This window comes from Streptomyces sp. NPDC098789 (assembly GCF_044759975.1).
Classification (GTDB): domain Bacteria; phylum Actinomycetota; class Actinomycetes; order Streptomycetales; family Streptomycetaceae; genus Streptomyces.
Genome location: NZ_JBIWAJ010000005.1, coordinates 63,811 through 289,928, shown reverse-complemented (window position 1 = coordinate 289,928; position 226,118 = coordinate 63,811). Strand labels below are relative to the sequence as shown.

Sequence of the window (226,118 nt, the reverse complement as noted above, 5' to 3'; positions counted from 1 at the left end):
CCGGACCCGGTGGCCGGTTCACACCCCTCCCCCAGGGGGTTGACCGGCGGCGGACCCGCTGACAGTCTCCGAGCCATGTCCGCGACCGATCGAAACGTCTCGCGGCTCCACACCCCCGGCGCGTGTACCGCTCCGGGCGGATGTCCGGGCCGCTGTCCGGCCCCTTCCCGGGCCTGACCGCCCCACCCGCGCCACCCGCGCCCCGCCACCCGCGCCCCGCGCCCAGCGCTCTGGTCGTGCCCCCTCCCCGAGCCACACCCGGGGAGCCGGGCCCCCGGCCCCGCCACCCGGAGCCACCGGCCCCGGTCGATCCCCTCCGGGCGGCGCGCGGCCCGTAGCCGCCGCCCGTACCGCCGCGCACCCCACCGCACCACGCCCCACCGCGTCCCACCACGCCCCGCGACGTCGCGGAGTCCGCCCGCCCACCCATATTTCTTCCGCTGCGGAAAGAATCTCCAGGAGGCTCTCATGACCACCGCCACCCACCCGGCCCCCGCCCCCGCCACCGCACCCGCCGTCACCGTCAAGAAGGTCGGCGGCCGGATCGGAGCCGAGCTCGGCTCCGTCCGCCTCGGCGGCGACCTCGGCCCCGAGACCGTCGCTCAGATCCGCGCCGCGCTCCTCACCCACAAGGTCGTCTTCTTCCGCGGCCAGGACCACCTCGACGAGGCCGGCCACGAGGCCTTCGCCCAGCTCCTCGGCACCCCCGTCGCGCACCCCACCGTCCCCTCCGCGGACGGGCGTTACGCCCTCGGCATCGACTCCCACCACGGCGCCCGCGCCAACCAGTGGCACACCGACGTCACCTTCGTGCCGGCCTACCCCGCCTTCTCCATCCTGCGGGCCGTCACCATCCCGCCCTACGGCGGCGACACCCTGTGGGCCAACACCGCCACCGCCTACGCCAACCTCCCCGCACCGCTGCGGGCGCTCGCCGACGGCCTGCGCGCCGTGCACTCCAACGAGTACGACTACGCCGCCCTGCGCCCCGACGCCCTCCCCGAGGCCCTCGCCCAGTACCGCGAGGTGTTCACCTCCACCACCTTCCTCACCGAGCACCCGGTGGTCCGCGTCCACCCCGAGACCGACGAACGCACCCTGCTCCTCGGCAACTTCGTCCAGCGCATCGAGGGCCTCACCGGCCGCGACTCCCGCGCCCTCCTCGACCTGTTCCAGGCGCACGTCGAGCGCCCCGAGAACACCGTCCGCTGGCAGTGGAGCGCCGGCGACGTCGCCATCTGGGACAACCGCGCCACCCAGCACTACGGGGTCGACGACTCCGACGACCACGAGCGCACCCTGCGCCGGGTCACCGTCGACGGCGACGTCCCGGTCGGCCCCGACGGCCGCTCCTCCCGCCTGATCAGCCCGGAGAGCGTCCCCGACCCGTCCTTCGGAATCCCCTCCGGCGCCTCCGTGACCGAGGCCGCCGCCGCCCCGGCCGCCGTCTGACCCCGCCCCGCACGCACGCCGCCCAAGGAGCCCCCGTGGCCAGCATCCTCGCCCTCACCGGCAGTCCCTCCCTGCACTCGCGCACCGCCGTCGTCGCCGACCACGTCCTGCGCCGCCTGTCCCACTCCGGATTCGCGACCTCGCACCTGGCCGTCCGTGAACTCCCCGCCGCCGACCTGCTCGCCGCCCGCAGCGGCCAGCCCGAACTGCGCCGGGCGCTGGCCGCCGTCGCCGAGGCGGACGGCCTGGTCATCGCGACCCCGGTCTACAAGGCCTCGTACACCGGCCTGCTCAAGGCCTTCCTCGACCTGCTCCCGCAGGACGGCCTGGCCGGGAAGACCGTGCTGCCGCTCGCCACGGGCGGCAGCCTCGCCCACGTCCTGACCCTCGACTACGCCCTGCGCCCGGTGCTCACCGCGCTCGGCGCCCGGCACGTCACCACCGGCCGCTTCGTCCTGGACTCCTCCGTCGAGCGCGGTGACGGGCCCGACCGGCTGCGCCCCGAGGCCGAACTCGACCTCTTCCAGGCCGTCGACGAGTTCGCCGAGGCCCTGCGCCTGCGCACCGTCCCGCACCCCCGCCCCACCGTGACCGTCGCCCCGTAACCACTCGCCCCACCGCCCCGCCCCACCGCCCCGAGAAGGACCAGCCATGCCCGCGACACCCACCCGGACCACCACCTCCCGGCGCCAGTTCCTCGCCCTGCTCGGCATCTCGGCGGCCGCGGTGAGCTGCGGCACGGCCACGGCCTCCGGCGGCGGGGGCGGGGGCGCGCAGCTCAAGAAGCTGAAGTACCAGGGCGCGGTCGGGTCGGTCACGCTGCCCGAACTCGCCGCGGACCTCGGCTACCTCGGCGACGTCACCCTCGACTGGGTCGGCAACACGATCAGCGGCCCCCAGGACATCCAGTCGGCGGCCACCGGCCAGACCCACTTCGGTGGAGCCTTCAACGGCGCCGTCGTCAAACTCGCGGCGGGCAAGGCCCCGATCAAGGCCGTCGTCTCCTACTACGGATCCGACCAGTACTCCTACGGCGGCTACTACGTGCTGGAGGACAGCCCGATCCGCTCCGCCCGCGACCTGATCGGCAAGAAGGTCGGCATGAACACCCTGGGCGCCCACTACCAGGCGCTCCTGGACATCTACCTCAGCCGCAACGGCCTCTCCAAGACCGACGCGGCCAAGGTCGAGGCCCTGGTCGTGCCCCCCGTCAACACCGAACAGTCGCTGCGCCAGAAGCAGATCGACGTCGCCGTGCTCAGCGGCGTGCTGCGCGACAAGGCGCTGGCGACGGGCGGCATCCGGCCCCTGTTCACCGACTTCCAACTGCTCGGCGCCTTCAGCGCCGGCACCTACGTGATGACCCAGCGCTTCATCAAGGAGAACCCGGACACCGTCCGCACCTTCGTCACCGGCGTCGCCAAGGCCATCGAGTGGTCCCGGACCACCCCGCGCGAGGAGGTCATCGCCCGGATGACGGCCATCGTCAAGAAGCGCGGCCGCAACGAGGACACCTCCACCCTCCAGTACTGGCACTCGTACGGCGTGGCCGAGACCGGCGGCCGGATCGGGGACAAGGAGTTCCAGCTCTGGCTCGACTGGTTGGGCGAGCGCGGAGACATCAAGAAGGGCCAGCTCAAGGCCGCCGACCTGTACACCAACGAGTTCAACGACTACCGGAAGGGGGCCTGAGCGACATGGCGAAGATCGTCTTCGAATCGGTCACCAAGACCTTCCCGTCCGCGTCCCGCGGCGACTTCACCGCACTGGACGGCATCGACCTCTCCATCGGAGCGGGGGAGTTCCTGGTCGTCGTGGGCCCCAGCGGCTGCGGCAAGTCCACCCTCCTCGACCTGCTCGGCGGCCTGACCCGACCGAGCGGCGGCCGGATCCTGCTCGACGGCGAGCCCGTCACCGGCCCCGGCCTGGACCGCGGCATCGTCTTCCAGCAGTACGCACTGCTGCCGTGGCGCACCGCGCTGGGCAACATCGAATTCGGCCTGGAGGCCACCGGCGTCCCGCGCCGCCAACGCACGGCGAAGGCGCGGGAGTTCCTCGACCTGGTCGGTCTCACCGGCTTCGGCGACCGGCACCCGCACGAGCTGTCCGGCGGCATGCGCCAGCGCGTCGCGATCGCCCGCTCGCTGGCCTACGACCCCGACGTACTGCTGATGGACGAGCCCTTCGCGGCGCTCGACGCCCAGACCCGCGAGTCCCTCCAGGACGAACTCCGGCGGATCTGGCAGGCCACCGGCAAGACGGTCGTCTTCATCACGCACAGCATCGAGGAGGCGGTGTACCTCGGCCAGCGCGTCGCGGTGATCACCTCCCGCCCCGGCCGGGTCAAGGAGATCGTCCCGGTCTCCTTCGGGGGCCGCGCGAACGGCCTCCTGGGCGAGGACCTGCGCTCCAGCCCCGAGTTCGCCCGCTACCGCCACGAGATCTGGACCCTGCTCCACGACGAGGTGGCCCGTGCCCAGCAACTGGAGAAGGAGCAGGCCGCCGCATGAGCACCGAGACCCACACCCCGGTCGAGCTGACCGAAGCCCTCCCGGCCACCCTGACCGAGGACCTCCCCGAGACGGACTCCGCCCCCTCGGCCGTCGCGCCCTCCGGTGCCGCTCCCGCGCCCGTCGCTCCCGCGCCCGTCGCTCCCGCGCCCGCCGCTCCCGCGCCCGCCCTCGCCGGTCCGCTCCCGGCGGCGAAGCGTCCCCGCGCCGCCCGACCGGCCGCGCTCGGCGGCCGGGCCGGGCGCTGGATCCGCGGCGCCGCCCTCCGCTCGGCCGCCCTCGTCGCGCTGCTCCTCGTCTGGGAGACCGCACCCCGCCTCGGCCTGGTGGACCGGACCTTCCTGCCCCCCTTCAGCGAGGTCGCCGTCGCCTGGTGGGAGCTGCTCGCCGACGGACAGCTCGGCGAACACACCTGGGCCAGCCTGGTCCGCTCCTTCGGCGGCTTCGGCATCGCCGTCGCGGTCGCCGTCCCGCTCGGGCTGCTGATCGGCTGGTACCGACCGGTCGCCGAGCTGCTCGGGCCGCTGCTGGAGGTGTTCCGCAACACCGCCGCCCTCGCGCTGCTCCCCGTCTTCGTGCTGCTGCTCGGCATCGGCGAGACCTCGAAGATCTCGATGGTCGTCTACGCCTGCGTCTGGCCGGTCCTGCTGAACACCATCAGCGCCGTCCGCGGCGCCGACCCCACGCTCGTCAAGCTCGCCCGCTCGATGGACCTGTCCACCCTGCGGCTGTTCCAGAAGGTGATCCTGCCGTCCTCCGTGCCGACCATCTTCACCGGCATCCGGCTGGCCGGAGCGGTCTCCATCCTGGTCCTCGTCGCCGCCGAGATGATCGGCGCGAAGGCGGGCCTCGGCTACCTGATCAACGCCTCGCAGTTCAACTTCGCCATCCCGCAGATGTACGCCGGGATCATCACCATCTCCGCGATCGGCGTGGGCTTCAACCAGATCCTCGTCTCGATCGAACGCCGGCTGAGCCTGTGGCGCGTCCCGGCCGCGGGCTGACCGCCCGCCCACTCCGCCCGCCCCGCCTTCCCCGCCTTCCCTTGAGGACCCCGTCATGAGCACCGACTCCCGCCGCACCCTCCACCTCAACGCCTTCCTGATGAACGCCGGCCACCACGACGCCGCCTGGCGCCACCCCGACAGCAGCCCCGAGCGGATCACGGACCTGCGCTACTTCCAGGAGCTGGCCAGGACCGCCGAGCGCGGGCTGCTCGACTCCATCTTCTTCGCCGACGGCCTCGCCCTGTGGGGCAAGGCCCGCTACAACGCCCTCGGCGGCTTCGAGCCGTTGACCCTGCTCTCCGCGATCGCGGCCGTCACCGAGCACATCGGCCTGATCGCGACCGTGTCGACGACCTTCAACGAGCCGTTCCACACGGCCCGCAAGTTCGCCTCCCTCGACCACATCAGCAACGGCCGCGCCGGCTGGAACATCGTCACCTCCGGCACCGTCGACGAGGCCCGCAACTTCAACCAGGACGAGCACCTGGAGCACGGCCTGCGCTACGACCGGGCCCGTGAGTTCCTCGACGTGGCCACCAAGCTCTGGGACAGCTGGGACGACGACGCGATCGTCCTGGACAAGGAGCGGGGGATCTACGCCGACACCGACAAGCTCCACCCGGCCGACCACCGCGGCACCTACTTCGGCGTCGCGGGCGCCCTCAACGTGCCCCGCTCGCCCCAGGGCCACCCGCTCCTGGTCCAGGCCGGGTCCTCCGAGGACGGCAAGGAGTTCGCCGCGCAGTACGCCGAGGCCGTCTTCACCGCGCAGCAGACCCTCGCCGACGGCCAGACCTTCTACAAGGACCTCAAGTCCCGCCTCGCCCGCTACGGCCGGACCGAGGGCGACCTGCTCGTCCTGCCCGGCATCGCACCGGTCATCGGGTCCACCGAGGCCGAGGCCAAGGCCCTCGAACAGCAGCTCACCGACCTCCAGGTGCCGGAGTACGGCCTGGCCCAGCTCTCCGGCATGCTGGGCACCGACCTCACCGGGCACCCGCTGGACGGCCCGCTGCCCGAACTGCCCGAAGAGCGCGACATCAACGGCAACAAGAGCCGCTTCACGCTCGTCGCCGAACTCGCCCGCCGCGACGGCCTCACCCTGCGCGAGCTGATCGCACGGCTCGGAGCGGGTCGCGGCCACCGGGTCTTCGCGGGAACCCCGGAGCAGATCGCCGACCAGCTGGAGCAGTGGTTCACCCAGGGCGCGGCCGACGGCTTCAACATCATGGCGCCCGTACTGCCCACCGGGCTCACCGACTTCGTCGACCAGGTGGTGCCGATCCTGCAGAAGCGCGGCCTCTTCCGCACCGAGTACACCGGACGCACCCTCCGCGAGAACTACGGCCTGGGGCGCCCGGTCAGCCGGTACGCGGCGGCGGGGGCGCACTGACCCGGGGCCGGACGGCCGCGGGAGGGGGGTGGGTGCCGGGTCCGGCGCCCACCCCCCTCCCGCGCGCGCGTACGGGCGGCCGGGTGGCGGAGCCGGATCAGACGGTCAGCACGATCTTGCCGCGGGTGCGGCCCGTCGCGCTGATCTCCCAGGCCTTCGCCGCCCGCGCCAGCGGCAGGGCGTGCTCCACGTGCACGGTGAGCTTGCCGTCGTCCGCCAGCCGGGCCAGCGCGGTCAGGTCGGCGGTGTCGGGGCGCACCCAGAGCTGGTGCGCGCTCTTGGCCGCGGCGCCGGGGTCGGCGATGGAGACCACCCGGCCCCGCTCCTTGACCAGACCCTGGAGGACCTCGACGGCCCCGTCCCCGAAGAAGTCGAGCCCCGCGTCGACGCCTTCGGGCGCCAGCGCGCGGATCCGGTCGGCCAGCCCCTCGCCGTACAGCACCGGTTCGGCGCCCAGCGAGCGCAGGTAGTCGTGGTTGTGCGCCCCGGCGGTGCCGATCACCCGGGCCCCGAGGGCGAGGGCGATCTGCACGCCCAGCGATCCGGTGCCGCCCGCCGCCGCGTGGATGACCACGGTCTCGCCCGCGGCGACCCGCACCCGGGCCAGCGACTGGTAGGCGGTGAGCCCGGCCAGGGGGACGCCCGCGGCCTGTTCGAAGGTCAGGGCGCGGGGCTTGCGGGCCAGGGTGCGCACGGGGGCCGAGACCAGTTCGGCGTAGGTGCCGAGCTGCACCCATTCCTTGCGGAGGTAGCCGTACACCTCGTCGCCCACGGCGTACTCGGAGGTGTCGGCGCCGAGGGCCTCCACGACCCCGGCGACGTCCCAGCCCGGTATGACCGGGAAGCGGGTCTCCGTGGTCGCGTCGAGGTATCCGGCGGCGATCTTCCAGTCGACCGGGTTGACCCCGGCGGCCTTCACCCGGACGAGCACCTCGCCGGGGCCGACCTTGGGTTCGGGCGCGTCGACGAGTTCGAGGCTGCCGGGGGCGCCGTCGGTGCCGTAAGCGGAGAAAGTGATTGCCTTCATGATCGCTCCAACTGCCCCTGATCCAGGGCTATTCCGGAGCGACCGGGGCGATATCAGGCCAATCAGGCGGGCAGGCTGTTGCGGTGCGAGAGCCGCCGCGCCGCGGCCAGCAGGGCCTGGATCTGGACCCCCGACTGCTCGACGTCGTCCAACGGGGAGGGGAAGGACAGTCGGACGTCGCGGTGCCCGACGCGCTCTTCGAGCCGCAGGGTGATCCCGTAGCGGTCCATGGCGAGCGGCAGCGCGCGCAGCACCTTGTTCGCGGGCTGCGGCTGGACCAGCCGCAGCAGCAGGGTGACCAGCTCGTTGTGCTCGTCGAGCAGGTGGGTGAGCATCCCCGACTCGTAGGCGGCGAGCGGGTCGGGGCACGCCTCGTCGAGCTCCTGGAGGCCGATGTACGAGCGGCCCTCGTCCGTCTCCAGGACGGCCCGGCCGAATTCCACGCAGGTGCTGGTGTCGGAGCCGTCGGAACCGTCGGCGTACGGGGTCAGCAGGTGGCCGAGGATCGTGACCCGGGCGCGGACCCGGTCGCGCACCGGGGTCGACGCGATGTCGGTGAACTCCAGCCGGATCGCCGGCCGGCCGTCGTGCAGCGGGGAGCGTCCGTCGAGCGGGTTCCCGGCGGCCGGTGCGGCCGGGTGCAGGTGCAGGCGGCCGAGCACGTCGGCGCCGTCCAGGTGGCAGACCTCGGTGCGCACCCCGTCGGCGATCACGGTCATGGAGTGGGCGGCGGCCAGGATGGACCTGACCCGTTCCGCGTCGCTCGGCCGGGCGGGCGACGCCGCTCCGGACCCGGCGGGGGCGGGGGTGTCGGATGCGGCCGGGTGGGCAGGGTCGCCGGACATGCGCATGCGGATCTCTCCATCGTCCCGGGGCGGGCTGGTTAGGTATGCCTAACCTAACCTATCTCGGTGTCGCTGAGTACCCGGCGCGCCAACCGGTCCAGGGTCCGCATGATCCGCTCCCGGCTGAGGCCGAGGGTGTGCCGCTGGTGCTGGTAGACCTCGGGCGCCAGCGGGCTGAGCAGGATGTCCACACCGCTCTCCGGATCCTCCATGCCCGCGTCCGCGAGCAGGGTCCGCACGTGGGCCCGCCAATGGCTGTACGCGGCGCCCGTGAAGCGGGCCGGGCCGTGTTCGGCGCCCAGCGCCAGCGGAAGGTGACGCTCCAGCAGGTCGAGGGCGGCGGAGTAGAAGGCGGACAGCCGCTCCGCGGCGGGGGCGCCGGGGCCGAGGGGCGGCGGGCCGTAGGCGAGCCTGCCCTGGAGGACGCGCTCGTGTTCGTCCAGCAGCGCGACCGCGATCGAGCGCGGATCGGGGAAGCGGCGGTAGAGGGTGGCCCGGCCGACCCCGGCTGTCTTGGCGATCCGGTCCATCGTTACCGTGCGGGGGTCGTGTTCGGCGAAGAGCTGCTCCGCCGCGGCGAGTATCTGCGCGTGGTTGCGTAACGCGTCCGCGCGCTTGACGAACCGGGCTGCGGGGGCCGTGCGACCCGCCGGTTCACGGACCGCGGGGATCTCGTCGCGAGGGGTCATGGCGGCGACCTTACGTGCTTCGTGTCGCTGTTGGGCTGAACGGGTGAAACGCGAGAGGATGGGGAGATGCACAAGAAGCGTCTGGCCGAGGCGGCCTGGTGAGCAGGTACGACGTCACCGATGAACAGTGGGAGGGCCTCGCGCAGGTGGTGCCCCTGCGCAGCCGCAACGAGTGGCCGTCCAGAGTGGACCACCGCACCATCCCGACGACCCCCGGCGCCGCCGTTTCGGCGCAGCGCCGGTTCGTCGTGATCAGAGTGCAGGTCTTCGCGGACGCGCGCGAGGTGGCCGAGTACCTCATCGCGCAGATCCCCGTGCTGCTCGACCTCACGGGTGCCGACGGCGAAGTGGCCAAGCGCATCCTGGACTTCAGCAGCGGCGTGGTCTTCGGGCTGGGCAGCGGTATGCACCGGGTCGACCGCAACGTCTTCCTGCTCGCACCGGTGGGCACCGAAGTGGAGGGGATCGCGGCCGCGGCCGTCCCCCGATCGTAGGAAGGTCGCGGCGGCGGAACGGTTCAGCGCGGCCTGGGGTGCCCGGCCGGCCCGTAGCGTCCGGGCATGGACGCCATGTTGGACACCACGTTGGACGCCGCGTCGGGCGGTACGTCGGACAGCACCCGCAGTGCCCCCGCCGCCGCTCCGCCCCCGCCCACCCCTTTAGCCCCGCCCGCCCCCTCGGCCCCGGCGCCCCCGCGGGCTCCGGCGCCGCCGGCCGCCCACGTACCCGCTCCGCGGCCGTACGCCGACCGGCGCGCGCGGGCCGCAGCGGCGCAGCCGGGTGCGGGGCGGGCCGCCGCGGGAGCGCCGTACGCCCGGCCCGCCGTCACCGAACTGCGCCTGTCCGCCTTCGCCGCGCACCGCGCGGCGGTCTACCCGCTCGGCCCGGTCACCCTCTTCGCCGGCCCCAGCGGCAGCGGCAAGTCCCAGGCCCTGGCCGGGTACGAGGCCCTCGCACGGCTCGGCTCCGGCGCCGACCTGGCCGAGGTGTTCCCGGATCCGGTGGCCCTGGTGCCGCAGCGGGCCCGCCCCGACGCGCAGCGGCGCCGCGGGTTCCGGATCGGCTGCACCGTCGACGGGCCCGTGGGCCCGGTCCGCCTCGACCTCGCCGTCCAGGCCGAACCCGACCTGCGCATCGTCGGCGAACGACTCGCCGCGGGCGAGCAGATCCTGCTGAACACCGCGCTGCGCGACCCCGGGCGCCGCTCGGTGCAGGCCGCCTGGCTGACCGGGGGTTCCACCGGCGTCACCCGGGCCCCCTTCCCCGACGACCGGCTCGGCACCGCGCTGCTGCCGCTGCGGGTGGCCGGGAGCACGGAGGGCCAGCGACAGGTGCTCGCCGCCGCCGAACAGGTGGTGATCGCGCTGCGGTCGGTGTTCCCCTGCGACCCGCGACCCGCCGCGATGCGCGCCCCCGTGCCGCCCGGCCCGGGCCTGCTGCGCGGGGACTGCGGCAACCTGGCCGACGTACTGCGCCGGACCCGGCAGGAGTGCGGCACCCGGTACGCCCTGCTGACCGAGGCCGCCCGCACCGGCTGCGCGGGCCCGGTGGAGGGGTTGGGGGAGCGGGCCACGGCCGACGGGCGGGTGCTGGCCGAGCTGCTCCGCGGCGACCTCCCGGCGACGGAGCTGGGCCGGCTCGGCGCGGGGGAGCTGCGCTTCCTGGGGCTGGCCCTCGTCCTGCTCACCGGGCCCGGGGTGCTGGCCGTCGACCAGAGCGCCGAACTCCTGCCCGCGCAGCAGGCGCTGACCGTCCTCGCCGACGGCTTCGACCACGGCCTCGACCGGACCCAGCGCGCCGAGCTGCTGCGCCTGGCCCTGCTCTCGTGCGGTCGCGGGCACGTCCGGCTGGTGGCGACGGTGGGCGAGGAGGGCGCCGACTTCGCCCGGGAGGTGGCGGGGGTGTCAGTGGTAGACCTGAACCCATGAACGAGAACCCCTCCCCCGAGCCCGCACCCGAGCCGGCAGCCGAGCCGGCGCCGGCGCCGGACGAGCGGCTGGCGCTGCTCCAGCGGCGGCTGGCCGCCTTCGCGGCGGCGCGCGACTGGCAGCCCTTCCACACGCCGAAGAACCTGGCGGTGGCACTGAGCGTGGAGGCGTCCGAACTGGTCGAGATCTTCCAGTGGCTGACGCCCGAGCAGTCGGAGCGGGTCATGGAGCGGCCGGAGACCGCGCACCGTGTGGCCGATGAGGTCGCTGACGTGCTGGCCTACCTGCTGCAGTTCTGTGAGGTACTGGGGGTGGACGTGCTCGATGCGCTCGCCGCGAAGATCGACAGGAATGAACTTCGTTTTCCTGTGAAGGGCACTTCGGAAGCAAATTGTCACTCTTCGGAGTGATGGCGCTGTCCACAACCATGTTTGTGTCCACAGATTTCCGAATACCCCTGGCTTTACTGGCTCGTTGCCCTCACTCTGGGTAGTGATAGGGGAACAGTGGGGTGTCGTGCGGACGGGGGACGGCATATGGACGCGGTACGGCTGATCGCGGCCGGCCGACATGCTCTGGCACAGAGTGGGGCGGCGATGGACATCGTGGGCGAGGCCTGGCAGGCCCAGGCCCTCGCACAGGGAATAGGGGGATGGCTGGCCATCACGGGGCCGCCGGAGCTGAGAGCGGAGGCCCGGGGCCTGGGGGAGGCGGGGACCAGAGGCTGCGGGGTGATCGACCGGGCCGCGGTGCGCGGCGAGGGTCGGGTGCCCGACTATCCCCCGAGAGCGGCCCAGTTGACCGAGGTGGCGGATGTCCGCCAGTGCCTGCTCGGTCTCCAGGCGTTATTGGGCGAAGTGGGCATAGCGCTCGTCGGGGTGGCCTGTGCCACGGACGACGAGGGTCTGTACTGGCAGTGCATAGAGTCGATCGACGCGGCGGACGAGTCGAGCGACCGGGTACGAGCGATCCTGCGCCGGATGACGGTGCGCGAGCGGGGCTCCGCCTCGGGCGTGGTCTGAGGGCCCCGTCCGGCCGTTGCCGCCGGGCGAGGTCCCGCCGTACCGGGGCGGCGGGACCCGCGGGATCAGGGGGACCCGCTCAGCGGGCTCCGAAAGGCCGCTCGCTCTCGGCGGCGCGGTCCGGAGCCGCGATGGTCCCCGCGGAGCGACCCGCGGAGGACTGGAGATCGGCGTCGAGATCGCAGAGGTCGGCGTTCAGCGCCGCCATCAGCTCTTCCATCTGCTGCAGGAGCCCCTTGGGCGCTGCGCCGCCCTGGGCGGGAACCCCGGAATCCTGGTGGCCCTGGTGTGCCTGGCGCTCTGCTGCCTGTCCGGTCTGTCCGGGGTGCTCTGGCACGGACTCGTGGGACATGGCGGCCTCCTCGGCCCTGGCCCTTCCGGAAGCGGAAGGGGGCGGTGGACGCGCTGGCGAAGGCCGCCGGCGCGCGGGCCGGGCGGTCCGGCTCCGTCCGAGCAAACGATCCCCCTCGGCGCTGGTCACTGGCGGGGCCGCTGCGAGGCCCTTCCGGTCGACCCGGATTCACCCGGCCGGGGTGCGGGAGCGCCGTGGCGACGACGCCCCCGCCGGCGCGAGGCTCGGGGTGGGCGGGCAGACTGCGTCCGTGCTGATCAGGAGAGTGACCCCGGCCGACCGGGCCGCCGTCCGGGCGGTGACCGCCGCTGCCGCGTACAAGCCGCGGGACGAGGTTCCCGTCGAGGTGTCCCTGGCGGACGCGCTGCGGGACGGCAGCTGGGCGCTGCCGGCCCTGTCGCTGCTGGCCGAGAGCGCGGAGGGCGAGGTCATCGGTCATGCCCTCTGCTCCTGGGGCCGTATCGGCGCCGCCCGGACGGCCAACCTCAGCCTGCTCGGCGTGCACCCCGCCCACCGGCGGCGCGGGGCCGGCTCGGCCCTGATCCACGCGCTGCTCGGCGCCGCGGAGGCCCTCGACCTCCCGCTGATCGTCGTGCTCGGCGACCCCGAGCTCTACGGCCGGCACGGCTTCCGCCCCAGCACGGACGTCGGCATCGTCGGCCAGGAGCCGGGCTGGGGCGATGTCTTCCAGGTTCGCACCCTGACGGCATACGATCGGTCGATACAGGGCGAATTCATCTATCCCGAACCTTTCGGCGATGTCTGACGGCTGAGGCAGCCCACGCAGGAGGAGGCCCCGCGATGGCCCGCGCGCGTACCCCACTGGCCGACGCACTGCGCGAGCGGACGCTGACCCTGGACGGCGGGCTCGGCACGCAGCTCGCAGACCAGGGCTGCGACCTGTCCGGCGGGCTGTGGTCGGCGCGCGTGCTGGCCGAGCAGCCGGAACAGGTGGCCGCCGCGCACACGGCGTACGCGCGGGCGGGGGCCCAGGTGCTGATCACCGCCGGCTACCAGGTGGGCTACGCGGCCTTCGCCCGCCACGGCTACGACCGCCGCCGGACCACCGCCCTGCTGGGCGACTGCGTCGCGCTGGCCGACCGGGCGGCGCGGTCCGTGGAACACGAGGTGTGGGTGGCGGCGTCGGTCGGCCCGTACGGGGCCACGCTGGCGGACCGTTCCGAGTACCGCGGCCGCTACGGGCTGAGCGTGCGCGAGCTGGCCGCCTTCCACCGCCCGCGGATCGAGGCCCTGTTGGCGGCCGGGGCCGACGTCCTGGCGCTGGAGACCGTCCCCGACACCGACGAGGCGCAGGCACTGCTGTCGCTGCTGGCCGGCACGGGGGCGCGGGCCTGGCTGTCCTACACGGTGGCGGGGGAGCGCACCCGGGCCGGCCAGCCGCTCGCCGAGGCCTTCGCCCTGGCGGCGGCCGCGCCCGAGGTGATCGCGGTCGGGGTCAACTGCTGCGCGGCGTCCGACGTCCTGCCCGCCCTGGAGGCGGCGGCCCACCTCACCTCGAAGCCGCTGCTCGCCTACCCGAACGACACCTCGGGCACGGCCGACTGGCCGGTCGCGCACTGGCGGCGCGCGGGCGCCCGCCTGATCGGCGGCTGCTGCGGGGTCGGCCCGCAGCGCATCGCCGCCCTGGCGGCCGCGACCTGAGCGTCCGGGGCCGTGGTGAGGTCCGCGCTCGAGCGCCCCGCACATGCTGTCCGCCCGTCCGCCTGTCAGCTCGTCGTCGAGCCCGCTCGTCGCTCATGGCGCGAACGTGCGAGGTGATGGGCCTTGCGGAGCAGTTCGCACACCGCCCCATCGGTCCGCCGGCCCGGATTCACCACCGCGAGCCAGCCGACGGAGCCGTAGACGGGGTGTGCGAGCACGGCGTCGGTGACGCCGAGGTCGTCGTCGGGGGCCGGTTCGCGCGGCGCGTGGCCGGTCGAGTCGACGAAGGAGTCCTTCCCCGCGGCGATGTTGACACGGAACGTATCGGGGCGGTCCAGACGCGACCTCTCGTCGCCCGGGTAGTTCTTCGTCACGATCGTCGCGAACGGCTGAGTGGCTTTCGGCATGGCGCCATCAGGCGCGTAGTAGAGGAAGGTGTCCCCCCAGCTGATCTCCGGCGAGCCGTCGTCGGGTCCCGGCCTGACGGCCAGGACTCCATCGAGGTCTTCCACGAAGCTGATGATCTCGTCGATGGTCATGTGCTCAAGCGTTTCATTAAGGTGCTTGTGGAGACTTCGAGCCGGAAGTCAGAGGAGCGGTGGGTGCCAACTCTCAAGTCATCGGTCCTGCGCACGGTCGATATCGCGCGACGTGCCGGGTGCTCCGTCCAGCAGGTCCGCAATCTCGAACGCGACGGTGTCCTGCCGCCGGCGACGCGCACGGCCGCGGGCTACCGGATCTATGGGGAGACCCACCTGCGGTCCGCGCTGGCCTACCGGGCCCTCGCACGCGGCACGGGTCCGGTCGAGGCCAAGCGGATCGTCCGTGCCGCGCACGCGCACCCGCCCTCGGAGGTACTCGCACTCCTCGACGCGGCGCACGCCCGACTCCACCGGGAGCGCAAGGACCTCGGACTCGCCCAGGAGGCCGCTGCGGCGATCTCCGCCGAGCTGATCGACGACGTGCGCCCATCGGATGCGATGAGCGTCTCCGAACTCGCCGCCGCGCTCGGAGTGCGCCCGTCGACCTTGCGGCACTGGGACGCCGAAGGGTTGGCCGTTCCTGACCGGGTCCCCCCACGCGGAACGCGACGGTACTCACCGGCCCAGACCCGGGACGCCCGCATCGTGCACCAGCTACGCGGCGCCGGCTATCGCATCGACCCGCTCCCGTGCCCTTCTCGACGCCACCGTCGCGCTCAGCGCCGTTCTCGGCGGCCATCGGACGTGAGGCCCCGTCGACGGGGAACCCCACCGGCAGCCCCTCGCGGCCGGCGCGGTCCGTGTGAACCCGCGTGCTCCCGATTAGGTCGTATGGGGGAACTTTGCCGTGGAACTCCCTGGAAACACCGGGCGGGATCGTTCTTCCAGGGCAGCGGAATTATCCGCGACCCTGGAAGGACGGAACGTCAGATATGAAGATGACCGCGCGCGGAAGCCTTGCGGCGCTCATGACCTGTATGGCCGCGGCGGGTGCGGCGAGCCCGGCCCTCGCGGACTCGGTGCCGGTGGGTGTCCCGCTCGACGCCGTGGAGACCTCGCTCGGTGTGGACACCCCGCGGGTGGCCACCGGGGTGCCCGTGCCGATCGTGGGCGCTCCCGACGTGCCCCGGCACCACACCGGGGACCTGCTCCCCACCCCGCTCCTGCCGAGCATCCCGGTCGGCGCCGAGCTGGGTCACACGGGGATCAGTTCGCCGGTGCCGAACCTGCTCGGTCGACCGGAGACCGACGGTGAGGGTTCGCTGGACGCACCCGCCACGAACCTGCTCGCCCGCACCGGCGGCGTGGTCGTCGGAGCTCCCCTCACGATGCCCGACGGGCGCAACTTCGGGGTGCCGAACCTGGTCGCCCCCAAGCTGGGAGTGATCGCCCCGGAACTGCGGGGTGCCCCTTCGGCGCTGCTCGGCCTGCGCTGAGCCAACGGCACGTCAAAAAGCCGTCCGGTCTGCGAACGTGTACGCCATGGGATTCCATGTCGACTCCGAGACCGGGCGGCTGCGCCGCGTCATCCTCCACCGCCCGGATCTGGAGCTGAAGCGGCTGACGCCGACCAACAAGGACGCGTTGCTCTTCGACGACGTGCTGTGGGTGCGCCGGGCCCGGCAGGAGCACGACGGTTTCGCGGACGTGCTCCGCGACCGGGGCGTGGAGGTGCACCTCTTCGGTGACCTGTTGAGCGAATCCCTGGACATCCCGGAGGCGCGCCGCCTCGTACTGGACCGGGTCTTCGACGAGAAGGAGTACGGCCCCCTCGCCACCGACCACCTGCGGACGGTCTTCGAGGCGCTGCCCTCCGTCGAACTGGGCGAGGCGCTGGTCGGCGGGATGACCAAGCGGGAGTTCCTGGAGCGGCACAGCGAGCCCGTCTCGGTCCGCTTCCACGCCTTGGAGCTGGACGACTTCCTGCTCGGGCCGCTGCCGAACCACCTCTTCACCCGGGACACTTCGGCCTGGATCTACGACGGCGTGTCCATCAACGCGATGCGCTGGCCCGCCCGACAGCGCGAGACCGTGCACTTCGAGGCGATCTACAAGCACCACCCCCTCTTCACCGCCTCCGGCGCCTTCCACTACTGGACCCAGGGCCAGGCCGACTACCCCTCGACCATCGAGGGCGGCGACGTCCTGGTCATCGGCAACGGCGCGGTGTTGATCGGGATGAGCGAGCGGACCACCCCGCAGGCGGTGGAGATGCTGGCGCGCGGCCTGTTCGCCGCGGGTTCGGCGACCTCCATCGTGGCCCTGGACATGCCCAAGCGGCGGGCGTTCATGCACCTCGACACGGTGATGACGATGGTCGACGGGGACACCTTCACCCAGTACGCGGGGCTCGGCATGCTCCGCTCCTACACGATCGAGCCGGGGGGCGACGGTCAGGAACTCAAGGTCACCGATCACCCCCCGGAGCACATGCACCGGGCCATAGCGGCGGCGCTGGGACTCGATTCCATCCGGGTGCTCACCGCCACGCAGGACGTGCACTCGGCGGAGCGGGAGCAGTGGGACGACGGCTGCAACGTGCTGGCCGTGGAGCCGGGCGTGGTGGTCGCCTACGAGCGGAACGTCACGACCAACACCCACCTGCGCAAGGAGGGCATCGAGGTGATCGAGATCCCGGGCAGCGAACTGGGCCGGGGGCGCGGCGGGCCGCGCTGCATGAGCTGCCCCGTCGAGCGCGACGCGGTCTGAAGGCGGGGACGGGGGCAGGGCCGAGGGCGGGGTCGGCTGCCGTCGGTCGCGGGGCGGGATGCCTGCGGGGGTCTGTATATCAATACAGAGGATCGTATAGACTTCCAGTATCCCCTGTCACCGCGACTCTGGAGCGTTCCCCATGGCCACCGATCTCGCCGGCCGCAGTTTCCTCAAGGAGCTCGACTTCACCGCCGCCGAGTTCCGCGGCCTGGTCGCGCTGGCCGCCGAACTCAAGGCCGCCAAGCGGGCGGGCGTCGAGGAGCGCCGGCTCCGGGGTCGCAACATCGCGCTGATCTTCGAGAAGACCTCCACCCGCACCCGCTGCGCGTTCGAGGTGGCGGCCGCCGACCAGGGCGCCCACACGACGTACCTCGACCCCTCCGGTTCGCAGATGGGCCACAAGGAGTCGGTCAAGGACACGGCGCGGGTGCTGGGCCGGATGTTCGACGGCATCCAGTACCGGGGAGACAGTCAGGCCGCGGTCGAGGAGCTGGCCGCGCACGCCGGGGTCCCGGTCTTCAACGGGCTCACCGACGACTGGCACCCCACGCAGATGCTCGCCGACGTCCTCACCATGACGGAGCACTGCCCGGGCCGGCCGCTGGAGCGGATCGCCTTCGCCTACCTGGGCGACGCCCGCTTCAACATGGGCAACTCCTACCTGGTGACCGGCGCCCTGCTCGGCATGGACGTGCGGATCGTGGCGCCGCGCGCGTACTGGCCGGCCGAGTCGGTCGTGGCGGCCGCCCGCGAACTCGCGGCCACGAGCGGCGCCCGGATCACCCTCACCGAGGAGATCGCCGAGGGCGTGGCCCAGGCCGACTTCGTCATCACCGACATCTGGGTCTCCATGGGGGAGCCCAAGGAGGTCTGGGACGAGCGGATCGCGGCCCTGTCGCCGTACGCCGTCACCATGGACGTGCTGCGCGCCACGGGGAACCCGGACGTCAAGTTCATGCACTGCCTGCCCGCCTTCCACGACCTGGGCACCAAGGTGGCCCGGGAGATCCACGAGCGGCACGGCCTGGAGTCGCTGGAGGTGACGGACGAGGTCTTCGAATCCGCGCACGCCGTCGTCTTCGACGAGGCGGAGAACCGCCTGCACACGATCAAGGCGGTCCTGGTCGCGACGCTCGCGAAGCCGTAGCGGTAGCCGAAGTCGTAGCCGTAGCCGAAGTCGTGGCCGCCCAGGGTCGGCGCGGGGTCAGTGCAGGGTCGTGGCGGGCGGTCGCGCGGGCAGGGTGAACCAGACGGCCTTGCCGTGCGCGGTGGCCCGGTGGCCGCAGGCGGAGCTGAGGGCCCGGATCAGCAGCAGGCCGCGGCCGTGCTCCTGCCAGGGATCCGGCTGCTGCGGGCGCGGCTCCGCGGGGGGTCGGGGGTCGCCGTCGTGCACTTCGACCTGGCAACCGTTCGCCAGTAGTTCCACGACGAGCTCGATGGGGGCGTCGGGGCTGGTGTGTTCGACGGCGTTGGCGACCAGCTCCGCGGTGAGCAGCTCGGCGGTGTCGCTGTCCGCGGACGCCTCGATCTCGGCGAGCGCGGTGCGGACCAGGGCGCGGGCGATCGGTACGGCCGCGGTCGTGTGCGGGAGGGTGATCCGCCACGCGGAGGCGTCGGGCATGCGCGTCCGTCCGTTCCGTCGAGGAGGTGGGCGAGGGGGCTGACGAAGAGATCCTGCTTTCAACGATACGAAGTGGAACTCCCGCGGCGTAGGGCACCCCGGCGCGAGCGCGGGGGACCAGCGTTCCTTCTCCAGGGGACCTTCGGACGCGCGGCGTGCTGACACGGCATCTCCCTCCTGTGTTGCGTTTCCCTGACGACAGTCACGATCCGGTGATACGGTCACGGTGTGAGCCCCTTCACCGGTTCCGCAGCCGCCACCGAACGGTGGCGCCACATCCGGTTGACCCGCCAGGACGGCGTGGCCACCGTGACCCTCGACCGTCCCGACAAGCTGAACGCGCTCACCTTCGGCGCCTACGCCGACCTGCGCGACCTGCTGTCCGAACTCTCCCGCGAGAGATCGGTGCGCGCCCTCGTGCTCGGCGGCGAAGGCCGCGGCTTCTGCTCCGGCGGCGACGTCGACGAGATCATCGGCGCCACGCTCGCGATGGACACCGCGCAGCTCCTCGACTTCAACCGGATGACGGGACAGGTCGTCCGGGCCATCCGTGAATGCCCCTTCCCCGTCATCGCCGCGCTACACGGGGTGGCCGCCGGAGCCGGCGCGGTGCTCGCCCTCGCCGCCGACTTCCGGATCGCCGACCCCACCGCACGTTTCGCCTTCCTCTTCACCCGGGTCGGCCTCTCCGGCGGCGACATGGGCGCCGCCTACCTGCTGCCCCGGGTCGTCGGCCTCGGCCACGCCACCCGACTGCTGATGCTCGGCGAACCAGTGCGGGCCGCCGAGGCCGAACGCATCGGCCTGCTCAGCGAACTCACCGAAGAGGGCAAGGCCGACCAGCGCGCCGCCGAACTCGCCGAGCGCCTCGCCAGCGGCCCCGCCCTCGCCCACGCCCAGACCAAGGCCCTGCTCACCGCCGAACTCGACATGCCGCTGGCGGCCTCCGTGGAGCTGGACGCGGCCACCCAGGCCCTGTTGATGAACGGCGAGGACTACGCCGAATTCCATGCCGCCTTCACCGAGAAGCGGCCACCCCAGTGGAGGGGGAGGTAGCGCCATGAAGGTCGCTGTCGTGGGCGGGGGACCGGGGGGACTGTACGCCGCCGCTCTGCTGGCCCGGCAGGGACACCGGGTCGAGGTGTGGGAGGCCAACGCCGCCGACGACACCTTCGGCTTCGGCGTGGTGCTCTCCGACGAGACCCTCGGCGGCATCGAACGCGCCGACACCGAGGTCTACGCCGCCCTGTCGGCCGAGTTCGTCCGCTGGGACGACATCGACGTCGTCCACCGCGGCCGGATCCTCACCTCCGGCGGCCACGGCTTCGCCGCCCTCGGCCGCCGCCGGCTCCTGGAGATCCTGCACGCCCGCTGCGCCGAGCTGGGCGTCCGGCTCCGCTTCCACACCCGACTGCCCGCGGCCCAGGCGCTGGGGGCGACGTACGACCTGGTCATCGCCGCCGACGGGGTGCACAGCGCCACCCGTGAGGCCGGGGCCGACATCTTCCGCCCCCGGCTGGACACCGGCCGCAGCCGGTACATCTGGCTCGCCGCCGACTTCGCCCTCGACGCCTTCCGCTTCGAGATCGCCGAGACCGAACACGGCGTCATGCAGCTGCACGGCTACCCCTACTGCGCCGACGCCTCGACCGTCATCGTCGAGATGCGGGAGGAGGTCTGGCGGGCCGCCGGGCTCGACTTCTGCGACGAGGCCGAATCGGCCTCCCGCTGCGCCAAGACCTTCAGCGAGGCGCTGCGCGGGCGCGCGCTGCGCGGCAACCGCTCGGCCTGGACGGCCTTCCGTACGGTCGTCAACGACCGCTGGTCCCAGGGCAACGTGACCCTCCTCGGGGACGCCGCGCACACCGCCCACTTCTCCATCGGCTCGGGCACCAAGCTCGCCGTCGAGGACGCCCTCGCCCTCGCCGAGGCCGTCCGGGAACGCCCCGACCCCGCCGACGTGCCGGCCGCCCTCGCCGCCTACGAGGCCGCGCGCCGCCCGGCCGTCGCCAGCACCCAGCGCGCGGCGGCGGCCAGCATGCGCTGGTTCGAGGAACTCGCCGGATACGTCGACCAGCCGCCCCGGCAGTTCGCCTTCAACCTGCTCACCCGCAGCCGCCGGGTCACCCACGGCAACCTGCGGCTGCGCGACGAGCGCTTCACCCGCGCCGTCGAGCAGGACTTCGGCTGCCCCGACCCGGCGACCCCGCCCATGTTCACCCCGTACCGGCTGCGCGGCCTGACCCTGAGGAACCGCGTGGTGGTCTCCCCGATGGACATCTACAGCGCCACGGACGGCGTCCCGGGCGACCTCCACCTCGTCCACCTCGGCGCGCGGGCCCTCGGCGGCGCGGGCCTGGTGATGACCGAGATGGTGTGCGTCAGCGCCGAGGGCAGGATCACCCCCGGCTGCACGGGCCTGTACACCGACGAACAGGCCGCGTCCTGGACCCGGATCGCCGACTTCGTGCACACCTCGGCGCCCGGCACCGCGCTCGGCGTCCAGCTCGGGCACGCGGGCCGCAAGGGATCCACCCGCCGCATGTGGGAGGGCATGGACGAGCCGCTCGACGCCGGGGCGGGCACCGTGAACTGGCCGCTCGTCGCCGCCTCCCCGATCCCGTACCGGCCCGGCCGCTCCCAGGTCCCGCACGAACTGGGTACCGCCGAACTGGCGGGGATCCGCGGCCTGTTCACGGACGCGGCGACCCGCGCGGCCGGCTGCGGCTTCGACCTGCTCGAACTGCACTGCGCCCACGGCTACCTGCTCTCCGGCTTCCTCTCGCCGCTGACCAACCACCGCACCGACGCCTACGGCGGCTCGCCCGCCGCCCGGATGCGCTTCCCGCTGGAGGTCTTCGACGCGGTCCGCGAGGTCTGGCCCGCCGACCGCCCCATGACCGTCCGCATCTCGGCGACCGACTGGGCGCCCGGCGGCACCTCCACCGAGGAGGCGGTGGCCATCGCGGCGGCCTTCGCCGCCCACGGCGCGGACGCGATCGACGTCTCCACCGGCCAGGTCGTCGCCGAGGAGGAGCCCGAGTACGGCCGCTCCTACCAGACCCCCTACGCCGACCGGATCCGCAACGCACTGGGCGTCCCGGTCATCGCCGTGGGCGCCGTCTCCTCCTGGGACGACGTCAACTCCCTGCTGCTCGCGGGCCGCGCGGACCTCTGCGCCCTGGGCCGCCCGCACCTCTACGACCCGCACTGGACCCTGCACGCCGCCGCCGAACAGGACTACGCGGGCCCGGCCGCCCCCTGGCCCGCCCCCTACCGCGCGGGCAACCGCCCACCCCCTACGGGCCGGGGGTAGGGGGTCCCGGTTCCGCTCCGGACGGGCGGCGGCAGCTGTGCGCGGCCGGCTACCAATTCGTGCCGGTCTGGGTGCGGGAGCCGAGAGCGATGGCGCCAGTCCCGCGGTAGAGGTAGAGGTTTCCCGTGGTGGTGGCGGGGGCTTCGACAGCGCTCAGGTCGCCCTTGCCGTCGTTGTCGAAGTCGGCGCCCACGAGTTCGCGCATCGTGTTCCAGTTGCTCCCGAGCAAGGTGCGGCCGCCCAGGGTGGCGGAGCCGCTCAGGGTGCCGGTGGCGGGGTAGGCCCACAGCGCGCCGTCGTGGTCGACCGCGACGAGGTCCGGCCTTCCGTCCGAGTTCAGGTCGCCGGGTGAGGCCAGCTCGGCCATGGCGTGCCAGCCGGTGCCGATGCGGACGCGGTCGCCGAGGCCGCCGGCGCCGGTTCCGGGGTACGCCCACAGGGCGCCGTCGGCGTCGACGGCCAGGAGATCGGGCTTGGAGTCCTGGTTGACGTCGATGACGGTGAGGTCGCGCATACCGGCCCAGTTCGTGCCGATGCGTATGCGGTTGCCGAGCGTGTTCATGTCCGCTGCCGCGCCCGCGCCGGGGTAGAGCTGCAGGGTGCCGGTGGCCTTCTCCAGGGCGATCAGGTCCGCTTTGCCGTCGCTGGTGAAGTCGCCCGCGGCAAGAGCGGTCATGCCGCCCCAGCCCGAGCCGATCTGGACGCGGTTGCCGAGGCCCCCGCCCGAGGTGCCGGGGTAGAGCCAGAGCTTGCCCGTCGAGGCTTCGACGCCGAGGGTGTCGGGCAGCCTGTCGCCGGTGAAGTCCGCGGCCGTGCGGTGGACCATGCCGGCGGCGGCGGGCACGGCCGGCCAAGTGGTCCTCGCGACGGTACGGGCGCCGGGGCGCTCGTTGACCATCCACAGCTCGCCGCTGCCGGGCAGGTAGGCGAGGTTCTCGTTGTAGATCCCGGTGCGGGTCACCAGCCACACGGGCTCGCCCACCTCCCCGCGGTACAGGCAGCTGGGCAGGTGCTCGGTGCCGCCCTCGACGAACTCGGGGCAGGGTGCGGAGAGGGCGAAGCCGCCGTTGTGCATGGCGACGCCCTGCGTCCCGCCGATCGGTGAGCTGAAGGCGTCGGAGGCCTGGACGCGGCCGGCGCCGTCCGCCTTGAGCACGCCGGTGGTGGCGTCGATGGGGTAGCGGACCACCGGGGCGGCGGCGAGGTCGAAGGCCGAGCTGCCGGTGCGGTAGGGATCCATCTCGGCTGTGACGAGTGCCGGTTGGGGGCCACTCAGGTCGAGGGAGGCGGAGGTGATGCAGGGGCGCTCGGTGACGCCGGCGTAGGTGCCGCATCCGGTGCCGGAGCCGGTGTAGGAGTAGCTGCCGGTGCGGGGCAGGACGTAGGTGTCGGGGGCGGTGCCCCAGATGCCCCTGGTGTCGAAGACGTCGAATCCGCTGCCGGTGCTGGCCACGTAGAGGCGGTTTCCGGCCCAGACGACGGCGTTGGCGTGCCCCGTGAGGGGGGTGTAGCCGGTGCCGTCGGTGGTGAGGCCGACCAGCTGGACGTGCCGGTAGCGCACGGCGGCCGGGTCGGTCACGTCGGCGAAGGTGAGGCGTTCGGTCGCGTCGGCCCCGTACCAGCTGGTGACGAGGAGTTTGCGGCCGCCGACGGTCGTGGCGCCGACGCCTTGCGGGATCCAGCTGCTGGAGCTGTCGTCGCCCGGGGACCAGCAGAACCCTGTTGCTCCGCCGATGTTGGTGGCGTGGCACAGGGGCCGGGCCGCCGTGGTGGGCGCCTGGTCGATGAGCGCGTTCGGGGTGGTGCGCGTCAGTGCCGGGTGGGCGGCCTCGTAGGCGGCCGCCCGGGTGGCTTCGGCGTCACCGTTCCACCGCATGCCGATCCCGCTGGCGCTGATGCGAGTGATGGTGTTGGTGGTTGCCAGGGAGTTGTCGGGGTACGTGGGCTGCGCGGCGGCGGGGGAGGCCGCGGCGAGACTCGTGATCAGGGCGGTCAGCGTCCCGAGGGCCGCGACGGCACGACGGACGCGGGGGCGGGTCCTGGTGGGGCGGGCGGTCATGCCGGCGGGGCCTTTCCGGTCGTGGTGCGGCCCACCGCGCGTCGGGAGCGACGCGCGGTGGGCCGGGGGGAGCGGGCGGGGGGCGGGGACTACCAGTTGGTGCCGATCTGGACGCGGGCGCCGAGGGTGTTCATGCCGTTGGCGGCGCCGGTGCCCGGGTAGGCGTAGAAGGTGCCGGTGGCGCCGGGGGCGGCCTGGACGGCGGCGATGTCGCCCTTGCCGTCGTTGTTGAGGTCGGCGCCGACCAGGTCGGTCATGGCCTTCCAACCGGATCCGATCTGGGTGCGGTTGCCGAGGGTGTTGTTGCCGTTCAGGGCGCCGGTGCCCGGGTAGAGGAACAGGTTCCCCGACTCGTCCTTGGCGACCAGGTCGTCGACGCTGTCGGAGTTCAGGTCACCGGGCACCACCAGCGAGCTCATGCTGTTCCAGTTGGTGCCGATCTGGACGCGGGCCCCGAGGGTGTTGGCGCCGTTGAGGGAGCCGGTGCCCGGGTAGACGTAGAGGTTCCCGGTCGCGGTCTCGACGGCCACGAGGTCGGGCTTGCCGTCCTTGTTGACGTCCATGCGGGTCAGGTCGTGCATCGAGGACCAGTTGGAGCCGATCTGGACGCGGGGGCCGAGCGTGTTCATGCCGTTGGCGGATCCGCTGCCCGGGTAGAGGTAGAGGTCGCCGGCGGCCGTGTCGGTGGCCAGGACGTCCGCCTTGCCGTCGCCGTCGTAGTCGCCGACGGTCAGGTTGGTCATGCTGTTCCAGCCGGACCCGATCTTGACCCGGGCGCCGAGGGTGTTGGCGCCGCCCAGGGCGCCGCTGCCCGGGTAGAGGTAGAGGTCGCCGGAGGAGACCTCGGTGGCCATGATGTCCTGCTTGCCGCTGCCGTCGAGGTCGCCGGCGGCGAGGTGTGTCATGCCCGCCGCGGCCGGGGTGGCGCTGTCGTCGCTGTTGAGGACCGGCGAGATGTAGCCGCTGATGCGCTGGCTCCACGGGGCGGAGCCCACCGACCAGGAGGTGGTCGACTCGGTCTGCACGATGCCCTCGGTGTAGCCCCTGGAGTGGCCCTCGTTGCCGCCGACCACCGTCATCTTGTTGCCGTCGAAGGCGGTCACCAGGGCGACGTGCTGGGCGTGCCCGCCGGAGTAGTCGAAGACGACGGCGTCGCCCGGCTTGGGGGTGGAGTGCAGGGTGCCGTTGGCCTGACCGTAGGCGTAGAAGCTGGCCGCGCCGTCGGTGAGCGAGCCCAGGCGAGCCACGTCGTAGTGGGACCAGATCCAGCCGACGAAGTCGGCGCACCAGGCGTGGGACTGGCCGCCGTGGCCGTTGCAGCTGGTGCCCTGGTTGCGGTTCTGGCTCCAGTAGCCCCCGGGGGTGTCACAGGGACCGTTGCCGACCTGTGCGAGGGCGAGGGAGGCCATCGAGGACGTGGCATCGGCCTGGGCCGGGGCGATGCTCAGGGAGGAGAGGGCGGCGGCGGCGACGACGGTGGCGAGGGCGGACTTCTTGAACGAGAGGGCGAGCTTGGACATGACGGGTCTCCTGGTGGGTGCGGGAAGGCGGGTGGTGTCGGGCGGGGTGGTGTGCGCTCGGGCGCGCGGTGGTGCGAAGGTGCGAAGTCGTGTGGCGACGTCGTGTTGTGACGTCAAGTGGCGAAGTTCAGGGGTGCGGCCCGGGCCGGGGCCGTGGGGCTACCAGCCGGAGCCGATGCGGGCGCGGTCGCCGAAGGCGCCGCTGCCGTTGCCGGGGTAGAAGTAGAGGTCGCCGGTCGAACCGGTGGGGGCCTGGACCGAGTCGAGGTCGCCCCTTCCGTCGGCGTTGAAGTCGGCGCCGACGAGCTGGCGCATCGAGTTCCAGTTGGAGCCGATCTGGGTCCGGGCGCCGAGCGTGTTCATGGCGTCGAGGGAGCCGGTCGCGGGGTACTTCCACAGCGCACCGGCCGGGTCGACCGCGACGAGGTCGGGCTTGCCGTCCGCGTTCAGATCGCCGGGGCTGGTCAGTTCGGTCATGCCGCCCCAACCGGCACCTATCTGGGTCCGGGCGCCCAAGGTGTTCATGCCGTTCAGGGAGCCGGCCCCCTGGTAGGACCACAGTGCGCCGTTGCCGTCGATGGCCAGCAGGTCGGGCTTGCCGTCCTTGTCGACGTCCATGGCCGTGAGATCCCGCATCGCGCCCCAGCCGGCGCCGATCTGGGTCCGGGCGCCCAGGGTGTTCATGCCGTTGGCGGCGCCGTTGCCGGGGTAGCCGTAGAAGGATCCGGTGGCGTTCTCGACAGCCAGCAGGTCGGCCTTGCCGTCACCGGTGAAGTCGGCCGCGACCAGCTTGCTCATGCCGCCCCAGCCGGCACCGATCTGGACCCGGGCGCCGAGGGCGCCGGAGCCGGTCCCGGGATACAGCCACAGCTTGCCGGTGGCGGATTCGACGCCGACGAGATCGGCCTTGCCGTCACCGGTGAAGTCGGCCGCGGTGAGGTGGACCATGCCGACGGGGGCGGGGGGAACATCCGGATACGGGTCGGCGTGGTCGGACGCGAGGTCGGCCCCGGCGCCACAGCTGCCCCATGCCCCCGCGCCCTGTCCGGCGAGGATCTTCTCGGCTATCAGGATCTGCTGCTGTTTGGTGGCCTGGTGGGGGTAGGAGGCGTACTCACGGCCGCCGAAGGCGTTCCAGGTCGACAACAGGATCTGCACCCCGCCGAAGTAGCCGTTGCCGGTGTTGGCCTGCCAGTTGTTGGTGGACTCGCACCGGGCGACCTTGTCCCAGGTGGACACGGAGGCGGCGCCCGCGGGGGCCGCCGCGGCGAGGGACAGGGCCAGCGCGGTCATGGTCACGGCCGCGGTGGCGGCCGTCTTCGTGGTGGGGCGGAAGGCGGCGCGGGAGTTTTCGGGCATGGGAGACCTCGCAGGGGTGCACGGGACGGGAGGGGGCGGCGGCCGGGCCGCTCGTACGCGGGAGATGCGCGGGTACGGGGCTCTCGGGCCGGTGGGGTGGTTTCTCGACCCGGCCTACGCGGTGCGTGGGACGGCGAGGGCGTGGCGGGGTACACCGTGAACCGCGCCTGGTGGGCGCGTGGGCGGCGGGGACGGCCGGTCCGTGTCGGTGGAGTGTTGCCCGGCTGCTCGGCGGAGGGCGGCCGGCGGGGTCCGGAACCGGTCAGCCGGTGAGGTGGGCCGTGGCCGGGAGCGGTTGCGGCGGCAGGAACCGGAGGTTGAGCAGGGGAGACGTCCGCTGGCCGTGGGAGATCAGGGTGTGGGCGCGGTGCTCGGCGGTGGGCGCGCCCAGGACGGCGGGGCTCATGAGGTAGAGGAGGAAGTCGATCCGGCCGGGCTCGCAGCGGGCGCTGACGTGTTGGAGTCCGGCCTCGGGCAGGGCGTGGGCCCACAGGGCGTCCACGGCCTCGGCCGCCGTGTGTTGCGTCGCGCACTCGTCGGGGCGGCGCAGCACCAGGCTGGCGTAGACGATCTCCATCTCGGGATCACCCCCAGCCGAGGCTGTCGGCGGCGGGCGCTCCCCAGCCGAGGCTGTCGGCGGAGGGTGCACCCCAGCCGAGGCTGTCCGACGCCTGGGTCACGGTGGCGGTGCGGGGGGTGGCGCAAGCGCTGCCGGCGACGAGCACGATCGCGGTCAGGGAGAGGGATGCCACCGCGGCGGCCTGAGCGATTCGGGTGCTGATCATGAGGAGAGTCCCTGCCTGTGGGTGTGACTGACGGATGGTCCTGCACCGGTGGGACGTCCCGCGGTTGACGCCCTGTCCGGTGGCCGTTCGGGCTGTTTCCCTGGCGGCGATCACTAGCTTCGCCTTCCGTCGGCACCACCGGAAGGCCTTCCGGGTGTCCCCAACCCGACTGTCCGGATGTGGACAAGGTGACCTGTGCATGCCAAGGCTTCATTCCATCGCGTCGTCTCATTGCGCGGATCCGTCACGGCGACCGTTCCGGCGGCGCCCGCTCCGAGCGGGAACGGGTGCCCGTATGGCGAGATGCTCCCGCTCTCCCCTGTGAAAGATCTTGAAATGGCGCATTCACCCCTGTTGGATGGCCGGCAAGAGCCGTGTGGAAGCACGGTCGGTGATCTGGGGGGATCTCATGCTGGACGTACTCGGGCTGACCAATGCCGCCGCGACGGTCTACCAGGTGATGCTGGACCACCCGCGCTACAGCCTGGACGAGATCGCCGAACACTGCGCCATGACTCCCGTCCAGGTCCACGAACACCTGGACGAACTGAGCCGACTGACGCTCGTACGGGCCTCCGCCGAACGCCCTGGCCAGCTGCGTGCCGTCAGTCCGGAGATCGGCCTCGCCGACATCCTGGCCGACCAGGAGGCCGAACTCGCCGCCCGACAGGCCCGGCTGGCCGCTTCCCGTGCGGCCGTGACCCGCATGGTCGCCGAGCGTGCCGAACACCGTGCGCACCACGGGGAACACTTGGAGGGCATGGACGCGATCCACGCCCGCCTGGAGCAGATGGGCCGCGCGGCCACCACGGAGGTGCTGAGCAGCCAGCCGGGCAGCCAGCGCCCCGAGGACCTGGACGCGAGCCGCCCCGCGGACGCGCAGGCACTGGGCCGCGGCATCACCATGCGCACGCTGTACCAGGACGCCAGCCGCAACCAGCCCCACATCACGGCCTACGCCCACTGGCTCCTCGGCCAGGGCAGCGAGGTACGGACGGCCCCGACGGTCCCCCAGCGCATCGTCGTGGTCGACCGCGCCCAGGCACTCGTCCCCGTAGACCCGGTCGACACGCGCAAGGGCGCCCTCCACGTCACCGAACCAGGCATCCTCACCGCACTGCTCGATCTCTTCGAGCAGGCCTGGAACACGGCGGTGCCCCTCGGCGCCACCCGGCCGGAGGACCCGCAGACCAGCCTGACCCCCACCGAACGCGAGATCCTGCGGCTGCTCGGGAGCGGACTGACCGACGACGCCGCGGGGCAACGGCTCCAGATCTCCTCGCGAACCGTCGGACGCCACATGTCCTCGATCATGGAACGGCTGCGCGCCACCAGCCGTTTCGAAGCGGGAATCAAGGCGGCCCAGAAGGGCTGGCTCTGACGGCTCCGCCCGGCCCTCGCCGTCCACGGCGCGCGGTGTCGGACCCCGTCAGGTGCGGGCCAGCACCATCGAGCGGTCGCCGGCCGGGCGGTAACCGAGCCTTGGGTAGAGGCGGTTGCTGGTGGGGTTGGCGAGGTCGGTGAAGAGGATCACCTCGGCGGCGCCCGCCGCTCGGGCGCCCAGGGAGGCCGCGTGCGTCGCCCCCGCGCCGTAGCCGTGCCCGCGGGCTTCCGGCGGGGTGTACACCGGGCCGACCCGCGAGGCCCCGGCCTGCGGGCGGGAGAAGCTGGCCAGCGAGACGGGCGTGCCGGCCGCGTCCTGCCACAGCAACACGCCGCCGTACGCCATCCGGTCGCGCGCCCAAGAGGCGCCGGCCCGCATCGTGTCCGCCTCCACGGCGAAGGCGCCCATCCAGTCCAGCACGAGCGGCAGGTCCTCCTCGGTCGCGAGCCGGGCCTCTCCCTCGGGCGCGGGGGAGGGGGCGACCAGGGTGCCCAGCCGGAACAGCCGGTTCTGCTCGATGTCGACCGGACGCCCCCAGGCGGCCACCAGCGCCTCCGCGTCCGAGCGGCGTGCGTTGAACCCGGCCACGTCCGCCAGCAGGGGCTCGGTGTGCAGGGCCAGCGCCAGCGCGGCGAGCGCCCCGGCGGGCAGCGCACCCACGAGCAGCTGATGGGGCGGGGTGCAGACCGCGCCCGCCGCGACCACCCCGTCGGGGCCGGTCCACCAGCCGAAGTAGGGGGTGCCGCTGCCGAAGGCGTGCGGGCCGCGCCGGCGCAGCGCGTCGGCGGTGGTCAGCAGCAGGGTGTTGGGCACGGGATGGGCGGCCACCGCCGGGCCCGCCGCATCCAGGTACGCCGTCAGGTCTTCAGTGAAGGTCCAGGTCATGGGCCATTGTGCGGGCGAGCGCGGGGCGCGGGCACCCCCTTTTCCCGCTCAGGGGGCGTCCGGCCCGGGCCGGGCGAAGGCGGCCCCGCGCTCCCACAGGAGGGCGTGCAGCGCCGCGAAGACCGCCGCCGCGCGCTCGCCCGGCCAGTCGGAGGGCAACAGCTCGCGGGGCAGGCCGGGGTCGGCGTACGGCAGCCGCCGCCAGGAGTCCAGCGCCAGCAGGTAGTCGTGGTAGGCCTGCTCGGGGGTCGGCCCCGGCCCCGACTGCCAGCCGCGGAGCACCGGTTCGTGCCGGCCGAGGAACTCCTCGTGCTGCTTGGCCAGGGCCGCCAGGTCCCACCAGCGGTTCACCGCCTCCGCGGTGGCGGCGAAGCCGAGGTGCGCGCCGCGGAACAGGTCCACGTACGGGGTCAGTTGGAGCCGTTCCAAGGTGTGCCGGGTCTCGTCGTACAGCGCCGCCGGGGCGATCCACACGCCCGGCGCGGCCGCGCCGAAACCGAGCCGGGCGAGGCGCGAGCGCAGCAGGTGGCGCTTGTGCCGCTCCTCCTCGGGCACGGAGAAGACCGCCAGCAGCCACTCGCCGCCGCCGTCGCGACCGGCGTCGGCGTAGATCCGCCGGTCGCCGTCCGCCAACAGCTGCCGGGCCTCCTCCGAGAGGTCGTACGCCGCCGCGCCGTCCGCCCCGCGCGCCGGGAGGATGAACCCGCGCCGTTTGAGCCGGGACACCGAGGAGCGGACCGCCGGGGCGTCCACCCCGGCCGCGCCCAGGAGGCGGATCAGGGCGGACACCGGGACGGGTCCGTCGAAGGCGCGCCCGTAGGCGCCGTAGAAGGTGACGATCAAGGATCGTGGGGTGTGCTGCTCGGCCACGGGATCACTCTAGATCGCGCAGCCGGTAGCGCTGCAGCTTCCCCGTGGGAGTCCGCGGGAGCGCGCTCAGGAAGACGAAGGCGCGCGGGCACTTGTGGGGGGCCAGCTCCGCCCGCATGAACGCGCGCAGCTCCTCCTCGGACGGTTCGGCGCCGGGCCGGGCGACCGCGTAGGCGACCACGATCTGTCCGCGTCGCTCGTCCGGGCGGCCGACCACCGCCGCCTCGACCACGTCCGGGTGGCGCAGCAGGGCCTCCTCGACCTCGGGGCCCGCGATGTTGTAACCGGACGAGATGATCATGTCGTCGGCGCGGGCGACGTAGCGGAAGTACCCGTCGCGGTCGCGGACGTAGGTGTCACCGGTGACGTTCCAGCCGTCCCGCACGTACTCGCCCTGCCGGGGATCGGCCAGGTACCGGCAGCCGACCGGACCGCGCACCGCCAGCAGCCCCGGCTCCTCGTCGGCCACCTCCCGGCCCGCGCCGTCCACCACCCGCGCCTGCCAGCCCGGCACCACCCGGCCGGTGGTACCGGGCCGGATGTCCGCGTCGGCCGCCGAGATGAAGATGTGCAGCAGTTCGGTGGCGCCGATGCCGTTGATGATGCGCAGCCCGGTCCGCTCGTACCACTCCTGCCAGGTGGCGGCCGGTAGGTTCTCGCCGGCCGAGACGCAGCGCCGCAGCGCCGAGAGGTCGTACGCCGCCAGCTCGTCCAGCATCGCCCGGTAGGCGGTGGGGGCCGTGAACAGCACCGTCACCCGATGCTCGGCGAGCGCCGGCAGCAGCACCCGCGGCCCCGCCTGCTCCAGCAGCAGCGCGGAGGCGCCGGCGCGCAGCGGGAAGACCACCAGCCCGCCCAGGCCGAAGGTGAAGCCCAGCGGCGGGCTGCCGGTGAAGACGTCGTCCGGCCGCGGTCGCAGGACCTGCCGGGAGAAGGTGTCGGCCACCGCCAGCACGTCCCGGTGGAAGTGCATGCAGCCCTTGGGCCGACCGGTGGTGCCCGAGGTGAAGGCGATCAGCGCCACGTCGTCGGCCGAGGTGTCCACGGCGCGGTAGGGCGTGGCGGGGCTCCGCTCGGCCAGCCGCAGCAGGTCGTCGGGGTCCTCGCCGCCGTACGGGGTGATCCGCAGCCCGGGCACCTCGGCCCGGGCCAGGTCCGCCACCACGTCCGCGTGGCACAGGGCGTGCCGGACCCGGGCCATCTCGCACACCGTGGCCAGTTCCTGGGACCGCTGTTGGGCCAGGACGGTGACGGCCACCGCCCCCGCCTTCATGACCGCCAGCCAGCACGCGGCGAGCCAGGGCCCGGTGGGTCCGCGCAGCAGCACCCGGTTGCCGGGGACCACGCCGAGATCGACAGTGAGCACGTGGGCCAGCCGGTCCACCCGCTCGCGCAGCTCGCCGTACGACCAGACCTCGCCGGACCCGGTGCGGAAGGCCGGTCGGTCGGCGCCGAACCGGGCCACCGTGGCGTCGAGCAGCTCGGCCCCGCAGTTCAGCCGGTCCGGATAGGCCAGTTCCGGCAGCTGGAAGAGCAGCTCCGGCCACTCGTGGTCGGGTGGCAGGTGGTCACGGGCAAAGGTGTCGGCATGGGCGGAAGGCATGAGCTTCAAGGCGGGTTCGCCCCCTTGCGACGGTCCCGGATGGGGTGGTGCCGGCCGTGCGGACGCGTCACGAGCGTATCGTGATGGTGACGACAGTCAACTGCACGCGATAAGACTGGTACGGCAGGATCCCAGTGGCCCACGCGGAGAACTGAGGCATCGGATGGCCGGATTCGCGCTCGACCCGGAACAAGAACAATGGTGCGAGCGACTGCGCGCGCTGGCCGCGGAGCGGCTCGGCCCGCTCGCCGGAAAAGGTGAACCGGGGCGCGTCAACCGGCCGCTGCTGGCGGCGCTCGGCGAACACGGCCTGCTGGAGCGCGTCTTCAGCGCGGGCGCGCTGGACCTGTGCCTGCTGCGGGAGTCCCTCGCCTACGGCTGCACCGAGGCCGAGACCGCCCTGGCCCTCCAGGGCCTGGGGGCGCACCCCGTGCTGAGCGCCGGGAGCGCGGCGCAGCGCGAGCGCTGGCTGCCCGGCGTACGGGCGGGTCGCACCGTGGCCGCCTTCGCGCTCAGCGAGCCGGGCGCCGGCTCGGACGCGGCGGCGCTGGCGCTGGCCGCGGAACCGGACGCGGCCGGTGGCGGGGGCGGCGGCGGGGGCGTCAGCGCCGGCGGCTGGCGGCTCACCGGGGAGAAGCGTTGGATCTCCAACGCCCCCGAAGCGGATTTCTACACCGTCTTCGCCCGGACGGGTGAGGGGCCGGGCGCCAAGGGCGTCAGCGCCTTCCTGGTCCCCGCCGACCGGCCCGGCCTGACCGGCGAGAGCCTCGACATGCTCTCCCCGCACGCGATCGGCGCCCTGCGCTTCGACGGGGTGCCGGTGGGGCCCGAGGACCTGCTGGGCGAGCCGGGCCGGGGCTTCCGGGTCGCCATGGACACCCTCAACCGCTTCCGGCCCAGCGTGGGCGCCTTCGCCGTCGGCATGGCCCGGGCGGCCCTGGACGCGACCCTGGCGCACACCGCGCACCGCACCGCCTTCGGCGGCGTGCTCGGCGACCTCCAGGCGGTGGCCCACCGGGTCGCCGAGATGGCCACCCGCACGGAGGCCGCCCGGCTGCTCGTCTACGCGGCGGCCGGGGCGTACGACGCGGACAGCGGCTCGCCGGACGTGCCGCGGCGGGCGGCGATGGCGAAACTGCTGGCCACGGAGACGGCGCAGTACGTCGTCGACCACGCGGTCCAGCTGCACGGCGCGGTCGCGCTCCAGCGCGGCCACCTGCTGGAACACCTGTACCGGGAGGTGCGGGCGCCGCGGATCTACGAGGGGGCGAGCGAGGTGCAGCGCACGATCATCGCGCGATCGCTGTACGGCCAGCAGGCGAAGCGTGGGCACCAGGAGGAGCGCGGGCAGCAAGAGCAGCAAGAGCAGCAAGCACAGCAGGCACAGCAGGCGCAGCGCGGGCCGGCGGGGGTGGCCCGGTGATCGAACGGATCAACCCGCCCGGGCTCTCCCCGGCGACCGGCTTCTCGCACGCGGTGGCGGCCACCGGGTCCCGGCTGGTCCTGCTGGCGGGCCAGACGGCGCTCGACGCGGCGGGCAAGGTGGTGGGGGACACCCTGCCGCAGCAGTTCGAGCGGGCCCTGGGGAACCTGCTGGCCGCCCTCGCGGCCGCGGGCGGCACCCCCGCGGAGCTGGCGCGGGTGACCGTGTACGCGGTGGACGTGGCGGAGTACCGGGCCTGCGCCCCGGAGCTGGGCCGCATCTGGCACCGGCTGGCGGGTCGCGACTACCCGGCGATGGCCGTCATCGGCACCACCCGGCTGTGGGACGAGCAGGCGATGGTCGAACTCGACGGCATCGCACTCCTCGCCTAGGGTTGATATGCCCCTTTTCTTACAGCTTCTCTCCGATACTCGGAGGTGCATGGATATGCGCCGTGCGATCGCCCCGGCCATCGTCGCCGGGGCCGCCGGAATCGTCCTGGGCCTGGCCCCCCTCGGCAGTGCCGTCGCCGCGGGCCTCCCGCAGGCCGCCCCACAGACCCAACCGCAGACCTGGTGGTGCTCCGACAACTGGCGCGGCCAGGACTGGCGCACCTGCTGCGACTCCTCGCGCGGGGACGACCGTCCCAGCTGGTGCTGGGACAACAACGGCGACAGCAACTGGAACCACGACGGCAGTTGGGACAACAGCAACTGGAACCACGACAACAACTGGGACAACAGCAGCTGGAACAACGACCACTGGAACCACGACGACGGGAACTGGAACCACGACGGCAACGGCAACTGGGACAACAGCGGCCGGAACGACAACAACAGCTGGAGCCACGACAGCGGTTGGCGCGGCAACCGGTAGGGCGACGTAGTCCCCGCCGGGGTCCCGTCGGGGTCCCGTCGGGGTCCCGTCGGGGTCCCGCCGGGGTCAGCCCTCCAGCAGCGTCCCCATCCACTCCTCGATGCCCGCGACCGTGCGGGGGAGCGCGCCCGACATCAGGCGCGCTCCTTCCGCGGTGATGACCAGGTCGTCCTCGATCCGCACGCCGATGCCCCGCAGCTCGGCCGGGAGCGTCTCGTCGTCCGGCTGGAGGTAGAGGCCGGGCTCCACGGTGAGCACCTGCCCCTCCTCCAGCACCCCGTCCAGGTAGGCGTCCCGGCGTGCCTGGGCGCAGTCGTGGACGTCCAGCCCCAGCATGTGGCCGCTGCTGCACAGGGTGTACCGGCGGTGCAGGTCCCCCTCCGCGTCCTTCAGTACGCCCCAGTCGGCGAGCCCCTCGGCGATGACCCGCATCCCGGCCCGGTGGAAGTCGCGGAAGCTGGCCCCGGGGCGCAGCGCCGCGATGCCCGCGTCCTGCGCGGCCAGCACCAGTTCGTACACCTGCCGCTGCACGGGTGAGAAGCGTCCGGACAGGGGGAGGGTGCGGGTGACGTCGGCGGTGTAGAGGGTGTCGGTCTCCACGCCCGCGTCCAGGAGCAGGAGTTCGTCCCGGTTCAGCCGGCCGTCGTTGTGGATCCAGTGCAGCACGCAGGCGTGCGCCCCGGAGGCCGCGATCGTGTCGTAGCCGGTGCCGTTGCCCTCGGCGCGGGCGCGCAGCCCGAAGACCCCCTCGATCCAGCGCTCGCCGCGCGGATGGGTCAGCGCGCGCGGCAGCGCCCTTACGACGTCCTCGAAACCGGCGGCCGTGTGGTCGACGGCGAGCTGCAACTGGCCCACCTCCCAGGCGTCCTTGACCAGGCGCAGCTCGGAGAGTGCGGCGGCGAGCGCCGGATCGCGCGAGGCGTCGCGGGCGTCGGGGGTGCCCAGGGCGTCCAGGTGCGCGCAGCGGATGCCGGTGAGCCGCTCGGCCTCGGCGAGGTCGGGGCGCCGGCCGACCCAGAACTCGCCGTAGCGGCGGTCCCGGTAGAACTCCTCGGTGCCGTCGGTGCGCGCCGAGCGCGGGCGCAGGTACAGGACGGCCTCGTGTCCCCGCGGCCCGGCCGGCTCCATCACCAGTACGTGGCCCACCTGGTCCTCGCCGGTGAGGCCGGTGAGCCAGGCGTAGGCGCTGTGCGGGCGGAAGCGGTGGTCGCAGTCGTTGGAGCGGACCGTGAGTTCGCCCGCCGGGACGAGCAGCCGTTCGCCCGGGAAGCGGGCCGACAGGCGGGCGCGCCGGGCCGGGGTGACGTCGTGCGCGGCGACCCGGGCGTCGGTCGGCAGGGGTGAGGCGGACCAGTTTCCGGACATGAAGGCGGACAACTCGGCCGATACGGGCAGATCGTGGCTGCCCGTATTGAGGCGGGAGATGCGGTCGGTCACGAAAGCTCCCTGGGAAGGCGTGAACTGGTGGGCGCACAGGGGTTGTCAGTGCAATTTCACATTACTATGTTACAGGTCACACGGCGGGCAGTTAATCCCCGTCAAACGCCGTGTGAATCAGGGCAGTTGCACCTCCCCCACCTCCCTCACCGCAACCAGGAGTTCCCGGTGTCCCAGCACAGAGCTGTGCGTACGTCCCTCCTCGCCGCCGCCGTCACGGTGACCCTGCTCGCCTCCGCGGGCCAGGTCGTGGCCCAGGCGGCCGGTACCGGCTCCGCCCCGGTCCCCACGACGTTCGCCTCGGGCACGCCCGCCGCCGCCCCGGCCCAGGCCCCGGCCGGTCAGAACCCCTTCGACGAGGTCGACCGCCTCGCCAGCGCCCCGGCGCTCACCAACGCACCGGCCCCCGCGCCGGGCACCGGCCAGGAGCCGGGCAGGATCGCGGGTCCCGCCCCGGCCCCCGCCCCGAGCGCGACCCGACTCGCGGACCGCGGCGCCGAGAAGGCGGGCAAGGTGACGGCCCGGGGCGCCGCCGCGAGCGGCCTGGTGGCCGCGGGCGTCCCCTGCACCCTCGACGGCATCACGGGCCTGAGCCCCGAGCAGTTCGCCGACTTCCTCGGCGACTCCGCGGTCACGGCCGACGGTTGCCTGCGCGGACTCATCTGGACCTGGGACGCCCGGCTCGCCCCGGTGATGTCCGACGCCCACGTCCAGGCCGTGTCCCGGCGGATATCGAGCCTGGCCGCCGCGCACGACGGCCGTAACTCCTCCCACCTGGAGGAGATGTTCACGTACCTGCACGCGGTCGTCTACCACGACTACTCGCACACCGAGATCGACGTCACCGACGCCCCGACGGTCGACGCCATGCGCCGCGCGATCGCCGACTTCGGCGGCGCCGCCCGCACCTTCGACGTCAGCGCCTCCAACGCCCGCACCCTGCGCGAGGCCCTCTACGCCGGCAGCGCCCCGGGCCTGCGCCAGCACCAGTTGGGCCTGATCAAGAAGGTCCTGGTCACCCTGGACCCGGCGCACCCGCAGACCAACCTGGACGCCTCCTGGGCGGGCGCGGTGCTCGCCGGCCTGTCCGTGAACTACCTGGGCGTCTACCCGGGCAACCAGGACGCGGCCTTCCACGCGGCGGCCCTGGCCGATCCCGCCTACCGCGCCGCCTTCAAGGCCTACGCCGGCTACGGTCACCTGAAGGGCACCGTCAACGCCTGGGCGGCGCGCGACGCGATCAGCGAGTACGGGCGGTTCGGCCAGGTCGAGGGCCTGCAGGCGCAGATATCCGCCGACCTCGGCGCCCTGCTCGAACCCGTCAAGGCGACCTTCGGCAACGGCAGCGAGCAGTGGGCCAAGGTGGTGTCCTGGCTCAACACCTACAACGCCTGCAAGCCGTACGGGGTGTGCAAGGAGGACATCGAGAAGCAGCTCTTCCCCTACACCTACTCCTACGACAACGGCGGCATCAAGGTCCGCACCGCCCTCGACCGGGCCACCGTCGACCAGCTCTACTACGCGAGCAAGCAGGTCAAGACCCAGTTCCACCGGGTGCTCGGGACCGACCAGCCGCTCGCCGGCGACCCCAACACCACCCTGAACATCGTGCTGTACGCCTCCCGTGCCGACTACGAGAACTACCACCCGATCCTCACCGGCATGGGCACCAACAACGGCGGCGTCTACATAGAGAACGGCGCCACCTTCTACACCTACCAGCGCCGCGTGCCGCAGGACTCCTCCCTCACGTTGGAGGAGCTGTTCCGCCACGAGTACACCCACTACCTCAACGGCCGCTACGCGGTGCCCGGCTTCTTCGGCCAGGGTCCCTGGTACGAGAACGACCGCACGACGGCCATGGACGAGGGCACCGCGGAGTTCTTCGACGGCGCCACCCGCGACAACGGCATCGCCGTGCGCAAGTCCCTGGTCAAGGGGGTCATGAACGACACCGCCGGCGGCGGGCCGCGGATGAGCGTCCAGCAGCTGCTCAGCGCGACCTACGACGGCGACGGCTTCCGCTTCTACAACTACGCGGGCACGTTCTTCGAGTTCCTGTGGAACGAGAAGCCCTCGGCGCTGCGCGAGATGTACACCCACCTGCGCGCGAACGACGTGGCGGGCTACGACGCCTGGCGCACCCGGATGGGTTCGGACAGCTACCTCCAGCGGGACTACGACAAGTTCCTGGACGCGCAGATCGCCAAGGTGAACGACCTGTACGTGCCGAACACGGTCTTCACCGCCAACGACCGACTGCGCGACTCCGCGCTCGCGTCGGTGAAGTCGTCCTTCGCGACCGCCACCTACAACACCCCCGACTGCGTGGAGAACGGCGACCCCGGCAAGCGCCGCTTCACCTGTACGGGCCGGATCACCGCGAACCTGAAGAACTGGCGCAGCGACGACCAGAACTTCAAGGACATGTCCGAGACGGTCGACTACTTCCTCCTCGACCGGGCGGGCGCGGTCTCCAACAACCTCGCCGACATGAACTGCTCCTTCGGCGCCCTGGAGATCTGGTCGAACAAGGTCGCGGGCACGTCGAGCTACAGCTGCGAGGGCCCGCTCCGCAGCTGATCGGGCGCGGGGCCGGTCCCGTTCGACGGGGGGCGGGACCGGCCCGGCCACACCCTGGATGACCGATAAAGAATGTGACATATTACTGCCGTGCCCAACAGACCACCCACGGACGCACGCACGAACGCACTCACGGACGCACCGCTGGACGTCGTCATCATCGGCGCGGGCGTCGTCGGAGCCGCGTGTGCCTACTACGCCTCCCGCGCCGGACTCTCCGTAGCCGTCGTCGACCGCGGCCCCGTCGCGGGCGGCACCACCGGCGCCGGGGAGGGCAACCTGCTCGTCTCCGACAAGGGGCCGGGCCCCGAACTGGACCTCGCGCTGCTCTCCACCACCCTGTGGCGCGAACTGGCCGCCGCCCTCCCGGCGCAGACCGAGTACGAGGCCAAGGGCGGCCTGGTCGTCGCCCCCGACGAAGCCACCCTGAAGGCCCTACGGGTCTTCGCCGACGGACAGCGCGCCGTCGGCGTACGGGTCACCGAGGTGGCGGGCGACGCGCTCCACGACCTGGAGCCGCACCTCGCCCCCGGCCTCGCGGGCGGCTTCCACTACCCCCAGGACGCCCAGGTCCAGCCCGCGCAGGCGGCCGCCCGACTGCTGGCCGCCTCCGGCGCCCGCCTCTTCACCGGCGAGGAGGTCACCGCGGTGCTGCGCGGGGCCGGCGGCGCGGTGCGCGGCGTGCGCACCGCGCGCCGCGAACTGCTCGCCCCCGCCGTCGTCAACGCGGCCGGCACCTGGGGCGGCCGGATCGCCGAACTCGCGGGCACCACCCTGCCCGTCATGCCCCGCCGCGGCTTCGTCCTGGTCACCGAGCCTCTCCCGCGCGTGGTGCGGCACAAGGTGTACGCCGCCGACTACATCGCCGACGTCGCCAGCGGCTCCGCCGCCCTCCAGTCCTCCGCCGTGGTCGAGGGCACCCCCGCGGGCCCCGTCCTGATCGGCGCCACCCGGGAACGCGTCGGCTTCGACCGCGCCCTGTCCACCGAAGCCCTGCGCCGCCTCGCCGCCCAGGCCGCCGCCCTCTTCCCGGTCCTCGCCGACGTCCGGGTGCTGCGCGCCTACCACGGCTTCCGCCCCTACCTCCCCGACCACCTGCCGGCCATCGGCCCCGACCCGCGGGTCCCGGGGCTGCTGCACGCCTGCGGCCACGAGGGCGCCGGCATCGGCCTCGCGCCCGGCACCGGCGTCCTGATCGCCGCCGCCCTCACCGGCGCCGGGGCCCCGCTGGACCCCGTGCCCTTCCGCCCCGACCGCTTCACGGAGGAAGCCTGATGGCCAGCCTGCGCCGCACCCGCCGCTCCCGGGAACCGCGCGACCTCGTCGGCGGCGCGGCCCCGGCCGTCCACACCGTCGAGTTCGACGGCCGTACGCTGCCCGCGCAGAGCGGCCAGTCCATCGCCGCCGTGCTGTGGGCCGCCGGGATCCTCGCCTGGCGCACCACCCGGGAGGGCGGCGCCCCGCGCGGCGCGTTCTGCGGGATCGGCAGCTGCTACGACTGCCTCGTCACCGTCAACGGCCGCCCCAACCAGCGCGCCTGCCTGGTCCCGGCCCGGCCCGGGGACACCGTCGCCACCCAGGAGGGAACCGGCCGTGCCGACCTCGCCGTCTGACCTCGCCGTCATCGGGGCGGGCCCCGCCGGGCTCGCCGCCGCGGTCACCGCCGCCGACCTGGGCCTGCGCGTCACCCTCCTCGACGCGGGGGAGCAGCCCGGGGGCCAGTACTACCGCCACCCCGCACCCGGGCTCGGCGCCGCCCGGCCCGAGGCCCTGCACCACGACTGGGCCGCCTTCGAGACCCGCGAACGGCGCCTGCGCACCCACGAGTCGACGGGCCGGATCACCTTCCTGCCCGCCCACCACGTCTGGACGGTGGTCCCTGACGCCCGGGCCGATGTCGGCACGGAGGCCGACGGTTGGCTGCTGCACGCCGTCGCGGGAACCCGTGGCGAGGACGAGCGCGCCGTGACCCTGCGGGCCCGCGCGGTCCTGATCGCCACCGGCGCCCACGAGCGGCAACTGCCCTTCCCCGGCTGGACCCTGCCGGGCGTGATCGGGGCCGGGGGAGCCCAGGCCATGCTCAAGGGCGGCCTCGTCCTGCCCGGCCGCCGGATCGTGGTCGCGGGCAGCGGCCCGCTGCTGCTCGCGGTCGCCGGCTCCCTGGCCGCCGCCGGGGCCCGGGTGCCCGCCGTCGTCGAAGCCGCCTCCTACACGGCCTACGTCGGCCGCGTGCCCACCCTGCTGCGCAACCCCGGCAAGCTCGTCGAAGGCGCCGTCCACGGCGGCGCGTTGCTGCGCCACGGGGTACGGCTGCGCACCCGCCGCGCCGTCGTCGAGGCCCAGGGCGTGGACCGGGTGGAGGCCGTGGTCGTGGCCCGGCTCGACCGCGACTGGCAGCCCGTACCCGGCACCGGGCGCCGGATCCCCTGCGACGCGCTGGCGGTGGGCCACGGCCTGGTGCCCCAGCTGGAACTCGCCACCGGGCTCGGCTGCGCCACCGTGCGCGCGGCGGACGGGACGGTGGCGCTCGACCTCGACGCGGGTCAGCGGACCTCCGTCCCCGGCATCTGGTCGGCGGGCGAGACCGGGGGCATCGGAGGGGCGGGACTGGCCCTGGTGGAGGGGGAGTTGGCGGCCCTGTCGATCGCGGGGCGGTCGGCTCCGGCCGCCCTCGTGCGCCGGCGGGCCCGGCTGCGGGCCTTCGCCGACGCGATGGGCGCGGCCCACCGGCCGGGCTCCGGCTGGACCGGGTGGCTGCCGGACGACGCCGTCGTCTGCCGCTGCGAGGAGGTCCCGGCCGGGCGGATCCGGGAGGCCGTGGCCGACCTCGGCGCGCGGGACGCCCGCAGCGTCAAACTGCTCACCCGTGCGGGCATGGGCTGGTGCCAGGGGCGGATGTGCGGCGCCGCCGTCACGGCGCTCGCCGGCGACGAAGCGGCCGCGGACCGGCGGCCGTTGTCCTGCCCGGTACCGCTGCGCCAGCTCGCCGAGTTGCCGTCGGACCACTGATCGGGTGGTCACACCCCTTGTGGCCGCCCTTCGCCCACTAGTAAAATGTCACACATCACATAAGGGAGTTCTGCCATGACCCACGCGCACACCCCCGCGCCCAGCACCGCCACGCCCCGCACCCGCCCCTGGCACGGCATCATGGTCGCCACCGCGCTGCCGATGCGCGAGGACCACTCCGTCGACTACGACGCCTACGCCGACCACGTGGCCTGGCTGATCGCCAACGGCTGCGACGGCGTCGTGCCCAACGGTTCGCTCGGCGAGTACCAGACCCTCACCGACGAGGAGCGCGCCCGGGTCGTCCGCACCGCCGTCGAGGCCGCCGGCGACGGGGCCCGCGTCATGCCCGGCGTCGCCGCCTACGGCAGCGCCGAGTCCCGCCGCTGGGCCGAACAGGCCGCCGAAGCGGGCGCGGGCTCCGTCCTGCTGCTCCCGCCGAACGCCTACCGCGCCGACCACGACGCCGTGCGCGCCCACTACGCCGAGGTGTCCCGGGCCGGGGTGCCCGTCGTCGCCTACAACAACCCCATCGACACCAAGGTCGACCTGACCCCGGCGCTGCTCGCCCGGCTGCACGCCGACGCCAGCATCGTCGCCGTCAAGGAGTTCACCGGGGACGTCCGCCGCGCCTACGAGATCGCCGAACTCGCCCCGGGCCTGGACCTGCTGATCGGCTCCGACGACGTACTGCTCGAACTCGCCCTCGCCGGCGCCGTCGGCTGGATCGCCGGCTACCCCAACGCCCTGCCCCGCTCCTGTGCCACCCTCTACCGGGCCGCCGTCGCCGGCGACCTGGAGACCGCACTGCCGCTGTACCGGTCCCTCCACCCGCTGCTGCGCTGGGACTCCAAGACCGAGTTCGTCCAGGCCATCAAGCTCTCCATGGACCTGGCCGGCCGCCCCGGCGGCTCGGTGCGCCCGCCCCGCTTCCCGCTCACGGGCGAGATCGAGGCAGCCGTCCGCGCCGCCACCGAAAAGGCCCTCGCCGAGGGCCTCAACTAGGCCTGCACGGCCCGCCCGCCGCCCCGCCCCGCCCGCCCATCCGCCCGGCCGCCGGCCGAGACCCCTGGGGGACCCCATGCGCACCCGCCACGTCTACCACGCCGTGGACTCACACACCGAGGGCATGCCCACCCGGGTGATCACCGGCGGAGTCGGGGTGATCCCCGGCGCCACCATGGCCGACAAGCGGCTCCACTTCATCGCGCACATGGACCACATCCGCACCCTGCTGATGAACGAACCGCGCGGACACGCGGCGATGAGCGGGGCCATCCTCCAGCCGCCCACCCGCCCCGACGCCGACTTCGGGGTCCTCTACATCGAGGTGTCGGGGCTGCTCCCGATGTGCGGCCACGGCACGATCGGGGTCGCCACCGTCCTCGTCGAGACCGGCATGGTGCCCGTCGTCGAGCCCGTCACCACGGTCCGCCTCGACACTCCGGCGGGCCTGGTCAGCGTCGACGTCCAGGTCCGGGACGGGGTGGCCGAGCACGTCACCCTCACCAACGTCCCCTCCTTCTGCGTCGGCCTCGACCTCAAGACCGAGGTCCCCGGCCACGGCACCGTCACCTACGACCTCGCCTACGGCGGCAACTTCTACGCCTTCGTCGAACTCGACGCCCTCGGCCTGCCCTTCGACCGGGACCGGGGCAACGACCTGCTCGCCGCCGGACTCGCGATCATGGAAGCGATCAACGCGGGCGAGGACCGGCCGGTCCACCCCGAGAACCCCTCCATCGGCGGCGTCAAGCACGTCTACCTGGCCGCCCCCGGCTCCGACGCCGAGCGCTCCCGGCACGCGATGGCCATCCACCCCGGCTGGTTCGACCGCTCGCCCTGCGGTACGGGGACCTCCGCGCGGATGGCCCAACTGCACGCCCGGGGTCTCCTCCCGCTCGGCCGCGACTTCGTCAACGAGTCCTTCATCGGCACCGAGTTCACCGGCCGCCTGATCAGCGACACCACCGTCGGCGACCTCCCCGCCGTGGTCCCCACCGTCACCGGCCGGGCCTGGATCACCGGCACCGCCCAGTACTTCCTCGACCCGTCCGACCCCTTCCCCGGAGGGTTCCAGCTGTGACCGCCGAGCACGCCCCGCACGTCCCGCCCGTGCCGCACGACCCGAGCGCCGCGCACGCGTCCGTGCGGACCACCGACTACCACACCGCCGGAGAACCCTTCCGGATCGTCACCGGCGGCCTCCCGCCGGTGCCCGGGGACACGGTGGCCGAGCGCTGCGCCACCGCCATCGGCCCCGGCGGCAGCGGTACGGCGCCGCGCCGGGGCGCGTTGGACGACGTACGCCGCCTGCTCGTCCAGGAGCCGCGCGGGCACGCCGGGATGTACGGGGGGTTCGTGGTCCCGCCCGACGACGACGGGGCCCACTTCGGGGTGCTCTTCTGGCACAAGGACGGCTACTCCACGGCCTGCGGACACGGCACGATGGCGCTCGGCGCCTGGGCCGTGGACAGCGGGCTGGTCCCCGCCCCGTACGAGGGCGACGCCCGGGTGCGCATCGACGTGCCGTCCGGCCGGGTCACCGCCACCGTCCACCGCACCGCCGGCCGCACCACCGGGGTCACCTTCCGCAACGTCCCGGCCCGGGTCACCGCCCGCAAGGTGCCCGTGGCCACCTCGTACGGCGTGGTCGAGGTCGACCTCGCGCACGCCGGAGCCTGCTACGCCTCGGTCGCCGCACGCGACCTCGGGTTGGAGACCGACCGGGAGGCGCTGCCCGCGCTGGTGCGGGCCGGGCAGGAGATCCGGGCGGCGCTGGCCGGCCACCCGGGCACCTGGCACCCGGACGGGCCGCTGCTGTCCGGGGTGTACGGGGTGATCCTCCACGAGGAGCTGCCCGACACCCCCTTCGGGCCCCACCAGCGCAACGTGACCGTCTTCGGTGACGGCCAGATCGACCGCTCGCCGTGCGGATCGGGCACCTCCGCCCGGCTCGCGCTCCTCGCCGAGGACGGCCGGCTGGGCGCGCACGAGGACCTGCTGCACGAGTCCGTCACCGGCACGGTCTTCACCGGGCGGGTGCTGCGGCCCGCCGACTCGGCCCGGCCGGCCGCCGACGGGCTGGTCACCGAGGTCACCGGCACCGCCCACCGCACCGGCGAGCACGTCTTCCTGCGGGACCCGCACGACGTCCTCGGCACCGGATTCGCCCTGTGAACGCCGCCCCCGCGCACGGCGCCCTGCCGCAGTTCTCCGCCGAGCGGATGGCGGCCCTGCTCACCCCCACCGCCGCGGCCGACGCCCTGGCGTACGCGCTGCGCCACGGCCCCGACCCCGAGGGCTGTCCGCAGCGGACCGCGCTCGCGGTGCCCGGCGGCGAACTGCTGCTGATGCCCGCCGCGTCCGGCGCGTACGCCGGGGTGAAGGTCGCCGGGGTGGCCCCCGGCAATCCGGCCCGCGGGCTGCCCCGGATCACCGGGTCGTACCTGCTGCTGGACGGCCCCACCCTGCGCCCGCTGGCCCTGTTCGACGGGGCGGCCCTCACCGCCCTGCGCACCCCGGCGGTCTCCGCCCTGGCCCTGCGCCACCTCGCCCCGGTCGGGCGGCCGCTGCGGCTCGTCCTGTTCGGGTCGGGACCCCAGGCGTACGGGCACCTCGACGCGACGCTGGCGGTGCGGGAACTGGCCGAGGTGGTGGTGGTCGCCCGTGACCCGGCGGGCGTCGAGAAGCTGGCCGCGCACGCCCGCACCCTCGGTGTGCCCGCCCGCGGCGGCGGTCCCGGCGACGTGGCCGGCGCGGACCTGGTCCTGTGCTGCACCACCGCCCGCGAACCCCTCTTCGACGGGCGGCTCGTGGCGGCCGGCGCCACCGTGGTCGCGGTGGGCTCGCACGAACCGGACGCCCGCGAGGTGGACACGGCGCTGGTGCGCCGGGCCGCGGTCTACGTCGAGTCCCGCGCGGCCGCGCTGCGCGAGGCGGGGGACCTGCTGATCCCGGAGGCCGAGGGCGCCATCGGGCCCGGTCATATCAACGGCACCCTGGCCGACCTGGTCGCGGGGCGGACGGCGGGCGGGCGGCCGCAGGGTTGTCCACAGCTCTTCAAGAGCGTGGGCATGGCCTGGGAGGATCTTGCCGTGGCGGTGGCCCTGTACACGGCCGCCGGGGGCAACAGCGAAACGTGACATTGTACGCTGTGCCTCTGCGATCCTCGGAGGAAAAGCTATGGGTGACCTGAAACAGAACAGTCTCATCAAGGCCCAGGAGCGGCTCCGCGACCAGGTCGGGCACGCTCTGCGGGCTGCCCTGATAGCGGGTGAACTCCGCCCCGGCAACGTCTATTCGGCGCCCGGGCTGGCCGGCGAACTGGGGGTTTCGGCCACTCCGGTGCGCGAGGCGATGCTGGACCTGGCCCGCGAGGGCCTGGTGGAGCCCGTGCGCAACAAGGGGTTCCGGATCACCGAGGTCAGCGAGCGGGACCTGGACCAGTACACCGAACTGCGCACGATGATCGAGGTGCCGACCATCGGCCGGGTCACCGAGATCGCCACCGTCGCGCAGCTGGAGGCCCTGCGGCCGATCGCCGAGGAGATCGTCACCAGCGCCCGCGAGCACAACCTCATCGGCTACCTGGAGGCGGACCGCCGCTTCCACCTCTCGCTGCTCGCCCTCGCGGGCAACGACCGGCTCGTCGAGACGGTCGGCGACCTGCGCAAGCGCTCCCGGCTGTACGGGCTCACCGGACTCGACGAGGCGGGCAAGCTCGTCTCCTCGGCCGAGGAGCACGTCGAGCTGCTCGACCTGATGATCGCGGGCGACGCGGCGGCGGCCCAGGCCTGCATGACCCGCCACCTCGGGCACGTCCGCTCGCTGTGGGCCCAGGGCCGCGACGAGCCCGTGGGCCGCAGCACGGTCCGCCTGGGCGGCACGGCGGCCGCCCGCGCCTGATCCGGCGGCCACCCGGTCCTGATCCCGGGCCCGATCCGGCGCCCGCCGCCGTGCCTGGCGCCGTGTCCGCCGCCGCGCCCGCCCCACCGGGGCCCCGACCTCCTGACGGTCGGGGCCCCGGTGGCGTGTGCGGCCCCAACTCGCTTGCCGCGCAGCACATTTGGACACGGCTGGATAACGGCGGTGCAGACCCCTTGTCAGTGCAATTTCACATTACTATGTTACCGGTCACATCGTAGAGCGCGGCCCTTCCCAGGAGTGACCCATGACCAAGCGCCACCAACTCGCCCTCGCCACCGCCCTGGTGGCGGCCCTCGCACTCGGCGCCTCGGGCTGTTCCGGCACCAAGAAGGGCTCCGCGGGCGGGGGCGCGGGCGGGGTCAACCCGGCCGCCGCCAACGACGGCCTGACCATCGGCGGCACCCCGGCCAAGGGCGGCACCCTCACCGTCCTGTCCAACCAGGACTTCGCCCACCTCGACCCGGCCCGCAACTGGGTGATGCCGACCATGGACTTCGGCACCCGGCTCCTCTACCGCACCCTGGTCACCTTCAAGGCCGAACCGGGCAAGGCCGGCAGCGAGCTCGTCCCCGACCTCGCCACCGACCTCGGCACCCCCTCCAACGGCGGCCGCACCTGGACCTTCACCCTCAAGGAGGGCCTGAAGTACGAGGACGGCACCGCGATCAAGGCCGCCGACATCAAGTACAACGTCGAGCGCTCCTTCGCCCCTGACCTCACCGGCGGCCCCGACTACGCCGCCCAGTACCTGGCCGGCACCGAGGGCTACAAGGGCCCCCTCCAGGGCAAGCACCTGGACTCGGTCAAGACCCCGGACGACCGCACGATCGTCTTCGAACTGAAGCGGCCCGTCGCCGAGTTCTCCGCGACCACGACCCTGCCGACCTTCGCCCCGGTCCCGCAGGCCCAGGAGAAGGGGCCCCTGTACGACGCCCGCCCGTTCTCCTCCGGCCCGTACAAGATCGAGTCCTACGACCGGGACAAGAAGCTCGTCCTGGTCCGCAACGAGCACTGGGACCCGAAGACGGACAGCGTCCGCAAGGCGTACCCCGACAAGTTCGTCGTGGTCATGGGCCTCAAGGGCGGCCAGGTCGACGACCGCATCATCGCCGGGGAGGGCGCCGACGCCTCCACCGTCGAATGGGCCAACATGCGGCCCGAGAGCGCCCCCAAGGTGCTGCCCAAGCCGGAGATCAAGAAGCGGCTGCTCGCCGAGTCCCAGGGCTGCACCACCATGCTCAACCTCAACAACTCCCGTGCCCCCTTCAACGACCCCAAGGTCCGCGAGGCCATGCAGTACGCGGTCGACAAGGAGGCCGTCGTCACCGCGGGCGGCGGCCCGGCCCTCACCGAGGTCGCCACCTCCTACCTGCCGCCCGCGCTCGCCGGAGGCAAGCAGGCCGACCCCCTCAAGATCGCACCGGCCGGTGACCCCGCCAAGGCCAAGGAGCTCCTCAAGGCCGCCGGCAAGGAGGGTCTGAAGGTGACGTTCTCCGTCTCCACCGGTGACAAGGGTCGGGCGGAGGCCATCCAGCAGGGCCTGGCCCGCGCGGGCGTCGAGGTGGTCATCGACACCGTCGACCCGGGCGCCTACTACGACGTCATCGGCGACCTGTCGACCACGCCCGACATGACCCTGAGCGGCTGGTGCCCCGACTACCCCTCCGGCTCCACCTGGATCCCCTTCGTCTTCGACGGACGCACCATCAAGCCCAAGGGCAACCAGGGCAACAACAGCCAGTTCCGTGACGACGCGACGATGAAGCGGATCGACGAGATCAACGCCATGGCCGACGCGAAGGAGGCCAACCAGGCCTGGCGTGACCTCGACGCGGCCGTCATGGCCAAGTCCCCGTCCGTCCCGCTCTTCCTGGAGCGCAAGCCGCTGCTGGTCGGACCCAACATCGCGGGCGCCTTCGGCCACCCCGTCTGGGTCGGCCAGATCGACTACGCGACCGTCGGTCTCAAGGACCCGGCGAAGAGCCAGGGCTGACCATGACCGACACCGCACCCGCCACCGCCCCCGGGGCGGTGGCGGCCGAGGTCCCCCCGGGCAGCAGCCCCTGGCAGCTCGCCCGGCGGGAACTGCGCCGCCGCCCCGCCGTCCGCGTCAGCCTCGCGATCGTCGTCCTCTTCGTCGTGATGGCCGCCGCCGCCCCCTGGCTGGGCGCCCTCGGCGGCTGGTCCCCGGACACCTTCGACAAGAGCGCCATCGACCCCTACCTCGGCGGCCTCCCGCTCGGCCCGCTCGGCGGCATCGGCCCCGACCACTGGCTCGGCGTAGAACCGGTCACCGGCCGCGACCTGTTCGCGCGCGTGGTCCACGGCGCCCAGGTGTCCCTCCTGATCGCCTTCACCGCCACCGCGATCGTCGTCCTCGCCGGGACCGCCGCGGGCATCGCCGCCGGGTACTTCGGCGGTCGCACCGACGCCGTCCTGTCCCGGCTGATGGACCTGACCATGTCCTTCCCGTCCCTGATCTTCATGATCGCGGTCCTGTCGGTGGCCAAGGACGTCGACCGGATCGTCCTGATGACCGCCGTCATCGGCCTCTTCGGCTGGCCCGGGATCGCCCGCGTGGTGCGCGGGCAGACCCTCTCCCTCAAGCACCGCGAGTACGTCGACGCGGCCCGGGTCGGCGGCGCCGGCGCCTGGCGGATCCTGACCCGGGACATCCTGCCCGGCGTCGCCGGCCCCGTCATCGCCTACACCACCCTGCTCGTCCCCGGCATGATCAGCACCGAGGCGGCCCTGAGCTACCTGGGCGTCGGCGTGCGCCCACCCACCCCGTCCTGGGGCCAGATGATCGCCGAGAGCGTCGCCTTCTACGAGACCGACCCCATGTACTTCGTCATCCCCAGCGCCTTCCTCTTCCTCGCCGTCCTCGCCTTCACCCTGCTCGGCGACGCACTGCGCGACATCCTCGACCCGCGGGGCGGCCGCACGTGATCCTCTACCTCCTGCGCCGCCTGCTCGCCCTCACCGGGGTGCTGCTCGCCATCGCCGCCGTCACCTTCGTCATCTTCTACGTCCTGCCCTCCGACCCGGCGGCCGCCGCCTGCGGCAAGACCTGCAGCGTGGAACGGATCGCCGCGGTCCGCGAGTACCTCGGCCTCGACCAGCCGCTGTGGCGCCAGTTCCTCGACTTCCTCACCGGCATCTTCACCGGGCGCAGCCAGGGCACCGGCCAGTACGCCGTGCACTGCGACTTCCCGTGCCTGGGCTACTCCTACGAGAACTCCGTGCCCGTGTGGGACCTGCTCATGGACCGGCTCCCGGTCTCGGCCTCCCTCGCCGTCGGGGCCGCGGCCCTGTGGCTGGTGCTGGGCCTGGGCGCCGGGGTCACCGCCGCCCTGCGCAAGGACACCGCCACCGACAAGGCCCTGATGGTCGGCGCCGTCGCCGCCGCCTCGCTGCCCGTCTACTTCACCTCCGTGATGCTGATCTACGGGGTGATCCGCGTCGCCGACCTCCTGCCCTACCCCAGCTACCGACCCTTCACCGACGACCCGGTCGGCTGGGCCACGAACCTGCTGCTGCCCTGGACCGCGCTCGCGCTGCTCTACGCCGCCATGTACGCCCGCCAGAGCCGCGGCTCGATGATCGAGGCGATGGCCGAGCCGTACATCCGTACCGCCCGGGCCAAGGGCATGCCCGAACGCACCGTCGTGGTCAAACACGGCCTGCGCTCGGCGATGACCCCCATCCTGACCATCTTCGGCATGGACCTCGGCGGCCTGCTCGCCGGAGCCGTCATCACCGAGTCCATCTTCGGACTCCCCGGCATCGGGCGGCTCTTCTACGGCGCCCTCGTCAGCTCCGACCAACCGGTGGTCCTCGGGGTCACCCTGCTCGCCGCCTTCTTCATCGTCGTCGCCAACCTCGTCGTCGACCTCCTGTACGCCGTCATCGACCCGAGGGTGAGGTACTGATGGCCGCTCTCCTGGAAGTGCGCGACCTGCACGTCACGTTCACCACCCCGCGCGGCACCGTCCGCGCCGTGGACTCGCTCGGCTTCACCGTCGAGGCCGGCCGCACCCTCGGCATCGTCGGGGAATCCGGATCCGGCAAGTCCGTCACCTCGCTCGCCGTCATGGGGCTGCACCGCGGCGCCGAGATCGGCGGCTCCATCGCCCTGGACGGTCGCGAACTCACCACGCTCGGCGAGAAGGAGCTCTCCCGGCTGCGCGGCCGCAAGATGGCCATGATCTTCCAGGACCCGCTCTCCAGCCTGCACCCCTACTACACGGTCGGCGAGCAGATCGCCGAGCACTTCCGGGTGCACTTCAAGGCGGGCCGGGCCGCCGCGCGCAAACGCGCCGTGGACATGCTCGGCGAGGTCGGCATCCCCGAACCCGCCCGCCGCGCGGGGGAGTACCCGCACCAGTTCTCCGGCGGCATGCGCCAGCGCGCGATGATCGCCATGGCGCTGGCCTGCGAACCCGACCTGCTCATCGCGGACGAGCCCACCACCGCCCTCGACGTCACCGTCCAGGCCCAGATCCTCGAACTGATCGCCCGGCTCCAACAGGACCGCGGCCTCGGCGTCGTGATGATCACCCACGACCTCGGCGTGGTCGCCCGGGTCGCCCACGAGGTCCTGGTCATGTACGGCGGCCGGGCCGCCGAACAGGCCCCGGTCGACCAGCTGTTCGCCGCCCCCGCGCACCCCTACACCCGGGGCCTGCTGGAGTCGCTGCCCCGGCTCGACGACGCCGACGACCAGCCGCTGCGGACCATCCCCGGCTCCCCGCCCTCCCTGCGCGAGCCCGCCCCCGGGTGCGCCTTCGCCCCGCGCTGCGCCCGCGCCGCGGCGGGCACGGAGGCGGAGCGCCGGCAGTGCGCGACGGTCCGCCCCGCCCTCGACCCGTATGCGGGAGCCGAGCGCCTAGTGGCCTGCCACTTCGCGGGCCCCGGTACCGCACCCGCGGCCGCGGGTCCCGTCCAGGAGGCCTCCCGGTGACCGAGACAACGCCCACGACCACCACGTCCACCGCGCCCTCCACGAGCGCCCCGGCCGGTGCGGGCGGCGCGCCGCCCCTGCTGTCCGTGCGCGACCTGACCATGACCTTCCCCGGGAAGCGCTCGGTCACCGGCCGCAAGGGCGCCCCCGTCCGGGCCGTGGACGGAGTGTCCTTCGAGCTGGCGGCCGGCGAAACCCTCGGCCTGGTGGGGGAGTCGGGCTGCGGGAAGTCCACCACCGGGCGGATGCTGGTCCGCCTGCTGGAGCCCACCTCGGGGAGCATCGCCTTCGAGGGCCGGGAGATCGGCCGCCTCTCCCAGGGCGCCATGCGACCGCTGCGCCGCCACCTCCAGATGGTGTTCCAGGATCCGCACTCCTCGCTCAACCCCCGCCAGACGGTGGCCCGGATCATCTCCGACCCGCTGTTGGTGCAGGGCTGGAGCGCGGCCGACGCCCGCCGCCGGGCCGCCGAGCTGATGGAGCTGACCGGGCTGATCCCCGAGCACATCGACCGCTACCCGCACGAGTTCTCCGGCGGCCAGGCCCAACGCATCGGCATCGCGCGCTCCCTGGCCACCAGCCCCCGGCTGATCATCGCCGACGAGCCGGTCTCCGCCCTCGACGTCTCGGTGCAGGCGCAGATCGTCAACCTGATGGAACGGCTGCGCCGCGAACTCGGGCTGGCCTACGTGTTCATCGCCCACGACCTGTCGGTGGTCAAGCGGGTCAGCGACCGGGTGGCCGTGATGTACCTCGGCCGGATCGTCGAGATCGGGGACAAGCACGCGCTGTACGCCGACCCCCAGCACCCGTACACGCGGGCGCTGCTGTCCGCCGTACCGCTGCCCGACCCGGCGGCCGAGCGGCGGCGGGAGCGGATCGTGCTGCTCGGCGACCCGCCGAGCCCGGCGGCGCCGCCGCCCGGGTGCTCCTTCCACCCGCGCTGTCCCAAGGCGGCGGACATCTGCCGCACGGAGCGGCCGGTGCTCCGCGCCGTCGCGGGACGCGATGTGGCCTGTCACTTCCCGGGGAACTGACGCGGCCCCGCCGTGAGAGGGGGGAAGGGCCCCGCCACCGGTCGACGGTGGCGGGGCCCTTCCCCGTGGGGCTCCGCGGGCGGCTCAGGCCAGGCCCAACGCCTCCCGGAAGAAGTCCAGCTCCAGCGCCATCACCTTCTCCCGCACGCCCCCCGTGGCCATGTGCGTCACCCCGGGCAGGGCCAGCAGCCGGTGCGGGCGCCCGGCGTCGGTCAGCGCCCGCGAGAGCCGCAGCGTGTGCGAGGGGTGCACGTTGTCGTCGGCCAGCCCGTGGACCAGCAGCAGGGGCCGGGTCAGCGCCGGGGCGTCACCGATCAGGCAGTCCCGCTCGTAGACCTCCGGCTCCTCCTGGGGCAGGCCCAGGTAGCGCTCGGTGTACGCCGTGTCGTAGTGCCGGAAGTCGGTCGGCGCCGCGCCCGCGGCCGCCGCGTGGAAGACGTCGGGGCGCCGCAGCACGCCCATCGCGGCCAGGTAGCCGCCGTAGGACCAGCCGCGCACGCCGACCCGGCCCAGGTCCAGGTCCGGGTGCCGCTCGCCCAGCGCGCGCAGCGCCGCCACCTGGTCCTCCATCGTCACCCGCGAGAACCCCCGGTACATGGCGTGGGTGAAGGCGGGCGAGACGTAGGGGGTGCCCCGGTTGTCGACGGTGACCACGGCGAAGCCCTGGTCGGCCCACCACTGCCGGGCCTGCCAGCGCCGCGGCTCCGCGCACACGTCCTGGTAGCCGGGGCCGCCGTAGGTGTCCAGCAGGACCGGCAGCCGCCGGCCCGGGACATGACCCCGCGGCAGCACCAGCGCCGTGGGGATCCCCAGCTCGGTGACCCGCTCGAAGCGCGGCTCGACCCGGTAGGGCAGCGGCTCGGCGAGGTCGGCGACGGCGAGCTCGCGCCCGTCCGCCGTGCGCAGGGTCCGCCGGAACCCGTCGGCGTCGGCCGAGGTCACCAGTAGCGCCCCGGCGGACGCGAGGGCGGTGTGCACCCCGGGCCCGTCGGCGAGCGCGGTCAGCGAGCCGGTGCCGGTGTCGAGCAGCAGCACCTGCTGCTCGGCGGGGTCCCGCAGGCCGGCCTCGATGAGCAGGCGCCCCTCGTGCTCGCCGAGCACCGCCCGCACCTGTACCTCGTCCCCGGTGAGGGGTACGCCGTCCAGTGCCAGGGCGCGCGCGACCCCGCCCGGGGTGTCGACGGCGGTCAGCATCCGCCCGTCGGACAGCCGCGCCGGGGTGCCGGGCACCAGGGGGTCCACCCACTGCGGGTGCGTGGTGCGGGACAGCTCCACGGTCCGCCCGGTGACCGGGTCGGCGCTGAGCAGCACCGCCGTGCGCTGGAGCCGGTCCTGGACGGTCAGCAGGATCTCCCCGCCGGCGCCGCCGCCGGTTTCCCAGGACGCGTCGCTGACGTAGGGGAAGGCGGCCGCGTCCCAGTCGAGCCGGGCCCCCGGTCGGCCGTCGGCGCCGAGCACCCGCAGCTGCACCTCGGCGTTGGGGCCGCCGGCCTCCGGGTAGGCGAAGTCCTCGGCGGGGCGCTCGGGGCGCTCCGGGTCGGCGAACCAGCGGCGCTGGAGGGCGTCTTCCACGACCCGGGCGACCAGCAGGGCGTCCCCGTCGGGGGACCACCAGTGCCCGCGGGCCCGGCCGAGCTCCTCGGCGGCGGCGAACTCGGCGACGCCCCACCGGGCTCCGTCGTCGGGGCTGACCCGCCCGCCCGGGGTGACGTACAGGGCGTCCTCGCTCACGTAGGCCGTGCGCGAGCCGTCGGCGTTCGGGCGCGGGTCGAAGGCGGCCCCGGCGGTCGGGAGCTCCTCGGGCGCCGCGTCCTTGTCGGCGGTGACCGCGTACAGCCGCCCGTAGAGGGTGAAGACCGCCCGGCGGCCGTCGCCGGCGAGGGCGTAGGAGCCGATCCCGGCGGCGACCAGCCGGATCCGTTCGCGCAACCACCTTTCGGCGCGGGGGAGTTCACCGGGGCCGTCCGGCAGGAGTGCGCGCGCGTCGGCGAGCCGGGTCTCGACGCCGGTGGCGGTGTCGAGCACCCGGAGGTCGTCGTACGGGTCGGTGGGCCCGCCGGACCGGAGGAACCAGAGCAGCCGGCCGCCGTCGCCGAAGGAGAACGCGCGGGGAGCGCCGTAGCTGAACCGGGCGGTGTCCGCGGAGAGGCGGAGGAAGTCGTCCAGGGGATTCATGTTCGAAGTGTGACATGTGAAATAGCACATGCTCTAGTCCGTTCGAGTGGTGACCCCCGGAGCGCGGGCTTAGCGTCGAACAGTGGACCCGAACACATCGCCGAGCACCAGCGGGACCGAAGGCAAGGTCCGAGGGGGCGGCAACGGCGGGCTCGCACTGCTCGTCATCGCCTCCTGCCAACTCATGGTCGTTCTCGACATCACCATCGTGAACATCGCGCTGCCGCACATCCAGACCGCCCTCAAGTTCTCCACGGAGAGCCTCTCCTGGGTCGTCAGCGCCTACACCCTCACCTTCGGCGGACTGCTGCTGCTGGGCGGCCGCGCCGGTGACATCCTCGGCCGCCGGCGCGTCTTCGTCTTCGGCGTGCTGCTCTTCGGCCTGGCCTCGCTGCTCGGTGGGTTCTCCCAGAACGCGGGCCAGTTGCTGGCGGCCCGCGCCCTCCAAGGCGTCGGCGGCGCGATCGCGTCCCCCACCGCGCTCGCCCTCATCACCACCAACTTCCGCGAGGGCCCCGCACGCAACCGCGCCTTCGGCGTGTTCGCCGCCGTCTCCGCGGGCGGCGGCGCCATCGGCCTGCTGGCCGGCGGCGCGCTCGTCGAATGGCTCAACTGGCGCTGGGTGCTCTTCGTGAACGTCCCCATCGCCCTGCTGATCGCGCTGGTGGCCCCGAAGGTGATCCGCGAATCCGAACGCCACCCGGGACACTTCGACTTCCTCGGCGCCCTGACCTCCACCCTGGGCATGGTCGCCCTGGTCTACGGCTTCATCCGGGCCTCGCAGGAGGGCTGGAGCGACCCCTACACCCTGGCGTCCTTCGCCGCGGCCGTCGTCCTGCTCACCAGCTTCATCATGGTCGAGCGGCGCTCGCCCCAGCCGATCACCCCGCTGCACATGTTCGCCGACCGCAACCGCGCCGGCACCTACGGCATCATGCTCTTCCTCGCCTGCGCCATCTTCGGGATGTTCTTCTTCCTGACCCTCTTCGTCCAGAACGTGCTCGGCTTCAGCCCGATCCGCGCGGGCCTCGCCTTCCTCCCGGTCAGCGCCGTGATCGCGGTCGGCGCGGGCGTGACCTCACAGCTCCTGCCGAAGTTCGGACCCAAACCCTTCATGGTGGCGGGCGCCCTGTTCGCCGCCGCCGGCCTGGGCTGGCTCACCTTCACCGACGTGCACTCCACCTATCTGGGCAGCATCCTCGGCCCGATGCTCCTCTTCAGCCTCGGCATGGGCATGCAGTTCGTCTCCCTGACGCTGATGGCCCTCTCCAACGTCCCCGACCGCGAGTCGGGCGCCGCGTCCGGACTCCTCAACGCCATGCAGCAGGTGGGCGGTTCGCTGGGCCTGTCCATCCTGGTGACCCTCTACGGGACGGCCAGCCGCAACGAGGCCGCCAAGCAGGTGCCGGCCTTCCTCGCCAACTCCACCCCGGAGCAGAAGCTCGCCTTCCGGCGCACCGGCCAACTGCCCGGCCCGTACGGCGCCCAGGTGCTGACCTCCGGAGTGACGGCGGCGTTCGTCGTCGCGGCCCTCTTCACCCTGGTCGCGGCCATCATCGCGCTGGTGGCCATCCAGGTCCGGCCCTCCGACCTCGAACGCCTGAAGGGCACGCACACCCCGGCGGCCGTCTGAACCGCACCGGCCGGGCCGGGAGCGCCGGACGGGGACGCGGGCCGGGAACGCCACGATGGGGCGGGGCGGATGAATCCGCCCCGCCCCATCGTCCCCCGTGGGTCGCTCCACCATCGCAGGGGTCGCGTCCGGGGTATTGGACAAAAACGCTATGCCGCGAAGCGGCCGTCCGCCCTCACCGCCCGCACGGCCCCGTTCACCGCTCCGGCGCGCTCACCAGGGCGCTGGTCACCTGCCCCGGCATGCGGTCCACCGGGCGGGCGCCGTTGCCCCGGTGGACCAGGAACTCCCCGGGCGCGAAGCCGGTCATCCGGCGGAAGTCCCGGTGCAGGTGCGCCTGGTCGTAGAAGCCGCACGCCGACGCCGTCACGGAGGCCGCGGAGCCACCGGCCAGCATCCGCAGGGCCCGCTGGAGGCGCAGGACCCGCGCGGCCGTCTTGGGGGACAGCCCGATCTGCTCCTTGAACCGCTGCTCCAGATGGCGCGGACTCCAGCCGGTGCCGTGCGCGAGATCGGCCACCGGCACCCCGCCGCCGCTCGCCGTCAGCCGCCCCCAGGCCCAGACCGTCTGCGGGGCGGCCGTCGGACCCGCGGCCAACCGCTCCAGCAACAGGGCGTCGAGCAGGGCGAACCGCCGCGGCCAGTCCGGCGTCTGGGCCAGGTGCGCTTCCAGTACCTGCGCCCGCGGACCCAGCAGCTCGCCCAGCGGGACCATCCGGTCGCGCAGCTCGTACATCGGGACGCCGAAGAGGGTGAACGCCGCCCACGGGGCGAGGTGCACCTCGACGCCGTGCATGCGGCCGTCGTGCTCGCCGACCGCGGCATCGGTGCGCAGGCCGTTGACCAGGGAGGTGTAGGCGGTCGTCGGCGCGGTCCCGGCCCGGGACACCCGGACCGGGGCCGCGAAGTTGACCACCATCGTCACCAGGCCGTTCGGCACCTCCACGCGGCGCTGCGGCCGGTCCATGGACACGCGGTAGCCGCGGTACCCCAGCACCCCCCGGCCGAGCCGGGCGTCCGGCACCCCGCTCGTCAGCCGCCACGTCCCGAACTCGGTGATGCCCCACGCCTGTTCCACCGCGAGCGCCCCCACGTCCTTCGCCGGCCCTGCGTCCGCTGCGTAGGTTACGGCGCCGGGCGCAGCGGGCGGATCCGGCAACGGGCCGGCCCGGTCGCCCGCAGGGTGATCCCGGCGGCGACCGGCACCTCGGTGTCCACGGCCTCGAAGGAGTAGGCCCGCAGGGTCATCGCCAGCGCGATCACCGACTCCAGCATCGAGAAGTGCTGCCCGATGCACGCGCGCGGGCCGCCGCCGAAGGGGAACCAGGCGTAGCGCGCACGGGCCGCCTCCGCCTCCGGGGTGAAGCGGTCCGGATCGAAGCGCTCCGGGTCCGGCCAGTGCTCCGGGTGCCGGTGCGTCACCCACGGCGCCAGGATCACCGTGGCCCCCGCCGGGATGACGTGCCCGTCGATCTCGGCCTCGGCGACGGCCTGGCGCCCGATGACCGGAGCCGCCGGGAAGAGCCGCATGGCCTCCTTGAGCACCTGCGTGAGGTACGGCAGCCGCTCCAGGTCCGCGGCCTGTGGCGTACGGTCGCCCAGCACCCGGGAGACCTCCTCGCGCGCCCGGGCCTGCGCCTCGGGGTCCTTGGCCAGCAGGTGCAGGGCGAAGGTCAGCGAGGTGGCCGTGGTCTCGTGCCCGGCGAGCAGGAAGATCAGCACCTGTTCGCGCAGCTCGTCGGCGTCGAAGGAGGCGTCGTCCGCGCTCTGGGCCGCCGCCAGCAGGGTCAGCAGGTCCTCGCCCTTGCGGTCCCCGCCGCCCGCACCCGCGCCGGGGTCCGCGCCCGCGTCCGCACCGCGCCGCTCGGCGATGATCCGGTCGCACACCCCGTACAGCTCGTCCAGCGCGGCGGCCGCCCGCCGGTTGGCCGGGGTCGGCCAGGAACGCGGCACGTTGGCGGGGGAGTACCCGCGCCGGAGCACGTACTCCGTGATGACCGGAAAACACCGGTCCACGACGTCGACCGTGGCCTCCACATCGGTCCCGAAGAGGATCCGGGCCACCGCGCGCAGGGCCAGGTGCGTCATCTCGACGGAGACGTCGACCACCGAGTCGACGGCCTCCTGCCAGCTCTCCAGGGTCTGCGCGGTCTCGGCGGCCACCGCGGCCGCGTACCCGTCCACCCGGCGCTTGGTGAACAGCGGCTGGACCAACCGTCGTTGGCGCAGGTAGTCCTCGTCCTGGCTGGTCAGCAGACCGTTGCCGAAGGAGTCGCGGATCTCCTGGTAGAAGGGGTTGTCCTTGCGGAAGTTGGCTGCCTCCGAGGCCAGCACCCGCTGCGCGCCCTCGGGCGAGAAGACGCACGTCAGCTCGGCCCGCAGCCCGGGCGGCCCGGCGCTGATCCGCACCACGTCACCGTGCCGGTGCTGGGCCCGCAGATAGGTGCCGAGCGAATCCGATGTGAGGTCGAGCAGGGAGCCGAGCAGCGGCAACCCCGCCAACTGCGGGGCCGCCACCCGCTCCGCCCCGTTCGACACCGCTGAGTCCACTGACATGGCCGCCCCCTCGACAACACGTACCGACGGGCCGATTCTGCCCGGCCCCCGCCGCGCGCGCCGGGGGTCCGGTGCGCGTGCGACCGGATCAGGCCAGCTCGGAGCCCGCTACTCGTCGCAGACGGTGCCGTCGCCGCCGTCCCCTTTCCGGAACTGCCGGACACGCCCTGCCTACAATGAGCGAATGATCTTCATTGTGGTGAAATTCGCAGTCAAGCCCGAGTACGTCGACCAGTGGCCCGACGAGGTCGCGGCCTTCACCCGCGCCACCCGCGCCGAGCCGGGCAACCTCTGGTTCGAGTGGTCCCGCAGCCTGGAGGAGCCGGACACCTACGTCCTGGTCGAGGCGTTCCAGGACGACGCCGCCGAGGCCCACGTCACCTCGGAGCACTTCCGGGCCGCACTGGAGACCATGCGCCCCCTGGTGACCCGTACGCCCTCGATCGTCAGCACGACGATCGAGGGAGCCACCGGCTGGAGCCGCATGGGCGAGCTCCAGGTCGACTGAGGACCACGCGCCGCGCGGGGCCGGCCCGGGACCTGCGCCGCTCGGGTTCAGTAGCCCCAGCGCTGGCCCACGCTGCTGTCGGTACGGCAGTAGATCGCGCGACCGGCCGCGTCCCGGCCGGCGCCGCCGACGTCGGCCTTGCGGCAGATCTGGCCGGCCTTGTAGCAGTTGCCGGCATTCGACCTGGGATAGCACTCGGTGGTCGCCTTGGTGGGCTCGGGGTCCGGAGCGGGTGCCTGCGTGCGGGTGCGCATGGGCGTGGGTGCCGGAGGGGCCGGGGCCGGTGCCTTGGTGCTGGGCGGGGCCGAGCTGGGTGCGACGCTGGGAGTGGGGGCGACGCTGGGGCTGGAGCTGGGGGTGATGGCGGCGCTCGGGCTCGACGTCGGGGTGGGGCTACTGCTCGCACCGGCCGTGGCGCTGCTGCTCGGGGCGCCGGTGCTCAAGGTGCCCGCGGGGGTCGCCGGATCGCAGGCGGTGAGCGCCAGGACGGCGGCGATCACGGTGAGGGTGCCTATGCAGCGCTTCTTCGCGGCGGTCATCCGGCCGGCGAGCGGTGTGCTCAAGGGGAACTCCAGGGTGGTGTGCTGGCAGGTGCGGCAGACCGGAGGCTCACGCAAATAGTTGAAGCCTCATACTCTGCGTGCACATGCTAGGACGAGCGACCGCCCCCGCGTGCCGATCTCCACGATTCGCTCCGACCCCGGACGCCCCGTCAGCATCCATCGCGCGCCCTACCGCGCACCCCCGCCACCGGCGCCTCGTTGGACGGTGCATGACGCGCGCGGGCAGGAACGGGTACGGGAACCGGAACGGGTACAGGACCGGACGGTTCCGCGCGGCGGTGGCGGCCGCCGCCACGGTCGCGGCCGTGGTCGCAGGGCTCGCGGCGGCCCCGGCGGGGGCCGTGGCGGGGACCGCCGCGGTGGCGGGACCGGTGCTCGACCGGGACTTCGCCGACCCCGACGTCGTGAAGGTCGGCCGCACCTATCACGCCTACGCGACGAACGCCGAGGGCAAGTACCTCCAGCACGCCACCTCGCCCGACCTCGTGCACTGGACGATGGTCGCCGCCGACCCCCTGCCCGCACCGGGGCGCTGGGCGGAGCCCGAGCGCTCGCTCGTCTGGGCGCCCGAGGTCTTCGACAACGGCCACGGCTTCACCCTCCACTACACCGCCCGGGACCGGGCGAGCGGTCGCCAGTGCATCGGGGCCGCGCTCTCCGCCTCCCCGGACGGCCCGTTCGTACCGGCGGGGGACGGCCCGCTGGTCTGCCCGGCCGAACTGGGCGGAGCCATCGACGCGTCGAGCCACACGGAGCACGGCCGGCGCTACCTGCTGTGGAAGAACGACGGCAACTGCTGCGGGACGGACACCTGGATCCACCTCCAGCCCGTGTCCGCGGACGGCACCCGCACCACGGGCGACGCCGTCCGGCTGATCCGGCAGGACCGCGCGTGGGAGGGCGCGCTCGTCGAGGCGCCCACTCTCGTCAAGCGGGGCGGCGGGTACGTGCTCTTCTACTCGGCGGACTCCTACGACGGCCCCCACTACAAGACCGGTTACGCGGTGGCGAGCCGACTGGCCGGCCCGTACACGAAGGCGGACGCCCCGCTCATGACCACCGAGTCCTTCGGCGGCGCGGTACGCGGCCCCGGCGGCCAGGACGTGGTGAGCGGCCCCGACGGGCGGGACCGGATCCTCTTCCACGGCTGGAGCCCGGACGGCACGCGACGGCGCGTCCTGTACGCCGCCCGCCTCGACTTCCCGGACGGCCGCCCCGTGGTCCGGGACGACGGGGCGGCCGGGCGGCGCGGATGACCGCTCGGCCCCGGAGCTCAGCCCCAGCGCTGAGCGGCCGAGCGGTCGCAGGATCCGGTCAGCAGCCCGGCGGGCCCGTCCCCCAGGCACCGTCCGGTGCTGCGGCTCCTGACCTCGACCGAGGCGTCGGACCAGTGGGTGACCGACCACTTCTGCGACGCTGACCCGCTACAGGACAGCGCGCGGGCACCACCGCCCGCGCCGGCGTCGCCGCCGTCCAGGCACGCGCCGGTGGCGTGGTTCTTCAGTTCGCTGGCGCCGTCGGGGCCGGTGCGGACGGTCCACCGCTGGTAACTCATGCCGTTGGGCGCGAACGAGCGCAACCCCTTGTCGAGGCTGTGGTCCAGGCAACTGCCGGTCGCGCGGTTGACGAAGATCCGGATCTGGTCGTCCGGCCCCTGTGCGGTGCCCGCGTCCTTCCCGTCGGGCTCCTTCCCGCCGGCGGCCTTCCGGTCGGCGCCCGGCGCCGGCGCCGCCCCCGTCGACCCGGCCGTCGCGTGCCGCCCGGCCGCGGGCTCCTTCGGTACGGCGACCCAGGTGAGGACCGCGCCGAGCAGCAGGCCCGCGAGCGCCCCCGCCCCCGCCCACCACCAGCGGTTCGCCGACCGGGCGGCGAACGCGTCCCGCAGCCGGCGCCGGCGGGAGCCGCCCCCCGGCGCGGCGCTCGTGGGCGGAGCCTTGACCTGGCACCGGTCGGCCGCCTCCCACAACTGCCGGTAGAGCGCGGGATCCGCGTGGAGCGCCCGGCACAGATCGCGCACCGTGGCCCAGGGCGGAACCGTCGTGCCGCGCAGGTACCGGGACAGGGACGAATCGCTGATCATCACCTCGGACTCCAGATCGCGCAGCGTCCTTCCCGACCGCTGCTGGAGTTCCTTGAGGGCGCTGCCCAACTGCTGCCCCGGGGTGGGCTGTGCTCCGCCGACGCCCGTCATGCTCGCCCCTCCTGGCCCGCCTCGGATGCTGCTTCCGGCGGGCCGCGCTCGTCCCGGGATGGTCCTGTCCCAGCAGGTCAGAACCTTAGGGATCCCGACATCCGCGAAGCAACCGGGACATCCTTGCGAGGCCGCGACGCACCCCCGCAGACTCCTCGGCATCCGGTTCCGCAGCCCTCGGCCACGTGACGGTGCCTTCGCCGCACCCCTGACGTGCCGCCCGGTGGGGACGTGCGATTCCCGTGCGTCCCCCTCTTCCCGGAACGCGGACCGGCGTGATTCCCCACGAGAAGTCGGAGACCCGAGATGTCCAAGAACACCACCCGTCGCTGGAGCACCGCTGCGTTGACCGCGGCCGTGTGCGTCGGTTCCTTCGTACTGGCGTCGCCCTCGGCCCCCGCGGCGCAGCTCCCGGACCGGACGGCCGTCATCGCCGCCCCCGCTCCCGCGGACGCCGCCGCACCGGGCCTCGGGGCGGCGCCCCGGATCAGCCGGGCGCAGGTCCTGGCCCGGGCCAAGACCTGGCTGACCGCCAACAACGGCCGCCCCGTGCCGTACAGCCAGACCAAGCACTGGAAGGACGGATACCGGCAGGACTGCTCCGGCTACGTCTCGATGGCCCTCGGCCTGTCCAAGCCCGGCCCCAACACGGTGTCCCTCAAGAACGACGGCCACACCCGCCGGATCGCCATGAAGGACCTCGCCCCCGGCGACCTGGTCATCAAGGCCAACAGCAGCAGCGCGGACAACCGGCACGTCGTCATCTTCGACGGCTGGGCCAACGGCGCCCACACCGTCTACAAGTCCTACGAGCAGGCGGGCGGCGGCGCCGGCACGCGCTGGAAGCAGCACTCCTACGGCGTCAACGGCCGCGACGGCTACCACGCCTACCGCCCCGTCAACATCACTGGATGACCCTCGCCCCTCACGACCAAGGAGCACCATGACCACCACCAGCAGCACCCGCATCGCCGCCAGGGCGAGCGCCCTGCCCACCCTCGCCCTGGCCCTCGGGCTGGCCCTCGCGTCGACGGCCACCGCGGCGCCCGCGGGCGCCCTCGATTCGGTCCAGAGCTTCCGCAACGAGGCGACCTCGGCCTGCCTGGACGACAGCTTCGAGGCGGGCCTGCGCACCTACACCTGCCTGGGCAACGACCACCAGAAGTGGAACGTGCACCAGTGGAAGGACGGCACCCGTGAACTGAGGAACGTCAAGACGGGCTTCTGCCTGGCGGACAGCCCGCGGGGCAACGCGACGCACCTGCCCTGCGACAAGCACAAGGACGAGAGCTGGATCGTCCACCGCTACGCCGACGGCGCGGTCGAGTTCCGCAACCAGGACACCGGCCTGTGCCTGGACGACAGCTTCGAGGCGGGCCTGCGCACCTTCCCGTGCGGCAGCCACGCGCAGAAGAGCGCCTACCAGACCTGGCGCTGAGCCCGGCCCGGCCCGGCTCCCGCGGGAGCCGGGCCGGTTCCTTCAGGCCCCTCGCAAGAGGTCGAGCAGGGCGCGGGAGACGCTCAGTCCCAAGCGCCGGTCGTACCCGTCGTAACCCGGCATCGGGTTGGCCTCCAGAACCGTGTAGCCGCCCCCGTCGTCCACCATGAAGTCGAATCCGATGAAGGCCAGACCACTGGCCGCCTGGTACGCGCGGCAGTGCTCGACGACGTCGTCCGGTGCCCGCGCCGGCGTGAACGTCTTGGCGCCCGGCCAGTACTGGTAGTTCACGCCCTCGCAGTCGATCCGCTCGGAGAAGTGCTCCCGGCCGACCAGGTGCGTACGGACGTCCGCGCCCCTGACCCGCTCCTGGAACAGCACGGGGCTGCGGGGCAGCAGGCCCAGCTCGGCGAGCTGTTCGGGGCCACAGGCCGAGGCGACCGTCTTCTCGCCGCTGGCGCCCTTGAAGACGGCATCGGGAACGGCCCGCAGGAAGGCGCGCGCTTCGTCCGCGTCATTGGTGAGCAGCGACGTCGGCACGGTGAAACCGCACCGGCTGAGCAGGGCGAGGTGGTACGCCTTCGACCAGTTGCTCAGATCGGTGCCGGGGCGGTTGACGACCGAGGCGTCGACCGTCGCGAGGATCTCGGTGAGCGCCCGCAGCCGCGCCGCGGCGGCCGGCCGCTCCCCGCTCCCGAAGCGGTCGATGACGTCGACCGGGCGCACGTAGATCCCGGTGATGTCGGCGTCGGGCAGGTCCACCGTCAGCGTTCCGGTGCCGAGCCGTCCGCAGCGCCCCTCGACGTCCCACCAGTAGCTGCCCGCGCGCAGGAAGAGCACGAGGTCGAAGAAGAGGTGGGGCACCCCGTGGTGCCGCGCGCTGCGGACCGTGTGCACGATGGTGCGGTCATGGGGCGACCCGATGATGAGGACGGTCATCGCCCACCCTCCTCCAGCTCGGCACGGAGCTGTTCGTGCACCAGGTCCGCCACGCCCCGGTACCAGGAGTACGGGGGAGCGGACACGATGCGGCTCACGGACATCCGGTGCTCGTCGTCGGCGACCAGGGCGACGGCGAAGAAGCGGACGCCGCGTTCCCGCAGGGCGCCCGCGATCTCGCGCACGACCTTCCGGTAGGACTCCGCCTGGACATCGATCCCGGGTTCGTTGAGGACGGTGAACGACTCGCGTCCCACGCACAGCTCGATGACGTACGCACCAGACGGCGCGAAGAGCGCCCGCAGATGCGCGGCATCACTCTCCACGGCCACATCCACATCCACATCCACACCCACACCCATATCCATGTCCCGGGAGCCGAGACCGGCGGGCTCCTTCACGACCCGTCGCTCGTGGGTCAGCAACTCCTCGACGTGGAGCTCGGGCGACGCGCACAGGGCCCACCGATCGAGCAGCCGCCGGGCATCGCTCGTCCAGCACTCGGGCAGCAGGAGCGACGGGTCGAGACACCGACGCAGTTCCCGGTCGTCGTGCCACGCCCGTGGGCCCGGCCGGTTGACGACCTTGGGGAGCAGGGCGCACAGGGCCCACAGGGCGGCGCGGTACTCGTCGGCCGCGAAGCGGGCGTCGGCGCCGGTCGCCGCGTCCTCACCCGTCGGTGCGAGCGCCCACGGATCCCGTACGAACACCCCCACCTCGTCGCCGTGCAGAGTGCCGTGCCCGGGGACCGTGAGCCGGGCCCGCGTTCGACCGGCGGCATCGACGTGCAGTGCGAAGGCGAGCCGCCCGAGGTCGGAGCAGACCGCGTGCCGTACCGCATGACGCGTCAGATAGCCGTCGAAGGCCGCCACGGCCGGATCGTCCGCCCCGGCCCCCAGCAGGAGGATCACGTCGTCGGCGCGCTAGATGATCGGACGGATGAAATCCGCCACGGGCGCCAGCTCCCCGTAATTGACCTGGGACTGGACGTCGCAGGCTTCCTTGCCCGTATCGGACGTCTCCTTGCCGGTCCCTTCGGACTGTTCCTTGCCGGTGCAGTCCGTCGACTTGTCGATCAGGAAGCGTCGTTCCACGCCGTCCTGCTTGTCCTCGACCCGCTCGCCGCGTGCCACGGCGGCGCGGATGGCCTCCTCGATGCCCACGGGCTCGACCTCGTGCGTCGTGGACAGGTCCGGACGCAGCTCGGGATGGATGAAGATCATCGGCGTGGACATCAATCCGCCCCTTTCTCCGACGCGATCAGGTCCCCGATCCGCACCCCGTCGATGATGAGGCCCCTGAGGTCGCAGTTCTCGATGACGACGTCGCGCATCGAGCACCCGACGAGACGGCTGCCGTCCATGACGATGCCGGCGAACGTCGCGCGTTGCGCCCTGCCGTACAGGAACTGGGAGTCGTCCATGATCGATTGCGTGAACAGCGAACCGAGGAAGGCACTCTCGTGCCAGGTGCTCTGCCGGACGTCGGCGTTGCTCACATACATGTTCGGCGTCAGCCGTGGTGCTCCGCCGTAGCCCTCTTCTTCGGGCGCCATATCGCCCTCCTCCCACGGACATTCCTACCCACATCGTCTCCCTCGGCGTGGTCCGGCGCCAGCCGGAACGGGAAGGGCGAGCAACGAGGCCCCCTCGCTCCGCGGGGAGCGAGGGGGCCTCGTCGGAGTCGTTGACCCTTCCACCATTTCCCGCTAGCGCTGTGACCGGAAAGGTTCACCGTGTCGCGGCGCCCTCCGCACCATCACCCCATCGGCGCGACTCCGAAACCGCTCGATGAACGCGTGACGAACGGCAGGCGTGCGGGTGGCGCACTACGCTCGGTGCGGTGGACAGCCTGCTCCAGGGTGCGTACGCACCTCGTCGAGGAGGCTCGTCGCAAAAGCAGCCGTGCAGTCGTTCGGACTTCGACAAAAGCCCTGCTCATCGGGGGCATCCGGCCACGCAGTCCGTCGTCGCGGAGCAACGACGAACGCCTTACCTGCGGTTAACAGATCCCCTGCGAAGCGGAGTTGCGTACTGCCCCCCCTGCAATGGGCCACGTCAGCGCTATGCTCGGCAGACTTTGAGACCCCACGCAGAAAGTTGGGCGGTCGGTATGGCTGAAACCGTGAAGTGCGGCAAGTGTTTCGCCACGAAGGTCCCTCGCACTCCGTGCCAGGGCTGCGGCGACGAGGGCTGAAAGCCCCGAGAGCGACGGCGGCCCGATGGACGCTTACGAGGACATGCTCGACCTGGCCCGCCAGACGGTGGCCACGCTCACAGAAAAGGGCGTCAGGCCCCGCCCGTTCGAAGCCGACGACGGCACCACGGTCAAAGGGTGGTGCGTCAAGCAATTGGCGGACCACGCGAAGGACGAATATCGCGGGCTCGACAACTGGGAAGAGTTCCGCTGCACCATCGAGTTGGTTCTCGCGGCCGACGGGCGCTTCTTCTCGTACACCGAGACCTGGAACAACCATTCCGGCACGGGCGGCCGAGCCGTCCACGAACACTCACGAGCGCTGCGCCACGAGTCGGCCGCCTACCTCATCGCCGTCGGTCCGGGTAAACCGTTCGCCGCGGTCTCCACGCTGCTGGAGAGACTTCCATGGACCGCCAGTTCTTACGCACCGCCCCAGGTTCGCCCCGCGCCCGTCGCGCCCGCCACGCCAGCCGCCTCCACGTCCGGGCGGCAAGCCGCCCGGACAGCGACGGCGCGGCCCGCGCGGCCGAGGAGTGCCGTCGGCGCCGTCCTCGGCTTCGGGGGCGGGCTGCTCCTCGGCTGCGCGGCGGGTTGTGCCGTCGCGATCGTCCTGGGGATCGCGCTGAGCATCGGCGGGATGGACGGCGACACGGTCGGCGTGACGACGTTCGTCATCGCGATGTTCTGCGTGGCGGCGGGCGCGGTGGCCGGCGCCGTCAGCGGGTGGCGCACCCCTGCCAAGTCGGCGCGTTGACCGTCCTCGCGGCGAGCGCCGGATAGTGCCCGGACCGTAGCGCACCCAGAAGCTCTGCCATCGAATCGCAGTTGGGGGATCAAGAAATGTTCAACCTCACCATCGACGCGAAGGCTCGCGGCACGCGCATAGAATCCCTTCACAGGCTGGTCGACTCAGCCGGACTCGTCATCACGGTGCACGGCTCCGGCGACCCGAACGGGACGACGAGGGCGATCTTCGAGGCGGCCCCGCGCCTTTCGGGGGATCACGAAATCCGAGCCGACGGCATGATCTTGAGCACCCTGGCGCAGTTCCGAATGTTCTGGGGTGTTGTCGGATATCCCGGCGGCAGTTTGGCGATCCTCACGCCCATATCCCTGTATGAGGCGCAGGACAGGCGCGACTGGATCAGCCATTTCAGGCGTGACGTACTCGATCCCGTCAATGCTCTCGCCGGCCGGGGCTACCGCGTGGGCGGGGGCGGTAACGGAACGGTGAGCGACTCCGAGTTCGCACAGGCATTTTCAGGCGCGTACGTGTGACAGGTCGTCCGGGCAGGTCCGCGCGGCAGGAGGAATCGGTGGATGCCACGAGGCGCTTGAGGGGCGGGCATGTCACAGACATGGAAGATCGCGGTCATCGCATTGGCGGTGGCCGGAATTGTTTCGACGCCGTTGATCTGGCTTCTCGACAGTCCCGGCTCCGGCCAGCTCGTCGGAGCGTCGGTCCAAGGCGCGGTCGGCATCGCAGCGTTCGTATGGGCGCTGTTCCAGAACACCGGCGGCCGGGTCGATGACGTAGCTGTCCGAACCGGTGAATCCGAGGCCGAGGACGGGGGAACCGCGATCGCCGGCGTCAAGCGCACCAAGGGCAGGGGGAACGGGTCGGCGACGGCCCGGAACACCGGGAAGGCGAAGGCCACCGGGAACGGAAGCCGAGCGGTCAGCGGTGTCGACTACGAGTGACCCGGGCCCGGCCGACGGGATGCGGAGAGAGGACGGCGAGTGGTGAGGAGGCGCAGACGGGCAAGGAGGCCCGGTGCGCAGCCCGACGTCTCCGCGACCGACACCGACGTCTCCCCGACCGACACCGACGTCTCCGCGACCGACACCGACGTCTCCCCGACCGACACCGACGTCTTCGTGACCGACACCGGCGACCCGACGGCCGGCGCCGGCGGGAAGGCGGTGACCGGATACTCGGGACCGGCACGGAGCTCCGCGGGAGCAGCCGCCGGCCCCGTACACGTGTCCGGGACCGGTGACGCGATCGCCGCCACCGGCGGCCTGGCCATCAGCGGCTACGTCCACGAGCTGAACGTCAGCACGCTCACGATGGTGGTGAAGCAAGGTCCTCGGGAACCGGCCGCGTGGCCGCACCAGGTCGGCCTGGTCCCGCCGCGGGCGCTGTCCTTCCAGCCCCGGACCGAGCTGGAGCGTCTGAAGGAGGTGGTCGAGGACGGGGGCACGGCCGTGCTCACCGGCATGGGCGGCGTGGGCAAGACCCAACTCGCCGCCGACTACGCGCACACCACCTGGCTGGGCGGCCGTCTGGACGTGCTGGTGTGGATCTCGGCGAGTAGCCGTTCGGCAGTGGTGACGGGATACGCACAGGCCGGCGTCGAACTGTGCCGGGCCGACGCCTCGGACCCCGAGCAGGCCGCGAGAACGTTCTTGGCCTGGCTCCCTCCCAAGGGCGGCGCCGACCCGTGCCGATGGCTCATCGTCCTGGACGACGTGGCCGACCCCGCCGATCTGCGCGGCCTGTGGCCGCCGGCAAGCCCGTACGGCCAGAGCCTCGCCACCACCCGGCGCCGAGAGGCGGCCCTGGTGGGGCACGGCCGCCGTCCGATCGACGTCGGCCTGTTCACGGAGGCGGACGCGGTCGCCCACCTCGCCACATCCCTGGCAGCACACGACCGCCACGAGCCCACCGCCCAACTCGCCGCGCTGGCCTCTGATCTCGGGCACCTGCCCCTCGCCCTCTCCCAGGCCACCGCGTATCTGGTCGACGCGGATCTCGACTGTGGTACCTACCGCCACCTGCTCGCCGACCGAGCGCGGACGCTGACCCAGTTGATGCCCGGCACGGGCGCGCTGCCCGACGACCAGGAGGTCGCACTGTCCGCGTCATGGTCCCTGTCCATCGAACGCGCCGACCGGCTCGACCCCGTCGGGCTCGCACGTCCCATGCTCCAGCTCGCGGCCATGCTCGATCCCAACGGTGTCCCGGGCGGAGTCCTCGTCGGTCCGCATGCTCTCGCCCATCTCACGGAGCATCGTCCCCGCACCGCCGGGAGTGCCGGGCCATCACATCAGGTCGGGCCGGAGGAAGCGGTCCTCGCACTCCGGGTCCTGCACAGGCTCAGCCTGATCAAGCACACTCCGGCCACCGAGAACCAGGCGGTACGCGTCCACCAGCTCATCCAGCGGGCCACCCGCGAGGGCCTCCCTCCTGATCAGCACGACGATCTGGCCCGTACCGCGGGCGACGCCCTGGTCGACGCCTGGCCTGAGGTGGAACGTGACAGCGCCCGCGCCCAGATCCTGCGGGCCAACACCGACGCCCTCCTTGCCTACGCCCCCGGCCCGCTCTGGGCGCCCGAGGGGCACCCGGTGCTCTTCCGGGCCGGAAAGAGCCTGGGAGAGGCCGGACACCTCGACGCCGCCCGTGCCTACTGGCACGAACTCCACGCCACCGCCCACCGCTCTCTGGGTCCCGATCATCCGGACACCCTCACGACCCGGCACTACCTCGCCTTCTGGCAGGGTGAGGCGGGGGACGCCGCCGGGGCCGCCACCGCCTTCGCCGAACTGCTGGAGAACCGGCAACGGGTCCTCGGCTCCGACCACCCCGACGCCCTCAACACCCGGTCGAACCTCGCCTACCAGCGCGGTGAGGCGGGGGACGCCGCCGGGGCCGCCACCGCCTTCGCCGAGCTCCTTGAGGACCGGCAACGTGTCCTCGGCCCTGACCACCCGGACACCCTCGTCACGCGGGGCGACGTCGCCGGCTGGCGGGGGATGGCCGGGGACGTCGGTTGGGCCGTCGCCGCCTACGCGGAGCTGCTGGAAGACCGGCTGCGCGTCCTGGGCCCCGACCATCCCCACACCCTGAACACCCGCGGAAACCTGGCCTACTGGCGGGGCGAGGCGGGGGACGCCGCCGGGGCCCTGAGTGCGTACGCCGAACTGCTGGAGGATCGGCTGCGCGTCCTGGGGCCCGACCATCCCCACACCCTCACCAGTCGGCACAATGTCGCCCGGTGGCGCGGGGAAACAGGTGACCCCGTAAGAGCCACCGCCGAATTCTCCGAATTACTGAAGGACCGGCTACGGATTCTGGGCCCCGACCACCCCCGCACCCTCAGGACCAGGTCGAACCTCGCGCGGTGGCAGGGCGAGGCCGGAGACGCGGAGGGCGCTGCGCGTGCCTTCGCAGACCTTCTGACCGACGTGCTGCGCGTCCTGGGCCCGGAGCATCCGGACTCGCTCAGGACTCGCTCCTCGCTCGCCCGGTGGCAGAACTGACCGCGAGCCGCCCGATCGCTCCCTCGGAAGGAACAGTGCGTCGTCGTAACCCGTGAAAATGACAGGCGTGTTCCGTCGGAAACTGGCGGATCCTCACCAAGCTCCGCACCGGCCCTGCCCGCGCCATCCTGACCTGCATATATGCAGGTCAGGATGGGTGTAGCGGCGTCAATCCTGACGGCTTTCAGATGTCGCGGAAGATCTCGATCTGGGCGCCGACCGAGTTGAGGCGCTCGGCGAGTTCCTCGTAGCCGCGGTTGATGACGTAGACGTTGCGCAGCACCGAGGTGCCCTCCGCCGCCATCATCGCGAGCAGGACGACCACCGCGGGGCGCAGGGCGGGCGGGCACATCATCTCGGCCGCGCGCCAGCGGGTGGGGCCCTCGACCAGGACGCGGTGCGGGTCCAGGAGCTGGAGGCGGCCGCCGAGGCGGTTGAGGTCGGTCAGGTAGATGGCCCGGTTGTCGTACACCCAGTCGTGGATCAGGGTCTGGCCCTGGGCCACGGCGGCGATGGCCGCGAAGAAGGGGACGTTGTCGATGTTCAGCCCGGGGAAGGGCATCGGGTGGATCTTGTCGATCGGCGCCTCCAGCTTGGAGGGGCGGACCGTCAGGTCGATCAGCCGGGTGCGGCCGTTGTCCGCCGTGTACTCCGCCGAGCGGTCGTGGTCGAGGCCCATCTCCTCCAGGACCGCGAGCTCGATCTCCATGAACTCGATCGGGACCCGGCGGATCGTCAGCTCCGACTCCGTGACGACGGCGGCGGCGAGCAGGCTCATCGCCTCGACCGGGTCCTCGGAGGGGGAGTAGTCGACGTCGACGTCGATGTTCGGCACGCCGTGCACGGTCAGGGTGGTGGTGCCGATGCCCTCGACCTTGACGCCCAGCGCCTCCAGGAAGAAGCACAGGTCCTGGACCATGTAGTTGGACGAGGCGTTGCGGATGACGGTGACGCCGTCGTGCCGGGCGGCGGCGAGCAGCGCGTTCTCGGTGACCGTGTCCCCGCGCTCGGTCAGCACGATCGGGCGGCCGGGGGAGACGCCGGCCTCGACCTCGGCGTGGTAGATGCCTTCGGTCGCGGTGATGTCCAGGCCGAAGCGGCGCAGGGCGATCATGTGCGGCTCGATGGTGCGGGTGCCGAGGTCGCAGCCGCCGGCGTAGGGCAGCTTGAAGTGGTCCATCCGGTGCAGCAGGGGTCCCAGGAACATGATGATGCTCCGGGTCCGGCGGGCCGCGTCCGCGTCCATCGCGTCCATGTCGAGCTTGGCCGGCGGGATCAGTTCGAGGTCGACGCCGTCGTTGATCCAGCGGGTGCGCACGCCGATGGAGTTCAGTACCTCCAGAAGGCGGTACACCTCCTCGATGCGGGCGACGCGGCGCAGGACCGTGCGGCCCTTGTTGAGCAGCGAGCCGCAGAGCAGTGCGACGCAGGCGTTCTTGCTGGTCTTGACGTCGATGGCACCGGAGAGGCGACGGCCGCCGACGACCCGCAGGTGCATCGGTCCGGCGTAACCCAGCGACACGATCTCGCTGTCGAGCGCCTCACCGATTCGGGCGATCATCTCAAGGCTGATGTTTTGGTTGCCGCGCTCGATGCGGTTCACCGCGCTCTGGCTGGTGCCGAGCGCATCGGCGAGCTGACTCTGTGTCCAGCCACGGTGCTGCCGGGCGTCACGGATGAGCTTGCCGATGCGTACGAGGTAGTCGTCTGCCATGGGGGCACGGTATCTCACATATGAGATGTGGTTCGCGCTGGGCGTGGCAGACGGGTGTCACCGACCGTCAGGTGCGCCGATGCGCGCGGCATCCGGGCCGCCTGACGGGGCGTCCGGAGCCCGGGGTTCCCATATCGGAACAAAGGGGGCGGGGGTTGGTCGGGGTGGGTCAGGGTGGCGGCGCCGCGACGGGGTGCGGTGTCTCCTCGGCTCGCGGGCTCGGCCCGGTCGGAGCGTGCGTCCAGTGGTGACCGCTCGTCCTTGCGGGGACACCGCACCCCGACGCGACGCCACCACCCTGACGCGGGAGCCCGGGACCGCCGCGCGGGGTGTGGCTGGGCCGGGGGCGTGCAGGAGTGTCCCCGCAAGGACGAGCGGTCACCACCGGGCGCACTGTCCGACCGGGCCGCTGCCGCGAGCCGAGGAGACGCTCGTGCGCGCCACCGGCCCAGCCGCACCCCGCCCGCCCTCCGACCCCGCCGGCCGGAGCCCACCCCGCCCCCCACCCCGACCCCGGCCCGTCCCGGAACGTGACGTACTTCCCTCGGGTCGCGCGGGCGTGCTTCGCCCCGGCGGCCGGACATGTACTAGAGTTATCTCGACATCGAGATAACTGCCGAAGGCGCGCCGCAGCCCCCGCAACGGTAAGGGTTACCTAACTTAGCCTCACCTTAGCGGATTGGCCACAGTGCCACGCGGCAGGATGCGGTAGAACGCGCGAATTCATGCATGAAGGAGACTGTCGTGTCGGCGAACAGCTTCGACGCCCGCAGCACGCTGCAGGTGGGCGACGAGTCGTACGAAATCTTCAAGCTGGACAAGGTCGAGGGCTCCGCCCGCCTGCCTTACAGCCTGAAGGTGCTGCTGGAGAACCTGCTCCGCACCGAGGACGGCGCGAACATCACCGCCGCCCACATCCGGGCGCTCGGCAACTGGGACTCGCAGGCCCAGCCGAGTGAGGAGATCCAGTTCACGCCGGCCCGCGTGATCATGCAGGACTTCACCGGTGTGCCGTGCGTCGTGGACCTCGCCACCATGCGCGAGGCCGTGAAGGCCCTCGGCGGCGACGCCTCCAAGATCAACCCGCTCTCCCCGGCCGAGATGGTCATCGACCACTCGGTCATCGCCGACAAGTTCGGCACGAAGGACGCCTTCGCGCAGAACGTCGAGCTGGAGTACGGCCGCAACAAGGAGCGCTACCAGTTCCTGCGCTGGGGCCAGACCGCCTTCGACGACTTCAAGGTCGTCCCCCCGGGCACCGGCATCGTCCACCAGGTCAACATCGAGCACCTGGCCCGCACGGTCATGGTCCGAAACGGCCAGGCGTACCCCGACACCCTCGTCGGCACCGACTCGCACACCACCATGGTCAACGGCCTCGGTGTGCTGGGCTGGGGCGTCGGCGGCATCGAGGCCGAGGCCGCGATGCTCGGCCAGCCGGTCTCCATGCTGATCCCGCGCGTCGTCGGCTTCAAGCTGACCGGCGAGCTGCCGGCCGGCACCACCGCCACCGACCTGGTGCTCACGATCACCGAGATGCTGCGCAAGCACGGCGTCGTCGGCAAGTTCGTCGAGTTCTACGGCCAGGGCGTCGCCGCCACCTCGCTCGCGAACCGCGCCACCATCGGCAACATGTCGCCGGAGTTCGGTTCCACCGCCGCGATCTTCCCGATCGACGACGAGACCCTGAAGTACCTGCGCCTGACCGGCCGCGACGCCCAGCAGGTCGCGCTCGTCGAGGCGTACGCCAAGGAGCAGGGCCTGTGGCTGGACCCGGCCGCCGAGCCGGACTTCTCCGAGAAGCTGGAGCTCGACCTCTCCACGGTCGTCCCCTCCATCGCCGGCCCGAAGCGCCCGCAGGACCGCATCGTCCTCGCCAACGCCTCGCAGCAGTTCGCGCAGGACGTGCGCAACTACGTCAGCGACGACGAAGAGGCGGGCAAGGAGTCCTTCCCGGCCTCCGACTCCCCGGCCGCGACCAACGGCGTACCGACCAAGCCCACGCTGGTCACCCTCGCCGACGGCACCTCCTTCGAGATCGACCACGGCGCCGTGACCGTCGCCGCGATCACCTCGTGCACCAACACCTCGAACCCCTACGTCATGGTCGCCGCGGCGCTCGTGGCCAAGAAGGCGTCCGAGAAGGGCCTGACCCGCAAGCCGTGGGTCAAGACCACCCTGGCCCCGGGCTCGAAGGTCGTCACCGACTACTTCGACAAGGCCGGCCTGACCCCGTACCTGGACAAGCTGGGCTTCAACCTGGTCGGCTACGGCTGCACCACCTGCATCGGCAACTCCGGTCCGCTGGACGAGGAGATCTCGAAGGCGATCAACGAGGCCGACCTCGCGGTCACCTCGGTGCTCTCGGGCAACCGCAACTTCGAGGGTCGCATCAACCCCGACGTCAAGATGAACTACCTGGCCTCGCCGCCGCTGGTCGTCGCGTACGCCATCGCGGGCTCCATGAAGGTGGACATCACCAAGGACGCCCTCGGCACGGACCTCGACGGCAAGCCGGTCTTCCTCGCGGACATCTGGCCGTCGGAGGCCGAGGTCAACGACGTCGTCGCGAGCTCCATCGGCGAGGACATGTTCAGCAAGTCCTACCAGGACGTCTTCGCGGGCGACGCGCAGTGGCAGGCGCTGGAGATCCCGACGGGCAACACCTTCGAGTGGGACCCGCAGTCCACCTACGTCCGCAAGCCCCCCTACTTCGACGGCATGACGATGGAGACCACCCCGGTCTCCGACATCGTCGGCGGCCGCGTGCTGGCGAAGCTGGGCGACTCGGTCACCACCGACCACATCTCCCCGGCCGGTGCGATCAAGGCCGACACCCCGGCCGGCAAGTACCTCACCGAGCACGGCGTCGAGCGCCGCGACTTCAACTCGTACGGTTCCCGCCGCGGCAACCACGAGGTCATGATCCGCGGTACGTTCGCCAACATCCGCCTGCGCAACCAGATCGCGGAGGGCACCGAGGGCGGCTTCACCCGCGACTTCACGGTCGAGGGCGCCCCCGTCGCGTTCATCTACGACGCGTCGCAGAACTACCAGGCCGCCGGCATCCCGCTGGTCATCCTGGCGGGCAAGGAGTACGGCTCGGGCTCGTCCCGCGACTGGGCCGCCAAGGGCACCGCGCTGCTCGGCGTCAAGGCCGTCATCGCCGAGTCCTACGAGCGCATCCACCGCTCCAACCTGATCGGCATGGGCGTCCTGCCGCTCCAGTACCCGGAGGGCGTCACGGCGGCCTCCCTCGGCCTCACCGGCCAGGAGACCTTCTCCTTCACCGGCGTCGAGGAACTGAACAACGGCACCACCCCGCGCACCGTCAAGGTCACCACCGACACCGGTGTCGAGTTCGACGCGGTCGTCCGCATCGACACCCCGGGCGAGGCCGACTACTACCGCAACGGCGGCATCATGCAGTACGTGCTGCGGAACCTCATCCGCAACTAAGCACATCGGCACCAAAGGGCCGTATCCCCGTTAAGGGGGTACGGCCCTTTTCGTCGTTCCGGACCACCTCCGGGCGGGCGGGCCAGGTGACGGTGAGGTCTCAACTCGGAAAAGCCGAAGGTCTATGCTGTGCATGATCTTGCTCACACGAGCGGAAGTGGACTATACCTGTGCCCGTCCGGACTACCGCGGCTCACGCGGCGCCGGACCGGGGGACGGGCGGGGACCTGCGGTGTTGTCCGCATGCACGGCAGCTGCCGTGACTTCCGGCCTCCTTCACACTTCTGACGAAGGCGAGGACATGAGCATGGGTTCCATCTCCGCCCAGGGCGAGCACAACAACGGTGAGGGCCTCGGCCGCCGCGACCTGATCCGGCGGTCGGCGGCACTGGGTCTGATCGCCGTGCCGACGATGAGCTTCCTGTCCGCCTGTGCCTCCGGCGGCAGCGACAAGCCCTCGGACAGCACGTCCAAGGCGCCCACGTCGAAGGACAACCCCTTCGGTGTGGCCAAGGGCAGCAAGATGGACATCGTCGTCTTCAAGGGCGGCTTCGGCGACGACTACGCGAAGGCATGGGAAGCGGCCTTCGACAAGAAGTGGGGCACCACCAGCACCCACCTCGGCACCCAGGAGATCACCGCCAAGCTCCAGCCGCGCTTCAACGCGGGCAACCCGCCGGACGTCGTCGACGACTCGGGCGCCCAGCAGATCAAGATCGACGTCCTGGCCAAGGGCGGCCAGCTCGCCGAGCTGACCCAGGTGCTCGACGCGCCCTCGCTCGACGACCCGACCAAGAAGGTCCGGGACATGCTGCTCCCCGGCACCGTCGAACAGGGCACCCAGGAGGGCAAGTTCGTCGCCCTGTACTACGTCTACACGGTCTTCGGCCTCTGGTACTCGGGCAAGCTCTTCAAGGAGAAGGGCTGGGCCGAGCCCAAGACGTGGGACCAGTTCCTCGACGTCTGCGCCAAGGCCAAGGCGGCCGGCATCGGCGGCCTCGCCCACCAGGGCAAGTTCCCGTACTACATCAACGTCGTCATCATGGACCTCATCGCCAAGAAGGGCGGCATCGAGGCCGTCAAGGCGATCGACAACCTGGCGCCGAACGCCTTCGCGGACAACCCGGCCGCCCTCGCCGCCGTCGAGGCCGTCTACGAGGTCGTCGAGAAGGACCTGCTGATGCCGGGCACCAACGGTCTGACCCACACGGAGTCGCAGACCGCCTGGAACCAGTACAAGGCCGCCTTCATCCCCTCCGGCTCGTGGCTGGAGAACGAGCAGCTCAAGCAGACCCCGGAGGACTTCGACATGAAGTTCCTGCCGGTGCCGGTCCTGGCCGACAGCAAGATGCCCTTCGAGGCCATCCGCGCCGGTGCGGGCGAGCCCTTCATCGTCCCGGAGAAGGCCGGGAACAAGGCCGGCGGCCTGGAGTTCCTGCGCTCGATGCTCTCGCGCGAGTGGTCGACCCTCTTCGCCCAGCAGGCCAACTCCCTGACCGTGGTCAAGGACGGCGTCGACCCCAACGTCAAGCTGCGTCCGGGCACCCAGTCCGCGGTGACCTCCCTCAAGGCGGCCGGCACCAACACCTTCGCCTACCTGTACCCGGACTGGTACAGCCAGATGGACAACGACATCCAGGCCGCGTCCAATGAGCTGATGGCCAAGCGAATTCAGCCGAAGGAATGGATCAAGCGGGCCCAGGCTGCGGTAGACAAGGCGGCCAAGGACCCCAACGCCAAGAACAACCACCGCAGCTGACGCCATCGCCCCCGGCCGGTCCCCCCGGCCGGGGGCACCACCCAGCGGTAGCTGGGGGAACCATCAGGGACGGACACCATGAGTCACGTAGCCCGGGGCAAGGGGCAGGTCGGCTTCATCGCCGGCTTCCTGCTCCTGCCGCTCGCGCTGTATCTGACCTTTGTCATCTGGCCGTACATTCAGACGTTCGGATATTCCTTCACCAACTGGTCGGGCCAGTCACCGACGTTCGACTTCGTCGGACTGGACAACTACTCGACCCTGATGAAGGACGAGGTCTTCCGGGGCGCGCTGTGGCACAACCTGCTGCTCCTGGTGTTCGTCCCGGTCATCACCATCCTGCTGTCCCTCTTCTTCGCCTTCATGGTGAACGTGGGCGGGCGCAGCGGCGCCGGTGGTGTCCGGGGCGTCCGGGGCTCGGCCTTCTACAAGATCGTCTACTTCTTCCCGCAGGTCCTCTCCCTCGCGATCCTCGCCGTGCTCTTCGGCGCGGTCTACCGCAGTGACGAGGGCGGCCTGCTCAACGGCCTGCTGACCAAGATCGGCCTGGTCGACCCGCAGCACCCCATCGAGTGGCTCAACGAGCCCAACCTGGTGCTCTGGTGCATGCTCGGCGTGGTCGTCTGGCACGGGGTCGGCTTCTACCTGGTGCTCTTCTCGGCCGCGATGCAGTCCGTGCCCAAGGACATCTACGAGGCCGCGCTGCTCGACGGCGCGGGGCGCGCCCAGACCTTCATCAAGGTCACGCTGCCCCTGCTGTGGGACTCCGTACAGACCTCGGCGGTGTACCTCGGCATCGCCGCGATGGACATGTTCGTCCTCGTGTCGACGATGACATCGGGCCAATTCGGCGGCGGCCCCGACCACCACAGCGAGGTCATGGCCACGGTCCTGATGCGCAACTTCCTGTACTTCGGCAAGAGCGGCTACGCCTGCGCCATGGGAGTCGTCATGCTGGTCCTCACCATGATCCTGTCCCTCATCACGCTGCGCGCCACCCGCCGCGAGCGCATCGAGTTCTGAGCGGGAGACCCCCATGACCACAGTGATCAAGGCACCCGAAGAGCCGGCCGAGGAGCCCGCCGCCGAGCCGGCCGCCCCCCGGCCGCCGGTCAGGAGCAACACCCCCCGCGGCTCCGAGGGCGCGGTGCTCAACGTCTTCTCGCACGGCTTCCTCGCCGTGTGGGCCGTACTGATCGTGCTGCCCCTGATCTGGCTGGCGCTCGGTTCCTTCAAGACCGACAGCCAGATCGGCGGCTCGGCCCTGAGCTGGCCCACCAACTGGCACTTCGACGCCTTCTCCCGCGCCTGGGACAAGGGCATCGGCGACTACTTCGGCAACACCGTCATCGTGATGGTGTTCTCGGTCCCGCTGACGATGCTGCTGGGCTCGATGGCGGCGTACGTGTTGGCCCGCTACCCCTTCAGGGGCAACCGGCTCGTCTACTACTTCTTCGTCAGCGGGGCGATGTTCCCCGTGTTCCTGGCGCTCGTACCGCTGTTCTTCATGGTCAAGCGGCTCGACATGCTCAACAGCTACCAGGGCCTGATCCTGGTGTACGTCGCCTACTCGATGCCCTTCACCGTCTTCTTCATGCACTCGTTCTTCCGCACGCTGCCCACCGCGGTGTACGAGGCGGCGGTGATCGACGGGGCCTCCGACACCCGGATCTTCTTCCAGGTGATGCTGCCGATGGCCAAGCCCGGGCTGATCTCCGTCGGGATATTCAATGTCCTGGGCCAGTGGAACCAGTACATCCTGCCGGCCGTGCTGATGCAGCCGCAGTCCGGATCGGACCCCGAGCGCTACATGCTCACCCAGGGCCTGATCCAGCTGCAGTACCAGATGGGCTACGAGACGGACCTGCCGGTGCTGTTCGCCGGCGTGACCATCGCGATGATCCCGATGCTGGTGGTGTACCTGTCCTTCCAGCGCCAGATCCAGGCCGGTCTGACCTCGGCCACCTTGAAGTGACGGCGCGGCGGCCGGGGGACCCCGGCCGCCGCCTCACCCGTCGGACGCCGATGCCGACGGGTCGGGCACCACCGACCAGCTGACCGCCGAGACCGACGGATCGAGCGAGAGGTTGCTGACCGCTTCCTCCAGCGCCCGGCCCCCGGCCCCCTCGGCGGTCAGCAGCGCCGACACCGTCACCAGCCCGTCGGTCGGGCCGTCCTGGCTGCGGATCGACCGCAGCTGGTAGCCGGGCCGGCCGAGCGCGTCGACCAGCCGGTGCCGGATGTGGGCCTCCTCCGCCTCCAGGCACACCGCCTCGAAGTGGAAGTCGGTGGCCACCTCGGCCCCGCCCCGCGGTTCGCGGTCCAGCCGCCGGCCCAGCGGGCGCAGCAGGAGGTTGGCCCCCACCACGCCCACCGTGCCGAAGGCGGCGAGGACGAACATCCCGGTGCCGGCGAGGCAGCCCACGGCCGCCGAACACCACAGCGTGGCCGCGGTGTTCAGACCTCGAACGCTCAGCCCGTCGCGCATGATCACGCCGGCGCCGAGGAAGCCGATCCCGGACACGATCTGCGCCGCGACCCGCGAGCCGTCGTACTGGACCTCGGACACCTCGCTCATGAAGCCGTACTGCGAGAGCAGGACGAAGAGCGCGGCCCCGCCCGCGACCAGCGCGTTCGTCCGCAGGCCGGCCATCCGGGCCCGCCACTGCCGTTCCAGGCCGATCGCCGCCCCGAAGCCGAGCGCGGCGGCCAGGTGCCCGGCCATCTGCCATTCGGTGAGCTGCATCGGCCCGCCCCTTCCTCTGTGCGGCCGGTCAGAGCCAGGTGTTGAACTTCTTGATGTACACGGTCTTCAACAGCTGCGTGAGGGTGCAGTACGCGAGCAGTACGCCGATCAGCCACGGGAAGTAGCTCATGGGCAGCGCGACGAGACCCAGCGACCCGGCCAGCGGCGAGAAGGGCAGGAAGAGCCCGGTCAGCACCGCGAGGACGGTCATCACCATGACCGGCCAGGACGCCCGCGACTGGATGAAGGGGATCTTGCGGGTGCGGATCATGTGGACGATCAGGGTCTGCGAGAGCAGCCCCTCGACGAACCAGCCGGACTGGAAGAGCGCCTGGTGCGCCTCGCTGTCGGCCGCGAACACGTTCCACATGATCACGAACATCGCGATGTCGAAGATCGAGCTGATCGGGCCGATGCAGAGCATGAACCGGCCGATGCCCTTGGCGTCCCAGTTGCGGGGCTTGCGCAGGTACTCCTCGTCCATCCGGTCCCACGGGGTGGCCAGCTGCGCGATGTCGTAGACCAGGTTCTGCGTCAGCAGCATGATCGCGAGCATCGGCTGGAAGGGGATGAACGCGCTCGCCACCAGCACCGAGAAGACGTTGCCGAAGTTCGAGCTGGCCGTCATCTTGATGTACTTGATCGTGTTGCCGAAGGTGGTCCGACCCTGGATCACGCCCCGCTCCAGGACCGTCAGGTCCTTCTCCAGCAGGATGATGTCCGCCGACTCCTTCGCGATGTCGACGGCCGTGTCCACCGAGATGCCGACGTCCGCGTCGCGCAGGGCCGCGGCGTCGTTGATGCCGTCCCCGAGGAAGCCGACCGTGTGCCCCTCGGCCTGCAGGGCCCGCACGATACGGGCCTTCTGGACCGGGTTGACCTTGGCGAAGACCGTCGTACGGGCGGCCAGCTCGCGCAGCGCCGCCTCGTCCAGGGCGTCCAGCTCGACGCCCGTGACCACGTGGCCCACGTCGATGCCGACGTCGGCGCAGACCCGCGCCGCGACCAGCTCGTTGTCACCGGTGACCACCTTGACCGTGATGCCCTTGTCGGCCAGGCCCTGCAGGGCCCGGGCCGCGTCGGCCTTCGGCGGGTCGAGGAAGGCGAGGAAGCCGACCAGGGTCAGCTGGTCCTCGTCGGCGACGGTGTAGATGTCGCGGGGAGCGGCGATCGTCCGGGTGGCGACGGCCAGGACGCGCAGGCCCTCGCGGTTGTTGTCCTCGGCGATGCGGGCGACGTGCCAGCGCAGCTGCTCGGTCAGTTCGACCCGCTGCCCGCGGTCCGTCATGTGGGTGCACAGGTCGAGTACCTCCTCCACCGCACCCTTGGTGATCATGACGTGCTCGGACCGGCCGACCGATCCGACCAGGGTGTTGCGGTTGAGGACCACGGACATCCGGCGTCGGGCGAAGTCGAAGGGGATCTCGTCGACCATCGAGAACCGAGCGTCGACGACAACCCCCTCGGCCTCGTTGACGCGGTCGATGACCGCCTGGTCCATGAGGTTGCGCAGGCCCGTCTGGAAGTGCGCGTTGAGGTATCCGTACTCCAGGACCTCGTTGTCCGGGGTGCCGTGCACGTCGAGGTAGCGGTCCAGGACGATGCGGTCCTCGGTGAGGGTGCCGGTCTTGTCCGTGCAGAGCACGTCCATCGCGCCCAGGTTCTGGATCGCGTTGAGCCGCTTGACGACCACCTTGTGCTGGGACATGGCGACCGCGCCGCGCGCCAGGTTGGCCGAGACCACCATCGGCAGCATCTCGGGGGTGAGGCCGACCGCCACGGCGATACCGAAGAGGAAGGCTTCGTTCCAGTCGCCCTTGGTGAAGCCGTTGATCATGAAGACGACGGGGACCATCACCAGCATGAAGCGGATCAGCAGGAAGCTGACCTTGCGCACGCCGGTGTCGAAGTTGGTCTGCGGGCGCTCCCCGACCAGGGACCCGGCCATCGAGCCGAAGTAGGTGTCGGCGCCGGTGGCGACGACGACCGCGGTGGCGGTGCCCGAGGTGACGGAGGTACCCATCAGGCAGAGGTTGTCCGCCTCGACCGGGTCGGTGGTCTCGAACTGCCCGAGGTCCTCGGCGCGGGTGTCGGCCTTGGCGACGGGCAACGACTCGCCGGACAGGGCGGCCTGGCCGACCATCAGGTCCTTGGAGGTGATCAGGCGCAGGTCGGCGGGGATCAGGTCACCGGCGGCCAGCTTGACGACGTCGCCGGGGACCACCTGGTCCATCGGCACTTCGAAGGTGGTCGGCCCGGAGCCGCTGCCCGCCCGGCGCTGCACCGCGCAGGTGGTGGTGACGAGCTTCTTGAGCGCGTCGGCGGCCCGGCCCGAGCGGAACTCCTGCCAGAAGCGCAGCAGTCCGCTGACCCCGATCATCACCGAGAGGATGACGACGCCCGGGTCCGCGGGGTCCTGCCAGTACATGACGGCGGCCAGGAAGACGAGGACCGCGATGAAGGGGTTGGCGAACGCCTTGGCGAGCTGCACCCACCAGTGCGGGGCGCGCTCGTGGGCGACGACGTTCGCGCCGTCGCGCTCCAGGCGCAGTGCCGCCTCGGCGTGGGTGAGGCCGTTGCAGGTGGCGGACAGGTCCTGCAGGACCTGCGGTCCGGGTCGGGCGCTGAGCCCGGAGAGCCGCTCGCCGACGACCCGGGTACGGGCCTCCAGCTCGGCGGACTTGCGTTCGCGGCGGGCCCGGCCCGGCGGCGCGAGCTTCGTGGGGGTGCGAGGGGTGAGCATGGTCATGACGAATACCTCCCTCCACGGCGCCCGGGCAGCACGGAGCCGCGCGGTCACGTGGAGTGATCATGGGTCGGCGCGGGGCGGCACGGGGCCGGGAAGAGCGCCGACGGGCATGGGGGTCCCCCCCGGACGGAGTCTGGGGGCGCGTACGCCGGGCACGGGGCCGGGGCGTACGGAGGGCATGAGGAAGTGCACGGACATCCGCGGACGTGCCGCGGCCGTGCGCACTCAAGGAAGAAGAGTCAGCCGATCAGTAGCTGATCAGTAGCTGATTAACCAACGAGAGCGCGGCAAGGACTTCGATCGGGACTCATCCCGAACACCTCCTCGCATAGCGCTGACATCGACAGGGCGCCCGGTCCGGCCGGAAAGGCCGCAGAGGATCGGCGCCTCAGCGACCGTAACACGGGCCGCGGGGATGTTTCTCTCGTACTTATGACCGGTAGTGGCCGATTCGTGCTGCGTCGGCCTCTTGACGTCTGGAGGCGCAAAGGCTCGACTTAGGGTTCATAAGTTGGAGAGACGCCGGGGTCTCGTGACCGCGACCTCGGCCGGGGGGCGACGCAGGCCGTCGCTAATGGCAGGAGTGGATGAGTCGTGAGGACTCCGGGATCGCAGTCATCGCTGCACCGCGCGAACCTCGAACGGGTCGTGCGGGCGGTCCGGCTCGCCGGTTCGCTGACCCAGGCGGAGATCGCCCGGACCACCGGACTGTCGGCGGCCACGGTCTCCAACATCGTCCGTGAGCTCAAGGAGGGCGGGACCGTCGAGGTCACGCCGACCTCGGCCGGCGGCCGGCGCGCCCGCAGCGTCTCGCTCAGCGGGGACGCGGGCATCGTGATCGGCGTCGACTTCGGGCACACGCACCTGCGCGTGGCGGTCGGCAACCTCGCCCACCAGGTGCTGGCCGAGGAGGCCGAGCCGCTGGACGTCGACGCCTCCTGGGTGGACGGCTTCGACCGGGCGGAAGCCCTGGTCAGCCGCCTGATTGAGAGCATCGAGGTGAGCCGGGACAAGGTCATCGGCGTCGGCCTCGGCGTCCCCGGCCCGATCGACGGGGAGTCCGGGAACCTGGGGTCCACCTCGATCCTGCCGGGCTGGGCCGGGATCAACCCGCGCCAGGAACTGTCGCAGCGGCTCGGCGTGCCGGTGTACGTCGACAACGACGCGAACCTCGGCGCCCTGGGCGAGCTGGTGTGGGGCAGCGGCCGCGGGGTCAAGGACCTGGCGTACATCAAGGTCGCCAGCGGCGTCGGCGCCGGTCTGGTGATCAACGGGCAGATCTACCGGGGCCCGGGGGGCACCGCGGGCGAGATCGGGCACATCACGCTGGACGAGTCGGGTCCGGTCTGTCGCTGCGGGAACCGGGGTTGCCTGGAGACCTTCGCGGCGGCCCGCTACGTCCTGCCGCTCCTCCAGAGCAGCCACGGGCCCGAACTCACCATGGAGCGCGTGGTCGAGTTGGCGCGGGGCGGCGATCCGGGCTGCCGCCGCGTGATCACCGACGTGGGCCGGCACGTGGGCAGCGCCGTGGCCAGCCTCTGCAATCTCTTGAACCCGAGCCGGGTGGTGCTGGGCGGTTCGCTGGCGGACGCGGGCGAGCTCGTCCTGGCCCCCATCCGCGAGTCCGTGGGCCGGTACGCGATCCCGAGCGCGGCCCGTCAGTTGTCGGTCCTCACGGGGTCGTTGGGCGGGCGGGCCGAGGTGCTGGGCGCGCTGGCGCTGGTACTGAGCGAGATGGGCGATTCGACCCTGCTTGGTGGGTTTCAAGAGCCGATGCTGCTGCATTCAGTTAGATAACGGATGGCACCGTTGTCATCTCGTTAAGGATTCACTCCTTGACGGCAATCTTGCGGCCGGGGTTGACTCACATCCACCTCGGCCGCAACGTTGCGGCCTCGTCAGGGAGGTTCAAGAAATGAACACGCGTATGCGCAGAACCGCCGTAGCCGTTGCCGCGGGCGCCATGGCCGTCTCGCTCGCCGCTTGCGGTAGCGCGAAGGAGTCCGGCGACAAGACGGACACCAATGTCGTCAAGGGCAACGCGATCAAGGTCGGTCTGCTCCTGCCGGAGAACCAGACCGCGCGCTACGAGAAGTTCGACAAGCCGCTCATCGAGAAGCAGGTCGCCGATCTCACCGGCGGCAAGGGCGAGGTGGTCTACGCCAACGCGAAGCAGGACGCGACCACGCAGAACTCGCAGGTCGACACGATGATCACCAACAAGGTGAACGTCCTGATCATCGACGCGGTGGACTCCAAGGCCATCGCCGGCGCGGTCAAGCGGGCCAAGGACGCGGGCATCCCCGTCGTCGCCTACGACCGCCTCGCCGAGGGCCCGATCGACGCCTACACCTCCTTCGACAACGAAGAGGTCGGCAAGGTCCAGGGCAAGGCGCTCCTCGAAGCGCTGGGCGACAAGGCCAAGGACGGCCAGATCGTCATGATGAACGGCTCCGTCACCGACCCGAACGCCGCGCTGTTCAAGAAGGGCGCCCACTCCGTCCTCGACGGCAAGGTGAACATCGGCAAGGAGTACGACACCGTCGAGTGGAAGCCGGAGAACGCCAACACCAACATGGCGGCCGCGCTCACCGCACTCGGCAAGGACAAGGTCACCGGCGTCTACTCGGCCAACGACGGCATGGCCGGCGGCATCATCACCGCCCTCAAGGCGGCCGGCCTGACGGCCCTGCCCCCGGTCACCGGTCAGGACGCCGAACTCGCCGGCGTGCAGCGGATCGTGGCGGGCGAGCAGTTCATGAGCGTCTACAAGCCGTACGCCCCCGAGGCCGAGGCCGCCGCGAAGATGGCCGTCGCCCTCGCGAAGAAGGAGCGGATCGAGGTCGTCGCCACGTCCAAGGTCGACAGCCCCACCACCAAGGGCGTCCCGTCCGTGCTGATCCCGGTCGTCTCGCTGACCAAGGCGAACATCAAGGACACCGTCATCCGGGACAACGTCTACACGGCCGACGAGATCTGCACCGACAAGTACAAGGACGCCTGCGCCACCCTCGGCCTGAAGTAAGGCCGCGCCGCGGCCGGCGGGCCGATCGCCCGCCCCCGCCCGGCCCCCACGCCTGTCCGGCGCCCCGCCTCCATCCCGCCACCGGCGGGGCGCCGGATGGAAGCCCCGCGCGAAAGTCCCGCCCGGAGGCCCCGCGCGGAATCCCCGTACGGAATCCCCGTACGGAATCCCCGTACGGAAACCCCGTACGGAAACCCTGCGCGGAAACGTTTTTTCTCTACCCTTGTTCATACCCCCTGTGGTCCTGCTCTTTTGCACGACATCCCCGCCGGTCAGGCGGCGAAGGAGATGGTTCATGTGTCCGCTGCGCCCGTGCTGGCGTTGCGAGGGGTCTCGAAGAGGTTCGGCGCCGTCCAGGCCCTGACCGACGTAGAACTCGAGATCCACTCAGGTGAGGTGGTCGCCCTCGTGGGCGACAACGGAGCCGGTAAGTCCACGCTGGTCAAGACGATCGCCGGCGTACACCCCATCGATGACGGCGTCATCGAGTGGCAGGGGCGCCCGGTGTCGATCACCAAGCCCCACGACGCCCAGAACCTGGGCATCGCGACGGTCTACCAGGACCTCGCGCTGTGCGACAACATCGATGTCGTCGGCAACCTCTTCCTCGGGCGCGAGCTCAAGCGGCGCGGGGTCCTCGACGAGGTGGAGATGGAGCGGCGCGCCCGCGAGCTGCTCACCACCCTGTCCATCCGGATCCCCAGCGTCCGTATCCCCATCGCCTCGCTCTCCGGCGGCCAGCGCCAGACCGTGGCGATCGCCCGCTCCATGCTGGGCGAGCCCCAGCTCGTCATCCTCGACGAGCCCACCGCCGCCCTCGGCGTCGAGCAGACCGCACAGGTGCTCGACCTCGTGGAGCGGCTGCGCGAGCGCGGCCACGCGGTCATCCTCATCAGCCACAACATGGCCGACGTGAAGGCCGTGGCCGACAAGGTGGCCGTGCTGCGCCTCGGCCGCAACAACGGCGTCTTCTCCGTGAAGGACACGTCGCAGGAAGAGATCATCTCCGCCATCACCGGGGCCACGGACAACGCCGTGACCCGCCGGGCGGCCCGCACCGGGGAGGCCCGCAAGTGAGCACCCAGAATTCCTCCGCCGGTCCGCTCGGCAAGGGTCCCGCCCACGCCAAGCCGTCGGGAACCGTCCCGCCCGCCGCGGACGCCATCCCGGCCGTGGACCCCCGCCTCCTCGTGCGCGAGCAGGGGCTGGCCGGGTACCTGAACGAGTTCGGTCGCAAGCTCAAGGCCGGTGACCTGGGCTCCGTCCCCGTCGTCCTCGGTCTGATCATCATCTGGAGCATCTTCCAGAGCCTGAACTCGAACTTCCTCGGCCCCGAGAACCTCACCAACATCGCGATCACGATGACGGCCACCGGCATGATGGCGGTCGGCATCATCTTCGTCCTGCTGCTCGGCGAGATCGACCTCTCGGTCGGCTCGGTCAGTGGCGTCTCGGGCGCGATCGTCGCCGTCCTCGCCGTCACCCACGGCGTCAACGAATGGCTGGCCGTCCTCGCGGCGATCGCCGGCGGCGCGCTGATCGGCTCCCTCCACGGCTTCTTCTTCGCCAAGATCGGCGCCCCGGCCTTCGCCGTCACCCTTTCGGGCCTGCTCTTCTGGTCCGGCGCGATGCTGCAGATCCTCGGCAGCAACGGCACGGTCAACATCGACTCCGAGGGCGTGGTCGGGAAGCTGACCACGTACTTCTTCTCGGACGTGGCCGTCGGCTACGGGCTCGCCGCCCTCGCCACCGCGGCGTACTTCCTCGCCTCCTTCTCCGACGCGCGGCGCCGCTCGGCCGCGGGCGTCCCCTCCCGGCCGCTGGGCGAGATCCTGCTGCGCACCGGTCTCCTCGCGGTGTTCACCTTCGGTCCCGCCGTGGTGTTCAACCAGTACAAGGGCATGCCGCTCGCGGTGCTGCTCTTCCTGCTGGCCCTGGTCGGCACGGACTTCCTGCTGCGGCGCACCACCTTCGGCCGCCAGGTCTTCGCCCTCGGCGGCAGCGTCGAGGCCTCCCGGCGCGCGGGCATCAACGTGAACCGGGTCCGCATCACCGTCTTCGCCATCGCGGGGACGTTCGCGGCGATCGGCGGCCTGTTCTGGGCCTCCAAGATCGCGGCGGCGAACCAGAGCGCCGGCGCGGGCGACCTGCTGATGAACGTCATCGCGGCGGCCGTCATCGGTGGCACCAGCCTCTTCGGCGGCCGGGGACGGACCTGGAACGCCCTCCTGGGTGTCATGGTCATCACATCGATCCAGTACGGTCTGGCCCTGGAGGGGATCGCCACCCCGATCCAGTACATGATCACCGGTGCGGTGCTGCTGGCCACCGTGGTGATCGACTCCGTCACCCGCAAGACGCAGAAGACGGCGGGCCGCGCCTAGTTGCACCCGATCCGGACCGGGATCCGCCCCTGGTCGGAGCCCGTCCGGCCCGCTCGCGACCCCGGCGCGCCCGGGCCTCACCCGTCCGGTCGTACGCCGTCCACAGTGCCCGACGCCACCCCGTGTGGCGCCGGGCACCTGTGCGTACGTCCACTCGTACGTGGCGTGTGAGGCCCGACAGATGTGTACAGATATGACAAAGGCGTGACGGTACGGAGACAGCCCGGCGACCGGCGCCGCGAGCGGAACATTAGACTCGACAGACCAGCAAGCAACTGCAAGGAGGCACGGGTGCTGCTGACCCGCATCAAGGGACCGCGCGATCTGGACCGGCTCAGCCAGGAGGAGCTCGACCAGCTCGCCGCGGAGATCAGGTCCTTCCTCGTCGACGCCGTCTCCAAGACCGGCGGGCACCTCGGCCCCAACCTCGGTGTGGTCGAGCTGACCATCGCCCTGCACCGGGTCTTCGACTCGCCGAAGGACAAGGTCCTCTTCGACACCGGCCACCAGGCCTACGTCCACAAGCTGCTCACCGGCCGCCAGGACTTCGGGAACCTGCGCTCCAAGGGCGGCCTCTCCGGCTACCCCTCGCGCGCCGAGTCCGACCACGACGTGATCGAGAACTCGCACGCCTCCACGGTCCTGGGCTGGGCCGACGGCCTCGCGAAGGCCAATGAGGTGCTCGGCCGCGAGGACCACCACGTCGCGGCCGTCATCGGCGACGGCGCCCTCACCGGCGGCATGGCCTGGGAGGCGCTGAACAACATCGCCGCCGCCAAGGACCGCCCGCTGGTGATCGTCGTCAACGACAACGAGCGCTCCTACGGGCCCACCATCGGCGGGCTCGCGAACCACCTGGCCACCCTGCGCACCACGGACGGCTACGAGCGCTTCCTGGCCCGCGGCAAGGACCTCCTGGAGCGCACCCCGGTCGTCGGGAAGCCGCTCTACGAGACCCTGCACGGCGCCAAGAAGGGCCTCAAGGACTTCATCGCCCCGCAGGGCATGTTCGAGGACCTGGGCCTGAAGTACATCGGGCCCATCAACGGCCACGACATCGAGGCCCTGGAGTCCGCCCTGCAGCGCGCCAAGCGCTTCAGCGGCCCGGTCATCGTGCACTGCCTGACCCAGAAGGGCCGCGGCTACACGCACGCCGAGCAGGACGAGGCCGACCGCTTCCACGGCATCGGCCCGATCCACCCGGACACCGGCCTGCCGGTGAGCACCGACGCCGCCAGCTGGACCTCCGTCTTCGCCGACGAGATGGTCAAGCTGGGCAAGGAGCGCAAGGACATCGTCGCGATCACCGCGGCCATGCTCCAGCCCGTGGGCCTCAAGCGCTTCGCGGACGCCTACCCGGACCGGATCTTCGACGTCGGCATCGCCGAGCAGCACGGCGCCACCTCGGCGGCGGGCCTGGCGACCGGCGGCGTCCACCCGGTCTTCGCGGTCTACGCGACCTTCCTCAACCGTGCCTTCGACCAGGTCCTGATGGACGTCGCCCTGCACAAGTGCGGGGTCACCTTCGTCCTGGACCGGGCCGGGGTCACCGGTTCGGACGGGGCCTCCCACAACGGCATGTGGGACATGTCGATCATGCAGGTGGTGCCGGGTCTGCGGCTCGCCGCCCCGCGTGACGCCGAGCAGCTGCGCGCGCAGCTGCGCGAGGCCGTCGAGGTCAAGGACGCCCCGACCGTCGTGCGCTACTCCAAGGGCGTCGTCGGCCCGGCCGTCCCGGCCGTCGGCCGGATCGGCGGCATGGACGTACTGCGCGCCCCGGCCCCCGAGGTCACCCGGCCGGACGTACTGATCGTCTCGGTCGGCGCGCTCGCCCCGATGTGCCTGGAGATCGCGGACCTGCTGGACAAGCAGGGCATCACCTCGACCGTCGTGGACCCGCGCTGGGTCAAGCCGGTGGACGAGGCCCTGGCCCCGCTCGCCGACGGCCACCGGGTGGTCGTCACCGTCGAGGACAACGGGCGCACCGGCGGCGTCGGCGCGGCCGTCTCGCAGGCCCTGCGGGACGCGGGGGTCGACGTACCGCTGCGCGACTTCGGCATCCCGCAGCGCTTCCTGGACCACGCCTCCCGCAAGGAGGTCATGGCCGAGATCGGGCTGACCGCTCCGGACATCGCCCGGCAGGTCACCGGCCTGGTCGCCAAGCTGGACGGCCGCTACGAGAACGAGCCGGCCGCCACGGTCGACTAGTCGGGGCGCGGCGGTCGCCGCCCCTGATCATCTGCGGTTGCACGTCACGGGCCGGGAGGTTCACCCTTGAAGGGTGGGCCTCCCGGCCCGTCCCGTTCCGGTGGTACCCGTGCAGTGGCGACGCGGTCGCTCCTGGAGGTGCGTCGGTGAGTACGAATCTGAACAGCCCCTTCCGTACCAAGTCGGTCGAGCAGTCGATCCGCGACACGGAGGAGCCGGAACACGCACTGAGGAAGTCCCTCTCGGCCTGGGACCTGACCGTCTTCGGCGTCGGCGTCATCATCGGCACCGGCATCTTCGTCCTCACGGGCAAGGTGGCCAAGGAGACCGCCGGCCCCGCCACCGCCCTCGCGTTCGTCGCGGCGGGCGTGGTGTGCGCGCTGGCGGCCCTCTGCTACGCCGAGTTCGCCTCGACCGTGCCGGTGGCGGGATCCGCGTACACCTTCTCCTACGCCTCGATCGGCGAGCTGCCCGCCTGGATCATCGGCTGGGACCTGGTGCTGGAGTTCGCGCTCGGCACCGCCGTCGTCGCGGTCGGCTGGTCGGGCTACGTCCGCTCGCTGATGGACAACGCGGGCATCCACCTGCCGGCCTCGCTCCAGGGGCCAGACGTGGCGGGCGGCACCTTCGACCTGCTCGCCTTCGTCCTGGTGCTGGTCCTGACCGCGATCCTCGTCGTCGGGGTGAAGCTCTCGGCGCGGATCACCGGCGTCGTGGTCGCGATCAAGGTCACCGTGGTGCTCATCGTGATCATCGCGGGCCTGTTCTTCATCACGAAGTCCAACTACCACCCGTTCATCCCGCCCGCAGAGCCCCAGAAGGGCGGCTCCGGGCTGGACGCCCCGCTGGTCCAGCTGATCTTCGGCTACGAGCCCACCAACTTCGGCGTCATGGGCATCTTCACCGCGGCCTCGGTCGTCTTCTTCGCCTTCATCGGCTTCGACGTGGTGGCCACCGCCGCCGAGGAGACCAAGCTGCCGCAGAAGGACATGCCGCGCGGCATCATCGGTTCGCTGATCATCTGCACCGTGCTCTACGTGGCGGTGTCGATCGTGGTGACCGGCATGCAGAACTACAAGGACCTCTCCACCAGCGCCCCGCTCGCCGACGCCTTCAAATCCGCCGGCCATCCGGTCTTCGGCGGCATCATCAGCTTCGGCGCGGCCGTGGGCCTGACCACCGTGTGCATGATCCTGTTGCTGGGGCAGACCCGGGTGTTCTTCGCGATGAGCCGCGACGGACTGCTGCCGCGCTTCTTCTCCCGGACCCACCCGAAGTACCGCACGCCGTACCGGCCGACGATCCTGCTCGGCGTGATCATCGCGGTAGTCGCCGGATTCACCAGCATCAACGAACTGGCCACGCTGGTGAACATCGGCACGCTCTTCGCCTTCGTGGTCGTGGCGCTCGGCGTGATGGTCCTGCGCCGCACCCGCCCCGACCTGCACCGGGCCTTCCGCACCCCGTGGGTGCCGCTGGTGCCCGTGGTGTCCATCGCGGCGTCCGTCTGGCTGATGCTCAACCTGCCGGCCGAGACCTGGCTGCGCTTCGGGATCTGGATGGTGATCGGCTTCTTCGTCTACTTCCTGTACGGCAAGCAGCACAGCCGGCTGGGCCGGGGCGAGGGCATGACGGCCGACGCGGTGCACGAGGACCGCTGACCGGCGAGGAGGCAGGCGTCCCCGCCCGCCGGCGGCTCAGCCGCCGGTGGCCGGGGACTTCTTCGCGTCGGCCGGGATCTTGCGGTCGTTGCGCAGGGCCTCCCACAGGGTGGAGGCCTGCGGCTCGGCGACGATCACGCGGTTGCGGTCGATCCTGTCGTAGTCGACCGGCAGCATGATGGTCTCCATGGTGCTCGGGTCGACGCCCTTCATGCTCTGCGCGAAGTCCGCGAGGGCCGTGAGCGAACCGAGGCCGGAGTCGGTGGTGAGCGACTTGGTCCCGGCGTCCGCGAGCTTGTAGAGCCGGGCCGGGTTGCCGAGGGCGTCCTGGTTCTTGATCTCGGACAGCAGTGCCATCATGAACTGCTGCTGGAGACCTATCCGTCCGAGGTCGCTGCCGTCGCCGTAGCCGTAGCGGGTACGGACGAACTTCAGCGAGTCGGTGCCGTTGAGGCGGTGCGTGCCGGCGTCGAGCTTGAGCCCGCCCTTGGCCCCGGACATGGGCTTGTCCAGCGTCACGGTGACCCCGCCGAGGGCGTCCACCAGGCCCTTGAAGCCGGCGAAGTCCACCTCCACGAAGTGGTCCACGCGGATCCCGGACATCTCCTCCACGGTCTTGACCACGCAGGCCGGACCGGCCACGGAGTAGACGGAGTTGAACATGACCCGCTTCGCGGGGGCCAGCGTCCTGCCCTCGCCGTCCTTGCACTCGGGCCGGGTGATCAGGGTGTCGCGGGGGATGCTCACCGCGGTGGCCTTCGCCCGGCCCTCGGGTATGTGCACGAGCATCGCGGTGTCCGAGCGGGCCCCGCTGACGTCGCCGTGGTCGAGCTCGCCGTTGGCCCCGGCGCGCGAGTCGGAGCCGAGCACGAGGACGTTCTGGGCGCCGGGGACCACCTTCGCGGGCCGGTCGTCACCGATGGCCTTGTCCAGGTCGACGCTGTCGATGTTGCCGTTGAGGTGGCTGTAGGCCCACCATCCGGCGCCCGCGCCGAGCAGGATCACCGCCGCGAGCAGCACCAGCACGATCCGCAGGACCCGGCGGCCGCGCGAGCGGGCCGGGCGGGCGCCCGTGGTGTCGGGGCCGGTGGAGTCGCCGGAGCCGCCCGCGCCGCCGGAGCCGCCCGCGCCGCCGGAGCCGCCCGCGCCGCCGGAGCCGCCCGCGCCGCCCGCGCCGTCGGAGCCGCTCGCAGCCTCCGGCGACGCTTCCGACGTGCTGTCTGCTGACGCGGCGTTGGTCTTCATCTGCCCCGGTCCTCCGCTCGATTGTTCGATCGCGCACTATAGACCACCGGGGTCCCGCGCCCACCCCGCCCGTCGGCCGGCCGTTCCCGCGCGTGTTCGAGCGGCGGGAAGTGTGTGCAAGGATCACGGGCGCGAAGGAACGGCGGGAGCGACGGGTGGGGGCGGGCGCCACGTGAAGAGCGGACGATCGTCACCGCGCGGACGGCGCGGCCCCGCGGCCGGCGGCCCGGCGCCGCAGGACCCTTCCCACACGCTCCACTTGGTGGCCCACCCGGCCGACGCCCTCGCCGTCACCGGCACCGCGCTCGTGCGCGCCCTGGGCCAGCCCGGCCACGCCGTGACGGTCGCCTGTCTGATACCCGGGCCCCCGCAGGCCCGCGACCACCTCCTCCAGGTGATCGGCCGCGGCGGCCCCTGGGAGCCGGCCACCGAACCGCTCGGGTCCGCCGGCCTGTTGCGCCTCTTCCGGTTGGGCACCCGGCCCGGCACCACGGTCTGCTTCGTCGAGCCGCCGGAGCCGTCCGCCCCGCCCGCCCCGCTGGTCGACCTGGCCGCCGCGCTGCTGCGCCGCTTCGCGCCGGGCGTGGTGTGCACGCTGGACCCGGATCCCGAACACCTCGGGTGGAGCGAGGAGCAGGGCGCGTCCTACGCCGACCATCCCGACCACGCGGCGGTGGCCCGCGCGACTCTGGAAGCGGTGCGTGCGGTGCGCGCGGCCCGTCCCGGCGCCCGGGCCGTCGCCGTCGAGTGCTTCCGGGCCGCGGCCTCCTGCGGCCGGGCCGCCCCCACCGCCATCGTCCGCTACCCCGGGCCGCGGATCGCCCTCGGCCTCGGTCCGGACGGGCGGCTGACCGCCCACGCCGCGCTCGGCGGCGCGGTGGTGCGCTGGACCGAGCGGACCGTCGGCGGCCCCGAGTGGGCGCGCGAGGTCCTCGACACCCCGCCGCTGCTGCCGGTGCTCGGCGTGGCCCGCAGCGCGCAGGGCTGGGCCCACCTCTTCTCGCTGCGGCCCGTCCCCGACGGCCCGGACGGCCCCGGGGTCGAGGTGATGCACGCCGTGCAGTACCAGACGGGGCGTCCGGTGGGCAGCTGGCGCTCGCTCGGCAATCCGAACGGCGCGGCCACCGGCAAGGGCCGCGCGGCCGGGGTGCCCTGCGCGGTGGTCGACGCCGAGGGCTGCGTCCACGTGTACCTCCGCAACTTCGGGCGCGGCGTGAGCGCCCGCTCGCAGCGCGCGGACGGCTCCTGGACGCCCTGGCGGGACCTGCAGGGCTCCGAGGTCCAGGACGGGCTGGCCGCCGCGCTCGACGCGGCGGGGCGGCCCGTGCTGTTCGCCCCGTCCCGGGACGGGGTGCTGCGGTGGCGCCACGACGCCGCGGCCGGCGACCTGCGCCGGGCCGGCCCGCCGCTGCCGCTGCTCGCGCCGCCGGGCACCGCCCTGAGCGCGCTGGCCACCGGGCCGGGCCGGATCACCCTGTACGGCTGCGACGGGCGGGACGGGGCGACGTACGCCCTGCGCGACGGCGCCGCGCCGACCTCGCTCGGCGGCGCCGGAGCGGCCGGGGCCGCCGCGGCGGACGGCGCCTGCGCGCTGCGCGCGGACATCGACTCCTACGACTGCACCGTGCTGCTGCGCCGGACCCCCGAGGGCGCCGTCGGCATCGGCGCCCACCCGACCGAGCAGGAAGGGGCGGGCCTGTGGTGGGAGCCGTTGGGCGCGCCCGGCCCGCGCGAACCGGCGGCCGCGGTCGACGGCTTCGGCCGCCTCACGGTCCTCTCCCTGGGCGCGGACGGTCGGTTGTCGGTGACGCGCCAGGACCCGACCGTTCCGGGGCTGGCCTTCGGCGGGTGGACGGTGGTCTAGGGAGTGGTCCAGCTGCCCCTTACCTCGTACGGGGGGTGCCGGGCAAATCGACAAATTGATTTACAATTCCCGTATCTTGCGACGATCGGACCGGGAACTCGGCAGCGTGGGAGACCGGTTGTGAAAGGCGCGGAGAGGTTCAACATGCCTGGTGTTGCGATACAGGCCGGGGCGGGGAAGGAGAGTCCGGTCGGCGCGAGCGGCCGCCCCACCCTGCGGGTCGGCGACGCGGGCGACGAGGCGTACGTCGACCCCCGCGCGACCCCGCTGGCCGCCCGCGAGGCCAACCGCGCCGCCGTCGCCGCCCTCCTGGACTCCCTCGGGGTGGCGTACTTCGCCGTCCGCGGCAAGTCCGACCACGGCACGGTCATCGCGGTCGAGGAGTCCGACCGGGCCCGGGTGCTCGAAGGGCTGCGCCGCCGCCTCGCCAGCGCCGCCGGGCACGTCAGCGCACTGGTCGCCGAGCCGCTGCGCACCCCCCGGCCGGTCCCCGGTCACGACGCCCGGGTGTGGCACCGCGCCCGCACGGCCGCCGCCGTCCAGGTCAGCTGGTACCGGACCGACCCCGGCGGCCACCTGCTCCTGGGGCACGAGTACGGCTGCGCGGTCGAGTTCTGGACCCGCGAGGGCGACCGGCTGCTCGCGCCCCGCGCCAACCGCGTCACCTGGTCCGTCGCCGCGGACGGCCCCGCCCTGCTGGGCGCCGGACGGCTCTTCAGCCGCTTCGTGCCCGTCCACACCACCCTCGACGAGGCGCCCGCGCTGGCCACCCGGCCCGAGTTCCTCGTCCCGCTGGTCGAGGACATCGACTTCCCCGTGGACGCCGTCTACACCTGGGTCGACGGCACCGACCCCGTCTGGGCCGCCCGCAAGGCCGCCGCCCGGGGCGAGGCCTACCACGCCGAATCGGCCAGCGACGCCCGCTTCCTCAGCCGCGACGAGCTGCGCTACTCGCTGCGCTCGCTGCACCTGTTCGCGCCCTGGATCCGCACCGTCCACGTGGTCACCGACGACCAGGTGCCCGCCTGGATGCGGCGAGACCTGCCGGGCCTGCGCATCGTCAGCCACCGCGAGATCTTCCGGAACCCGGCCGACCTGCCCACCTTCAACTCGCACGCCATCGAGAGCCGGCTGCACCACGTCCCCGGACTCTCCGAGCACTTCCTCTACTTCAACGACGACATGTTCCTCGGCCGCCCGCTGACCCCGCACGCCTTCTTCACCCCCGTCGGCACGGCCCGCTACTTCCCCTCCCCGAACCGCATCCCGCAGGGCCCGGTGACCGACGCCGACACCCCCGTCGACGCCGCCTGCAAGAACAACCGGGCGCTGCTGCTGGAGCGGTTCGGCCGGGTCATCACCCAGCCGATGGAGCACATCCCCTACGCCCTGCGCCGCAGCGCGATGGCGGAGGCCGAGGCGGACTTCCCGCGCGAGTGGGCCCGTACCTCGGCCAGCCGGTTCCGCGCGATGACCGACCTGTCGCCGACCTCGTCCCTGGCGCTGTACTACGCGGCGCTCACCGGCCGGGCCCAGCCCGGCTCGATGGCCTTCACCTACCTCCAACTGGCCGTGCCGGACCTCGCGCGGCGCCTGGAGCGCCTGCTCAAGGAGCGCGACCAGGACTCCTTCTGCCTCAACGACGCCTTCTCCACCCCGGAGGACATGGCGGTGCAGCAGGAACTCCTGAGCGGATTCCTGGACGCCTACTTCCCGGTCCCCGGACCCTCCGAACTCTGAGAAGGAGCGTGCGAGATGCAAGATTCCGGATCGAACAGTTCCGCCTCCGAGGTCTACCAGAAGCTGGTGCCCCGGCCCGTGCGCGCCGTGGCCATGAGCACCGTGCCCGTACCGGTGCGCCGCACGCTCAAGAAGCGGCTGGACCGCGCCCTGGTCCAGCGCGAGTCCCGGCTGCACCAGCGCGCCCTGCGCCGGCTGCGCACCACGGACTTCAGCAACCTGCCCGAAGGCCGGACCAAGGCGGCGGACGGCCGGGTCGGCCACGTCCACGCGGGCCTCACCGCCGACCTCGCCCGGCGCACCGACCTCGCGCTGGTCACCACCGTGCTGGACGCGGCGAGGATCCCCTGGTTCACCGTGCCCGCGCTCGACGACCGCCGGATGTCCCTGGCCGTCCCCCGCGCGCACAAGCGCGCCGTGCGCCGCGTGCTGCGCGCGCTGCTGGAACGGCAGACCGGTTACGTGGTCTCCGTCCTGCCGGGCAAGGACGACACCGCCAAGGTCCCCGGCAGCCACGTCAAGGCCTGGAAGCACTACGGCGCCTCCCGGGTGATCCGCGTCGTCTGGCTGCGCACCGACCCCACCGGCTCGCTCTGGGTCGGTGAGAACCAGGGCGTGGAGATCGAGTTCTGGACCGCGGACACCGGCCGGGCCGCCCCCCGGCTGGTCGGCCCGCGCCCCAACCGGGTGCAGCGGGTCGTCCCGGCCGACGATCCGCGGGCCGTCGAGATCACCCACGACCGACTCACCGGTTACGCCGACACCGACGCGGGGGCCGCGCCGACCCGCACCCGGGCCGGCTTCGACGTGCCGCGCCTGGAAGAGGTCACCTTCCCCGTGGACGCGGCCGTGCTCTGGTGCCACGACGAGCCGTGGGCGGAGGCGCTCCTGCGGGCCACCCTGCGGTCCCTGCACCAGTACGCCCCCTGGATCGACCGGGTGCACGTCCTCGCGCTCGCGCCCGTCCCGCCGTGGGTGCACGCCGACGACCGGCTGCGGATCGTGCCCGCCGGCCCGGACACGGAGCAGGAGCTGCACGCGGTGCCCGGCCTCGCCGACCGGTTCCTGTACTTCCGGCCCGGCGCGCTGCTCGGCCGCCCCGTGCGGCCCTTCGACTACTTCACCGCGCTCGGCGGCACCCGGCCCCGGCGCGGGCCCTGGACGGCCCGCGAGGCGGCCGCGCCCTGGACCGGCTGGGCGTACTCCTTCACCCAGCGCGCGGTGACCCACGGCTACGCGCCGGGCCCCCAGCCGTACGCGCGCGAGATCCTCGCGGCGGTGGCCGACGGCTTCGCCGGCCACCGGCCGGTCACCGGGGGCCAGTACGCCCCGGAACTGGAGGGGACCCACCCGCTGGACGGGGTCGTCCACCACGCCGCGCACTTCTCCGGGCACGCCGAACCCTCCGGCGAGGCCACGATCGCGGTGCACGCGGCCGTGCCCGGCGTCACCCGCTGGCTCGACCGGCTCCTCGTGCGCCGCGACGCCCAGCAGATGCAGCTGAGCGGGCTGGGCTCGCCCGACGCGCTCGACCACGGCGGGACCCGGTCCGTACTGGACTTCCTGCGCCGGTACTACCCCGTGCCCAGCCCCTACGAGCGGGCCGTGGCGCAGCCCGCTCCCGCTCCGGAGGACGCCGGCGCGAGCGCCCCCGGCGCTCCCGCCGGCTTCGGCTCCGCCTCCGCCCTCCTGGCCGGCTTCTCCACCGAGGCGTTCGAGGCCGACGCCGGGACCGGCTTCGGCGCCGTGGGCTTCGACTTCGACGTGGACGCCGGCGCCGGAACCGGCTCCGCACCCCCGGTGCGGACCGTGCGCGGGGAGGCGGGCACCCCTTCATGACCGCGGCCAATCCCGAAGCGTCCCCGGCGGTCGCCCTCTACCGGGCCGTGCTGCCCACCCGGCTGCGCCGCGGCCTGGCCCGGCGCGTCCCCGTCGGGCTGCGCAGCGTGGTCAAGCGGCTGCTGCGCGGGGCCCGCTTCGGCTTCGGCCCGGCCCGCGCGCTGCGCGCCCGGCGGGCCCGCGGGCGCTGGCCGCACCTGGTCCGGGAGGGCGAGGGGCTGGCCGTACTGGTCGGCACCAGCGCCCGGATCGCACTGGTGCGGTCGACGGCCTCGCCGCTCGGGCTGCGCGAGGCCAACCTCGAACTGGTCGTCACCGCCCTGGAGCGGGCGGGCGTCGACTACTTCGCCGTGCGCGGGGCCAGTGACCTGCGGGCCTGCTTCGCCGTGCGCGAGGAGGACCGGCCGCGGGTGGCCGCCGCCCTGCGCGCGTGCGTGCGCCGGGCACCGGTGTACGTCGCCCCCGCCGGCGCGGAGGACGCCGCCGCGCCGGGCCCGCATTCCCCCCAGGCCCCCCAGACCCTGGGCGGGGCCGCGCTCGGCGGCTCGCGCCGCGGGCGCCGCACCACCGGATCCGCCCCCGTCCTCCGCGTCGGCATGGTCTGGCGGGACCCGGGCGGCTCGCTCTCCCTCGGCCTCGAATACGGCTGCGACCTGGAGTTCTGGCAGCAGGAGGAGGGGCGGCTGATCGCGCCCCGGCCGAACCGGGTGACCAGCAGCGTGCCGGTCGACGCGCCCCGGATCACCGTGCCCGTCAACCGGCTCACCGCCTTCTGCGCCCACCACGCCCGGCGCACCCGGCAGGTCCGCACCGTCGAGCCCTACACCGCCGCGCTGCCCGAGGACGTGCGCTTCCCCGTCGACGTCGTCTACACCTGGGTCGACGGCGACGACCCCGACTGGCAGGCGCGCCGGCGCGAACAGGGCGGCGAGGGCTACCACGCGGAGTCCGCCAACCCCGCGCGCTACCTCAACCGCGACGAACTGCGCTACTCACTGCGCTCGGTGGCCCAGCACGCGCCCTGGGCCCGGCGGATCTTCCTCGTCACCGACCGGCAGCGACCGCACTGGCTGGACGCCGACCACCCCCGGATCACCGTGGTCGACCACCGGGAGATATTCGACGACCCCGCGGCCCTGCCCACCTTCAACTCGCACGCCATCGAGAGCCGGCTGCACCACATCGACGGCCTCGCCGAGCACTTCCTGTACTTCAACGACGACATGTTCCTCGGCCGCCCCGTCACCCCCCAGGACTTCTTCCTGTCGAACGGGATGACCCGGGTGTTCCTGTCGCCCGCCCAGATACCGCGGCCCGGCGTCGCCCCCGGGGACCGCCCGGTGGACGCGGCCGGCAAGAACAACCGGCGGCTCATCGAGGAACTCTTCGGCACCACCCTCGTGCAGAAGATCCGGCACGCCCCCTACCCGCTGCGCCGCAGCGTCCTGTCCGAGATGGAGGAGCGGTTCGCCGGACCCCACCGGGCCACCGCCTTCAGCCGTTTCCGCAGCGCGAGCGACATCTCCATCCCCTCCTCCCTCTACCACTACTACGCCTACCTGACCGGCCGCGCGGTGCCCTCGGACATCGCCTACGCCTACCTGCCCCTGGACCGGCCCGGGGTCGAGCGCCGGCTGAACATCCTGCTGGCCCGCCGCGACCGCCAGGCCTTCTGCGTCAACGACACCGTCTCCGACGGCCGCGACCAGGAGCGCCAGGAGCGGATGCTCCAGGGCTTCCTGCGGTCCTACTTCCCCGTACCCGGTCCCTTCGAGCGGAAGGAGTTCCACGACCGATGAAGATCTCCTTCCTGATCAACAACATCTACGGCATCGGCGGCACCAACCGGACGGTGATCAACCTCGCCGAGGCCCTGTCCGCGGACCACGAGGTCGAGATCGTCTCGGTGTTCCGGCGCACCGGCGCGCCCCCCAAGTTCGCCATCTCCCCCCAGGTCACCGTCCGCGCCCTGGTGGACCTGCGGCCCGGCCGCACCGGCGCGGACCGGGGCCACCCGGACCTGGCCGGACCCACCCTGGTGGTGCCCCGCCAGGAGGAGTTCCACGAGCAGTACAGCGCCCTGTCCGACCGGCGCATCATCGACGAGCTGAGCGGGACCGGCGCCGACGTCGTGGTCGGCACCCGGCCCAGCCTGAACCTCTTCGTCGCCCGGTACGCCCGGGAGGGCGCGCTGCGGGTGGCCCAGGAGCACATGACGCACCTGGCCGTCCCCGGGGCCGTACGGGCGGAGATGGCCCGGGAGTACCCGCGCCTCGACCTCGTCACCACGGTCACCGAGGCCGACGCCCGCTCCTTCCGCGCGCACACCCCGGTCCCCGGGGTGCCCGTGCACGCCGTCCCCAACAGCGTCCCGCGGCCCGTGGTCGCGCCCTCCGACGGCACCAGCAAGGTGATCGTCAGCGCGGGCCGCATGCACCACGTCAAGCGCTACGACCTGCTGGTCCGCGCCTTCGCCCGGCTCGCCCCCGCGTTCCCGGACTGGCGGCTGCGGATCTACGGCGACGGGGACGAGGCCGGCGCGCTGCGGACCCTGGTCAACGACCTGGACCTGGCCGGCCGGATCCTGCTGATGGGCGGCTTCTCGCCGATCGAGTCGGAGTGGGTCAAGGGATCCGTGGCGGCGGTGACCTCCAGCGCCGAGTCCTTCGGGATGACCCTGGTCGAAGCCATGCGCTGCGGCCTGCCCGTCGTCGCCACCGACTGCCCGGTCGGCCCCCGCGAGATCCTGCGCGACGGCGAGGACGGCCTCCTCGTCGCCAACGGCGACGTCGCCGCCATCGCCGAGGGCCTCGGCCGACTGATGGCCGACGCACCGCTGCGCGGCGCGATGGCCGCCGCCGCGCTGCGCAACGCGGAGCGCTACGACCCCGCCGTGATCGCCGCCCGCTACACCGCACTGTTCGAGGAGGCCGCCGGTCGCCGCGCGGCCGCCCGCTCCGGCTACCGCAGGCCGACGGCCGCCCGGCTGGGGCGCCCGCCGGGCGACAGCGCCCCGCCCGAGTCCCCGAAGAACGCCGTGTGCCACGTCGAGGCACCGGACGCGGGATGGCTGAGCCTGACCTGCGACGGCCCCGCGGGGAGCAAGGGCCGCGGCGCCTTCCTGCTGCGGCACCGCCCCTCCAGCGGCTCCCGGCTGCCCGACCTGCTCCTGGACACCGAGCGCCGGACGCTGCCCACGGGGGCCGTGCGGCACACCGCCGTCGTCCCGCCCGCCGCCCTCGACCACCTCGGCGACGGCCGGTGGCGGGTCATGCTCTCCACCGGCAAGGGCGACCCCGTCCACCTCAAGGCGGGGATCCGCGACACCCGAGGGCTCATCGACGCCCGCGCCCGCCTCCTCGAAGCCCCCGGCGCGGGCCCCGTCCTGTGGAACCTGCCCTACGCGCAGCCGAACGGCGCCCTGATGCTGCGCACCGTGCGCCGGGAGGCGCACGCGGAAGCCGGCGGGGTCCTCGTCGGCGAGGACGGGATCACCGTCACCGGGGTGCTCTGCGGAGCGCGGACCCTGGAGCACGGCGCCCGCTTCGTGCTCGCGCGGCGCGGTCCGCACCGCAGCGAGCTGTCGCTTCCGGTGGAGGTGCTCGGCGAGCGCTCCTTCCGGATGGAACTGCCCCTGGTCCAGCTGGTGGAGGACCGCCTCGCCCGCTGGGAGGACTGGGACTGGTGGCTCCAGCCCGACCCCGCGCACCGGCGCCGGGTGCGCGTCTGCCACCTCTTCGAGGACTTCCCCGACGTCCGGGGCGCCTACCCGTACCCCGCCGTTCCCCTCTCCGCCGACGACGTGTCCCGCTTCGTCGTCGTGCACCCGTCCCGGCCGGTCCGAGTCCGGCCCTACTGCTCCGTCTCCGGAGCCATGGCTATGAACGTGGTGGACCGATGAACCGAAACCGTTCGATCCTGCACGTCGTCGCCCACCAAGACGACGACCTGTACTTCATGAACCCGGACCTGGTCCGCTCGCTCCAGGACGGCGACCCGGTCGCCACGGTCGTCCTGACCGCCGGCGAGGGCGACGGCATCAACGCCGACACCAACGACCCCGAGCGGGCCGCGCTGCCCACCGACTACGCGGGCTACAGCACGGCCCGCGGCTGCGGTCTGCGCTCCGCGTACGCGCGGATGGCCACCGGCGAGCGCGACAGCCCCTGGGCGCGCGAGGTCACCGAACTGGTGCCCGGCTTCGCGGTGGAGCGCTTCACCCTCCTCGCCCAGCCGTCCGTGCGGATGTACTTCTGCCAGCTGCACATGGGCGTGCCCACGCCCGCCGGCCCCCGCACCCGGATGTTCGAGCTGTGGAACGGCGTCCACCCCACCCAGGCCACCGTGCCGGTGCACGGCTCCGCCCTGACCGAAGTGCAGCAGGTCTCCCGCGAGATGGTCATCGCCGGCCTCACCGCGCTGCTCGCCGAGATCCGGCCCACCACCGTCCGCACCCTGGACCCCGACCCCGAACACGACGGCGGCAAGAGCGAGTTCGTCACCTCCGACCACGTCGACCACGCCACCACCGCCGAGTTCGCCATCGCGGCCCTCGCCCGCTACCGGGAGGGCGCGGAGCGCGCCCCGGTCGTCGAGTACTACCGGGCCTACGCCAACCGCTTCTGGGGCCCGAACCTGGACCGGATGGAGCTGGCCGAGAAGGCCGACTACCTGGCCACCTACATCGGCCTGGACGCCACCCACTGCCCGCAGGGCACCTGCCAGGCCTGCGGTGACCGCCAGCTCGGCCCCAACCCGTACCGCAGCACCCACATGCGCAGCACCGCCTACCGCTACTCGCCCGCCACCGACTGGCTCCGGCTCGGTCCCGGCGGCCGCCTGAACGCCTTCACCGTGCTCGCGGGCCGCCTGGTGTTCTTCACCGAGACCGGTCCGGGCACCGGCCGCTGGCAGGGCCCCTTCCCGCTCGGCGACGGCTGGCTCGCCCCCACGATCGCGCTGGCCGGGGCCCCCGGGGGACCGGTGCACGTGGTGGCGCAGCGCCGCCGCACGGCCGAGGGCGGCGCGGTCGGCATCGACCTGGTGTACACGACGCAGCACGCCGACGGCAGCGGCTTCAGCGGCTGGCAGTCGCTGGAGTCCCCGGAATGGGTCCACGCGGACGGCCGCCGCCAGCGCGAACTCGGGGTCCCGATGGCCGCGGTGGACGGCGCGGGCCTGCTGTACGTCTTCGCCCGCAACTTCGACCAGGGCGTCTCCCTGCGGCGCCAGAACGCCCAGGGCGGCTGGGAGCCCTGGGTGGGTGTTGGCGGCAGCTTCCTCCAGGACGCGGGCACCGCGATCACCACCGAGTTCGGCACCGTCGAGCTGTACGTACCGGGCAAGAGCTCCGTGGTCCGCTGGTTCCAGAAGGAGCCGGGCGCGCCCTTCACCCGCGACGACTCCCTGGTGACCGGGCCCGTGGCCACCGGCGGGATCACCGCCGTGAACTCCGGCGGCGGCCGCACCTGCCTCTACTTCCGCGAGGCCGGCACCCAGCAGGTCATGGCGTACCGCCAGCACGACACCGGCCGCTGGCCCGGCTCGGGCGCGGGCGTCGGCGGCGCCGGCGGTACGGGCGCGGTCGCCGCGCTGTGGGCCCCGCAGCGCGGTGCCCGCGAGGCCCACCTGGCCCACCGCAGCGGCCGCGGGCGGCTCGCGGTCTCGCTGCCCGACCGGGAGAAGGACGTCTCCGGGGCCCGCTGGCGGGAGGGCGGCGAGATGTTCGTCCAGGCCCCCTCGCTCGCCTACGACGCGGCGGGCGCCGTGGTCGTCGCGGTCATCGGCACCGACGGGCGGCTCCACGTCCGCCGCCAGCTGGCCCCGGAGACGGGCAGCCCGCTGGGGCCCGCCGTGACGGCGTGAGGAGGCGGCGCCTGGCGGCGCTGGGGCTCGTCCTGGTGCTCGCCGCGGCCCTGGGCTGGGCCCGCGGCGGCGCCGACGCCCCGCTGTGGGACGGCTCCGGGGAAGCGGACCCGGCCGCCGGGGACGCGGTGGTGGTCCTGCAGTGGAACATCTGCGGGGCCGCCCACCAGTGCAGCAACGGGGGCGGCACGGGCAAGGGCACCTCGGTCGCCCGGCTGGTGGACGAGGTGGCGCTGCGCCATCCCGACCTGCTCGGCGTCAACGAGATCTGCCGCGGCCAGTTCGAGGCGCTGCAGGCCGTCTTCAAGGAGCGCGGCCTGGCCCTGCGGGGTGCCTACCAGCAGATGCACGGCAACGTGCCGGCCTGCGGCGACGACAGTTCCTACGGTCTGGCGGTGTTCTCCCGCGAGCCGCCGACCGGCCCGCCGAGCTACCGGCCCTTCACCGACACGGACGGCGAGACCTACCGGGCCGCGGGCCGATCGGAGCCGGTGCTGCGCGGGCTGCTCTGCCTGCCCACCCGGGCCCGCGGCCGGGAGGTGACGTTCTGCGGGACCCACGCGGGGACCGCCGACAGCCAGCTGAAGGAACTCCACCGCTGGTTCGGCGACCCGGCCCTCTTCGCGCCCACCACCCCGGTGATCCTGGCGGGCGACCTGAACCAGCAGCCCAACGAGGGCTCCTTGGCCGGGCTGTACGGGCACACGCGCGGCGAGAAGGACCAGCACGACCCCGACGGGCGCTTCCTGGAGGCGGACGAGCGCAACCGGCGTTGGTTCAAGATGGGCGGGACCGGGGGAGTGCGCTGCCAGGACCCGGCACCGGCGCGGTGCCGCAACGGCGCGCCGACCGCCGAGGACGGCCGCAAGATCGACTACGTCTTCGCCACCGAGGCCCATTTCACCGCGCCCCGGGCGGTGACGATCAAGGCCCCGGAGTCGGACCACGTCCTGTACGAGGGCGTCTTCCAGTTCCGCCGGTAGCTCCCCCCCACAAGGCAGCGCCCACGTGAACGGCGGGCGGTACGGGATCGCTCCCGTACCGCCCGCCGTCCGTCGTGCGGTGGTGTTCGGCGTTACGCCGGGACGCTCGCCAGGCCCGGAGCGAGGAACTTCTTGCCGTTCACCCGCTCGGAGACGCCCTCACGGTCCAGGTACGGCGTGACGCCGCCCAGGTGGAAGGGCCAGCCCGCGCCGGTGATCAGGCAGAGGTCGATGTCCTGGGCCTCGGCCACGACACCCTCCTCCAGCATCAGGCCGATCTCCTGCGCCACCGCGTCCAGGACGCGGTCGCGGACCTGCTCCTCGGTCAGGACGGAGTCGCCCTGGACGAGCAGCGCGGCGACCTCGGGGTCGAGCTCCGGCTTGAAGCCGTTCTCCGCCTTGTAGACGTAGAAGCCGCGCTTGCCGGCCTCGACGACCCGCTTGAGGTTCGGCGAGACGGTGAACCGGTCCGGGAAGGCGCGGTTCAGGGTCTCCGACACGTGCAGACCGATGGCCGGACCGACCAGCTCCAGCAGCACCAGCGGGGACATCGGCAGGCCGAGCGGCTCGATGGCCTTCTCCGCCGTGACCACCGGGGTGCCCTCGTCGATGACGTTCTGGATCTCGCCCATGAAGCGGGTGAGGATGCGGTTCACGACGAACGCCGGGGCGTCCTTGGTGAGGACCGCGGTCTTCTTCAGCTTGCGCGCGACGCCGAAGGCCGTGGCCAGCGAGGCGTCGTCGGTCCGCTCGCCGCGGACGATCTCCAGCAGCGGGAGGATCGCGACCGGGTTGAAGAAGTGGAAGCCGACCACGCGCTCCGGGTGCTGGAGCCCCGCGGCCATCTCCGACACCGACAGCGAGGAGGTGTTGGTGGCGAGGATCGCGTGCGCCGGAGCGACCGCCTCGACCTCCGCGAACACCTTCTGCTTGACGGACATCTCCTCGAACACGGCCTCGATGATGAAGTCCGCGTCCGCGAAGCCCTCGGCCTTGTCCAGGACACCGCTCACCAGGCCGGTCAGGCGGTTGGCCTTGTCCTGGTTGATGCGGCCCTTGCCGAGCAGCTTCTGGATCTCGGCCCGGACGTAGCCCACGCCCTTGTCCACGCGCTCCTGGTCGATGTCGGTGAGCACCACCGGCACCTCCAGGCGGCGCAGGAAGAGCAGCGCCAGCTGCGAGGCCATCAGGCCCGCGCCGACGACGCCGACCTTGGTGACCGGGCGGGCCAGGTTCTTGTCCGGCGCACCGGCCGGGCGCTTGGCGCGCTTCTGGACCAGGTTGAAGGCGTAGATGCCGGAGCGCAGCTCGCCGCCCATGATGAGGTCGGCCAGCGCGGCGTCCTCGGCGTCGAAGCCCTTCTGGAGGTCCCCGTCCTTGGCGGCCTCGATGATCTCCAGCGCGCGGTAGGCGGCCGGGGCCGCGCCGTGCACCTTGGAGTCCGCGATGGCGCGGCCGCGGGCGACCGCCGCGTCCCAGGCCTCGCCGCGGTCGACCTCGGCCCGTACGACCTCGGTCGTGCCGTTCAGGACGTTCGCCGTCCAGATCAGCGACTGCTCCAGGAAGTCCGCGCCCTCGAAGAGGGCGTCGGCGATGCCCAGCTCGAAGACCTGCTCGCCCTTGAGCTGACGGTTCTGGTTCATCGAGTTCTCGATGATCACCGAGACCGCGCGGTCCGCGCCGATCAGGTTCGGCAGCAGGGCGCAGCCGCCCCAGCCGGGGACCAGACCGAGGAAGACCTCGGGCAGCGAGAAGGCCGGGATGGCCTTCGAGACGGTGCGGTAGGCGCAGTGCAGACCGACCTCGACACCGCCGCCCATCGCCGCGCCGTTGTAGTAGGCGAAGGTGGGGACGGCCAGCGCGGCGAGGCGCTTGAAGACGTCGTGGCCGCCCTTGCCGATGGCGAGCGCCTCGTCGTGCTTCTTGAGCAGCTCGACGCCCTTGAGGTCGGCGCCGACCGCGAAGATGAACGGCTTGCCGGTCAGGCCGGCGCCCACGATGGAGCCCGCGAGGGCCTCCTGCTCCAGCTGGTCGATCGCCGCGTTCAGGTTGGCGAGGGACTGCGGGCCGAAGGTGGTCGGCTTGGTGTGGTCCAGGCCGTTGTCCAGCGTGAGCAGCGCGAAGCGTCCGGCGCCGAACGGCAGGTCGAGGTGGCGGACGTGCGCCTGCGTGACGACCTCGTCCGGGAACAGCTCGGCCGCGCCCTTCAGGAGCTCAGTGGTGGTGGTGCTCACTTGCTGCCTCCGTCGAAGTGCGGGTTCTCCCAGATGGTGGTCGCGCCCATGCCGAAGCCGACACACATGGTGGTCAGGCCGTAGCGGACGTGCGGCTGCTCCTCGAACTGGCGGGCCAGCTGGGTGAGCAGACGGACGCCGGAGGAGGCGAGCGGGTGACCGTAGGCGATCGCGCCGCCGTACTGGTTGACGCGCGCGTCGTCGTCCGCGATGCCGTAGTGCTCCAGGAAGGCCAGCACCTGTACGGCGAAGGCCTCGTTGATCTCGAAGAGACCGATGTCGGAGATCGACAGGCCGCCCTGGGCGAGGGCCTTCTCGGTGGCCGGGATCGGGCCGTAGCCCATGACCTCCGGCTCCACGCCGGCGAAGGCGTAGGAGACCAGGCGCATCTTGACCGGGAGGTTGTTCTCGCGGGCGAAGTCCTCGGAGGCGAGGATCGAGGCGGTGGCGCCGTCGTTGAGACCGGCGGCGTTGCCCGCGGTGACGCGTCCGTGGGTACGGAACGGCGTCTTGAGGTTCGCCAGGTTCTCCAGGGTGGTGCCCGGGCGCATCGGCTCGTCGGTGGTGACCAGGCCCCAGCCCGTCTCACCGACCTCCGGGTTGGTGTTGCGCACCGAGACCGGCACCAGGTCCTGCTGGATCTTGCCGTCGGCGTACGCCTTGGCGGCCTTCTCCTGCGAGCGCACGGCGTACTCGTCGGCGCGGAGCTTGGTGATGGTGGGGTAGCGGTCGTGCAGGTTCTCCGCGGTCATGCCCATGAAGAGGGCGGACTCGTCGACCAGCTTCTCGCTGACGAAGCGCGGGTTCGGGTCCACGCCCTCGCCCATCGGGTGGCGGCCCATGTGCTCGACGCCACCGGCGATGACCACGTCGTAGGCGCCGAAGGCGATGGAACCGGCGGCGGTCGTCACGGCCGTGAGCGCACCGGCGCACATGCGGTCGATGGAGTAGCCGGGCACCGACTGCGGGAGGCCCGCGAGGATGCCGGCCGTGCGGCCCAGCGTCAGGCCCTGGTCGCCGATCTGGGTGGTCGCGGCGATGGCGACCTCGTCGATCTTCGCGGGGTCCAGGTCCGGGTTGCGGCGCAGCAGCTCCCGGATCGCCTTGACGACGAGGTCGTCGGCCCGGGTCTCGTGGTAGATGCCCTTCGGGCCCGCCTTGCCGAACGGGGTGCGGACGCCGTCGACGAAGACGACGTCCCTGACGGTACGAGGCACGATGGCTCTCCTCCAGGGTGCGGGGTGGCACTGCTGCGCGGGGGCGCGGTCAGATGTCCTGAGCGCCCGCTCACCCGCCCCATGCTACTTGCGGGTAACCCTTGTGGACACCCCCACCGGAAGGAGCGGCGAAGGTCACACTCCGGTGGTCCTCCCGCCGGGACCCGGGCGCGTCAACCGGTCCGGCGCCCGAGGGCCCGGACCCCGGCCCCGCCGCGGGCCGCGGCGCCGGCCGGGCCCTTCGGGCGCGGGGCGCCGCACATGGCGGCGGCCGGCCCGGTCGAGGCGCGCAGCACCTCCCGGACGAAGCCGCGGCGGCGCACCCCGAGGCCGCGCAGGGCCGGGCCGTGATCGACGGCGACGATCACGGCCGCGGTCGCGAGCAGCGCCCGCCAGGCCCCGACCGAGGCCCGGCGGACCGGCCGGGGGAGGCCCGCCAGCCCCTCCCGCAGGCGTCGGCAATGGAACGGCACGTGGCGTTCCTCGTCCGCCAGGATCCGCCCCGCGACCTCCGACACCAGCGGGTCCGGGCTGCCGTCGCGCACGGCCCGGTAGTACCGCAGCGCCACCACCTCGGCCACCATGAGCACCAGCAGCTCCACCCGCAGCCCCAGCAGCCTGCGCAGGCGGACGAAGGCCGCGTCGCTCCAGTGTCCGCGCAGCGTCCGCGCGCCACCCGCCGCCAGCAGCAGCGCCAGCATCCGCGCGTGGTTCTGCTCCTCGGCCACGAAGAGCCGCACCGCCCGCGCGTACCCCGCGTCCCCCGCCCGATCCGCCTTGCCGATCAGCGCGGAGCCGTCCCCGTCCTCACCGACCTGGAACCGTTGCAGGCTCCGCACCAGTGCCGGATCCAGCGCGGCGCCCGCGCTCCACGCCGGATCCCCCACCCGGGCGCGCCGCTCCCGCTCGGCCTCGAAGTCCCGTACCCATGTCCCGTACCCCGGATTGGTCATGCCCGGAAGCTAGCCTTTTTTGAGCATGTTCAAAAGCGTGCGGACGGGGCTGTTGCCGAACCGGGACAGACGAAGAACCCCCGGTCCGTCGGACCGGGGGTTCTGTGTGCGCGGGGGCTGGGGACGGGGTCAGTCGCTGGCCGGAGCGGCCGGAGCGGCCGGGGTGGCCGAGAGGGCCGTCACCAGCGCCGGGGTGACCTGCTCGATCTGCCAGGCGCGGGCTCCGTAGGAGGTCAGGGCCTCGGCCACGGAAGCCTCGGAGAGCTCGAAGGGGGGCTCCCAGCACAACCGCCGGACGCTGTCCGGGGCGATCAGGTTCTCCTGGGGCAGGTTCAGCCCCTCGGCCAGTGCGGAGACGGCCGTGCGGGCCGCCGCCAGCCGGGCCGCGGCGGCCGGGTCCTTGTCCGCCCAGGAGCGCGGCGGCGGGGGACCGGCCGGGGTGGCCCCGGGCTGCGGCAGCTCGTTCTCGGGCAGGGCCTTGGCGCGGTCCACGGCCGCCATCCACTGCTCCAGCTGGCGCCGGCCGATCCGCTGCCCGTAACCGGGCAGGGTGGACAGTGCCTGCACGTTGAGCGGCAGGGCGAGGGCGGCCTCGACGATCGCCGCATCGCCCAAAACCTTGCCCGGGGATACGTCACGTCGCTGGGCGATCCGGTCGCGGGCCTCCCACAATTCGCGGACGACGGCCATCTGCCGGCGGCGCCGCACCTTGTGCATTCCGGAGGTCCGCCGCCAGGGGTCCTTGCGCGGCGGGGCGGGCGGGGCGGCGGCGATGGCGTCGAACTCCTGGTGGGCCCAGTCGAGCTTGCCCTGCCGGTCCAGCTCCTGCTCCAGCGCGTCGCGCAGGTCCACCAGCAGCTCCACGTCCAGGGCGGCGTAGCGCAGCCACGGCTCCGGCAGCGGGCGGGTGGACCAGTCGACGGCGGAGTGGCCCTTCTCCAGTGCGTAGCCGAGCACGCTCTCGACCATCGCGCCGAGCCCGACCCGGGGGAAACCGGCGAGGCGCCCGGCCAGCTCGGTGTCGAACAGGGAGGTGGGCACCATGCCTATTTCGCGCAGGCACGGCAGGTCCTGGGTGGCGGCGTGCAGGATCCACTCGGTGCCGGACAGCGCCTCGCCGAGCGAGGAGAGGTCGGGGCACCCCACGGGGTCGATCAGCGCGGACCCGGCCCCCTCGCGGCGGAGCTGCACCAGGTAGGCGCGCTGGCCGTAGCGGTACCCGGAGGCGCGCTCGGCGTCGACGGCCACGGGTCCCGTGCCCGCGGCGAAGGCCGCGACCACACGGGCGAGGGCCTCTTCGTCGGCGACCACGGGAGGGATGCCCTCGCGCGGTTCGAGCAGGGGGATGGGCAGCCCATCGGACGAAACCTCGTCGTCCGGGGGGCCGCCCCCGGTGGTGGTGCGCAGGTCTGCTGCGGTCTCTTGGGCGTCGGTCACCGGGCAAGGATATCGGTGGATGCGCCGCGCCCGTCGCCGGAACGTTCCGGCGACGGGCGCTTGGGGGTGCCTGACGGATCTGCGTGGGGAAGGACCGGACACCGCGGACATCCGTCAGGCACCCCCAAGCGCTGTGACCGGAAAGGTTCACCGGGTCACGGCGCCCGGCACGGCACCTCGCGGCGTTGTCGGACCACGACGGTACGTCCAGTACGAGCCGTGGCCCTCCGTCTTGCGATGCACCGCACCGGACACCGCGACCCGGCAAACCTTTCCGGCCACAGCACTAGGTGGGAAGGCGGACGTTCCCCCGGGCGCCCCGGTGTGCCGTCCGGTGGTGACCGGGGGCGTGGGCCGGGGACCCTGGGGACGGGGTCAGTGGATGATCCCGGTCCGCAGTGCGACGGCGACCATCCCGGCCCGGTCGCCGGTGCCCAGCTTGCGGGCGATCCGGGCGAGGTGGGACTTGACGGTCAGCGCGGACAGGCCCATCGAGACGCCGATGGCCTTGTTGGACTGTCCCTCCGCGACGAGGCGCAGGACCTCGACCTCGCGGCCGGACAGCTCGCGGTAGCCGCCCGGGTGGCTCGGGGCACCCGGGGGGCGGCGGTGCATCCGGGCGGCGGCCGCACCGATGGGCGCGGAGCCGGGCCGGCTGGGGAGCCCGATGTTGGTACGGGTTCCGGTGACGACGTAGCCCTTGACCCCGCCCGCGAGGGCGTTGCGTACCGCGCCGATGTCGTCGGCGGCGGACAGGGCCAGGCCGTTGGGCCAGCCCGCGGCACGGGTCTCGGAGAGCAGGGTGAGACCGGAACCGTCGGGCAGGTGCACGTCGGCCACGCAGATGTCGCGCGGGCTTGCGACACGGGGGCGGGCCTCCGCGATGGACGAAGCCTCGATGACGTCACGAACCCCGAGAGCCCACAGGTGGCGGGTCACGGTGGAGCGGACGCGCGGGTCGGCCACGACAACCATGGCCGTCGGCTTGTTCGGGCGGTAGGCGACCAGGCTTGCGGGCTGCTCGAGAAGAACGGACACCAGGCCTCCTGAGGGAGTGGCGAGTGGATGGCGGCCGGGGAAGGAGCCGCTACCCACCGTGCGGATGGTCACTCACTCCTTCGGCACGTCACCCGCCCGGCTTTAGGGAATGATCACGATTTAGTGAGTAACAATTCGGGCAATTCGGACGCGCGATCGATCAAGGGTCGATCAGAAGACCGCAACGGACGCCCCGTTCTGACAGCCGGTCACCGGCGCGGGCGGGGGTCCCGGGGCCGCCGGGGCCGTGGCGGCCGACGGCCGGGGTGGTCGTGGCCGACCCGCGCGACCACCCGGAGGGGCCGCGCGACAGGGCCGTCCGGCCCCTTCGCTACGGGTGGTGCGGACCGCGCCGCTGTGGCAGGGAGACCACGGCCGTGTCCACGGGCCCGACCGGCGGCAGCCCCGCGGTCTGGCACAGCAGGTCGCACCAGGCGGCCAGGTGGCCCGCCGTGTCGGGCACCCCACCCACTCCCTCGCGGGGCGTCCACGAGGCTCTGATCTCGATCTGCGTCGCGGGCCGGCGCTCCGCGAGCCCGCCGAAGTAGTGCGACCCGGCCATCGTCACCGTGCCGCTCGCCTCCCCGTACGTCAGCCCGCGCGCGTCCAGCGCCCCGGTCAGCCAGGACCAGCACACCTCGGGGAGGAGCGGGTCGGCGGCCATCTCCGGCTCCAGCTCCGCCCGTACGAGCGTCACCAGCCGGAAGGTCCCGTGCCAGGCGTCGTGCCCGGACGGGTCGTGGAGCAGGATGAGCCGCCCGTCGGCGAGGTCGTCCTCGCCGTCGACGACCGCGGCTTCCAGCGCGTAGGCGTACGGAGCCAGACGCTGGGGCGGTTTCGTCGGGTCGATCTCGATCCCGGGGCGCAGCCGCGCCTTCTTCAAGCCGTCGACCGCCCGCCGGAACGGGAGCGGGACGGAGCTCTCCTTCGCGCTGTCCACACCGTCAGCGCCATCTGAAAATCGTCCCTGAGCCGCAGCCATGCGGGGAAGACTAGGCGCAGCGGGCGCCCGTACGGCGCAGGGACACCCGCGCTGGGCCGGGCACTTCTTCATACGTGCGAAGATTTGGGTCGTGAGCGCCAACGAGAGCCCGAAGGGCACGCCGAGTCAGACGTACGATTCCGCCTTCCTGAAGGCCTGCCGCCGCGAACCGGTGCCGCACACGCCCGTGTGGTTCATGCGCCAGGCGGGGCGCTCGCTCCCCGAGTACCGCAAGGTCCGCGAGGGCACGCAGATGCTGGAATCCTGCATGCGGCCCGACCTGGTCACCGAGATCACGATGCAGCCGGTGCGCCGCCACGGCGTGGACGCGGCCATCTTCTTCTCCGACATCGTGGTCCCGCTGAAGGCCATCGGCATCGACCTGGACATCAAGCCGGGCGTCGGCCCGGTCGTCGCCCAGCCGATCCGCCGCCGCGAGGACCTCGCACAGCTGCGCGACCTCACCCCCGAGGACGTCTGGTACGTCACCGAGGCCATCGGCCTCCTCACGAGTGAACTCGGCGGCACGCCGTTGATCGGCTTCGCCGGTGCGCCGTTCACCCTCGCGAGCTACCTCGTCGAGGGCGGCCCGTCCAAGAACCACGAGCACACCAAGGCCCTGATGTACGGGGACCCGGAGCTGTGGGCGGACCTGCTCGACCGGCTGGCCGAGATCACCTCCGCCTTCCTGAAGGTCCAGATCGAGGCGGGCGCCTCCGCGGTCCAGCTCTTCGACTCCTGGGTCGGCGCGCTCGCCCCGGCGGACTACCGCCGCTCGGTGATGCCCGCCTCCACCAAGGTCCTGGAGTCCGTCGCCTCCTACGGGGTCCCGCGGATCCACTTCGGCGTGGGCACGGGCGAGCTCCTCGGCCTCATGGGCGAGGCCGGCGCGGACGTCGTGGGCGTCGACTACCGGGTCGCGCTGGACGACGCCGTGCGCCGGGTCGGCCCCGGCAAGGCGCTCCAGGGCAACCTGGACCCGGCGGTCCTCTTCTCCACGACCGAGGCCGTGGAGGCCAAGACCCGCGAGGTCCTGGACGCGGCCGCCGGCCTGGAGGGCCACATCTTCAACCTGGGCCACGGCGTCCTCCCCACGACCGACCCGACGGCCCTGACCCGCCTGGTGGACTACGTCCACACCCAGACGCAGCGCTAGGCCCTCTCTGAGCGAACGCCGGCGGGGCTGGAGAATCCAGCCCCGCCGGCGTTCGAGGCGCGGGGTCCGGGGCGGAGCCCCGGGGTGTGGCGGGGGTCAGACCCCCGCCGACCGCACCGCCGCCACCGCCTTGCGCGCGGCGACCAACACCGGATCCCACACGGGAGAGAACGGCGGCGCGTACCCCAGGTCCAGCGAGACGACCTGGTCGACCGTCATCCCGGCCGTCAGCGCCACCGCCGCGATGTCCACCCGCTTCGCGGATCCCGCCCCGCCCACGATCTGGACGCCCAGCAGCCGCCCCGAGCGCTGCTCGGCCAGCATCTTGACCGTCATCTCCGCCGCCCCCGGGTAGTACCCGGCCGTGTTCGTGGAGCGGATCGTCGAGGTCACGAAGCGCAGGCCCACCTCCCGCGCGTCCCGCTCCCGCAGGCCCGTGCGGGCGATCTCCAGGTCGCACACCTTGCTCACCGCGGTGCCCACCACCCCGGGGAAGGTCGCGTAGCCGCCGCCCACCCCCGAGCCGATCACCTGGCCGTGCTTGTTGGCGTGCGTGCCCAGCGGGATGTGCCGGGTGCGGCCCGACACCAGGTCCAGCACCTCCACGCAGTCCCCGCCGGCCCAGACGTTCTCATGCCCCCGCACCCGCATGGCGAGGTCCGTCAGCAGCCCGCCCGACTCCCCGAGCGGCAGCCCGGCCGCCCGGGCCAGGGCGGTGCGCGGCTCCACGCCGATGCCGAGCACCACCACGTCCGCCGGGTACTCCTCGCCCGCCGCCGTGGCCACCGCCCGGGCCCGGCCCTCCTCGTCGGTGAGGATCTTCGTGACCTCGGCCCCCGCCACCGTACGGATCCCCATCGCGTTCATCGCGGCGTGCACCAGGCCGCCCATGTCCGGGTCCAAGGTGGCCATCGGCTGCGCGCCCCGGTGCAGGACGGTCACCTCGAAGCCCCGCAGGACCAGCGCCTCCGCCATCTCCACGCCGATGTAGCCCGCGCCGACCACCACCGCGCGCCGGACGTCCCCGCGTTCCAGGGTGTCCATCAGGCGCTGCCCGTCGTCCAGGGACTGGACGCCGTGCACCCCCTGCGCGTCGATCCCGGGCAGGGCGGGGCGGACCGGGCGGGCGCCGGTCGCCAGTACCAGCCGGTCGTAGCCCGTCCAGGATTCGGACCCCGATTCCAGATCCCGGGCGCGCACCCGCTGGCCGGCCAGGTCCAGCTCCACTACCTCGGTCCCGGTGCGCAGGTCGATCCCGCGCGCCCGGTGCTCCTCGGGGGTCCGGGCGATCAGCTCGTCCGGTCCGGCGACGGCCCCGCCGATCCAGTACGGGATCCCGCACGCGGAGTACGAGGTGAAGTGCGACCGTTCGAAGGCGACGATCTCCAGCTCCGCCGGGCCCTTGAGCCGCCGCGCCTGCGAGGCGGCGGACATCCCCGCCGCGTCGCCGCCGACCACCACCAGTCGTTCCGTCGCCGCCATCGCCCCTACCGTCCCTCCGTCGTCCTGCGCGTCGGTAACACGCTACGTCCGAACGGACGTTCAGTCCGTCACGCCCTCCCGCGATTCCGGCTGCGCCGCGGCGGACCCCGGCGCGCGCCGCCTGCGCAGCACCCGCCATCCGAGGTGGAGCAGCGCGGCCGCCCCGGCGAAGGGCAGCACCGCCCCGAAGGCCAGCACGATCCACCGCAGCGCTGTCGTGAAGACCGACCAGCCGCCGCCGAGCGCGTCCGTGAAGCCCGCCTCGTCGTCCTCGCCGGCCCCCTCGACCTGCCGCGGCTGCGTGACCTCCAGGGTGATCGTGCCGAGCGAGGTCTGGTCCTTGAGCGCCGTCTGCTGCGCCAGCAGCGACTCCAGGTCGGACTGGCGACGGCTCAGCTCGCCCTCCAGCAGCACCACGTCACCGATCGCCGTGGCCTTCTCCATCAGCTCCCTGACCCGCACCACGCTCGCCTGCTGGGACTTCACCCGGCTGTCGACGTCCGCGACCTTCTGTGTCACGTCGAGCGCCTCGACCTTGCGGCCGAGCAGCTTCCCGCTGCCCTCCAGCGCGGTGAGGACCGCGTCGAACCGGTCCGCCGGCACCCGCAGGGTCAGCGACGAGGTCAGCGCCCCGTCGGCGTCGCGCCGGGTGCTCTCGCCGCCCACGAACCCGCCCGCGCCCTCGGCGGCGGACCGGGCCGCGGCCAGGGCCCCCTGGGCCTGCGCGGTCTCGATCGAGAGGGTCGCCGTACGGATGACCTGCGGGCGCCCGGCCGCGGGCTGCTGCGGCCCCTTGCCCTGGTCGGCCGCGGCGGAAGGGGCGGCCGGGGGAGCGGCGGCCGCGCCGCCGGCGCCCTCGGCGTCCTGCCGGGCCGCCCCGGGGGCCGCCGCCGCGCTCTTGTCCCCGGCCGCGGAGTCCGCGGCGCAGCCGGTGAGCGCGAGCGCCCCGGCCAGGGCCAGGGTCGCGAGCAGGTGCGTGGTTCTCTTCGTCGGACGGTCGGTGCGCATCGTGGGTCCCCCCGAGGGTTCGGCCGGTGTCCGCGCTTCGACGCGCGCCGCCCCGCGCGGGTTTCACCGGCCGGCCGCGGACCGGTCCCGATGCGGTCACGGTCCGGCCACGGTGATCGGTCTGAGACGATGTGTCCATGCAGGAAGCGGACATGAGTACGGGCGGACGCACCGACGCCGACCCCGATGGGCGGCGCGGCTCCGGCCGGCCCAGCCACGCGGTGGTCATCGGCGGCGGCATCGCCGGACTCGCGGCGGCCCACCAGCTGCTCGCCACCGGCGCGCGGGTGACCGTACTGGAAGCCGGTGCGCGGCTCGGCGGCAAGCTGCACGCCGGGGAACTCGCCGGGCTCCCCGTCGACCTCGGCGCCGAATCCGTGCTCGCCCGCCGCCCCGAAGCCGTGGAGCTGGCGCGGGCCGTCGGCCTCGGCGACGCCCTTCAGGCACCCGCCACCGCCACCGCCGCCCTGTGGACCCGCGGCGCCCTGCGGCCGATGCCGCGCGGCCACGTCATGGGCGTCCCGGGCGACCCGGCCCTGCTGGCCGCCTCGGGCGTGCTCTCCGCCGAGGGCCTCGCCCGGATCTCCGCCGACGCGGACCTCGCCCCCACCGAGCTGGGCGAGGACGTGGCCGTCGGCGCGTACGTCGCCGCCCGGCTCGGCCGCGAGGTCGTGGACCGGCTCGTGGAACCGCTGCTCGGCGGGGTCTACGCCGGGGACGCCTACCGGATCTCGATGCGGGCCGCGGTGCCCCAGCTCTTCGAGGCCGCCCGCACCCACCGCTCGCTCGCCGAGGGCGTACGGGAGATCCAGCGCCGGGCCGCCGAGCGGCCGCAGGACACCGGCCCCGTCTTCGCGGGCATCGAGGGCGGCATCGGCCGCCTCCCGCTCGCCGTCGCCGCGGCCTGCCGCGCCGCCGGGGCGCGGATCCTGACCGGGGCGCCCGTGCGCGAACTGCTGCGCACGCCCGCGGGCTGGCGCGTGGTGACCGGCGGCTCCGGCTCCGCCCCGGCCGAGGTCATCGAGGCCGACGCCGTGGTCCTGGCCACCCCCGCGGGCCCCGCGGCCGCCCTGCTGGAGCGCCTCGCGCCCGCGGCCGCCGGCGAGCTGCGCGCGGTCGACTACGCCTCGATGGCGTTGATCACCCTGGCCTTCCGGCGCTCCGACCTGCCGGCCGGGCTGACCGGCAGCGGCTTCCTGGTGCCGCCGGTGGACGGCCGCACCATCAAGGCGTCGACCTTCTCCAGCAACAAGTGGGCCTGGTCGGGCGCCGATCCCGACCTGTTCCTGCTGCGCACCTCCGTCGGCCGCCACGGCGACGAGGCCGTCCTGGAACGGGAGGACGCCGAGCTGGTCGATGTATCGCTCGCGGACCTCGGCGAGGCCGTGGGGCTGGCCGCCCGCCCGGTGGCCTCGGCCGTCACCCGCTGGACCGGCGGACTGCCGCAGTACCCGGTCGGGCACCTGGACCGGGTGGCCCGGATCCGGACGGCCGTCGCGGACCTGCCCGGACTCGCGGTGTGCGGCGCGCTGTACGAGGGCGTGGGCATCCCGGCGTGCGTCGCCAGCGCGCACCGGGCCGCCGACGCGGTGGCCGGGGCACTGGCGGCGGGGCGCTCCGGCGCGGTCGCGGCGGGCTCCGCGGGCGCGTTCGGCACCCCAGGCACAGAGCACTGATCAGGACACGGGACAATAGGCACATGACTGCACCAGAGAAGATTCCCAACGCGGGGAAGAAGGCCAAGGACCTCAACGAGGTCATTCGCTACACCCTGTGGTCCGTCTTCAAGCTGAAGGACGTCCTCCCGGAGGACCGCGCCGGTTACGCCGACGAGGTCCAGGGGCTGTTCGACCAGCTCGCCGCGAAGGACATCACCGTCCGCGGCAGTTACGACGTCTCCGGCCTGCGCGCCGACGCGGACATCATGATCTGGTGGCACGCCGAGACCTCGGACGAGCTGCAGGGCGCCTACAACCTGTTCCGCCGCACCAAGCTGGGCCGCGCGCTGGAGCCGGTGTGGTCGAACATGGCCCTGCACCGCCCGGCCGAGTTCAACAAGTCGCACATCCCGGCCTTCCTGGCCGACGAGAACCCGCGCGACTACGTCAGCGTGTACCCCTTCGTACGCAGCTACGACTGGTACCTGCTGCCCGACGAGGACCGTCGCCGCATGCTCAAGGACCACGGCATGATGGCCCGCGGCTACCCGGACGTGCGTGCCAACACCGTCGCCTCCTTCTCGCTGGGCGACTACGAGTGGATGCTGGCCTTCGAGGCCGACGAGCTGTACCGCATCGTCGACCTCATGCGTCACCTGCGCGCCTCCGAGGCCCGCATGCACGTCCGCGAAGAGGTGCCCTTCTACACCGGGCGCCGCAAGTCCGTCGCCGATCTGGTGGCCGGGCTCGCCTGATACCTCCCCTGGGGGGAAGGACCGGAGGACCGCGTGTTCAGACCGACGCGGCTTCCGGGGATCGGGAGGCCCTGCCCCCGAATCGACGCAGCCGGAGATCCCGCCCGGAAGTTCAGACGACTGGCGGCAGCGGCACCCTTCGGGTGCCCGCTGCCCGGTCGTCCAGCGACACCGGTGCGGGCTCCGGATGCGGCGCACACGCGACGCGCCACCCCGCGGTGGCACCCGTGAGCAAGTACCGCTCCACGTGCCGGTCCACGCAGCCGTTGCGTCCGCCGACCACTCCGTGGGTACCGGCCCCCGTCTCCGTGACCAGCGCGGCCCGCGGCCCGAGCCGCCGCTGGAGTTCCAGCGCCCCCGGGTAGGGGGTCGCCCCGTCCCGCTCGGCGGCCACCACCAGCGTCCGGGGCAGCGCCGCGCGCACCCCCTCGCCCCCGTCGTTGCCCTCGCCCACGTTCATGCTCCCGCCCCCGCCCACGTCCACCGGGCGCTGCCGCCGCGCGGCCGCCGGCCAGGAGGCGCAGGGCAGGTTCAGGAAGGCGTTGGACCAGGTCTCGAAGGGGGCGGTCCGGGCCAGTTCGGTGTTGTCGCGGTCCCAGGTGGCCCAGTCCGCGGGCCAGGGCGCGTCGTTGCACAGTACCGCCGTGTAGACCGCCCGCGCGTTCTCGTCCGCGGCGGCCGCCGCCGGGTCCGGCCCGGCCTGCTGGACCAGCGGCCCGGGGTCGCCGCGCAGGTAGGCGCCGAGCGCCGCCGCCCGCCGTGGCCAGACCTCGTCGTAGTACGCCGCCCGCAGGTACGCCGCCTGCAACTCGCCGGTGCCGACGACCCCGCCCGCGGGCTCGCGGGCCACCGCGGCCCGCACCCGCTCGTAGCTCGCGCCGACCGCGGCGGCCGTACGGCCCAGCCCGTAGACCTCGTGGTGGCGGGCCGCCCAGGCGCGGAAGTCGGCCCAGCGCCGCTCGAAGGCGGGTGACTGGTCGAGGTTGTTGCGGTACCAGATCCGCGCCGGATCCGGATCGACCGCCGAGTCGAAGACCAGGCGGCGCACGTGGCCCGGGTAGAGCGTCGCGTAGACCGCCCCGAGGTAGGTCCCGTACGAGGCCCCCAGGAAGTTGAGCCGCGCCTCGCCCAGCGCGGCGCGCAGCACGTACAGGTCCCGGACGTTGTCGAGGGTGGTGTAGTGCGCCAGCGCCGCGCCCGCCCGTCGCGCGCAGCCCCGTGCGTACTCCTCGGCGGCCGCGAGCCGCTGCCGCTTGTAGGCCGGCGAGGGCCGCTCCGGGACCTGGGTGGGACCCTCGGGCCGCGCCGCCGGGTCCCGGCAGGAGAGGGGGGCCGAGCGGCCGACCCCGCGCGGGGCGTAGCCGACCAGGTCGTAGGCGGCGCCGACGCGCTGCCACTCGGGCAGGTCGGCGACGAGCGGGAAGTACATGCCGGAGGCGCCGGGGCCGCCGGGGTTGTAGACGAGGGAGCCCTGGCGGGTGCCCCGGTCTCCGGTGGCGGTGACCCGGCTGACGGTCAGCGAGATCTGCGGCCCGTCGGGGCGGGCGTAGTCGAGCGGTACGCGGAGCAGGGCGCAGCGCACGGGGGCGGCGAGCCCCTCGCTCGCGGGGCAGGCGCGGAAGTCGAGCCGGTGCGCGGCGGCCCGGCGGGCGACGACCTCGGCCCCCAGGCGCCCGGCGCGCTCGACAGCGGTCTCGGCGTGCGCGGTGGCGGGGCCGGCGGCCGGCTCGGCGCGGGGAACGGGGCGGGGGCCCGGGCCCTCGGCGGCCCGGGCGGCGGCCGTCGGTGCGCACAGGGCGAGGGAGAGGAGCGCCGCGGCGGCTCCGTAGCGGGTCGGTGTCGTCCGCATGGCGGCCCCTGTCGTCTCATCGGATGAACCGATGGGACGACGGGCCGGTGCGCTTGTACAGGATCACCGCCGGGTGTCGCGCTCAGTACTCCCTTTGCCGCGGGAGCGTCCCCCGGTTGCCGCGGGACAGCGCGGCGCGCAGGCCGGGATCCCCGACGGCGCGCACCCCGCGCACGGCCATGGCGGCGAGCGGTTCGCCGCGCCCGCGCTCGCGGTCCAGGGCGGTCAGCAGCTTCTGTCCGGCGGGGGAGGCCCACGAGGAGTAGGGATGGGACTCGACGCGGGCGATGCCGAGGCAGCCCAGCGTGAGGACCAGCGGCAGCGCGAACCAGCACATGATGAAGGTGGGGGAGGCGCCGCCGGAGGGCACCACGAGGGAGGCCGCGGCCATCACGAGGACCAGCGCGCTGGCCCCGCGCACCGCTTCGACCCCGGAAGCGATCCCGGCCCGGGCCTCCTCGGGCAGGGCGAGCCCGGCCGCGCCGAGCCGGTCGGCGAGCGCTCGTACGGCTTCGTGGGCGGCCACCGCGGTGCGGACGGACTCCACCGGCGACTGCCCGTCGGGACCGAAGGCGTCCAGCACCGAACGCTCCAGCGGATCGCGGCCGACCGGATCCAGTACGGTCGCCCACCCGGTGCGGGTCAGCAGCAGGCGCCGCTGGCGCTCCATGGAGAGCAGCGTCAGTTCGGCGACCCGCCGGGGACCGCCGGCCAGGTAGGCGACCTCGTACAGGTTCAGTTCGTCGTGGTGGTGCGCGGTGGCACCGGGGGCGGGCGGCGCGTCGTCGGTCGCGGCGCTCAGCAGGCGGGCGCACGACAACAGCGCTCCGGCCCAGGCCGTCAGGAGGAACAGGACCCAGAACATGGCCTGATTTCTACAAGGTGTTGAAGCTCCTGGTCGGGAGTGGTGCCGAGGTGTGAACACCTCGTGATGCGCTCGTGATGCAGGGTCAGGAACTGCTGGAGCAGCTGGAACCGGACGAACTGCTGCAACTCGAACCGCTCGAACTGCTACAGCTCGAACTCGAACTGCCGCAGCTGGAACCGCTCGAACCGCCGCAGCTCGAACCGCCGGAGGAGCTCCCGCAGCCGCTCCCCGAGGAGCCGCAACCCGATCCCGTCGATCCCGTCGGTCCCGAACCGCCGCAGCTCGACCCGGAGGTCCCGCCGCAGCCGCTCGCTCCGCCGCCGTCGCTCCCGGCGCACCATACGACGGGCAGGACGTCGGGGGAAGACCCGTACCCCCCGGGCTGGTCGGCGCCGCCGTGACGGCCGCGGGAAGCCGTGGACGAGGAGGTGGCGCGGGCGCCACCGAGGCGGGCGGCGGGCAGCAACTGCGCCCGCAGGTAAGGGTCCCGGACGCCCGCCAGCCCGAACAGCGCGGCCTGGACCGGTGCGCCGCGCTCGCGCGCGTGCTGGGCGCGCATCTCGTTCAGGGCCCGCTGCCCGGCCGTGGTGATCCGGCCCCGCGCCCGCGAGGCGCCCACACCGCCCGCCACCGCGCCGCCCAGCAGGGCGGGGAACACCTCGACGATGAAGGGCACGTGGAAGGTGTGGTACCCGGGACCCGCGAACTGCACGATGGTGGCGGCGATCGCCAGCGGGAAGCCCAGCAGGCAGACGATGACCTGGACGATCCCCCAGCGCCGCCAGATCCGGCCGGTGCCGGGCAGGGCGATCAGCCCGCGGTCGGCCAGGTCGTCGCCGATCTCCTGGACGGCGGGATCCCGCATCGCCGCCAACCGCAGCACGTGCAGCGCCCCCGAGGGCGCCGTGGAGTGCGCCAGGAGCACCGCCCGCTCGGCCGGGTCGTGGGCCCGTACCCCGGGCAGGGCGTGGACGATGCCGGGACCGCCGACGACGAGTCGGCCGTCGCAGAGCAGCGCGACGAGCGCGGCGTCGACCACCCGGCCCGGGCCGCCGGAGAGGAAGGCGGCCTCGGAGAGGTCGTGCAGCCGGGGCACGGGACCGGCCGGGCGGGTGCGGAAGCGGCGGATCCCCAGGTGCAGCGCGAGCGAGGAGACGAGGACGGCCACCCAGACGCAGCCGGCGAGCGCGTTCATCTCGCACCCCGTCCAGCCGCGGTGGCGGCGGCGTCCGTGGAGCGGTCGGCGGGCGCCGCACCGGCGGGCGCGCCGGACGCGGGGTGCACGTGGTGGGCGGGGTGCGCGGTACCGGTCGCGCCCGGCCGCGGCGGCCTGCGCCGCCAGGGCAACAGGGCCCGCGCCCAGCGCGCCAGCGGCCCGACGGGGCGGACCCCGGCCCGGTCCTGCCACCACTCGGTGAGCCGTTGCCGCGCCGCCGGGTCCTCGGGCAGGTCCTGGATGAGGAGGTGCTCGGCGAAGTCGAGCGCGTCGCGCCGGTAGCCACCGGTCATGGGACGGGTCCGGGCGTACCGCAGGAAGGACTCGCGGTAGGCGGCCGCCCCCAGCACCTCGACCAGTTCGGGCGCCAGCTTGCGCACCACCCCGGCGCGCTTGGCGGCGAGCGCGCGCGACTGCACCCGCAGTCGCTGCCCGTCGAAGCCCTCGGGTACGGGTGTCCCGGCGACCAGCGCCGACAACAGGGCGGCCTGGCCCAGTCCGACCCGGGTGCGCGCGGCCGGGAGACCGCCGGCAACGGTGGTGGCGGCGGTGGCGGCGGCGGCGGGGCGGGCGCTGGTACGGGTACGGGTGGAGGCATCCCGGTCGCCGCGCCCGACCACCGCGCGGATCGTGCTCAGCTCGCCCGCCAGCTCGGCCTCCGGCGGGAAGTCGTCGTCGCGCTCCAGCAGCACCCCCGGCGGGTCCACCCGCTCGCGCAGCTGCGCCAGGAGGTCGAGGACGACCGGTGCGACGGGGTGCGCGTGGGTGTCGTGCCAGACCCCGTCGCGTTCGACCCCGCCCGCGACGTGGACGTAGGCCAGCGCCTCCAGCGGGATCGCGTCGAGCGCGGCCAGCGGGTCCTCGCCCCGGTTCACCCGGTTCGTGTGCAGGTTGGCCACGTCGATCAGGAGCCGCACCCCGGTCCGCTCGACCAGCTCGGCGAGGAACTGGCCCTCGGTCAGCTCCTCGCCCGGCCAGGAGATCAGCGCGGCGATGTTCTCCAGGGCCAGCGGGACCGGCAGCGCGTCCTGGGCGATCCGCACGTTCTCGCACAGCACGTCCAGGGCGTCACGGGTCCGGGGCACGGGCAGCAGGTGCCCGGCCTCCAGCACCGGCGAGGAGGTCCGTACGAAGGCGATGTGCTCGCTCACCAGCGGCGCGCCCAGGGCCACCGCCCGCTCGGCCAGTGCGGCGAGCCGGGCCGGGTCGGGGCGGTCGGCGCCGCCGAGCCCCAGGCCGACGCCGTGCGGAACGACCGCGGTGCCGCGCTCGCGCAGCCGCAGCAGCGACGCGGGCAGATGGCCCGGGCAGATGTTCTCGGCCACCACCTCGACCCAGTCCAGGTCCGGCAGCCGTTCCACCGCTTCCGCGATCTCGGGCCGCCAGCCGATGCCCACCCCCAGGTGTGCCGTGCGCTCCATGTACCCCTCGCCCCCTTCCAAGCGGTCCGTCGCCGGTGTCATGACCCCGGCGAAGAGCCGCCAACCGCAGGAAGGGACGTTCAGAGCAACATTTGAGGTTCCGCACAACGGTCCGCGGATGCGCGGACCGGCAGCACCGCTCTCGCGGGCGACCGCTACCGCAGCCGTGCGCGCAGGGCCGGGTGGTCGGAGACCACCGTGCAGGAGCCAGGCGCGATCTCGGTGAAACCGGCGTCCCGCACCACCGGCAGCCCGCTCCCGGCCAGCTCGGCCCAGCGGTCGGGGCCGGCCGTCCGCACGGCGAGCTGGAAGTCGTCCGCACGCCAGGCCACCCGCTCGGGACCGGTCAGCTCCCACCAGGCGAGCTGCGCCGCGTGCCCGACCTGGGCCATCTCCTTGCCCGCCGACATGTCCAGCTCGGGGTTGAGCCACAGCACGGGCACCCCGGGCTCCGCCGCCGCCGGGGGCTCCGGGTCGTCCAGGTCCGTGCCGGACACCTGGAGCTTGGCGAGCTCCTTGGGCCAGCCGTCCAGCGGGACCGGCGGGAACACCCGGACCTCGGACTCCCCGCCCCGCACCGTGATGCCCGGCAGGGTCTGGGCCTTGCGCCACTCCGCCCCGCGCGCCCGGCGCACCACCTTGCGGATCCGCGCGTCCTGCCAGTCGTGCACGGCCCGGGCCCACTCGCCCTCGCCGAGCGCCCGCTCGTCCGAGAGCAGCACCAGCACCGCGCGGGCCGCCGTCTCCAGCGCGTCCGTCCGGGCCGGCGGCGCGGTCTTCTCCAGCCGGACCACCAGCGGCAGCACGAACTGCGGCGCCTCGTCGCGGGCGAGGCGCTCCGCACGGAAGGGGTCCTCGGCCCCCGCCGCGTCGAGGGCGGCGGCGGAGGTGGTGACAGGCATGGTGACGGGCGTGGTGTCGGGGGCGGTGTCGTGGGCGCTCATCCGGCCAAGGATGCCACCCCGACCGTCGGCCGCCGACGTCAGTCCGACTTCAGGAGGATGCCGGGGAGCGCCTCCGGGGGCGAGGATCCCCCTCATGAGGAGGGAAATCGCCGCGGCAGTACTCGTGTCCCTTGTGTGCCGCGTCGCGCGGCTTCAGGCCGCCCGCAGCATGGGGCGGCCGCGCTCGTAGAGCTCGCGGGCGTGGCCGTTGCCGCGGTGCGGGGCGAGGGCCGACAGCATGATCCGTACGCGGTCGTCGCAGCGGCCGGATTGGACGTGCGGGTAGTCGTCGAGGACCCGGTGCCAGTCCGCGCAGGCCTCTTCCAGGCGGCCCACCTGGAGCTTCCGCTCCGCGATCATCGCGTTGTAGCGGACCCGGGTCCGCCGGTAGACGGGTTCGCGGAGCTGGTCCGCGAGCTCCATGGACTCGATCGACCCGGAGACGTCGCCGAGTTCGTAGCGGACCTGGCCGATGTGGTAGTTCAGCGCCGATGGGTCGTAGGAGCCGAACGCTTTCGCCCTGGACTCGGCCTTCTCCATCGCGGTCTCGGCTTCCTTCATCCGCAGCAGGGCGGCCGGCCGGTCGCCGGTCCGGGCGGCGGCGTGGGCCTGTTGCCCGGTGAGGAAAGCCAGCATCCGGGGCCCGGCTTGCGGTGAGGCCGATGCCGCTCCATCCGCGAGACGCACCGCGAGCGGCCCGTGCCCGAGGTCGACGGCCTGCACGCTCATCCCCCGCAGAGTGGTGCAGTAGGTGAGGTGGTCGCCGGCCGCGCCGGCCAGCTCCAGGGCCTTGCGGTAGTACTGCTGGGCGAGGCCGTCCTCCCGCTCGTCCATCGCCATGTAGCCGGTGAGGTAGCAGTGGTCGGCGGCCGCCGACCGCATCGCGTTCTGCACGTCGTCGGGGGCGGTCGCCCTCAGCGCGGGCACGATCGTGTTCACCAGGAACGCGGCGGCCAGGGGCCGGGCCATGCGGCCACCGAACCGGTCGTCGAGATCGCTTATGTGCTCGATCATCGAGATGATCGCGTGCACTTCGGGATGCCCGATGCGGGTGTGCGGGTCGGCCCGAACCTTGTCGAGGCGGTCCCGTACGTCCGGCCATCCGGGGATCGCGGCGGCGGCCGAGAACAGCGCGACGCCGAGGATGCTCCTGCGCGATGGGTCCATGTCCGCACTCCCGAGATCGACAAGTCCAGCCACGGTATCCGGGGACTGGCCCGAGAAGTCGGGAGATCCGGCGAACCCGGCGGCGTGCCCGGTGACGGGCCTGCCCAGCCTCCGTGAGAGGGCTTCGAGGATCAGCGGTCGTACCTGTCTGCGGGGGATCGTTCCCCCCAACCACTTGGGTACCGCGGATTCGTCGTAGCCGAAGATGATGCCCGCCTCAGCGCCAACGCGGTCGATGGCGCGTATGAACTGGCCCCGTGACCAGCCCGTTTCATCGAACAGGGCGGCCAGTGCGGTGTTCGGTGTACGTGCCGTCATCGTCGTCCCCTGAACTTTCACGGCTTTCACGGTCCGGTCCGGTCACCACGGTACTCACTTTCTGTGCACCGGAGTTGACTGAGCATCACGTCGCCACTCCAGGCGGTGCTCCCGCCCCGCCCCTGGCCGCCTCGCAGGCAGCACCTGTACGAGAGGAGCCCCATGCTCAGCATCCCGCGGCTTTCGGCCGTCCCGGGGTCCGTGATCATGCAGCCGACCACGCAGTGCCTTCCCCTGGACTGCACGTATTGTTACCTGCCGTTCCGCAAGCTCAAGCACCTGATGGCCGTGGCGGTAGCCGCAGCGGTCGCAGGGCCGGTCAACAGGTGGGCGGCCGCGAATCCGGGGTTCGAGGTCGTGTGGCACGGCGGGGAACCGCTGGCCACCGGCCGCGACCATCTCGCGGCACTGATGGCCCCGTTCAAGGGCGTGAACCACAGCGTGCAGACCAACGCCGCCCTCATGGACGACGCATGGTGCGAGTTCCTGCACGAGCACGACATGCGCGTGGGGGTGAGCATCGACGGCCCCGAGGACATGAACGCCCACCGCGTCACCCTCGCCGGCCACCCGGGATTCCGGGTCACCATGCGCGGCATCGAGCGCCTCCGCCATCACGGCATCCCCTACTCGGCCATTGCCGTCGTCTCCGACCCCGACCCGGCCGACGCGGCCCGCTTCTACGACTTCTTCGCCGAGCTGGGCGTGAGCACCCTCGGCGTCAACGTCGAAGAAGAGGAAGGCGTCAACACCGGCATCAAGGCTGGCGACGGCGTGAGGGCTGCGGAGTTCTGGGCCGCGCTCGCCGACAGCTGGCGGGCCAACCCGGTCATCCGCCTGCGGGAAATACAGCGGGTCCTCAACTTCGCGGGGGCCGTCCTCGGCGGGGCCGCAGTGGAGCCCGCACCGACCACCGCACCGTGGGACCCCATGCCCACCATCTCCTACGACGGCGGCGTGATCATGCTGTCCCCGGAGCTGGCCGGGTTCACCGATCCCCGCTTCGGCGACTTCACCACCGGCAACGTCCTCAAGGACGGCCTGGACGCCCTCGTCGCCGAGGCCGACCAGCGCACCCCCTGGATCACCGAGTTCTGGCAGGGAGTGGACACCTGCCGCGCCACCTGCCCCGCCTTCGCGTTCTGTGGAGGCGCCCACCCCGCGAACCGGTACTTCGAGCACGACGGCCGGTTCGACGGCACCAGGACCCGGTATTGCACCACCTCCAAGATCGCCCTACTCGAAGGAGTCACGCGACATGTCCGCGACCACCGCCCCTGACGCCACCGCCCTCGTGGTGGACTCGGCGGAGGGCTTCGCGTCCCTCCTCGAGGCCGCTGGTACCGCAGCCATCCCGCGCTGGGAGAACACCTGGACCAACGCCACCTGGAGTAACAGGCCCACGAGCATCCAGCCGCTCGCCGGGTTCGACAACCGGCCGACCTGGGACAACCCCACCCCCGCGTTCGACAACCGTCCCACTTGGGACAACTGGAAGAACAAGTCGTAGCACCCCGCCCCGCCCCGCTCCCCCGGGCGCCACGAAGGAGAACCACATGGCCACCCGCACCTTCGGCCACGCCGCGATCACCCTGCCCGACCTGGACGAGCCCGGCCTGTACCTGTCGAAGGTCGACACCCTCGACAGCCCGCGCGGCACCGTCCAGGACTTCACCTTCGGGGACGTGGACCTGCGTTCCCTCGACCTCGCGGACACCCAGCTCATCACCGGCCGCATCAGCGGCCTGCGGTCGAAGCGCGTCGGGTTCGAGAACCTCAACCTGCACGGCGTGGAGATCAGCGGCAGCGACCTCGGATCGACCCGCTGGAACGACAGCAAGCTGACCCGCGTGACGTTCCGCGACTGCAAGCTGATGGGGGCCGCCTTCGATGGCTTGGTCCTCGACGACGTCCTCTTCGAGGGCTGCAAGTTCGACTTCGCCACGTTCGAGAAGGTTCGCGCCACCGGCCCCGTCGCCTTCGCCGGTTGCATGCTCACCGAGGCCGCGTTCACCGACTGCGACCTGTCCGACGCCGTGTTCGCGGACTGCACCCTGCACCTCACCGAGTTCGGCGCCGGCCGCTACCGGAACGCCGACCTTCGCGGCAACGACCTCTCGACGATTCGGGGCGTCGCCAACCTCGCGAAGATCCGTATCTCGCCCGCACAGCAGACAGGTCTCGCCGAGGCCCTCGTGAGCGACCTCTCCATCGACCTCAGTGACGACTGACCGGGAGACACCCCGTGCCCCTGTACATCGCGTACAGCGACCCGGCCGCCTTGCGCGCCCGCTGCGAGGTCGCCGGTGTCCGCATCGCCCGCGAGCACGACGCCGGCCACGAGCCCGGGGCCATTGTCCCGGCCGGCCGGTGGCGGCCCGCCACCGGCGCGGACATCAAGGCCGTCACCGCACCGGTGAGCCCGCTGGACAGCACCCTGGTGGAGATCGTCCGGCCCCTGTTCGGAGAAGGAACCGCGCTCGAAGACCTGGCCCGGCCGATGGGCGACCCCGATGCGGTGTACCTGGGGCAGGCCCAAGCCAAGCCCGGCATGATCACGACGACCGACAACCACGAGAACGGGCGGCTGCTCGGGCTGCACCTCGACAACTGGGACAAACTCACCTACGGCGACAAGCACACGGCACGTCGCCGGCTCTGCCTCAACCTGGGCCCCGGGACCCGGTACATCATCCTCGGCGCGATCGACGCCCAGCACGTGAGCCGGGCTGTCCACCGGATGGACTACGCCCTCAGGTACCCGCACACGGACGACTTCCGGGTCTACGTCGCCGACGGCAGGCCCCTCCCCGTCTTCCGGATACGGCTGGCGCCCGGAGAGGGCTACGTGGCCCCTACGGAGTACCTGCTGCACGACGGCTCCAGCGAGGGCGAGGACGAGCCGTCGGCCGCCGCGTTCTGGCTCGGCCACTGGCCTCGGGGAGCCCTGCCCTCCCTCGTCTGACCCTGGGCGCATGACCGCACCCCAGCAGCCGAACTCGGTCACCCAGACCGTCGGCCGCCGACGTCAGTCCGACTTCAGGAGGATGCCGGGGAGCGCCTCCGGGGGCGAGGATCCCCCTCATGAAGAGTGATCTTTTCGCATCAGAGAACCTGGCCCAGGCGCCCACCGCCCCCGGCATGGAGCTGCAGAACGCCAAATCCGTCAAGTACACCGTCAACGGTGAAATGCTCGCCCGCCAGGGCGCGATGATCGCCTTCCGGGGCAACCTCCAGTTCGAGCGCAAGGGCCAGGGCATCGGGGGCATGCTCAAGCGCGCGGTCACCGGCGAGGGCCTGCCCCTGATGTCGGTCCGCGGACAGGGCGAGGCCTGGTTCGCGCACCAGGCCGGGAACTGCTTCATCGTCGAGATGGAGCAGGGCGACGCGCTGACCATCAACGGCCGCAACGTCCTGTGCTTCGACCCGACCCTGTCCTACGAGATCAAGATGGTGAAGGGCGCCGGGATGACCGGCGGCGGCCTCTTCAACAGCCTCTTCACCGGCTACGGCAAGCTCGCCCTGGTCTGCGACGGCAACCCGATCGTCATACCGGTCACCGCGCAGGCGCCCGTCTACGTCGACACGGACGCGGTCGTCGGCTGGAGCGCCCAGCTGGAGACCGGGCTGCACCGCTCGCAGTCCGTCGGCTCGATGATCCGCGGCGGCTCCGGCGAGGCCGTCCAGCTGATGCTGCGCGGCGAGGGCTTCGTCATCGTCCGCCCGAGCGAGGTCACGGAGGCGGCCGCCGCCCACTGACCGGGCGACCGCCAGCGCGGTACCCGGCGCGGCCGGGTACCGTCGTGGGCATGGACCAGCCGCAGGATCAGCCGCAGGACCCGCAGCGCCCGGACGAGAGCACGTCGTACTGCCCCGCCCCGGCTGCCCCGGCCGGGCGCGTACCCGGACCGCCCTACGCGGACTGCCTGGAGTGCGGCAAGCCCACCGAGTACGGCGTCGCCACCCCGGGCGTGGTCCTGTGCCCGGTCTGCGAATGGCAGGACGCCCAACGCACGGCCTGCTCCGGCTAGACCACCCCTCCGGACGCCTCGGACGCCTCGGAGGCACGGCTGTTCCGGCCGGGCGCGGCCACGGGTCACGGCCGCGGCGGCGGAACGTTACTTCCCGATCAGGTCGGAGACCTTCGCGAAGCGGTAGCCGCGCTTGCGGAGTTCCGGGACGATCTTGCGGATGGCCTCCTCGGTCACGGGGGCGGCGCTGCGCGTGCAGTGCATGACCACCACCGAACCGGGCTTCACCCCGGCCAGCACCTGTTCGGCCACCGCGTCCGGGTCCTTGGCGAAGGCGTCACCGCTGACCACGTCCCACTGGACCGCCGTGACCTTGGCCGTGGCCAGGACGCGCAGGGCCTGGTCGTCGTAGCAGCCGCCGGGGAAGCGGAAGTACGGGACGGTGTTGACCGCGCCCGCCTTGCGGAAGGCCTCGAAGGCCCGGTCCACGTCGGCGCGGGCCGCGGCGCCGTCGAGCGCGGGCAGGCCGTAGCAGGGGGACTTGAAGGCGTGGTGGCTGTAGGAGTGGTTCGCGATCTCGAAGTTCGGATCGGTACCGATGGCCTTCGCCTGGTCCGGGTACTCCTCGGCCCAACGGCCCGTCATGAAGACGGTGGAGGGCACCTTCAGCTGGCGCAGCGTGGAGATCAGCTGCGGGTTGTCGAAGTGCTCGCCGCCCGCCGCGCGCGGTCCCTGGTCGGAGGTCATGTCGGCGTCGAAGGTGAGCGCGACGGTCTTGTCCGTCGTCTGCCGGGAACGCTCGAAGACCGGGGTCAGCCCGCCCGGACCGGGGGCGATCGTGGGCGGCTTGGAGGGGGCCGCCGCGGCGGCGTCGGGAGAGGCGCCGGTCGAGGGGGAGCCGGAGGGCGCGGCCGAGGCGGGCGCACCCGTCCGGGCGGGTGCGGAGGCGGCCCCCGGGGTGGCCGAGCCGCCCCCGCAACCCGCGAGGGCGGCACCGAGCGCGGCTACAACGGCCACTTTGCGTACAGAAATGGTCACGTACGCAAAATATATGACTATGAGGTAAGCAGGCGGGAGCGGCACTCGTCCACGTCGAAGTCGGCCTTCGGATACTCCGGCGCAAGGGCCTCCAGGTGCTCCAGGAGCAGCGCGCCGATCGCCCAGTTGCGGTACCACTTGCGGTCCGCGGGCACGACGTACCAGGGCGCGGCCGCGCTGGCGCAGCGCTCCAGGGCCAGCTCGTAGGCCTCCCGGTAGGCGGGCCACGCGCTGCGCTCCTCGATGTCCCCCGGGTTGAACTTCCAATGCTTCGCGGGGTCGTCCAGGCGGGCCAGCAACCGCTCGCGCTGCTCCTCGTAGGAGATGTGGAGGAAGACCTTCAGCACGCTCACGCCGTCCTCCGCGAGGGCCTTCTCGAACCGGTTGATCTGCGCGTAGCGGCGGCGCACCTGGCTGCGCGGCGCCAGCTCGCGGACCCGGGCGATCAGGACGTCCTCGTAGTGCGAACGGTCGAAGATGCCGATCTCCCCCGGCTGGGGGAGGGCCTTCTTGATCCGCCACAGGAAGGGGTGCTCCCGTTCTTCCTCGGTCGGCGCCTTGAAGGCCCGGATCCGGCAGCCGGAGGGGTTCAACAGGCCGATCACGTGCTTGACCGTGCCGCCCTTGCCGCTGGTGTCCATGCCCTGGAGCACGAGCAGCACCCGGCGGCGGTCCCCGGCGGTGCTGGCGGCGTAGAGGCGCTCCTGGAGCTCGGCGAGCCGCTCGCCCATCGCGGCGGCGGAGGCCAGGGAGGCCGCCTTCCCGCCCGGGGCGCCGGGTGTCGACCGGGTGTCGATGTGCTCCAGGTGGACGGTCTCCCCGAGGGGCACCCGCAGCAGGGGCGCGACGGGCGCGACGGGCGCGGCCGCCTCCCGTCCGGCCTTCCGTTCCGCCTTCGGCCTCTTCTCCTGCTCGGGCCTCTTCTCCTGCTTCGACTTTGCCTTTGCCTTCGCCTGAGCCTTCGCTTTGGCCATCACTACCCCCATCGCGTCGGTTTCGTCCGATCTTGCACCACATCGAACGGGAGCGCGATGGGGCGAGATGGGACGCGATGGGGCGTGATGGGACGCGATGGGGCGTGATGGGGCACGAGGGCGTGCGGGGTCAGTGCCAGGGGCCCGTCACCGCGAACGTCGTGCCCGGGGCGTAGGCGTTGACGTACATCGTCCGACCGTCCGGGGCGAAGGTGACCCCCGCGAACTCGCCCCACTCCGGGGTGCCCGCCGTGCCGATGTCGTCCGCGTTGCGGGCCATCGCGTACACCGTGCCGGTCCGGGTCAGCCCGAAGACGTACTGCGCCCCGCCGCCGTCCTCGCACACCATCAGGCCGCCGTCCGGGGCCAGGCAGATGTTGTCCGGCGAGTCCCCCGGCAGCCGTACGTCCGTGGCCGGGCCGAAGACGACCTCCAGGCGGATCCGGCCGCGCACCGGGTCGTGGGACCAGACCTGGCCGAAGTGGTCGGCGGCGGCCCCCTCGCGGCTGCGGGCGAAGCTGGAGACGAAGTGCACCACGTCCCCGCCCCAGTAGCAGCCCTCCAGCTTCTGCGCGTGCGTGATGCCGCCCGGGCCGAAGTCCTGGAACCGGATCGGGGTGCGGGCGGCCGACGGGTCGGGTACGGGCACCCACTCGACCGGGAACTCCGTCCCCGGCTCCGTCACGACGGCCAGGTCCGCCACCCCCGGCACCCGCATCGCCTCCAGCACGCCCCCCGCCCGCAGCGAACCGGGCCCGCCCAGCGGGCGGCTCGGCAGGAACCGGTAGAACAGCCCGAAGGGCTTCACGAAGGCGTCCTCGGTCTCGTAGACCACGCCCCGCACCGGGTCCACCGCCACGGCTTCGTGGGCGAAGCGGCCCAGCGCCGTCAGCGGCACCGCGCCCGAGCGCCGCGGATCGGCCGGGTCGACCTCGAAGACGTATCCGTGGTCCTTCGCGTACCCGGCGACGCCCGCGGTGTCCTCGGTCTCCTCGCAGGTCAGCCAGGTGTTCCAAGGGGTGCGTCCGCCCGCGCAGTTGACGGCCGTGCCCGCGATGCCCACCCGTTCACCGACGACCTCGCCCGCCGGGCAGAGCTCGATGACGGTGCAGCCGCCGAGCGCGGCCGGGTCGTAGGTGAGCCCCTCGACGGGCGGGACGCGCAGCGCGGCGGTGGTCCGGTTCTCGTGGTTGCGCACCAGCCGCACCCCGCCGGCCGTGGTGGCGAAGGCCGCCATGCCGTCGCAGTTGGCCGGGACGACGCCCTCGCCGGAGCGCATCCGGTCCCCGGCCCGGGACAGCACCCGGTAGCGGAACCCGGCGGGCAGGTCCAGCAGCCCGGCCGGATCCGGTACGAGCGGCCCGTAGCCCCCGGCGGGGGGCGCGGGCGGCGCCGAGCGCGCGCTCGCCCCCGCCGAGGCGGTGAAGAGGGCGCCCAGTGCGCCCGTGAAGGCGATGGCGGCCGTACCGCCTGCGGCGAGCAGGCTGCGTCGGGTGGTGGGCATCGGCAACTCCCCATGGCGGGACCGGAGGTGGTTCCGGGCCGTCGTACCACGGGGTCGCGCCGGGCGGGCCGCGGCGCGGGCGGGCCCGGCGCGGCGTCACACCTGCGGGTGCCCGCCCGGCCCGGCGGCCCACCTGCCGCCGGCCGGTCGGGCCGGGGCGGGAGCGGGCGGGCCGGGCGCGGGCCGGGCACCGCGAGGGGTCAGAGCAGCTCGGCGGAGAGCGTGATCGTGGTGCCGGTCAGGGCCTGGCTGACCGGGCAGTTCTTCTTGGCGTCCTCGGCCGCGGCGGCGAAGCCCTCGGCGTCCAGGCCCGGTACCTCGGCGCGCACGCTGAGGTGGATCCCGGTGATGCCCTCGCCCGGCTGGAAGGTGACGTCGGCCTTGGTCTCGACGCGGGTGGGCGGGGTGCCCGCACCGGCCAGACCGTGGGAGAGGGCCATCGAGTAGCAGCTGGAGTGCGCGGCGGCGATCAGCTCTTCCGGGCTGGTCTTGCCGTTGGCGGCCTCCGCGCGGGAGGGCCAGGAGACGTCGTAGGAGCCGACGCCCGAGGAGTCGAGGGTGACGACCCCGGAGCCCTTGAGCAGGTCGCCTTCCCAGACGGTGTGCGCGTGACGCGTGGTGGCCATGGCGGATCCCTTCACATAGGTGGAAGCGGCCGGGAGGTCTGACGACCGGTCCGGCGACCCCAAACCTACTGGGCCACCAGGCCCTTCGCGTCACGCGCCAGCGCCGTGAGCCGAGAGATGGCGCGGAAGTACTTCTTGCGGTAGCCGCCGTTCAGCATCTCGTCACTGAACAGGCGGTCGAAGGGCACGCCGGAGGCGAGGACCGGTATCTCGCGGTCGTAGAGCCGGTCCGCGAGGACCACCAGGCGCAGCGCGGTCGACTGGTCCGGCACCGGCCCGACGTCGGTCAGGCAGACGACGGCGACGCCCTCGGTGAGCGCGCCGTAGCGGCTCGGGTGCACCTTGGCCAGGTGTTCGAGCAGCCCGGGGAAGTCGTCGAGGCTGGCGCCGGGCGTCGCGTACGCCGCCTTGGTGACCTGCTCGTCGGAGAAGGGCGCGGGCGCCTCGGGCAGACCGCGGTGGCGGTAGTCCTGGCCGTCGATCCGCAGTGGCCGGAACTGCGCGGACAGGCCCTGGATCTCGCGCAGGAAGTCGGCGGCCGCGAAGCGGCCCTCGCCGAGCTTGCCGGGCAGCGTGTTGGAGGTCGCGGCGAGCGCGACGCCCTGCTCGACGAGCCTGCTGAGCAGCGAGGACACCAGCACGGTGTCGCCCGGGTCGTCCAGCTCGAACTCGTCGATGCACAGCAGCCGGTGCCCGCCCAGGGTCTGCACGGTCTGCTGGAAGCCGAGCGCGCCGACCAGGTTCGTCAGCTCCACGAAGGTGCCGAAGGCCTTGAGCGCGGGCTCGGCCGGGGTGGCGTGCCACAGGGAGGCCAGCAGGTGGGTCTTGCCGACGCCGTAGCCGCCGTCGAGGTAGACCCCGCGCGGGCCGGTGGCCGGTGCGGCCTTGGGACCGCGCGCGAACCAGCGGCGCTTGCCCCCGCCGCTGGCGTGGGCCCCGCCGAGACCGGCGGCGAAGCCGCTCAGCACGGTGACGGCCTCGGCCTGGCTCGGCTGCTCCGGGTCGAGGTCGTAGGTGTCGAAGCGCACCGCGTCGAAACGCGGGGGCGGCACCATCTCGGCCACGAGCCGTTCGGCGGGTACGTGCGGGGCGCGGGCGCACAGCGCGAGCGGACCGGCGTCGGGTCCGTCGGCGCCGGAGCGGGGTCCCGCGTCGGCTATCGGGCTCCGTCCGGCGGCGCCGCCGTGCGGGGCGGTCGCACCGGAGGGGGAGAGAGAGGTTGACACAGCCCTTAACTCTACGGGGCGTGGCACACTGCACCGATGCGACGCCTGTTCCCTGTGACCGATCAGACACCCCCCGTCCCGGGCGACCACCCGTGGTCGCTGGACGAGCTGGCGGAGGCCTACGCGTACCCCGCGCTCGGCGCCGGGGAGCACTGGCTGCGCGCGAACATGGTGTCCTCGCTGGACGGCGCCGGCCAGCACGACGGGCGCTCGCAGCCCCTGTCCAGCGAGACCGACATGCGGATCTTCGGCACCCTGCGGGCGCTGGCCGATGTGGTCGTGGTCGGTGCGGAAACGGTTCGCCAGGAGGGCTACCGCCCGGCCCGGGCCCGCGAGGACTTCGCCGCCCGCCGGGCCGCCGCCGGGCAGGGCCCCGCCCCGGTCATCGCCGTGGTCACCGCGAGCCTGGACCTGGACTTCGCGCTGCCCCTGTTCACCGCGCCGCTCGTGCCCACCCTGGTGCTCACCGGAGCCGCCGCCCCCGCCGACCGGGTCGCCGCGGCGGCCGCGTCCGGGGCCGAGGTGGTGGTGGCCGGGGAGGGCGCGGGCGTGGACCCCGCCCGGGCGGTGCGGGAGCTGGCCGACCGGGGGCTGCGCCGCCAGCTCACCGAGGGCGGGCCGCGGCTGCTCGGCCAGTTCGTGGCCGCCGGGGTGCTGGACGAGCTGTGCCTGAGCGTGTCCCCGACCCTCACGGCGGGTGACGCCCAGCGGATCGCGGGGGGCCCGCGGGTCGACGTACCGCACCGGCTGGCACTGGCCTCGCTGCTGGAAGAGGCCGGGTTCCTGTACACGCGTTACCGTCGGATCTGACAAGCAGCGGAATTTCCCGTTCCGCTTAGCTTCCGCTGGGCACATATACCAGCGCGAGCCCCGTGCGACAGCGGGGCAGGATGGTTTCCGCAGGGGCCGGCCGCGGCCCATGAAGGAGAGGGCGTCCGTGTTCACGAGCGTTTTGATGATCGAGCAGCCTCTGACACCCGTAGACGTGGACTTCGTCACCACCCTGCACGGAGACGACCCGGTCTCCTTCTTCGTCCTCATGCAGCCCCGGGGCGACCAGGACCGGCTGCTGCGCGCCATCGACGATGTCGCGCTCGGCGAGCTGCCCGAGGCGTTGCACGAGGGGGACGAGCCCGAGGGCGACGCCGCCCGCGGGCCCGCCGAGCAGGCCCTGGCCGTGTCGTTGGCGGCGCTGCGGGCCAAGGGGGCCAAGGCCGTCGGGCAGGTCATCGAGGACCACCCGCTCGACAAGCTGAAGGCCGTCGTGGCGGAGACGGGCGCCGATGAAGTGATCGTCCTGACCGCCCCGCACTTCGTGGAGGAGTTCTTCCACCGGGACTGGGCCTCACGGGCACGGCACAAGGTCGGGGTTCCGGTGCTCAAACTCTTCGCCCACAACGAATAGGCTGGGCGCCACGTACACCGCCACGTACACCGTCACGTTCGACCATCAGGAGCGACCTGTATGACGCCCGGCCTGCCGACCGCCATGGAACGGCCCCACTTCATCGGCATCGGCGGCGCCGGCATGTCCGGCATCGCGAAGATCCTCGCGCAGCGCGGCGCGCGGGTCGCCGGTAGCGACGCCCGTGACTCCGAGACCGCCGCCGCCCTGCGCGCCCACGGCGCCACCGTCCACATCGGGCACGCCGCCGGCCACCTCGCCGACGACGCCACCTGCGTGGTCGTCTCCAGCGCCATCCGCGCGGACAACCCGGAGCTGGCCCGCGCGGCCGAGCTCGGCGTCCCCGTCGTGCACCGCTCGGACGCGCTCGCCGCGCTCATGGACGGCCTGCGCCCGATCGCGGTGGCCGGTACGCACGGCAAGACCACCACCACCTCCATGCTGGCGGTGTCCCTCTCGGCCCTGGGCCTGGACCCCTCCTACGCCATCGGCGGTGACCTGGACGCCCCCGGCTCCAACGCCCACCACGGCGAGGGCGACATCTTCGTCGCCGAGGCGGACGAGAGCGACCGCAGCTTCCACAAGTACGCGCCGCAGGTCGCCATCGTCCTCAACAGCGAGCTGGACCACCACGCGAACTACGCCTCGATGGAGGAGATCCACGACTCCTTCGAGACCTTCGTGGGCAAGATCCTCCCCGGTGGCACCCTGGTCGTCTCCGCCGACCAGGAAGGCGCGGTCGAGCTGACCCGCCGGGTCCGCGACCTGTCGTCGGTCAACGTCGTCACCTACGGCGAGACCGAGACGGCCGACGTCCGCGTCCTGAAGATCACCCCGCGCGGTCTGGCGGGCGAGGTCACCGTCCTCATCGGCGGCAAGCTGCTCACCTTCACCGTCTCGGTGCCCGGCCGTCACTACGCGCTCAACGCCGTCGCCGCCCTCGCCGCGGGCGTGGCCCTCGGCATCCCGGCGCACAACCTGGCCTCCGCGCTCGGCAAGTACACCGGCGTCAAGCGCCGCCTCCAGCTCAAGGGCGAGGCGGCGGGCGTGCAGGTCATCGACTCCTACGCGCACCACCCCACCGAGATGACCGCCGACCTGGAGGCCATCCGCGGCGCCGCCGCGGACGCCCGGATCCTGGTCGTCTTCCAGCCGCACCTCTTCTCCCGCACCCAGGAACTGGGCAAGGAGATGGGCCAGGCCCTCGCGCTGGCCGACGCCTCCGTGGTCCTCGACATCTACCCGGCCCGCGAGGACCCGGTCCCCGGTGTCACCAGCGAGATCATCATCGCCGCGGCGCGCGCCGCGGGCGCCGACGTCAGCGCCGAGCACGCCAAGGACGCCGTCGCGGAGGTCATCGCGGGAATGGCGAAGCCCGGCGACCTCGTTCTCACGATGGGGGCGGGTGACGTGACCGACCTGGGTCCGGCCATCCTGGCCCGGCTGGCGAACTGAAGGGGACGACGCGCGATGGCGTACGAGATCGAGAAGCCCGACGAGCAGTGGCAGGCGGAGCTGACGCCGTCGGAGTACCAGGTGCTGCGACTGGCGGGCACCGAGCCCGCCTTCCGCGGTGAGTACACGGACACCACCACGGCCGGCGTCTACTCCTGCCGGGCCTGCGGCTCCGAGCTGTTCCGCTCCACGGAGAAGTTCGAGTCGCACTGCGGCTGGCCGTCCTTCTTCGACCCGAAGGACACCGAGGCGGTCGAGCTGATCGCGGACACCGCGCACGGCATGGTCCGCACCGAGGTCCGCTGCGCGAAGTGCGGTTCCCACCTCGGGCACGTGTTCGAGGGTGAGGGCTACCCCACCCCGACCGACCAGCGGTACTGCATCAACTCCATCTCCCTGCGCCTGGCCCCCGCCGAAGAGGGCTGAGCGCACCGCACGTCCCGCGCCGGGGCCCGCTGTCATCGGACAGCGGGCCCCGGCGTCGTCGTACGCGGGGGCGGTCCGGCCCGTGGAGGGGGCGAGGGGTGCGGGGTGAAGGGAGGGTGGGGGCGGGGAGGAGACGCGGGACGAGGTCTTCCGTTCTCCGGGTGGACGTCGGAGGGTCACGCAAGCAACTCCGGTTGGTACGCCGGACGCGTTGTCCTTGGGGCGCCCCTCGACGTCCCGCACCACCCCTCCTCACCCCCAGAGGTCCTCACACCATGGCAGAACTCGATCGTCGCCGGTTCCTCCAGATCGCGGGCGGCACCGCCGCCGCCACGCTGCTCTCGGAGAGCATCGCCCGCGCCGCCGCCATCCCCGCGCAGGGCACCACCGGCACCATCCAGGACATCGAGCACGTCGTCGTACTGATGCAGGAGAACCGATCCTTCGATCAGTACTTCGGGACGATGAAGGGCGTCCGGGGCTTCGGCGACCCGCGCCCGGTCCTCCAGGACAACGGCAAGTCCGTCTTCTACCAGTCCAACGGCACCAAGGACGTCCTGCCGTTCCACCCGACGGTGGGCGACCTGGGCATGCAGTTCGTCGAGGGGCTCAACCACGACTGGGCCGGCGGCCACCAGGCCTACAACAACGGCAAGTACGACAAGTGGGTCCCGGCCAAGACCACGACCACCATGTCGTACATGAACCGGAACGACATCCCGTTCCACTACGCCCTCGCCGACGCCTTCACCGTCTGCGACGCCTACCACTGTTCCTTCATCGGGGCGACCGACCCCAACCGCTACTACCTCTTCTCCGGCCACACCGGCAACGACGGCACCGGCGGCGGCCCGGTCCTCGGCAACCAGGAGGCGGGCTACGGCTGGAAGACCTACCCCGAGCGGCTGGAGGCGGCCGGGGTCTCCTGGAAGGTCTACCAGGACGTCGGCGACGGGCTGAACGCGGCCGGGTCCTGGGGCTGGATCAGCGACTCCTTCCGCGGCAACTACGGCGACAACTCGCTGCTCTACTTCAACAACTACCGCAACGCCCAGCCCGGCGACCCCCTGTACGAGAAGGCCCGCACCGGTACGAACGCCAAGGCGGGCGAGGGCTACTTCGACCGGCTGCGCGCCGACGTGCAGAACGGCACGCTGCCGAAGGTCTCCTGGATCGCGGCCCCCGAGGCCTTCAGCGAGCACCCGAACTGGCCCACCAACTTCGGCGCCTGGTACATCTCCCAGGTCCTCGACGCGCTGACCTCGAACCCGGCCGTGTGGGCGAAGACCGCCCTCTTCATCACCTACGACGAGAACGACGGCTTCTTCGACCACGTCGTGCCGCCGTACCCGCCCGCCTCCTCGGCCTGGGGCCTGTCCACCGCCGACGTCACCAAGGACCTCTACACCGGCGGCGTCTCCGGCTACGCGGCCGGGCCCTACGGGCTCGGCCCGCGCGTGCCGATGATCGTGGTCTCGCCGTGGAGCAAGGGCGGCTACGTCTGCTCCGAGACCTTCGACCACACCTCGGTGATCCGCTTCATGGAGAAGCGCTTCGGTGTGCAGGAGCCCAACATCTCGCCCTGGCGCCGCGCCGTCTGCGGTGACCTGACCGCGGCCTTCGACTTCACGCGGGCCGACGCCGCCCCCGCCGCGCTGCCGTCCACCGCGGGCTACGTGCCCAAGGACCACAACGCGCACGCGTCCTACCACCCGGTCCCCCCGACCACCGGCTCCCTGCCGGTGCAGGAGACGGGTTCCAAGCCCACCCGCGCGCTCGGCTACGCCCCGTACGTGGACGGCCAGGCCGCCGTCTCCACGGGCAAGTTCACCCTGACCTTCGCCAGCGGCCCGACGCTCGGCGGGCACTTCCACAGCACCTCGGGCAACCGTACGGACGGCCCCTGGCCCTACACCGTCGAGGCGGGCAAGACCCTCTCCGACACCTGGAGCACCAGCAGCTCCACCGGCAACCAGATCAACCTCAGCGTCTGGGGCCCCAACGGCTTCCTCGCCACCTTCAAGGGCCCGGCGAAGAAGGCCGGCCCCGAGGTGAGCGCCCGGCACGTCACGGCCTCCGGCAACCTGGCGCTGTCCATGACCAACGCGGGCTCGGCCGCCGTGAACCTCACGGTGACCAACGCCTATGGCGGCGCCGCCCAGACCTTCAAGGTCTCGCCCGGGGCCACGGTCGCTTACACCGTCAACCTCCAGGCCACGGGCCGCTGGTACGACGTGAAGGTGGTCTCGGACGCGGACGCCACCTTCCTGCGCCGCTTCGCGGGCCACGTGGAGACGGGCGCCCCGGGCGTCTCCGACCCGGCACTCAGGACCGCCTGACCCCGGCGCCCTGACCACCCCACGGGGGTGAAGGGCCTGGATCCCGCACCCGGGGGCTCAACGCTCGCGTCGAGCCCCCGGGTGACCGTCGCCTGACATCCGTCCCCGGTGGCGGTGTGATGTGAGGCCGGTTGGGCAGAACGTACGGCGTCGGTTCGCGCCACCCCCGCCGGCTCCGTCACCGAGGGAGAACACATGGCCATCGCCCACCGCAGGATCGGCGCCGGGCCCGTCCGCGTCGTCGTGCTGCACGACTGGTTCGGGACCTCCGCGCACTGGGGATCGGTACTCGACCACCTCGACCCCGCGGAGTTCTCGTACGTCTTCCCCGACTACCGGGGCTACGGCGAGCGCAAGGAGGTCGCCGGCCGCTACACGGTCCCGGAGATCGCGGACGACGTGCTCGCCCTCGCCGACGAACTGGGCTGGGACACCTTCTCGTTGATCGGGCACTCCATGGGGGCCAAGGCCGCCCAGCAGGTACTGGTACGGGCCCCGCAGCGGGTCGAGAAGCTGATCGGGGTGGCCCCGGTGCCCGCCGGGCCCTACGCGATGGACGACGGGACCCACGCGCTCTTCCGGGGCGCCGCCGCGGACCCGGAGAACCGGCGCGCCATCCTCGACCTGGTCACCGGCAACCGGGCGAGCCGGCACTGGCTGGACGGGATGGTCCGGCACTCCCTGGAGGTCTCCCGCCCCGAGGCCTTCGCCGCCTACTTCGAGAGCTGGCAACCGCTGGACCTGTCCGCGGCGGTCAAGGGGAACACGGTCCCGGTGCTGGCCCTCGTCGGCGCCTACGACCTCGCGCTCACCGCCGACCTGGTGCGCTCCACCTGGCAGGCCCTCTACCCGCACTGCCGCGTCCACACCCTCCCCGGCACCGGCCACTACCCCACCCACGAGACCCCGGTCGCCTTCGTGACGGAGGTCGAGGCCTTCCTGCGGACGTGAGCGCGGCGGGTGCGCGGACGGCGGCCGCGCTCAGTGCGCCTCGGCGTGCTTGGGCAGCAGGCGGTCGATCAGGGCCAGGGCGATGGCGGAGACGATGAACGCGAAGTGCACGATCACCTGCCACATCGTCTGCTGCCACACCCAGCCCTCGCGGGAGATCTCGATGAAGGCCTTCAGGAGGTGGATGGAGGAGATGCCGATGATGGCCGTGGCCAACTTGACCTTCAGCACGTTGGCGTTGACGTGGCTGAGCCACTCCGGTTCGTCCGGGTGGTCCTTGAGGTCCACCCGGGCCACGAAGGTCTCGTAGCCGCCGACGATCACCATGAGCAGCAGGTTCGCGACCATCACCACGTCGACCAGGCCCAGCACGATCAGCATCGTGCCCGTCTCGTCCAGGTCGCCCAGCCGCGCGAGGAGGTGGGCGAGGTCCTTGAGGAAGACCCAGACGTACACCATCTGGGCCACGATCAGACCGAGGTACAGGGGGAGCTGGAGCCAGCGGCTGAGGAACATCAGCGAACCGATGCGGTGCCCGGCCGTCGGCGGCCGCCGTGCGGCGGGCGGCGCGGTGGAGCGGGTCGGGGCGGGCGGAGCGGTGGTCATGCCGCCACCCTGCCCCGCGCCGCCCGCGGTCGTCCTCGTCCGGAGGTACGGGAGCACCGCCCCGGCATCCATCGATCGGACGGTTCGCGCCCGGCCCCGCTCCTCGGCCCCGCTCCTCGGCCCCGCGTCCCGGCCCGGCGCCCCGGCGCCCCGGCGCCCTCAATCCACCCGCAGCCGTCCCACCAGCCACTCCAGCGCCGGAGGCAGCTCCCGCCCCCAGGTCTCGTAGTTGTGCCCGCCGCTGTCCAGCACGATCGAGGACACCCGGGCGGGCGGTCGCACCGCCGCGATGAACTCCAGGGTCTGCGGGTACTGCTTCTCGCCCTTGCGGCTGCTCGCCACCAGCAGGGAGACCGGCGGCTGCGGCAGCGCCCGCAGCCGCCACAGCAGGTCGCTCTCCCGCCGCCGCACCGGGTCCCCGCCGAACAGCTCGCCCGTCTCCTCGTCCCGCGCCGCCCCGTAGGACGCCGAGAGCCCGGCCGCCGCCCGGTAGGACTCCGGCGCCCGCAGGGCCAGCTTCAGCGCGCAGTACCCGCCCACCGAATTGCCCATCACGCCCCACCCCCGCGGGTCCCGGGTCAGCCCGTAGTGCCCGGCGACCGCCGCGGGCAGGTCCCGCGCGAAGAACGTCTCCGCCTGCGGTCCGCCCGGCACGTCCACGCACTCGGTGTCCCGCGGCGGCGCCACCGTCGGGGTCATCATCACCAGCACCGCGGGCCGCATCGCCCCCGACCGCACCGCGTCCAGGGCCAGCTGCGGGTAGTGGAACAGGTCGATCAGTACCCGTGTCGTGCTCGGGTACCCGCTCAGCGCCAGCACCACCGGGAACCGGGCGCGCTGCTCCGCGCTCGCCCGCAGGAACTCCGGCGGCAGGTGGACGTACGCCTGCCCGTTCAGCCCGCTGCGGGACCCGCGCACCGTCACCGCCTCGATCCGCCCGATCACCGCCGGATCGTCCGAGCCCCGGTACCGCCAGGAGTGGGTGCCCTGGACCCGCACGGCGTCCGCGCCCGGGTCCCCGGTCGCCGCCGGCGCGTCCCGGGAGAGGGCGAGTATGTCGTGCCAGGAGGAGTAGAAGCCGTACCCGCCGTTCACCGCGAGCAGCAGCGGCAGCCCCATGGTCAGGGCGAGCACCAACTGGAGCCCGATCCGGCCGAGCACCGGTCTCGCACCGGGGCCGGCCAGCCGGGGCCAGGCCCACCACACCACCGCCGCGAACACCGCGCCCGCCAGGAGCAGCGCGCAGATCAGGGCGGGAAGGCCGTTGATCGCCATCGAGGAGTCTCCCGGCCGCTCAGCCGACCGGTCCGCGGGAGGTGACCGCGCCCGTCTCCCACGCCCAGGCGGCGATCTCGACCCGGTTGCGCAGACCCAGCTTGGCCTGCACCGACACCAGATGGGTCTTGACCGTCGACAGCGAGATGTACAGGTCGTCGGCGATCTCCTGGTTGGTCATGCCGCGCGCCACCAGCCGTACGACGTCCAGCTCGCGCCCGGACACCGGCGGGGCGGCCGCCCGCGCGCCGGAAGCCTCGGTCGCCGGCGCCTCGCCGAGCCGCTCCAGCAGCCGCACCGTGACCGCGGGGGAGACCAGCGCGTCCCCCCGGGCCGCCGCCCGGACCGCCTCCACCAGCAACGCGGGTCCCGCGTCCTTGAGCAGGAAACCGCTGGCCCCGCCGCGCAGCGCCCCGTACACGTAGTCGTCCTGGTCGAAGGTGGTCACGATCACCACCCGCAGCGGATCGGCGACCCCCGGGCCCGCGAGCGCCCGGGTCACCTCCAGGCCGTCGAGCCGGGGCATCCGTACGTCGACCAGGCACACGTCCGGCCGCAGCCGCCGGGCCAGCTCCACGCACTCGGCGCCGTCGGACGCCTCGCCGACCACCTCGATGCCCGACTGGGCGCCCAGGATCAGGGCGAAGCCGGTGCGGACCATCTCCTGGTCGTCGGCGATCAGTACGCGGATGTCACGGCTCATGACGTTGATCTTGCCAGGCGAGCACCGGGAAGACACCGGTGACCTGCCAGCCACCGCCCGGCAGCGGCCCCGCCGCGAGCCGCCCGTCCACCGCCTCGACCCGTTCGCGCAGGCCGATCAGGCCCAGACCGCCCCGGCCGCCGGGCGGGACGTGGCCGCGCCGGTCCCCGCGGTCGTTGACCACCTCGACGCAGAGCCGTGCTCCGTCGGCGGTCAGGCCCACCCGGGTGGTGCGCGCCCCCGGCGCGTGCCGGGTCACGTTCGTCAGCGCCTCTTGGACCAGGCGGTGCACGGAGGTCTCCACCTCCGGCGCGAGGCGCACCCCGCGCACCCCCTGCGCCAGGGTCAGCACCGCGCCGGGCCGGTCCGCGACCAGCCGGCCCAGCTCCGCGAAGAGGTCCTGCGGGCGCAGCACGCCCGTGTCCTGCTCGCGCAGCACCCGTACCAGCCGGCGCATCGAGGCCAGCGTCTCGGCGCCCGCCTGCTCGATCGAGCGCAGCAGCGGATCGAGCCGTTCGGGCGCCGTCTCGCGGATCGCCTGGGCGGCCTGCGCCTGGACCACGATGCCGGTCACGTGGTGGGCCACGAAGTCGTGCAGGTCACGGGCGAGTTCATGGCGTTCGTGTTCGCGCACGGTGGCGACCGCCCGGGCCCGGCGCGCGTCCAGCAGCCGCAGGTATCCGCCGAAGCCGGCGGCGGCCGCGGCCACCAGGGTCAGCGCGAAGGCGGCGGTCTCCGCGTCCTCGTCGCTCGGCATCCGCAGCGGTGCTCCGGCGGCGGCCACCCACAGCAGCAGGCACAGGGGCACCAGCCGGGGCGAGGTGGTGGACCGGGCGGCGCGGGCCAGCAGGCTCAGCAGCGCGGCCGATTCCAGCAGCCCCCACCCCCCGCCGGTGCCCCGGTCGGGCACCAGCATCGCGGCCGTGGCCACGAGCGAGAGGACGGAGGCGACCAGGGCGCACCGCTCCAGGGTGAGCGCGCGGTGGCGTCCGGGCAGCAGGGCGAGCACGCCGACCACGGCCGAGGTGGTGAGGACGGCCGCGGCGTGCGGGTCGACGACGGTGGCCCGGTCCACGGCCCACAGGGCCGCCGCACCGACGGCCCCACCGAGCACCCCGACGGCGGCGCCGCCGCCGCCGAGGGCGCCGCGGGCATCGGCGACGGCCCTGGTGAATCGTTCTTGCCGCATCGCTGTCCCGGCCGGTGTGCGGATGTGGAAAAGCCCGTGGGGGGTACGAGGAAAACCTCGTACCCCCCACGGGATCAGGGTGAGTGACGGGACTTGAACCCGCGGCCACCTGGACCACAACCAGGTGCTCTACCAACTGAGCTACACCCACCACGAAGGGCGGCGGACCACCCGTTCGATGTGCATGCACAGCATAGCCGATCAGGGAGGTGCTCCCGCGACACCGTTTCCGCGGGCCCGCCGGGCGCCCCCGGGGCCCGGCGGCCCGGTTCGACCGGCTCGCTTCGACCGGCTCGCTTCGACCGGTCCGGTCCGGTTCGACCGGCGCGGCCGTCGCGCGCGCCGCACCGCTCACGGCAGGATCGGTCCATGGCCTTCGACACCGCACCCGGTACCGCCTCCGACACCGCCCCCGACCCCTTCACCGCCGCGGACTACGCGGCCCGGATGGCCGCGGCCGCGCAGAGCGCCGCCGACGCCGGGCTCGCCGGTCTGCTCATCGCCCCCGGCCCCGACCTCACCCACCTCACCGGCTACCGGCCCGTGGACACCGAGCGGCTGACCCTGCTCGTCCTGGCCGCGGGGCAGGAGCCGGTGCTCGTCGTCCCCACCCTGGAGGCCCCCGACGCGGCCGCGGCGGCCGGCGCGCCCGCGCTCACCCTGCGCGACTGGACCGACGGCAAGAACCCCTACGGCGTCACCGCCCCGCTGCTCGACGTGTCCGGTCGCTTCGGGGTCAGCGACAACACCTGGGCGCTGCACCTGCTGGGACTCCAGCGGGAGTTGCCCACCACCTCCTACGTCTCCCTCACCGACGCGCTGCCCATGCTGCGCGCCGTCAAGGACGAGCGCGAGCTGGCCCGGCTGGCGGCGGCGGCTGCCGCCGCCGACGCCGCCTACGCCCGGATCCTCGGAGTCCGCTTCGCCGGGCGCGCGGAGACCGAGGTCGCCGCGGACCTGGCCGCCCTGCTGCGCGAGTACGGCCACTCCCAGGTGGACTTCACCGTGGTCGGCTCCGGACCCAACGGCGCCAACCCGCACCACGAGGCGGGCCCCCGGGTGATCGAACACGGCGACATGGTGGTGCTCGACTTCGGCGGCCTCAAGCACGGCTACGGCTCCGACATCTCCCGCACCGTCCACGTCGGCGAGCCGACGGCCGAGGAGCAGCGCGTGCACGACATCGTCCGGGAGGCCCAGCGGACCGCCGTCGAGGCGGTCCGCCCCGGCATCGCCTGCCAGGACGTGGACCGGGCGGCCCGCGCGGTGATCACCGAGTTCGGCTACGGCGAGAGGTTCATCCACCGCACCGGCCACGGCATCGGCGTCACCACGCACGAACCGCCCTACATGATCGAGGGCGAGGAGCGGCCCCTCGTCCCCGGCATGTGCTTCTCCGTCGAGCCCGGCATCTACCTCCCGGGCCGCTTCGGCGTCCGGATCGAGGACATCGTGACGGTCACCGAGGACGGCGGACGCAGCTTCAACGAAGCCCCGCGCGAACTCGCCGTCGTCGAGTAGCGCCACCGGTCCGGGCCCGGGCCCAGGTACGTCGCCGTCCCGCCCCGCCCCGGCCCGGTCAGATCGTGACCGGGCCGTGGGCGGTGGCGAACTCGACCGAGACCAGGCCCGCTTCCTCGTCCTCGACCCAGGTGACGTCGATCTGGTCGAGGGGGTGGTCGGCCGGTTCGCCGAGGAATTCGGCGATGGAGGCGGCGTCGCCGGCGATGGAGACCCCGTGGATCGTGCTGGAGGTGCGCGGGTCGGCGCTCGGGCGTTCCTCGGTGGGGGCCAACCACTCAAGGAAATAGGGCAGTTGCGGGTCCTCCATCAGCTCCAGCAGGCCGATCTGCTTCCACCGCAGGTCGAAGCCGTCGGGGCGGACGCGGTGGCCGTCGGTCGAGGTGCGGCCGAGGCGGGCCTCGACCGGGGCGATGTCGTCGACGGAGACCACCCAACCGAGCCAGCCGCCGCCCTCGGCGGCGCGGCGCGCGACGGCCTGGCCGAAGGGTGCGCGGTCGGCGGCGGGGTGGTCGAGCGTGGTGACGACCTCGACGTAGGTGCCGCCGCTCAGCGGGAGGATGAAATTGCGCGTGCCGAATCGCGGGTGCACGCCCCCGTCGACGAACCCGGCGCCGAGGGCCGATCCGATCCACTGAACGGTCGAGACGAAGCTGTCGCGGGCCACCGCATAGGACACATGATCAAGTCGCACTGCGGCATCATCACCCGACGACCCGTGCACATCCCGACGCCACGCCCGACGCCCCGGCCGCGTCCGCCGCGGATTCAACCGTGGAGCGGATCCGTACGGCCGTGGAGCGGATCGATCCTCGTCATCCCGGCGGGGAGGCCCCGCTCACGGGCCCAGGACGGCCGCCGACTCGCCCGCGAGGTGGAGGCGGCCGTCCGGCCCCGGGTGCTCCAGCGGCTCCCACGAGGCCAACACCCGTACGCCGTTGCGGCCCAGCGCGATCGTCACCGGCTCGGCGGACAGGTTGACCGCGACCCGGACGTCCCCGCGCCGGAAGGTCACCCAGCGGCGCTCCTCGTCGCAGGCCACCCGGACCGCCGCGAGATCGGGATCCCGCAGGTCGGGCAGGGTCCGGCGGAGCGCGATCAGCGTCCGGTACCACTCCAGCAGCCGGGCGTGCGCGGCCGCCTCCGGCTCGGCCCAGTCCAGGCAGGACCGCTCCCGGGTCGCCGGGTCCTGCGGATCCGGGATCTCCTCGGCCTTCCAGCCGTGCGCCGCGAACTCCCGGCGGCGGCCGGTGCGCACGGCCTCCGCGAGCGCCGGGTCCGGATGGTCGGTGAAGTACTGCCAGGGGGTCCCCGCCCCCCACTCCTCGCCCATGAACAACATCGGCACGAACGGCCCCGTCAGCGCCAGGGTCGCGGCGCAGGCCAGCAGCCCGGGGGAGAGCGAAGCGGCGAGCCGGTCGCCGAGCGCCCGGTTCCCGACCTGGTCGTGGGTCTGGGCGTACCCGAGGAAGCGGTGCGCGGGCGTACGGCGCCGGTCCACCGGGCGGCCGTGGGTGCGGCCCCGGAAGGAGGACCAGGTGCCGTCGTGGAAGAAGGCCCGGGTCATGGTCTTGGCCAGCGCGCCGAGCGGGGCGCCGGCGAAGTCGGCGTAGTAGCCCTGGGACTCGCCGGTCAGCGCACAGTGCAGGGCGTGGTGGAAGTCGTCGTTCCACTGCGCGGTGAGGCCGAGACCGCCCGCCGTGCGCGGGGTCGTCGTCCGCGGATCGCACTGGTCCGATTCGGCGATCAGGAACAGCGGGCGCGCGGTCTCGACGCCGAACGCGTCGACGGCCGCGGCCAGTTCCTCCAGGAAGGTCAGCGCCCGACCGTCGGCCAGCGCGTGCACGGCGTCCAGCCGCAGCCCGTCGATCCGGTAGTCCCGCAGCCAGCCGAGCGCACTGCCGATCAGGTACGCGCGCACCTCGTCGGAGCCGGGCGCGTCCAGGTTGACCGCCGCGCCCCACGGGGTGTGGTGCGTGTCGGTGAAGTACGGGCCGAAGGCCGGGAGGTGGTTGCCGGAGGGGCCGAGGTGGTTGTGCACCACGTCCAGCACCACCCCGAGCCCGGCGCCGTGCGCCGCCTCCACGAAGCGGGCGAGCCCGGCCGGGCCGCCGTACGGCTCGTGCACGGCCCACGGCGCGACCCCGTCGTAGCCCCAGCCGTGCCGCCCCGGGAAGGAACAGACGGGCATCAGCTCCACGTGCGTGACGCCGAGGGCGGCGAGGTGGGGCAGCCGGGCCGCGGCCGCGTCGAAGGTGCCCTCGGGAGTGAAGGTGCCGATGTGCAGCTCGTACAGGACGGCGTCCTGGAGGGAGGTGCGGGGCGCGGGGGCCGGGACCTCCGGGAAGAGCGCCTCGAAGTCGACCACGGCCGAGAGCCCGTCCGGGCCGTCGGGCAGGCGCCGCCCGCGCGGATCGGGCCGCACGGGCGGCGCCTGCCCGTCCGGGGCGTCGGTGTCGCGGTCGGTGTCCAGCAGGAAGCCGTACCGGTCCCCGTCGGCGGCGGGGGCCTCCACGTACCACCAGCCCGCCCGCTCCGGATCGGGCGCCATGTTCCGCGTGCTGTCGTTCAGCCGCAGACCCACCTGTCCTGCCTGTGGTGCCCACACCTCGAACTGCATGGACGGTCCCCTCGTCTCGGGCGGCAACCGGCATTCGTGCCACGACGGCGTCTCGACCCGGCCCATCATCGCGGGCCGAACGCAGGAGTTCTGGACACTTGGTGCACGACGGGCCGACAATCACCCTGTGACGTCCAGTTTCGAGTTCCCCGCCTATCCGGTGCCCCGGGTCTCCGACGCGGAGCGCGAACGCGCGCTCGGCCGGCTGCGGGACGGCGCGGCGGACGGCAGGCTCTCGCACGACACCTTCGTGCGCCGGATGGAACTCGCGCTGGTCGCGCGCCGCTCCGAGGACCTGGCCGTCCTCACGGCCGACCTCGGCGCGCGCGGCCCGGGCGGGCTGGAAAGCCCCCTGACGCAGCGTCTGTTCGGTTGGGTCGGCAAGGTCTCGGCGGTGAGCGCGGGCGTGCGGCGCGCCTGGGCCGCGGAGAAGCTGCCGAAGCTGTTGCTCCCGCCGCACGGTGGCCTCGGGCACGCGCTGACCATCGGTCGGGACCCCGGCAGCGGCCTGCGCCTCGTCCACGAGACGGTCTCCCGCCACCACGCCGAGCTCAGCCTGCGGGGCGGCCTGTGGGTGCTGCGGGACCTCGGCTCCACCAACGGCACCACGGTCAACGGCCAGCGCGTGACCGGCGCCGCCGTGGTCCGCGCCGGCGACCAGGTCGGCTTCGGCACCATGCAGTACCGGCTGTCGGCGAACTAGGGCGGGACGGTCCGGGTCGCAGGACCGGTGGGCTACACGTCCGATTCCTGCCAGCCCGTACCGGGGGCGGGCGCCGAGACTGGGGTCATGACGACGACCTACACGCCCCTGCCCGTTCCGCCCGCCGCCCTGCGGGAACTGCGGACCACCGATGACGCCGGGCGGCCGGCGCGGCCCTTCACCGCGCGGGCGGACGGGGCGCCGCTCGACTGTGTGGGCAGCCCCCTGCGCTGCTGCCTGCGCGGGATCGAGGCCGGTGACCGGGTCTCCCTCGTCTCCTACGCGCCGCTGCGCCGCTGGGCGGCGGACACCGGGGTCGAGCCCGGGGCCTACGACGAGGTGGGGCCCGTCTTCATCCATGCCGAACCGTGCGCCGGGCCGGGCGAGGACGGCGGGTCCGGCGGGTACCCCTTCGCGCGCCCGGGGGCCCTGCGCACCGTGCGGCGCTACGACGCCGACGGGCACATCGTGGGCGGCCGCCTCTTCGAGATCCCGGACGACGCCGCGGCCGGCTTCGAGCGGGTCCTCGGGGAGGCCTTCGCGGAGCCCGAGGTCGCACTGGTGCACGTACGGGCCCTGGAGTACGGCTGCTTCCAGTTCGAGGTCCGGCGCCCCCAGCTTCCGGTGCGGTGACCCCGCCCGCGCGGCGCGGCGGGGCGGCCCGCAGGATGGCGGCATGGATTCCATGGACCAACGGCCCGCGGTGCGCCCGGCGCGCCCCGAAGACCTCTCGCGCGTGGTGGAACTCATCCACGAGCACGTCGCCTACGAACGCTCCGCCCCCCGGCCGCCCGACCTGGCCGAGCGGCTCGGCCCGCTGCTCTTCCCCGGGGGCGACGCACCGGCGCCCCCGCTGTGGGTGCTGATCGCCGAGGACCCGACGGGGCAGGCGGTCGGATACGCCGCCTGCTCCCGGGAGTTCGCGTTCTGGGACGCGGCCCACTACCTGCACATGGACTGCCTCTACCTCGCCGAGGGCGCGCGCGGCCACGGCCTGGGCGCGGCCCTGATGGCCGCCGTCGCCGCCCTCGCTGCCGAGCTCGGCCTCGACCAGGTCCAGTGGCAGACCCCCGACTGGAACGAAGGGGCCGTCCGCTTCTACGACCGCCTCGGCGCCGCGGGCACGCCCAAGCGCCGGTACGGCTGGCCCGTCCCGGCCGCCGCGGACGCCGACCGCGCCGGGGTCACCCCCCGGCGGTAGCGGGGGGACCGGCCGCCAGGAGGCGCTCGTACGTCGCCAGCACGGTGCGGGTCTGGTGCTCGACCTGGGTGGCCACCGGCACCCAGCGCGGCTGGAACCGGGCCGCGAAGGCCTCGCACCAGCCGGTGACCAGCCGCTCCAGCGCGGTCGCCGCCGGGTGCCCGGCCGCGCACAGCACCCGCAGCAGCATGGCGGCGGCCCGCAGCGCGAGGCGGCGGGCGAAGGCGTCGATGCTCCCGATGTAGGCGGCCGTCGCCTCCGGGGGCGCGGAGCCGGCGGACCACTCCGCGGCGATCTGCGGGATCAGCGCGAGCGTCCAGTCCACCGCCCGCAGCAGGGGCCCGGACACCGGATCCCCGGCGGGCAGTTGGCCGCGGGCCCCGGCGAGCACCCGGGCGACCTGATCGGCGTCCGCGGTGAGCCGCCGGGCCAGGGACCGCAGGGCGCGCCGCGGATCGGGGTGCGGGGCCGGATCGTCCACCAGGTCGCTGGCCCACATGGGGACCTCGACGATCGCGGTCGTCCCGTCGTAGGCATGGGCGTGGTACCAGGTGCTCAGCCGGGTGTCCTCCGGGTGGAACACCCCGGGGGCATCGCTGTCCGGCGCGGGCATCACGAAGATCCCGGGGCCGGGGGAGGGCCAGCCCGCCGCGTCCGAGGCGCCGGTCTCCACCGGGATCCGCAGCTCGGCGGCCGACTTGGCGAACGGTTCGGCGAGTCCCGGTATGTCCCGGGTGAGCTGGACCCAGCTGCCGCCGAGGTCCGTCGCGTGCAGGGACACCTGGAGCACCGGGCGCAGCTCGTCGATCAGCGCGGTGAGGGCCAGGGTCTCGGGCGGCAGCCGGTCCGGAGGCAGTAAGGACGGCGCCCACTCGGGCTGTTCGGGGCCGGGCGGGCGGAAGAAGTTGCGGTGGTAGTCCAGGATCGAGTGCGGGTGCGGGGTGCGGTGCAGGGCCGCCCCGTCCGGGTCGGCGCAGAGCAGGAAGTGCCAGCCGCACCCGGCGCGCAGGCCCGGGGCGTCGAGGACGCGGCGGGCGAGCGCGAGGGCGGTCGGCCCGCCGACGGGTTCGTTGGCGTGGGCCCCGGCCACGACCAGGACGTTGCGGCGCGCGGCGACGCCCGGACCGGAGCCGGAGCCGGCATCCGGACCGGAGCCGGCGTCCGTCCCGGAGCCCGGCGCGGTGGCGGGCCGTGTCCCGCCCTCGGCGGGTGACTGGACGGAGAGCAGCCACAGCGGGCGCCCGCCCCGGGAGGTTCCGGTACGACGGAGCCGGACCAGGGAGGGGTGCGCGTCGGCCAGCGCGCGGGCCGCCAGGGCGAGTTCCTGCGGTGTGGGGTAGCACATGTCTCGGAGGAGGGTCACTGTCAAGCTCTGCCCGCCTGACGTGCGCCCCTACCTCACCCGAGGCTCCGGGTTGACGCCCGCGGCCGCCACGGTCGACCCCGCGCCCGGCTACTGCTGGTGCAGGCCGCGCCCGGCCAGGGTCAGGAAGACCTCGCCGACGGCCTCCGAGAGCGTCGGGTGGGCGTGCACGTGCCGGGCCACGTCCGCCGGTTCGGCGTCCCACCCCACGATCAGCTGGCTCTCCGCGATCATCTCCGACACGTGCGGCCCGACCAGGTGCACCCCGAGCACCCGCCCGCCGCGCTCGGCGACCACCTTCACCATCCCGCCCTGCCCGTGCACCATGCCCTTCGCCACGGCCGTCAGCGGCATCGAGTTGACCACCACGTCGTAGGACCGCTCCCGCGCCTGCGCCTCGGTCAGCCCGACCGCGGCGGTCTGCGGGGCCGAGTAGGTCACCCGCGGCACCGCCGCGTAGTCCACCGGTGCCGACGCCACCCCCGCCAGGGTCTCCGCGACCAGCAGCCCCTCCGCGAACGAGGCGTGCGCGAGCCCGAGCGAAGGGGGCGGCAGCAGGTCGCCGACCACGTGGATCCCCGGGACCGCGGTCTCCAGCCTCGACCAGTCGGCGGGCGCGACGAACCCCCGCTCGTCCACCGCCAGTCCGGCCGCCTCCAGGCCCAACCCGTCCGTCACCGGCACCCGGCCGACCGCGACGAGCAGCCGCTCCGCGGCGATCGTGCGCAGCTCGCCGCGGGCGGTGCGCACGGTGGCGCGCACCCCGCCGCCGTCCGGGGTACGGACCGCCCCCTCCAGCCGGGCCCCCGTCAGCACGTCGATCCCGCGCTTCTTCAACCCCCGGACCAGGTGCCGCGACACGTCCACGTCCTCCAGCGGGACGAGCCGGTCGGCCGCCTCGACCAGGGTGACCTCGGCGCCCATCGACCGGTGGAAGGAGGCGTACTCCACCCCGATCGCCCCGCCGCCCAGCACCAGCACCGATCCCGGCAGCCCGGGGGCGAAGAGCGCGTCGTCACTGGTCACCACCGTCCGGCCGTCCGGCTCCAGGCCCGGCAGGATCCGCGGCCGCGAGCCGGTGGCGAGCACGATCCCGCGGGTGGCGGTGAACTCCCGGCCGTCCTCGGTGCGGACGGACCGCGGGCCGGTCAGCCGCGCCCCGCTGCGCACCACGGTGACCCCGGCGTGGCTCAGGTGGCCCTCGACGCCCCGGTGGTTGCGGCCGACGATGTCGTCGCGGGTGGCGGTCAGCGCGGACCAGTCCACCGAGTCCAGGGTCGCCCTCACCCCCCAGCGCTCGCGGGCCTCGGCGATCCCGTCGACCAGTTCGGCCGCGTGCAGCATCGCCTTGCTGGGGATGCAGCCGCGGTGCAGGCAGGTACCGCCGACCTTGTCCCGCTCCGCGAGGACGACCCGCAGGCCGAGGGCCGCGGCGCGCAGGGCGGTGCCGTACCCGCCGGTGCCGCCGCCGATCACGATCACGTCGGTCACGATCACGTCGGTCACGATCACGTCGTTCGCGATCACGTCAGTCACGTCTGTGTTCATGGACCCCAGCCTGCGCGGCGGGGCCGGGGCGGGTCCAAGGCAATGATCTTGTCGAACCCATGCACGTCCTGCATGACGCATGATGGCTGGTCATGAGCCTGCGCCAGATGGAGTACTTCCTCGCCGTCGTGGAGGAGTCCTCCTTCACCCGGGCGGCGGAGGTCCTGTACGTCACCCAGCCCGCCCTGTCCCACCAGGTCAAGGCATTGGAGCGGTCGCTCGGCGGGGACCTGCTGGAACGGATGCCACGGGGCGTGCGGCTCACGGCGATGGGCCGCGCTTTCCTGCCGCACGCCCAACTGGCCGTGCGCAGCGCCCGGCTGGCCGAGCGCGCCGCCCGCGCCGCCGCCGGGGCGGACGGCGGCGAGCTGCACGTCGCCACCCTGCACGCGCTGGCCGTCGGGCTGCTGCCCGGCGTGGTCGCCCGGTGGCGCGCGCTGCATCCCGGGGTGGGGCTGGTGCTGCGCGAGTACGCCTGCACCGACGCCCTGGAGGAACAGCTGGAGCGCGGCGCCGCCGACCTCGGCGTGGGCCCGGAGCCGGAGGGCTGGAGCGGCCCGGTGCTCCCGGCGGGCCGGGAGGAGATCGTCCTGGTCGCCGCCTTCGACGACCCGCTCGCGGGGCGCGCCGCGGTCCGGCTGGCCGAACTCGCCGACCGCGACTGGATCCGGTGCACCATGGAACCGCGCGTCGCGGGGGAGCCCTTCCTGGACCGGGTGTGCGGCCTCGCGGGGTTCACCCCGCGCAGCGTGCTCCACACGGAACACACCTCCACCGCCGTCCGGATGGCCGCCGCGGGCATCGGCATCGTCGCGGCCCCGGCGCACCTGGTCCGCGGGGCGATCGGCGAGGACTGCGTCCTGCTCCCGGTCGACCCGCCCTGGCACCGGTCCCTGGCGGTCTTCTCCCGCCAGCCCCTCACCGGCGCCGCCCGCTCCTTCGCCGCCCTCCTGGCGGACCCTCCCGCCGAGTGAGGGCCGTGGGCTAGGGTGCCCCGAACCGGGGTGAGGGGGGATCGCGTTGGAGCGTCGCAGGATGCTCGGGATCGGTGCGGGGCTCGGAGCGGGAGCGGCCGCCGTGTGGGCGTGGCGGAGCCTGGGCGGGCGGGGGGACGACGCAGGGGGCCGGGTGAAGTGGCACACCGACAGCGCCCCCCTGGAGGAGGCGTTCCCGGTGCTGGGCCCGCTCGCCGACGCCGAGTGGGTGAGCAGCCGGGACCACGACCGCGACCTGCCGTCACCGGAGCTCGTCCTCTCGGGCTTCGCCCGGCTGGCCCCGGGCAGGCTCGCCGAGCTGACGGCGGCCCACGCCTTCGTCGCCGAGGCGCCTGCCGCCGGCTTCACCTCCTGGTTCGAGAAGCCGCTGGCCGGCCGGGGACCGCAGCATCCGCAGTGGATCCGCTCGCCCCAGCTCGACCATGACGGCAGCGATTCCGCCACCCACCTGTGGTTCGACCGGGGCAGCGACACCGTCCGCTTCACGGCGCGCAACCCGTACGGCTAGCCGGGACTTCCCCCCGGCGCCTCGCGGACCAGGACCGTCACCGGGCCCGTCGACAGCAGGTGCTTGAGGGGGACCCGGTCGGTCAGGGGTTCGCGTCCGGGTTCCAGGACCGGGGTCCAGGCGCCCGGGGGCAGGGGCAGCAGGGTGTCGCCCCAGCCGCCCGCGACGTCGAGCAGGTGCGGCAGGCGGGTGACCGCGACCAGCAGCTCCGGGGAGCGGGTGTAGGCCAGGCAGTGTTCCGCCGCCGGGCCCTCGGCCGACAGCGGGGCGTAGCCGGCGAAGAGCTCCGGGCGCTCCCGCCGCAGCCGCAGCAGGGTGGTCGTCAGGGCCCGCTTCGCCGCGCCGGTGGCTGACCGCGGGGTGCCGGGGAAGGCCACCGGGCGGCGGTTGTCCGGGTCCACCAGGGTCCGGCACTCGTCCTCGCCGCCCTGGTAGAGCTCCGGCACGCCCGGCATGGTCAGGTGCAGCGCGGTCATCGCCAGGATCCCGTCCCCGGCCGCCGCCGAGACGTCCGGCAGGGCCCCCGGGCCGGGCAGGTGTCCCGCGAGGGTGGCCTCGTACGCGGGGTCCGGATCGGTCCAACTGGTATGCAGCGCACTCTCCTTGGCGGCCTTGAGCAGGGCCGCGGCGAGCCGCTCGGTGCGCTGCGGCGCGTCCCCCAGGCCCAGGGCGCTCTGGAAGGCCGTCCACGCCTGCCGCGGGTCCGGGGCCCCGGCGAGCAGGGGCATCAGGTCGGGGCGCTGCGAGAGCACCGCGATCCGCGCCCGGACGTCCGCGCTGCGTTTGGTGTCGTGCGTGGACAGCACCGTGCCGGAACCCGGCCAGTGTCGCTCCAGGTGGGCGCAGTACGCGTGGAACTCCTCCGGGAGGACCGCCGGCCGGCCCGGGTCGCCGCCCACCTCCGTCGCCGACAGCAGCGGGGCGTAGCGGTAGAAGGCCCGGTCCTCCAGGGACTTGGCGCGCAGCGCGGCCGAGGTCTGGGCGAAGCGCGCCGCGAAGGCGGCGTCGGACAGCAGCAGGGCGCGCACCGCCGCGACGGCCTCCGGGGCGGCGGCCGACTCCGGCGGGTCGACGAGGCCGGGCAGGTCGGCCCGCCCCGGGTAGGTCCGGTAGACGCGGCACGCGACGAGGAGTTCCCGTACGGCCTCCGCCAGCTCGGGCCCGGCCCGCCGCACCAGGGTGGCCAGTTCGGCCGCCAGGTCCTGGTCGAGCACCTCGCGGGTGGCGGCCTCCGCCGTCCGCGGCCAGTCGGGCGCGCCGGTGGAGCTCCGGTAGCGGGCGGCGAGTTCGGCGGCCCCGGTGCCGCAGGTCAGTACCCCGTCCACCTGCCGCAGGGCGTCGTAGCCGGTGGTGCCGGCCACCGGCCAGTCCCGCGGCAGCCGTTCCCCGTGCGCCAGGATCTTCTCCACCACGATCCACACGCCGTCTCCCGCCGCGGCCCGCAGTCGGCGCAGGTAGCCCGCCGGGTCCGCGAGCCCGTCCACGTGGTCGATCCGCAGTCCGTCGGCGACCCCGTCGGCGAGCAGCTCCAGGAGCTTGCCGTGGGTGGCCGCGAACACCTCGGGATCCTCGACCCGCACCCCGATGAGATCGGAAATGGTGAAGAAGCGGCGGTAGTTCAGCCCGGTGCGGGCCTCCCGCCAGTGCGCCGGCCGGTACCACTGGGCCGCCAGCAGCTCGGCCGCGGGGAGCGCCCGCGTGCCGGCCCGCAGCGGGAAGCGGTGGTCCCCGACGTGGAGCAGGCCGTCCGCCACCCGGACGTCGGCCGGATCCAACGGCCCGGCCAGCACCGGCAGCAGCAGCTGCCCGTCGTTCACCTCCCAGTCGATGTCGAACCAGCGCGCGTACGGCGATCCGGGACCCTCCCGGAGGACCTCCCACAGGGGACGGTTGAGTTCTAAGGCCGCCGGGACCGCCATGTGGTTCGGGACGATGTCCAGGACCAGGCCGAGGCCGTGCGCGCGGGCCGTGCGGGCGAGCGCGCGCAGCCCCTCCTCGCCGCCCAGCTCGGCCCGGACCCGGGTGTGGTCGACGACGTCGTAGCCGTGGGAGGAGCCGGGCACCGCCTCCAGCACCGGGGACAGGTGCAGGTGCGAGACCCCGAGCGAGGCGAGGTACGCGGCGGCGGAGGCGGCGGCCGCGAAGGGGAATTCCGGGCGCAGCTGGAGTCGGTAGGTGGCGGTCGGGCGCGGGGTGGCTGGCTGCGGGCTCATGAGAACGTACGTACCCAGCCTGCCGGATTCCGTGCCATGACCCAATGCATCCGGGTGACTGCGCCGGGTTAACGTTCGTCAGGTGTTTGGAACCGTCGACACCTATCGAAAAGTCATCGCCCTCACCGGCCCCCTCCTGCCCGTCATATCCTTCTTCGCCCGACTCCCCGTCGCCATGTCGCAGTTCGGCAGCGTCCTGCTGGTCGTCCAGACCAGCGGCTCCCTGGCCACCGCCGGCATCGTCGGCGGTTCGCTCTCCGCCGGCCAGGTGGTGTGCGGCCCCTTGCTGGGCCGACTGGCCGACCGGCACGGACAGCGGCCCGTCGTCCTGGCCGCCGCCGCCGTGAACGCCCTCGCCACCGGCGCACTGGTCGCCGGGGCCCTCGCCGGCCTCGACACGGTCCCGCTCGCCGCGATCGGAGCCGTCACGGGCGCCTCCATCCCGCTGATCGGACCGCTCGCCCGGACCCGTTCCGTGGCCCTCGCGCACCGCGCCGGGGCCGACGAGAGCGTGATCGGCGCGGTCCACTCCCTCGAAGGCACCCTGGACGAGGTGTCGTTCGTGTTCGGCCCGGCCCTCGTCGGGCTCGCCGTCCTCGTCGCGCACCCGGCCGTCGCCCTCGCGGGCGCCGCCGTCCTCGTCGTCGCCTTCGGCAGCGCCTACGCCCTCCACCCGACCGCCTCCGTGACGGCCGGGTCGCCGGCGCCCACCGGCGCCGCGAAGGCCGGCCGCCCCCGCCACCCCGGGATCGTGCACGCGGTCCGGGGCTCGCTCGCGCTCCAGGGCGCCATGTTCGGGGCCTGTCAGGCCGGCATCGCCTCCCTCACCGACCGCCTCGGCGCCCCCGGCCAGGCCGGGATCGTGTACGCCGCGATGGGTGTGGTCAGCGCGGTCGTCGGCCTCGCCCTCGGCGCGCTGCCCGCCCGCTTCGGGCTGCGGCTGCGCTGGCGGACGGCCACCGGCGCCGCCCTGCTGCTCTCGGCCCCGCTGCTGTTCGTCGACAGCCTCTGGAGCCTGTACGCCGTCGTCACCGTCCTCGGCGCGGCCTATGCCCCGCACCTGATCACCGCCTTCGCGCTGACCGAGCGGGCGGTGGCCCACGACCGGCTCGCCGAGTCGATGGCCTTCGCCGCCAGCTCCCTGGTCGCCGGGCAGGCCGCGGCGCTCGCCGTCTCCGGACGGCTCGCCGAGTGGTACGGGCCCGCCGGAGCCTTCGCGGTCGCCGTCGGCGCGGCCGCCCTGTGCCTGGTCCTCGCCCTCCTCGCCCGGGTGCCCGCCGCCCGTACGCACCCGGCCGCGGCGGGCGGCGGGGCGACCGCCGTGACCGCTGCCATGCCCGCCGCCGTGTCCGCCGCCCCCCGGGAGTCCTACGCCGGGCGCTGAAGCACGACCAGGCTCCGCCCCGTCAGCGCCACCCGGTCGCCGGCCGCGTACTGCGGTCCGGTGCCGGGTGGCAGTACGTCCATCCGCGCCGTGTCCACCACCAGCCGCCACTGCGCGCCGTGTCCCGCCGGGATCGTGAAGTCCTGCGGCTCCGCGCCCGCGTTGAACATCAGCAGGAACGAGTCGTCGGTGATCCGCTCGCCGCGGGTGCCCGGCTCGGAGATCGCCTCCCCGTTGAGGAACACCGCCAGGGCCTTCGCGTGCTGCGCCTGCCAGTCGCGCGCCCGCATCGGCTCGCCGTGCGGGGTGAACCAGGCGATGTCCGACAGCTCGTCGTCGGTCCCCTCGACCGGCCGTCCGTGGAAGAAGCGGCGCCGCCGGAACACCGGGTGGTCGCGCCGCAGCCACACCATCTGCCGGGTGAACTCCAGCAGGGTCGGCGGCGGTTTTCCCGGCTCCGGCCAGATCAGCCAGGACAGCTCGTTGTCCTGGCAGTAGGCGTTGTTGTTGCCGCCCTGGCTCCGGGCGAACTCGTCGCCGTGGCTCAGCATCGGCACGCCCTGCGACAGCATCAGCGTCGCCACGAAGTTGCGCATCTGGCGCGCGCGCAGCTCCAGGACCTCCTCGTCCTCGGTGGGCCCCTCGACCCCGCAGTTCCAGGACCGGTTGTGGCTCTCGCCGTCCCGGTTGCCCTCCCGGTTGGCCTCGTTGTGCTTGTCGTTGTAGGAGACGAGGTCGTGCAGGGTGAAGCCGTCGTGGCAGGTGGCGAAGTTGATCGAGGCGAGCGGGCGCCGGCCGTCGTCCTGGTACAGGTCCGAGGAGCCGGTCAGGCGTCCCGCGAACTCGGCGAGCGTGCGCGGCTGGCCGCGCCACATGTCGCGCACGGTGTCGCGGTACTTGCCGTTCCACTCGGTCCACAGCGGCGGGAAGTTGCCCACCTGGTAGCCGCCCTCGCCCAGGTCCCAGGGCTCGGCGATCAGCTTCACCTGGCTGACCACCGGATCCTGCTGGACGAGGTCGAAGAAGGAGGAGAGCCGGTCGACCTCGTGGAACTGGCGGGCCAGGGTCGCCGCCAGGTCGAAGCGGAAGCCGTCCACGTGCATCTCGGTCACCCAGTAGCGCAGCGAGTCCATGATCAGCTGGAGGACGTGCGGGGACCGCATGAGCAGCGAGTTCCCCGTGCCGGTGGTGTCCGTGTAGTAGCGGGCGTCCTCCCCGAGCCGGTAGTAGGACGCGTTGTCCAGGCCCCGGAAGGACAGGGTCGGCCCCAGGTGGTTGCCCTCGGCCGTGTGGTTGTAGACCACGTCGAGGATGACCTCGATGCCCGCCTCGTGCAGGGCCCGGACCGCCGATTTGAACTCCAGCACCTGCTGGCCCCGGTCCCCGGAGGCGTAGCCGTTGTGCGGGGCGAAGAACCCGATGGTGTTGTAGCCCCAGTAGTTGCTGAGCCCGTCGTTGAAGAGCCGGTGGTCGTTGACCGACTGGTGCACCGGCATCAGTTCCAGCGCCGTCACCCCGAGCTTGGTCAGGTGGCCGATCACCGCCGGATGGGCGAGGGCGGCGTACGTACCGCGCAGTTCCTCGGGCAGGTCGGGATGACGCATGGTCAGCCCCTTGACGTGCGCCTCGTACAGCACGGTGTGGTGGTACTCGGTGCGCGGCGGCCGGTCGTTGGCCCAGTCGAAGTACGGGTTGACCACCACCGAGGTCATCGTGCGCGGCGCGGAGTCCAGGTCGTTGCGCGAGTCGGGCCGGCCGAAGTGGTAGCCGTACACCTGCTCGCCCCAGTCGACCGACCCGCTGATGGCCCGCGCGTACGGGTCCAGCAGCAGCTTGGCCGGGTTGCAGCGCTGCCCGCGCTCGGGCTCGTAGGGTCCGTGCACCCGGAAGCCGTAGCGCTGGCCCGGCATCACCCCGGGCAGGTAGGCGTGGCGGACGAAGGCGTCCGTCTCGCGCAGCTCGACGGCGGTCTCCGAGCCGTCGTCGTGGAGGAGGCACAGTTCGATGCGCCGTGCGGCTTCGGAGTAGACCGCGAAATTGGTGCCCGCCCCGTCGTACGTGGCACCCAGGGGGTACGCCTGTCCTGGCCAGACCTGCATAGATGCGACTCTTCCAATCTGATCCGGCGTCGGACTACGTCCCCCAGATCTTCCCCGAAAGAGCGGAGGTACGCGGGGACTTGGGATGGTCCTACCGGGTGAAGGCGTAGAGCCGATATGCGGGTCAGTGGACTATGCGCGCATCGGATAATGGGTCAACGGCGTGCCGGTGTAAGGGCCATCCGGCTGCACCGGGCCGCGCGCGCGGGATACCCTTCCTTGATCGTTGGAGGCGGGGGCCAGGAGCGGGAGGCGGTGCGCGGGTGGGCTCGGGAGGTCTGGAGCTTCCCCCTGGTGACAGCGGTCACGAGGGCGGTCCGGCGGACACCCCGGGAGGTGTACCCGGAGCGGTGGCCGGGACGGTCTTCCTGGCGGGTCCGACGGAGACCGGAAGTGCGGGGAGTGCCCGGACCGGGGTGGAGCTGGACTGGGGCGCGGACGCGTGGAGCGAGGTCCGCACCAGGGCCCAGCGCGCGGGCCGGGCGTACATCTGGCTCAATCTGATCGAACAGCGGCTGCGGGCCGTGGTGGGGGCGGTGCTCCGGCCGATCTACGAGCCCGTGCACGGCCAGGACGACTGGGTGGTCGCGGCCGCCGGGCCCGCCGGGCAGGAGTGGGTGCAGCGGGCGGTCGCCGTCCGCGAGGTCAGCCGCCGCAAGGGCTACCTGCTGGACTCGGCCGACGACAACGTGCTGAGCTTCCTGACCCTGCCGCAGCTGCGGGAGCTGATGGTCCAGCACTGGCCGTGCTTCGAGCCGTACTTCGACGACCGGCGCGAGATCGAGCAGGCCCTGGACGAGCTGGAGGTCACGCGCAACGTGGTCTCCCGCAACCGCGCCCTGTCGCGCCCGGTGCTCGAACAGGCCGAGCGGGCCTCGGCGCGGCTGCTCGACGTCCTGGGCGGCGGTTCGGGCAGTCCCTCGGCCGACCGGCTGCCGATCGACGCCGTCGAGGACCTGGTCGGCGACCGGTACGCGGACGTCATCTCGGTCCACCCCGACCGGGTGCGGCTCCAGCGCCAGCTCCCGGCCGAGGACCTCTTCGGCGGCGCCCGCCGCCTCGACGCCATCGGGATAGGCCTGAACCTGCTCGTCCAGAACTACTCGGGCCGAAGACTCGTCCGGCTCACCGAGGCGGGCTGCCGGGTGCGGCTGCTGTTCCTCAATCCGGCGAGCAGCGCGGTCAAGCGGCGCGAGCGGGAGCTGGGGCTGCGCAAGGGGGAGTTGAGCCGCTCGGTGGAGATGAACATCCTCCACGTGCGGCGGGTCCGGGCGGGGCTGCGGGACCCCTCCCGCTTCGAGATCCACGTCTTCGACGAGACCCCGCGCTTCACGGCCTACCTGGTGGAGGGCGAGTCCTCGGGCATCGCGGTGGTCCAGTCGTACCTGCGCCGGGCCCGCGGGATGGAGGCGCCGGTCCTGGTGCTGCGCGGGGGCGGCCGGGGGGTGCCGCGCGACGCGGACCACGGGCTCTTCACGACCTACCGGGAGGAATTCGAATCGGTGTGGGAGGACTCCCGGCCGGTGTCGTGAGCGCGGGCGGGGCGGGTCGGGTCGGGATGGGGCGCGCGCGGGTCGGGGTGTCGGTCCGTCCGGTCGCCGGCCCCTCCGGCCGCCGTGCTGGCAGGATGGCGGCATGGAACGTGTGCAAGGCATCGGTGGACACTTCATGCGGGCCGCGGACCCGGCGGCCCTGGGCGCGTGGTACCGCGACTGCCTGGGTCTGGACGCGGACGAGAACGGCCTGTGGCGCCAGGATCCCGGGCCGACGGTCTTCGCGACGTTCGAGTCCGGGACCGACTACTTCGGCTCCCGCACCCAGCAGAGCATGATCAACTTCCGGGTCCGCGACCTGGACGCCATGCTCGCGCAGTTGCGCGCGAAGGGGGCGGACGTGGCCGCGCGGACCCAGGAGATGGCGGGCGTCGGCCGCTTCGGCTGGGTCACCGATCCCGAGGGCAACCGGGTGGAACTGTGGCAGCCCGCCTGAGCCGCCCGCCCGCGTGAGCAGCCGCGCCGATCACCCCGGGGGCCGGACTGTCAGTGCCGCGTGACAGGCTGAAAGCCGTTGACCGGATGTGTACGGGGGAGGGGCGCGTGATGGGGGACCGGCACGACAGCTGGATCAGTGGGCCGTTGGTGGCCTTCGACCTGGAGACGACGGGCACCGACGTCGAGACGGATCGCATCGTCACGGCCGCGGTGGTGCGGTTGGAGGAGGACGGCGCCGTCTCGGGGGAGCGGACCTGGCTGCTCGACCCCGGAGTGGAGATACCGGAGCAGGCGTCGGCCATCCACGGCATCTCGACGGAGCACGCCCGCGCGCACGGCGCACCCGCCGCCGCCGCGATCGACGAGATCGCGCGGGCCGTCGCCGAGGGGCTGCGTCGGGGGACGCCCCTGGTGGTGATGAACGCCCGCTACGACCTCTCGCTGTTGGACCGGGAGTGCCGGCGCTACGGGGTGGAGTCGGTGAGCGAGCGGCTCGGCGGGGTGCCCGCGCCCGTCATCGATCCGCTGGTGATCGACAAGCACGTCGACAAGTACCGCAGGGGCAAGCGGGCGCTGCACGCGCTGTGCGCGCACTACGGGGTGCCGCTCCTCGACGCGCACGACGCGCGGGCGGACGCCGTGGCGGCCGCCCGGGTCGTGCGGCGGATGGGGGAGAAGCACCGGCCCGTCGGGGCCATGCCGCTGGCGGACCTGCAGGACCTCCAGGTGCGCGCGGCGGCCGAGCAGTCGGTCTCCCTCCAGGCGTACCTGCGGCGCACCGCGGACCCGACCGCCGTGGTGGAGCCCGCCTGGCCGCTCATCCCCCGCAGGTCCCGGGACGAGGGCGCGCTCAGGGGTTAGGGAGTCCCTCCCCCCCCCCCGCATCACGCCGTGGGTCTCAGCCCGGTGAGGACGGGGCGGTGGTCGCTGCCCAGGTCGGGCAGGACGCGGGTGGTGGTGGCCTCCAGGCCGCGCAGCAGCACGTGGTCGATCCGGACCACGGGGAGCGCGGCCGGCCAGGTGAAGCCGAAGCCCCGGCCCGCCTGGTCCTGCGCCGCTTCGAGGTGTCGGGCGAGGGGCGCCAGGCCCCGGTCGGCCAGGCTGCCGTTGAGGTCGCCGAGCAGCACCACGCGCGGGGCGGGATCCCGCGCCACGCGGTCGGCCAGGGCTGCCGCGGCCGCGTCGCGGGGCCCGACGGTGAAGCCCTCGGTCGCCCGGACCCGTACGGAGGGCAGGCGCACCGCGTAGACGGCGGCGTCACCGCCGGGGGCGGCGACGACGGCCCGGATCGCGTGCGGCCAGGGGCCACCCAGGTCCATGGCCTCGACCTCGCGCAGCGGATGGCGCGACCACAGCCCGAGCGTGTTGCGGGTCGCGTGGTGGGGGTAGGCGGCGGCCAGTGCCTTCTCGTACGCGGGGACGGCCGACACGGGCATCTTCTCCAGGGCGACGAGATCGGCGCCGGTGGCGATGACCTCCCGGGCCACGGCCTCCGGCGTGGTGCGGGTCCCGCCGACGTTGAAGGACAGGGCCTCGAAGGCGCTGGGCCCCGCTCGGGGCGGCGCCGTCAGGGCGGGCACGAAGAGGTGGCACCAGGCCGCCAGGGGCACCAGGGCCGCGGCCACCGCGACCTTGGTGCCGCGCGCCGCGGCGCCGAGGAGGAGCGCCGCTATCGCGACACCGAACCACGGCAGGACCGTCTCGACGAGGCTGCCGAGGTTGCCCGGGCGGTCGGGCAGCAGCCGCGGGAAGAGCAGTGCTCCGGCGAGCAGCAGCGCCGGGACGGCGATGCGTGCGGTGCGGCGGGGGCGGCCCCCGCGACGATCCCGCCGTGTGCTGCGGGTCATGGACGATCACTTTCGCTCGGCGGACGCGTGCGGGGTCAGATGCAGCCCCGGCGCCTCAGGTGGGTGAACATGGCGATGCCCGAAGCCGCCACCAGGGCGAGGAAGGCGGGCCAGGCCCAGACGAACGCCGTCTCCGGCTGGTGGAAGTTCGCGGAGTAGATGCCGCCCAGCAGCGTGGGGACCATGAACACCACGAGCCACGAGGTCACCCTCCGGGTGACCCTCGTCCCGTCGTGGAGCTCCACCGACTTCCGATGGAGGAGGACCATTTCCTTCCGGTACCGCCGGACTCCCCGGAGGAAGCTGAGCAGCTCCTGCGTCGAGGACGCGTCGAGGTCCTTCGGGGTGAGTCCGGCCAAGGGGGAGCGCGCGCCGCGCGCGGGGCTGTCCGACATGTGAGATCGCCTTCCTCTGGTCGATGTCGGTGCTCGGTGCGGTCCTACAGCCAGCCCTTGCGCCTGACCGCGAAGTAGGTGGCCAATGCGGTGGATGCCAGGGCGGCGAGGAACAGCGGCCAGCCGTAGGTGAATTTCAGCTCGGGCATGTGCTCGAAGTTGGATCCGTAGAGCGATGCCAGGGCGCCGGGCACGACGGCTATTGCCGTCCAGGCGCTCACCTTGCGGGTTTCGACCGTGACCTTCAGCTGGTCTTCAGTAATTTCCCGAATATCCTCCATTTCCTTGTTCAGCCCGTGGATCTCCCTATTGATCTCGCGGAGCAGCCGCACCTTCTGGGCGTGCTCCTCCACGGTTTCCGCCGGCATGAGGGTCCGGTCGTCGTCGTGGTGGTTGTGGTTGGGGTTCTGGTTGTGGTCGTCGTGGTGCGTCGGCGTCAGGTTGGGCATGGGAAACTCCCGTCACGGCACGTCCTGGGCGGCACAAGGTGTGCCCGCCCGGCGGACCCCGGACGTGCTTCGGTGGTGAACGTGTGGTGAGCGCGACGAAGTGCGCGAGGAATTCGGGTACGCGGAAGCCTTCGGTGGCTTCGGACCCGTACGAGAAGACGCAGTTGCGGGGGAAGGTCATTTCCCCCGCGGGACGCTACTGCGGTGCGTCAAGCGGGATCGGTGGCGCATACGCCTCGGGACTACTACCACCAGGCACGCTGATCACCTCCCGCAGATTCGGACGCGGTTCGTCCCGCGTCTCCGCCACCGTAAACGAAAAGCAATGTGAAAACAAAGTCGGTGTAATTGAATATCGGCCGGACGGTCAGAAGGGGTACCAGCGGACCTCGGGATCGCCGTCGCGCAGCGAGGCGACCCGGCGGCCGAATTCCGCCAGTGCCTTCGGGTTGGTCGGGGCGTGTTGGGAGACCCAGGCGCAGCTCGCCGTCTCCCGCGCCCCGCGCAGCAGCGCGCAGCCGTCCCAGGCGCGCACGTCCCAGCCGTACGCCGTCACGAAGGCGTCGTAGGACTCCTCGGGCAGGCCGTAGCGGTCGCGGGAGAGGGCCATCACCACCAGGTCGTGCTCCCGCAGGTCCAGGGCGAAGGTCTCCAGGTCGACCAGGACCGGTCCGTCCGGGCCCACGTGGACGTTGCGCGGCAGCGCGTCCCCGTGGATCGGCCCCGGGGGCAGGTGCGCGGCGAGGGCGGCGACCTCGGTCGCGTAGCCGTCGCGGCGGGCCCGCAGGTAGGCCGCGTCCTGCGGGTCGATCGCGTCACCGGCCAGCCGCAGCCACCGTTCCACCCCGCCCAGCAGGTCCCGGCGGGCGAGGTCGAAGGGCGGCGCGGGCAGGGCGTGCACCTGGCGCAGCAGAGCGGCCAGATCGGCCGGACCGGCCGGCCGCACCGCCTCCGGGAGGCGGTGCCACAGGGTCACCGGGTGGCCGTCCACCAGCCGCGGCGTCGGCTCGGCCGCCCGTACCGCGGCGATCCCGACCCCGGCGAGCCAACCCGCCACCGCCAACTCGCGCTCCGCCCGGGCCACGAGCGCGGGATCCCGGCGGCCGACCTTCACGACCAGGTCGCCGTCGGCGAACACCGCGTTCTCGCCCAGGGCGAGCAGCTCGGCCTTCCGGCCGAGGCCCGCCGCCGTCAGTAGGTCCCTGGCCCGTGCCTCGTCCATGCCGCCCCGCCGCTCTTCCCGTTCGGTCCGCACCGTCGTGAACGGGCCAAGTCTCGCATCCCGCCGTGCGGTGCCTTGACGCGCCATCAGGGGCTGCGCACGATGGCCGGGCCGGACCAGGCCGGCCGGAAGGGGAAGACGTGGCCCCGCCCCCCACCGCAGCGCCCGCCGCCCCCACCCCGTCCCCGCCCGCGCGCTCCCGGGCCCGTGCCGATCACGGGGTCTGGTTCCTCGTCCTGCCCGCCCTCGTCCCGATCCTGCTGCTCAGCGTCGGTCCGCTGCTCTACGGCATCGCGCTCGCCTTCACCGACGCCCAGTCCGGCCGGACCGCCGCCACCCAGTGGGTGGGCGCCCTCAACTTCCAGGACCTGCTGCACGACCGGCTCTTCTGGGAGTCCTTCCGGATCGGGCTGCTCTGGGCGGTCGGGGTCACCGCGCCGCAGTTCCTGCTCTCCCTCGGGCTGGCCCTGCTGCTCGACCAGGACCTGCGCCTGCGCGGGCTCGCCCGGGCGCTCGCGATCGTTCCCTGGGCCATGCCCGAAGTGGTCGTCGCCGTCATGTGGCGGCTCGTCTACCACCCCGACGCGGGCGTCCTCAACGAGACCCTCCGCGGGATCGGCCTCGGCGGCGACACCGACTGGCTCGGCGGGCTGGCCACCGCACTGCCCGCCGTCGTCGTCGTCGGCATCTGGGCCGGCATGCCGCAGACCACCGTGGTCCTGCTCGCCGGACTCCAGAACACCCCGCACGAACTCCACGAGGCCGCCGCCCTGGACGGCGCCGGGGCCTGGCGCCGCTTCCGCGCCGTCACCTGGCCCGCGCTGCGGCCCGTCGCGCTGTCCGTCACCGCGCTCAACTTCATCTGGAACGTCAATTCCTTCGCGCTCGTGTACGTCCTCACCAACGGCGGGCCCGGCGGCCGGACCCGGCTGCCCATGCTCTTCGCCTACGAGGAGGCCTTCCGCTACGGCCAGTTCGGCTACGCCGCCGCCATGGGCTGCGTCATGGTCGCCGTGGTCTCGGTCCTGCTCGCCCTCCACCTCGCCGGCCGCCTGAAGGGGGGCGATGCGTGATGGCCGCGCGCCCGCGCCGCTCCGTACGCCCGCGCCGCTCCGTGCGCACCGCCCAGTACCTGGCGCTCGCCGCCTATCTCGGCTTCCTCGGCTTCCCCTTCCTCTGGCTGCTCTCCACCGCCTTCAAACCGGCGCGCGAACTGGGCAGCCTGCACCCCACCTGGATCCCGCACGACCCGACCCTGGACAACTTCCGCCGGGCCTTCGACGAGCAGCCGCTGCTCCGGTCCGGCCTCAACAGCCTGACCGCCGCGCTCTGCGCCGCCGTGATCGCCCTCGTCCTCGCCACCCCCGCGGCCTTCGTCCTCGCCCGGCGCCGGGGCCGGCTCGCCGCGGCCGCCACCGGGTGGGTGGTGGTCAGCCAGGCCTTCCCCTTCGTCCTCGTGATCATTCCGCTGTTCCTGGTGCTCAAGGAGCTGCGGATGATCAACTCGGTCCCGGGGCTGGTCCTCGTCTACGTCGTCTGGTCGCTGCCCTTCGCGCTGTGGATGCTGGTCGGCTACGTCCGTGCGGTGCCCGCCGAGCTGGAGGAGGCCGCGGCGGTGGACGGCGCCGGACGGCTGCGCACCCTCGTCTCCGTCGTCGCCCCGCTGCTGGCCCCCGGGATCGTCGCGACCGGCCTCTTCGCCTTCGTCACCGCCTGGAACGAGTTCTTCTTCGCCCTCGTGCTCCTCAAGAGCCCGCGGCAGCAGACCCTGCCGGTCGTCCTCACCCACTTCCTCGGCGCCGAAGGGGCCGCCGACCTCGGGCCGCTCGCCGCCGCGGCCTGCCTCGCCACGCTGCCCTCGCTGCTGGTCTTCTCGCTGATCCAGCGCCGGATCACCGGCGGCATGCTGGCCGGGTCGGTGAAGGGCTGATGGCCCGCCGCCCGGTTCCCCGCTCCTCCCGTCCCCGTACGGCGGCCGTCGCGGCCCTCGTGCTCGCCCTGCTGGCCGCGCTGCTGGGTGGCTGCTCGGGCGGCGGCGGCGCGGGCGACGGCCGGATCAGGATCCGCTTCCAGTCGCTGGCCTGGCAGAAGGAGTCCGTGGCCGCCAACAAGGAACTGGTCGCGCAGTGGAACGCCGCCCACCCCGAGGTCCAGGTCCAGTACGTCCAGGGGAGCTGGAGCAGCGTCCACGACCAGCTGCTGACCTCCTTCGAGGGCGGGGAGGCTCCCGACGTCATCCACGACGCCTCCGACGACCTCGCCGACTTCGCGCACGCCGGCTACCTCGCCGACCTGCGGCCCCTGCTCTCCGACCGGCTGAAGGAGGACGTCCCGGAGCGGAGCTGGCAGAGCGTCACCATCGGCAGCGGGATCTACGGCGTGCCCTTCCTCCAGGAGCCCCGGGTGCTGATCGCCAACACCGCGCTGCTGGACGCCTCGGGGGTCCGGATCCCGACGCCCGAAGCCCCCTGGAGCTGGGCGGAGTTCCGCGCCGCCGCCGCACGGCTCACCGCCGACGGGCGCTACGGAGTGGCCTGGCCGCTGAAGGACCCCGTCTCGGCCACCCTCAACCTGGGCGTCTCGGCCGGCGGCCGGCTCTTCACCCGGGAACCGGACGACCCCGCGGGGAAGGCCGTGCTCCGCTGGGGAGCGGGCGACGCGGTGGTCCCGCAGACCATCCACGACCAGGTCAACACCGACCACAGCGCCTCCCGGGCCACCCTGGGCATGGGCGGCTCGGACACCCTGCCCGGCTTCTTCGCCGGGAAGTACGCCATGGTGCCGCTCGGCTTCTCCTACCGCCAGCAGATCGTCAGCCAGGCCCCGCCCGGCTTCGCCTGGCAGGTGCTGCCCGCGCCCGCCGGAGCCGACGGACCGGCGCAGGGGGTCAGCCCGCAGACCCTGTCGATCGCGCGGGACAGCCCGTACAAGAAGGAGGCCGCGGCCTTCATCGACTTCCTGCTGCGCCCGGCGGGCATGGTCCGCCTGGCGCGCGGCGACTGGATGCTGCCCACCGGTGCGCGGGCCCTGGCCGACCCCGCGCTGCGCACCCCCGAGTGGGGCTGGGCGACCGGTGCGGCCCTGGCGGCCGGGCTGCGCCCGGCACCGGCCCAGTCGGTGCGGGGCTACCCGGAATGGAAGGACAAGGTGGCGACCCCGGCCCTCCAGGAGTACTACAGCGGCGCCATCGACCTCGCCGCGCTGGAGCGCCGCCTGGTGGGGGACGGGAACCGGGTGCTGGCCCGCTACCAACGCTAGGGCGGCGTACGGGCGCGGCACTCCGCGGCGGTGGCCGGGTGAGGAAGCACCCCCTGGCCCTGCCGGAGCGCCGCCAGAACACCAGGTGCGGGCGATCGGCCATATATGACCGGTCGATGGCATGGTCCGCCCACCTGCGCGGACCACACGATGAGTGCCGGCCGCCGCCTTCGACGTGGCGTCCGCCCCACTCGCCCTGTCCATCCCGTCCCGAGGGAGTCGTTCGGTATGTCCACCACTCAGCGCGGCGCGTTGGTCCGCCGCCTCCAGTCCGTCCTCGCCGCCACGGCCCTGGTGTTCGGCGCGGCCGCCCTCGCGCCGGCCGCCGCGCACGCCGACCCGGCGCACCACTACTACATCGAGATCGGCGGCACCGGCGCGGCCGCGGCCGCGCCCGGGTGCACCACGAGCTTCCTGGCCGCGAACGCGCACCTTGACGGCGGCATCGCGGTTCCCGTCTGTTACGTGGCCAGCGGCGGCCCCTTCGTCGGCAGCCACAACGAGATGCCGGCCCCCTTCGCGCCCGGCTTCGGCGACAGCGTGAACCAGGGCTACCGGAACGCCCTGGCCGCCCTGGAGCGCACCTACCGCGCGGATCCGACCGCGACCTTCACGATCGCGGGCTACTCGCAGGGCGCCTGGGTCGGCGACCTGTTGCTCCGGGCGATCGCCGACAACGCCACCGCGGTGCCCCGTTCGCAGGTCGACGGCATGCTCTACTCCGACCCGATGCAGCCCGGGACCGGCTTCTGGCACCTGGCGCCCGAAGGGACCCTCATCCCGTTCATGGCGTATTCCCCCGGGACCGGCCCGGAGGAGTTCGACGGCGTCCCGGTCCAGCGCCACTGCATCCGGACCGACGGCGTCTGCGACGCGACCTCGCTGGACTCCATCTCGGGCTTCCTCCAGCAGCACCCGCGGTACTTCCAGGAGGGCAGCATCATCGAGAACACCCTCACGCACCACGGCAGCAGCGGCACCGTCTGGTACCCGGCGGCCTGATCGGTCGGCGGCGCGGCCCGATCGGGGGACGGGCCGCCCCGCCGCACCCCGCCCCGCCGCACCCCGCGCTGTCGGTGCCCGCCCCTATCGTTCGGGGATGAGCACACGGACGTACGCCGCCCTGCTGCGCGGCATCAATGTCGGCGGGCACAAGAAGGTCCCGATGGCCGAGCTGCGCCAGGTGCTGGCGGAGCTCGGCCACACCGGTGTCCAGACCTATCTGCAGAGCGGCAACGCCGTCTTCACCACCGCGCGGACCGGCCCCGACTCCGGGGTCGACGCGCTCGCCCGGGAGCTGGAGGCGGCCATCGAGGAGCACTTCGGCTTCCGCGTCCCCTGCCTCCTGGTCGACGGGGAGCACCTGAGGGCCGTCGCCGCCGCCTGCCCCTTCCCGGCGGCCACGCTGGAGGGCAAGCAGCTGCACGTCACCTTCCTGTCCGAGCAGCCCGCCGCGGAGCGCTTCGAGGCGCTCGACGCGGACGCCTTCCTCCCCGAGGAGTTCCGGCTCGGCGACCGGGTGGTCTACCTCTACGCCCCCGAGGGCCTCGGCCGCTCCAAGCTGGCCGAGGCGCTCGCCCGGCCGGCGGTGGTCAAGGGCCTGGACGTCACCACCCGCAACTGGAACACGGTCGCCAAGCTCGTAGAACTGACCGCCGAGCGAGCCTGATCCGGGGACCCCCTACGGCGCGAGCGCGTCCAGCAGCGCCAGCTCCGCCGGGGACAGCGCGATCGAGGCCGCGTCCAGGTTCTCCGCCAGGTGTACGGGCGAGCCGGTGCCCGGCGTCGGGCACAGCACCGGCGAGTGGTGCAGCAGCCAGGCCAGGGCGATCTGCCCCGGCCCGGCCCCGTGCGCGGCGGCCACCGCGGCCAGCGCCGCCGACCCGTCGCGGGTCAGCGCGCCGCTGCCGAGCGGGTAGTAGGGCAGGAAGGCGACCCCCTCGGCCTCGCACAGCGCGAGCAACGGCGCGGCCGAACGGTCCATCAGGTGGAAGGCGTTCTGGACGGAGGCCACCGCCTCCGTCTCCAGGGCCCGCGCCAACTGGTCGGCGCCCACGCTGTCGAGGCCGATGTGCCGGATCTTGCCCTCCGCGCGCAACTGCCCCAGCACGCCCAGCTGTTCCGCCTCCGGCAGGGCCGGGTCGAAGCGGTGCAACTGGTACAGGTCGATCCGGTCCACCCGCAGCCGCCGCAGGCTCGCCTCGCACGCCGCCCGCAGCTGTTCCGGGCGGCCCGCCACGTGCCACTCGTCGGGGCCGGTGCGCACCACCCCGCCCTTGGTCGCGATCACCAGGCCGTCCGCGTACGGGTACAGGGCCTCCGCGATCAGCTCCTCGGCCAGATCGGGCCCGTAGTTGTCGGCGGTGTCGATGAGGGCGACCCCGCGCTCCACCGCCGTGCGCAGCAGGGCCCGCGCCCGCTCCCGGTCCCCGCGCGGACCCCAGTACCCGGGACCGACGAGGCCCCCCGTCCCGAAGCCGAGCCGACGCACCGACAGGTCCCCGCCCAGACCGAACACCGTGTCCACCATGCCCTGACGGTAACGCAGGCGCGGCCGTGTGCCAGGCTCGTCCCATGCGTTACATCATCATCGGCGCGGGCGCGATCGGCGCCACCATCGGCGGACGCCTCGCGGAGGCCGGCGGCGAGGTCGTCCTCGTCGCCCGCGGCCCGCACGCGGACGCCCTGCGGACGGACGGCCTGCGGCTCACCACCGCCGACGGCCCCCGCACCCACCGGCTGCCGGTGGTCACCGGACCGCAGGAGCTCGGCGAGCTGCGCCCCGACGACGTCCTGCTGCTGGCCGTCAAGACCCAGGACGCCCTCGCCGCGCTCGACGCGTGGGGCGACGCGGAGGTCGCCGGCGGCGGCACCGCGGCCCAGCGCCTCGCGCTGGTCTGCGCGCAGAACGGCGTGGAGGGCGAGCGCCTCGCGCTGCGCCGCTTCGACCGGGTCTACGGCCTGTGCGTGTGGCTGCCCGCCAGCTTCCTGGAACCGGGCGCGGTCTCGGCCCTGGGCAGCCCGCACACCGGGATCCTGCAGCTCGGCCGGGCCGCGGGCGGCGCGGACGCGCGGGCCCGGCGGATCGGCGCCGACCTGGCGGCCGCCGGATTCGAGACGGTGGTCACCGAGGACGTGATGCGCTGGAAGTACGCGAAGCTGCTGGGCAACCTCGGCAACGCCATCCAGGCCACCACCGGCCCCGAACCGGACCCCGCCAAGGGCGCCCTGCTGCTGCGGGCGATCCGCGAGGCCAAGGCCGCCTTCGCCGCGGCCGGCATCGCCTACGCCTCGGAGGCCGAGGAGTCGGCGGCGCGCGACGGCAAGGCCGTGCAGCCGCCCGGGGTGCGCGGCGGCTCGTCCTGGCAGAGCCTGGCCCGCGGTACGGGCAGCATCGAGGCGGACTACCTCAACGGGGAGATCTCCCTGCTGGGGCGGCTGCACGCGGTCCCGACCCCCGTCAACGACGTGCTGCGGCGCGCGGCCAACATCTTCGCCCGCGAGGGCCTGCCCCCGGGTTCCATGACCATCGGGGACCTCACCGCGCTGGCCGACGAGGCCGAGGCCCGCGGATGAGCCGGTACGTCCTCTTCGACGTCGACGGCACGCTGATCGACGCGATCGACAACCAGCGGCGCGTCTGGGAAACCTGGGCCGAGCGGTACGGACTGGACCCGGCCGAGACCTACCGGGTCGCGCTGCGCACCCGCCCGACGGAGACCTTCGCGGAGCTCGCGCCGGACCGGGACCCGGCGGCCTGCCTGGCGCTGCTGCACGCGCTGGAGGACGAGGACGTACGGACCGGGACGTACGGCGCCTTCGAGGGCGCGGCGCGGCTGTTGGGCGCGCTGGCGCCGGGCTCCTGGGCGCTGGTCACCTCGAACTACGCGCACCGGGTGCGCGGCCGCTTCGAGCGCACCGGACTCCCCGTGCCCGAGGTCCTGGTGGACGCCGCCGCGGTGGCCGAGGGCAAGCCCTCGCCGGTCCCCTACCTGCGGGCCGCGGAGCTCCTGGGGGCGGACCCCCGGGACTGCCTGGTCATCGAGGACGCCCCCACGGGCGTGCGCGCGGGCCTGGCCGCCGGGATGACCGTCTGGGGGGTCAACGCGCCGGTCGCGGTGGCGGGCGTGCACCGGCACTTCGCCCGCCTCGCGGACGCGGCCCCGGAGGTCCTCGCCTTCGTGCGCGGCGCGGCTCAGGCCGACAGCGCGGGCAGCAGGGTCGCGGCGGGCGCCACCGCGTCGTAGCGGCGCAGCAGCAGCCGGGCCACCTCGGGGGCGGCGCCGAGCACCTCGGCCACCAGGTCGGCCCCGGCGGCCGCGGCGCCCGCCGCGATCCGGTCCGGGAGCCGCCCGGGGGCCAGCACGTACGGCGCCACCACCACCCGACGGGCACCGTCGGCGCGCAGCGCCCGTACGGCGTCCTCGGTGCGGGGCAATGCCGCGGAGGCGAACGCGGGCCGCACGGCGCACCAACCGGTGTGCCGCCACTCCCGCGCGATTTCAGCGATCACCGCGATCGCCTCCGGGTCTGAGGAACCGGCGGACGCGAGCACCACGCCGGTGGTCGAACGGTCGGCCGGACGCAGGCCGGCCTCCGCCAGCCGGCGCTCCAGGGCGCCGATCAGCAGGGGCGAGGGGCCGAGCACGTCGGCCACCCGCAGGGACAGTCCGGGCAGCGCGGCCCGGGAGCGCTCCAGCACCGCCGGGACGTCCGCCTTCGCGTGGAAGGCGCGGGTCAGCAGCAGCGGGAGGGCGACGACGTCCCGCACGCCGTCCGCGTACAGGGCCGAGAGGACCTGGGGTACGGACGGGGCGTTGAAGTCGAGGAACGCCGTCTCCACCCGCAGCCCCGGCCGCAGCGCCCGCACCCGCCCGGTGAGGGCGTGCACGGTCGCCGCGTGCCGCGGATCGCGGCTGCCGTGGGCGATGACCAGCAGAACGGGGCGCACGGCGCTGTCAGCTCTTGACCAGCAGACCGCGGGTGCGCAGCACCCAGCGCTCCAGCGGGCTGAAGATGATCAGGTCGATCGCGATGCCCACCAGCAGGATCAGGATGATCGCGAGGAACACCCCGGGCATGTCGATGTTGTTGCGGCCGTTCTCCAGCAACTGGCCCAGGCCCAGGCCCAGGTCGGGCGAGGAGGCGATGATCTCGGCGGCCATCAGCGAGCGCCAGGAGAAGGCCCAACCCTGCTTGAGACCGGCGAGGTAGCCGGGCAGCGCGGCCGGCATGACCACGTGCCAGGTGCCCTTGAGGCCCGTCGCACCCAGCGTGCGCCCGGCCCGCAGGAACAGCGGCGGGATCTGGTCGTGGCCCGCGACGAGGCCGTTGGCGATCGAGGGGACCGCGCCGAGCAGGATCACCGCGAACATCATCGAGTCGTTCAGGCCGAGCCAGATGACCGCGGGCGGCACCCAGGCCACCGACGGCAGGGACTGCAGCCCCTGGAGGATCGGGCCGATCGCGGCGCGCACGAACTTCACCCGGGCGACCAGCAGGCCGAGCGGGGTGCCGATGGCCAGGGCCAGCAGGAAGCCGAGCAGACCGCGGGAGACGCTGGTCCAGATGACCTCCAGCAGGGTCCCCTTGAGCCACATGGCGGTCAAGCCGTCCCACACCGCGGACGGCGAGGGCAGCTTGGTCGCGTCCGTGACGTGCGTGGAGACCAGCACCTGCCACACGGCGAGGACCAGACCGACGGCGATGACCGGCGGCAGGACCTTCTTGACGAGCACCTCGCGGACCGGGGTGCGGTGGGTCTGGACCGCGTCGAGCGCGTCCAGGCCGGCCTCCAGGCCGGCCAGGTCGTCGCTGGTCGCCTTGGCCGGGGCCGGTTCGGTGATGTCAGTGCTGGCCATGGCGGCGGATCTCCCCACGCAGGTGTTCAGTGATCTCGACGGACAGTTCCGCCACGTCCGGGTCCTCGATGCGGCGCGGCTGCGGAATGCCGACGGTCCATTCCTTGGCGACCCGGCCGGGCCGCGAGGAGAGCAGGACCACGCGCTGCGCGAGCCGGACCGCCTCGCGGACGTTGTGCGTCACGAAGAGGACGGAGAGGTTGGTCTCGGCCCAGATACGGGTCAGTTCGTTGTGCAGCACGTCGCGGGTGATGGCGTCCAGCGCCGCGAACGGCTCGTCCATCAGCAGCAGGCGGCTGTCCTGGGCGAGCGCCCGGGCGAGCGCCACGCGCTGGCGCATGCCGCCCGACAGCTCGTGGACGCGCTTGCCGTAGGCACCGCCGAGGCGGACCAGCTCCAGCAGCCGCTCCGCTTCCGGACGGCGCTCGGCCTTGGGCACCCCGCGCAGCCGCAGGGCGAGTTCGATGTTCTTGCCCGCGGTGAGCCACGGGAAGAGGGCGTGCTCCTGGAACATCAGGGCGGGCCGCCCGCCGGGGGTCTCGATCGACCCCGCGGACGGCGCGTCCAGCCCCGCGACCAGGTTGAGCAGGGTGGACTTGCCGCACCCCGACGCCCCCAGGATGGTGACGAACTCGCCGGGTGCGACATCGAGGTTGATGTCGTCCAGCACGAGCTGCGAACCGGCCGGGCCGGAGAAGGACTTCGAGACGTGCTCGATCCGCGCGGCGTGCGTCGTCGACGCCGTCGCTGCGGTGCCCTCGGCAGCCTTGGCGAGCGTGGTGGCCATGGTCGTCACCTCCTGGGGATCAACTGCGCTGACGGATTACTGACGGATTACTTGGCGCCGAGACCGGCGTCGGCGACCTCGGGCTTGCCCGCGGCCTTGAGCACCTTGTTCAGGAGCGACAGGTCGTAGATGCCGGCGAGGTCGGGCTGCTCGATGAGCTTGGCCTTGACCGCCCAGTCGGACTCCGTCTTCAGCGTGCTGGCCAGCGGGTCGTCGGTGACCAGGATGCTCGGCCACGCGGGGTCGATGACCTTGGCGTCCAGTTCCTTGCCGCTCAGGGTCTTCAGCGCGGCGTTCGCGGACGCCTTCGCCTTGTCCTGGTTGGCGTTGATCCACTCGTTCGTCTTGACGGTGCCGCGCAGCACGGCCTCGACGACGTCCGCGTGCTCCTTGAGGAACTTCTGCGACACGATGACGTTCGTGATCACGAACTTCTTGTCGGGCCACAGGCTGGTCTCGTCCAGGAGGACGGAGCCGCCGTCGGAGACGAGCTTGGAGGCCGTCGGCTCCGGCACCCAGGCGCCGTCGATCGAGCCCTGCTTGAAGGCGTCCGGGGTGACCTTGTTGTCCGTGCGGACGACGGAGACGTCACCCTTGCCGGACTCCGGGTCGACCTTCCAGCCCTTCTCGGCGATCCAGTTGAGGAAGGCGACGTCCTGCGTGTTCCCCTTCTGCGGGGTGGCGATCTTCTTGCCCTTGAGGTCGTCCAGGGTCTTGATCTTGTCCGGGTTCACGACCAGCTTGACGCCGCCGGAGGCGGAGCCGGAGATGATCCGCAGGTTCGAGCCCTTGGACTTCACGTAGCCGTTGATGGCCGGGGAGGGGCCGATGAAGCCGATGTCGAGAGAGCCACCGTTGAGGGCTTCGATCTCGGACGGGCCGGCGTTGAAGGTCTGCGGCTTGATGGTGGTGGAGCCGAGCTCCTTGGCGATCAGCCCTTCCTGGATGCCGACGAGCGCCGTGGCGTGCGTCAGGTTCGGGAAGTAGCCGATGCGGACCTCGGAGGCCGAGAGCTTCTTGGCGTCGGCCGGGGCCGCGCTCGCCTTGGTGTCTGCGGGCTCGTCCTTCGCGGCCTCGGAGCCGTAGCCGCACGAGGCGAGCGCCCCGATCAGCAGGGGCAGGGCGGCGGCGGCGACGACGCCGCGGCGGACGGTCTTACGGGTGGTACCGGTGGCAGGCACGGGAGGTGTTCCTCTCGTCGCGTCGTGGTCTCACGACGCGCGTCTTCGTTTGCGGAGCAAGGGCGGGTACAGCTCGTGGAGGGTGTGGGCGCGCATGCGGTGCGCGTACGTCATCGCGCACATCGCGCCACCCCTCCCTGGCCGCTGCCGAGGGCGCCGCTGCCCACGCGGCCGCCCTCCTTCGCGAAGGTCGAGTAGATGTCGGTCTTCGTCATGCTCAGAAGTCCCACCCTTCTTCATCCACGGGAGCCTGGTCGGCGGTCTCGGGCCGGGAGGCGAAGGCCGCCCCCGCCATGCCCGCCGCCAGGGTGGTTCCGTCGGCCGGGTCGATCAGCAGGAAGGACCCGGTACGGCGCGAGTCGGCGTAGGCGTCGAGCGCGAGCGGCTCGGCGGTGCGCACGACCACGCGACCGATGTCGTTGGTCACCAGCTGCCCGGGCTCCGGGTGCTGGGACAGGTCGTCCAGGGTCAGCCGCGAGGGAATCTCCTTGACGATCGCCTTCACCGTGCGCGTGGTGTGCTTGAGCAGCACCCGGGCGCCCACGGCCAGCGGCTGGTCGGCCACGTGGCAGACCGTCGCCTCGACGTCCTGCGTCGGGGCCGGGGCGCTCGCGCTCGGCGCGATCAGGTCGCCGCGCGAGATGTCGATGTCGTCCGCGAGCCGCAGGGTCACCGACTGCGGGGCCCACGCGATGTCGACGCTCTCGCCGAGCGCGTCGATCCCCTCGATGGTGCTCGTACGGCCCGACGGCAGGACGGTGACGGCCTCGCCGACGCGCAGCACGCCGGAGGCGATCTGGCCCGCGTAGCCGCGGTAGTCGGGGTGCTCGGCGCTCTGCGGGCGGATCACGTACTGCACCGGGAAGCGGGCCGGGCAGGCCGTGAGGTCGTGGCTGACCGGGACCGTCTCCAGGTGCTCCAGCACCGTCGGGCCGCCGTACCAGTCCATGTTCGCGGAGGGCTCCACGACGTTGTCCCCGGCCAGCGCGGAGATCGGGATCGCGGTGATCTCCGGGACGCCCAGGTCCGAGGCGTAGGCGGTGAACTCCTCGGCGATCGCCGCGAAGACCTTCTCCTCGTAGCCCACCAGGTCCATCTTGTTGACGGCCAGGACCACGTGCGGCACCCGCAGCAGGGCGGCGACGGCCGCGTGCCGGCGGGTCTGCTCGATCACGCCGTTGCGGGCGTCGACCAGCACCACGGCCAGGTCGGCCGTGGAGGCGCCGGTGACCATGTTCCGGGTGTACTGCACGTGCCCGGGGGTGTCGGCGAGGATGAACCGGCGGCGCGCGGTGGCGAAGTACCGGTACGCGACGTCGATGGTGATGCCCTGCTCGCGCTCGGCCCGCAGGCCGTCGGTGAGCAGCGCGAGGTCGGGGGTGTCCTGGCCGCGCTGCGCGGAGACCGCTTCGACGGCCTCCAGCTGGTCGGTCAGGATCGACTTGGAGTCGTGCAGCAGGCGCCCGACCAGGGTGGACTTGCCGTCGTCGACGGATCCGGCGGTCGCGAAGCGCAGCAGGGTGGTGGTCGACAGGTCGGCCAGCGGTTCGGTGGTGGCGGTCATCTCTAGAAGTACCCTTCGCGCTTGCGGTCTTCCATCGCGGCCTCGGACATCTTGTCGTCGGCGCGGGTGGCGCCCCGCTCGGTGAGCCGGGAGGCGGCGATCTCGGTGATCACGGCGTCCAGCGTGGTGGCGTCGGAGTCGACGGCGCCGGTGCAGGACATGTCACCGACGGTGCGGTAGCGGATCAGCCGCGTCTCGGGCACCTCGCCCTCCTTCGGGCCGCCCCACTCGCCGGCGGTCAGCCACATGCCGTGCCGCTGGAACACCTCGCGCTCGTGGGCGAAGTAGATGCCCGGCAGCTCGATGCCCTCGCGGGCGATGTACTGCCACACGTCCAGCTCGGTCCAGTTGGAGAGCGGGAAGACGCGCACGTGCTCGCCGGGCGCGTGGCGACCGTTGTAGAGGTTCCACAGCTCGGGGCGCTGGCGGCGCGGGTCCCACTGGGAGAACTCGTCGCGGAGGCTGAACACCCGCTCCTTGGCGCGGGCCTTCTCCTCGTCGCGACGACCGCCGCCGAAGACCGCGTCGAAGCGCAGCCGCTGGATCGCCTCGGTGAGCGGGAGGGTCTGGAGCGGGTTGCGGGTGCCGTCGGGGCGCTCGCGCAGCTTCCCCGCGTCGATGTAGTCCTGTACGGACGCCACGTGCAGGCGCAGTCCGTGCTCGGCCACCGTACGGTCGCGGTACTCCAGCACCTCGGGGAAGTTGTGACCCGTGTCGACGTGCAGCAGGGTGAAGGGCACCGGCGCGGGCGCGAACGCCTTGAGCGCCAGGTGCAGCATGACGATGGAGTCCTTGCCGCCGGAGAACAGCACCACCGGCTTCTCGAACTCGCCCGCCACCTCGCGGAAGATGTGCACCGCCTCGGATTCGAGGGCGTCCAGGTGGGACAGCGCGTAGGGCGCGTCGGCCTCGGTGTGGACGTGGGCGACCTTGGTGGTCATGCCAGACCCCTCTCGTTGAGCAGCGCGAACAGTGCCGCCGCGGACTCCTGCACCGACTGGGTGTGCGACTCGATCCGCAGGTCCGGGGCCGCGGGGGCCTCGTACGGGTCGTCCACACCGGTCAGGCCGGAGATCTCGCCCGCCGCCTGCTTGGCGTACAGGCCCTTCACGTCGCGCTCCGAGCAGACCTCGACCGGAGTGGCCACGTGGACCTCTAGGTAGGTCGTCCCCTCGGCGGCGTGCCGCTTGCGGACGGCCTCGCGGCTGTCCTCGAACGGGGCGATGACCGGGACCAGGGCCTTCACGCCGTTGCTCGCGAGCAGTTCGGCGACGAAGCCGATCCGCTGCACGTTGGTGTGCCGGTCCTCGCGGGTGAAGCCCAGCCCGGCGGAGAGGAACTCGCGGATCTCGTCCCCGTCGAGCACCTCCACCCGGTGGCCCTCGCCGCGCAGCCGCTCGGCCAGCGCGTACGCGATGGTCGTCTTGCCCGCGCTCGGCAGCCCGGTCAGCCACACGGTGGCGCCCTGGTCGCTCACGCTCATCTGTTCGTTCTCCGTCGGTTCCGTACGGTTCGTGGACTCGGTCATCAGCCGTGCAGCCCGCATTCGGTCTTGCCGAGCCCGGCCCAGCGGCCGGACCGGGCGTCCTCGCCCTCCGCCACCCGTCGGGTGCACGGCGCGCAGCCCACGGAGGCGTAGCCGTCCATCAGCAGCGGATTGGTCAGGACCCCGTGTTCGGCGACGTACGCCTCCACGTCCTCCTGGGTCCAGCGGGCTATGGGGGAGACCTTGACCTTCTGCCGCTTCTCGTCCCAGCCGACCACCGGGGTGTTCGCCCGGGTCGGGGACTCGTCGCGGCGCAGGCCGGTCGCCCACGCGTCGTACGCCGTCAGGCCCTCTTCCAGCGGCTTGACCTTGCGCAGCGCGCAGCACAGGTCCGGGTCCCGGTCGTGCAGCTTGGGGCCGTACTCGGCGTCCTGTTCGGCGACGCTGCGGCGCGGGGTGAGCGTGATGACCTTGACGTCCATCACGGCCTCGACCGCGTCGCGGGTGCCGATGGTCTCCTCGAAGTGGTAGCCGGTGTCGAGGAAGACCACGTCCACGCCGGGGCGCACCCGGGAGGCGAGGTGGGCGACCACAGCGTCCTCCATCGAGGAGGTCACGGCGAACTTCGGGCCGAAGGTGTCGGCCGCCCAACGCATGATGTCCAGCGCGGAGGCGTCCTCCAGGTCGCGGCCCGCCTGCTCGGCCAGCTCCTTGAGATCGCCGGTCCGGCTCTCCTGAACTGCCGTCATATCTCTTCCCCTCCAGTGGTGTCGGACCGAAGTCCGCGGGCCAGCAGCCCGAGGTACTTCAACTGGAAGGCTCGATTGCAGGACCTGCATTCCCAGGCGCCGTGACCCTGTTCGTTCGGGAACAGGTCCTCGTCGCCGCAGTACGGGCAGTGGAAGGGCGCGGCGCGCTCGCTCATGCCAGGCTCTTCTCGTCGGCGCGCGCGACCCAGGCGGCGAAGCGCTCGCCGTCCTCGCGCTGCTCCTCGAAGCGCGTGACGACCCGCTCGACGTAGTCGGGCAGACCGTCCGCGGTGACCTTGAGGCCGCGGACCTTGCGGCCGAAGCCGGCCTCCAGGCCCAGGGCGCCGCCGAGGTGCACCTGGTAGCCCTCGACCTGGTTGCCGTCGTCGTCCAGGACCAGCTGGCCCTTGAGACCGATGTCCGCCACCTGGATGCGGGCGCAGGCGTTGGGGCAGCCGTTGATGTTGATGGTGAGCGGCTCGGCGAAGTCCGGCAGGCGGCGCTCCAGTTCGTCGATCAGCGAGGCGCCGCGCGCCTTCGTCTCGACGATGGCCAGCTTGCAGAACTCGATGCCGGTGCAGGCCATCGTGCCGCGGCGGAAGGGGGACGGCTTGACCCGCAGGTCCAGCGCCTCCAGGGCGGCGACGAGGGAGTCCACCTGGTCCGCCTCGATGTCGAGGACGACCATCTTCTGCTCGGCGGTGGTGCGCAGCCGGCCCGAACCGTGCCGCTCGGCCACGTCCGCGATTTTGGTGAGGGTGGCGCCGTCCACGCGGCCGACCCGGGGGGCGAAGCCGACGTAGAAGCGGCCGTCCTGCTGCTGGTGCACGCCGACGTGGTCGCGCCACTGGCCGGTGGGCTGCGCGGGGGCGGGACCGTCCGTCAGCTCGCGCTTCAGGTACTCGTCCTCCAGGACCTGGCGGAACTTGACCGGGCCCCAGTCGGCGACGAGGAACTTCAGGCGGGCGCGGTTGCGCAGCCGGCGGTAGCCGTAGTCGCGGAAGATCGAGATGACGCCCTCGTAGACGTCCGGGACCTCGTCCAGCGAGACCCAGGTGCCCAGGCGGACGCCGAGCTTGGGGTTGGTGGAGAGCCCGCCGCCGACCCAGACGTCGAAGCCGGGGCCGTGCTCCGGGTGGTTCACGCCGACGAAGGCGATGTCGTTGATCTCGTGCGCCACGTCGAGCAGCGGCGAGCCGGAGACGGCCGACTTGAACTTGCGGGGCAGGTTGGAGAAGTCCTTGTTGCCCACGATCCGGCGGTAGATCTCGTCGATGGCGGGGGTGCCGTCGACGATCTCGTCCTTGGCGATGCCGGCGACCGGCGAGCCGAGGATGACGCGGGGGCAGTCGCCGCAGGCCTCGGTGGTGGAGAGGCCGACCGCCTCCAGGCGCCGCCAGATCTCCGGGACGTCCTCGATGCGGATCCAGTGGTACTGCACGTTCTGCCGGTCGGTGAGGTCGGCGGTGCCCCGGGCGAACTCCTGCGAGATCTCGCCGATCACGCGCAGCTGCTCGGTGGTCAGGCGGCCGCCGTCGATGCGGACGCGCAGCATGAAGTACTCGTCGTCCAGCTCCTCCGGCTCCAGGATCGCGGTCTTGCCGCCGTCGATCCCGGGCTTGCGCTGGGTGTAGAGGCCCCACCAGCGCATCCGGCCGCGCAGGTCGTTGGGGTCGATCGAGTCGAAGCCCCGCTTGGAGTAGATCGTCTCGATGCGTGTCCGCACGTTGAGACCGTCGTCGTCCTTCTTGAACTGCTCGTTGCCGTTGAGGGGCGTGTGGTGACCGACGGCCCACTGGCCCTCACCGCGGTGGCGGCCGGGCTTGCGGCGCGCGGCTGCGGGGGCGGCTGCGGGCGTTTCTGGGGTGGCGGCCATGGCGGTACGTCCTTCTGTGGCGGCTCGAAGCTAGGGCAGGCGGAGCGACGGTGCCCACGGCTTCGACCTGCGGAGATGCGCGGCAGTGCGCTGACAGGTGTGGCGGATCGCGCCCCCTTCGCCGGTGGGCGGGGGGCGTTCTTCGGCCTGCGGGGGCTTGCGGAATCGACGCGTCCGCGGGGCGGCGGCGACGAGGTGCGGCGGTGGCTGGTTCCGTCAGCGCGCCGGACAGATGGCGCTGGACATGCGGCCGAGGTCGACGTGCCGCCGACTCACCAAGGCAATTCCAGCTCCATTCATGGCGGAAGCGTGTCATGGGCCGATTGGAGGAGTCCACTACTGTCCACCATTCGGACGAAAGCGTCCCGCATCCTGGGACCGTGTGGCCCGAGTCACCTCCTGAGCCTCCCGTGACCACCCACTACCCCCCGTTTTCAGCCGCGACTCGCTTCCCGGGGGGCGGTCGATTCAGCACGCTGGTGGGGGCCGCCGATCCAGCCCCGCCGGCGTTTGAGGTGCCCCCGGAGGGGAGGCGGGCCCGCGGACGGGGTGCCGGCAGGACGTGGCTGCCGTCGCCTCCGGCGGCGCCTCAAACGCCGGCGGGGCTGGAATTGGCCGGGGTCGAGGCCAACCCAGCCTCGCCGGCGTTTGAGGCGCCCCCCGGAGGGGAGATGGGCCCGCGGGCGGGGTGCCGGCAGGAGGGGGCTGATTCAGCCTCGCCGGCGTTTGAGGCGCGCCCCCCGGAGGGGGCGTGGGGCGGGTGCTCCCCGCCAGGGGTCAGGCTCCGGGCCAGGGGCCCGGGGTCGGGGTGTCGGCCTTGGACTCCGTCTCGGTGTGGAAGAGCCGGAAGCCGCGCCGCCGGTAGTTGTCCATCGCCGTCGGCCCGTCCTGGCTACAGGTGTGCAGCCAGACCCGCTTCGTCGCCTCCCGCTCCGGCCACCGCGACGCGAGGTCCCAGGCCCGGGCGACGCCCACCGACAGCAGGTGCCCACCGATCCGCCGCCCCCGGAAGTCCGGCAGCAGCCCGAAGTACATGATCTCCACCGCGCCGTCGTCCTGCGGGTCGAACTCCACGTACCCCGCCGGCGTCCCCCGGTCGTAGGCCACCCAGGTCTCCACCCCCGGGCGCCCCAGCTGGCGCACCCACTCCTCCCGGGTCAGCGACAGCCGGTCCGTCCAGTGGATGTCACCGCCGACCGAGGCGTACAGGAAGCGGCTGAACTCGGGCGAAGGGACCTCCGCGCGCGAGATCGTGATCTCGGAGCCTGGAACGACCGCCGGAACGAGGTCGTCCGGCGAGGTCATCTCCAGGGACCAGGTGGTGAGGGTGAGGGTGCTCATGCAGGTCAGGGAATCACATCCCGCAATCACATCCCGCAATCACAGCCCCCACCCGGCGGCCCCACCCCCGCGGACCGCCCCGGGCCCCGCCGCCCGCTCCGACCGCGCCCTGAGCACCGCCGGCGCGCTCGAATGCGGCAGGAGGTCCGCGGGCCGCTCCGGCCGGACCACCTCCACCTCCACGTCCTCCGCGAACCGGTACGGCCGGTGCGTCAGCACCCCGGCCAGGTGGCGCCGTACCCGCGAGAGCTCGGCCCGCACCGTCACCGTCCGCGTCGCGTCCCCGAACAGCTCCAGCGCCAGCTCCGCCGCCGTGCGCCCCCGCGGGCTCTCCGCCAGCAGGAACAGCAGCTCCGCGTGGCGCGGGCTCAGCTCCTGGGTCCAGCTGCCCGCCGCCCCGAACACGGTCGCCGACCAGGTCCGCGCCCGGCTCAGGTCCAGCACCACCCGGCCCGCCGCCGCGCCCGTACGGACCTCCTCGATCCGCAGCAGCCAGCCGCCCGGCAGCGGCTCCACCGCGCAGTGGCCCAGCTGCGGGACCCAGTGCCGGCCCGGCCCGAAGGCCTTGGGCAGCGGCACCCGGTCGACCGGGGCCAGCCCGGTCACCGCCGCCGTCCAGCCGTGCGGGTCCACGGCCAGCGCCCGCCCCGGCAGCCGCGCCAGCAGCGGGGCCGCCACCGACCGCAGCCGCTCCAGGGACTCCAGGTGGCGGATCCGCAGCTCCCGCTCGGCGAGCCGGGCCACCGAGGCCACCCAGGTCAAGGTGGCCGGATGCATCGTGGCCAGCGGCCCGCTGACGTCCACCACGCCCAGCAGCTGCCCGTCGCGCGGATCGTGCACGGGCGCCCCCGCGCAGGTCCAGTCGTGGTGGGTGGAGACGAAGTGCTCCGCCGAGAACACCTGCACCGGCCGCCGCGTGACCAGGGCGGTGCCGACCCCGTTGGTCCCGACCACCGCCTCGTCCCAGTCCGCGCCCACGCCGAAGCCGAGCCGGTCCGCCCGGCGCAGGATCGAGGAGGCGCCCTCGCGCCACAGCAGCCGCCCGTCCGCGTCGGCGATCACCATGATGTGCAGCACCTCGTCCAGGTTGGGGAGCAGCCCCTCGCGCAGCACCGGCAGCAGCGCCCGCAGCGGCGACACCTGGCGCCGTTCCTCCGTCTCGGCCGCCGACAGCATCCGGGAGCGGGTGTCCCGGTCCGGGTGCATCCCGCCGGCCATCATCCGCCGCCAGGACTCGGCGATCTCGGGGCGCGGCGCCGCCGGCGGCCGGTCCCCCGCGAGCGCGGCCGCCCGTACGCCTCTGAGCAGTCGGGCCGCGTCGCGCGCGTCCATCGCGGCGAGCCGCGCCACGTCGACCGCGGTCCCCGCGATACCCGCGCCACCTGCAGTGGTTGCCACCGGATCCTCCTGAATGAACCGGACCGTGCGTTACGGATTCCCCATCGGACTCACAGGTTGCAACGGTCTGCAACTCTCGCCAAGCCCCGGTCGTCCGATCGAAACTGTGCGTCACGCCGACAGGCGGCGTGAAGGCTCCTCCTCGGGGCTGAACCGGAGCAGGTGTGGTGCCGAGTCGGCGCGGCGCCACCCTGCTGCCGGCAGACGGGCCCGGGTCCGGGCTCGGAGCGGTTTGGGGACCTCTCCTAACCCGCGATCCGCGCCCGTTCGACCACCGCGCCCAGGTCCAGGCTGTGCGGCAGCGTCCCGAAGGCCGTCCCCCAGTCCCGGCCGAGCCGCGAGGCGCAGAAGGCGTCGGCGACCGCGGGCGGGGCCCAGCGCACCAGCAGCGAACCCTGGAGCACCAGCGCCATCCGCTCCACCACGCGCCGGGCCCGTGCCTCGATCCCCTCCAGGTCGGCCAGCTCCGTCAGCAGGTCCTTCACGGCCCCGTCCAGCCGGTGATCCGCCCCGCGCGCGAGGCCGACCTCCTGGAGGAAGGCGTTCAGGGCCTGCGGCTCGCGCTGGAGCGCCCGCAGCACGTCCAGCGCCTGTACGTTGCCCGAGCCCTCCCAGATCGAGTTCAGCGGGGATTCCCGCAGCAGCCGGGGCAGCCCGGACTCCTCGACGTACCCGTTGCCGCCCAGGCACTCCAGCGCCTCCGCGACGGCAGGGGTGCAGCGCTTGGTCACCCAGTACTTCGCCGTGGGCACGGCGATGCGCAGGAAGGCCCGCTCCTGCGCGGTGCCCGCGTCGTAGGCGGCCGCCAGCCGCAGCGTCAGCACGGTGGCCGCCTCCGACTCGACGGCCAGGTCCGCCAGCACGTTGCGCATCAGCGGCTGGTCGATCAGCTTCGCGCCGAAGGCGGAGCGGTGCTCGGTGTGGTGCACGGCCTGCGTCAACGCCTGCCGGATCAGCGAGGCCGACCCGATCACGCAGTCGAGCCGGGTCGCGGCGACCATCTCGATGATGGTGCGCACCCCGCGGCCCTCCTCGCCCACCCGCCGGGCCCAGGTCCCGTCGAACTCCACCTCGCTCGACGCGTTCGACCTGTTGCCGAGCTTGTCCTTCAGCCGCTGGATCGCGAAGACGTTGCGGGTGCCGTCCGCCAGTACCCGCGGCACCAGGAAGCAGGTCAGCCCGCCCGGGGCCTGGGCCAGGACGAGGAAGCCGTCGCACATCGGGGCCGAGCAGAACCACTTGTGCCCGGTCAGCAGGTACTCGCCCGAAGCGTCCAGCGCCACCGCCCGCGTGGTGTTCGCGCGCACGTCGCTGCCGCCCTGCTTCTCGGTCATCCCCATCCCGAAGAGGACGCCCGACTTCTGCCCGGCCGGGCGCAGTCCCTGGTCGTAGACGTGCGAGGTGAGCCGCGGCTCCCACTCGGCCGCCAGCTCCGGGTCCGTGCGCAGCGCCGGCACCGCCGCGTGGGTCATGGAGACCGGACAGCCGTGGCCCGCCTCGGCCTGGGACCAGACGAAGAAGCCGGCGGCGCGCCGCAGGTGCCCCGCCTCGCGCCCCCAGGCGTCGGTCAGCCCGCTCGTCACCGCGTGCCCGAGCAGCCGGTGCCAGGAGGGGTGGAAGTCCACCTCGTCGATCCGGTTGCCGTACCGGTCATGTGTGCGGAGCTTCGGCGGGTTCTCGTTGGCCTGGGCGCCCCATTCCTGGGCCTGTGCGGAGCCCGCGGCGCGCCCGAGTTCGGTGAGTTCCTCCCTTACGCCCGGGAGGAGTTCGGGGTCGAGGTGCCGTTCCACCCCCTCGGTGAGGGCGCGGTCGCCGCCGTAGACGTCGTGCCCGACCAGGGGCGGTGCCTGGTTGCTGACTGTGTGGGTGGTGGCTGCCATGCCGATACGGTAAGGAGGTGCAGCCAGCAAAAGAAACACCCGAGCGGCCTCCGGGTCGGCTCCACCGGGCCCGGGCCCTTTACCGCAACGTGTCCAAGCGCAAGATGTCCTGGCTGCTGCTCAAGGACACGGTCAACTCGTGCATCGAGTACCGGATCCTGGGACTCGCGGCCGAAGCGGCCTTCTTCACGCTGCTCTCGCTGCCGCCGCTGTTCCTCGGCCTGCTCGGGCTCGTCGGCTACGTGGACGGCTGGAGCGGCACCACCTCGGTGCAGAGCATCGAGGAGAACATCCTGCGGGCGGTCGGCACCGTGCTCTCCGACCGGGGCGTCAACGACATCGCGAAACCGATGCTGGACGACGTGACCCGGCAGGCCCGCCCCGACCTCATCTCGCTCGGCTTCGCCTTCGCCCTGTGGTCGGGCTCGCGCGCCGTCAACGTCTTCGTCGACACCATCACGGTCATGTACGGGCTCGACGGCCAGCGCGGCATCGTCAAGACCCGGCTGCTGGCCTTCCTGCTGTACGTCGTCGCCCTGCTCGTCGGCTCGGTCGTGCTGCCGCTCCTGGTGGTGGGTCCGGACGCGGTGGTGCGGTGGGTGCCGTGGGGCACGGAAGTGGTGGCGGTGCTGTACTGGCCGACCGTCACCCTGCTGTCCATCGTCTTCCTGACCACGCTCTACCACGTCTCGGTGCCGGTGCGCTCGCCGTGGATCGAGGACGTGCCGGGCGCGCTGATCGCGCTGGCCATGTGGGTGTTGGGCTCGTTCCTGCTGCGGATCTACCTGACGAACACGGTGGAGGGGCCGACCATCTACGGCTCCCTGGCCGCGCCCGTCGCCGTCCTGCTCTGGATCGGGATCTCGGCCTTCGCCGTGCTGGTGGGCGCCGCGGTCAACGCGGCCATCGACCGCGTCTGGCCGTCGGTGGCGACCGCGGCGGCCCGCGAGGCCAACGAGCGGGTGCGGGAGGCCGAGGCGGCCCAGCTGGTCGCCCGGGCGGCCGCCTGGCGGGCCCTGGCCGAGGGCGAGTCGGAGGACGACGAGGACGCGGGAATGCCCTCCGAGTTCCCCGAGCGCTGGTCCAAGTTCCTCCCGCCCGAGGACTACTCCTCCCGGCTGCGCAAGCACTGAACCCCGCCGACCCCGCGCACCCGTCGGGGCGGGCGGTCGGGGCGGGCGGTCGGGCCGGGGACGGGCACGAGTGTCTCCTCGGCTCGCGGCTGCGGGGTGGTCGGAGGAGGGGGGGCGGTGGGGACCGCTCGTCCTTGCGGGGACACTCCTGCCCGTCCCCGGCCCGACCGCGCACCCGTCGGGGTCGGTGCGGACCGTACGGCGCTGCGCGTACGGCGCTACGCGTTCGGGGCGAAGAGGGAGACCGCGCCGCCGTCCGGGTCCAGCACGATGGCGTAGCGCTGCCCCCAGAAGGCGTCCCAGGGCTCCCGGTGCGCCGTACCGCCGCCGGTCGTGGACAGCTCGGCGTACAGCGCGTCGACCTCGGCGGGGGAGTCGCACAGGAAGGCCAGCCCGACCCGGTCCGCGCCCGGTTCGGGGCGCTTCCACTCCGGGTCGAAGGAGCGGATGACCTCCACCGTGTCCCAGCCGATCCGCAGGCCCCCGGGGAGGGCGGCCTCGACGTGCGGTTCCCGGTCCGCCGCGGCCGGGACGTCCAGCCCGAGCCGGCGGTAGAAGGCGAGCGAGGCGGCCATGTCGGAAACGACCAGGCCGATCATGTCGAGTCGTGGCGTCATGCCGACCACCCTAGGCCGCGGTCCCGCCGGGCCGCGGGATCAGTGCCCGGCGCCGCCGCCCCGGCAGCCGCAGCCCCGGGCGGCGGCGCGCGGCAGCCCGTCGGTGAACTCGCTCTGCGAGAAGACCGCGAGCACGGTGGCGTCCTCGGCCCCCTCGTTGACCAGGGTGATCTCCTTGCCGGCGGGCAGCATGGCGAAGTCGCCCGGCGCCACGGTCCGCGCACCGCAGCCGCAGGAGGCCACGACGGCGCCGCTGACCCCGGTCAGCAGCAGCTCGGAGGCGCCGTGCGCGTGCGCCGGTACGGTCCCGCCCGCGGGCACCTGGATCCGTACGGCGGCCAGCGCGCGGAAGGGGCCGCCCGCCGGGTCGAGCCGCAGCGCGGGGCCGCTGCCGGGGGTGGTGTCGAGGGCGGTGTCGATGGTCATTCCGAACATGGGGTTCCTTCTGTCGCTCGTGTGGTCGGGGATGTGGTCGGTGGTGCCGTGGTGCGGGGACGCAGCAGCGCGGCGCACGGGCCGGGGCCGATGGAGGGCCGGAGTTCCGCCGTAGTGTCGGTGGACTCCAACAGCCCCTCCAGCACCCCCTCGTGGACCGCGCACACCACGTCGGGGTGGGTGTGCACCAACCAGCCGTACGGGCAGTGGAGCAGCAGCAGCCGGGTGTCGCCCGGCTCCCGGTGGGGCCGGAAGCCCAGGCGCGCCGTCAGTGCGAAGACCCGCTCCGCGGCGGGCGTCGGGGCCCCGCCCGCGGCGAGCCGCCGTCCCCACTCCCGTCCGGCGGACCGGGCGCCGGCGCGGTCCCCGGCGGCCGTCTTCGCGACCGCCTCGGCCAGGGCGTCCGCGAGGTCGCGGTAGACCTCGCACCGGTCCTCGCCGCCGGATTCCGTGGCGGCGTACCGCAGGCGCGGCCGGCCCCGCCGCCGTCCCGGGCCCTGGGAAGGGGCGGAGGTGACCAGCCCCGCCTTGCCGAGCACCGCCAGGTGGTGGCGCACGGTGGCGGTGGAGAGGCCGGTGGCGGCGGTGAGTTCGGGGACGCTCGCCAGCGTGCCGTCGGCCTCGCGCAGCAGCGCCAGCAATCGGCGCCGCGAGGGGGCGGCCAAGGCGTGCTCGGCTGCGGTCATGCTCCGAATTTAAACGGCGCGGATCGCTGGAAATGCTGCGAAAGGTCCCCTCGGAGGGGGTCGAAGAGCCCGAGATCGGGCGGGGAGGCGAGCTCGGAGAACGGCCCGGAGAACAGCCCCGGGAACTGCCCGGAGAACAGCCCGGAAAAACAGTTGGCGCGGTGGCGCGGGCGCGCGATACCGTGAGCTCGTTCACGCCGAGTGGACCGGAACCGCCGTGTGCGGATCCGTATTTCACAGGAGGTGAGTCCATTGATGACGGTCGTTGCGCAGGGCACTGCCCGCACCCAGCAGCTCATCAATCTCATTCCTGTGGTCTCCGGCTGACCTTCAGCTCATCTTCCGCGCGCGGCGCGCGCGTTCTGCCGGGGCCACCCTGTGAAGGGTTCCCCTTGACCTCCTCTGCCTTCCCGCAGATCGCTTCGCTCCAGCTTCCGCTCCAGCACGCCCTCAACCCGTTCGGTTGGGACGACGCCTGGGCCGCCGCGTTCGCGCCGTACGCCGAGCAGGGCCTCGTGCCCGGCCGGGTCGTCCGGGTCGACCGCGGCCAGTGCGACGTCATGACCGCGGACGGGATCGTCCGCGCCGACACCGCCTTCGTCACCCCGCACGACCCGCTGCGGGTCATCTGCACCGGTGACTGGGCCGCCGTCGAGGCGGTCGGCTCCCCCCGTTACGTCAAGGCGTACCTGCCGCGCCGGACCGCCTTCGTACGGTCCACCTCGTCCCAGCGCTCCGAGGGGCAGATCCTCGCGGCCAACGTCGACCACGCGATCATCGCGGTCTCGCTCGCGATCGAGCTCGACCTCGGCCGCATCGAACGCTTCCTCGCCCTCGCGTGGGAGTCCGGCGCGCAGCCGCTGGTCGTCCTGACCAAGGCGGACCTGGTGCCCGACCCGGTCACCCTGGGCCACCTCGTCCAGGACGTGGAGACCACGGCCCCGGGCGTCGAGGTGCTCACCGTCTCCTCCCTCACCGGGGAGGGCACGGACATCCTCACCGCGGTCGTCGGCTCCGGCACCAGCGTGCTGCTGGGCATCTCGGGCGCCGGCAAGTCCACCCTGGCCAACGCGCTGCTCGGCGACGAGGTCATGGCGGTCCAGGCCGCCCGTGAGGTCGACGGCAAGGGCCGGCACACCACCACCACCCGCAACCTGCTCGCCCTGCCGGGCGGCGGGGTCCTGATCGACACCCCGGGGCTGCGCGGCGTCGGCCTCTTCGACGCGGAGGCGGGCGTCGGCCAGGTGTTCTCCGAGATCGAGGAGTTCGCCGCCCAGTGCCGCTTCCACGACTGCGCCCACGAGGCGGAGCCGGGCTGCGCGGTGCTGCGGGCGGTGGAGGAGGGTGCGCTCCCCGAGCGGCGGCTGGAGAGCTACCGCAAGCTCCTGCGGGAGAACCAGCGGATCGTGGCCAAGACCGACGCCCGGCTCCGCTCGGAGATCGCGCGCGACTGGCGGATGAAGTCCGCGGTGGGCCGCGCCAACTACGCCGCCAAGCGCGGCGGCCGGGCCTGAGCCCGGTCCGCCCTCCGGGGGTGCCGCACACGCGTCTGCGCGTGGGGCACCCCCGGAGGGATCGGTCGGACGGGTCCTGCGGACGGAGTGCCGGTGGGAGGGGGCAGCGCGGCTGCCGGTGCCTCCGGCGGCGCCTCAAACGCCGGCGGGGCTGGATTTGGCTCCGGCGGCGCCTTGAACGCCGGCTCCCGGCTCCCGGCCGGAAGCCGATCCAGCCCGACCGGAGCCACACCCAGCCCCGCCGGCGTTTGAGGCGCCGCCGGAGGCAAATCCAGCCCCGAGCCGGCTACGGCTCCAGGCCCCAGGACAGGACGCGGGTCGGCCGGATGCGGATCACCTCCGGGCTGAAGTGGGGGCCCAGCGCGTGCGGCCCCACCTCCAGCACGGCGGTGCCCCGGATCTCGATCCCCCGCACCCGCCACGGCCGCGTGCTCACCAGGTCGTCCACCACCAGCGACAGCCGCGGGTTGCCCTGGAGGTTGCGCCACTTCTTCGTCGTGCCCATGGCCAGCCCCCCGACCAGCACCGTGCCGTCCTCCTGGGGGAAGAACCCCACCGGATTGGCCTGCGGCTGCCCGGCCGCGTCCACCGTCGCCAACCGCCCCAGGTGCTGCGACCGCAAGTAGGCGTTCTCCGCCTCGCTGAACCCCGTGAATTGCGTCATGGCACCAGGCTCACAGCCCCCGCCGCCGACCACATCGGGCTCCAGCCCTAGGGCTGGGGACCCGGTCCCCGCGCGGGGGTCCTCAGCCGCCCGTCGCCACCACGGCCAGCCACGCCCCCGTCACCAGCAGGCACGCGAACAGCTCCACCAGCACGCTCGTGCCCACCGCCCGCATCACCGACCGCAGCGAGGTCACCGCCTCGCCGTGGCTGCCCAGGCGGCGGCGCTCGCACAGGTAGATGCCGCCCATGAAGCCCGGCACCGCGCCCAGCACGGGGACCAGGACGAAGCCGAGGAGGGCGCCCGCACCGGCGTACACCGCCATCCGGCGGGTGACGCCCACGCCCCGCAGCCGTCGTGGCGGCAGCTGCCACTTCACCACCTGCACCACCAGCAGCAGCGCCGTCGCCGAGACCAGCAGCGACCACGCGGGCGCCGTCCGCTCGTGCATGGCCCACCACAGCAGGCCGGCCCAGACCAGCAGCGTCCCGGGGACACCCGGCACCAGCACCCCGAGCACCCCGAGCAGCATCACCAGGCCCACCAGGAGCAGCTGAGGCAGATCCATCTGATCAGCGTGACCGACCCGGGGCTATCGGGCCACCCAGCCCCGTTCGTACGCGTGCCAGCCGAGCTGCATCCGGGTCGTGACCCCGGCGGTCTCCATCAGCCCCTTCACCCGCCGCTGGACCGTCCGCAGCCCCAGTTCCAGGTGCTTGGCCACGCTCGCGTCGGTCATCCCCACCAGCAGCAGCGAGAGGATCTCCAGGTCCGTGGCGTCGGGGCCGCCGTCCGACTCGTCGACCGTGCCGCCCGCCCCCAGCCGCAGCGGCAGCGCCTCCCGCCACACCGCCTCGAAGAGCCCCATCAGGGATTCCAGCAGCCCCGACGCGTGCACGACCAGCGCCGCGGGCTCCGCGGTCCGGGCCGTCAGCGGCACCATCGCCAGGCTCCGGTCCGCGATCACCAGCTTCGTCGGCACCTCGTCCGTCGCCCGGACCCGCTCGCCGCGGCCCAGCGCCGTCGAGGCCTCCCGCAGCCCCCTCGGCAGGGTCAGCACCTCGCGCTCGATCACCACGCGGTAGTCCACCCCGCGCACGCTGGCGTGCTCCTCCGCCTCGTTCTCCGTGCCCGTCATCACCTGCGGCCGCCCGGTCACCAGGGCGCACACCTCCTGCGTCGCGCCCAGCTGGAGCTGGACGAAGCGGTGCGCCACCGCGCTCGCCCCGGTGACCACCTCGACCAGGTCGTGGACGGCCGGTTCCGCCGCCTCCACCCGGTACTCCTCGGCCAGCAGCGCCGCCGCCAGTTCGGCTTGTTCCAGCTCGTGCCGTTGCTGGGTCAGCAGCGCTCCCAGCGCCACCCCCGGTGGCGCGGCCACCCAGCGACCGGGCCGGGCCGAGGACTGCGCGGCCAGCCCCTGGCGCTCCAGGTGCCGCAGCGCCCGCTCGGTCTGCGGCACCGGCAGGGTCAGCCGGTGCGCGAGGTCGGGGACCTCCGCCGCTCCCAGCGCCACCAGCGCGCGGTACGCCGACTCCTGGCCCTCGTCCAGACCTATCGCACCCAGCAACCCGTCCACCCACTCTCCACCCGGTCCGCGGCCACCCGCTTATGGCGGGAAGCGGCCACGGCACAAACCCGCCGTGGACATCATCACCGCACCTCCCGCCGCTCTGCCAAGGTGACGCCACCGCAGCACCAACATCCGCTGGCCAGAAGCCATTTACGCGGCAGCTTTGCCGTGCAATGCAACCGTTGGCCGGAATTCACCTGGGGAGAGCGATGCGCCCGATATCGCGCACGGCGCTGGGAGCGGCCACCGCGGCCGTCCTGGCCGTCACTGCCGTCGGAACCTCGGCGGCGCAGCCGAGCGACGGCGGGCCGGCGAAGAGACCACTGACCGGGAGCGCGGCGGCGGCCGGACAGAGCGCCGGAGCGGCGACCGTCACGCTGGTCACCGGCGACAGGATCCTGGTGTCCACGGACGCCACCGGCCGCACCGCGGCCACCGCGCTGCCGCGCGAGGACGGCTCCCAGCCGCTCGTGCAGACGCGGCAGTCCGGCAAGGACGTCTACGTCTACCCCGAGAGCGCGGTCAAGGCGCTCGCGGCGGGCACGGTCGACGCGGAACTCTTCAACGTCACCGGCCTGATCCGGCAGGGCTACGACGACGCGCACGCCAAGAAGCTGCCGCTGATCGCGGTCTACGAAGGCCTCGACACCGCCCGCAGCGCCCCGGTCGCCCCGCGCGGCGCCGAGCGCTCCCTCGTCCTCGGCTCGATCGGCGCGGTCGCGCTCTCGGCCGACAAGGCGCAGGCGGCCACCTTCTGGTCGGACGTCACCGCCAAGGCCGCCGCCCGCTCGCGCGGCGCGGGCGGCCTGAAGAAGCTGTGGCTGGACGGCAAGGTCCGGACGAACCTGGAGCGTTCGACCAAGCAGGTCAACGCCACCGCCGCCTGGGCCGCCGGCTACGACGGCACGGGCACCAAGGTCGCCGTCCTCGACACCGGCGTGGACCTCGACCACCCCGACCTCAAGGGCCGGATCGTCGAGTCGAAGAACTTCACCGACTCCGACACCGACGCCGACCGCCAGGGCCACGGCACCCACACCACCTCCACCGTCGGCGGCTCCGGAGCCGCCAGCGGCGGCGCCAAGAAGGGCGTCGCGCCCGGCGCCGGGCTGCTCAGCGGCAAGGTCCTCAACGACTCCGGGTACGGCCAGGACTCCTGGATCATCGCGGGCATGGAATGGGCCGTCGAGAGCAAGGCCGACGTCGTCTCCATGAGCCTGGGCGACCCCTCCCAGACCGCCTGCGACGACCCGATGAGCGCCGCGGCCGAGAAGCTCGCCCAGAACAGCGGCACCCTCTTCGTCATCGCCGCGGGCAACAGCGGCCCCGGTGACAACACCGTCTCCTCGCCCGGTTGCGCGCCCAGCGTGCTGACGGTGGGCGCCGTCGACCGCGACGACAGCACCGCCTCCTTCTCCAGCCGCGGACCGGCCGGCCTCCTGCACACCCTCAAGCCGGAGATCGCCGCCCCCGGCGTCGGCATCTCCGCCGCCAACATGGGCGGCCGCGGGGTGTACGCCTACCAGTCCATGTCCGGCACCTCGATGGCCACCCCGCACGTCGCGGGCGCCGCGGCCATCGTCAAGCAGCGCCACCCCGACTGGACCTCCCAGCAGATCAAGGCCGCGCTCGTCGGCTCCGCCGAGACCGCGATCCCGGGCGACGTCCGGGAGACCGGCGGCGGCCGGCTCGACGTGAAGCGGGCCATCGACACCACCGTCACCTCCGCCCCCGCCGTCCAGGGCGGCGCGTACAACTGGCCGCAGGACCGCAGCGACCGGAGCACCGTCGAGGTCCCGTACACCAACGCGGGCAAGGCGCCGGTCACCCTCCAGCTCGCCGTCGAGCACCTCGCCGGCAACGACGGCTCGGCCGTCCGCGGCCAGGTCGCCCGCCTGGACCGGCGCACGGTGACCGTGCCCGCCGGAGCCACCGTCAAGGTGCCCCTCGCCCTCGACCCCGCGGCGCGCCTGGAGCGCGGCCAGTACGGCGACGTCACCGGCCGGGTGGTCGCCACCGGCCCCGGCGGCCTGCGGGTCTCGACCCCCTTCTCGCTGTACGTGGAGCCGGAGACCGTCACCCTGCGCGTCAAGCTCCTCGACCGCTCGGGCAAGCCCGCCGCCGGGCCGTCCTCCCTCGACGTCATCGGCACCGACGACGCCACCGGCGAGCGCCGCTTCAACGACGGCTCCGCCGACCAGATCTACCGGCTGCGCCCGGGCTCGTACTTCCTCTCCTCCTTCGTCGCCACCCCCGACGCCGGGAGCACCGGCGACAACCCGATGGTCGACTCCCTCACCTACCTCGGCCGCCCGCAGGTCGAGGTGAAGAAGGACACCACCGTCGTCCTGGACGCCCGTACCGCCGGGCGCCTGGCGATCGAGGCCGACCGGCCCACCGAGACCCGCGCCGCCACCCTCGCCTTCGCCCGCAGCTGGGACCCGAACTGGCTGCACGCCGGCACCGCCATGGGCGGCCGCACCATCCGCGGGTACTACGCCTCCGTCGAAGGCCGCGCCTCCGAGGGCGGCTTCGAGTTCGGCAGCTACTGGCGCCAGGCCGCGCCCCTGCTCGCCGAACTGAAGGTCGCCGGCGGCCCTGCCCTGCACCCCATCACCGCCTCCACCGGCAGCGACAACCTCGACGGCCGGGGCAGCGCCCCGCTGGTCGACGCCGGTAACGGCACCCCCGAGGAGTTGGCCGCGGCCGGCGCCAAGGGCGCGATCGTCCTGGTGAAGACCACGGACGGCTCGCTCTACGACCTCGCGAACAACGCGAAGGCGGCCGGCGCCAAGGCCGTCCTCGCCCACCGCGACGCCCCCGGCCGCTGGGTCGGCTTCAACGGCTACACCGGCGGCTCGCTGCCCGCGCTGTCCATCGAGAGCGCCGAGGCGAAGGACCTGCGGGCACGGCTCGCGCGGGGCAAGGTCACGCTGAACTGGACGGGCACGGCGAAGAGCCCGTACGTCTACAACCTCGCCCAGATCGAGCAGGGTTCCCTGCGGGGCGAGCGGAACTACCGGGTGCGCGACCGCGACCTCGCCACCGTCCGCTCCACCTACCGCGCGATGGGCGCCGCCTCCGCCTACATGGACCTGGCCGGTGCCTACCGGCCGGGCGGCACCGCCGTCTACTTCGGTTCCCTGGACACCGTCGCGGTCCCGGGGGAGCGCACCGAGTACTACAGCGCCGGGGACACGGCCTGGGACCACATGGTCTCCAGCAGCTTCCCCTGGGGCGAGCTGATGACCGACCGGCAGCGGACCTACACCAAGGGCGCCCAGCGCTCCGAGAGCTGGTACGACGGGGTCATCGGCCCGGTCGGCGTGCGCGACGCGAGCGGCAAGCCGGTGCTGGCCGCCGAGCGGCAGGGCAACCTGATCGGCTTCTCCTCCGCGATGTGGGGCGACAGCGGGCACTACGCGCTGCCGGGCTCCTTCGGTGACATCGGCGGCCTGACCCTCAAGCGGGACGGGGTGGAGGTCGGCTCCAGCTGGTACCCGAACGCCGGCGTCTTCGAGGTACCGGCCGAGCAGGGCGCCTACGAGCTGACCCAGACCCTGGAGAAGATCGGCGGCCCGGCCCGGGACTGGCAGCGCTCGCAGGGCGTGCGGACCAGCTGGTCCTTCCGCTCCGCGCTCGACGCGTCGGCGTACTCGACCCCGCTGCCGATCCTGTTCCCGGCGCTGACCCTCCCCGAGGACGGCCTGAAGACCGTCGCCGCACGGGGCGGACAGCGCATCGGGATCGCCGTCACCGGGCACGCGGGCTACGCGCCCGGCGCCCTCAAGGGCGTCACGTTGTCGTACTCGTACGACAACGAGCACTGGACCGCGGCCGCGGTCGCCGAGCAGGGCGGCCGCTGGAGCGCCGTCGTGGACCACACCGGAGCGAGCGGCAAGCCGGTCTCGCTGAAGATCGAGCTGACCGACGCGAAGGGCGCCACCGTCACCCAGATGGTCGGACGCGCATACGACGTCCGCTAGTCCGTTCGTCACCACGGGGCCGGGGGCCCGCCGGGCAGTAGCCCGGCGGGCCCCTTTCGGCGCGTTCCGCGTTTTCCCCCGCCCCGGGCGGCCGACACTAGGGGCATGAGTCAGCAGGGGGACGCGGACGACTGGTGGCAGAAGCTGTACGAGGACCCGGCCGGGCCGGAGCCGGGACCCGGCGGCCCCGGCTCCGGCCCGGTACCGGCCGATCCCGCCGACACGCTCGACAGCCGGTTCAGCTCGGCATCGGTGCTGGTGCGGGAGGTGGAGCCGGAACCGGAGGCGGTGGCGGCACCCCTCGCGGCGCTGCCGGCGCAGGCGACGGCGCCCGTGGAGGAGGCGGCGCCCGTGGAGGAGCGCGCGGCCCCCACCGGGTACGCGCTCGGGGACGTGGCGGTGCCGCCCGCGCCCCCTGAGCCTCCGCCCCCGTTGCCCGTGGCGCCGGCGCCGCCCGTGCTGCCGGAGCCGCGCCGGGCCGAACCGCGGCACGCGGATCCGCGCCGCCCCGCCGGACCCGCCGTGGGGACGCCGGGCGCCTTCGCACCGCCGGCCGCGGGGCCCGCGCAGCGCCCCGAGGTACGCCATCTGGGGGACCGGGCGCCGACGTACGCGGCCGAGCCGGGCCCCCTGCCCGTGGCGGACCCGGCGGCCCTGCACGCCCTCGTGCCCGACACCGTCCTGGAGGGCGCCCGGCACGGGACCTACACCCTGCGGGCCGCCTCCGTGCGCGGGGACTCCGCCCGCTTCCGCGGCGAGAGCCGCCGCGACGTCCTGCTCACGGCCCGCTTCGGCGGCGGGGACGACGCGCTGGTGCTGATCGCCCTCGCGGGCGGGGACCGCGCGGCGCCCGGCGCCCAGGACGCCGCCGCCGAGGTGTGCCACTGGGTCGCGGCGGCCGTCGGCCGCAGCCAGGGCCGCCTCGGCGACGACATCCGGGCGGGCCGGCGCGACGCGCTGCGCTCGGGCCTGCAACGGCTCACCGACCGGGGGTACGGGCGGCTGCGGGCCCGCGCCGCCGAGCTCGGGCTGCCCGACGAGGAGTACACGGCCGGGCTGCGCGCGCTGCTCCTCCCCGTGGACACCGCGTGCCGGACCAGGGTCTGCTTCGGCGCCGGGACGGGCGGGCTGTTCCGGCTGCGGGAAGGGGAGTGGCAGGACCTGGAACCGGTGGGGACCACCCTCCCGGCGGTCGCGGCGCTGCCCGCTCCGGCCGCGCCCGCGGGTCAGGGCGTCCCGGGCGGCTTCCGCTTCCGCGCCACCGTGGCCCGACCGGGCGACACCCTGCTGCTGTGTTCCGGCGGGCTCGCCGAACCGATGCGCGAGGAGGCGGCCCTGCCCGCCGAGCTGGCCGCCCGCTGGGCCGGACAGGATCCGCCGGGCCTCGCCGCCTTCCTCGCGGACACCCAGCTCCGGCTCAAGGGGTACGCGGACGACCGGACCGCCGCCGCGGTCTGGGAGGCGTAACCGGCCCGGCCGTGCGTGGATGGGAGGCGCACACCGGCATCGCCGGATCGCCGGACCGGAAGGGGCGCGCCTCCATGGCCAAGCAGAACGTGGCGGAGCAGTTCGTCGACATCCTCGTGCGCGCCGGGGTGCGCCGGATGTACGGGGTCGTCGGGGACAGCCTCAACCCCGTCGTCGACGCCATCCGCCGGACCGGTGACATCGAGTGGATCCAGGTCCGCCACGAGGAGACGGCCGCCTTCGCGGCCGGCGCCGAGGCCCAGATCACCGGGCGGCTCGCCGCCTGCGCGGGCTCCTGCGGCCCGGGCAACCTCCACCTGATCAACGGGCTCTACGACGCCCACCGCTCGATGGCTCCGGTGCTGGCCCTGGCCTCCCACATCCCCTCCAGCGAGATCGGCCTCGGCTACTTCCAGGAGACCCACCCCGACCAGCTCTTCCGCGAGTGCAGCCACTACAGCGAGCTGATCTCCAACCCGAAGCAGATGCCCCGGCTCCTGCAGAGCGCCGTCCAGCACGCCATCGGCCGCGGCGGGGTCAGCGTGGTCGCCCTGCCCGGGGACATCGCCTCGCTGCCCGCCCCGGAGAAGTCGGTCGAGCACGCGCTGGTGACCACCCGGCCGACCGTCCGGCCCGGTGACGGCGAGATCGACGCGCTGGTCCGGATGATCGACGGAGCCGACAAGGTCACCCTCTTCTGCGGCAGCGGCACGGCCGGGGCGCACGCCGAGGTGATGGAGTTCGCGGGCCGGATCAAGTCACCGGTCGGCCACGCCCTGCGCGGCAAGGAATGGATCCAGTACGACAATCCCTACGACGTCGGCATGAGCGGGCTGCTCGGCTACGGCGCGGCCTACGAGGCCACCCACGAGTGCGACCTGCTGATCCTGCTCGGCACCGACTTCCCCTACAACGCCTTCCTGCCCGACGACGTCAAGATCGTGCAGGTGGACGTGCGCCCCGAACACCTCGGCCGCCGCTCCAAGTTGGACCTCGCGGTCTGGGGCGACGTGCGCGAGACGCTGCGCTGCCTGAACTCCCGGGTCAAGGCCAAGACGGACCGCCGCTTCCTGGACCGGATGCTGAAGAAGCACGCGGACGCCCTGGAGGGCGTGGTCAAGGCGTACACGCGGAAGGTGGAGAAGCACACCCCGATCCATCCCGAGTACGTGGCCGCGGTCCTGGACGAACTCGCCGACGAGGACGCGGTGTTCACCGTGGACACCGGCATGTGCAACGTGTGGGCCGCGCGCTACCTCTCCCCGAACGGGAAGCGGCGCATCATCGGCTCCTTCAGCCACGGCTCGATGGCCAACGCCCTCCCGCAGGCCATCGGCGCGCAGTTCATCGACCGGAGCCGTCAGGTCATCTCGATGTCGGGCGACGGCGGCTTCTCGATGCTGATGGGGGACTTCCTCACCCTGGTGCAGTACGACCTCCCCGTGAAGATCGTCCTCTTCAACAACTCCTCGCTCGGCATGGTCGAGTTGGAGATGCTGGTGTCGGGCCTGCCTTCGTACGGAACGACGAACCACAACCCGGACTTCGCCGCGATCGCCCGCGCGGCGGGGGCCTACGGGGTCCGGGTGGAGAAGCCCAAGCAGCTCGCGGGGGCCCTCAAGGACGCGTTCCGGCACAAGGGACCGGCCCTGGTGGACGTGGTGACCGACCCCAACGCCCTGTCGATCCCGCCGAAGATCAGCGCCGAGATGGTGACCGGCTTCGCCCTGTCCGCCAGCAAGATCGTGCTCGACGGCGGCGTCGGCCGGATGCTCCAGATGGCCCGCTCCAACCTCCGCAACGTGCCCCGACCTTGAGCCGGGGCACGTTGCGGAGGTGCGCGAGGTGCTTAGAGCTGCCCGCCCTTGACGGCGTTGACGAAGGCCGTCCACTGGGCGCCGGTCACGACGAGCGCGGGCCCGGTGGGGTTCTTCGAGTCACGGACGGGCACGGCGCCGATGAGCTGGCCGGAGGCCACTTCGAGGCAGTTCCCGCCGTCACTGCTGTAGGTGGACTTCGTCCAGGCGAGTCCGTGGGCAGAGGAGTTACGAAGGCTGGTCATGAGTGCTCCTGCTTGATTCTCGCGGTGAGGTCGGCCGACTTGTCGAACGACAGCGCGTGAGCCCTCAAGGCATCGAACGCACTCCCGTAGACCGACACATCGGCGGCATCTTCAACGTACAGCGCGTTGGCAAGGTGCTCCACGTGCACGACGTCGAGATCGGCGGACTCGGGGAATCCGAGCAGGGTGAAGGCACCGGCGATCCCCGGATGCAACGGGGCGTCAAACGGGAGTACTTGAATCGAGACGTGTGGGAGTGCCATCAGGTCGAGCAGGCGCTGGCACTGGTCACGCATGATCACCGGGTCTGCGGCCTTCGGTCGAAGTGCGGCTTCGTGGATGATCGCCCACACTTCCAGCGGTTTCGGCCGCGACAGCACGGCCTGTCGAGCCTGACGCACCTCGACCAGGGCATTCACTTGCTCGGGAGTGCTGCCCAAGTTGATGGCCGCGATCGCCGTGCGCGCGTAAGCGGCCGTCTGGAGAAGTCCCGGAATCAGGAGCGTCTGGTAGGACCGCAGGCTCTTCGCGTCTGCCTCCAAGGCGATCAACTCTGCGTAGGCCGGCGAGAGGATGTCGCTGTACGTCTGCCACCATCCGCGGCGGGCGCCGTGGCGGGCAAGGGAAATCAGAACCTCCCGCTTGTCCGCGTCCGTGACGTCGTAGGCGTCGAGCAGCAACTCCATAACAGCAGGCTTGATGCCCAGCTGCGCCCGCTCGACGCGGGAGAGCCGCGTCTTGTCCCACCCGGATCCGGCCGCGCGTGCGGCCTCCTCCAGGGTGGCGCCCTTCGCGTCGCGCAGCGCCCGTAGTTCTGCGCCAAGTCGTCGCTGACGAACTGATGGAGCCCCCATGACCTCCCCTTCCCCGCGTGCCTCAGTGCCTGCCCTGGCGCGCATGGTTCCACACCCGCAGGCTTCTCAGCGTGCAGATGCAACTTCGTAAATTTCAATGCAGTGGTTGCAATGAGTGCAGTCAACTGCCACGCTGAGTCTGCGAGCACAGAGCGTAGCGGAACGATCACGCTGAGGGGCGACGTATGTCCTACGAGATGAATGCGCCGGTTGTGGCGAGCCTGGATCAACTCTTCGCCGCCCCTCCGCGGGCCACCCCCGGCTGTGACGTCTGCGCCGCCCTGCTGGACCAGTGGCACCGGCTGAGAGGGCCGCGTTCCCCGGAGTACGACCCGTCCGCCGCCTCGGACCGGGCCGTGGAGATCCGCAGGTGCCCGAACCACCCGGGGTCGGCATGAGCGCCGGGGGATACCGCTTCTCGGCTCAGTGGCAGCGGGAGTTGGAGGCGGCCGTGGCCGCGCAGCTCCGAGCTGACGCGACGTCGGTGCTCCTCGTGGCGGCGGAGGAGTACCGCAGGGACCTGGCGGCGGCCCGTGAGCGGCGCCCCTCGGGTCCTCCCGTGGACCCGCAGCCGGCGGCCTAGGCGGTCGGCGTGCGGAGGGGCGGCAGGGGTGACCCCGGTGAGGTCGGGAGGTGCCCCTGCCCGCTCCCGTTCGTGAAAGACGACGTGACGAGAGACCTCCGTCCGGGATCGTGGACGGCAGGAGTGACCACTCCCACCGAAGGGGAATCACCATGTTCGAAGCTGACGCGGGCAAGCACGGCGGGGAGCCGTCGGACAAGCCCTGGACGCCGCCGCCGACCCCGCCGAGCCCCGATGGCGACCGGCCCGAGCCGCAGTGAGCGCGCGTGACCGGGCCGTCTGTCGTACGGCCCTGGAGACCATGGCCCTGCTCCGTGAGCCGTGGATGGCGGCGGCGTTCGACGCCGTGGACCGCGAGGCGTTCGTACCCGGAGCCGCGTGGCTGCCGGTGGCGGACGAGGACGGGCTCTGGCGGTTCCTGGACCGGGAGGCGGATCCGGCGGCCTGGAGCCGCGCGGTGTGGGACCCGCACCGGTCGGTCGTCACGCAGCTCGACGACGGGCGCACCGCACCGGCCGCGGCGGCCGCGGGCGACTTCACGTCCTCCGTGTCCGCCCTGGACATCGTGATGCGCAAGCTGCGGTACCTCGAACTGGGTTCGACGGACCGGGTCTTGGAGATCGGCTACGCCTCCGGCTATCACACGGCCCTGCTGTGCGAGCGGGTCGGCGCCGAGCGGGTCACGGCCGTCGAGCTGGACGCGGCGCTCGCCGCGCGGGGCGCCGAGAACCTCAAGGGCGCTGGCTACACACCGCACCTGACCTGTGGCGACGGACTCGAAGGGGTCCCGGACCGAGGGCCCTTCGACCGGGTCGTCAACACGGCCTCGGTCCGGCGGGTGCCGTGGGCGTGGGTCGAGCAGACGCGGGAGGGCGGCATGATCCTCACGCCCTTCGGCACCGCCTACAGCAACGCGGGGTTGCTCCGGCTGACCTCGCACGGCCGCCGCGCGACGGGCCACTTCGTGGGCGGCTCGTCGTACATGTGGATCCGGGACCACCGACCCACGAACACCCCGCACGTGGACGGAGGATCGCGCCGCAGGGCCTCTCCCGTCTGTCCCGCCGAAGTGCTGGGGAGGGGATGGGAACAGGACTTCGCCGTGGGGCTCCAGGTCCCGGACGTCACGCACGCGCACCGTGGAGCGGGGGAGGAGCGGGAGGTCCAGTTCGTCGACCTGGCGGGCACGTCGGTGACGAGCGTCCGGTACGGGAACTGGTGGGCGCCGGACGCGGTCCGCGCCTGGGGGCCGCGCGACCTCTGGGCGGAGGTCACCTCTGCCTACACCTGGTACCAGGAACGGGACCGGCCCCCGATCACGGAATTCGGCCTGACCGTCGACGCGCGGGGGCAACGGGCCTGGCTGGGGCACTCCGGCGACCCCGTGCCCGTACCGGAGCGGCCGGACGCCTAGCGGTGCCCCCGCCCGGGTCGGCGGGGGCGGTCGCGCCTCAGTGGGCGGCGGCGAGGGCCGAGACGTCCACCTTGTACGGGGCGAAGGCGGCGTTGTTCTTGCAGGTCAGCTCCTCCCAGGTGCTGACCTTGGTGACCGGGTCGGTGCGGGTCAGGTGGAACTTGCAGGCGCCCTTGATGTACTGGCCCTTCACCCCGCCGGGGAAGTCGACCTCCTTGTTCCACAGGTACGGCGAGTTGTAGTTGTTCAGCCGAGCCGTGGCGTTCACGTCGATGCCGCCGGGCGCGTAGATCTCGTAGACCCAACCGGTCTTCTCCGCACCGTAGGTGGCGAACTTCTGCGCCACCCACTTCTCGCAACTGGTGCTCAGGTGCGCGCTGTTCTGCCCGCCGCCCTGGACGATGTACTCGGCGAGGGGGGTCAACTGGCTTCCCCGCGGGGTGAAACCGGTGCGGAAGATCTCCTCGACGCCCTCCCTCGTGTCGCCGCGCCACAGGACGTTGACGTCGCTGCGCCACTGCCAGCGCTCGCCGTCCGCACGCCCCGCGACGTCGCGGCCGATCGAGCTGTCGGTCGTCGTGCGGTACCAGTCCCAGGGGCGGTAGTCGACGGTGGGCCCGCAGGGCGTGGTCAGGTCGTCGGCGAGCGCGGCGGCGGGAGCGACGGGTGCGACCGGGGCGGCGGGGGCGGCGACGGCCGGGGTGATGGCGACGACGGAGACGAAGGAGAAGGCGGCGAAGTACCGGAGAGCAGAGCGGACTGCAACATGGTGGAGACCCATCAGTCGATCAACGTGACGGGCCCCTTTATAGGTGTACGCGGCACGGGCGAGGCGGACGGGGAAGGCGGTTCCACCCGCACGGGTGGAACAGTCGTACCGCCTAAAGGGGCCCTGGCAAGATTTCCGTGAAGCCGGGGTGTGCGACCGTGCGCCGGTGACGCTCCGTCACAGGCAGCAGGATTGTCGTCAAGTGGGATGACCTCGTACGGATCGTGTCACCGCACCTCGCTGCGGTGCGGGTGGAGCGGGTGTGGGTGACGGGCGGCGTGGTCCGCATAGCGGCCTGCACGCGCGAGCTGACGGTGGCGTGTCCGGACTGCGGTCGCCGCTCTGCGCGGGTGCACAGTCGCTATTGCCGCACGCTGGCCGATGTCGCCGTGGGTGGGCGCCCGGTGCTGATCGGGCTGTCTGTGCGACGGTTGTTCTGTGACAGCCCTGGCTGCGGTCGGCGGACGTTTGCCGAGCAGGTCGAGGGACTGACGGTGCGCTACCAGCGCCGCAGCCCGCTGCTGCAGCACCTGGTGGAGACGGCTGGGGTGCTCCTCGCCGGCCGCGGCGGCGCCCGACTCCTGCGGATCCTGAAGGCGCCGCTATCGCGGACCAGCGTGCTGTTCCACTTGATGCGCTCTCCACTCCCGCCAGCCGCGATCCCGAGGGTGCTGGGCGTGGACGACTTCGCGCTGTACGCAGACGTCTACGGAACCCTGCTGGTGGACGCCGAGACCCGGTTGCCGATCGACCTGTGGGCCGGCCGCAACGCTGAGCAACTGGCCGCCTGGCTGCGGGCCCATCCTGGGGTTGAGGTGGTGTGCCGGGACGGTTCTCTGGTCTACCGCCAAGGCATCACCGACGGCGCCCCGGACGCGGTCCAGGTCAGCGACCGCTTTCATTTGTGGCAGGGGCTATCGAAGAGGATCGGGGACATCGCCGCCGCCCATCGCGGCTGTCTTCCCGCCGCGGTGCCCGAGCCTGCACCGTCACCAGTAACTCCCGTGGAAGCGTCCGATCAGGCCGATACCCGTGCCCGACGCCACGCGAAGCTGCTGTTCGAGGCGGTTCACGCGGTGACCGATAGTGGCCGCTCACTCAACGCCGCAGCTCGCGAGCTGGGTTTGAACCGGCGCACCGTGCGCAAGTACGCCCGAGCAGCTACCTGGCAGGAATGCGTCCGAACCGTCCGGCCCCGTCGGCCCACCAGTCTCGACCCCTATCTGGAGTACCTGCGGCAACGCTGGGAGGAAGGCGAGCACACCGCAACGGTGCTGCACCAAGAACTCGTCGCCAAGGGCTACCGCGGCCACTACCAGCGGATCAAGATGGCCGTCGCACCCCTACGTCGGGGCCTGCCGATCGACACGCCACGCGAGCGGCCGCCCTCGCCCCGGGAAGTCGCCCGCTGGATCACCACCACGCCAGCCCGACGTAGCCTGCACGCTGCCGAGGGACTGCGTCGGCTGTTCGAGCACTGCCCGGAACTGGACCGCACCCACGACCTGGTGCGTCAGTTCACCGCCATGCTCAACGACCGCGACGCCACCCTGCTGCCGGACTGGCTCGAGCAACTCACGACCGCCTACCTCCCGCCCCTGGCCAGCCTGGCCAAAGCCATCCGCGAAGACCAACCCGCAGTCGAGCAGGGCAACACCACCCCGTTCAACTCCGGCGTCAACGAAGGCCGCATCACCGATCTGAAGCTCCAGAAGCGAATCATGGCCGGACACGCGGGAGTCCCACTCCTCCGCCACCGCGTCATCCTCATGGCCCTACTCCGACGCCACTACCCATGACGGAGCGTCACCGGTGCACGGTCGCACACCCCGGCTTCACGGAAATCTTGCCAGGGCCCCTAAAGGATTCGCCTTCGAGATCCACGGGACGGGGGGATAGGAGGACGGATGTTCACCGTGGATACGGGCATGTGCAATCCGTGGGTCGCGCGCTATCTTTCCTCGAACGGCGCTGACGGCGTCAAGGGGTCCCGGTGTCGGACAACGGCGGTTTCTCGATGCCGAGGGGAGATTTCCTCACCCTGGTGCAGTACGACCTCCCCGTCGAAGTGGTCCTGTTCGACAACTCGTCCTTGGGCATGGTCGAGCGGGAGATGTTGATTTCCGGCCGCCTCCGGACGGAACGGCGCATCACCGTCCGTACGTCGCCGCGACCGCCCGCGCGGCGCGGGCGCACCGGTGTGCGAAGGCGGCGGGTAGCGGGGCCCGAGCAGCTCACCGGGGCTCTCGGGGGCGCGTTCCGGCACGAGGGGCCGGATCCGATGGGCGGGGCGACCGCCTCCGACGCCCTGTGGATTCCGCCGAGGACCAGTACCGAAATGGTCACCGCTTTCGCACGTTCCGCCGGCAAGATCGCGCGCACCGGCGGGGTCGGCCGGGTGATCCGGATGGCTCGATTCAACCTCCTTAAGACGCCCTGGAGTTGAGCTCGAAGGAGTGCGGATTCTCCCGGTGGGAAGAAGCCCTTCCGTAGGCCTGTTCGAGAGGAACTTCGGGATACGGAGGGCTGTCGCCGTGCGGGTGGGGGCGAACACCGGAAAGCTGTCGAGAAGAGGACGGCCCGAACCTCGGGAACCGTCGACCACGGGCGACGGGAGCGCGGGCGACACGCTGTGGATCACCCGCCGCGTGCGCCGGGCGGACCTGAAGGCGGTGGGCGAAGTACGCAAGGCGTTACGGGAACTGCTCCGGCACCGCTGCCGGGGCGACGCGGCCGATGTGGCCGAACTGCTCACGACCGAACTCGTGACCAACGCCCTCGTCCACACCGACCAGGGGGCCGAGGTCTTCGCGGGCCTCACCGCCACCCGGCTGCGGGTGGAGGTACGGGACTACGCCGCGCGCCATCCCAGACCGTTCGTACCGACCGCCGACGACGGTACGCACGGCCGGGGGCTGGTGCTGATCCAGGCCCTCGCCGACACCTGGGGGGTGGACTCCCTGGGCGGCTCCACCGGCAAGGTGGTGTGGTTCGAGATCGACGGGGGCGCCGACGCGACGTGGGCGGCGGAACCGGCCTGAGCGCCGAGCGCCCGGACCGGTACCGCCGCCACGGTGGCCGGTCAGCCGAACTGCTGCTCCAGGTCCTTCAGCTTGCGCTCCAACGAGTCGAGTCGGGGGATGGTCTGGGTGTCGTCCTCGGCGGTGAGGTCCACCGTCCGGGACGCCGTCTCGGACGGATCGGTCCCGTTGACGGCCTGGAGCGACGGCCGCCGCCGTAGCGGGAGTTGACCCGCGTCGGTCGGCGCCGGATCCCCGCCGATGGCGGGTGCGGAGCCCGCGGCCATACCCGGTGCGGTCGCGAGTTCGTGTTCCTCCAGGACGACCTCTTGCAGTTGGCGGCCCCGCGAGCGGCCGAAGGCCCGGCTCTGCCGTCCCAGCGCCTTGATGCGGGCCCGGTCCAGCCGGTTCTGGTCCCGCCTGCGGTGCCGGTCCTGCGCCTTCTCCCGCTTGTCCTCCCGGACTTCGTCGACCGCCTCGTCGAGCGTGCGCACGCCCTCCAGCAGCATCAACGACCAGGCGCCGAAGGTCTCCCGCGGAGCCCGCAGCCAACGCACGATCCGGATCTGCGGCAACGGCCGCGGCACCAGGCCCTGTTCGCGCAGCGCCGCCCGTCGGGTCTGCTTCAGCGCCCGGTCGAAGAGCACCGCCGCGGACAGCGACATCCCGGAGAAGAACTGCGGTGCGCCGTCGTGGCCGAAGCCCCTCGGTGCGTGCACCCAGTTGAACCAGGCCGCGGCCCCGGCGAAGAGCCACACCAGTATCCGCGACCCGAGGGCCGCGTCACCGTGGCTGGCCTCGCGGACGGCGAGCACCGAGCAGAACATGGCGGCGCCGTCGAGGCCGAAGGGGACCAAGTACTCCCAACCTCCGGAGAGGTTGAGGTTCTGCCGCCCGAAGCCGACCAGCCCGTGGAAGGAGAGCGCCGCGGCGACGGCGGCGCAGCAGAAGAGCAGGACGTAGGAGGCGGTTCCGTAGATGGCCTCCTTGCGGCGGCGGCGGTCCTCGCTGCGTTCCCAGCTGTCGTCCGACGCGGCCTTCTCGCCCTCGCGCTTGCTCTTCGCCAGCACCGCCACTGCCGCAAGTACGCCCAGGATCAACAGGCTGCCGGGCAGCAGCCAGTCAAGCGATATGTCGGTCAGTCTCATGCGGTGTCCCTTGCCTCGCGTATGCGGCTTTCCGGGCGCCATAGTGGCGGATCGCGCGAGGGCCGCACGCGGGTTTCGGGGCAAGAGGACGCCAACGGGGGGCGGGGCCCGCCGGATAGGGTGTTGTGGGTCGAACTGGCTCTCGTTCAGAGCCGATTGAGTTCGAATAACCCCACCCGAACGGGTGGCTTCACCGGTGGCATCACGCCGCGACGGCCGCCGTCAGCCGGGCGACCCGGTCCGCGTCGCAGGTCCGGGGGCAGGTCACGCAGGCCGCCTCGGGGTCATCGGGCTGGATCGTGTAGAAGAAGCAGCAGCTGGCGCGGTCCCGGGTGGGCAGCTCCTCGCCCGCGGGCCCCGTCAGCGTGCGGAAGCCGCTGCCGCCCGTGTACGGGGCGCTCGCGCCCGGCATGAGCAGCTCCAGCTCGGCCATCGTGCGGCGTTCTTCGCCGAGCAGGTTCCCGACGTACCAGAGGCCCTCGACGACCTCGTCGGTCACCATGCCCCACAGCGCCCGGCGGCCGCGTCGCATCCGGGGGCCGAAGCCCTCCAGCAGCGGCCCGAGGTGCTCGGCCACCGCGACCCGCACCTGCGCGCGCAGGGCCTCCTCGTCGGGCACGACCAGGGCCCCGGGGTGGGCGGCGGCCGGATCGTCCGGCAGGCACGCGAACCGTTCGACGTCGACGCTCATCCGACCGCTGGTCCGGTGGAAGGCGACCCGGTCCGGGGGGAGGTACGGCACGCGCCGCGCGAACAGCCAGGGCGCCGTGATCAGCAGGCAGGCGGGCCACGCGTAGCGGTGCAGGCCGAAGCTGGCGATCACGTCGGGGCGGGCCTGGCGGCCGTAGTCCCGCAGTACCCGGGCCTCGTCCCACGCGAGGTAGGAGTCCAAGGCCGGTCCGCCCAGGGCCAGTTCGTCCGCGCCGACCCAGCCGTCGCCGCGGGGAGGGGGTTCGTGTGCGGGGCGCGCGGTGACCCGTAGTCCCGGATAGACCGTGGAGAGGCGGGCGTAGGCGTCCGCGAGGGGGGAGGGAAGTGCCGTGACGGTCATGCGGGCCATGGGTGGTCCACCGAATCGCGCGATCGTTAACAGGTTAGCCTTACCTTACCTGATCTCGTGCGGCCTGTATCGCCGGTGACCGCCGCCCGTCACCTATTCTCGGGAGGAACCCGCAGGCGGGGGCGGAGCGGAGGAGGATCGAGTGCAGGACACGGACCGTGCCGGGGTGCCCGAGCAGGCCCGTGCGGAGGCCGGCGCCGAGGGGTCCTCCGCGCGCCGTCCGGTGCTGCGCCATTCCGTCCGCGGCCAGGTCCTCGACGCGCTGCGCGCCGCGCTGGTCGACGGCACGCTCGTGCCCGGCGAGATCTACTCCGGCCCCGCCCTGGGGGAACGCTTCGGGGTCTCGGCCACGCCGGTGCGCGAGGCGATGCAGCAGCTGGCGATGGAGGGGGCGGTGGAATGCCTCCCGAACCGGGGCTTCCGGGTGGTCGCCCCGACGCCGGGCGAGCTGGCCGAGCTGGCCGAGGTGCGGGCGCTGCTGGAGGTCCCCGTGATGCTGGGGCTGGTCCGTACGGCCGAACGGGCGTCCTGGGTCGCGCTGCGGCCGCTCGCGGCGGCGACCGTGGTGGCGGCGGAGGCGGGTGACCTGCCGGGGTACGCGGAGGCGGACCGGGCCTTTCACCGGGGGGTGCTGGGGCTGGCGGGCAACGGGCAGTTGCTGCGGGTCGCGGACGAGGTGCACCGGCGGGTGCAGTGGGCCCGGAGCCGGCGCTCGCTGCTGTGCACCGATGCGGCGCAGCACGTGGCGTTGCTGGAAGCGCTGATCGATGCCGACGCGAACACGGCCGACACCCTGATCCACGCCCACTTCGCCTGGCCGCCGCACTAGCCGACCCTTTTCGTCGCCTCCGCCGTGCCCTCAATCGCCGGGCGGGCTGGATGTGGCCCGCCTCGACCTTGCCTGGCGGGCTTTACGTGGCCCACTTCAGCCTTGCCTGGCTGGCTGGGGCCGGTCCACTTCAGCCTCGCCGGCGTTTGAGGCGCGGGTCCGGGCGGAGCCCGGGGCGGGGCGGAGCCGCGTTGTCGGGTGCCGCCGGGTGTGGCCTCCGGCGGGCCCTCAATCGCCGGGCGGGCTTGATTCGGCCCGTTTCAGCCCCACCGGGCGGGCTTGATTTCCAGCCCCGCCGGCGTTTGAGGCGGTTACCAGGTCCAGCGGAAGCCGGCGGCGGCGTTCTCCAGGGAGGGCAGGAAGCGGTGCACGGCGGTCGTGTCCTCGAAGTCGACCGGCTCCTCGAACAGCACCCGGCCGCCGCTGTGGTCGTCCCACACCGCCCACCAGAGCTTGCGCGGCGGCCGGCCGGGATGGAACTCGACGACGATGTCCACGTTCTCCGCCCGGGCGTGGGCGACCCGGCGGTACTCCACCGCGGGATCCTGCACCGGGTCGAACCGCACGTCGTACTCCAGCGAGGCGACCTGCCCCTGGCGCAGCGGCCGCGGGAGGGTGATCTCCAGCACGGGCGTGCTCCAGTCGCGCTCGTGCCGGGCGGTGACCCGGCCGCCGCGATGGACCGCCACCTCGCGGGCGCCCGGGCAGAGGCGGTGCGGGAAGCTGTCCACGCCGTCCTCGCAGGCGATGATCGCCTGGGTGGTCCGGTGCCGGACGGGATATCCGCCGAGGCCTATGGACCGCCGCTCGAAGACCGAGACCGTACGGTGCCGCTGCCGCAGGGGGAGCCGCTGCTCGTCGCGCAGGGTGTTGATCAGCGGCGCGTCCCGGCGGTCCGGGCCCTGGAACCGCTCGCCGCGGAGCGTGGCGCTGTCCGCCGGGGTCATCCGGAAGGCTCCGATGAACCAGTCCAGCGTCTGTGGGCTCAACATCCCGCCGTTCAGGGCGCGTTGCACCCGGTCCTTCAGCATGCGCGGCAGTGCGGTGTCGGTGTCGGGCCGTTCGCCGGTCTCCCACAGGTGGAGCGCGATCACCTCGGCGACGGCCGCCTGGCTCACCCCGGCCGTCGGCCCGCTCCGGCGGGCCAGTGGGGTCCAGCGGTCCCGGTACTCCACCCGCTGGAGGAGCAGTTGCCGCAGTACGGCGGCCGTGGCACGGGCATGGGCGGGCAAGGAGTCGCCGGGACGCGAACGGGCGGGACGGTCATCGCTCATCGTCGTTCACCCCTGGTCGCCCTGCGACGTCGTCCACCACTGGTCGCCGTGCGACACGAGTGCGACAGCCACCCTCTGCAATGGCACCGGACCGGAACCTCGGAACCCCCGGTCCCACCGCTTCGAAGCGTACCGGCGCCCCGGTCGGCCAGCGAGGCGTTCGTCAGGATCGGTGCCGCCGTACGAAGGCCGGATGATGACGGGGGGAGCCATGTCCGACGGTCGGATGGCCACCGCGGCGATGCCCGACGGACGGCGGGTGCGGGCCGAGGAACTGCTGGAGCGGATCGGCGAGTTGACGGACGTACCCGCTGGACCGGCCGGCGGTCGGGCCGGGCTCGTCCTGCGCGGAGCGCGCGTCACCGGCTCCTTCGACCTCACCGCCCTGAGCGTCGACCTCCCTATCGTCATCGAGGACTGCTGGTTCGAGGCTCCGGTGCTGCTGACGGACGCCAGGCTGCGCGGGGTCCGGCTGTCCGGCTGCCGGATGCCCCGCCTGGAGGGCGACCGCGCGGTGGTGGACGGACTCCTCGACCTGGAGCGGATCCAGTGCCCTGCGGGGATCGGGCTGAACGGCGCGCGCGTCTCCGGCGGGTTGCGGTTGGCCGGAGCCACCCTCGGCGACGCCGGTCGGGACGGGACCGCGTGGGCCGGGGCGGGACTCGAACTGGTCGGCCCGCTGGAGGCCGCCGGGATGCGTGCCACCGGCGGGGTACTGCTCGGTGGGGCGCGGCTCGGCGGGGTGGTCGACCTGATCGGCGCCCACGTCGAGCGGGCGGGCGCGGACGCGCTGGTCCTGGACCGGGCGGTGCTCGGCGAGCGGCTGCTGGCCCAGCGCCTGCGCGTCGAGGGACGGCTGCGGCTCTACGACGCCACGGTGTCGGGCAGCGTCCACCTCTCGGGGGCGCGGCTGCGCAACCCCGGCGGGATCGCCCTCGGCGCGGCCGGGGTCACGGTGCGCGGCGGGTTCTGGTGCGGGGAGTCCTTCACCGCCCGGGGCGAGGTCCGCCTGGTCGGGGCCGAGCTGCGGGCCAACCTCTCGCTGGTCGGGGCGAGCCTCGACCATCCCGGCGGGACCGCCCTGGACCTCGGCAACGCCGCGGTGGGCGACGTGGACGCCCGCGCGCTGGTGGTGCACCGGGGCGGCGTGTCGCTGCGCGGTGCGGTGATCCGTCACCGGCTCGACCTGACCGGAGCCCGCTTCTCCCCGGCCGGGTCCGGGTCCGGGTCCGGGTCCGGGTCCACGATGTCCGGGACCGGGAGCGCGACCGCCCCGCGCGACCCGATCACCCCGCTGGACCTGCGCATGCTCCAGGCGGGCGAGGTGGTCCTGTGCCCGCGGGCGCCGGCCCGCTGCGCCGTCGCCCTGGACCACGCCCGGATCGGACACCTCCACGACGACCCGGCCGCCTGGCCCGTGGAGCTGGTCCTGGACGGCCTCGTCTACGAAGCCCTGAGCCCGGTGCTCCCGGCGCCGCGGCGGCTCGCCTGGCTGGCCCTCGACCGCGACGGGGTCCGCCCGCACCCGTACGAGCAACTGGCCGCGGTGTACGCCCGGTCGGGCCTCCCGGACGAGGCGCGCGCCGTCCAGTACGCGAAGCAGCGCCGGTCGGACCGGGCGCGCCGCCCGGGTCCCGCCCGGATCTGGGGAGCGGTGCAGGACGTCCTGGTGGGCTACGGCTATCGGCCCTGGCGCGCGCTGTGCTGGCTGGTGCTGGTGGTCGTCGGCTGCGGCACGGTCTTCGCCGCCGACCCGCCCGCTCCCCTGGAGCCGGGGAAGGGGCCGGGGTTCAACGCCTTCGCGTACGCGCTCGACCTCGTACTGCCGTGGGTGGACCTCGGCCAGGAGCAGGCGTTCGTACCGGCCGGGGCGACGCGGTGGCTGGCGTTCGCGCTGATCGGGACCGGTTGGATGCTCGCCTCCGTGATCGCGGCGGCGGTCGCCCGGTCCGTCGCCCGGAGGTGACCCGCGGGTGACCCGGCGGCGGTGCGACGCAACCGCGACACGCGTGGATTGTCGTGGTCCCCTCCCAGGCGGCCCGCCGCCTACGGATCCTGTCGAGAGGACGAGATGCTCCGGACGTCGATCTTCCCCGGCGAGCAGAGCCCGCTGTACGAACGCCCGCCCGACGCACCGCTGGTGCGCGGCGACCGGGTCGACGGCCCGCTGGTCCTCGGGATGGTCTTCACCCCCGAGGAACCCCGCCACTGGTTGTTGTCGGAGGGCGAGGAGTCCCTGTCCGCGCCAGCGGTCCGTGCGGTCCCGGACGGCACCGGCGACGAGGTGATCGAACGCTCGGGCCCCGGACCCGCCGACCGGATCGCACCCGACGCGATCCGCGCAGTCGCGGAGCTGGCACCCGGGCTGACCGAGGCGGTCGACCTGGCGCTCTCCGTGATGGGGGTCGAGGGCCGGTTCATCCGTTCGCTCCTGGACACGGTCGACGCCGCCCGGCACCACGCCTGGCTGGTCGGGGGCACCGTCCGCGACCTCGTGGGCGACGGGGCGCAGGCACGGCCCAACGACCTCGACTTCGCGGGCACGATGCCGCCCCACCAGATGTCCGACGCGATGGTCGCCGGACTGCGCGGCGCCGGCCTGGGGGACTACTACCCGATGGCCAGCTACATCAGCATGGTGTGCTCGGTGGCTCCCGCGCTCGGGGAGCCCCGGATCATCGAGTACAAGCCCCTGGAGGTCAAGGGCTTCGCGTTCCCGGTGTACGGCGGCGACCTGGTCGACGACGTCACCTGCCGCGACCTCACCATGAACAGCCTGTACTACGACCACCGGCGGAAAATCGTCCTCGATCCCAGCGGTACGGGCCTGGCCGACCTGCTGGCCGATCCCCGGCGGCTGCGCACCCCCTACGACGGCGACGATCCGGCACGGCGGGTGGCGGTCGTCGTCCGCTTCCTGAAGTTCGTGTTCCGCATGCCCGAGGCCGACCGGTCCCCGTTCGTGGCCTGGGCCCGCGCCCTGCCCCCGGACCTGGCGGACCGGGTACCCGAGGAGAACTGGCCCGCCTTGACCGGATTCTGGCGGCGCTGCCTGCCCGGGGACCTCTCGGCGCGCGCCGTCGAGCTGGCGACGGCGGACCTCGGACCGGGCGCCGGCCGGGTCGCCCTGGCCCTCCACGAACGGAGCCGATGATGGCGCACAAACCCCTCAGCAACTGGGTGATCGCCGTCCACCGGGACGGCGACGGCGACGGCTACGACCGGGTCCCCGGCGCGCTCGTCAACGGGGGCGACGAGCGCGCCGACGCGCGTCACCTCGCGGAGTTCGCCACGGGCTGGCGCCGCGCGGCCCTCCCGTTGCCGGGCGGGGGAACCGCCCTGGGCCTCGTCCGCTCCGACCACCTCGGCGCGGACGACCGTACCGAGCACACCGAGGCGGTCGTCGAACTCAGCGGAACCGCCGTCCCCGTCCCCGTTTCCGCGCCCGGGGCCCGCGTCCTGGCCTCGATCGAGGACCACTGGCCGCCGCGCGCCTTCGATCCGCCGACGACCGCCGCCCTGGCGGGCGAGCACGAGGACCTGCGCCACCTCCTGCTCGCCCGGCTGGTGGCCGAGTCCGCCGCGGGCGCCGAACCCGTCTCCGAGGTGTTCCACATCCTTCCGTGGCACCGGGTGGACGCCCTCGCCCGGGCCGTGACCTCGCTGATCGAGAGCGCGGCGAGCGGTCCGGAGGTCCGGCTGGGATACGTCTTCGCCCCCGCGGGCTCGCGGTTCACCGCCGCGCTCGAACAGCTCGACCACGGCCTGCGGGCCGCGGACCGCGCGGCGGCCCGGACCGGCGCGGGCGCCCTCTGCGCCCGGCTGCTCCTGCTCGACCCCGACCGGCTGCCCGCGGCCACCCGGGACCGGCTGCGGGAACTGCTGGCGGTCCTGCACCGCTTCGACCCCTTCCTGCGGGCCAGCGCCCAGCGCGCGGACGCCCACCTGGCCGCCGCCGCGGACAGGTGGACCCCGGCCGAACTCAGCTCGGTCTTCGAGCTCACCGCCGGAGCCACCCAGGAGGTCCGCCGGGTCCGCGCCGCACTCGACCGGGAGCCGTTCGCCCTCAAGATCCAGGTCACGTCCACGGGCACCGTCGAGATCGACGTGGAGGCCGTGCTCCCGGCGGACGAGATCGAGCGGGCGACCGAGCCGTACGGCACGCTCCTGCTGCCCCTGCGGGTGACGGGCCTACGGTCCGGATCCCGGCTCCTGGTGGTCCTCTATCCCCAGTACCGTCGGCTGCTCGGCAGGGTCACCGCCCCCCTCGATCCGGATGTGCGCGTTCGGGTGGACCAGGACGGTCCGCCCCTCGGGTCCGCCGATCTGCCGCTGGTCGATCCGGCCGACGTACGGGCCTCGGTCCGGGCGGCCGAACTCCGCAGCGCGCGGGATGCCTGGGCCGCGCTGGCGAACGGCCTGCCCGTCGGACACCCCGTACGGACGGCGGCCGAGGAGGGGGCCCGATGACCGGTCCCGACCACGAGTCCCCTGCCGAAGCCGCCGGTTCCCTCGCCGCTGTCGTCGCGGCGCTCGCCGATTCCCCGGACGTGGAGCTCGGGGACCTGGCGACGTTGCGCTCGGACCTCGTCGGCCCCTCCCGCCCGGCCGCCCGGTGGGTGATCGAGCTGGTCGCCAGAGCCGACGGGGCGTCGCTGCGGCGGCTGTACGAGGACACGGGCGACCTGCACGAGGCCTTCGAGGAACTGCGCGGGGCGACCACGTCGAGAGCGGTCGCCGCGCGGCTGCGGTCCGCCTCCGGCCTCGACGAGGCCTTCGGTGACGGTCAGCCCGCCACCTTGCACGCCCTGCGCGTGCTGGCCGGGCTCGGTCTGGCCCTGGTGAGCGAACGCCCGCCGCAAGGACCGCTGGCCGCCGCCCTCGTCTGGTTCGAGGAGGCCTGCTCGTCGCCCATCACGGGCGCGGTCCCCTGGTCGCCCGCGGACCTCGCGGCCGGGGACGGCCGGTTGCTGCGGACCCTGGAAGCGCTGCACGAGGCCGCGACCGGATCCGCCGCGTCCGCCCCGGCCGTCTACACCACCGCGGTGACGCTCACCTGGCTGGCGCGGGGCAGGGCCGGCCGGCTCGCGCGGGAGACGGTCGCCGTGGGCGTGCTGTTCGACCGCGGAACGACCGGCGAGAGCGGCCGGCTCAAGGCGACCTACCTGCCCGGTCTGCCGTCCGCCCTGGTGCCGCACCCGGACCGGGCGGTGCTGTTCACCGCCGACGAGGACTTCGGCGCCTCCATGGACCTGGCGTGGCGGCTGGCGGGCGGCGACCGGATCGACGGAACCGTCCTGTGGTGCGTCGAGGACACCGACGATCCGGTGCTCCGCATCGAAGACGCCTCCCTGGGCGCGGCGTTCGCGGTCGTGCTCGACGAGGTGCGCCGGGTACAGCGGCCGCTGCCGAGCTGGACCGGGGCGCCCGCCTGGCTCGGGCACTGGCTGCTGTGGCTGTTCCTGCTGCTCCGGCGGCTGCGCTCGACCAACGCGGTGACGGGGCGGCTCGACGACCAAGGGGTCCTGCAGTCGGTCGCCGGGTACGAACGCAAGCTCCGGGCGCCCGGAAAACGGCACCGGGTGATCGTCCCCTCGTACGACCGGGAGGCCGCCGCGCTCGCCGACAGGGGCCTGGAGGCCGGGCACCCGCGGGCGGACATCGTGCCCGTCCTCACCTGGAGCGCGGCGGCGCGCAAGGCCCGCCGGTACAAACCGCGGGTCTGGCTCCGACTGGTGGCGGCCCTGTCCGTCGGGGGTCTCGTCATCGGGCTGTGGCTCACGGCGCTCGCCGACGCGGACGCCCGGCGGGCCCGCATCGACGGGCAGGTCCAGACGCTGCTCAAGCAGTCCGCGGACCAGCGGCCGGACGATCCGGCCCTGGCACTGCGCCTGGCCCTCGCCGCCGACCGGATCAGCCCGAGCGACAAGACCCGGAACACCATCGCCGAAGGCTTGCTGACCACCCGTTACCGAGGTGAGCTGCCCAAGACGGCGAAGGTGCCGATCGCGCTCGCCTACACCAGCGGGGGAAAGGTGCTGGCGGCGCTGGACGACGCGCAGGTCACCCTCTGGGACCTCGCCGGCCGCCGGGCGGTCGGCCACATCCCGGCCCGCACGGCGACCCCGACGGCCTTCGCGGCATCGGTCGACGGCTCCCTGCTGGCCGTCGGCCAGGCCGGGGGCAGCGAGGTCGAGCTGTGGGACGTACGCCGCCCCGAGGCACCGGTGCGGGTCGCGAAGGCCCCCGTCAAGAAGGAGCCCCGGGCCGTGCGCCTCAGCGGCGACGGGCGGCGCATGGCCGTCCTGAGCGGCGAGGAGTTCGAGGACCCGGGCGAGGTGACGGTGTGGGACGTCACCGACCGGGCCCGTCCGACGCGCCTGACCACCGTCCCGGTCACCAACGGCGAAGCGGTGGCGCTGAACACCAAGGGCGACCGGCTCGCCGTGGCGGGGGTGGCGGTCGAGGTCCTGAACCTCTCGGCGCCGGACCACCCCGTGAACATCACCCGTATCTCGACCGGCGGGGTCAACCCGCTCACCGACGTCGCCTTCGCCGCGCAGCACGACGACTTCGTCTACACCGCGACGACGCGCCCCCTGGCGGCCGGCATCGGCGCGGGCAACAAGTTCGTGGAGGGCTGGGACATCAGCTCCCCGCCACAAGGCGAGCCGAAGGACGCGTTCGAGGGCCAGGGCCTGATCCACGTGGCCCCCACGGGTCTGGTCGCCACCATCGGCGACGACGGCTCGGTGATCGTCGGGGACCAGCGGCTGCGGCCCGACGGCGCCAAGGCCGGCTCGCGGGCCCCGGTGACCGGCGAGGCCGCGGCCCCCACGGCCGTGGCGATGGGCCCGGACGGCCGGACCGTGGCCACGGTGGGCGCCGGCGCGGTGGTCCGGTTCTGGGACACCTCGGACATGATCGGCTTCCAGGAGATGTCCTCGGCCACCAGGAGCGAGAGCGAGGCCTACGACCCCCGCCACGGCGTCCTCGCCACGGTCGAGGGATCCGGTCCTGGCACCAGTACCAAGACCATCGTGCTGACCGACGCGGCCGAGGGAGCGTCCTACGGCACGTTGGCACGCTGGCCCACCAGTGCCGGGAGCATCTGGAGCATGGCCTTCGGCCCGGACGGGCGGACCCTGATGTTCGACCGTGGGGACGGCACGGTCGGGCGGCTGGACGTCTCGCAGCCGCGGGCCCCGAAGGCCCTCGCCGACCTCCCCGCCACCATGGCCCCCGTCAACGGCGGTGCCCTGAGCGCCGACGGCAAGGTCCTCGCCACGAGCAGCGGCACCGAGCTCAGGCTCTGGGACTCCTCCGGTGACGTACCCGTCCGCACGCTGGCCCTCGACGCCTTCGGCTCCGGGCCGTCCGCGAAGCCGACGGGCTCCGGCGCGTCCCCGGATCCTTCGACGATCGAGCCGATGGACGACGACCCGGGCTCCCTCGGCCCCGACGACGTGCGCGAGGACGGCGCCGGGGACGATGAGCTGACGCTCAACTCCGGTCCCGCTCCGATGGGCGGGGTGGCCACGCCCACGCCCACGGCACGGCAGGGCTCCGCGAGCCCCGGCCCGAACCCGGTCGACGAGGACTCCGGGAGCCTGCGGATCGCCTTCGCGCCGAAGGGCCGGATCCTGGCCGTCGCAAGGGCGTCCGGGGAGATCGCACTGTGGGACGTCTCCGATCCCCGGGCACCCCGCAGGACTGCCCTGATCGCGGCCGGTGATCCGGCGGCGAGGGCTGGGCGCCTCCTGTTCAGCGGGGACGGCGGCACGCTGCTGGCGGGCACGAGGCGGTGGACGGTCAGCGATCCGGGGCGTCCCCGGGCCGCCGCCGACCTCCCGCTTCCGGACGGTCTGCGCCGGGTCGACGTGCTCGCCTATGGTCCCCACGGGGTGTGGGCGACCAGTCGGGAGCACTACGACATCACGGTCTGGTACCTCGCGGACGGGCTGACGCCGGTCAAGCTCGGACGGACGATCCACACCGCGGCGCCGCACTCCCGGTTCCTGGCCAGTGGGCGGGTGCTCTCCGCCAGCGCCGACCAGGTCCTGGTCCTGGACGGAGCATGGATCAACCCGATCACGGCCGACCCGGCCGCCGTGGCCTGCCGTGCGGTCGGGCGGTCGTTCACCCGGGCGGAGTGGGCCGAGCGGGTGCCGGATGCGGCCTACGCCGATGCGTGTGCCTGACCGGGTGCCGCCGGGTGGGGCCTCCGGCGGGCCCTCAAACGCCGGGCGGGCTCGATGTGGCCGGCGCCGGCTCACCCCAGCCCCGTTGGGCGGGCTGGATTGGGCTGGCGCCCGGCTCACTCCGGACCCGCTGGGCCATTCCAGCCTCGCCGGCGTTTGAGGCGCGGGTCCGGGCGGAGCCCGGGCGGGGCGCAGCCCCGTTCGCTGGTGCCGCTGGGTGGGGCCTCCGGCGGGCCCTCAATCGCCGGGCGGGCTTGATTTGGCTGGGGCCGTCCCGCCTTAGTGCTGCCGGGCGGGCTGGGCTGGCCCATTCCAGCCTCGCCGGCGTTTGAGGCGCGGGTCCGGGCGGAGCCCGGTGCGGGGCGGAGCCGCGTTGTCGGGTGCCGGTCGGCTTGGCCTCCGGCGGGCCCTCAAACGCCGGGCGGGCTGGATTGGGCCGGGGCCGGCCCGTTCAGCCCCGCCGGGTGGGCCGGATGTGGCCGGGCCCGGCCCCGTTCCGGCCCCGCCGGCTAGGCGTCAGGCCGCCGGGGTCAGGTGGGCGGCCAGCCAGGTGGGGATGCCGCCCAGGAGGCGGAAGAGGCGCAGGGCCTCGGCGCGCAGGCGGGCGGCCTCCGGCTCCGGTTCGGCCTCCGCGAGCGCGGCCAGGGCGGGCGCGGTGCCCACCAGGAAGCCCAGCTCCTCCCGGATGCGCAGGGATTCCGCGAAGCCGTGCCGCGCCTCCGCCAGCTCCCCGTCCCGCAGCGCGAGCCCGGCCAGGTGGCGCCAGGTGAAGGACAGCAGCAGGGTGTCCCCGTGCGCCGTGGCCCCCGCGTGCGCGCGCCGGTACGCGGGCCTCGCCGATTGCGGGGCGTCGGCCAGGTGCTCCGCCACCAGCCCCCGCCGGAAGTCCAGCAGCGGCCGCGTGGGCGATCCCGGGGCCAGCAGCGCCGCCGCCCGCCCCAGCGCGGAGCGCGCCTCGTCGGACCGGTCCCGGACGCCCAACACCGTCGCCGCGTAAGCCAGTTGGCCGCGCTCGCAGGCGGCCGCGCCGCGCTCGTCGTCGTCCTGGGCCACCGCCTCGGCGATCCGCAGCGCGTCCTCCGCCTCGGCCCAGCCCTGCCCGGTGAACAGGCACCGTTCGACCAGCAGCGCGGTGCGCTGCACGGCCGGTCCGGCGCGGCCCACGTGCGGGTCCAACAGGGCCGCCGCGTCCGTCCAGCAGCCCCGCGAACGAAGCCGCCATATCGCCCGCTGGAGGGGGTCGTCCCCTCCGGTCATTCCGGCACCCGACATGGCGGTGTCCGCCACATTGCCCTCCCCGAAGCAGCCAAGCCAGCGCGCCGCCCGCGCCCTGGGGCGAAATGAGAGCACGGATCCACTTGATCGGCCAAGGGGTCGGGTGAACCTTTTCACAAAGTCCGGATACCTCGTCAGTCGCCCCCGGCCGCCCGGCCGACCCCCCGGCCGGGCCGCTGATCAGCTCATCCGCAGTGCCAGGAAGAAGTCCAGCTTGTCCTCCAGCCGCGAAAGATCGCGGCCCGTCAACTGCTCGATTCGTCCGACGCGGTAC

At 73.0% G+C, this 226,118-nt stretch carries 199 protein-coding genes and 1 tRNA gene (1 of these 200 running past the window's edge); 109 read left to right on the top strand and 91 right to left on the bottom strand.

Features of this window, described 5'->3' with window-relative positions; translation table 11 throughout:
• Positions 1-468: 468 nt before the first annotated feature.
• The 6 genes from ACIQWR_RS13825 to ACIQWR_RS13800 are packed head-to-tail and all read left to right on the top strand — an operon-like array spanning position 469 to position 6,362.
• The gene (locus ACIQWR_RS13825) at positions 469-1,452 is read left to right on the top strand and encodes a TauD/TfdA dioxygenase family protein (RefSeq protein WP_404008127.1); all 984 of its coding nucleotides are present in this window, start codon (positions 469-471) and stop codon (positions 1,450-1,452) included.
• 35 nt (positions 1,453-1,487) lie between these two features.
• On the top strand, positions 1,488-2,057 hold the full coding sequence (ssuE, locus tag ACIQWR_RS13820) for an NADPH-dependent FMN reductase (RefSeq protein WP_404008125.1): 570 nt from the start codon (positions 1,488-1,490) through the stop codon (positions 2,055-2,057).
• 46 nt (positions 2,058-2,103) lie between these two features.
• The gene (locus ACIQWR_RS13815) at positions 2,104-3,144 is read left to right on the top strand and encodes an ABC transporter substrate-binding protein (RefSeq protein ID WP_404008122.1); all 1,041 of its coding nucleotides are present in this window, start codon (positions 2,104-2,106) and stop codon (positions 3,142-3,144) included.
• A gap of 5 nt (positions 3,145-3,149) precedes the next feature.
• On the top strand, positions 3,150-3,962 hold the full coding sequence (locus ACIQWR_RS13810) for an ABC transporter ATP-binding protein (protein ID WP_404008119.1): 813 nt from the start codon (positions 3,150-3,152) through the stop codon (positions 3,960-3,962).
• Positions 3,959-4,966 carry an ABC transporter permease gene (locus ACIQWR_RS13805; protein ID WP_404008117.1) on the top strand — a complete coding sequence of 336 codons (1,008 nt, stop codon included), beginning with the start codon at positions 3,959-3,961 and terminating at the stop codon, positions 4,964-4,966. Before ACIQWR_RS13810 ends, ACIQWR_RS13805 begins: the two co-directional genes overlap by 4 nt.
• A 55-nt stretch (positions 4,967-5,021) precedes the next feature.
• Positions 5,022-6,362: an LLM class flavin-dependent oxidoreductase gene (locus ACIQWR_RS13800; protein ID WP_404008114.1), complete on the top strand. Its 1,341-nt coding sequence runs from the start codon at positions 5,022-5,024 to the stop codon at positions 6,360-6,362.
• A gap of 97 nt (positions 6,363-6,459) precedes the next feature.
• Here ACIQWR_RS13800 and ACIQWR_RS13795 read toward each other — a convergent pair whose 3' ends face one another.
• The 3 genes from ACIQWR_RS13795 to ACIQWR_RS13785 form a co-directional block, all read right to left on the bottom strand.
• Positions 6,460-7,389 (bottom strand): NADP-dependent oxidoreductase, encoded by a 930-nt coding sequence (locus ACIQWR_RS13795; protein WP_404008112.1) that lies wholly within the window; start codon positions 7,387-7,389, stop codon positions 6,460-6,462.
• Positions 7,390-7,451: 62 nt separating this feature from the next.
• Positions 7,452-8,234 carry a DUF2470 domain-containing protein gene (locus ACIQWR_RS13790; RefSeq protein WP_404008495.1) on the bottom strand — a complete coding sequence of 261 codons (783 nt, stop codon included), beginning with the start codon at positions 8,232-8,234 and terminating at the stop codon, positions 7,452-7,454.
• Between the two features lie 53 nt (positions 8,235-8,287).
• Positions 8,288-8,923, bottom strand: a complete 636-nt coding sequence (locus ACIQWR_RS13785) for a TetR/AcrR family transcriptional regulator (RefSeq protein WP_404008109.1) — start codon at positions 8,921-8,923, stop codon at positions 8,288-8,290.
• A 98-nt stretch (positions 8,924-9,021) separates the two neighbouring features.
• On the opposite strand from ACIQWR_RS13785, the gene ACIQWR_RS13780 reads away from it, so the two are divergent.
• The 4 genes from ACIQWR_RS13780 (at position 9,022) to ACIQWR_RS13765 (ending at position 11,873) form a co-directional block, all read left to right on the top strand.
• The gene (locus tag ACIQWR_RS13780) at positions 9,022-9,417 is read left to right on the top strand and encodes a cell division protein SepF (RefSeq protein WP_404008106.1); all 396 of its coding nucleotides are present in this window, start codon (positions 9,022-9,024) and stop codon (positions 9,415-9,417) included.
• A gap of 66 nt (positions 9,418-9,483) precedes the next feature.
• Complete coding sequence (locus ACIQWR_RS13775; protein WP_404008104.1) at positions 9,484-10,851, top strand: AAA family ATPase; 1,368 nt, start codon at positions 9,484-9,486, stop codon at positions 10,849-10,851.
• A complete protein-coding gene (locus tag ACIQWR_RS13770; protein WP_404008101.1) occupies positions 10,848-11,261 on the top strand; it encodes a nucleotide pyrophosphohydrolase in 414 nt (137 codons plus the stop codon). Before ACIQWR_RS13775 ends, ACIQWR_RS13770 begins: the two co-directional genes overlap by 4 nt.
• Positions 11,262-11,387: 126 nt before the next feature.
• Positions 11,388-11,873, top strand: a complete 486-nt coding sequence (locus tag ACIQWR_RS13765) for a DUF6099 family protein (RefSeq protein ID WP_385777223.1) — start codon at positions 11,388-11,390, stop codon at positions 11,871-11,873.
• A 79-nt stretch (positions 11,874-11,952) separates the two neighbouring features.
• Here ACIQWR_RS13765 and ACIQWR_RS13760 read toward each other — a convergent pair whose 3' ends face one another.
• Positions 11,953-12,225 (bottom strand): hypothetical protein, encoded by a 273-nt coding sequence (locus ACIQWR_RS13760; protein WP_404008097.1) that lies wholly within the window; start codon positions 12,223-12,225, stop codon positions 11,953-11,955.
• Between the two features lie 250 nt (positions 12,226-12,475).
• Here ACIQWR_RS13760 and ACIQWR_RS13755 point away from each other — a divergent pair, with 250 nt between their 5' ends.
• Together ACIQWR_RS13755 and mmuM are read left to right on the top strand one after the other, a co-directional pair.
• Entirely contained in the window at positions 12,476-12,991 is a 516-nt protein-coding gene (locus ACIQWR_RS13755) for a GNAT family N-acetyltransferase (protein ID WP_404008094.1), read from the top strand.
• Between the two features lie 35 nt (positions 12,992-13,026).
• Positions 13,027-13,887, top strand: coding sequence for a homocysteine S-methyltransferase (gene mmuM / locus ACIQWR_RS13750; RefSeq protein WP_404008092.1), 861 nt, complete (start codon positions 13,027-13,029; stop codon positions 13,885-13,887).
• A gap of 65 nt (positions 13,888-13,952) precedes the next feature.
• Here mmuM and ACIQWR_RS13745 read toward each other — a convergent pair whose 3' ends face one another.
• A complete protein-coding gene (locus ACIQWR_RS13745) occupies positions 13,953-14,426 on the bottom strand; it encodes a DUF6194 family protein (protein WP_404008089.1) in 474 nt (157 codons plus the stop codon).
• Here ACIQWR_RS13745 and ACIQWR_RS13740 point away from each other — a divergent pair, their 5' ends adjacent.
• From ACIQWR_RS13740 to argF, 4 genes are all read left to right on the top strand, one after another.
• Positions 14,427-15,305: a MerR family transcriptional regulator gene (locus ACIQWR_RS13740; protein ID WP_404008086.1), complete on the top strand. Its 879-nt coding sequence runs from the start codon at positions 14,427-14,429 to the stop codon at positions 15,303-15,305.
• Positions 15,302-15,805 (top strand): hypothetical protein, encoded by a 504-nt coding sequence (locus ACIQWR_RS13735; protein WP_404008084.1) that lies wholly within the window; start codon positions 15,302-15,304, stop codon positions 15,803-15,805. The genes ACIQWR_RS13740 and ACIQWR_RS13735 overlap by 4 nt, the downstream gene beginning before the upstream one ends.
• Positions 15,806-15,851: 46 nt before the next feature.
• Positions 15,852-17,078, top strand: a complete 1,227-nt coding sequence (locus ACIQWR_RS13730; RefSeq protein WP_399261553.1) for an arginine deiminase — start codon at positions 15,852-15,854, stop codon at positions 17,076-17,078.
• Between the two features lie 142 nt (positions 17,079-17,220).
• Positions 17,221-18,228 (top strand): ornithine carbamoyltransferase, encoded by a 1,008-nt coding sequence (gene argF, locus ACIQWR_RS13725; protein ID WP_404008082.1) that lies wholly within the window; start codon positions 17,221-17,223, stop codon positions 18,226-18,228.
• A gap of 57 nt (positions 18,229-18,285) precedes the next feature.
• Here the strand turns inward: argF and ACIQWR_RS13720 are convergent, their stop codons facing one another.
• Positions 18,286-18,702 carry an ATP-binding protein gene (locus ACIQWR_RS13720; protein WP_404008079.1) on the bottom strand — a complete coding sequence of 139 codons (417 nt, stop codon included), beginning with the start codon at positions 18,700-18,702 and terminating at the stop codon, positions 18,286-18,288.
• 228 nt (positions 18,703-18,930) lie between these two features.
• Here ACIQWR_RS13720 and ACIQWR_RS13715 point away from each other — a divergent pair, with 228 nt between their 5' ends.
• Positions 18,931-19,758 (top strand): enoyl-CoA hydratase family protein, encoded by an 828-nt coding sequence (locus ACIQWR_RS13715; protein WP_399261548.1) that lies wholly within the window; start codon positions 18,931-18,933, stop codon positions 19,756-19,758.
• The gene (locus tag ACIQWR_RS13710; RefSeq protein ID WP_404008076.1) at positions 19,712-22,018 is read left to right on the top strand and encodes a bifunctional salicylyl-CoA 5-hydroxylase/oxidoreductase; all 2,307 of its coding nucleotides are present in this window, start codon (positions 19,712-19,714) and stop codon (positions 22,016-22,018) included. The genes ACIQWR_RS13715 and ACIQWR_RS13710 overlap by 47 nt, the downstream gene beginning before the upstream one ends.
• A 49-nt stretch (positions 22,019-22,067) precedes the next feature.
• Here ACIQWR_RS13710 and ACIQWR_RS13705 read toward each other — a convergent pair whose 3' ends face one another.
• The 5 genes from ACIQWR_RS13705 to ACIQWR_RS13685 form a co-directional block, all read right to left on the bottom strand.
• Positions 22,068-24,077 carry an FG-GAP repeat domain-containing protein gene (locus ACIQWR_RS13705; protein WP_404008073.1) on the bottom strand — a complete coding sequence of 670 codons (2,010 nt, stop codon included), beginning with the start codon at positions 24,075-24,077 and terminating at the stop codon, positions 22,068-22,070.
• 89 nt (positions 24,078-24,166) lie between these two features.
• Positions 24,167-25,597, bottom strand: coding sequence for an FG-GAP-like repeat-containing protein (locus ACIQWR_RS13700; protein WP_404008070.1), 1,431 nt, complete (start codon positions 25,595-25,597; stop codon positions 24,167-24,169).
• Between the two features lie 159 nt (positions 25,598-25,756).
• On the bottom strand, positions 25,757-26,956 hold the full coding sequence (locus ACIQWR_RS13695; RefSeq protein ID WP_404008067.1) for an FG-GAP-like repeat-containing protein: 1,200 nt from the start codon (positions 26,954-26,956) through the stop codon (positions 25,757-25,759).
• A 262-nt stretch (positions 26,957-27,218) separates the two neighbouring features.
• Positions 27,219-27,533, bottom strand: a complete 315-nt coding sequence (locus ACIQWR_RS13690; protein WP_404008064.1) for a hypothetical protein — start codon at positions 27,531-27,533, stop codon at positions 27,219-27,221.
• A gap of 7 nt (positions 27,534-27,540) precedes the next feature.
• Positions 27,541-27,741, bottom strand: coding sequence for a hypothetical protein (locus ACIQWR_RS13685; protein WP_404008061.1), 201 nt, complete (start codon positions 27,739-27,741; stop codon positions 27,541-27,543).
• A gap of 409 nt (positions 27,742-28,150) precedes the next feature.
• Here ACIQWR_RS13685 and ACIQWR_RS13680 point away from each other — a divergent pair, with 409 nt between their 5' ends.
• Positions 28,151-29,122 carry a LuxR C-terminal-related transcriptional regulator gene (locus ACIQWR_RS13680; RefSeq protein ID WP_404008058.1) on the top strand — a complete coding sequence of 324 codons (972 nt, stop codon included), beginning with the start codon at positions 28,151-28,153 and terminating at the stop codon, positions 29,120-29,122.
• Positions 29,123-29,170: 48 nt separating this feature from the next.
• Here ACIQWR_RS13680 and ACIQWR_RS13675 read toward each other — a convergent pair whose 3' ends face one another.
• From ACIQWR_RS13675 to ACIQWR_RS13665, 3 genes are read right to left on the bottom strand one after another with little or no spacing between them, the layout of a single operon-like run.
• Entirely contained in the window at positions 29,171-30,010 is an 840-nt protein-coding gene (locus ACIQWR_RS13675) for a GNAT family N-acetyltransferase (protein ID WP_404008055.1), read from the bottom strand.
• A gap of 48 nt (positions 30,011-30,058) precedes the next feature.
• A complete protein-coding gene (locus ACIQWR_RS13670; RefSeq protein WP_404008052.1) occupies positions 30,059-30,880 on the bottom strand; it encodes a PaaX family transcriptional regulator C-terminal domain-containing protein in 822 nt (273 codons plus the stop codon).
• A gap of 4 nt (positions 30,881-30,884) precedes the next feature.
• Complete coding sequence (locus tag ACIQWR_RS13665; RefSeq protein ID WP_399261939.1) at positions 30,885-32,483, bottom strand: AMP-binding protein; 1,599 nt, start codon at positions 32,481-32,483, stop codon at positions 30,885-30,887.
• A 163-nt stretch (positions 32,484-32,646) separates the two neighbouring features.
• On the opposite strand from ACIQWR_RS13665, the gene ACIQWR_RS13660 reads away from it, so the two are divergent.
• From ACIQWR_RS13660 to ACIQWR_RS13650, 3 genes are read left to right on the top strand one after another with little or no spacing between them, the layout of a single operon-like run.
• Complete coding sequence (locus tag ACIQWR_RS13660; protein WP_404008049.1) at positions 32,647-33,906, top strand: acyl-CoA dehydrogenase family protein; 1,260 nt, start codon at positions 32,647-32,649, stop codon at positions 33,904-33,906.
• A complete protein-coding gene (locus tag ACIQWR_RS13655) occupies positions 33,903-34,298 on the top strand; it encodes a RidA family protein (RefSeq protein ID WP_399261527.1) in 396 nt (131 codons plus the stop codon). The genes ACIQWR_RS13660 and ACIQWR_RS13655 overlap by 4 nt, the downstream gene beginning before the upstream one ends.
• Before the next feature lie 55 nt (positions 34,299-34,353).
• Entirely contained in the window at positions 34,354-34,782 is a 429-nt protein-coding gene (locus tag ACIQWR_RS13650) for a hypothetical protein (RefSeq protein ID WP_404008046.1), read from the top strand.
• 66 nt (positions 34,783-34,848) lie between these two features.
• Here ACIQWR_RS13650 and ACIQWR_RS13645 read toward each other — a convergent pair whose 3' ends face one another.
• A complete protein-coding gene (locus tag ACIQWR_RS13645) occupies positions 34,849-36,219 on the bottom strand; it encodes an aminopeptidase P family protein (protein WP_404008043.1) in 1,371 nt (456 codons plus the stop codon).
• A gap of 168 nt (positions 36,220-36,387) precedes the next feature.
• Between ACIQWR_RS13645 and ACIQWR_RS13640 the strand changes: the two genes are divergently transcribed.
• The 14 genes from ACIQWR_RS13640 (at position 36,388) to ACIQWR_RS13575 (ending at position 52,740) form a co-directional block, all read left to right on the top strand.
• Positions 36,388-38,802, top strand: coding sequence for a collagenase (locus ACIQWR_RS13640; RefSeq protein WP_404008041.1), 2,415 nt, complete (start codon positions 36,388-36,390; stop codon positions 38,800-38,802).
• Between the two features lie 90 nt (positions 38,803-38,892).
• Entirely contained in the window at positions 38,893-40,077 is a 1,185-nt protein-coding gene (locus ACIQWR_RS13635) for an NAD(P)/FAD-dependent oxidoreductase (RefSeq protein ID WP_404008038.1), read from the top strand.
• The gene (locus ACIQWR_RS13630) at positions 40,077-40,415 is read left to right on the top strand and encodes a (2Fe-2S)-binding protein (RefSeq protein WP_404008035.1); all 339 of its coding nucleotides are present in this window, start codon (positions 40,077-40,079) and stop codon (positions 40,413-40,415) included. Before ACIQWR_RS13635 ends, ACIQWR_RS13630 begins: the two co-directional genes overlap by 1 nt.
• Entirely contained in the window at positions 40,396-41,811 is a 1,416-nt protein-coding gene (locus tag ACIQWR_RS13625) for an NAD(P)/FAD-dependent oxidoreductase (RefSeq protein ID WP_404008033.1), read from the top strand. The genes ACIQWR_RS13630 and ACIQWR_RS13625 overlap by 20 nt, the downstream gene beginning before the upstream one ends.
• A 75-nt stretch (positions 41,812-41,886) precedes the next feature.
• Positions 41,887-42,816, top strand: a complete 930-nt coding sequence (locus ACIQWR_RS13620) for a dihydrodipicolinate synthase family protein (RefSeq protein WP_404008030.1) — start codon at positions 41,887-41,889, stop codon at positions 42,814-42,816.
• A 76-nt stretch (positions 42,817-42,892) separates the two neighbouring features.
• Positions 42,893-43,897, top strand: a complete 1,005-nt coding sequence (locus ACIQWR_RS13615) for a proline racemase family protein (RefSeq protein WP_404008027.1) — start codon at positions 42,893-42,895, stop codon at positions 43,895-43,897.
• A 29-nt stretch (positions 43,898-43,926) separates the two neighbouring features.
• Positions 43,927-44,991 carry a proline racemase family protein gene (locus ACIQWR_RS13610; protein WP_404008492.1) on the top strand — a complete coding sequence of 355 codons (1,065 nt, stop codon included), beginning with the start codon at positions 43,927-43,929 and terminating at the stop codon, positions 44,989-44,991.
• Between the two features lie 47 nt (positions 44,992-45,038).
• On the top strand, positions 45,039-45,956 hold the full coding sequence (locus ACIQWR_RS13605) for an ornithine cyclodeaminase family protein (RefSeq protein WP_404008490.1): 918 nt from the start codon (positions 45,039-45,041) through the stop codon (positions 45,954-45,956).
• Between the two features lie 40 nt (positions 45,957-45,996).
• Positions 45,997-46,719: a GntR family transcriptional regulator gene (locus ACIQWR_RS13600; protein ID WP_404008024.1), complete on the top strand. Its 723-nt coding sequence runs from the start codon at positions 45,997-45,999 to the stop codon at positions 46,717-46,719.
• 265 nt (positions 46,720-46,984) lie between these two features.
• Positions 46,985-48,733: an ABC transporter substrate-binding protein gene (locus ACIQWR_RS13595; protein ID WP_404008021.1), complete on the top strand. Its 1,749-nt coding sequence runs from the start codon at positions 46,985-46,987 to the stop codon at positions 48,731-48,733.
• Between the two features lie 2 nt (positions 48,734-48,735).
• On the top strand, positions 48,736-49,689 hold the full coding sequence (locus tag ACIQWR_RS13590) for an ABC transporter permease (protein ID WP_404008019.1): 954 nt from the start codon (positions 48,736-48,738) through the stop codon (positions 49,687-49,689).
• The gene (locus ACIQWR_RS13585) at positions 49,686-50,672 is read left to right on the top strand and encodes an ABC transporter permease (protein ID WP_404008016.1); all 987 of its coding nucleotides are present in this window, start codon (positions 49,686-49,688) and stop codon (positions 50,670-50,672) included. Before ACIQWR_RS13590 ends, ACIQWR_RS13585 begins: the two co-directional genes overlap by 4 nt.
• Positions 50,672-51,703 (top strand): ABC transporter ATP-binding protein, encoded by a 1,032-nt coding sequence (locus ACIQWR_RS13580; RefSeq protein ID WP_404008013.1) that lies wholly within the window; start codon positions 50,672-50,674, stop codon positions 51,701-51,703. Before ACIQWR_RS13585 ends, ACIQWR_RS13580 begins: the two co-directional genes overlap by 1 nt.
• Positions 51,704-51,804: 101 nt before the next feature.
• A complete protein-coding gene (locus ACIQWR_RS13575) occupies positions 51,805-52,740 on the top strand; it encodes an ABC transporter ATP-binding protein (protein WP_404008487.1) in 936 nt (311 codons plus the stop codon).
• An 84-nt stretch (positions 52,741-52,824) separates the two neighbouring features.
• Here ACIQWR_RS13575 and ACIQWR_RS13570 read toward each other — a convergent pair whose 3' ends face one another.
• Positions 52,825-54,915: a prolyl oligopeptidase family serine peptidase gene (locus ACIQWR_RS13570; RefSeq protein WP_404008011.1), complete on the bottom strand. Its 2,091-nt coding sequence runs from the start codon at positions 54,913-54,915 to the stop codon at positions 52,825-52,827.
• 82 nt (positions 54,916-54,997) lie between these two features.
• Here ACIQWR_RS13570 and ACIQWR_RS13565 point away from each other — a divergent pair, with 82 nt between their 5' ends.
• Positions 54,998-56,548 (top strand): MFS transporter, encoded by a 1,551-nt coding sequence (locus ACIQWR_RS13565; RefSeq protein ID WP_404008009.1) that lies wholly within the window; start codon positions 54,998-55,000, stop codon positions 56,546-56,548.
• Positions 56,549-56,744: 196 nt separating this feature from the next.
• On the opposite strand, the gene ACIQWR_RS13560 is transcribed toward ACIQWR_RS13565, so the two are convergent.
• On the bottom strand, positions 56,745-57,641 hold the full coding sequence (locus ACIQWR_RS13560; RefSeq protein ID WP_404008005.1) for a helix-turn-helix domain-containing protein: 897 nt from the start codon (positions 57,639-57,641) through the stop codon (positions 56,745-56,747).
• A 32-nt stretch (positions 57,642-57,673) separates the two neighbouring features.
• Entirely contained in the window at positions 57,674-59,104 is a 1,431-nt protein-coding gene (locus tag ACIQWR_RS13555) for a cytochrome P450 (protein ID WP_404008002.1), read from the bottom strand.
• A gap of 184 nt (positions 59,105-59,288) precedes the next feature.
• Here ACIQWR_RS13555 and ACIQWR_RS13550 point away from each other — a divergent pair, with 184 nt between their 5' ends.
• Positions 59,289-59,612, top strand: a complete 324-nt coding sequence (locus tag ACIQWR_RS13550; protein WP_404008000.1) for a putative quinol monooxygenase — start codon at positions 59,289-59,291, stop codon at positions 59,610-59,612.
• A gap of 47 nt (positions 59,613-59,659) precedes the next feature.
• Here the strand turns inward: ACIQWR_RS13550 and ACIQWR_RS13545 are convergent, their stop codons facing one another.
• On the bottom strand, positions 59,660-60,175 hold the full coding sequence (locus ACIQWR_RS13545) for a hypothetical protein (protein ID WP_404007997.1): 516 nt from the start codon (positions 60,173-60,175) through the stop codon (positions 59,660-59,662).
• Positions 60,176-60,453: 278 nt separating this feature from the next.
• On the opposite strand from ACIQWR_RS13545, the gene ACIQWR_RS13540 reads away from it, so the two are divergent.
• Positions 60,454-61,431, top strand: a complete 978-nt coding sequence (locus tag ACIQWR_RS13540) for a glycoside hydrolase family 43 protein (RefSeq protein ID WP_404007994.1) — start codon at positions 60,454-60,456, stop codon at positions 61,429-61,431.
• Positions 61,432-61,448: 17 nt separating this feature from the next.
• On the opposite strand, the gene ACIQWR_RS13535 is transcribed toward ACIQWR_RS13540, so the two are convergent.
• Positions 61,449-62,366: a helix-turn-helix domain-containing protein gene (locus ACIQWR_RS13535; RefSeq protein ID WP_404007991.1), complete on the bottom strand. Its 918-nt coding sequence runs from the start codon at positions 62,364-62,366 to the stop codon at positions 61,449-61,451.
• 306 nt (positions 62,367-62,672) lie between these two features.
• On the opposite strand from ACIQWR_RS13535, the gene ACIQWR_RS13530 reads away from it, so the two are divergent.
• Positions 62,673-63,281, top strand: coding sequence for a hypothetical protein (locus ACIQWR_RS13530; RefSeq protein ID WP_404007988.1), 609 nt, complete (start codon positions 62,673-62,675; stop codon positions 63,279-63,281).
• 28 nt (positions 63,282-63,309) lie between these two features.
• Positions 63,310-63,804, top strand: coding sequence for an RICIN domain-containing protein (locus tag ACIQWR_RS13525; RefSeq protein ID WP_404007985.1), 495 nt, complete (start codon positions 63,310-63,312; stop codon positions 63,802-63,804).
• Positions 63,805-63,846: 42 nt separating this feature from the next.
• Here the strand turns inward: ACIQWR_RS13525 and ACIQWR_RS13520 are convergent, their stop codons facing one another.
• The 4 genes from ACIQWR_RS13520 to ACIQWR_RS13505 are packed head-to-tail and all read right to left on the bottom strand — an operon-like array spanning position 63,847 to position 66,298.
• On the bottom strand, positions 63,847-64,743 hold the full coding sequence (locus ACIQWR_RS13520) for a RimK family alpha-L-glutamate ligase (protein WP_404007982.1): 897 nt from the start codon (positions 64,741-64,743) through the stop codon (positions 63,847-63,849).
• Entirely contained in the window at positions 64,740-65,654 is a 915-nt protein-coding gene (locus ACIQWR_RS13515; protein ID WP_404007979.1) for a hypothetical protein, read from the bottom strand. Before ACIQWR_RS13515 ends, ACIQWR_RS13520 begins: the two co-directional genes overlap by 4 nt.
• 12 nt (positions 65,655-65,666) lie before the next feature.
• On the bottom strand, positions 65,667-65,978 hold the full coding sequence (locus ACIQWR_RS13510; protein WP_404007976.1) for a hypothetical protein: 312 nt from the start codon (positions 65,976-65,978) through the stop codon (positions 65,667-65,669).
• Positions 65,978-66,298 carry a pentapeptide repeat-containing protein gene (locus tag ACIQWR_RS13505; protein WP_404007973.1) on the bottom strand — a complete coding sequence of 107 codons (321 nt, stop codon included), beginning with the start codon at positions 66,296-66,298 and terminating at the stop codon, positions 65,978-65,980. The genes ACIQWR_RS13510 and ACIQWR_RS13505 overlap by 1 nt, the downstream gene beginning before the upstream one ends.
• Before the next feature lie 666 nt (positions 66,299-66,964).
• Here ACIQWR_RS13505 and ACIQWR_RS13500 point away from each other — a divergent pair.
• The 4 genes from ACIQWR_RS13500 to ACIQWR_RS13485 all read left to right on the top strand — a co-directional run bounded on the left by ACIQWR_RS13500 (position 66,965) and on the right by ACIQWR_RS13485 (position 71,208).
• Entirely contained in the window at positions 66,965-67,696 is a 732-nt protein-coding gene (locus ACIQWR_RS13500) for a hypothetical protein (protein WP_404007970.1), read from the top strand.
• 86 nt (positions 67,697-67,782) lie between these two features.
• Positions 67,783-68,220 carry a hypothetical protein gene (locus tag ACIQWR_RS13495; RefSeq protein WP_404007968.1) on the top strand — a complete coding sequence of 146 codons (438 nt, stop codon included), beginning with the start codon at positions 67,783-67,785 and terminating at the stop codon, positions 68,218-68,220.
• A 69-nt stretch (positions 68,221-68,289) separates the two neighbouring features.
• A complete protein-coding gene (locus ACIQWR_RS13490) occupies positions 68,290-68,643 on the top strand; it encodes a hypothetical protein (protein WP_404007965.1) in 354 nt (117 codons plus the stop codon).
• A gap of 42 nt (positions 68,644-68,685) precedes the next feature.
• Positions 68,686-71,208, top strand: a complete 2,523-nt coding sequence (locus tag ACIQWR_RS13485) for a tetratricopeptide repeat protein (protein ID WP_404007962.1) — start codon at positions 68,686-68,688, stop codon at positions 71,206-71,208.
• A gap of 184 nt (positions 71,209-71,392) precedes the next feature.
• Here ACIQWR_RS13485 and ACIQWR_RS13480 read toward each other — a convergent pair whose 3' ends face one another.
• Complete coding sequence (locus ACIQWR_RS13480) at positions 71,393-72,922, bottom strand: helix-turn-helix domain-containing protein (protein WP_404007959.1); 1,530 nt, start codon at positions 72,920-72,922, stop codon at positions 71,393-71,395.
• A gap of 729 nt (positions 72,923-73,651) precedes the next feature.
• On the opposite strand from ACIQWR_RS13480, the gene acnA reads away from it, so the two are divergent.
• From acnA to ACIQWR_RS13460, 4 genes are all read left to right on the top strand, one after another.
• Entirely contained in the window at positions 73,652-76,381 is a 2,730-nt protein-coding gene (acnA, locus tag ACIQWR_RS13475) for an aconitate hydratase AcnA (RefSeq protein ID WP_404007956.1), read from the top strand.
• Positions 76,382-76,688: 307 nt separating this feature from the next.
• Entirely contained in the window at positions 76,689-78,140 is a 1,452-nt protein-coding gene (ngcE, locus tag ACIQWR_RS13470) for an N-acetylglucosamine/diacetylchitobiose ABC transporter substrate-binding protein (protein WP_404008484.1), read from the top strand.
• 78 nt (positions 78,141-78,218) lie between these two features.
• On the top strand, positions 78,219-79,163 hold the full coding sequence (locus ACIQWR_RS13465; protein WP_399261465.1) for a carbohydrate ABC transporter permease: 945 nt from the start codon (positions 78,219-78,221) through the stop codon (positions 79,161-79,163).
• A gap of 13 nt (positions 79,164-79,176) precedes the next feature.
• The gene (locus ACIQWR_RS13460; protein ID WP_404007953.1) at positions 79,177-80,115 is read left to right on the top strand and encodes a carbohydrate ABC transporter permease; all 939 of its coding nucleotides are present in this window, start codon (positions 79,177-79,179) and stop codon (positions 80,113-80,115) included.
• 33 nt (positions 80,116-80,148) lie between these two features.
• Here the strand turns inward: ACIQWR_RS13460 and ACIQWR_RS13455 are convergent, their stop codons facing one another.
• Together ACIQWR_RS13455 and mgtA are read right to left on the bottom strand one after the other, a co-directional pair.
• Complete coding sequence (locus tag ACIQWR_RS13455) at positions 80,149-80,886, bottom strand: MgtC/SapB family protein (protein WP_404007950.1); 738 nt, start codon at positions 80,884-80,886, stop codon at positions 80,149-80,151.
• Between the two features lie 28 nt (positions 80,887-80,914).
• Positions 80,915-83,635: a magnesium-translocating P-type ATPase gene (gene mgtA / locus ACIQWR_RS13450; protein WP_404007947.1), complete on the bottom strand. Its 2,721-nt coding sequence runs from the start codon at positions 83,633-83,635 to the stop codon at positions 80,915-80,917.
• Positions 83,636-84,229: 594 nt separating this feature from the next.
• Between mgtA and ACIQWR_RS13445 the strand changes: the two genes are divergently transcribed.
• The 6 genes from ACIQWR_RS13445 to ACIQWR_RS13420 all read left to right on the top strand — a co-directional run bounded on the left by ACIQWR_RS13445 (position 84,230) and on the right by ACIQWR_RS13420 (position 92,913).
• Positions 84,230-85,432, top strand: coding sequence for an ROK family transcriptional regulator (locus ACIQWR_RS13445; RefSeq protein WP_399267467.1), 1,203 nt, complete (start codon positions 84,230-84,232; stop codon positions 85,430-85,432).
• A gap of 118 nt (positions 85,433-85,550) precedes the next feature.
• The gene (locus ACIQWR_RS13440; RefSeq protein ID WP_404007944.1) at positions 85,551-86,660 is read left to right on the top strand and encodes a sugar ABC transporter substrate-binding protein; all 1,110 of its coding nucleotides are present in this window, start codon (positions 85,551-85,553) and stop codon (positions 86,658-86,660) included.
• A gap of 288 nt (positions 86,661-86,948) precedes the next feature.
• Positions 86,949-87,737: an ATP-binding cassette domain-containing protein gene (locus ACIQWR_RS13435; protein ID WP_399267465.1), complete on the top strand. Its 789-nt coding sequence runs from the start codon at positions 86,949-86,951 to the stop codon at positions 87,735-87,737.
• 86 nt (positions 87,738-87,823) lie between these two features.
• A complete protein-coding gene (locus tag ACIQWR_RS13430; protein ID WP_404008481.1) occupies positions 87,824-89,044 on the top strand; it encodes a sugar ABC transporter permease in 1,221 nt (406 codons plus the stop codon).
• Between the two features lie 291 nt (positions 89,045-89,335).
• Entirely contained in the window at positions 89,336-91,252 is a 1,917-nt protein-coding gene (gene dxs / locus ACIQWR_RS13425) for a 1-deoxy-D-xylulose-5-phosphate synthase (RefSeq protein WP_404007941.1), read from the top strand.
• A 146-nt stretch (positions 91,253-91,398) separates the two neighbouring features.
• Positions 91,399-92,913 (top strand): amino acid permease, encoded by a 1,515-nt coding sequence (locus ACIQWR_RS13420; RefSeq protein WP_404007938.1) that lies wholly within the window; start codon positions 91,399-91,401, stop codon positions 92,911-92,913.
• A 36-nt stretch (positions 92,914-92,949) separates the two neighbouring features.
• On the opposite strand, the gene ACIQWR_RS13415 is transcribed toward ACIQWR_RS13420, so the two are convergent.
• A complete protein-coding gene (locus ACIQWR_RS13415) occupies positions 92,950-94,158 on the bottom strand; it encodes an LCP family protein (protein ID WP_404007936.1) in 1,209 nt (402 codons plus the stop codon).
• A gap of 262 nt (positions 94,159-94,420) precedes the next feature.
• Here ACIQWR_RS13415 and ACIQWR_RS13410 point away from each other — a divergent pair, with 262 nt between their 5' ends.
• The 7 genes from ACIQWR_RS13410 (at position 94,421) to ACIQWR_RS13380 (ending at position 106,449) form a co-directional block, all read left to right on the top strand.
• Entirely contained in the window at positions 94,421-96,022 is a 1,602-nt protein-coding gene (locus tag ACIQWR_RS13410) for a hypothetical protein (RefSeq protein ID WP_404007933.1), read from the top strand.
• A gap of 144 nt (positions 96,023-96,166) precedes the next feature.
• Positions 96,167-97,762 (top strand): stealth family protein, encoded by a 1,596-nt coding sequence (locus ACIQWR_RS13405; protein ID WP_404007931.1) that lies wholly within the window; start codon positions 96,167-96,169, stop codon positions 97,760-97,762.
• A 15-nt stretch (positions 97,763-97,777) separates the two neighbouring features.
• Positions 97,778-99,601 carry a sugar phosphotransferase gene (locus ACIQWR_RS13400; RefSeq protein WP_404007929.1) on the top strand — a complete coding sequence of 608 codons (1,824 nt, stop codon included), beginning with the start codon at positions 97,778-97,780 and terminating at the stop codon, positions 99,599-99,601.
• Positions 99,598-101,400, top strand: a complete 1,803-nt coding sequence (locus tag ACIQWR_RS13395) for a stealth family protein (RefSeq protein ID WP_404007927.1) — start codon at positions 99,598-99,600, stop codon at positions 101,398-101,400. The genes ACIQWR_RS13400 and ACIQWR_RS13395 overlap by 4 nt, the downstream gene beginning before the upstream one ends.
• On the top strand, positions 101,397-103,502 hold the full coding sequence (locus tag ACIQWR_RS13390; protein WP_404007924.1) for a glycosyltransferase family 4 protein: 2,106 nt from the start codon (positions 101,397-101,399) through the stop codon (positions 103,500-103,502). The genes ACIQWR_RS13395 and ACIQWR_RS13390 overlap by 4 nt, the downstream gene beginning before the upstream one ends.
• A complete protein-coding gene (locus ACIQWR_RS13385) occupies positions 103,499-105,466 on the top strand; it encodes a PIG-L family deacetylase (protein ID WP_404007921.1) in 1,968 nt (655 codons plus the stop codon). The genes ACIQWR_RS13390 and ACIQWR_RS13385 overlap by 4 nt, the downstream gene beginning before the upstream one ends.
• Positions 105,463-106,449, top strand: a complete 987-nt coding sequence (locus tag ACIQWR_RS13380; RefSeq protein WP_404007918.1) for an endonuclease/exonuclease/phosphatase family protein — start codon at positions 105,463-105,465, stop codon at positions 106,447-106,449. The genes ACIQWR_RS13385 and ACIQWR_RS13380 overlap by 4 nt, the downstream gene beginning before the upstream one ends.
• A gap of 92 nt (positions 106,450-106,541) precedes the next feature.
• On the opposite strand, the gene ACIQWR_RS13375 is transcribed toward ACIQWR_RS13380, so the two are convergent.
• The 6 genes from ACIQWR_RS13375 to ACIQWR_RS13350 all read right to left on the bottom strand — a co-directional run bounded on the left by ACIQWR_RS13375 (position 106,542) and on the right by ACIQWR_RS13350 (position 114,310).
• Positions 106,542-108,683, bottom strand: a complete 2,142-nt coding sequence (locus ACIQWR_RS13375; protein ID WP_404007916.1) for a 3-hydroxyacyl-CoA dehydrogenase NAD-binding domain-containing protein — start codon at positions 108,681-108,683, stop codon at positions 106,542-106,544.
• Positions 108,680-109,900: an acetyl-CoA C-acyltransferase gene (locus ACIQWR_RS13370; RefSeq protein WP_330333263.1), complete on the bottom strand. Its 1,221-nt coding sequence runs from the start codon at positions 109,898-109,900 to the stop codon at positions 108,680-108,682. Before ACIQWR_RS13370 ends, ACIQWR_RS13375 begins: the two co-directional genes overlap by 4 nt.
• A 173-nt stretch (positions 109,901-110,073) precedes the next feature.
• Positions 110,074-110,853, bottom strand: a complete 780-nt coding sequence (locus tag ACIQWR_RS13365) for a ferritin-like domain-containing protein (RefSeq protein ID WP_404007913.1) — start codon at positions 110,851-110,853, stop codon at positions 110,074-110,076.
• A gap of 129 nt (positions 110,854-110,982) precedes the next feature.
• Positions 110,983-112,290, bottom strand: a complete 1,308-nt coding sequence (locus tag ACIQWR_RS13360; protein WP_404007910.1) for an HRDC domain-containing protein — start codon at positions 112,288-112,290, stop codon at positions 110,983-110,985.
• 375 nt (positions 112,291-112,665) lie between these two features.
• Positions 112,666-113,328, bottom strand: a complete 663-nt coding sequence (locus tag ACIQWR_RS13355) for a LuxR C-terminal-related transcriptional regulator (RefSeq protein ID WP_399267452.1) — start codon at positions 113,326-113,328, stop codon at positions 112,666-112,668.
• 331 nt (positions 113,329-113,659) lie between these two features.
• Positions 113,660-114,310: a DUF3000 domain-containing protein gene (locus tag ACIQWR_RS13350; protein WP_404007907.1), complete on the bottom strand. Its 651-nt coding sequence runs from the start codon at positions 114,308-114,310 to the stop codon at positions 113,660-113,662.
• A 91-nt stretch (positions 114,311-114,401) separates the two neighbouring features.
• Between ACIQWR_RS13350 and hemE the strand changes: the two genes are divergently transcribed.
• The gene (gene hemE, locus ACIQWR_RS13345; protein WP_399267450.1) at positions 114,402-115,466 is read left to right on the top strand and encodes a uroporphyrinogen decarboxylase; all 1,065 of its coding nucleotides are present in this window, start codon (positions 114,402-114,404) and stop codon (positions 115,464-115,466) included.
• Between the two features lie 96 nt (positions 115,467-115,562).
• On the opposite strand, the gene ACIQWR_RS13340 is transcribed toward hemE, so the two are convergent.
• Positions 115,563-116,948 (bottom strand): FAD-dependent oxidoreductase, encoded by a 1,386-nt coding sequence (locus ACIQWR_RS13340; RefSeq protein WP_404007904.1) that lies wholly within the window; start codon positions 116,946-116,948, stop codon positions 115,563-115,565.
• A 60-nt stretch (positions 116,949-117,008) separates the two neighbouring features.
• A complete protein-coding gene (locus tag ACIQWR_RS13335; protein ID WP_404007902.1) occupies positions 117,009-117,956 on the bottom strand; it encodes a DUF4349 domain-containing protein in 948 nt (315 codons plus the stop codon).
• Between the two features lie 152 nt (positions 117,957-118,108).
• Between ACIQWR_RS13335 and hemG the strand changes: the two genes are divergently transcribed.
• Positions 118,109-119,632, top strand: coding sequence for a protoporphyrinogen oxidase (gene hemG / locus ACIQWR_RS13330; protein WP_404007899.1), 1,524 nt, complete (start codon positions 118,109-118,111; stop codon positions 119,630-119,632).
• Between the two features lie 23 nt (positions 119,633-119,655).
• Complete coding sequence (gene hemQ / locus ACIQWR_RS13325) at positions 119,656-120,369, top strand: hydrogen peroxide-dependent heme synthase (protein ID WP_404007896.1); 714 nt, start codon at positions 119,656-119,658, stop codon at positions 120,367-120,369.
• A gap of 112 nt (positions 120,370-120,481) precedes the next feature.
• Here the strand turns inward: hemQ and ACIQWR_RS13320 are convergent, their stop codons facing one another.
• The 6 genes from ACIQWR_RS13320 to ACIQWR_RS13295 all read right to left on the bottom strand — a co-directional run bounded on the left by ACIQWR_RS13320 (position 120,482) and on the right by ACIQWR_RS13295 (position 127,834).
• Positions 120,482-122,218 (bottom strand): alpha/beta hydrolase, encoded by a 1,737-nt coding sequence (locus tag ACIQWR_RS13320; protein ID WP_404007893.1) that lies wholly within the window; start codon positions 122,216-122,218, stop codon positions 120,482-120,484.
• A gap of 82 nt (positions 122,219-122,300) precedes the next feature.
• Complete coding sequence (locus ACIQWR_RS13315; protein ID WP_404007891.1) at positions 122,301-123,083, bottom strand: TIGR04222 domain-containing membrane protein; 783 nt, start codon at positions 123,081-123,083, stop codon at positions 122,301-122,303.
• Between the two features lie 85 nt (positions 123,084-123,168).
• The gene (locus tag ACIQWR_RS13310) at positions 123,169-124,281 is read right to left on the bottom strand and encodes a TIGR04222 domain-containing membrane protein (protein ID WP_404007889.1); all 1,113 of its coding nucleotides are present in this window, start codon (positions 124,279-124,281) and stop codon (positions 123,169-123,171) included.
• Positions 124,278-125,723 carry a DUF692 domain-containing protein gene (locus ACIQWR_RS13305; RefSeq protein WP_404007886.1) on the bottom strand — a complete coding sequence of 482 codons (1,446 nt, stop codon included), beginning with the start codon at positions 125,721-125,723 and terminating at the stop codon, positions 124,278-124,280. The genes ACIQWR_RS13310 and ACIQWR_RS13305 overlap by 4 nt, the downstream gene beginning before the upstream one ends.
• A gap of 155 nt (positions 125,724-125,878) precedes the next feature.
• A complete protein-coding gene (locus tag ACIQWR_RS13300; protein WP_404007883.1) occupies positions 125,879-126,667 on the bottom strand; it encodes a peptidyl-tRNA hydrolase in 789 nt (262 codons plus the stop codon).
• A 153-nt stretch (positions 126,668-126,820) separates the two neighbouring features.
• Positions 126,821-127,834 carry a transcriptional regulator gene (locus ACIQWR_RS13295; protein ID WP_404007881.1) on the bottom strand — a complete coding sequence of 338 codons (1,014 nt, stop codon included), beginning with the start codon at positions 127,832-127,834 and terminating at the stop codon, positions 126,821-126,823.
• Between the two features lie 480 nt (positions 127,835-128,314).
• Here ACIQWR_RS13295 and amcB point away from each other — a divergent pair, with 480 nt between their 5' ends.
• From amcB to ACIQWR_RS13265, 6 genes are all read left to right on the top strand, one after another.
• Entirely contained in the window at positions 128,315-129,433 is a 1,119-nt protein-coding gene (gene amcB, locus ACIQWR_RS13290; RefSeq protein WP_404007877.1) for a cyclophane-forming radical SAM peptide maturase AmcB, read from the top strand.
• On the top strand, positions 129,411-129,662 hold the full coding sequence (amcA, locus tag ACIQWR_RS13285) for a multiple cyclophane-containing RiPP AmcA (RefSeq protein ID WP_404007875.1): 252 nt from the start codon (positions 129,411-129,413) through the stop codon (positions 129,660-129,662). Before amcB ends, amcA begins: the two co-directional genes overlap by 23 nt.
• A gap of 46 nt (positions 129,663-129,708) precedes the next feature.
• Complete coding sequence (locus ACIQWR_RS13280; RefSeq protein WP_404007872.1) at positions 129,709-130,383, top strand: pentapeptide repeat-containing protein; 675 nt, start codon at positions 129,709-129,711, stop codon at positions 130,381-130,383.
• Positions 130,384-130,397: 14 nt separating this feature from the next.
• Positions 130,398-131,117 (top strand): hypothetical protein, encoded by a 720-nt coding sequence (locus tag ACIQWR_RS13275; RefSeq protein WP_404007870.1) that lies wholly within the window; start codon positions 130,398-130,400, stop codon positions 131,115-131,117.
• Between the two features lie 119 nt (positions 131,118-131,236).
• Positions 131,237-131,911 (top strand): AIM24 family protein, encoded by a 675-nt coding sequence (locus ACIQWR_RS13270; protein ID WP_354379188.1) that lies wholly within the window; start codon positions 131,237-131,239, stop codon positions 131,909-131,911.
• Between the two features lie 50 nt (positions 131,912-131,961).
• Complete coding sequence (locus tag ACIQWR_RS13265) at positions 131,962-132,183, top strand: hypothetical protein (RefSeq protein WP_404007866.1); 222 nt, start codon at positions 131,962-131,964, stop codon at positions 132,181-132,183.
• 87 nt (positions 132,184-132,270) lie between these two features.
• On the opposite strand, the gene ACIQWR_RS13260 is transcribed toward ACIQWR_RS13265, so the two are convergent.
• The 5 genes from ACIQWR_RS13260 to zapE all read right to left on the bottom strand — a co-directional run bounded on the left by ACIQWR_RS13260 (position 132,271) and on the right by zapE (position 137,425).
• Entirely contained in the window at positions 132,271-133,161 is an 891-nt protein-coding gene (locus ACIQWR_RS13260) for a polysaccharide deacetylase family protein (protein WP_404007863.1), read from the bottom strand.
• 17 nt (positions 133,162-133,178) lie between these two features.
• A complete protein-coding gene (locus ACIQWR_RS13255) occupies positions 133,179-134,135 on the bottom strand; it encodes a PPK2 family polyphosphate kinase (protein WP_404007860.1) in 957 nt (318 codons plus the stop codon).
• Between the two features lie 130 nt (positions 134,136-134,265).
• Positions 134,266-135,639 carry an alkaline phosphatase PhoX gene (locus tag ACIQWR_RS13250; protein WP_404007857.1) on the bottom strand — a complete coding sequence of 458 codons (1,374 nt, stop codon included), beginning with the start codon at positions 135,637-135,639 and terminating at the stop codon, positions 134,266-134,268.
• A gap of 200 nt (positions 135,640-135,839) precedes the next feature.
• Positions 135,840-136,265: an OsmC family protein gene (locus tag ACIQWR_RS13245; RefSeq protein WP_404007854.1), complete on the bottom strand. Its 426-nt coding sequence runs from the start codon at positions 136,263-136,265 to the stop codon at positions 135,840-135,842.
• Positions 136,266-136,330: 65 nt separating this feature from the next.
• Positions 136,331-137,425, bottom strand: coding sequence for a cell division protein ZapE (gene zapE / locus ACIQWR_RS13240; protein ID WP_404008478.1), 1,095 nt, complete (start codon positions 137,423-137,425; stop codon positions 136,331-136,333).
• A gap of 102 nt (positions 137,426-137,527) precedes the next feature.
• Between zapE and ACIQWR_RS13235 the strand changes: the two genes are divergently transcribed.
• The 6 genes from ACIQWR_RS13235 to ACIQWR_RS13210 all read left to right on the top strand — a co-directional run bounded on the left by ACIQWR_RS13235 (position 137,528) and on the right by ACIQWR_RS13210 (position 144,067).
• Positions 137,528-138,301: a pyrimidine reductase family protein gene (locus ACIQWR_RS13235; RefSeq protein WP_404007851.1), complete on the top strand. Its 774-nt coding sequence runs from the start codon at positions 137,528-137,530 to the stop codon at positions 138,299-138,301.
• Between the two features lie 127 nt (positions 138,302-138,428).
• The gene (locus ACIQWR_RS13230; RefSeq protein WP_404007848.1) at positions 138,429-138,896 is read left to right on the top strand and encodes an indole-3-glycerol phosphate synthase; all 468 of its coding nucleotides are present in this window, start codon (positions 138,429-138,431) and stop codon (positions 138,894-138,896) included.
• Positions 138,897-138,956: 60 nt separating this feature from the next.
• Entirely contained in the window at positions 138,957-140,351 is a 1,395-nt protein-coding gene (gene murC, locus ACIQWR_RS13225) for a UDP-N-acetylmuramate--L-alanine ligase (protein WP_404007845.1), read from the top strand.
• A gap of 15 nt (positions 140,352-140,366) precedes the next feature.
• Positions 140,367-140,777: a peptide-methionine (R)-S-oxide reductase MsrB gene (gene msrB, locus ACIQWR_RS13220; protein WP_404007842.1), complete on the top strand. Its 411-nt coding sequence runs from the start codon at positions 140,367-140,369 to the stop codon at positions 140,775-140,777.
• A 275-nt stretch (positions 140,778-141,052) separates the two neighbouring features.
• The gene (locus ACIQWR_RS13215) at positions 141,053-143,116 is read left to right on the top strand and encodes a phosphocholine-specific phospholipase C (protein ID WP_404007839.1); all 2,064 of its coding nucleotides are present in this window, start codon (positions 141,053-141,055) and stop codon (positions 143,114-143,116) included.
• A 195-nt stretch (positions 143,117-143,311) separates the two neighbouring features.
• The gene (locus ACIQWR_RS13210; protein ID WP_404007836.1) at positions 143,312-144,067 is read left to right on the top strand and encodes an alpha/beta fold hydrolase; all 756 of its coding nucleotides are present in this window, start codon (positions 143,312-143,314) and stop codon (positions 144,065-144,067) included.
• Between the two features lie 30 nt (positions 144,068-144,097).
• On the opposite strand, the gene ACIQWR_RS13205 is transcribed toward ACIQWR_RS13210, so the two are convergent.
• The 5 genes from ACIQWR_RS13205 to ACIQWR_RS13185 form a co-directional block, all read right to left on the bottom strand.
• Positions 144,098-144,673, bottom strand: a complete 576-nt coding sequence (locus ACIQWR_RS13205; RefSeq protein ID WP_404007833.1) for a TIGR00645 family protein — start codon at positions 144,671-144,673, stop codon at positions 144,098-144,100.
• A 159-nt stretch (positions 144,674-144,832) separates the two neighbouring features.
• A complete protein-coding gene (locus tag ACIQWR_RS13200; RefSeq protein ID WP_404007831.1) occupies positions 144,833-145,948 on the bottom strand; it encodes an alpha/beta hydrolase in 1,116 nt (371 codons plus the stop codon).
• 19 nt (positions 145,949-145,967) lie between these two features.
• Positions 145,968-146,651, bottom strand: coding sequence for a response regulator (locus ACIQWR_RS13195; RefSeq protein ID WP_404007828.1), 684 nt, complete (start codon positions 146,649-146,651; stop codon positions 145,968-145,970).
• A complete protein-coding gene (locus ACIQWR_RS13190) occupies positions 146,641-147,840 on the bottom strand; it encodes a sensor histidine kinase (protein WP_404007825.1) in 1,200 nt (399 codons plus the stop codon). Before ACIQWR_RS13190 ends, ACIQWR_RS13195 begins: the two co-directional genes overlap by 11 nt.
• A 78-nt stretch (positions 147,841-147,918) precedes the next feature.
• Positions 147,919-147,991, bottom strand: a tRNA-His gene (locus tag ACIQWR_RS13185).
• A gap of 218 nt (positions 147,992-148,209) precedes the next feature.
• On the opposite strand from ACIQWR_RS13185, the gene ACIQWR_RS13180 reads away from it, so the two are divergent.
• A complete protein-coding gene (locus ACIQWR_RS13180; protein WP_404007822.1) occupies positions 148,210-149,361 on the top strand; it encodes a M24 family metallopeptidase in 1,152 nt (383 codons plus the stop codon).
• Positions 149,362-149,419: 58 nt separating this feature from the next.
• Here the strand turns inward: ACIQWR_RS13180 and ACIQWR_RS13175 are convergent, their stop codons facing one another.
• Both ACIQWR_RS13175 and treZ read right to left on the bottom strand, forming a co-directional pair.
• Entirely contained in the window at positions 149,420-150,055 is a 636-nt protein-coding gene (locus ACIQWR_RS13175) for a VOC family protein (protein WP_404007819.1), read from the bottom strand.
• A gap of 144 nt (positions 150,056-150,199) precedes the next feature.
• Positions 150,200-151,981 (bottom strand): malto-oligosyltrehalose trehalohydrolase, encoded by a 1,782-nt coding sequence (gene treZ, locus ACIQWR_RS13170; protein WP_404007816.1) that lies wholly within the window; start codon positions 151,979-151,981, stop codon positions 150,200-150,202.
• A 127-nt stretch (positions 151,982-152,108) separates the two neighbouring features.
• Between treZ and ACIQWR_RS13165 the strand changes: the two genes are divergently transcribed.
• The 3 genes from ACIQWR_RS13165 to ACIQWR_RS13155 all read left to right on the top strand — a co-directional run bounded on the left by ACIQWR_RS13165 (position 152,109) and on the right by ACIQWR_RS13155 (position 153,885).
• Positions 152,109-152,684 (top strand): FHA domain-containing protein, encoded by a 576-nt coding sequence (locus ACIQWR_RS13165; protein WP_404007813.1) that lies wholly within the window; start codon positions 152,109-152,111, stop codon positions 152,682-152,684.
• An 87-nt stretch (positions 152,685-152,771) separates the two neighbouring features.
• The gene (locus ACIQWR_RS13160; protein ID WP_404007810.1) at positions 152,772-153,317 is read left to right on the top strand and encodes a DUF1203 domain-containing protein; all 546 of its coding nucleotides are present in this window, start codon (positions 152,772-152,774) and stop codon (positions 153,315-153,317) included.
• A 43-nt stretch (positions 153,318-153,360) separates the two neighbouring features.
• The gene (locus ACIQWR_RS13155) at positions 153,361-153,885 is read left to right on the top strand and encodes a GNAT family N-acetyltransferase (RefSeq protein WP_404007807.1); all 525 of its coding nucleotides are present in this window, start codon (positions 153,361-153,363) and stop codon (positions 153,883-153,885) included.
• Here ACIQWR_RS13155 and ACIQWR_RS13150 read toward each other — a convergent pair.
• Positions 153,869-155,248 carry a M14 family zinc carboxypeptidase gene (locus ACIQWR_RS13150; RefSeq protein ID WP_404007804.1) on the bottom strand — a complete coding sequence of 460 codons (1,380 nt, stop codon included), beginning with the start codon at positions 155,246-155,248 and terminating at the stop codon, positions 153,869-153,871. The two genes, ACIQWR_RS13155 and ACIQWR_RS13150, sit on opposite strands and share 17 nt — an antisense overlap.
• Positions 155,249-155,338: 90 nt before the next feature.
• Positions 155,339-156,796: a dihydrolipoyl dehydrogenase gene (gene lpdA, locus ACIQWR_RS13145; protein WP_404007801.1), complete on the bottom strand. Its 1,458-nt coding sequence runs from the start codon at positions 156,794-156,796 to the stop codon at positions 155,339-155,341.
• Positions 156,797-156,888: 92 nt separating this feature from the next.
• Between lpdA and ACIQWR_RS13140 the strand changes: the two genes are divergently transcribed.
• Together ACIQWR_RS13140 and ACIQWR_RS13135 are read left to right on the top strand one after the other, a co-directional pair.
• On the top strand, positions 156,889-157,770 hold the full coding sequence (locus ACIQWR_RS13140) for a LysR substrate-binding domain-containing protein (protein ID WP_404007798.1): 882 nt from the start codon (positions 156,889-156,891) through the stop codon (positions 157,768-157,770).
• A 154-nt stretch (positions 157,771-157,924) separates the two neighbouring features.
• The gene (locus ACIQWR_RS13135) at positions 157,925-158,299 is read left to right on the top strand and encodes a hypothetical protein (protein WP_404007796.1); all 375 of its coding nucleotides are present in this window, start codon (positions 157,925-157,927) and stop codon (positions 158,297-158,299) included.
• On the opposite strand, the gene treY is transcribed toward ACIQWR_RS13135, so the two are convergent.
• Positions 158,296-160,512 (bottom strand): malto-oligosyltrehalose synthase, encoded by a 2,217-nt coding sequence (treY, locus tag ACIQWR_RS13130; protein WP_404007792.1) that lies wholly within the window; start codon positions 160,510-160,512, stop codon positions 158,296-158,298. The two genes, ACIQWR_RS13135 and treY, sit on opposite strands and share 4 nt — an antisense overlap.
• An 82-nt stretch (positions 160,513-160,594) precedes the next feature.
• Here treY and ACIQWR_RS13125 point away from each other — a divergent pair, with 82 nt between their 5' ends.
• On the top strand, positions 160,595-161,896 hold the full coding sequence (locus ACIQWR_RS13125) for an MFS transporter (RefSeq protein ID WP_404007789.1): 1,302 nt from the start codon (positions 160,595-160,597) through the stop codon (positions 161,894-161,896).
• On the opposite strand, the gene glgX is transcribed toward ACIQWR_RS13125, so the two are convergent.
• A complete protein-coding gene (glgX, locus tag ACIQWR_RS13120) occupies positions 161,881-163,995 on the bottom strand; it encodes a glycogen debranching protein GlgX (protein ID WP_404007786.1) in 2,115 nt (704 codons plus the stop codon). The two genes, ACIQWR_RS13125 and glgX, sit on opposite strands and share 16 nt — an antisense overlap.
• A 263-nt stretch (positions 163,996-164,258) precedes the next feature.
• Here glgX and ACIQWR_RS13115 point away from each other — a divergent pair, with 263 nt between their 5' ends.
• From ACIQWR_RS13115 to ACIQWR_RS13105, 3 genes are all read left to right on the top strand, one after another.
• Positions 164,259-165,527, top strand: coding sequence for an SAV2148 family HEPN domain-containing protein (locus tag ACIQWR_RS13115; RefSeq protein ID WP_399267409.1), 1,269 nt, complete (start codon positions 164,259-164,261; stop codon positions 165,525-165,527).
• Positions 165,528-165,630: 103 nt separating this feature from the next.
• Complete coding sequence (locus ACIQWR_RS13110; protein WP_404007783.1) at positions 165,631-165,984, top strand: VOC family protein; 354 nt, start codon at positions 165,631-165,633, stop codon at positions 165,982-165,984.
• Positions 165,985-166,094: 110 nt separating this feature from the next.
• Entirely contained in the window at positions 166,095-166,847 is a 753-nt protein-coding gene (locus tag ACIQWR_RS13105; protein ID WP_404007780.1) for an exonuclease domain-containing protein, read from the top strand.
• Between the two features lie 23 nt (positions 166,848-166,870).
• Here the strand turns inward: ACIQWR_RS13105 and ACIQWR_RS13100 are convergent, their stop codons facing one another.
• The 4 genes from ACIQWR_RS13100 to ACIQWR_RS13085 all read right to left on the bottom strand — a co-directional run bounded on the left by ACIQWR_RS13100 (position 166,871) and on the right by ACIQWR_RS13085 (position 169,899).
• A complete protein-coding gene (locus ACIQWR_RS13100; protein ID WP_404007777.1) occupies positions 166,871-167,833 on the bottom strand; it encodes an endonuclease/exonuclease/phosphatase family protein in 963 nt (320 codons plus the stop codon).
• A 35-nt stretch (positions 167,834-167,868) separates the two neighbouring features.
• Entirely contained in the window at positions 167,869-168,228 is a 360-nt protein-coding gene (locus ACIQWR_RS13095; RefSeq protein WP_404007775.1) for a CorA family divalent cation transporter, read from the bottom strand.
• Positions 168,229-168,272: 44 nt separating this feature from the next.
• A complete protein-coding gene (locus ACIQWR_RS13090; RefSeq protein WP_404007772.1) occupies positions 168,273-168,677 on the bottom strand; it encodes a CorA family divalent cation transporter in 405 nt (134 codons plus the stop codon).
• Between the two features lie 367 nt (positions 168,678-169,044).
• Complete coding sequence (locus ACIQWR_RS13085; protein WP_404007769.1) at positions 169,045-169,899, bottom strand: phosphotransferase enzyme family protein; 855 nt, start codon at positions 169,897-169,899, stop codon at positions 169,045-169,047.
• 140 nt (positions 169,900-170,039) lie between these two features.
• Here ACIQWR_RS13085 and ACIQWR_RS13080 point away from each other — a divergent pair, with 140 nt between their 5' ends.
• The 5 genes from ACIQWR_RS13080 (at position 170,040) to ACIQWR_RS13060 (ending at position 174,826) form a co-directional block, all read left to right on the top strand.
• Positions 170,040-170,972: a carbohydrate ABC transporter permease gene (locus ACIQWR_RS13080; RefSeq protein WP_404007766.1), complete on the top strand. Its 933-nt coding sequence runs from the start codon at positions 170,040-170,042 to the stop codon at positions 170,970-170,972.
• Positions 170,972-171,829 carry a carbohydrate ABC transporter permease gene (locus ACIQWR_RS13075; RefSeq protein ID WP_404007764.1) on the top strand — a complete coding sequence of 286 codons (858 nt, stop codon included), beginning with the start codon at positions 170,972-170,974 and terminating at the stop codon, positions 171,827-171,829. Before ACIQWR_RS13080 ends, ACIQWR_RS13075 begins: the two co-directional genes overlap by 1 nt.
• The gene (locus tag ACIQWR_RS13070) at positions 171,829-173,157 is read left to right on the top strand and encodes an ABC transporter substrate-binding protein (RefSeq protein ID WP_404007762.1); all 1,329 of its coding nucleotides are present in this window, start codon (positions 171,829-171,831) and stop codon (positions 173,155-173,157) included. Before ACIQWR_RS13075 ends, ACIQWR_RS13070 begins: the two co-directional genes overlap by 1 nt.
• Positions 173,158-173,385: 228 nt before the next feature.
• Positions 173,386-174,159, top strand: a complete 774-nt coding sequence (locus tag ACIQWR_RS13065) for a PE-PPE domain-containing protein (RefSeq protein ID WP_404007759.1) — start codon at positions 173,386-173,388, stop codon at positions 174,157-174,159.
• 97 nt (positions 174,160-174,256) lie between these two features.
• Positions 174,257-174,826 carry a DUF1697 domain-containing protein gene (locus ACIQWR_RS13060; protein WP_404007756.1) on the top strand — a complete coding sequence of 190 codons (570 nt, stop codon included), beginning with the start codon at positions 174,257-174,259 and terminating at the stop codon, positions 174,824-174,826.
• Between the two features lie 12 nt (positions 174,827-174,838).
• Here the strand turns inward: ACIQWR_RS13060 and ACIQWR_RS13055 are convergent, their stop codons facing one another.
• Positions 174,839-175,687, bottom strand: a complete 849-nt coding sequence (locus ACIQWR_RS13055) for an aldo/keto reductase (RefSeq protein ID WP_404007753.1) — start codon at positions 175,685-175,687, stop codon at positions 174,839-174,841.
• 44 nt (positions 175,688-175,731) lie between these two features.
• Here ACIQWR_RS13055 and ACIQWR_RS13050 point away from each other — a divergent pair, with 44 nt between their 5' ends.
• Together ACIQWR_RS13050 and ACIQWR_RS13045 are read left to right on the top strand one after the other, a co-directional pair.
• Positions 175,732-176,733 carry a ketopantoate reductase family protein gene (locus ACIQWR_RS13050; RefSeq protein ID WP_404007750.1) on the top strand — a complete coding sequence of 334 codons (1,002 nt, stop codon included), beginning with the start codon at positions 175,732-175,734 and terminating at the stop codon, positions 176,731-176,733.
• Positions 176,730-177,404, top strand: coding sequence for an HAD family hydrolase (locus ACIQWR_RS13045; protein WP_404007747.1), 675 nt, complete (start codon positions 176,730-176,732; stop codon positions 177,402-177,404). The genes ACIQWR_RS13050 and ACIQWR_RS13045 overlap by 4 nt, the downstream gene beginning before the upstream one ends.
• On the opposite strand, the gene ACIQWR_RS13040 is transcribed toward ACIQWR_RS13045, so the two are convergent.
• The 14 genes from ACIQWR_RS13040 to ACIQWR_RS12975 all read right to left on the bottom strand — a co-directional run bounded on the left by ACIQWR_RS13040 (position 177,353) and on the right by ACIQWR_RS12975 (position 191,280).
• The gene (locus tag ACIQWR_RS13040) at positions 177,353-178,108 is read right to left on the bottom strand and encodes a sirohydrochlorin chelatase (RefSeq protein WP_404007745.1); all 756 of its coding nucleotides are present in this window, start codon (positions 178,106-178,108) and stop codon (positions 177,353-177,355) included. The genes ACIQWR_RS13045 and ACIQWR_RS13040 overlap by 52 nt on opposite strands.
• 7 nt (positions 178,109-178,115) lie before the next feature.
• Positions 178,116-179,018 (bottom strand): ABC transporter permease, encoded by a 903-nt coding sequence (locus tag ACIQWR_RS13035; RefSeq protein WP_399267395.1) that lies wholly within the window; start codon positions 179,016-179,018, stop codon positions 178,116-178,118.
• Positions 179,005-179,805, bottom strand: coding sequence for an ABC transporter ATP-binding protein (locus ACIQWR_RS13030; protein ID WP_404007741.1), 801 nt, complete (start codon positions 179,803-179,805; stop codon positions 179,005-179,007). The genes ACIQWR_RS13035 and ACIQWR_RS13030 overlap by 14 nt, the downstream gene beginning before the upstream one ends.
• Before the next feature lie 47 nt (positions 179,806-179,852).
• Positions 179,853-180,986, bottom strand: a complete 1,134-nt coding sequence (locus ACIQWR_RS13025) for an aliphatic sulfonate ABC transporter substrate-binding protein (RefSeq protein WP_404007738.1) — start codon at positions 180,984-180,986, stop codon at positions 179,853-179,855.
• A 217-nt stretch (positions 180,987-181,203) separates the two neighbouring features.
• Complete coding sequence (locus tag ACIQWR_RS13020) at positions 181,204-182,550, bottom strand: sulfate adenylyltransferase subunit 1 (protein WP_404007735.1); 1,347 nt, start codon at positions 182,548-182,550, stop codon at positions 181,204-181,206.
• Positions 182,551-182,552: 2 nt separating this feature from the next.
• A complete protein-coding gene (cysD, locus tag ACIQWR_RS13015) occupies positions 182,553-183,491 on the bottom strand; it encodes a sulfate adenylyltransferase subunit CysD (RefSeq protein WP_404007732.1) in 939 nt (312 codons plus the stop codon).
• The gene (gene cysC / locus ACIQWR_RS13010; RefSeq protein ID WP_385775888.1) at positions 183,488-184,033 is read right to left on the bottom strand and encodes an adenylyl-sulfate kinase; all 546 of its coding nucleotides are present in this window, start codon (positions 184,031-184,033) and stop codon (positions 183,488-183,490) included. Before cysC ends, cysD begins: the two co-directional genes overlap by 4 nt.
• Positions 184,034-184,077: 44 nt before the next feature.
• Positions 184,078-184,785 carry a phosphoadenylyl-sulfate reductase gene (locus ACIQWR_RS13005; RefSeq protein WP_404007728.1) on the bottom strand — a complete coding sequence of 236 codons (708 nt, stop codon included), beginning with the start codon at positions 184,783-184,785 and terminating at the stop codon, positions 184,078-184,080.
• Positions 184,782-184,961 carry a hypothetical protein gene (locus ACIQWR_RS13000; protein ID WP_404007725.1) on the bottom strand — a complete coding sequence of 60 codons (180 nt, stop codon included), beginning with the start codon at positions 184,959-184,961 and terminating at the stop codon, positions 184,782-184,784. Before ACIQWR_RS13000 ends, ACIQWR_RS13005 begins: the two co-directional genes overlap by 4 nt.
• Entirely contained in the window at positions 184,958-186,661 is a 1,704-nt protein-coding gene (locus tag ACIQWR_RS12995) for a nitrite/sulfite reductase (RefSeq protein ID WP_404007722.1), read from the bottom strand. The genes ACIQWR_RS13000 and ACIQWR_RS12995 overlap by 4 nt, the downstream gene beginning before the upstream one ends.
• A gap of 216 nt (positions 186,662-186,877) precedes the next feature.
• Entirely contained in the window at positions 186,878-186,961 is an 84-nt protein-coding gene (locus ACIQWR_RS12990; RefSeq protein WP_312847410.1) for a putative leader peptide, read from the bottom strand.
• 477 nt (positions 186,962-187,438) lie between these two features.
• Positions 187,439-188,002: a GNAT family N-acetyltransferase gene (locus ACIQWR_RS12985; protein WP_404007719.1), complete on the bottom strand. Its 564-nt coding sequence runs from the start codon at positions 188,000-188,002 to the stop codon at positions 187,439-187,441.
• 39 nt (positions 188,003-188,041) lie between these two features.
• Positions 188,042-189,334, bottom strand: a complete 1,293-nt coding sequence (locus tag ACIQWR_RS12980; protein WP_404008475.1) for a GAF domain-containing protein — start codon at positions 189,332-189,334, stop codon at positions 188,042-188,044.
• 311 nt (positions 189,335-189,645) lie between these two features.
• Positions 189,646-191,280, bottom strand: a complete 1,635-nt coding sequence (locus ACIQWR_RS12975; protein ID WP_404007716.1) for an acyl-CoA dehydrogenase family protein — start codon at positions 191,278-191,280, stop codon at positions 189,646-189,648.
• Between the two features lie 17 nt (positions 191,281-191,297).
• Here ACIQWR_RS12975 and ACIQWR_RS12970 point away from each other — a divergent pair, with 17 nt between their 5' ends.
• Positions 191,298-192,413 carry a YihY/virulence factor BrkB family protein gene (locus tag ACIQWR_RS12970; RefSeq protein WP_399267386.1) on the top strand — a complete coding sequence of 372 codons (1,116 nt, stop codon included), beginning with the start codon at positions 191,298-191,300 and terminating at the stop codon, positions 192,411-192,413.
• 218 nt (positions 192,414-192,631) lie between these two features.
• Here the strand turns inward: ACIQWR_RS12970 and ACIQWR_RS12965 are convergent, their stop codons facing one another.
• Genes ACIQWR_RS12965 through ACIQWR_RS12955 form a run of 3 tightly spaced genes read right to left on the bottom strand, consistent with a single transcriptional unit; the run spans position 192,632 to position 194,151 of the window.
• On the bottom strand, positions 192,632-193,030 hold the full coding sequence (locus ACIQWR_RS12965; protein ID WP_404007713.1) for a VOC family protein: 399 nt from the start codon (positions 193,028-193,030) through the stop codon (positions 192,632-192,634).
• Positions 193,031-193,069: 39 nt separating this feature from the next.
• A complete protein-coding gene (locus tag ACIQWR_RS12960; RefSeq protein WP_404007711.1) occupies positions 193,070-193,465 on the bottom strand; it encodes a cupin domain-containing protein in 396 nt (131 codons plus the stop codon).
• Positions 193,453-194,151, bottom strand: a complete 699-nt coding sequence (locus ACIQWR_RS12955) for an ArsR family transcriptional regulator (RefSeq protein ID WP_404007708.1) — start codon at positions 194,149-194,151, stop codon at positions 193,453-193,455. The genes ACIQWR_RS12960 and ACIQWR_RS12955 overlap by 13 nt, the downstream gene beginning before the upstream one ends.
• A 392-nt stretch (positions 194,152-194,543) precedes the next feature.
• On the opposite strand from ACIQWR_RS12955, the gene rsgA reads away from it, so the two are divergent.
• The gene (gene rsgA, locus ACIQWR_RS12950) at positions 194,544-195,665 is read left to right on the top strand and encodes a ribosome small subunit-dependent GTPase A (RefSeq protein ID WP_404007705.1); all 1,122 of its coding nucleotides are present in this window, start codon (positions 194,544-194,546) and stop codon (positions 195,663-195,665) included.
• 286 nt (positions 195,666-195,951) lie between these two features.
• Here the strand turns inward: rsgA and ACIQWR_RS12945 are convergent, their stop codons facing one another.
• The 3 genes from ACIQWR_RS12945 to ACIQWR_RS12935 all read right to left on the bottom strand — a co-directional run bounded on the left by ACIQWR_RS12945 (position 195,952) and on the right by ACIQWR_RS12935 (position 197,899).
• The gene (locus tag ACIQWR_RS12945) at positions 195,952-196,329 is read right to left on the bottom strand and encodes a PPOX class F420-dependent oxidoreductase (RefSeq protein WP_404007702.1); all 378 of its coding nucleotides are present in this window, start codon (positions 196,327-196,329) and stop codon (positions 195,952-195,954) included.
• Positions 196,330-196,411: 82 nt separating this feature from the next.
• On the bottom strand, positions 196,412-196,897 hold the full coding sequence (locus ACIQWR_RS12940) for a DUF456 domain-containing protein (RefSeq protein ID WP_404007699.1): 486 nt from the start codon (positions 196,895-196,897) through the stop codon (positions 196,412-196,414).
• Between the two features lie 24 nt (positions 196,898-196,921).
• Positions 196,922-197,899 (bottom strand): helix-turn-helix domain-containing protein, encoded by a 978-nt coding sequence (locus tag ACIQWR_RS12935; protein WP_404008473.1) that lies wholly within the window; start codon positions 197,897-197,899, stop codon positions 196,922-196,924.
• A gap of 212 nt (positions 197,900-198,111) precedes the next feature.
• On the opposite strand from ACIQWR_RS12935, the gene ACIQWR_RS12930 reads away from it, so the two are divergent.
• The 3 genes from ACIQWR_RS12930 (at position 198,112) to ACIQWR_RS12920 (ending at position 205,172) form a co-directional block, all read left to right on the top strand.
• On the top strand, positions 198,112-201,888 hold the full coding sequence (locus ACIQWR_RS12930) for a S8 family peptidase (RefSeq protein ID WP_404007696.1): 3,777 nt from the start codon (positions 198,112-198,114) through the stop codon (positions 201,886-201,888).
• Between the two features lie 105 nt (positions 201,889-201,993).
• Positions 201,994-203,355 carry a protein phosphatase 2C domain-containing protein gene (locus ACIQWR_RS12925; RefSeq protein ID WP_404007693.1) on the top strand — a complete coding sequence of 454 codons (1,362 nt, stop codon included), beginning with the start codon at positions 201,994-201,996 and terminating at the stop codon, positions 203,353-203,355.
• A gap of 74 nt (positions 203,356-203,429) precedes the next feature.
• Positions 203,430-205,172, top strand: a complete 1,743-nt coding sequence (locus tag ACIQWR_RS12920; RefSeq protein ID WP_404007690.1) for a pyruvate dehydrogenase — start codon at positions 203,430-203,432, stop codon at positions 205,170-205,172.
• 32 nt (positions 205,173-205,204) lie between these two features.
• Here ACIQWR_RS12920 and ACIQWR_RS12915 read toward each other — a convergent pair whose 3' ends face one another.
• Together ACIQWR_RS12915 and ACIQWR_RS12910 are read right to left on the bottom strand one after the other, a co-directional pair.
• Entirely contained in the window at positions 205,205-205,417 is a 213-nt protein-coding gene (locus ACIQWR_RS12915; RefSeq protein ID WP_404007688.1) for a DUF397 domain-containing protein, read from the bottom strand.
• Positions 205,414-206,271, bottom strand: a complete 858-nt coding sequence (locus ACIQWR_RS12910) for a helix-turn-helix domain-containing protein (protein ID WP_404007685.1) — start codon at positions 206,269-206,271, stop codon at positions 205,414-205,416. Before ACIQWR_RS12910 ends, ACIQWR_RS12915 begins: the two co-directional genes overlap by 4 nt.
• Positions 206,272-206,641: 370 nt before the next feature.
• On the opposite strand from ACIQWR_RS12910, the gene ACIQWR_RS12905 reads away from it, so the two are divergent.
• Both ACIQWR_RS12905 and ACIQWR_RS12900 read left to right on the top strand, forming a co-directional pair.
• Entirely contained in the window at positions 206,642-206,854 is a 213-nt protein-coding gene (locus ACIQWR_RS12905; RefSeq protein ID WP_404007683.1) for a hypothetical protein, read from the top strand.
• 256 nt (positions 206,855-207,110) lie between these two features.
• Positions 207,111-208,268, top strand: a complete 1,158-nt coding sequence (locus ACIQWR_RS12900; RefSeq protein WP_404007680.1) for a protein-L-isoaspartate O-methyltransferase — start codon at positions 207,111-207,113, stop codon at positions 208,266-208,268.
• A 37-nt stretch (positions 208,269-208,305) separates the two neighbouring features.
• Here ACIQWR_RS12900 and ACIQWR_RS12895 read toward each other — a convergent pair whose 3' ends face one another.
• Complete coding sequence (locus ACIQWR_RS12895; protein WP_404007677.1) at positions 208,306-209,049, bottom strand: hypothetical protein; 744 nt, start codon at positions 209,047-209,049, stop codon at positions 208,306-208,308.
• A gap of 212 nt (positions 209,050-209,261) precedes the next feature.
• Here ACIQWR_RS12895 and ACIQWR_RS12890 point away from each other — a divergent pair, with 212 nt between their 5' ends.
• The 3 genes from ACIQWR_RS12890 to ACIQWR_RS12880 all read left to right on the top strand — a co-directional run bounded on the left by ACIQWR_RS12890 (position 209,262) and on the right by ACIQWR_RS12880 (position 212,078).
• Positions 209,262-210,836: an ISL3 family transposase gene (locus ACIQWR_RS12890; RefSeq protein WP_404007674.1), complete on the top strand. Its 1,575-nt coding sequence runs from the start codon at positions 209,262-209,264 to the stop codon at positions 210,834-210,836.
• A gap of 194 nt (positions 210,837-211,030) precedes the next feature.
• Entirely contained in the window at positions 211,031-211,483 is a 453-nt protein-coding gene (locus ACIQWR_RS12885; RefSeq protein ID WP_404007671.1) for a thiamine pyrophosphate-dependent enzyme, read from the top strand.
• Between the two features lie 88 nt (positions 211,484-211,571).
• Positions 211,572-212,078, top strand: coding sequence for an ATP-binding protein (locus ACIQWR_RS12880; RefSeq protein ID WP_404007668.1), 507 nt, complete (start codon positions 211,572-211,574; stop codon positions 212,076-212,078).
• Between the two features lie 41 nt (positions 212,079-212,119).
• Here the strand turns inward: ACIQWR_RS12880 and ACIQWR_RS12875 are convergent, their stop codons facing one another.
• Positions 212,120-213,205 carry a DUF2637 domain-containing protein gene (locus ACIQWR_RS12875; RefSeq protein WP_404007666.1) on the bottom strand — a complete coding sequence of 362 codons (1,086 nt, stop codon included), beginning with the start codon at positions 213,203-213,205 and terminating at the stop codon, positions 212,120-212,122.
• Positions 213,206-213,407: 202 nt separating this feature from the next.
• Entirely contained in the window at positions 213,408-214,256 is an 849-nt protein-coding gene (locus ACIQWR_RS12870; RefSeq protein WP_404008470.1) for a (2Fe-2S)-binding protein, read from the bottom strand.
• A 151-nt stretch (positions 214,257-214,407) separates the two neighbouring features.
• Between ACIQWR_RS12870 and ACIQWR_RS12865 the strand changes: the two genes are divergently transcribed.
• The gene (locus ACIQWR_RS12865) at positions 214,408-215,094 is read left to right on the top strand and encodes a GntR family transcriptional regulator (RefSeq protein WP_404007663.1); all 687 of its coding nucleotides are present in this window, start codon (positions 214,408-214,410) and stop codon (positions 215,092-215,094) included.
• Between the two features lie 311 nt (positions 215,095-215,405).
• Here the strand turns inward: ACIQWR_RS12865 and ACIQWR_RS12860 are convergent, their stop codons facing one another.
• On the bottom strand, positions 215,406-216,368 hold the full coding sequence (locus ACIQWR_RS12860; protein ID WP_404007660.1) for a hypothetical protein: 963 nt from the start codon (positions 216,366-216,368) through the stop codon (positions 215,406-215,408).
• 211 nt (positions 216,369-216,579) lie between these two features.
• Between ACIQWR_RS12860 and ACIQWR_RS12855 the strand changes: the two genes are divergently transcribed.
• The 4 genes from ACIQWR_RS12855 (at position 216,580) to ACIQWR_RS12840 (ending at position 224,569) form a co-directional block, all read left to right on the top strand.
• Positions 216,580-218,334: a hypothetical protein gene (locus tag ACIQWR_RS12855; protein ID WP_404007658.1), complete on the top strand. Its 1,755-nt coding sequence runs from the start codon at positions 216,580-216,582 to the stop codon at positions 218,332-218,334.
• Between the two features lie 105 nt (positions 218,335-218,439).
• Positions 218,440-219,522, top strand: coding sequence for a hypothetical protein (locus ACIQWR_RS12850; RefSeq protein WP_404007655.1), 1,083 nt, complete (start codon positions 218,440-218,442; stop codon positions 219,520-219,522).
• Positions 219,522-220,838, top strand: coding sequence for a hypothetical protein (locus tag ACIQWR_RS12845; protein WP_404007651.1), 1,317 nt, complete (start codon positions 219,522-219,524; stop codon positions 220,836-220,838). Before ACIQWR_RS12850 ends, ACIQWR_RS12845 begins: the two co-directional genes overlap by 1 nt.
• Entirely contained in the window at positions 220,835-224,569 is a 3,735-nt protein-coding gene (locus ACIQWR_RS12840) for a WD40 repeat domain-containing protein (RefSeq protein WP_404007648.1), read from the top strand. Before ACIQWR_RS12845 ends, ACIQWR_RS12840 begins: the two co-directional genes overlap by 4 nt.
• Before the next feature lie 516 nt (positions 224,570-225,085).
• On the opposite strand, the gene ACIQWR_RS12835 is transcribed toward ACIQWR_RS12840, so the two are convergent.
• Both ACIQWR_RS12835 and ACIQWR_RS12830 read right to left on the bottom strand, forming a co-directional pair.
• On the bottom strand, positions 225,086-225,856 hold the full coding sequence (locus ACIQWR_RS12835) for a hypothetical protein (protein ID WP_399268364.1): 771 nt from the start codon (positions 225,854-225,856) through the stop codon (positions 225,086-225,088).
• A gap of 168 nt (positions 225,857-226,024) precedes the next feature.
• On the bottom strand, positions 226,025-226,118 hold the final stretch of the coding sequence (locus ACIQWR_RS12830) for a PucR family transcriptional regulator (RefSeq protein ID WP_404007645.1). The gene runs 1,592 nt beyond the window's last position; only the last 94 of its 1,686 coding nucleotides appear in the window; its start codon lies off the right edge, out of view — the gene reads right to left on this strand; the stop codon is at positions 226,025-226,027.

Excerpts from the sequence above, each read along its gene's own strand:
- ACIQWR_RS13665 (WP_399261939.1), bottom strand. The coding sequence starts at position 32,483 with ATGCCTTCCGCCCATGCCGACACCTTTGCCCGTGACCACCTGCCACCC.
- ACIQWR_RS13795 (WP_404008112.1), bottom strand. The coding sequence starts at position 7,389 with ATGAAGGCAATCACTTTCTCCGCTTACGGCACCGACGGCGCCCCCGGC.
- treZ (WP_404007816.1), bottom strand. The coding sequence starts at position 151,981 with ATGCAGTTCGAGGTGTGGGCACCACAGGCAGGACAGGTGGGTCTGCGG.
- ACIQWR_RS13695 (WP_404008067.1), bottom strand. The coding sequence starts at position 26,956 with ATGCCCGAAAACTCCCGCGCCGCCTTCCGCCCCACCACGAAGACGGCC.
- ACIQWR_RS12845 (WP_404007651.1), top strand. The coding sequence starts at position 219,522 with ATGGCGCACAAACCCCTCAGCAACTGGGTGATCGCCGTCCACCGGGAC.
- ACIQWR_RS13690 (WP_404008064.1), bottom strand. The coding sequence starts at position 27,533 with ATGGAGATCGTCTACGCCAGCCTGGTGCTGCGCCGCCCCGACGAGTGC.
- ACIQWR_RS13235 (WP_404007851.1), top strand. The coding sequence starts at position 137,528 with ATGCGACGCCTGTTCCCTGTGACCGATCAGACACCCCCCGTCCCGGGC.
- ACIQWR_RS13735 (WP_404008084.1), top strand. The coding sequence starts at position 15,302 with ATGAAGATGACCGCGCGCGGAAGCCTTGCGGCGCTCATGACCTGTATG.
- ACIQWR_RS12920 (WP_404007690.1), top strand. The coding sequence starts at position 203,430 with ATGGCCAAGCAGAACGTGGCGGAGCAGTTCGTCGACATCCTCGTGCGC.
- mmuM (WP_404008092.1), top strand. The coding sequence starts at position 13,027 with ATGGCCCGCGCGCGTACCCCACTGGCCGACGCACTGCGCGAGCGGACG.
- ACIQWR_RS13350 (WP_404007907.1), bottom strand. The coding sequence starts at position 114,310 with ATGGCTGCGGCTCAGGGACGATTTTCAGATGGCGCTGACGGTGTGGAC.
- ACIQWR_RS13505 (WP_404007973.1), bottom strand. The coding sequence starts at position 66,298 with ATGGCGCCCGAAGAAGAGGGCTACGGCGGAGCACCACGGCTGACGCCG.
- amcA (WP_404007875.1), top strand. The coding sequence starts at position 129,411 with ATGTCCGCGACCACCGCCCCTGACGCCACCGCCCTCGTGGTGGACTCG.
- murC (WP_404007845.1), top strand. The coding sequence starts at position 138,957 with ATGACGCCCGGCCTGCCGACCGCCATGGAACGGCCCCACTTCATCGGC.
- hemQ (WP_404007896.1), top strand. The coding sequence starts at position 119,656 with ATGACTGCACCAGAGAAGATTCCCAACGCGGGGAAGAAGGCCAAGGAC.
- ACIQWR_RS13800 (WP_404008114.1), top strand. The coding sequence starts at position 5,022 with ATGAGCACCGACTCCCGCCGCACCCTCCACCTCAACGCCTTCCTGATG.
- ACIQWR_RS13400 (WP_404007929.1), top strand. The coding sequence starts at position 97,778 with ATGCAAGATTCCGGATCGAACAGTTCCGCCTCCGAGGTCTACCAGAAG.
- msrB (WP_404007842.1), top strand. The coding sequence starts at position 140,367 with ATGGCGTACGAGATCGAGAAGCCCGACGAGCAGTGGCAGGCGGAGCTG.
- ACIQWR_RS13385 (WP_404007921.1), top strand. The coding sequence starts at position 103,499 with ATGAACCGAAACCGTTCGATCCTGCACGTCGTCGCCCACCAAGACGAC.
- ACIQWR_RS12875 (WP_404007666.1), bottom strand. The coding sequence starts at position 213,205 with ATGAGACTGACCGACATATCGCTTGACTGGCTGCTGCCCGGCAGCCTG.
- ACIQWR_RS13570 (WP_404008011.1), bottom strand. The coding sequence starts at position 54,915 with ATGAATCCCCTGGACGACTTCCTCCGCCTCTCCGCGGACACCGCCCGG.
- ACIQWR_RS13340 (WP_404007904.1), bottom strand. The coding sequence starts at position 116,948 with ATGGCGGCGACGGAACGACTGGTGGTGGTCGGCGGCGACGCGGCGGGG.
- ACIQWR_RS12945 (WP_404007702.1), bottom strand. The coding sequence starts at position 196,329 with ATGACGCAATTCACGGGGTTCAGCGAGGCGGAGAACGCCTACTTGCGG.
- ACIQWR_RS13100 (WP_404007777.1), bottom strand. The coding sequence starts at position 167,833 with ATGACCCGCAGCACACGGCGGGATCGTCGCGGGGGCCGCCCCCGCCGC.
- ACIQWR_RS12850 (WP_404007655.1), top strand. The coding sequence starts at position 218,440 with ATGCTCCGGACGTCGATCTTCCCCGGCGAGCAGAGCCCGCTGTACGAA.
- ACIQWR_RS13440 (WP_404007944.1), top strand. The coding sequence starts at position 85,551 with ATGAACACGCGTATGCGCAGAACCGCCGTAGCCGTTGCCGCGGGCGCC.
- ACIQWR_RS13320 (WP_404007893.1), bottom strand. The coding sequence starts at position 122,218 with ATGCGGACGACACCGACCCGCTACGGAGCCGCCGCGGCGCTCCTCTCC.
- ACIQWR_RS13435 (WP_399267465.1), top strand. The coding sequence starts at position 86,949 with ATGGTTCATGTGTCCGCTGCGCCCGTGCTGGCGTTGCGAGGGGTCTCG.
- ACIQWR_RS12910 (WP_404007685.1), bottom strand. The coding sequence starts at position 206,271 with ATGGGGGCTCCATCAGTTCGTCAGCGACGACTTGGCGCAGAACTACGG.
- ACIQWR_RS13675 (WP_404008055.1), bottom strand. The coding sequence starts at position 30,010 with ATGACCTGGACCTTCACTGAAGACCTGACGGCGTACCTGGATGCGGCG.
- ACIQWR_RS13295 (WP_404007881.1), bottom strand. The coding sequence starts at position 127,834 with ATGGACCCATCGCGCAGGAGCATCCTCGGCGTCGCGCTGTTCTCGGCC.
- ACIQWR_RS13600 (WP_404008024.1), top strand. The coding sequence starts at position 45,997 with ATGGGTGACCTGAAACAGAACAGTCTCATCAAGGCCCAGGAGCGGCTC.
- ACIQWR_RS13775 (WP_404008104.1), top strand. The coding sequence starts at position 9,484 with ATGGACGCCATGTTGGACACCACGTTGGACGCCGCGTCGGGCGGTACG.
- ACIQWR_RS13300 (WP_404007883.1), bottom strand. The coding sequence starts at position 126,667 with ATGAGCGCCCACGACACCGCCCCCGACACCACGCCCGTCACCATGCCT.
- ACIQWR_RS13825 (WP_404008127.1), top strand. The coding sequence starts at position 469 with ATGACCACCGCCACCCACCCGGCCCCCGCCCCCGCCACCGCACCCGCC.
- ACIQWR_RS13660 (WP_404008049.1), top strand. The coding sequence starts at position 32,647 with ATGGCCGGATTCGCGCTCGACCCGGAACAAGAACAATGGTGCGAGCGA.
- ACIQWR_RS13155 (WP_404007807.1), top strand. The coding sequence starts at position 153,361 with ATGGATTCCATGGACCAACGGCCCGCGGTGCGCCCGGCGCGCCCCGAA.
- ACIQWR_RS13580 (WP_404008013.1), top strand. The coding sequence starts at position 50,672 with ATGGCCGCTCTCCTGGAAGTGCGCGACCTGCACGTCACGTTCACCACC.
- ACIQWR_RS13310 (WP_404007889.1), bottom strand. The coding sequence starts at position 124,281 with ATGAACGCGCTCGCCGGCTGCGTCTGGGTGGCCGTCCTCGTCTCCTCG.
- treY (WP_404007792.1), bottom strand. The coding sequence starts at position 160,512 with ATGAGCCCGCAGCCAGCCACCCCGCGCCCGACCGCCACCTACCGACTC.
- ACIQWR_RS13250 (WP_404007857.1), bottom strand. The coding sequence starts at position 135,639 with ATGCCCACCACCCGACGCAGCCTGCTCGCCGCAGGCGGTACGGCCGCC.
- ACIQWR_RS13365 (WP_404007913.1), bottom strand. The coding sequence starts at position 110,853 with ATGACCAATCCGGGGTACGGGACATGGGTACGGGACTTCGAGGCCGAG.
- ACIQWR_RS13195 (WP_404007828.1), bottom strand. The coding sequence starts at position 146,651 with ATGAGCCGTGACATCCGCGTACTGATCGCCGACGACCAGGAGATGGTC.
- ACIQWR_RS12975 (WP_404007716.1), bottom strand. The coding sequence starts at position 191,280 with ATGGCAGCCACCACCCACACAGTCAGCAACCAGGCACCGCCCCTGGTC.
- ACIQWR_RS13000 (WP_404007725.1), bottom strand. The coding sequence starts at position 184,961 with ATGAGCGAGCGCGCCGCGCCCTTCCACTGCCCGTACTGCGGCGACGAG.
- lpdA (WP_404007801.1), bottom strand. The coding sequence starts at position 156,796 with ATGAACACAGACGTGACTGACGTGATCGCGAACGACGTGATCGTGACC.
- ACIQWR_RS13765 (WP_385777223.1), top strand. The coding sequence starts at position 11,388 with ATGGACGCGGTACGGCTGATCGCGGCCGGCCGACATGCTCTGGCACAG.
- ACIQWR_RS13595 (WP_404008021.1), top strand. The coding sequence starts at position 46,985 with ATGACCAAGCGCCACCAACTCGCCCTCGCCACCGCCCTGGTGGCGGCC.
- ACIQWR_RS13465 (WP_399261465.1), top strand. The coding sequence starts at position 78,219 with ATGAGTCACGTAGCCCGGGGCAAGGGGCAGGTCGGCTTCATCGCCGGC.
- ACIQWR_RS13535 (WP_404007991.1), bottom strand. The coding sequence starts at position 62,366 with ATGACGGGCGTCGGCGGAGCACAGCCCACCCCGGGGCAGCAGTTGGGC.
- argF (WP_404008082.1), top strand. The coding sequence starts at position 17,221 with ATGGCCACCGATCTCGCCGGCCGCAGTTTCCTCAAGGAGCTCGACTTC.
- ACIQWR_RS13205 (WP_404007833.1), bottom strand. The coding sequence starts at position 144,673 with ATGACCACCGCTCCGCCCGCCCCGACCCGCTCCACCGCGCCGCCCGCC.
- ACIQWR_RS13815 (WP_404008122.1), top strand. The coding sequence starts at position 2,104 with ATGCCCGCGACACCCACCCGGACCACCACCTCCCGGCGCCAGTTCCTC.
- ACIQWR_RS13555 (WP_404008002.1), bottom strand. The coding sequence starts at position 59,104 with ATGTCAGTGGACTCAGCGGTGTCGAACGGGGCGGAGCGGGTGGCGGCC.
- ACIQWR_RS13105 (WP_404007780.1), top strand. The coding sequence starts at position 166,095 with ATGGGGGACCGGCACGACAGCTGGATCAGTGGGCCGTTGGTGGCCTTC.
- ACIQWR_RS13650 (WP_404008046.1), top strand. The coding sequence starts at position 34,354 with ATGCGCCGTGCGATCGCCCCGGCCATCGTCGCCGGGGCCGCCGGAATC.
- ACIQWR_RS13215 (WP_404007839.1), top strand. The coding sequence starts at position 141,053 with ATGGCAGAACTCGATCGTCGCCGGTTCCTCCAGATCGCGGGCGGCACC.
- mgtA (WP_404007947.1), bottom strand. The coding sequence starts at position 83,635 with ATGACCATGCTCACCCCTCGCACCCCCACGAAGCTCGCGCCGCCGGGC.
- ACIQWR_RS13760 (WP_404008097.1), bottom strand. The coding sequence starts at position 12,225 with ATGTCCCACGAGTCCGTGCCAGAGCACCCCGGACAGACCGGACAGGCA.
- ACIQWR_RS13045 (WP_404007747.1), top strand. The coding sequence starts at position 176,730 with ATGAGCCGGTACGTCCTCTTCGACGTCGACGGCACGCTGATCGACGCG.
- ACIQWR_RS13030 (WP_404007741.1), bottom strand. The coding sequence starts at position 179,805 with ATGGCCACCACGCTCGCCAAGGCTGCCGAGGGCACCGCAGCGACGGCG.
- ACIQWR_RS12840 (WP_404007648.1), top strand. The coding sequence starts at position 220,835 with ATGACCGGTCCCGACCACGAGTCCCCTGCCGAAGCCGCCGGTTCCCTC.
- ACIQWR_RS13210 (WP_404007836.1), top strand. The coding sequence starts at position 143,312 with ATGGCCATCGCCCACCGCAGGATCGGCGCCGGGCCCGTCCGCGTCGTC.
- ACIQWR_RS13730 (WP_399261553.1), top strand. The coding sequence starts at position 15,852 with ATGGGATTCCATGTCGACTCCGAGACCGGGCGGCTGCGCCGCGTCATC.
- ACIQWR_RS13085 (WP_404007769.1), bottom strand. The coding sequence starts at position 169,899 with ATGGACGAGGCACGGGCCAGGGACCTACTGACGGCGGCGGGCCTCGGC.
- ngcE (WP_404008484.1), top strand. The coding sequence starts at position 76,689 with ATGGGTTCCATCTCCGCCCAGGGCGAGCACAACAACGGTGAGGGCCTC.
- ACIQWR_RS13200 (WP_404007831.1), bottom strand. The coding sequence starts at position 145,948 with ATGGCGATCAACGGCCTTCCCGCCCTGATCTGCGCGCTGCTCCTGGCG.
- ACIQWR_RS12990 (WP_312847410.1), bottom strand. The coding sequence starts at position 186,961 with ATGAATGGAGCTGGAATTGCCTTGGTGAGTCGGCGGCACGTCGACCTC.
- ACIQWR_RS13605 (WP_404008490.1), top strand. The coding sequence starts at position 45,039 with ATGGCGGCCCTGCTCACCCCCACCGCCGCGGCCGACGCCCTGGCGTAC.
- ACIQWR_RS12985 (WP_404007719.1), bottom strand. The coding sequence starts at position 188,002 with ATGAGCACCCTCACCCTCACCACCTGGTCCCTGGAGATGACCTCGCCG.
- ACIQWR_RS13745 (WP_404008089.1), bottom strand. The coding sequence starts at position 14,426 with ATGACCATCGACGAGATCATCAGCTTCGTGGAAGACCTCGATGGAGTC.
- ACIQWR_RS13070 (WP_404007762.1), top strand. The coding sequence starts at position 171,829 with ATGGCCCGCCGCCCGGTTCCCCGCTCCTCCCGTCCCCGTACGGCGGCC.
- ACIQWR_RS13050 (WP_404007750.1), top strand. The coding sequence starts at position 175,732 with ATGCGTTACATCATCATCGGCGCGGGCGCGATCGGCGCCACCATCGGC.
- ACIQWR_RS13720 (WP_404008079.1), bottom strand. The coding sequence starts at position 18,702 with ATGCCCGACGCCTCCGCGTGGCGGATCACCCTCCCGCACACGACCGCG.
- ACIQWR_RS13620 (WP_404008030.1), top strand. The coding sequence starts at position 41,887 with ATGACCCACGCGCACACCCCCGCGCCCAGCACCGCCACGCCCCGCACC.
- ACIQWR_RS13630 (WP_404008035.1), top strand. The coding sequence starts at position 40,077 with ATGGCCAGCCTGCGCCGCACCCGCCGCTCCCGGGAACCGCGCGACCTC.
- ACIQWR_RS13405 (WP_404007931.1), top strand. The coding sequence starts at position 96,167 with ATGCCTGGTGTTGCGATACAGGCCGGGGCGGGGAAGGAGAGTCCGGTC.
- ACIQWR_RS13495 (WP_404007968.1), top strand. The coding sequence starts at position 67,783 with ATGTTCAACCTCACCATCGACGCGAAGGCTCGCGGCACGCGCATAGAA.
- ACIQWR_RS13270 (WP_354379188.1), top strand. The coding sequence starts at position 131,237 with ATGAAGAGTGATCTTTTCGCATCAGAGAACCTGGCCCAGGCGCCCACC.
- ACIQWR_RS12965 (WP_404007713.1), bottom strand. The coding sequence starts at position 193,030 with ATGACGCCACGACTCGACATGATCGGCCTGGTCGTTTCCGACATGGCC.
- ACIQWR_RS12895 (WP_404007677.1), bottom strand. The coding sequence starts at position 209,049 with ATGGGTCTCCACCATGTTGCAGTCCGCTCTGCTCTCCGGTACTTCGCC.
- ACIQWR_RS13315 (WP_404007891.1), bottom strand. The coding sequence starts at position 123,083 with ATGTTCTGGGTCCTGTTCCTCCTGACGGCCTGGGCCGGAGCGCTGTTG.
- ACIQWR_RS13550 (WP_404008000.1), top strand. The coding sequence starts at position 59,289 with ATGATCTTCATTGTGGTGAAATTCGCAGTCAAGCCCGAGTACGTCGAC.
- ACIQWR_RS12995 (WP_404007722.1), bottom strand. The coding sequence starts at position 186,661 with ATGGCCGCCACCCCAGAAACGCCCGCAGCCGCCCCCGCAGCCGCGCGC.
- ACIQWR_RS12925 (WP_404007693.1), top strand. The coding sequence starts at position 201,994 with ATGAGTCAGCAGGGGGACGCGGACGACTGGTGGCAGAAGCTGTACGAG.
- ACIQWR_RS13530 (WP_404007988.1), top strand. The coding sequence starts at position 62,673 with ATGTCCAAGAACACCACCCGTCGCTGGAGCACCGCTGCGTTGACCGCG.
- ACIQWR_RS13160 (WP_404007810.1), top strand. The coding sequence starts at position 152,772 with ATGACGACGACCTACACGCCCCTGCCCGTTCCGCCCGCCGCCCTGCGG.
- ACIQWR_RS13335 (WP_404007902.1), bottom strand. The coding sequence starts at position 117,956 with ATGCGCACCGACCGTCCGACGAAGAGAACCACGCACCTGCTCGCGACC.
- ACIQWR_RS13190 (WP_404007825.1), bottom strand. The coding sequence starts at position 147,840 with ATGCGGCAAGAACGATTCACCAGGGCCGTCGCCGATGCCCGCGGCGCC.
- ACIQWR_RS13710 (WP_404008076.1), top strand. The coding sequence starts at position 19,712 with ATGCCGCCTTCACCGAGAAGCGGCCACCCCAGTGGAGGGGGAGGTAGC.
- ACIQWR_RS12940 (WP_404007699.1), bottom strand. The coding sequence starts at position 196,897 with ATGGATCTGCCTCAGCTGCTCCTGGTGGGCCTGGTGATGCTGCTCGGG.
- ACIQWR_RS13490 (WP_404007965.1), top strand. The coding sequence starts at position 68,290 with ATGTCACAGACATGGAAGATCGCGGTCATCGCATTGGCGGTGGCCGGA.
- glgX (WP_404007786.1), bottom strand. The coding sequence starts at position 163,995 with ATGCAGGTCTGGCCAGGACAGGCGTACCCCCTGGGTGCCACGTACGAC.
- ACIQWR_RS12855 (WP_404007658.1), top strand. The coding sequence starts at position 216,580 with ATGTCCGACGGTCGGATGGCCACCGCGGCGATGCCCGACGGACGGCGG.
- ACIQWR_RS12960 (WP_404007711.1), bottom strand. The coding sequence starts at position 193,465 with ATGTTCGGAATGACCATCGACACCGCCCTCGACACCACCCCCGGCAGC.
- ACIQWR_RS13245 (WP_404007854.1), bottom strand. The coding sequence starts at position 136,265 with ATGGCCACCACGCGTCACGCGCACACCGTCTGGGAAGGCGACCTGCTC.
- ACIQWR_RS12915 (WP_404007688.1), bottom strand. The coding sequence starts at position 205,417 with ATGACCAGCCTTCGTAACTCCTCTGCCCACGGACTCGCCTGGACGAAG.
- ACIQWR_RS13180 (WP_404007822.1), top strand. The coding sequence starts at position 148,210 with ATGGCCTTCGACACCGCACCCGGTACCGCCTCCGACACCGCCCCCGAC.
- ACIQWR_RS13615 (WP_404008027.1), top strand. The coding sequence starts at position 42,893 with ATGCGCACCCGCCACGTCTACCACGCCGTGGACTCACACACCGAGGGC.
- ACIQWR_RS13280 (WP_404007872.1), top strand. The coding sequence starts at position 129,709 with ATGGCCACCCGCACCTTCGGCCACGCCGCGATCACCCTGCCCGACCTG.
- ACIQWR_RS13305 (WP_404007886.1), bottom strand. The coding sequence starts at position 125,723 with ATGGAGCGCACGGCACACCTGGGGGTGGGCATCGGCTGGCGGCCCGAG.
- ACIQWR_RS13140 (WP_404007798.1), top strand. The coding sequence starts at position 156,889 with ATGAGCCTGCGCCAGATGGAGTACTTCCTCGCCGTCGTGGAGGAGTCC.
- ACIQWR_RS13005 (WP_404007728.1), bottom strand. The coding sequence starts at position 184,785 with ATGACGGCAGTTCAGGAGAGCCGGACCGGCGATCTCAAGGAGCTGGCC.
- ACIQWR_RS13255 (WP_404007860.1), bottom strand. The coding sequence starts at position 134,135 with ATGGCCAAAGCGAAGGCTCAGGCGAAGGCAAAGGCAAAGTCGAAGCAG.
- ACIQWR_RS13575 (WP_404008487.1), top strand. The coding sequence starts at position 51,805 with ATGACCTTCCCCGGGAAGCGCTCGGTCACCGGCCGCAAGGGCGCCCCC.
- ACIQWR_RS13705 (WP_404008073.1), bottom strand. The coding sequence starts at position 24,077 with ATGACCGCCCGCCCCACCAGGACCCGCCCCCGCGTCCGTCGTGCCGTC.
- ACIQWR_RS13065 (WP_404007759.1), top strand. The coding sequence starts at position 173,386 with ATGTCCACCACTCAGCGCGGCGCGTTGGTCCGCCGCCTCCAGTCCGTC.
- ACIQWR_RS13455 (WP_404007950.1), bottom strand. The coding sequence starts at position 80,886 with ATGCAGCTCACCGAATGGCAGATGGCCGGGCACCTGGCCGCCGCGCTC.
- cysD (WP_404007732.1), bottom strand. The coding sequence starts at position 183,491 with ATGACCACCAAGGTCGCCCACGTCCACACCGAGGCCGACGCGCCCTAC.
- ACIQWR_RS13805 (WP_404008117.1), top strand. The coding sequence starts at position 3,959 with ATGAGCACCGAGACCCACACCCCGGTCGAGCTGACCGAAGCCCTCCCG.
- ACIQWR_RS13590 (WP_404008019.1), top strand. The coding sequence starts at position 48,736 with ATGACCGACACCGCACCCGCCACCGCCCCCGGGGCGGTGGCGGCCGAG.
- ACIQWR_RS13060 (WP_404007756.1), top strand. The coding sequence starts at position 174,257 with ATGAGCACACGGACGTACGCCGCCCTGCTGCGCGGCATCAATGTCGGC.
- ACIQWR_RS13055 (WP_404007753.1), bottom strand. The coding sequence starts at position 175,687 with ATGGTGGACACGGTGTTCGGTCTGGGCGGGGACCTGTCGGTGCGTCGG.
- ACIQWR_RS13095 (WP_404007775.1), bottom strand. The coding sequence starts at position 168,228 with ATGTCGGACAGCCCCGCGCGCGGCGCGCGCTCCCCCTTGGCCGGACTC.
- ACIQWR_RS13390 (WP_404007924.1), top strand. The coding sequence starts at position 101,397 with ATGAAGATCTCCTTCCTGATCAACAACATCTACGGCATCGGCGGCACC.
- ACIQWR_RS12980 (WP_404008475.1), bottom strand. The coding sequence starts at position 189,334 with ATGGACGCGCGCGACGCGGCCCGACTGCTCAGAGGCGTACGGGCGGCC.
- ACIQWR_RS13395 (WP_404007927.1), top strand. The coding sequence starts at position 99,598 with ATGACCGCGGCCAATCCCGAAGCGTCCCCGGCGGTCGCCCTCTACCGG.
- ACIQWR_RS13790 (WP_404008495.1), bottom strand. The coding sequence starts at position 8,234 with ATGTCCGGCGACCCTGCCCACCCGGCCGCATCCGACACCCCCGCCCCC.
- ACIQWR_RS13525 (WP_404007985.1), top strand. The coding sequence starts at position 63,310 with ATGACCACCACCAGCAGCACCCGCATCGCCGCCAGGGCGAGCGCCCTG.
- ACIQWR_RS13500 (WP_404007970.1), top strand. The coding sequence starts at position 66,965 with ATGGACGCTTACGAGGACATGCTCGACCTGGCCCGCCAGACGGTGGCC.
- ACIQWR_RS13770 (WP_404008101.1), top strand. The coding sequence starts at position 10,848 with ATGAACGAGAACCCCTCCCCCGAGCCCGCACCCGAGCCGGCAGCCGAG.
- hemG (WP_404007899.1), top strand. The coding sequence starts at position 118,109 with ATGAGTACGGGCGGACGCACCGACGCCGACCCCGATGGGCGGCGCGGC.
- ACIQWR_RS13510 (WP_404007976.1), bottom strand. The coding sequence starts at position 65,978 with ATGTCCACGCCGATGATCTTCATCCATCCCGAGCTGCGTCCGGACCTG.
- ACIQWR_RS12955 (WP_404007708.1), bottom strand. The coding sequence starts at position 194,151 with ATGACCGCAGCCGAGCACGCCTTGGCCGCCCCCTCGCGGCGCCGATTG.
- ACIQWR_RS13685 (WP_404008061.1), bottom strand. The coding sequence starts at position 27,741 with ATGATCAGCACCCGAATCGCTCAGGCCGCCGCGGTGGCATCCCTCTCC.
- ACIQWR_RS13785 (WP_404008109.1), bottom strand. The coding sequence starts at position 8,923 with ATGACCCCTCGCGACGAGATCCCCGCGGTCCGTGAACCGGCGGGTCGC.
- ACIQWR_RS13480 (WP_404007959.1), bottom strand. The coding sequence starts at position 72,922 with ATGGCAGACGACTACCTCGTACGCATCGGCAAGCTCATCCGTGACGCC.
- ACIQWR_RS12860 (WP_404007660.1), bottom strand. The coding sequence starts at position 216,368 with ATGAGCGATGACCGTCCCGCCCGTTCGCGTCCCGGCGACTCCTTGCCC.
- ACIQWR_RS13035 (WP_399267395.1), bottom strand. The coding sequence starts at position 179,018 with ATGGCCAGCACTGACATCACCGAACCGGCCCCGGCCAAGGCGACCAGC.
- ACIQWR_RS13520 (WP_404007982.1), bottom strand. The coding sequence starts at position 64,743 with ATGACCGTCCTCATCATCGGGTCGCCCCATGACCGCACCATCGTGCAC.
- cysC (WP_385775888.1), bottom strand. The coding sequence starts at position 184,033 with ATGAGCGTGAGCGACCAGGGCGCCACCGTGTGGCTGACCGGGCTGCCG.
- ACIQWR_RS13020 (WP_404007735.1), bottom strand. The coding sequence starts at position 182,550 with ATGACCGCCACCACCGAACCGCTGGCCGACCTGTCGACCACCACCCTG.
- ACIQWR_RS12930 (WP_404007696.1), top strand. The coding sequence starts at position 198,112 with ATGCGCCCGATATCGCGCACGGCGCTGGGAGCGGCCACCGCGGCCGTC.
- ACIQWR_RS13110 (WP_404007783.1), top strand. The coding sequence starts at position 165,631 with ATGGAACGTGTGCAAGGCATCGGTGGACACTTCATGCGGGCCGCGGAC.
- ACIQWR_RS13075 (WP_404007764.1), top strand. The coding sequence starts at position 170,972 with ATGGCCGCGCGCCCGCGCCGCTCCGTACGCCCGCGCCGCTCCGTGCGC.
- ACIQWR_RS13700 (WP_404008070.1), bottom strand. The coding sequence starts at position 25,597 with ATGTCCAAGCTCGCCCTCTCGTTCAAGAAGTCCGCCCTCGCCACCGTC.
- ACIQWR_RS13810 (WP_404008119.1), top strand. The coding sequence starts at position 3,150 with ATGGCGAAGATCGTCTTCGAATCGGTCACCAAGACCTTCCCGTCCGCG.
- ACIQWR_RS13415 (WP_404007936.1), bottom strand. The coding sequence starts at position 94,158 with ATGAAGACCAACGCCGCGTCAGCAGACAGCACGTCGGAAGCGTCGCCG.
- ACIQWR_RS13460 (WP_404007953.1), top strand. The coding sequence starts at position 79,177 with ATGACCACAGTGATCAAGGCACCCGAAGAGCCGGCCGAGGAGCCCGCC.
- amcB (WP_404007877.1), top strand. The coding sequence starts at position 128,315 with ATGCTCAGCATCCCGCGGCTTTCGGCCGTCCCGGGGTCCGTGATCATG.
- acnA (WP_404007956.1), top strand. The coding sequence starts at position 73,652 with ATGAAGGAGACTGTCGTGTCGGCGAACAGCTTCGACGCCCGCAGCACG.
- ACIQWR_RS13090 (WP_404007772.1), bottom strand. The coding sequence starts at position 168,677 with ATGCCCAACCTGACGCCGACGCACCACGACGACCACAACCAGAACCCC.
- ACIQWR_RS12870 (WP_404008470.1), bottom strand. The coding sequence starts at position 214,256 with ATGACCGTCACGGCACTTCCCTCCCCCCTCGCGGACGCCTACGCCCGC.
- ACIQWR_RS13680 (WP_404008058.1), top strand. The coding sequence starts at position 28,151 with ATGCTGGACGTACTCGGGCTGACCAATGCCGCCGCGACGGTCTACCAG.
- ACIQWR_RS13265 (WP_404007866.1), top strand. The coding sequence starts at position 131,962 with ATGGACCAGCCGCAGGATCAGCCGCAGGACCCGCAGCGCCCGGACGAG.